The sequence below is a fragment of the Ideonella alba genome, assembly GCF_018069845.1.
Taxonomy (GTDB): Bacteria; Pseudomonadota; Gammaproteobacteria; order Burkholderiales; family Burkholderiaceae_C; genus Ideonella; species Ideonella alba.
In genome coordinates this window covers 1-227833 of record NZ_JAGQDD010000001.1, presented here as the reverse complement: position 1 = coordinate 227833, position 227833 = coordinate 1, and the positions used below count along the sequence as shown (strand labels likewise).

185 protein-coding genes and 1 riboswitch (1 of these 186 cut by a window edge) are annotated in these 227833 nt (G+C 72.0%); of the genes, 89 read left to right on the top strand and 96 right to left on the bottom strand.

Annotation, left to right across the window (positions count from 1 at the left end):
* On the bottom strand, nt 1-342 hold the beginning of the coding sequence (locus KAK03_RS00920) for a response regulator transcription factor (protein ID WP_210851184.1). The gene continues 345 nt to the left of window position 1, outside the view; the window shows 342 of its 687 coding nt (coding positions 1-342); the start codon lies at nt 340-342; its stop codon lies beyond the left edge, outside the window.
* A gap of 101 nt (nt 343-443) precedes the next feature.
* Nucleotides 444-3128, bottom strand: coding sequence for a hypothetical protein (locus KAK03_RS00915; protein ID WP_210851182.1), 2685 nt, complete (start codon nt 3126-3128; stop codon nt 444-446).
* A 320-nt stretch (nt 3129-3448) separates the two neighbouring features.
* Between KAK03_RS00915 and KAK03_RS00910 the strand changes: the two genes are divergently transcribed.
* Genes KAK03_RS00910 through KAK03_RS00870 form a run of 9 tightly spaced genes read left to right on the top strand, consistent with a single transcriptional unit; the run spans nt 3449 to nt 12501 of the window.
* On the top strand, nt 3449-4567 hold the full coding sequence (locus tag KAK03_RS00910; protein ID WP_210851181.1) for a BMP family ABC transporter substrate-binding protein: 1119 nt from the start codon (nt 3449-3451) through the stop codon (nt 4565-4567).
* 21 nt (nt 4568-4588) lie between these two features.
* Complete coding sequence (locus tag KAK03_RS00905; protein WP_210851179.1) at nt 4589-5698, top strand: ABC transporter permease; 1110 nt, start codon at nt 4589-4591, stop codon at nt 5696-5698.
* Nucleotides 5695-6615: an ABC transporter permease gene (locus tag KAK03_RS00900; RefSeq protein ID WP_210851178.1), complete on the top strand. Its 921-nt coding sequence runs from the start codon at nt 5695-5697 to the stop codon at nt 6613-6615. The genes KAK03_RS00905 and KAK03_RS00900 overlap by 4 nt, the downstream gene beginning before the upstream one ends.
* A gap of 20 nt (nt 6616-6635) precedes the next feature.
* Nucleotides 6636-7319, top strand: coding sequence for a biuret amidohydrolase (gene biuH / locus KAK03_RS00895; protein ID WP_210851176.1), 684 nt, complete (start codon nt 6636-6638; stop codon nt 7317-7319).
* 5 nt (nt 7320-7324) lie between these two features.
* A complete protein-coding gene (locus KAK03_RS00890; RefSeq protein ID WP_210851174.1) occupies nt 7325-8869 on the top strand; it encodes an ABC transporter ATP-binding protein in 1545 nt (514 codons plus the stop codon).
* Nucleotides 8866-9534 carry a cysteine hydrolase family protein gene (locus KAK03_RS00885; protein ID WP_210851173.1) on the top strand — a complete coding sequence of 223 codons (669 nt, stop codon included), beginning with the start codon at nt 8866-8868 and terminating at the stop codon, nt 9532-9534. The genes KAK03_RS00890 and KAK03_RS00885 overlap by 4 nt, the downstream gene beginning before the upstream one ends.
* Nucleotides 9531-11330, top strand: a complete 1800-nt coding sequence (atzF, locus tag KAK03_RS00880; RefSeq protein WP_210851171.1) for an allophanate hydrolase — start codon at nt 9531-9533, stop codon at nt 11328-11330. Before KAK03_RS00885 ends, atzF begins: the two co-directional genes overlap by 4 nt.
* Before the next feature lie 4 nt (nt 11331-11334).
* Nucleotides 11335-11733 carry an oxalurate catabolism protein HpxZ gene (gene hpxZ / locus KAK03_RS00875; RefSeq protein WP_210851169.1) on the top strand — a complete coding sequence of 133 codons (399 nt, stop codon included), beginning with the start codon at nt 11335-11337 and terminating at the stop codon, nt 11731-11733.
* A gap of 21 nt (nt 11734-11754) precedes the next feature.
* Nucleotides 11755-12501: a GntR family transcriptional regulator gene (locus KAK03_RS00870; protein WP_210851166.1), complete on the top strand. Its 747-nt coding sequence runs from the start codon at nt 11755-11757 to the stop codon at nt 12499-12501.
* Between the two features lie 21 nt (nt 12502-12522).
* Here the strand turns inward: KAK03_RS00870 and KAK03_RS00865 are convergent, their stop codons facing one another.
* Nucleotides 12523-14040: a hypothetical protein gene (locus tag KAK03_RS00865; protein WP_210851165.1), complete on the bottom strand. Its 1518-nt coding sequence runs from the start codon at nt 14038-14040 to the stop codon at nt 12523-12525.
* 265 nt (nt 14041-14305) lie between these two features.
* On the opposite strand from KAK03_RS00865, the gene KAK03_RS00860 reads away from it, so the two are divergent.
* Both KAK03_RS00860 and KAK03_RS00855 read left to right on the top strand, forming a co-directional pair.
* Nucleotides 14306-14647 carry a hypothetical protein gene (locus KAK03_RS00860; protein WP_210851164.1) on the top strand — a complete coding sequence of 114 codons (342 nt, stop codon included), beginning with the start codon at nt 14306-14308 and terminating at the stop codon, nt 14645-14647.
* Nucleotides 14644-15666 carry a hypothetical protein gene (locus KAK03_RS00855; protein ID WP_210851163.1) on the top strand — a complete coding sequence of 341 codons (1023 nt, stop codon included), beginning with the start codon at nt 14644-14646 and terminating at the stop codon, nt 15664-15666. Before KAK03_RS00860 ends, KAK03_RS00855 begins: the two co-directional genes overlap by 4 nt.
* A gap of 22 nt (nt 15667-15688) precedes the next feature.
* Here KAK03_RS00855 and KAK03_RS00850 read toward each other — a convergent pair whose 3' ends face one another.
* Nucleotides 15689-17725 carry an alpha/beta hydrolase family protein gene (locus KAK03_RS00850; protein WP_210851162.1) on the bottom strand — a complete coding sequence of 679 codons (2037 nt, stop codon included), beginning with the start codon at nt 17723-17725 and terminating at the stop codon, nt 15689-15691.
* 164 nt (nt 17726-17889) lie between these two features.
* On the opposite strand from KAK03_RS00850, the gene KAK03_RS00845 reads away from it, so the two are divergent.
* The 7 genes from KAK03_RS00845 to KAK03_RS00815 all read left to right on the top strand — a co-directional run bounded on the left by KAK03_RS00845 (nt 17890) and on the right by KAK03_RS00815 (nt 24296).
* Nucleotides 17890-18645, top strand: coding sequence for a hypothetical protein (locus KAK03_RS00845; protein ID WP_210851161.1), 756 nt, complete (start codon nt 17890-17892; stop codon nt 18643-18645).
* Between the two features lie 103 nt (nt 18646-18748).
* On the top strand, nt 18749-19498 hold the full coding sequence (locus KAK03_RS00840; protein WP_210851160.1) for a Crp/Fnr family transcriptional regulator: 750 nt from the start codon (nt 18749-18751) through the stop codon (nt 19496-19498).
* Between the two features lie 107 nt (nt 19499-19605).
* Nucleotides 19606-19752: a DUF3149 domain-containing protein gene (locus KAK03_RS00835; protein WP_210851158.1), complete on the top strand. Its 147-nt coding sequence runs from the start codon at nt 19606-19608 to the stop codon at nt 19750-19752.
* 73 nt (nt 19753-19825) lie between these two features.
* Nucleotides 19826-20647 carry a TlpA family protein disulfide reductase gene (locus KAK03_RS00830; RefSeq protein ID WP_210851156.1) on the top strand — a complete coding sequence of 274 codons (822 nt, stop codon included), beginning with the start codon at nt 19826-19828 and terminating at the stop codon, nt 20645-20647.
* Nucleotides 20648-20689: 42 nt separating this feature from the next.
* Complete coding sequence (locus KAK03_RS00825) at nt 20690-21385, top strand: response regulator (RefSeq protein WP_210851155.1); 696 nt, start codon at nt 20690-20692, stop codon at nt 21383-21385.
* The gene (locus KAK03_RS00820; RefSeq protein WP_210851154.1) at nt 21382-22680 is read left to right on the top strand and encodes a sensor histidine kinase; all 1299 of its coding nucleotides are present in this window, start codon (nt 21382-21384) and stop codon (nt 22678-22680) included. Before KAK03_RS00825 ends, KAK03_RS00820 begins: the two co-directional genes overlap by 4 nt.
* 101 nt (nt 22681-22781) lie before the next feature.
* On the top strand, nt 22782-24296 hold the full coding sequence (locus KAK03_RS00815) for a Do family serine endopeptidase (protein WP_210851153.1): 1515 nt from the start codon (nt 22782-22784) through the stop codon (nt 24294-24296).
* Between the two features lie 174 nt (nt 24297-24470).
* Here the strand turns inward: KAK03_RS00815 and KAK03_RS00810 are convergent, their stop codons facing one another.
* A complete protein-coding gene (locus tag KAK03_RS00810) occupies nt 24471-25478 on the bottom strand; it encodes a HEAT repeat domain-containing protein (RefSeq protein WP_210851152.1) in 1008 nt (335 codons plus the stop codon).
* 285 nt (nt 25479-25763) lie between these two features.
* On the opposite strand from KAK03_RS00810, the gene KAK03_RS00805 reads away from it, so the two are divergent.
* The gene (locus KAK03_RS00805; protein ID WP_210851151.1) at nt 25764-26726 is read left to right on the top strand and encodes an IS5 family transposase; all 963 of its coding nucleotides are present in this window, start codon (nt 25764-25766) and stop codon (nt 26724-26726) included.
* Between the two features lie 343 nt (nt 26727-27069).
* On the opposite strand, the gene KAK03_RS00800 is transcribed toward KAK03_RS00805, so the two are convergent.
* Together KAK03_RS00800 and KAK03_RS00795 are read right to left on the bottom strand one after the other, a co-directional pair.
* Entirely contained in the window at nt 27070-27447 is a 378-nt protein-coding gene (locus KAK03_RS00800; RefSeq protein WP_210851150.1) for a c-type cytochrome, read from the bottom strand.
* 56 nt (nt 27448-27503) lie between these two features.
* Nucleotides 27504-29900, bottom strand: a complete 2397-nt coding sequence (locus KAK03_RS00795) for a penicillin-binding protein 1A (protein WP_210851148.1) — start codon at nt 29898-29900, stop codon at nt 27504-27506.
* A 131-nt stretch (nt 29901-30031) separates the two neighbouring features.
* Here KAK03_RS00795 and KAK03_RS00790 point away from each other — a divergent pair, with 131 nt between their 5' ends.
* Nucleotides 30032-31672 carry an FMN-binding glutamate synthase family protein gene (locus KAK03_RS00790; protein ID WP_210851137.1) on the top strand — a complete coding sequence of 547 codons (1641 nt, stop codon included), beginning with the start codon at nt 30032-30034 and terminating at the stop codon, nt 31670-31672.
* Between the two features lie 69 nt (nt 31673-31741).
* Here the strand turns inward: KAK03_RS00790 and KAK03_RS25300 are convergent, their stop codons facing one another.
* Nucleotides 31742-34300, bottom strand: coding sequence for a S8 family serine peptidase (locus KAK03_RS25300; RefSeq protein ID WP_310738426.1), 2559 nt, complete (start codon nt 34298-34300; stop codon nt 31742-31744).
* A gap of 270 nt (nt 34301-34570) precedes the next feature.
* A complete protein-coding gene (locus tag KAK03_RS00780) occupies nt 34571-35185 on the bottom strand; it encodes a glutathione S-transferase family protein (protein WP_210851135.1) in 615 nt (204 codons plus the stop codon).
* Nucleotides 35186-35369: 184 nt separating this feature from the next.
* Between KAK03_RS00780 and purB the strand changes: the two genes are divergently transcribed.
* A complete protein-coding gene (gene purB / locus KAK03_RS00775) occupies nt 35370-36743 on the top strand; it encodes an adenylosuccinate lyase (protein ID WP_210851133.1) in 1374 nt (457 codons plus the stop codon).
* A gap of 18 nt (nt 36744-36761) precedes the next feature.
* On the opposite strand, the gene KAK03_RS00770 is transcribed toward purB, so the two are convergent.
* The 3 genes from KAK03_RS00770 to KAK03_RS00760 form a co-directional block, all read right to left on the bottom strand.
* Entirely contained in the window at nt 36762-37010 is a 249-nt protein-coding gene (locus tag KAK03_RS00770) for a hypothetical protein (RefSeq protein WP_210851131.1), read from the bottom strand.
* A gap of 115 nt (nt 37011-37125) precedes the next feature.
* Nucleotides 37126-40116, bottom strand: coding sequence for a serine/threonine-protein kinase (locus KAK03_RS00765; protein ID WP_210851129.1), 2991 nt, complete (start codon nt 40114-40116; stop codon nt 37126-37128).
* Nucleotides 40113-40679 (bottom strand): ECF-type sigma factor, encoded by a 567-nt coding sequence (locus tag KAK03_RS00760; protein WP_210851127.1) that lies wholly within the window; start codon nt 40677-40679, stop codon nt 40113-40115. Before KAK03_RS00760 ends, KAK03_RS00765 begins: the two co-directional genes overlap by 4 nt.
* Nucleotides 40680-40768: 89 nt before the next feature.
* Between KAK03_RS00760 and pyrF the strand changes: the two genes are divergently transcribed.
* Both pyrF and KAK03_RS00750 read left to right on the top strand, forming a co-directional pair.
* Entirely contained in the window at nt 40769-41584 is an 816-nt protein-coding gene (pyrF, locus tag KAK03_RS00755) for an orotidine-5'-phosphate decarboxylase (RefSeq protein WP_210851125.1), read from the top strand.
* Between the two features lie 59 nt (nt 41585-41643).
* Entirely contained in the window at nt 41644-44511 is a 2868-nt protein-coding gene (locus KAK03_RS00750) for a PAS domain S-box protein (RefSeq protein WP_210851123.1), read from the top strand.
* Here the strand turns inward: KAK03_RS00750 and KAK03_RS00745 are convergent.
* The 3 genes from KAK03_RS00745 to KAK03_RS00735 all read right to left on the bottom strand — a co-directional run bounded on the left by KAK03_RS00745 (nt 44489) and on the right by KAK03_RS00735 (nt 48635).
* Nucleotides 44489-45802 carry a toll/interleukin-1 receptor domain-containing protein gene (locus tag KAK03_RS00745; RefSeq protein ID WP_210851122.1) on the bottom strand — a complete coding sequence of 438 codons (1314 nt, stop codon included), beginning with the start codon at nt 45800-45802 and terminating at the stop codon, nt 44489-44491. The genes KAK03_RS00750 and KAK03_RS00745 overlap by 23 nt on opposite strands.
* Nucleotides 45803-45876: 74 nt before the next feature.
* The gene (locus KAK03_RS00740) at nt 45877-48162 is read right to left on the bottom strand and encodes a xanthine dehydrogenase family protein molybdopterin-binding subunit (protein WP_247660854.1); all 2286 of its coding nucleotides are present in this window, start codon (nt 48160-48162) and stop codon (nt 45877-45879) included.
* On the bottom strand, nt 48153-48635 hold the full coding sequence (locus KAK03_RS00735) for a (2Fe-2S)-binding protein (protein ID WP_210851120.1): 483 nt from the start codon (nt 48633-48635) through the stop codon (nt 48153-48155). Before KAK03_RS00735 ends, KAK03_RS00740 begins: the two co-directional genes overlap by 10 nt.
* 192 nt (nt 48636-48827) lie before the next feature.
* Here KAK03_RS00735 and KAK03_RS00730 point away from each other — a divergent pair, with 192 nt between their 5' ends.
* Nucleotides 48828-49820 carry a porin gene (locus KAK03_RS00730; RefSeq protein WP_210851118.1) on the top strand — a complete coding sequence of 331 codons (993 nt, stop codon included), beginning with the start codon at nt 48828-48830 and terminating at the stop codon, nt 49818-49820.
* Between the two features lie 66 nt (nt 49821-49886).
* Here the strand turns inward: KAK03_RS00730 and KAK03_RS00725 are convergent, their stop codons facing one another.
* Nucleotides 49887-51587, bottom strand: coding sequence for a M14 family metallopeptidase (locus KAK03_RS00725; RefSeq protein WP_210851116.1), 1701 nt, complete (start codon nt 51585-51587; stop codon nt 49887-49889).
* A gap of 43 nt (nt 51588-51630) precedes the next feature.
* Nucleotides 51631-52383: a class II glutamine amidotransferase gene (locus KAK03_RS00720; protein ID WP_210851114.1), complete on the bottom strand. Its 753-nt coding sequence runs from the start codon at nt 52381-52383 to the stop codon at nt 51631-51633.
* A gap of 91 nt (nt 52384-52474) precedes the next feature.
* Between KAK03_RS00720 and KAK03_RS00715 the strand changes: the two genes are divergently transcribed.
* Entirely contained in the window at nt 52475-52861 is a 387-nt protein-coding gene (locus KAK03_RS00715; RefSeq protein WP_210851112.1) for a TraR/DksA family transcriptional regulator, read from the top strand.
* On the opposite strand, the gene KAK03_RS00710 is transcribed toward KAK03_RS00715, so the two are convergent.
* The 15 genes from KAK03_RS00710 to KAK03_RS00640 form a co-directional block, all read right to left on the bottom strand.
* Nucleotides 52862-54751, bottom strand: coding sequence for an ATP-binding cassette domain-containing protein (locus KAK03_RS00710; protein ID WP_210851111.1), 1890 nt, complete (start codon nt 54749-54751; stop codon nt 52862-52864).
* 31 nt (nt 54752-54782) lie between these two features.
* Nucleotides 54783-57953 (bottom strand): Kelch repeat-containing protein, encoded by a 3171-nt coding sequence (locus tag KAK03_RS00705; protein WP_210851109.1) that lies wholly within the window; start codon nt 57951-57953, stop codon nt 54783-54785.
* A gap of 93 nt (nt 57954-58046) precedes the next feature.
* Nucleotides 58047-58535 (bottom strand): DoxX family protein, encoded by a 489-nt coding sequence (locus KAK03_RS00700; RefSeq protein ID WP_210851108.1) that lies wholly within the window; start codon nt 58533-58535, stop codon nt 58047-58049.
* Between the two features lie 8 nt (nt 58536-58543).
* Nucleotides 58544-58783 carry a hypothetical protein gene (locus tag KAK03_RS00695; RefSeq protein WP_210851106.1) on the bottom strand — a complete coding sequence of 80 codons (240 nt, stop codon included), beginning with the start codon at nt 58781-58783 and terminating at the stop codon, nt 58544-58546.
* Between the two features lie 120 nt (nt 58784-58903).
* On the bottom strand, nt 58904-59104 hold the full coding sequence (locus tag KAK03_RS00690; protein ID WP_210851104.1) for a hypothetical protein: 201 nt from the start codon (nt 59102-59104) through the stop codon (nt 58904-58906).
* A 9-nt stretch (nt 59105-59113) separates the two neighbouring features.
* Complete coding sequence (locus KAK03_RS00685) at nt 59114-59383, bottom strand: HvfC/BufC N-terminal domain-containing protein (RefSeq protein WP_210851102.1); 270 nt, start codon at nt 59381-59383, stop codon at nt 59114-59116.
* Nucleotides 59359-60150, bottom strand: coding sequence for an MbnB/TglH/ChrH family RiPP precursor modification enzyme (locus KAK03_RS00680; RefSeq protein WP_210851100.1), 792 nt, complete (start codon nt 60148-60150; stop codon nt 59359-59361). Before KAK03_RS00680 ends, KAK03_RS00685 begins: the two co-directional genes overlap by 25 nt.
* Before the next feature lie 8 nt (nt 60151-60158).
* The gene (locus KAK03_RS00675; protein ID WP_210851098.1) at nt 60159-60398 is read right to left on the bottom strand and encodes a hypothetical protein; all 240 of its coding nucleotides are present in this window, start codon (nt 60396-60398) and stop codon (nt 60159-60161) included.
* A 123-nt stretch (nt 60399-60521) separates the two neighbouring features.
* Nucleotides 60522-61442 carry a helix-turn-helix transcriptional regulator gene (locus KAK03_RS00670; protein ID WP_210851097.1) on the bottom strand — a complete coding sequence of 307 codons (921 nt, stop codon included), beginning with the start codon at nt 61440-61442 and terminating at the stop codon, nt 60522-60524.
* Complete coding sequence (locus tag KAK03_RS00665) at nt 61439-63511, bottom strand: xanthine dehydrogenase family protein molybdopterin-binding subunit (protein ID WP_210851095.1); 2073 nt, start codon at nt 63509-63511, stop codon at nt 61439-61441. The genes KAK03_RS00670 and KAK03_RS00665 overlap by 4 nt, the downstream gene beginning before the upstream one ends.
* Nucleotides 63508-63981, bottom strand: a complete 474-nt coding sequence (locus tag KAK03_RS00660; protein WP_210851093.1) for a (2Fe-2S)-binding protein — start codon at nt 63979-63981, stop codon at nt 63508-63510. The genes KAK03_RS00665 and KAK03_RS00660 overlap by 4 nt, the downstream gene beginning before the upstream one ends.
* 87 nt (nt 63982-64068) lie before the next feature.
* A complete protein-coding gene (locus tag KAK03_RS00655) occupies nt 64069-64308 on the bottom strand; it encodes a hypothetical protein (RefSeq protein ID WP_210851092.1) in 240 nt (79 codons plus the stop codon).
* A gap of 100 nt (nt 64309-64408) precedes the next feature.
* Nucleotides 64409-64771, bottom strand: a complete 363-nt coding sequence (locus tag KAK03_RS00650) for a methylglyoxal synthase (RefSeq protein ID WP_210851090.1) — start codon at nt 64769-64771, stop codon at nt 64409-64411.
* On the bottom strand, nt 64756-65718 hold the full coding sequence (gene gshB / locus KAK03_RS00645; protein ID WP_210851089.1) for a glutathione synthase: 963 nt from the start codon (nt 65716-65718) through the stop codon (nt 64756-64758). The genes KAK03_RS00650 and gshB overlap by 16 nt, the downstream gene beginning before the upstream one ends.
* On the bottom strand, nt 65715-66419 hold the full coding sequence (locus KAK03_RS00640) for a phosphatase PAP2 family protein (RefSeq protein WP_210851088.1): 705 nt from the start codon (nt 66417-66419) through the stop codon (nt 65715-65717). The genes gshB and KAK03_RS00640 overlap by 4 nt, the downstream gene beginning before the upstream one ends.
* Before the next feature lie 108 nt (nt 66420-66527).
* On the opposite strand from KAK03_RS00640, the gene KAK03_RS00635 reads away from it, so the two are divergent.
* A complete protein-coding gene (locus tag KAK03_RS00635; RefSeq protein WP_210851086.1) occupies nt 66528-67415 on the top strand; it encodes a hypothetical protein in 888 nt (295 codons plus the stop codon).
* Nucleotides 67412-68611: a choice-of-anchor X domain-containing protein gene (locus tag KAK03_RS00630; RefSeq protein ID WP_210851085.1), complete on the top strand. Its 1200-nt coding sequence runs from the start codon at nt 67412-67414 to the stop codon at nt 68609-68611. Before KAK03_RS00635 ends, KAK03_RS00630 begins: the two co-directional genes overlap by 4 nt.
* Here the strand turns inward: KAK03_RS00630 and KAK03_RS00625 are convergent, their stop codons facing one another.
* The gene (locus KAK03_RS00625) at nt 68612-69712 is read right to left on the bottom strand and encodes an alkene reductase (protein ID WP_210851083.1); all 1101 of its coding nucleotides are present in this window, start codon (nt 69710-69712) and stop codon (nt 68612-68614) included.
* 62 nt (nt 69713-69774) lie between these two features.
* Between KAK03_RS00625 and KAK03_RS00620 the strand changes: the two genes are divergently transcribed.
* The 4 genes from KAK03_RS00620 (at nt 69775) to KAK03_RS00605 (ending at nt 74283) form a co-directional block, all read left to right on the top strand.
* Entirely contained in the window at nt 69775-70662 is an 888-nt protein-coding gene (locus KAK03_RS00620) for a 23S rRNA (adenine(2030)-N(6))-methyltransferase RlmJ (RefSeq protein WP_210851082.1), read from the top strand.
* Nucleotides 70663-70709: 47 nt separating this feature from the next.
* A complete protein-coding gene (locus KAK03_RS00615) occupies nt 70710-71051 on the top strand; it encodes a hypothetical protein (RefSeq protein WP_210851081.1) in 342 nt (113 codons plus the stop codon).
* A gap of 108 nt (nt 71052-71159) precedes the next feature.
* Complete coding sequence (locus KAK03_RS00610; protein WP_210851080.1) at nt 71160-73157, top strand: TonB-dependent receptor; 1998 nt, start codon at nt 71160-71162, stop codon at nt 73155-73157.
* Between the two features lie 4 nt (nt 73158-73161).
* On the top strand, nt 73162-74283 hold the full coding sequence (locus tag KAK03_RS00605) for a PepSY-associated TM helix domain-containing protein (RefSeq protein WP_210851079.1): 1122 nt from the start codon (nt 73162-73164) through the stop codon (nt 74281-74283).
* Here KAK03_RS00605 and KAK03_RS00600 read toward each other — a convergent pair.
* Nucleotides 74273-77791, bottom strand: coding sequence for an alpha-1,6-glucosidase domain-containing protein (locus KAK03_RS00600; protein WP_210851078.1), 3519 nt, complete (start codon nt 77789-77791; stop codon nt 74273-74275). The genes KAK03_RS00605 and KAK03_RS00600 overlap by 11 nt on opposite strands.
* A gap of 163 nt (nt 77792-77954) precedes the next feature.
* On the opposite strand from KAK03_RS00600, the gene mnmE reads away from it, so the two are divergent.
* The gene (mnmE, locus tag KAK03_RS00595) at nt 77955-79337 is read left to right on the top strand and encodes a tRNA uridine-5-carboxymethylaminomethyl(34) synthesis GTPase MnmE (RefSeq protein ID WP_210851077.1); all 1383 of its coding nucleotides are present in this window, start codon (nt 77955-77957) and stop codon (nt 79335-79337) included.
* A 9-nt stretch (nt 79338-79346) separates the two neighbouring features.
* Here the strand turns inward: mnmE and KAK03_RS00590 are convergent, their stop codons facing one another.
* From KAK03_RS00590 to KAK03_RS00565, 6 genes are read right to left on the bottom strand one after another with little or no spacing between them, the layout of a single operon-like run.
* Nucleotides 79347-80318 (bottom strand): tripartite tricarboxylate transporter substrate binding protein, encoded by a 972-nt coding sequence (locus KAK03_RS00590; protein ID WP_210851076.1) that lies wholly within the window; start codon nt 80316-80318, stop codon nt 79347-79349.
* 56 nt (nt 80319-80374) lie between these two features.
* Nucleotides 80375-81979 carry a bifunctional 3-(3-hydroxy-phenyl)propionate/3-hydroxycinnamic acid hydroxylase gene (locus KAK03_RS00585; protein ID WP_210851075.1) on the bottom strand — a complete coding sequence of 535 codons (1605 nt, stop codon included), beginning with the start codon at nt 81977-81979 and terminating at the stop codon, nt 80375-80377.
* Nucleotide 81980: 1 nt separating this feature from the next.
* Nucleotides 81981-82526 (bottom strand): VOC family protein, encoded by a 546-nt coding sequence (locus tag KAK03_RS00580; protein WP_210851074.1) that lies wholly within the window; start codon nt 82524-82526, stop codon nt 81981-81983.
* 21 nt (nt 82527-82547) lie between these two features.
* Nucleotides 82548-83537 carry a zinc-dependent alcohol dehydrogenase family protein gene (locus KAK03_RS00575; RefSeq protein ID WP_210851073.1) on the bottom strand — a complete coding sequence of 330 codons (990 nt, stop codon included), beginning with the start codon at nt 83535-83537 and terminating at the stop codon, nt 82548-82550.
* 10 nt (nt 83538-83547) lie between these two features.
* The gene (locus tag KAK03_RS00570; protein WP_210851072.1) at nt 83548-84126 is read right to left on the bottom strand and encodes an amino acid synthesis family protein; all 579 of its coding nucleotides are present in this window, start codon (nt 84124-84126) and stop codon (nt 83548-83550) included.
* Between the two features lie 24 nt (nt 84127-84150).
* Nucleotides 84151-85011, bottom strand: a complete 861-nt coding sequence (locus KAK03_RS00565) for a fumarylacetoacetate hydrolase family protein (RefSeq protein WP_210851071.1) — start codon at nt 85009-85011, stop codon at nt 84151-84153.
* Nucleotides 85012-85127: 116 nt separating this feature from the next.
* On the opposite strand from KAK03_RS00565, the gene KAK03_RS00560 reads away from it, so the two are divergent.
* A complete protein-coding gene (locus tag KAK03_RS00560; protein WP_210851070.1) occupies nt 85128-85826 on the top strand; it encodes a GntR family transcriptional regulator in 699 nt (232 codons plus the stop codon).
* 59 nt (nt 85827-85885) lie between these two features.
* Here the strand turns inward: KAK03_RS00560 and KAK03_RS00555 are convergent, their stop codons facing one another.
* The gene (locus KAK03_RS00555; protein ID WP_210851069.1) at nt 85886-87127 is read right to left on the bottom strand and encodes a glycosyltransferase family 4 protein; all 1242 of its coding nucleotides are present in this window, start codon (nt 87125-87127) and stop codon (nt 85886-85888) included.
* 108 nt (nt 87128-87235) lie between these two features.
* Between KAK03_RS00555 and KAK03_RS00550 the strand changes: the two genes are divergently transcribed.
* Nucleotides 87236-87853 (top strand): DUF962 domain-containing protein, encoded by a 618-nt coding sequence (locus KAK03_RS00550; protein WP_210851068.1) that lies wholly within the window; start codon nt 87236-87238, stop codon nt 87851-87853.
* Nucleotides 87854-87866: 13 nt separating this feature from the next.
* On the opposite strand, the gene KAK03_RS00545 is transcribed toward KAK03_RS00550, so the two are convergent.
* Nucleotides 87867-89519, bottom strand: coding sequence for an aminotransferase class III-fold pyridoxal phosphate-dependent enzyme (locus KAK03_RS00545; RefSeq protein ID WP_210851067.1), 1653 nt, complete (start codon nt 89517-89519; stop codon nt 87867-87869).
* A 56-nt stretch (nt 89520-89575) separates the two neighbouring features.
* On the opposite strand from KAK03_RS00545, the gene asd reads away from it, so the two are divergent.
* Nucleotides 89576-90448, top strand: coding sequence for an archaetidylserine decarboxylase (gene asd / locus KAK03_RS00540; RefSeq protein WP_310738424.1), 873 nt, complete (start codon nt 89576-89578; stop codon nt 90446-90448).
* On the opposite strand, the gene KAK03_RS00535 is transcribed toward asd, so the two are convergent.
* The 11 genes from KAK03_RS00535 to KAK03_RS00485 form a co-directional block, all read right to left on the bottom strand.
* Nucleotides 90445-91302: a UDP-2,3-diacylglucosamine diphosphatase gene (locus KAK03_RS00535; protein ID WP_210851065.1), complete on the bottom strand. Its 858-nt coding sequence runs from the start codon at nt 91300-91302 to the stop codon at nt 90445-90447. The genes asd and KAK03_RS00535 overlap by 4 nt on opposite strands.
* A gap of 69 nt (nt 91303-91371) precedes the next feature.
* The gene (locus KAK03_RS00530; protein WP_210851064.1) at nt 91372-92037 is read right to left on the bottom strand and encodes a hypothetical protein; all 666 of its coding nucleotides are present in this window, start codon (nt 92035-92037) and stop codon (nt 91372-91374) included.
* Nucleotides 92038-92039: 2 nt separating this feature from the next.
* A complete protein-coding gene (locus KAK03_RS00525) occupies nt 92040-93746 on the bottom strand; it encodes a putative porin (RefSeq protein ID WP_210851063.1) in 1707 nt (568 codons plus the stop codon).
* Between the two features lie 37 nt (nt 93747-93783).
* Nucleotides 93784-94500 (bottom strand): hypothetical protein, encoded by a 717-nt coding sequence (locus KAK03_RS00520; RefSeq protein WP_210851062.1) that lies wholly within the window; start codon nt 94498-94500, stop codon nt 93784-93786.
* Between the two features lie 8 nt (nt 94501-94508).
* Nucleotides 94509-94916, bottom strand: coding sequence for an ExbD/TolR family protein (locus KAK03_RS00515; protein ID WP_210851061.1), 408 nt, complete (start codon nt 94914-94916; stop codon nt 94509-94511).
* Nucleotides 94917-94940: 24 nt separating this feature from the next.
* The gene (locus tag KAK03_RS00510) at nt 94941-95357 is read right to left on the bottom strand and encodes an ExbD/TolR family protein (RefSeq protein WP_210851060.1); all 417 of its coding nucleotides are present in this window, start codon (nt 95355-95357) and stop codon (nt 94941-94943) included.
* Between the two features lie 22 nt (nt 95358-95379).
* Nucleotides 95380-97068 carry a DUF2341 domain-containing protein gene (locus tag KAK03_RS00505; protein ID WP_247660853.1) on the bottom strand — a complete coding sequence of 563 codons (1689 nt, stop codon included), beginning with the start codon at nt 97066-97068 and terminating at the stop codon, nt 95380-95382.
* A gap of 31 nt (nt 97069-97099) precedes the next feature.
* On the bottom strand, nt 97100-107542 hold the full coding sequence (locus KAK03_RS00500) for a filamentous hemagglutinin family protein (RefSeq protein ID WP_210851058.1): 10443 nt from the start codon (nt 107540-107542) through the stop codon (nt 97100-97102).
* Nucleotides 107543-107551: 9 nt separating this feature from the next.
* The gene (locus tag KAK03_RS00495; protein ID WP_210851057.1) at nt 107552-109123 is read right to left on the bottom strand and encodes a ShlB/FhaC/HecB family hemolysin secretion/activation protein; all 1572 of its coding nucleotides are present in this window, start codon (nt 109121-109123) and stop codon (nt 107552-107554) included.
* Nucleotides 109124-109315: 192 nt separating this feature from the next.
* Nucleotides 109316-110794, bottom strand: a complete 1479-nt coding sequence (locus KAK03_RS00490) for a hypothetical protein (RefSeq protein ID WP_210851056.1) — start codon at nt 110792-110794, stop codon at nt 109316-109318.
* A gap of 190 nt (nt 110795-110984) precedes the next feature.
* Nucleotides 110985-111809, bottom strand: coding sequence for a LuxR C-terminal-related transcriptional regulator (locus tag KAK03_RS00485; RefSeq protein WP_210851055.1), 825 nt, complete (start codon nt 111807-111809; stop codon nt 110985-110987).
* Between the two features lie 415 nt (nt 111810-112224).
* On the opposite strand from KAK03_RS00485, the gene KAK03_RS00480 reads away from it, so the two are divergent.
* Together KAK03_RS00480 and KAK03_RS00475 are read left to right on the top strand one after the other, a co-directional pair.
* Nucleotides 112225-115197: a chemotaxis protein CheB gene (locus KAK03_RS00480; RefSeq protein ID WP_210851054.1), complete on the top strand. Its 2973-nt coding sequence runs from the start codon at nt 112225-112227 to the stop codon at nt 115195-115197.
* 13 nt (nt 115198-115210) lie between these two features.
* Entirely contained in the window at nt 115211-116959 is a 1749-nt protein-coding gene (locus KAK03_RS00475; protein WP_210851053.1) for an ATP-binding protein, read from the top strand.
* Nucleotides 116960-116975: 16 nt separating this feature from the next.
* On the opposite strand, the gene KAK03_RS00470 is transcribed toward KAK03_RS00475, so the two are convergent.
* The gene (locus KAK03_RS00470) at nt 116976-117707 is read right to left on the bottom strand and encodes a GNAT family N-acetyltransferase (protein ID WP_210851052.1); all 732 of its coding nucleotides are present in this window, start codon (nt 117705-117707) and stop codon (nt 116976-116978) included.
* Between the two features lie 206 nt (nt 117708-117913).
* Between KAK03_RS00470 and KAK03_RS00465 the strand changes: the two genes are divergently transcribed.
* Entirely contained in the window at nt 117914-118381 is a 468-nt protein-coding gene (locus KAK03_RS00465; protein WP_210851051.1) for a cyclic nucleotide-binding domain-containing protein, read from the top strand.
* A gap of 5 nt (nt 118382-118386) precedes the next feature.
* Here KAK03_RS00465 and KAK03_RS00460 read toward each other — a convergent pair whose 3' ends face one another.
* The gene (locus tag KAK03_RS00460; RefSeq protein ID WP_210851050.1) at nt 118387-120381 is read right to left on the bottom strand and encodes a cation:proton antiporter domain-containing protein; all 1995 of its coding nucleotides are present in this window, start codon (nt 120379-120381) and stop codon (nt 118387-118389) included.
* An 81-nt stretch (nt 120382-120462) separates the two neighbouring features.
* Between KAK03_RS00460 and KAK03_RS00455 the strand changes: the two genes are divergently transcribed.
* Genes KAK03_RS00455 through KAK03_RS00440 form a run of 4 tightly spaced genes read left to right on the top strand, consistent with a single transcriptional unit; the run spans nt 120463 to nt 123492 of the window.
* A complete protein-coding gene (locus KAK03_RS00455; protein WP_247660852.1) occupies nt 120463-121449 on the top strand; it encodes a KpsF/GutQ family sugar-phosphate isomerase in 987 nt (328 codons plus the stop codon).
* Complete coding sequence (locus tag KAK03_RS00450; RefSeq protein ID WP_210851049.1) at nt 121449-122021, top strand: KdsC family phosphatase; 573 nt, start codon at nt 121449-121451, stop codon at nt 122019-122021. Before KAK03_RS00455 ends, KAK03_RS00450 begins: the two co-directional genes overlap by 1 nt.
* Complete coding sequence (lptC, locus tag KAK03_RS00445) at nt 122018-122713, top strand: LPS export ABC transporter periplasmic protein LptC (protein WP_210851048.1); 696 nt, start codon at nt 122018-122020, stop codon at nt 122711-122713. Before KAK03_RS00450 ends, lptC begins: the two co-directional genes overlap by 4 nt.
* Nucleotides 122710-123492, top strand: coding sequence for an SDR family oxidoreductase (locus tag KAK03_RS00440; protein WP_210851047.1), 783 nt, complete (start codon nt 122710-122712; stop codon nt 123490-123492). The genes lptC and KAK03_RS00440 overlap by 4 nt, the downstream gene beginning before the upstream one ends.
* 146 nt (nt 123493-123638) lie before the next feature.
* Here KAK03_RS00440 and rbp read toward each other — a convergent pair whose 3' ends face one another.
* Complete coding sequence (gene rbp, locus KAK03_RS00435; protein ID WP_210851046.1) at nt 123639-124139, bottom strand: RNA-binding regulator; 501 nt, start codon at nt 124137-124139, stop codon at nt 123639-123641.
* Between the two features lie 206 nt (nt 124140-124345).
* Here rbp and KAK03_RS00430 point away from each other — a divergent pair, with 206 nt between their 5' ends.
* The 7 genes from KAK03_RS00430 to KAK03_RS00400 all read left to right on the top strand — a co-directional run bounded on the left by KAK03_RS00430 (nt 124346) and on the right by KAK03_RS00400 (nt 132197).
* Nucleotides 124346-125116 carry a helical backbone metal receptor gene (locus KAK03_RS00430; RefSeq protein WP_210851045.1) on the top strand — a complete coding sequence of 257 codons (771 nt, stop codon included), beginning with the start codon at nt 124346-124348 and terminating at the stop codon, nt 125114-125116.
* Nucleotides 125117-125149: 33 nt separating this feature from the next.
* A complete protein-coding gene (locus tag KAK03_RS00425) occupies nt 125150-125791 on the top strand; it encodes a MarC family protein (protein ID WP_210802498.1) in 642 nt (213 codons plus the stop codon).
* The gene (gene creB, locus KAK03_RS00420) at nt 125791-126501 is read left to right on the top strand and encodes a two-component system response regulator CreB (protein ID WP_210851044.1); all 711 of its coding nucleotides are present in this window, start codon (nt 125791-125793) and stop codon (nt 126499-126501) included. Before KAK03_RS00425 ends, creB begins: the two co-directional genes overlap by 1 nt.
* Nucleotides 126498-127955: a two-component system sensor histidine kinase CreC gene (creC, locus tag KAK03_RS00415; protein ID WP_210851043.1), complete on the top strand. Its 1458-nt coding sequence runs from the start codon at nt 126498-126500 to the stop codon at nt 127953-127955. The genes creB and creC overlap by 4 nt, the downstream gene beginning before the upstream one ends.
* Nucleotides 127956-128031: 76 nt before the next feature.
* On the top strand, nt 128032-129387 hold the full coding sequence (gene creD / locus KAK03_RS00410) for a cell envelope integrity protein CreD (RefSeq protein ID WP_247660851.1): 1356 nt from the start codon (nt 128032-128034) through the stop codon (nt 129385-129387).
* A gap of 54 nt (nt 129388-129441) precedes the next feature.
* Nucleotides 129442-131109 carry a GMC family oxidoreductase gene (locus KAK03_RS00405; protein WP_210851042.1) on the top strand — a complete coding sequence of 556 codons (1668 nt, stop codon included), beginning with the start codon at nt 129442-129444 and terminating at the stop codon, nt 131107-131109.
* Between the two features lie 326 nt (nt 131110-131435).
* On the top strand, nt 131436-132197 hold the full coding sequence (locus tag KAK03_RS00400; protein WP_210851041.1) for a sulfite exporter TauE/SafE family protein: 762 nt from the start codon (nt 131436-131438) through the stop codon (nt 132195-132197).
* A gap of 5 nt (nt 132198-132202) precedes the next feature.
* Here KAK03_RS00400 and KAK03_RS00395 read toward each other — a convergent pair whose 3' ends face one another.
* Nucleotides 132203-132925 (bottom strand): 2OG-Fe(II) oxygenase, encoded by a 723-nt coding sequence (locus KAK03_RS00395; protein ID WP_210851040.1) that lies wholly within the window; start codon nt 132923-132925, stop codon nt 132203-132205.
* Nucleotides 132926-133037: 112 nt separating this feature from the next.
* On the opposite strand from KAK03_RS00395, the gene KAK03_RS00390 reads away from it, so the two are divergent.
* Nucleotides 133038-134522 (top strand): metallophosphoesterase, encoded by a 1485-nt coding sequence (locus tag KAK03_RS00390; protein WP_210851039.1) that lies wholly within the window; start codon nt 133038-133040, stop codon nt 134520-134522.
* Nucleotides 134519-136549, top strand: coding sequence for a CHAT domain-containing protein (locus KAK03_RS00385; RefSeq protein WP_210851038.1), 2031 nt, complete (start codon nt 134519-134521; stop codon nt 136547-136549). The genes KAK03_RS00390 and KAK03_RS00385 overlap by 4 nt, the downstream gene beginning before the upstream one ends.
* Here KAK03_RS00385 and KAK03_RS00380 read toward each other — a convergent pair.
* Nucleotides 136528-137424, bottom strand: a complete 897-nt coding sequence (locus tag KAK03_RS00380) for a LysR family transcriptional regulator (protein ID WP_210851037.1) — start codon at nt 137422-137424, stop codon at nt 136528-136530. The two genes, KAK03_RS00385 and KAK03_RS00380, sit on opposite strands and share 22 nt — an antisense overlap.
* A 98-nt stretch (nt 137425-137522) precedes the next feature.
* Here KAK03_RS00380 and bla point away from each other — a divergent pair, with 98 nt between their 5' ends.
* Genes bla through KAK03_RS00365 form a run of 3 tightly spaced genes read left to right on the top strand, consistent with a single transcriptional unit; the run spans nt 137523 to nt 140619 of the window.
* Nucleotides 137523-138404, top strand: a complete 882-nt coding sequence (gene bla / locus KAK03_RS00375) for a class A beta-lactamase (protein ID WP_210851036.1) — start codon at nt 137523-137525, stop codon at nt 138402-138404.
* A gap of 19 nt (nt 138405-138423) precedes the next feature.
* On the top strand, nt 138424-139005 hold the full coding sequence (locus KAK03_RS00370; protein WP_210851035.1) for an ABC transporter ATP-binding protein: 582 nt from the start codon (nt 138424-138426) through the stop codon (nt 139003-139005).
* Between the two features lie 57 nt (nt 139006-139062).
* Nucleotides 139063-140619 (top strand): GGDEF domain-containing protein, encoded by a 1557-nt coding sequence (locus KAK03_RS00365; RefSeq protein WP_210851034.1) that lies wholly within the window; start codon nt 139063-139065, stop codon nt 140617-140619.
* Here KAK03_RS00365 and KAK03_RS00360 read toward each other — a convergent pair.
* Together KAK03_RS00360 and KAK03_RS00355 are read right to left on the bottom strand one after the other, a co-directional pair.
* Entirely contained in the window at nt 140565-140915 is a 351-nt protein-coding gene (locus KAK03_RS00360) for a hypothetical protein (protein WP_210851033.1), read from the bottom strand. The genes KAK03_RS00365 and KAK03_RS00360 overlap by 55 nt on opposite strands.
* 12 nt (nt 140916-140927) lie before the next feature.
* Nucleotides 140928-142436: a tryptophan halogenase family protein gene (locus KAK03_RS00355; RefSeq protein ID WP_210851032.1), complete on the bottom strand. Its 1509-nt coding sequence runs from the start codon at nt 142434-142436 to the stop codon at nt 140928-140930.
* Between the two features lie 143 nt (nt 142437-142579).
* Here KAK03_RS00355 and KAK03_RS00350 point away from each other — a divergent pair, with 143 nt between their 5' ends.
* The 13 genes from KAK03_RS00350 to KAK03_RS00290 all read left to right on the top strand — a co-directional run bounded on the left by KAK03_RS00350 (nt 142580) and on the right by KAK03_RS00290 (nt 163516).
* Nucleotides 142580-143800, top strand: coding sequence for an ROK family transcriptional regulator (locus KAK03_RS00350; RefSeq protein WP_210851031.1), 1221 nt, complete (start codon nt 142580-142582; stop codon nt 143798-143800).
* Nucleotides 143797-145326: a xylulokinase gene (gene xylB / locus KAK03_RS00345; RefSeq protein WP_210851030.1), complete on the top strand. Its 1530-nt coding sequence runs from the start codon at nt 143797-143799 to the stop codon at nt 145324-145326. The genes KAK03_RS00350 and xylB overlap by 4 nt, the downstream gene beginning before the upstream one ends.
* A gap of 49 nt (nt 145327-145375) precedes the next feature.
* Nucleotides 145376-146695: a xylose isomerase gene (xylA, locus tag KAK03_RS00340; protein WP_210851029.1), complete on the top strand. Its 1320-nt coding sequence runs from the start codon at nt 145376-145378 to the stop codon at nt 146693-146695.
* Nucleotides 146696-146765: 70 nt separating this feature from the next.
* Complete coding sequence (locus tag KAK03_RS00335; RefSeq protein WP_210851028.1) at nt 146766-149771, top strand: TonB-dependent receptor; 3006 nt, start codon at nt 146766-146768, stop codon at nt 149769-149771.
* A gap of 19 nt (nt 149772-149790) precedes the next feature.
* Entirely contained in the window at nt 149791-151446 is a 1656-nt protein-coding gene (locus KAK03_RS00330) for a DUF5597 domain-containing protein (protein ID WP_210851027.1), read from the top strand.
* Nucleotides 151446-153623 (top strand): WD40/YVTN/BNR-like repeat-containing protein, encoded by a 2178-nt coding sequence (locus KAK03_RS00325; RefSeq protein WP_210851026.1) that lies wholly within the window; start codon nt 151446-151448, stop codon nt 153621-153623. Before KAK03_RS00330 ends, KAK03_RS00325 begins: the two co-directional genes overlap by 1 nt.
* Entirely contained in the window at nt 153620-156004 is a 2385-nt protein-coding gene (locus KAK03_RS00320) for a glycoside hydrolase family 95 protein (RefSeq protein ID WP_210851025.1), read from the top strand. The genes KAK03_RS00325 and KAK03_RS00320 overlap by 4 nt, the downstream gene beginning before the upstream one ends.
* Complete coding sequence (locus KAK03_RS00315; protein WP_210851024.1) at nt 156001-157314, top strand: GDSL-type esterase/lipase family protein; 1314 nt, start codon at nt 156001-156003, stop codon at nt 157312-157314. Before KAK03_RS00320 ends, KAK03_RS00315 begins: the two co-directional genes overlap by 4 nt.
* The gene (locus KAK03_RS00310; protein WP_210851023.1) at nt 157311-158036 is read left to right on the top strand and encodes a GDSL-type esterase/lipase family protein; all 726 of its coding nucleotides are present in this window, start codon (nt 157311-157313) and stop codon (nt 158034-158036) included. The genes KAK03_RS00315 and KAK03_RS00310 overlap by 4 nt, the downstream gene beginning before the upstream one ends.
* On the top strand, nt 158033-159388 hold the full coding sequence (locus KAK03_RS00305) for a GH1 family beta-glucosidase (protein ID WP_210851022.1): 1356 nt from the start codon (nt 158033-158035) through the stop codon (nt 159386-159388). Before KAK03_RS00310 ends, KAK03_RS00305 begins: the two co-directional genes overlap by 4 nt.
* A gap of 10 nt (nt 159389-159398) precedes the next feature.
* Complete coding sequence (locus tag KAK03_RS00300; protein ID WP_210851021.1) at nt 159399-160493, top strand: LacI family DNA-binding transcriptional regulator; 1095 nt, start codon at nt 159399-159401, stop codon at nt 160491-160493.
* A gap of 42 nt (nt 160494-160535) precedes the next feature.
* Nucleotides 160536-161945 carry an MFS transporter gene (locus tag KAK03_RS00295; RefSeq protein ID WP_210851020.1) on the top strand — a complete coding sequence of 470 codons (1410 nt, stop codon included), beginning with the start codon at nt 160536-160538 and terminating at the stop codon, nt 161943-161945.
* 2 nt (nt 161946-161947) lie between these two features.
* Nucleotides 161948-163516 carry a family 43 glycosylhydrolase gene (locus KAK03_RS00290; protein ID WP_210851019.1) on the top strand — a complete coding sequence of 523 codons (1569 nt, stop codon included), beginning with the start codon at nt 161948-161950 and terminating at the stop codon, nt 163514-163516.
* Between the two features lie 128 nt (nt 163517-163644).
* On the opposite strand, the gene KAK03_RS00285 is transcribed toward KAK03_RS00290, so the two are convergent.
* Genes KAK03_RS00285 through chvE form a run of 4 tightly spaced genes read right to left on the bottom strand, consistent with a single transcriptional unit; the run spans nt 163645 to nt 168944 of the window.
* Nucleotides 163645-165162, bottom strand: coding sequence for a tryptophan halogenase family protein (locus KAK03_RS00285; protein WP_210851018.1), 1518 nt, complete (start codon nt 165160-165162; stop codon nt 163645-163647).
* On the bottom strand, nt 165159-166346 hold the full coding sequence (mmsB, locus tag KAK03_RS00280) for a multiple monosaccharide ABC transporter permease (protein ID WP_210851017.1): 1188 nt from the start codon (nt 166344-166346) through the stop codon (nt 165159-165161). The genes KAK03_RS00285 and mmsB overlap by 4 nt, the downstream gene beginning before the upstream one ends.
* Before the next feature lies 1 nt (nt 166347).
* Nucleotides 166348-167871: an ATP-binding cassette domain-containing protein gene (locus tag KAK03_RS00275; RefSeq protein WP_210851016.1), complete on the bottom strand. Its 1524-nt coding sequence runs from the start codon at nt 167869-167871 to the stop codon at nt 166348-166350.
* A complete protein-coding gene (chvE, locus tag KAK03_RS00270; protein ID WP_210851015.1) occupies nt 167871-168944 on the bottom strand; it encodes a multiple monosaccharide ABC transporter substrate-binding protein in 1074 nt (357 codons plus the stop codon). Before chvE ends, KAK03_RS00275 begins: the two co-directional genes overlap by 1 nt.
* A gap of 113 nt (nt 168945-169057) precedes the next feature.
* Between chvE and KAK03_RS00265 the strand changes: the two genes are divergently transcribed.
* Nucleotides 169058-170137: an aldose epimerase family protein gene (locus KAK03_RS00265; protein WP_210851014.1), complete on the top strand. Its 1080-nt coding sequence runs from the start codon at nt 169058-169060 to the stop codon at nt 170135-170137.
* 7 nt (nt 170138-170144) lie between these two features.
* Here KAK03_RS00265 and KAK03_RS00260 read toward each other — a convergent pair whose 3' ends face one another.
* Genes KAK03_RS00260 through yicI form a run of 5 tightly spaced genes read right to left on the bottom strand, consistent with a single transcriptional unit; the run spans nt 170145 to nt 177778 of the window.
* Nucleotides 170145-171725 (bottom strand): GH39 family glycosyl hydrolase, encoded by a 1581-nt coding sequence (locus KAK03_RS00260; RefSeq protein WP_210851013.1) that lies wholly within the window; start codon nt 171723-171725, stop codon nt 170145-170147.
* Nucleotides 171722-173011 carry an MFS transporter gene (locus KAK03_RS00255; protein WP_210851012.1) on the bottom strand — a complete coding sequence of 430 codons (1290 nt, stop codon included), beginning with the start codon at nt 173009-173011 and terminating at the stop codon, nt 171722-171724. Before KAK03_RS00255 ends, KAK03_RS00260 begins: the two co-directional genes overlap by 4 nt.
* Nucleotides 173008-174741, bottom strand: a complete 1734-nt coding sequence (locus KAK03_RS00250) for a glycoside hydrolase family 9 protein (protein ID WP_210851011.1) — start codon at nt 174739-174741, stop codon at nt 173008-173010. The genes KAK03_RS00255 and KAK03_RS00250 overlap by 4 nt, the downstream gene beginning before the upstream one ends.
* A complete protein-coding gene (locus KAK03_RS00245; protein WP_210851010.1) occupies nt 174738-175511 on the bottom strand; it encodes a polysaccharide deacetylase family protein in 774 nt (257 codons plus the stop codon). The genes KAK03_RS00250 and KAK03_RS00245 overlap by 4 nt, the downstream gene beginning before the upstream one ends.
* On the bottom strand, nt 175496-177778 hold the full coding sequence (gene yicI, locus KAK03_RS00240) for an alpha-xylosidase (protein WP_210851009.1): 2283 nt from the start codon (nt 177776-177778) through the stop codon (nt 175496-175498). Before yicI ends, KAK03_RS00245 begins: the two co-directional genes overlap by 16 nt.
* Nucleotides 177779-178292: 514 nt before the next feature.
* On the opposite strand from yicI, the gene KAK03_RS00235 reads away from it, so the two are divergent.
* Nucleotides 178293-180158, top strand: coding sequence for a phosphoenolpyruvate carboxykinase (GTP) (locus KAK03_RS00235; RefSeq protein ID WP_210851008.1), 1866 nt, complete (start codon nt 178293-178295; stop codon nt 180156-180158).
* A 72-nt stretch (nt 180159-180230) separates the two neighbouring features.
* Here the strand turns inward: KAK03_RS00235 and KAK03_RS00230 are convergent, their stop codons facing one another.
* Nucleotides 180231-180947, bottom strand: coding sequence for a Crp/Fnr family transcriptional regulator (locus tag KAK03_RS00230; RefSeq protein WP_210851007.1), 717 nt, complete (start codon nt 180945-180947; stop codon nt 180231-180233).
* Between the two features lie 154 nt (nt 180948-181101).
* On the opposite strand from KAK03_RS00230, the gene KAK03_RS00225 reads away from it, so the two are divergent.
* The 6 genes from KAK03_RS00225 to KAK03_RS00200 all read left to right on the top strand — a co-directional run bounded on the left by KAK03_RS00225 (nt 181102) and on the right by KAK03_RS00200 (nt 188684).
* Entirely contained in the window at nt 181102-182703 is a 1602-nt protein-coding gene (locus KAK03_RS00225; RefSeq protein WP_210851006.1) for a tannase/feruloyl esterase family alpha/beta hydrolase, read from the top strand.
* 274 nt (nt 182704-182977) lie between these two features.
* A complete protein-coding gene (locus tag KAK03_RS00220; RefSeq protein WP_210851005.1) occupies nt 182978-184501 on the top strand; it encodes an acyl--CoA ligase in 1524 nt (507 codons plus the stop codon).
* 46 nt (nt 184502-184547) lie between these two features.
* On the top strand, nt 184548-185555 hold the full coding sequence (locus KAK03_RS00215; protein WP_210851004.1) for a Bug family tripartite tricarboxylate transporter substrate binding protein: 1008 nt from the start codon (nt 184548-184550) through the stop codon (nt 185553-185555).
* A 75-nt stretch (nt 185556-185630) separates the two neighbouring features.
* Nucleotides 185631-186140 carry a tripartite tricarboxylate transporter TctB family protein gene (locus tag KAK03_RS00210; RefSeq protein WP_210851003.1) on the top strand — a complete coding sequence of 170 codons (510 nt, stop codon included), beginning with the start codon at nt 185631-185633 and terminating at the stop codon, nt 186138-186140.
* 11 nt (nt 186141-186151) lie between these two features.
* The gene (locus tag KAK03_RS00205) at nt 186152-187663 is read left to right on the top strand and encodes a tripartite tricarboxylate transporter permease (RefSeq protein ID WP_210851002.1); all 1512 of its coding nucleotides are present in this window, start codon (nt 186152-186154) and stop codon (nt 187661-187663) included.
* 10 nt (nt 187664-187673) lie between these two features.
* Nucleotides 187674-188684 carry a 2-dehydropantoate 2-reductase gene (locus tag KAK03_RS00200; protein ID WP_210851001.1) on the top strand — a complete coding sequence of 337 codons (1011 nt, stop codon included), beginning with the start codon at nt 187674-187676 and terminating at the stop codon, nt 188682-188684.
* Here KAK03_RS00200 and KAK03_RS00195 read toward each other — a convergent pair whose 3' ends face one another.
* Both KAK03_RS00195 and KAK03_RS00190 read right to left on the bottom strand, forming a co-directional pair.
* Nucleotides 188685-189449: a fumarylacetoacetate hydrolase family protein gene (locus KAK03_RS00195; protein ID WP_210851000.1), complete on the bottom strand. Its 765-nt coding sequence runs from the start codon at nt 189447-189449 to the stop codon at nt 188685-188687. It abuts the gene before it with no gap.
* 15 nt (nt 189450-189464) lie between these two features.
* Entirely contained in the window at nt 189465-191654 is a 2190-nt protein-coding gene (locus tag KAK03_RS00190) for a prolyl oligopeptidase family serine peptidase (protein ID WP_210850999.1), read from the bottom strand.
* 214 nt (nt 191655-191868) lie between these two features.
* On the opposite strand from KAK03_RS00190, the gene KAK03_RS00185 reads away from it, so the two are divergent.
* Nucleotides 191869-192813: a CysB family HTH-type transcriptional regulator gene (locus KAK03_RS00185; protein ID WP_210850998.1), complete on the top strand. Its 945-nt coding sequence runs from the start codon at nt 191869-191871 to the stop codon at nt 192811-192813.
* A gap of 3 nt (nt 192814-192816) precedes the next feature.
* On the opposite strand, the gene KAK03_RS00180 is transcribed toward KAK03_RS00185, so the two are convergent.
* The 3 genes from KAK03_RS00180 to KAK03_RS00170 all read right to left on the bottom strand — a co-directional run bounded on the left by KAK03_RS00180 (nt 192817) and on the right by KAK03_RS00170 (nt 195651).
* Nucleotides 192817-193512 (bottom strand): hypothetical protein, encoded by a 696-nt coding sequence (locus KAK03_RS00180; RefSeq protein WP_210850997.1) that lies wholly within the window; start codon nt 193510-193512, stop codon nt 192817-192819.
* A 79-nt stretch (nt 193513-193591) separates the two neighbouring features.
* Nucleotides 193592-194341, bottom strand: coding sequence for an MBL fold metallo-hydrolase (locus tag KAK03_RS00175; RefSeq protein WP_210850996.1), 750 nt, complete (start codon nt 194339-194341; stop codon nt 193592-193594).
* Between the two features lie 20 nt (nt 194342-194361).
* Nucleotides 194362-195651, bottom strand: coding sequence for an O-acetylhomoserine aminocarboxypropyltransferase/cysteine synthase family protein (locus KAK03_RS00170; RefSeq protein ID WP_210850995.1), 1290 nt, complete (start codon nt 195649-195651; stop codon nt 194362-194364).
* A gap of 155 nt (nt 195652-195806) precedes the next feature.
* Between KAK03_RS00170 and KAK03_RS00165 the strand changes: the two genes are divergently transcribed.
* The gene (locus KAK03_RS00165) at nt 195807-196391 is read left to right on the top strand and encodes a nitroreductase family protein (RefSeq protein WP_210850994.1); all 585 of its coding nucleotides are present in this window, start codon (nt 195807-195809) and stop codon (nt 196389-196391) included.
* A 20-nt stretch (nt 196392-196411) separates the two neighbouring features.
* Nucleotides 196412-197260: an alpha/beta fold hydrolase gene (locus tag KAK03_RS00160; protein WP_210850993.1), complete on the top strand. Its 849-nt coding sequence runs from the start codon at nt 196412-196414 to the stop codon at nt 197258-197260.
* Here the strand turns inward: KAK03_RS00160 and KAK03_RS00155 are convergent, their stop codons facing one another.
* Both KAK03_RS00155 and KAK03_RS00150 read right to left on the bottom strand, forming a co-directional pair.
* Entirely contained in the window at nt 197261-198022 is a 762-nt protein-coding gene (locus KAK03_RS00155; protein WP_210850992.1) for an alpha/beta fold hydrolase, read from the bottom strand.
* Nucleotides 198019-199044 carry a M14 family zinc carboxypeptidase gene (locus KAK03_RS00150; RefSeq protein ID WP_210850991.1) on the bottom strand — a complete coding sequence of 342 codons (1026 nt, stop codon included), beginning with the start codon at nt 199042-199044 and terminating at the stop codon, nt 198019-198021. The genes KAK03_RS00155 and KAK03_RS00150 overlap by 4 nt, the downstream gene beginning before the upstream one ends.
* A gap of 33 nt (nt 199045-199077) precedes the next feature.
* On the opposite strand from KAK03_RS00150, the gene KAK03_RS25240 reads away from it, so the two are divergent.
* Together KAK03_RS25240 and KAK03_RS00145 are read left to right on the top strand one after the other, a co-directional pair.
* Nucleotides 199078-199212, top strand: coding sequence for a hypothetical protein (locus KAK03_RS25240; protein ID WP_259375455.1), 135 nt, complete (start codon nt 199078-199080; stop codon nt 199210-199212).
* A 216-nt stretch (nt 199213-199428) separates the two neighbouring features.
* The gene (locus KAK03_RS00145) at nt 199429-200139 is read left to right on the top strand and encodes a hypothetical protein (protein WP_210850990.1); all 711 of its coding nucleotides are present in this window, start codon (nt 199429-199431) and stop codon (nt 200137-200139) included.
* Between the two features lie 12 nt (nt 200140-200151).
* Here the strand turns inward: KAK03_RS00145 and KAK03_RS00140 are convergent, their stop codons facing one another.
* The 8 genes from KAK03_RS00140 to KAK03_RS00105 form a co-directional block, all read right to left on the bottom strand.
* Entirely contained in the window at nt 200152-200901 is a 750-nt protein-coding gene (locus tag KAK03_RS00140; protein WP_210850989.1) for a hypothetical protein, read from the bottom strand.
* Nucleotides 200902-201005: 104 nt separating this feature from the next.
* Nucleotides 201006-201100: riboswitch (cyclic di-GMP riboswitch) on the bottom strand.
* Between the two features lie 193 nt (nt 201101-201293).
* Nucleotides 201294-202271: a CysB family HTH-type transcriptional regulator gene (locus KAK03_RS00135; RefSeq protein WP_210850988.1), complete on the bottom strand. Its 978-nt coding sequence runs from the start codon at nt 202269-202271 to the stop codon at nt 201294-201296.
* 135 nt (nt 202272-202406) lie between these two features.
* Nucleotides 202407-203432: a sulfate/molybdate ABC transporter ATP-binding protein gene (locus tag KAK03_RS00130; RefSeq protein ID WP_210850987.1), complete on the bottom strand. Its 1026-nt coding sequence runs from the start codon at nt 203430-203432 to the stop codon at nt 202407-202409.
* 3 nt (nt 203433-203435) lie between these two features.
* The gene (gene cysW, locus KAK03_RS00125) at nt 203436-204335 is read right to left on the bottom strand and encodes a sulfate ABC transporter permease subunit CysW (RefSeq protein WP_210850986.1); all 900 of its coding nucleotides are present in this window, start codon (nt 204333-204335) and stop codon (nt 203436-203438) included.
* 1 nt (nt 204336) lies between these two features.
* Nucleotides 204337-205188, bottom strand: coding sequence for a sulfate ABC transporter permease subunit CysT (gene cysT, locus KAK03_RS00120; RefSeq protein WP_210850985.1), 852 nt, complete (start codon nt 205186-205188; stop codon nt 204337-204339).
* 138 nt (nt 205189-205326) lie between these two features.
* Nucleotides 205327-206340, bottom strand: a complete 1014-nt coding sequence (locus KAK03_RS00115; protein WP_210850984.1) for a sulfate ABC transporter substrate-binding protein — start codon at nt 206338-206340, stop codon at nt 205327-205329.
* Between the two features lie 133 nt (nt 206341-206473).
* Nucleotides 206474-206692 (bottom strand): TOBE domain-containing protein, encoded by a 219-nt coding sequence (locus tag KAK03_RS00110; protein WP_210802456.1) that lies wholly within the window; start codon nt 206690-206692, stop codon nt 206474-206476.
* Nucleotides 206693-206739: 47 nt separating this feature from the next.
* Nucleotides 206740-207021, bottom strand: coding sequence for a hypothetical protein (locus tag KAK03_RS00105; RefSeq protein ID WP_210850983.1), 282 nt, complete (start codon nt 207019-207021; stop codon nt 206740-206742).
* A gap of 136 nt (nt 207022-207157) precedes the next feature.
* Between KAK03_RS00105 and KAK03_RS00100 the strand changes: the two genes are divergently transcribed.
* Entirely contained in the window at nt 207158-207934 is a 777-nt protein-coding gene (locus tag KAK03_RS00100) for a metallophosphoesterase (protein ID WP_210850982.1), read from the top strand.
* An 88-nt stretch (nt 207935-208022) separates the two neighbouring features.
* Nucleotides 208023-208445 carry a universal stress protein gene (locus KAK03_RS00095; protein WP_210850981.1) on the top strand — a complete coding sequence of 141 codons (423 nt, stop codon included), beginning with the start codon at nt 208023-208025 and terminating at the stop codon, nt 208443-208445.
* Here KAK03_RS00095 and KAK03_RS00090 read toward each other — a convergent pair whose 3' ends face one another.
* Nucleotides 208446-208634 carry a hypothetical protein gene (locus tag KAK03_RS00090; protein ID WP_210850980.1) on the bottom strand — a complete coding sequence of 63 codons (189 nt, stop codon included), beginning with the start codon at nt 208632-208634 and terminating at the stop codon, nt 208446-208448.
* 215 nt (nt 208635-208849) lie between these two features.
* On the opposite strand from KAK03_RS00090, the gene KAK03_RS00085 reads away from it, so the two are divergent.
* Nucleotides 208850-210181, top strand: a complete 1332-nt coding sequence (locus KAK03_RS00085; RefSeq protein ID WP_210850979.1) for a D-amino acid dehydrogenase — start codon at nt 208850-208852, stop codon at nt 210179-210181.
* 19 nt (nt 210182-210200) lie between these two features.
* Here KAK03_RS00085 and darG read toward each other — a convergent pair whose 3' ends face one another.
* From darG to KAK03_RS00070, 3 genes are read right to left on the bottom strand one after another with little or no spacing between them, the layout of a single operon-like run.
* Entirely contained in the window at nt 210201-211289 is a 1089-nt protein-coding gene (gene darG, locus KAK03_RS00080; protein ID WP_210850978.1) for a type II toxin-antitoxin system antitoxin DNA ADP-ribosyl glycohydrolase DarG, read from the bottom strand.
* Entirely contained in the window at nt 211286-211933 is a 648-nt protein-coding gene (darT, locus tag KAK03_RS00075; protein WP_210850977.1) for a type II toxin-antitoxin system toxin DNA ADP-ribosyl transferase DarT, read from the bottom strand. Before darT ends, darG begins: the two co-directional genes overlap by 4 nt.
* Nucleotides 211930-212505: a DarT ssDNA thymidine ADP-ribosyltransferase family protein gene (locus KAK03_RS00070; protein ID WP_210850976.1), complete on the bottom strand. Its 576-nt coding sequence runs from the start codon at nt 212503-212505 to the stop codon at nt 211930-211932. Before KAK03_RS00070 ends, darT begins: the two co-directional genes overlap by 4 nt.
* Before the next feature lie 225 nt (nt 212506-212730).
* Here KAK03_RS00070 and KAK03_RS00065 point away from each other — a divergent pair, with 225 nt between their 5' ends.
* On the top strand, nt 212731-214014 hold the full coding sequence (locus tag KAK03_RS00065; RefSeq protein ID WP_210850975.1) for an Hsp70 family protein: 1284 nt from the start codon (nt 212731-212733) through the stop codon (nt 214012-214014).
* 11 nt (nt 214015-214025) lie between these two features.
* Here KAK03_RS00065 and KAK03_RS00060 read toward each other — a convergent pair whose 3' ends face one another.
* Entirely contained in the window at nt 214026-214718 is a 693-nt protein-coding gene (locus KAK03_RS00060; protein WP_210850974.1) for a YecA/YgfB family protein, read from the bottom strand.
* 212 nt (nt 214719-214930) lie between these two features.
* Nucleotides 214931-215914: a LysR family transcriptional regulator gene (locus KAK03_RS00055; protein ID WP_210850973.1), complete on the bottom strand. Its 984-nt coding sequence runs from the start codon at nt 215912-215914 to the stop codon at nt 214931-214933.
* Between the two features lie 127 nt (nt 215915-216041).
* Here KAK03_RS00055 and KAK03_RS00050 point away from each other — a divergent pair, with 127 nt between their 5' ends.
* The 3 genes from KAK03_RS00050 to KAK03_RS00040 all read left to right on the top strand — a co-directional run bounded on the left by KAK03_RS00050 (nt 216042) and on the right by KAK03_RS00040 (nt 220220).
* Nucleotides 216042-217565 (top strand): CoA-acylating methylmalonate-semialdehyde dehydrogenase, encoded by a 1524-nt coding sequence (locus KAK03_RS00050; RefSeq protein WP_210850972.1) that lies wholly within the window; start codon nt 216042-216044, stop codon nt 217563-217565.
* A 103-nt stretch (nt 217566-217668) separates the two neighbouring features.
* Entirely contained in the window at nt 217669-218730 is a 1062-nt protein-coding gene (locus KAK03_RS00045) for a LacI family DNA-binding transcriptional regulator (protein WP_247660850.1), read from the top strand.
* A 149-nt stretch (nt 218731-218879) separates the two neighbouring features.
* Nucleotides 218880-220220 carry an MFS transporter gene (locus KAK03_RS00040; protein ID WP_247660849.1) on the top strand — a complete coding sequence of 447 codons (1341 nt, stop codon included), beginning with the start codon at nt 218880-218882 and terminating at the stop codon, nt 220218-220220.
* 4 nt (nt 220221-220224) lie between these two features.
* On the opposite strand, the gene KAK03_RS00035 is transcribed toward KAK03_RS00040, so the two are convergent.
* From KAK03_RS00035 to KAK03_RS00020, 4 genes are all read right to left on the bottom strand, one after another.
* On the bottom strand, nt 220225-220860 hold the full coding sequence (locus KAK03_RS00035) for a LysE family translocator (RefSeq protein ID WP_210850971.1): 636 nt from the start codon (nt 220858-220860) through the stop codon (nt 220225-220227).
* 39 nt (nt 220861-220899) lie between these two features.
* On the bottom strand, nt 220900-222066 hold the full coding sequence (locus tag KAK03_RS00030; protein WP_210850970.1) for a HupE/UreJ family protein: 1167 nt from the start codon (nt 222064-222066) through the stop codon (nt 220900-220902).
* Nucleotides 222063-223295: a hypothetical protein gene (locus KAK03_RS00025; RefSeq protein ID WP_210850969.1), complete on the bottom strand. Its 1233-nt coding sequence runs from the start codon at nt 223293-223295 to the stop codon at nt 222063-222065. Before KAK03_RS00025 ends, KAK03_RS00030 begins: the two co-directional genes overlap by 4 nt.
* A 104-nt stretch (nt 223296-223399) precedes the next feature.
* Nucleotides 223400-224935, bottom strand: coding sequence for a DUF4331 domain-containing protein (locus KAK03_RS00020; protein ID WP_210850968.1), 1536 nt, complete (start codon nt 224933-224935; stop codon nt 223400-223402).
* A 278-nt stretch (nt 224936-225213) separates the two neighbouring features.
* Between KAK03_RS00020 and KAK03_RS00015 the strand changes: the two genes are divergently transcribed.
* Complete coding sequence (locus KAK03_RS00015) at nt 225214-225837, top strand: sigma-70 family RNA polymerase sigma factor (RefSeq protein WP_210850967.1); 624 nt, start codon at nt 225214-225216, stop codon at nt 225835-225837.
* A 1-nt stretch (nt 225838) separates the two neighbouring features.
* A complete protein-coding gene (locus tag KAK03_RS00010; RefSeq protein ID WP_210850966.1) occupies nt 225839-226543 on the top strand; it encodes an anti-sigma factor in 705 nt (234 codons plus the stop codon).
* Nucleotides 226544-226595: 52 nt separating this feature from the next.
* Here the strand turns inward: KAK03_RS00010 and KAK03_RS00005 are convergent, their stop codons facing one another.
* Entirely contained in the window at nt 226596-227618 is a 1023-nt protein-coding gene (locus tag KAK03_RS00005) for a LacI family DNA-binding transcriptional regulator (RefSeq protein WP_210850965.1), read from the bottom strand.
* Nucleotides 227619-227833: the final 215 nt, after the last annotated feature.

The following is a 227833-nucleotide window of genomic DNA, read 5'->3' as shown; positions in this document are numbered from 1 at the left end:
GCCGTCCTTCAGCAGGTAGCCCGAGGCGCCGGCCTCGAAGGCCTGCAGCATGTGGCGCTCGTCGGCGAACATCGTCACCACCATCAGCTGGCAGTCGGGCTGCAGGCGGTGGCAGGCGGTGACCACGTCCACGCCGTCGCAGTCGGGCAGGCCCAGGTCCACCAGCATCACGTCGGCCCGGTGCTGGCGCATCCAGGCCACGGCCTCGGCGCCGGTGCCGAACTGGCCCACCAGCGCGAAGGCGGCCGTGGCCTGGATGGCCTGGCTCAGGCGCTGGCGGATCGCGGGGTCGTCTTCGACCAGCGCAACCCGGATCGGGCGGACGGGGTCATCGGTGGGCATCAAGGGCTCTCGGGTCAAGCGCTGGCGGGGCCCGCGCAGGGTAGCCATGTTGGCGCAACCAGCGCCGCACGCTTCGTCAAAACTGACGACGCACAGGCCCCTCAGGCCAGCACCTGGGCCTGTTCGCCCCACTGCAGCAGCGGCTGGAAGCCCGGCGGCACCGGCAGTCCGGCCAGCGGCGCCATGGCCGCGGCGAAGCCCACCAGCGGCCAGGCCACGGGCTCGTCGGCCGCGCCGCCCAGGCCGATCGCCAGCCAGGTCTCGCTGGCCAGGGCCACCGGCGCCAGCGCCTGCTGCATGCGCTGCAGCAGCGGGTCCAGCGCGGCGCGCGCGGCGGCCGGGTCCAGCGGCGCCGGCAGGCCGTCCAGCGCCTGCTGGGCCTGGCGCGCCAGGGCCTGCAGCCGCGACGGCGCCAGCACCGTGGCGGCCAGGCGCTGGGCGATCAGGTACTGGCGCGTGCCGCGGTCGGCCAGGCCACCGCTGTGGGTGGCCACGATGTTCACCCGCGGGGCCTCGGCGGCCACGCGGGCGCGGTCTACATAGCGTTCGGGAAAGCGGCGCAGCCAGGCCAAAAGCGCATCGTCATCGGGACCACCCGCCAGGTCGCGCAGGTCGGCCACCGGGTCGTCCGAGAACAGCGCGTCGCGCGCGTAGCGGCGGGCAAAGATCGGCAGCAGCGCGGCCAGGGCCACGCGGTCCACCGCCAGCGGGGGCTGATCGGCGAAGCGCTGCCACTGCGCGGGCGCCAGGTGCAGCGGCCAGGCCAGGCGCAGGCCGCGCCAGTCGGCGCTGTCCAGCTCGGCCGGGCTCAGGCCCAGCCAGTGGCCCAGGTCACGCCGCGGCACCACCCCCGCCTGCGCCAGGTCGTCCAGCAGGGCCTGCACGCGCTGGCGCGTGGCGCGGCCCTCGCGCTCGGCCACGAAGCCGCCGTCCAGACCCACCGCCAGGCGCGGTGCGGCGCCCGGGGCGTCGGTCAGCAGCGCCAGCTGCACACCCAGATGCGCGCTGCGCTGCTTCCAGCGGTGGGCGATGGCGGTCTCGACCTCGGCCTCGGCGCGCCCGCCGATCAGCTCGCCGCTGCCCAGCGCGGTGCGGATCTGCAGGCTGCGCGACCAGCGGCTGTGGCTGCCGATCTGGCCGTCGGGCAGGTCCAGGCTCACGCGCTGCTCGCTCAGCGACTGCGCGCTGGCCTGCAGCCAGCCCTGGGCGCCCAGCAGGCTGCCGTCGGCGCGGGCGGCCTCCAGCAGCGGGCCCAGGCGCGCCAGCCGGCCGCTGCACAGCGCCGCCTGCAGCTGCTGCGCCACGGCGCTGGGCGGCGTGTGCAGCGCAAAGCGCAGCGAGACCATGGCCTCGTCCGCGCGCTGCTGCTGCCAGCGGCCGGCCAGCGTCAGCGCCAGCCGCTGGCGTTGCGCCTGCTGCAAGGCGGTCTGCAGGCGCTGGCGCTGCGCGGCGTAGCGCTGCAGCGCCTCGCGCGCGAGCGCCAGCGCCTGTGCCGCATCGGCCACCTCGGGCAGCGGGTCGAACTGCGCGCCCAGCGCGCCCAGGCGGGCCAGGAAGGCGTCGCGCAGGGGCGCGCTGTGGGCCTGCCAGGCGGTGCTCAGGGCCTGCAGCGCGTCCTGCAGCTGCGCTTGCGCCAAGGCGGTGGCGCCCTCCACCAGCGCCGGCAGGCGCGCGGCCGGGACCGGCAGACGCTGCAGCAGCGGTTGCAGCAGCGGCGGCAGACGGGCGGGGTCCAGCGCCTGATCGGCCAGCAGCTCGGGCAGCGCCTGGTCCAGCGCCTGGGCCAGGTCGTCGCGCACCTGGGCCAGCGCGGCGGGGGGGCCGTCCACGGCCTGCGCCACCAGCGCCTCCAGCCGCGCCGCCACCGCCTGGCCGGGGCGCACCAGGCGGTCCAGCAACGCCGCCTCGACCGCGCCGCTGGCCCGCTGCAGCGCCTGTTCGGCCTGTGCGGCCAGATCGGACAGGTCGGCGCTGGCCGACAGCGTCAGCGCCGCATCGCGCTGGCGGGTGCGCAGGTCGTGCAGCGCCACCGCCAGCACGGGCGTGCCGTCGTCCGCGGTCTGGGGCGTCACCGACAACTGCCACTGGGTGTCGCGCTGGGCGCGCAGCGTGCCGGACAGGCCCAGCGACAGGCCCAGGCGCGCCGAGGCGCCGTCCAGCGCCAGCTGCCAGCCCACGGCATCCCAGGCGCCGCGCAGCTGCAGGCCCAGCTGCGCCTGCCCGTCCCACGCCAGCTGCAGGCCCAGCCAGTGCGGGTCCTGGGCGCAGGCGGCCAGGGCGGCCAGGTCCTGCGGCCAGGCGCCGTGCGCCAGCAGCTCGGCCAGGGCCGCCCCCAGCGGCACGGCCGGGTCCAGCGCCTGTTGCCAGCGCAGCGCCAGCTGCTGGGTCCAGGCGGCATCGGCCGCCACGGCCAGCACCGAGGCCGCGGCGTGGCCGCCGGCCTGCGCGTGCAGGTCCAGCCGCACGGCCAGCTCGATCGGCACGCGGCCATCGGCGCGCGGCGGGCTGTCCAGGCGGCTCAAGCTGAGCTGTGCGTCGGCGGCCGCTGCGGCGGACCAAGCGCCACCGGCCAGCGCCGCGGGCGCGGTCTGGCGCTCGGTGGACAGCAGCGGCAGCGCCAGCGCGGGTGCGCCGGGCTGCAGCTCCTGCACCGGCTGCAGCAGCGCGTGCCAGGGCGCGTCGGGGTCCAGCCGGGCCAGCGCCTCGGGCAGCACCTGGTCCGGATGGGCCAGCCAGTGCGGCAGGCTCTGCAGCACCTGCGCAGACAGTTGAAGCGGCGACGGCATGGCATGGGTCTCCCGCACCCGGAGGACCCGTGCCGGCGGCGCGATCCGATCCGACTGCGCCACCAGTCTAGGGCGCGAGCAGCTCCGGGATGGGCCCTACATCAGGGGATGGCCCGGGGGCCGGGGGGGACCCGTTTTCGGTGCATCGCGCCAGCCGATGGGTGCGCTCGGGGGCCCGCACCGCACTGCGCCAGTGCATCGACGGTGGCCTTTGGGCCGGCACAGGCTGGTCCGTGGCTTGCTTGTATACCGACCTGGACACCAAGCTGAGCACCGCCAACCGGCGGCGCCGGAGCGCAACACACCTCAGGAGTGCACAGATGACGCGTTCGCAATGGAATCGCCGCGAGTGGCTGCAGAACCTCGGTGCCGCCGGCGCCGGCCTGGCCACCGCCGGCTGGAGCGGCCTGGCCGCGGCGCAGAAGCCGCTGAGCGTGGGCTTCATCTACGTCGGCCCACGCGACGACTACGGCTACAACCAGGCCCACGCCGAGGCCGCCGCCATGGTCAAGAAGATGCCCGGCATCAAGGTGGTCGAGGAGGAGAACGTGCCCGAGACCAACGCGGTGCAGAAGACCATGCAGGGCATGATCGCGCAGGACGGCGCGTCGCTGCTGTTCCCCACCTCCTTCGGCTACTTCGACCCGCACATCCTGGCGCTGGCGCCCAAGTTCCCCGACGTGCGATTCGCCCACTGCGGCGGCCTGTGGAACGAGGCCAAGCACCCGAAGAACGCCGGCAGCTTCTTCGGCTACATCGACGAGTGCCAGTACCTCAACGGCGTGGTGGCCGGCCATGTCACCAAGAGCAAGAAGCTGGGCTTCATCGCCGCCAAGCCGATCCCGCAGGTGCTGCGCAACATCAACGCCTTCACGATGGGCGCGCGCAGCGTGAACCCGGAGATCACCACCACGGTGATCTTCACCGGCGACTGGAGCATGCCGGTCAAGGAAGCCGAGGCCACCAACAGCCTGGCCGACCAGGGCATCGATGTGTTCACCATGCATGTGGACGGCCCCAAGGTGATCGTCGAGACCGCGGCCAAGCGCGGCAAGTTCGTCTGCGGCTACCACGCCAGCCAGGCCAAGCTGGCGCCCCAGGCCTACCTGACCGGCGCCGAGTGGAACTGGATCACCGCCTACAAGACCATCATCGAGGCCGCGCAGGCCGGCAAGCCGCACCCGAACTTCGTGCGCGGCGGCCTGAAGGACGGCTTCGTCAAGAGCAGCGCCTACGGCCCCGCGGTGCCCGAGGGCGCGCGCAAGCAGGCCGAGAGCGTGCGCGCCGCGATGCTCAAGGGCAGCTTCGACATCTTCAAGGGCGGCCTGAAGGACAACACCGGCAAGCTGGTGATCCCGGCGGGCAAGACCTTCAAGCAGACCGACCTCGAACTCGAAGGCATGAACTACCTGGTCGAAGGCGTGATCGGCAAGGTCTGATCGCCACGCGCAGGCCACGCCATGTCCACGCCCCGCTGGCACGCCCCCGTCGAGAGCCTGCTGCTGCCCGCGCTGGCACTGGGCGGTGCGCTGCTGATGTTCGGCGCCTTCGTCCGCCTGGGCGGCAGTGACCCGGTCGAGGCCTGGGCGCTGCTGTTCAAGGGCGCGTTCGGCGACGCCTTCAGCTGGCAGAACACGCTGCAGCGCGCCGCGCCGCTGATGCTCACCGCGCTGGCGGTGGCGCTGCCGGCGCAGGCCGGGCTGATCGTCATCGGCGGCGAGGGCGCGCTGGTGCTGGGCGCGCTGGCCTGTGCCGGCCTGCCCTACCTGTTCGCACCGCCCGGTGGTCTGCTCGGCCAGGCGCTGGTGATGGGCGCCGGCGCCCTGGCCGGTGCGGCCTGGGTGGCGCTGTCGGGGGCGCTGCGGCAGTGGCGCGGCGTCAACGAGACCATCTCCAGCCTGCTGCTGTCCTACATCGCGATCGCCCTCTTCAAGCACCTGGTCGAGGGCCCGATGCGCGACCCGGCCAGCCTGAACAAACCCTCCACGCTGCCGCTGCCAGAAGCACTGCGCATCGGGCCGATCATGGGCGAGCAGGCCTTCTCGTCCTGGCTGGGTGATGTGCACTGGGGCCTGGCCGCCGGCGCGCTGCTGTGCGTGGCGGCGGGCGTGTGGCTGAGCTTCAGCGCCTCGGGCTTTGCGCTGCGGGTGGTGGGCGGCAATGCCCGCACCGCGCGCCTGGTGGGCCTGCCGACGAATGCGCTGGTGCTGCTGGGCTGTGCGCTGGGCGGCGCCTGCGCGGGCCTGGCCGGCGCGATCGAGGTGGCCGCGGTGCACACCGCGGCGAATGCCTCGGTGATCGCCGGCCTGGGCTACACCGGCATCCTGGTCAGCTTCGTGGCGCGCCACAACCCCTGGGCGATCCCGCCGGTGGCGGTGCTGTTCGGCGGCTTCGGCGCGGCGGGCAGCCTGCTGCAGCGCCGGCTGGACCTGCCCGATGCGTCGGTGCTGGTGCTGCAGGGCTTTGCCTTCGTCTTCATCCTGGCCGCCGAGGCGCTGCGCGGCCGGCTGTTCAGCGTGATCCGCGCCCGGCCGCGTCCGGCGGCGCCAGCTGTCCCGGAGGCGGCATGACCGACGGTGCCATCGGCGATCTGCTGCTGGCCGTGGTCGGCGGCGCGGTGCGGGTGGGCACGCCCTTCCTGTTTGTCAGCCTGGGCGAGTGCCTGACCGAGAAGAGCGGCCGCATCAACCTGGGCCTGGAAGGCGTGCTGGTGTTCAGCGCCATGGCGGGTTTCGGTGGCGCCTACCTGAGTGGCTCGCCCTGGCTGGGCGTGCTGCTGGCCGGCTGTTGCGGCGCGCTGCTGGCGCTGCTGCACGGCCTGCTGTGCTCGCTGCCGCGGGTGTCGGACATCGCCACCGGCATCGCGCTGATGCTGCTGGGCTCGGGCCTGGCCTTCTACCTGGGCAAGCCGCTGATCCAGCCGCAGGCGCCGCAGATCCCGTCGCTGCCGCTGGGCGCCTGGAGCGACTCGCCCGCGGTGCAGTCGGCGCTGGCGATCAATGCGCTGTTCCCGCTGGGCGTGGCGCTGGCGGCGCTGCTGGCCTGGGGCCTGGGCCACACCCGCTGGGGCCTGGTGGTGCGCATGGCGGGCGATTCCAGCGACGCGGCGCGCGCGCTGGGCTACTCGGTCAATGGCGTGCGCATTGCCGCCACCACCGCCGGCGGCTTCATCGCCGGGCTGGGCGGCGCCTCGCTGTCGCTGTACTACCCGGGCAGCTGGAACGAAGGCCTGTCCAGCGGCCAGGGTCTGATCGCGGTGGCGCTGGTGATCTTCGCCCGCTGGCACCCCTGGCGCTGCCTGGGCGCGGCGCTGCTGTTCGGTGGTGCCGGCGCCGTCGGCCCGGCGCTGCAGAGCGTGGGCATCAGCGGCGGCTACTACCTGTTCAACGCCATGCCCTATGTGCTGACGCTGGCCATTCTGGTGGCCACCTGCTCGCCCAGCCGCACGCTCAAGGGCGCGCCGGCCGAGCTGGGTGTCTCGCGCTGACCTGAAAGGACGACCCGACCATGCCCACCATCCGCTCCATGCCCTATGCCTGGCCCTATGACGGCCAGGTCACGCCGCAGAACACCGCGCTGGTGATCATCGACATGCAGACTGACTTCTGCGGCGTCGGCGGCTATGTGGACAAGATGGGCTACGACCTGTCGATGACGCGCGCACCGATCGAGCCCCTGCAGCGCCTGCTGGCCGAGGCCCGCCGCACCGGCCTGCACGTGATCCACACCCGCGAGGGCCACCGCCCCGACCTGTCCGACCTGCCGGCCAACAAGCGCTGGCGCAGCCAGGCCATCGGCGCCGGCATCGGCGATGTCGGCCCCTGCGGCCGCATCCTGGTGCGCGGTGAACCCGGCTGGGACATCATCCCCGAGCTCTACCCGATCGACGGCGAGCCCATCATCGACAAGCCCGGCAAGGGCAGCTTCTGCGCCACCGACCTGGAACTGATCCTGCACACCCGCGGCATCCGCAACCTGATCCTCACCGGCATCACCACCGACGTGTGCGTGCACACCACGATGCGCGAGGCCAACGACCGCGGCTTCGAGTGCGTGATGCTGTCCGACTGCACCGGCGCCACCGACTGCGGCAACCACGAGGCCGCGCTGAAGATGATCCAGATGCAGGGCGGCGTGTTCGGCGCGGTGTCCGACTCGGCCGCGGTGCTCGAGCTGCTGGCCGGCTGGTGAGCGCGATGACCGCGCTGTCGCTGCAGACCTTCGAGCTGGGCAAGCGCTTCGGCAGCTTCACCGCGCTGCAGGGCGTGAGCCTGGCGGTGCGGCCCGGCACCGTGCACGCGCTGCTGGGCGAGAACGGCGCGGGCAAGAGCACGCTGGTCAAGTGCATCGTCGGCTACCAGCGGCCCGACGAGGGCGCGGTGCTGGTGGACGGCCGCGAGCAGGACATCCACTCGCCCACGGTGGCGCGCGACCTGGGCCTGGGCATGGTCTACCAGCACTTCACGGTGGTGCCGGGCATGACGGTGGCCGAAAACCTGCTGCTGGCGCGCGGCCGGCTGCCCATGCGCATCGACTGGCGCAGCGCCCGCGCCGAGCTGGAGGCCTTTCTGCAGACCACGCCGTTCCGCCTGCCGCTGGACGCCACACCGCTGGACCTGTCGGCCGGCGAGAAGCAGAAGCTCGAGATCCTCAAGCAGCTGTTCCTCAAGCCGCGCCTGCTGATCCTGGACGAACCCACCTCGGTGCTGACGCCGCAGGAGGCCGACGAGGTGCTGGGCGCGCTGCGCGAGCAGGCCCGCTCGGGCGCCTGCTCGGTGCTGATGATCACCCACAAGTTCCGCGAGGTGATGGCCCACGCCGACGACGTCAGCGTGCTGCGCCGCGGCCGCCTGGTGCACAGCGGCGCGGTGGCCGACACCACGCCCGCCGCGCTGGCCGAGGCGATGGTGGGCGAAGCCCAGGGCGCGCTGACCGTGGGCGAGCGCAGCGACCGGCTGGAGCAGCCGCCGGGCGAAACCAAGCTGGCGATCAATGCACTGGTGGTGATGGGCGACCGCGGCGAGCCCGCGGTGCGCGGTCTGGACCTGCAGGTGCGCCGCGGCGAGATCGTCGGCGTGGCCGGCGTCAGCGGCAACGGCCAGCGCGAGCTGATGCAGGCGCTGACCGGCCAGCGCGCGCGCCTGTCGGGCCGGGTGCAGGTGGACGGCCGCGCCTTTGGCGCGCGCCGCGCCGAGAACCGCCACCACCGCGTGCGCAGCCTGCCTGAGGAGCCACTGGCCAATGCCTGCGTCGGCGCACTGAGCGTGGCGCAGAACATGGCGCTGCGCCACTTCGACGAGCGGCCCTGGTCGCGCGCCGGCTGGGTGCGCTGGGGCGCGCTGCGCGCGCGGGCGCGTCAGTGGATCGCCGAGTATGGCGTCAAGACCCAGGGCGAGCGCGCGGCCATCCGCACGCTCTCGGGCGGCAATGTGCAGCGCGCGGTGCTGGCGCGTGAACTGGATGGCCAGGCCGAGCTGCTGCTGGTCAGCAACCCGGTCTTCGGCCTGGACTTCGCCGCGGTGGCCGAGATCCACGGCCGGCTGATGGCGGCGCGCAACCGCGGCGCCGCGGTGCTGCTGGTGAGCGAGGACCTGGACGAGCTGCTGTCGCTGGCCGACCGCATCGTGGTGATGAGCGAGGGCCGTGTCGTCCACGACACGCCGGCGCGCAGCGCCAGCCGCCAGTCGCTGGGCGCCTACATGGGCGGACGTGCCCATGGCCCGCAGGAGACGCACGCATGATCCGCCTGGCCGCCACGCCCTTCGAGTACCCGTTCGAGCTGGCGCACACCGCGCTGGTGATCATCGACATGCAGCGCGACTTCGTCGAGCCCGGCGGCTTTGGCGAGTCGCTGGGCAACGACGTCACGCGCCTGCAGGCCATCGTGCCCACGGTGCGCCGCGTGCTGGACGCCTGGCGCGCCGCCGGCGGCCGCGTGCTGCACACGCGCGAGGCGCATGCGCCGGATCTGTCCGACTGCCCGCCCGCCAAGCGCCTGCGCGGCGCGCCCACGCTGCGCATCGGCGACATCGGGCCGATGGGTCGCATCCTGGTGGCTGGCGAGCCCGGCAACCAGATCATTCCCGAGCTGGCGCCGCGGCCCGGCGAGTGGGTGATCGACAAGCCCGGCAAGGGCATGTTCTGCGGCACCCAGGTCGATGCGCTGCTGCGCGGCCACGGCATCAGCCACCTGGTCTTCATGGGTGTGACCACCGAGGTCTGCGTGCAGACCTCGATGCGCGAGGCCAACGACCGCGGCTATGACTGCCTGGTGGTGGAAGACGGCACCGAGAGCTACTTCCCCGCCTTCAAGGCGGCCACGCTGGCGATGCTGACCGCGCAGGGCGCGATCGTCGGCTGGAGCGCGCCATCGGCCACCCTGATCGACGCGCTGAGCCCCCCATGAACCGCCCCCTGCACACCATCGCCGACTGGCGCCGCGCCTACGACGAGGGCGCCGAGCCGCTGCCGCTGTACGGCGCGCTGCTGGCCCGGCTGTCGGCCCAGGACCCGGCCTGGATCACCCGCGCCAGCTGCGCCGTGATCGAGGCCCAGCTGGCCGCGCTGCCGCCGCGCAGCGCCGCGTTGCCGCTGTGGGGCGTGCCCTTCGCGGTGAAGGACAACATCGACGTGGCGGGCCTGCCCACCACCGCCGCCTGCCCGGCCTTCGCGCACGAGCCCGCCGCCAGCGCCACCTGCGTGCAGCGGCTGCAGCAGGCCGGCGCGGTGTGCATCGGCAAGACCAACCTGGACCAGTTCGCCACCGGCCTGGTGGGCACCCGCTCGCCCTATGGCGCGGTGCCCAACAGCTTCGATCCGGCGTTTGTCAGCGGCGGCTCCAGCTCGGGCTCGGCGTCGGTGGTGGCGCGCGGCCTGGTGCCCTTCGCGCTGGGCACCGACACCGCCGGTTCGGGCCGCGTGCCGGCCGGCTTCAACCACCTGGTGGGCCTGAAGCCCTCGCCCGGGCGCGTGCCCATGGCCGGCGTGCTGCCGGCCTGCCGCACGCTGGACGTGGTCAGCGTCTTTGCGCTGACCGTGGCCGACGCCGCCGAGGTGATGGCCTGGATCGAGGGCGCCGACGACGAACCGCGCTTCGCCTGGCCCGCGCTGCAGCCCCCCTGGCTGGGCGGCGCGCGCCCCGCGCTGCGCCTGGGCGTGCCCGACCGCCCCGGCTGCGACAGCGCGCTGGGCTGGGACCGCGCGTTCGACGACGCGCTGGCGCGCGCGCGCAGCCTGGGCGCCGAGACCGTGCCGCTGGACTTCGGCCCGCTGTTCGAGGTGGCCGAGCTGCTCTACGACGGCCCCTGGGTGGCCGAGCGCCACAGCGTGGTGGCCGACCTGATGGCGCGCCAGCCCGAGGCCCTGGACCCCACGGTGGCCGCGGTGATCGGCGCCGCCACCCGCTACAGCGCCGACGACGCCTTCCTGGGCCGCTACCGGCTGGAGGAGCTGCGAGCCCGCCTGGCACCGCTGTGGCAGCAGGTGGATGCGCTGCTGGTGCCCACCGCGCCCACCTGCCCCACGCTGGCCGCGGTGGCGGCCGAGCCGGTGCGGCGCAACAGCGAGCTGGGCCGCTACACCAACTTCGTCAACCTGCTGGGCTGGTCGGCGCTGGCGCTGCCCGCGGTGCTGCCCGAGGACGGCGGCCTGCCGTTTGGCGTCACGCTGATCGGTCCGGGCGGCGCCGATGCCGCGCTGGTCGACTGGGGCCTGCGCTGGGAGGCCGCCGGCCCGGCGCCGCTGGGTGCCCGGCTGCGCCCGGCCCGCGCCGAGGACCGCGCGCCGGGCCGCCGCCCGCAGGCCGCGCCCACGCTGGCGCTGGCGGTGGTGGGGGCGCACCTGCAGGGCCTGCCGCTGCACGGCCAGCTGGTCGAGCGCGGCGCACGCCTGCTGGCGCGCACCACCACGGCCGCACGCTACCGCCTGCATGCGCTGCCGGGCAGCACGCCGCCCAAGCCCGGGCTGGCGCGCGTGGCCGAGGAGCAGCCCGGCCATGCGATCGCGCTGGAGGTCTACGAGCTGCCGCAGGCGGCGCTCGGCTCCTTCCTGGCGCTGATCCCGCCGCCGCTGGGCCTGGGCAATGTCGAGCTGGCCGACGGCCGCTGGGTCAAGGGCTTCATCTGCGAGGGCGCCGCGCTGCAGGGCGCGCCCGACATCAGCGCCTTCGGCGGCTGGCGCGCCTACCTGGCGCAGGGGCGCTGAGGCCATGATCGACACCCGCCTGATCGACGACGAGCTGGTGCTGGAGGAGCTGCACGCCGTGTTCGTGGCCTACGAGGCCGCGCTGATGGCCAACGACGTGGACGCGCTCAACGCCTTCTTCTGGGACGACGCGCGCACCACCCGCTACGGCATCGCCGACCGCCAGTGGGGCATTGACGAGCTGCGCGCCTACCGAGCCGCCACACCCGCGCCCCAGTTCACGCGCACGCTGCACCACCTGCGCCTGCACAGCTTCGGCCACGACGTGGCGGTGGCCCAGGTGGAGTTCGTGCGCAGCGACACCGCGCTGCGCGGCTTCCAGACCCAGACCTGGGTGCGCCTGGCCGAGGGCTGGCGCATCGTGGCCGCCCACGTCAGCATGATCCCGTTCCAGGCCGACTGAGCTGCTTATCATTCCGGCCAGATGCCCAGCTCGACACGTCCCCGCCAATCCGCCCCCCGCCCGACACGCGCCGCCACCGTGGTGCGCGTGGCCCCCGGCCCCGCCAGCGAGCCCACGCTGGCCGACCAGGCGCATGCGCGCATCAAGCAGATGGTGGTGGACTTCGCGCTGATGCCCGGCGAGCGCATCTCCGAGTCCGAGCTGGCGCAGCGCGTGCAGGTCAGCCGCACGCCGCTGCGCGCCGCGCTGCAACGCCTGGCACGCGAGGGTCTGCTGCAGCTGGTGCCCAGGCTGGGCTGGCAGGTGGCGCCGCTGGACTTCGACGTGATGGACGAGCTCTACGACCTGCGCGTGCTGATCGAGTGCGACGCCGCCCGGCACCTGGCCGAACACGAAGAGCGCCCCGAACTGCGGCAGCTGGCCGATGTCTGGCTGGTGCCGGCGGCCGAGCGCCTGCGCGACGGCGCCCAGGTCGGCGCACTCGACGAGCAGTTCCATGCGCTGCTGGTGCAGGGCAGCGGCAACCGCGAGATGGCGCGCGTGCACCAGGAGATCACCGAGCGCATCCGCATCATCCGCCGGCTGGACTTCACCAAGGCGGCGCGCATCGACGCCACCTACGACGAGCACGCGCGCATCCTGCGCGCCATCACCCGCCGCCGCGCCGACGAGGCCCAGCGCCTGCTGCGCGCCCACATCGCGCAGAGCAAGCTCGAGGTGCGGCACATCACGCTGGACATGCTCTACCGGGCGCGGCGCAGCGCGTGAGGCGCCGGCGCGCGCGAACGATCAGCGCGTGGGCGTCGAGAAGCGGTAGTCCACGCCCAGGCCCACGGTGTCGGCGCTGAAGCGCCGGCCGGCCGAGCTGCGGGCCTCCAGCCGGCCCAGGTTCAGGCTCAGCGACATCTGGTCGTCCAGGATGTAGCGCACGCCGCCGCTGGCCTTGGCTGCGGTGCCGTGCACGTTCGCGCCCACCATCGCCTGGCCGAACCACTGCCAGCGATCGCTGGCCGCGGCGCGGCTTTGCAGGCCCAGGCCGGTCAGCAGCTCGCCGTAGCCGGGGTAGCCCAGGTAGGCGTTGTAGGCCACCGCGGCCTGCACCGGCACGTACCAGCGCTCATTGAGCGGCGTGTCGACCTGGATACCGATCATCTGCAGCGGCGGCCGCGCGATGTCGCGGTAGACCAGCTTGAAATCGGTCTGGTGGAACAGGCTGACGCGGAAGCCCTGCCAGTGCGACGGGCCCTCGTCGCCCGCGCGGCTGGGGCGCAGGTGGTGGGTCAGCGCCAGGCCGTAGGTGGTGTTGCGTGAGCTGGCCTTGGGCGCGCTCATGTGGCCCACCGACAGCGAAAGGCCCAGCGTCGGGCTCAGCGCGTATTCGGCGCTCAGCTTGGGATAGACCAGCAGGCCCGGGCCGGTGTCGATCTGCTCGGGCGAGTAGCCACCCGAGCCCAGGCCCAACTGGCCGTACAGCGCCCAGTTCGGGGCCACGCGCCAGCGCTGGCCCACGCCGCCCAGCACCTGGTTGTAGATCGGCAGACCGCGGTAGCCCACGCCGATCGCGCCGAACCAGTAGGTGTCGGGGGCGAAGAAGTGCGCGTACTGCAGGTCGGCCAGGCGCAGCGTGCCCTTGAAGTTGCCCTGCGGGCTGCTCTGGCGGTAGTTGTCCAGCGTCACCGTCAGCATGTTCTCGCCCACCTCGGCGGCGGCACGGCGCTCGTCGGCCGCGGACAAGGGCGTGCCCTGGCTGGCGAAGGGGCCGGTGAGGTAGCTGTACGGAATCTCGACGAAGAGATTGGCCTGGGTGCTGTCGATCGCCGAGCTGCGGAACTTCACCTTGGCTGCATTGACCCCCACCGCGAAGCGGCCGAAGTCCCAGCCCAGCCCGACATGGCCCTTGACGAAGCCGCCGGTGCCCGACAGCACCTTGCTCTGCGCGATGCTGCGCCCACCGCCGCCACCGCCGGCCGACAGGCCCGCAGTGGCGAACAGCGGACCGCTGATCGGCTGGCGCAGGTAGGCACCCAGGTCGAAGGCCATGAAGCCGCCGTAGCCGCCATGCACCAGCGGCGCATACACCCCCGCGCCCAGGTGCAGGCGCTCGCCCACCGGGTGGTAGAGGTGAAAGCCCATGAAGTCGATCGGCGCGTCGCCGGGCACCTTGATCTTCTGGTAGTCCAGCGTGATGAGCGCGTCGTGGCGGCGCAGGCTGCCGTCGGGGGGCGTGCTGTCCTGGGCGTGTGCCGTCAGGCTGGCCAGCAGGCCCAGGGTCAGTGCGGAGGAGAGACGACGCGAGCGATTGGTCATGGTCGAGCCCAGGCGAGAAGACAGGTGGCGTGGCGGTGATTGTCCAACGTCCTGAACCATCGCGGCCGCCACCGCCGCTGGCAGGTCTTCCGTGATGCCTCCACCGACTCATCCACGAAGTTGACGATGCGCGAGACGCTGTGCTGCGCGACAAACGCCACCAGGGCCGGGTGAGGGCGGGCGTCACCCGGGCTCGGGGAGGTTGGTCATGGTGGATGTGGCTTGTGCGCGGGCAGGCGGCCGCGGCTGGCGGGTGGTGGCGGCCATGCTCGCGCTCACCTCTTTGTCCGCATGCACGGTGGTTCAGGTTCGACAGGGTGAGCCGCGTGTTCGCTGGTACCCCGGCATCGCCCAGATCACCGTGGAGCCGGACGCACGAGGTCTGGCCGTGGTCGACAGCGCCGGGGTCGGGCTGCTGCTGGGCCCGCGGTCGGCGACCCTGGGCGCGGTGATCGAACGCAGCGTGATGGCCAACTCGACGACCGCCTGTCGCATGTTCATCAGTCTGCCGGACCCGGCATCGGTCCAGCGATTCATGGACTGGTTGCGCACCACCGGCGCCCTCGCGCAAGGCTGGTGCGTCTTTTCGGAGCAAGGAGAACCATGATGAAGACGAACGGACTCACGGCCCTGGCGGCGGCCAGCTGCGCTGTGCTGGCGGGCTGTGCCTTGCAGCAGGCCCCCCTGGTGTACTCATCGAAGATCAGTGTGGGCGTGGACGTGACCAGCAACCCGGCGGAGACACCCGGTGTCTCCCTCAATGTGGGTGTCAAGGTGGTCGATGCAGCCTATGTGCCGGTGGCGGTGGCCTCACCAGCGTCGCAGTCCGCGGATCAGTTGCTGCGGATCTACGCGGAAAACGGTCGTGTCGGTGATGCCACCGACATGTCACCGCTGGCGCAGGAGCACCGCGCCCGTGTCGACAACTACGTCCAGGCGCTGAAGGCCGCCGATGCTGCCAGCGCCGCGGTTCGCCTGGCCGAACAGCGCCTGGGGTCGTACAAGGCCGATCTGGCCGGCCTGGCGCAGGCCAAGGGGCAGCTCGCCGCTGTCCCCGCGTCGGCCGCCCTGCCGGGCGAGTTGATGGCCACGCTCAAGCGCATTGGCGATGCGTCACTGAACGCGGCGATGGCCAAGGGGGCGGCGAAGGACGAGCTGAGCCCTCTGGTCGACAAGCTGATCGCCGCCTACCAAACCAAGGCCTCCGAACAGGACACCCAGCTGCCTGCACTGCGTGAGGCCACGACAGCGAGAACCAAGGAGGCGGCTGCGCTGTATCCCGCAGCGGCTCAGGCCGCGGCCTCACTGCAGAGCCGCAAGACCGACGCCCTGTCGGTCTTCGGCCGGTTCGACTCGTCAAGCTCGGTGCAGGGATCGGCGGCCTCGGCCCCATCGGCGACGGCCAACGTCATCGTGGGCAAGGTGTTCTCGACCGGCCTGGCATCGCAGAACCTGACCGAGGCCGTCCGCGTGGCGGCTGTCGGTGCCTGCATCGCGGACGCCCTGGCGGCCTCGGTTCGGGTCGCCAGTGCCGCATCGGCGGCCAGCAGCGTCGCCGTGACCGTCCCGCCCGAGGTGGCCAGCGCCGTGGCCAGTGCGTGTCAGATGACGGCTCGGGGCGGCTGACGGCCACACCGGCGTCCGGGCGTCATGGCCCGGACGCTGGCAGGTGCTTCGCCAGGAACGCCTCCACCCGCCGCGCGAAGTCGATCTGGTTCTTCTCGGTGCGCCAGCCATGGGCCTCGCCGGGGTAGACCACCCATTCGGGCTCGCGGCCGGCGCGGCGCAGGGCGTCGCGCATGCGCTCGCCATGGGCGATCGGCACGCGCTGGTCCTCGGTGCCGTAGGCCATCAGCAGCGGCGCCTTGATGCGGGCCGCCTGGCGCACCGGATCGATGGCCTCGACCATCGCCGCATCCTCGGGCAGGCGGGCCACGCGCTTGGGCAGGCTGACGCTGCGGCCCTGGCTGGAGATGTCGTCACGCACCAGCCAGGAGCCCTTGAGGAACAGCTCCATGTCGGCCACGCCCACCCACTGGATGCCGCAGGACCACAGCTCGGGCTGGCTGACCAGGCCCATCAGCGTGGCATAGCCGCCATAGCTGGCGCCCATGATGCAGGCGCGCTCGCCGGCGATGCCCTTGGACTGCACGTAGCGCAGCGCGTCGGCCAGGTCGTCCTGCATCGCGCGGCCCCATTGGCGGTCGCCGGCGCGCTCGTGCACCAGGCCGTAGCCGGCGCTGCCGCGGAACTCGGGCTCGATCACCACATAGCCGCGCGAGGCCAGGAACTGCACCATCGGGTCCCAGGCCCAGTGGCCGCCCCGCACCCAGGGGCCGCCGTGCACCAGCACCACCGCCGGCGGACGCGCCTTGGCCGGCAGGCCGACCGGGCGCGTGACCCACAGCGGCATCTCGCGGCCGTCGCGGGTGCGGATCCGCTCGAAGCCCTTGTCGGCCATCTGCGCCACCGGCACCTCAGGCCGAGCCACCTGCATCAGCTGCAGCGCGTTGCGGCCCTCCTGGTCGGGCCGCCACAGCCAGACCCGGCCCGGGTCGCTGGCCGAGCGCGAATGCACCAGCACCACCCGGTCGTCGCGCTCGCAGCGGGCGCAGCTCAGGCGGTTGGACCAGTCCGGCAGCAGCGCGTCGATCTTGGCCTGCAGCGCACGCAGCGCCGGGTCGTACCAGACGGTGGTGTGGGCGTCGGTTTCCAGGTGCACGCCCAGCAGGCGCTGGCCGGTGCTGTCGAAGACCAGGTCGGGCGAGACATCGAAGCCGGGCGCCTCGACCAGGTTGGTGGCCGCGGGGCGGCCGGCCGCGAAGTCGTAACGGCCCAGCGCCTCCCACCCCCCGGCGCCATGGCGGTGCACCAGGTACAGCTCGCCCTTGCCGTCCACCGCCTCGGGGGTGAAGGGCAGCTCGTCACGGGCGGCTTCGGCCAGCGTGCGCCAGCCGCCGCCGTCGCGGCCGTTCCAGAGGATGCTGGCGCGGTTGTCGCGCACCGCCACCAGGGCGCGGGGCACGCCCTGCGGGTCGAACCACCAGGCCATGGCGTGGCGGGGCGTGCCGCTGAGGTCGATGCGGCGGGTGCGGCCGGTGGCGGTGTTCAGCCACATGGGTTCGACGCCGGTCACCTCGCCCCGGCCGATCAGCCATTGGCCGACGATGACCTCGTCGCCCTGGCCCGGCAGCACCTGCAGCAGCTGGTGGTTCCAGGTCAGGGTGTTGTCGCGGATGCGGGTGTCGATCGGGGCCGGGGTGTTGCGCCGGTAGACCAGCTGGCGGAACTCGGTGCCGTCGGACTTCACCGAGTACAGGCCCGGCGCGTACTCGTAGTCCTCGCCGCTGCCCTCCTGGTAGTCAATCGCACTGAAGACCAGGCGCTCGTCATTGACCCACTGGAAGCGGCCGATGTCGCCGTCCTCGAAGGCAGCGACCCAGCGCAGGCTGCGGTCACCGTCCAGGTTCATCACCACCAGGCCGACGCGTTCGCGCTTGACGCTGGTGGTGAAGGCCAGCTGGCGCCCCGAGGGCGACAGCTTGAGCTGCTCGATCGCCGGGCGCTGGAAGAAGCGCTCCACCGGCACCGCGGCGGCCGCCGCCAGGCCCGGCAGCAGCGCCAGCAGGATCGTCATCAGCCAGGCAGACAGCCGCCGGCTGCCGCGCATGCGTGCATCATTCATTGTCGTGCTCCCTTGTCGGGGTCGATGTTCGCACGAGCCACGGCCCACGGCATCCGGGCTGATGCGGGTGGGCGAGCGGCCGCTCCCCTGCCGAGTTAGGTGTTGGAGCCCTCGGCCGGGCAGGCGCAGACTGCCGGTCCCTGTGTGCTGTGGAGTGCTTGACGATGGCTGCTTCCCTGACCCCCTGGCTGGTCGCGCTGGGCCTGTTCACCGCGGTGGCGTCCCACGCCCATGATGGCCGCCCCCCGGTGCGGTTCCAGAACTGCACCGAATTCGTCGGTGTCGCGCCGGTCGATGCCGCCGCGGCGCGCGCCGCCGTGCCGGCCGCCTACACGCTGGTGGCCGATGGCGCTGGTGCGCGCCTGGTGGTGCGGGTGGCCGACTGCCAGCAGGTGCGGGTCGGCGCCGGACCGGCGCGGCCGGGCCGGGTGGCGCAGATCGGCCTGATGGTGGTCTCGCCCGACGGCACCGGCACCGACCCCCTCACCTCGATCAACAACTACCTGCTGAGCTACGCCACCAATGGGACGGCGCTGGCCGTGGTGCTGCGCTCGGCGGGCATCCCGGTCAGCCTGGACGAGGGCCTGACGATCGAGACGCTGCCGCAGGGGTCGCGCCAGGAGCTGTTCGCCGCGGTGGCGGCCGACAACGCCCGCTGGGGCCTGCTGGGCCAGGTCAGCACGCCCACGCTGAGCCAGCCCTTCCTGGCCAACTGGTGGTACAGCGGCCGCCAGGGGCGCGCCAAGATGGCCACCGACATCCCGGTGATCGCCTTCGACTTCACCTCGCAGGTGCGCTTCGTCAGCTCGCTGGGCGGCGTCATGGGCCCGCTGCTGCCCAGCCATGCCGGCCCCGAGTTCCCCCTGAGCTTCCGCGGCGCCTTCGACCTGGGCACGATGACGGTGAGCGTCAGCCGCTGAAGCCGGTCCGCGACGGCGGGCGTGATCGACATCAATCGACGACGGCCCCGGCGCGGTTCAATGCGGCGCAGGGCCCGCACCTGGCGGGCTGTCTGCCCGCCGCATGAACCTCTCCGACCTGACCCCGCCACCGCGCTCGCGCATCCATTGGCTGACGCCGCCCGCGGACCAGCAACCGCTGTGCAGCGAGTGTGCGGTGCGCGACATGGCGCTGTTCGGCCCGCTGCCCGGCGACTGGCTGCGCCAGGCGCATGACTTCGTCAGCGCGCTGACGCTGCCGCCGGGCCAGCGCCTGCTGGGGCGTGGCCACCTGGGGCAGGCGGTCTACACGGTGCGCCGCGGCGTGCTGCGCGCCGAGCGCTACACCGAGGACGGCCAGCGCCGCATCGTGCGCCTGGCCGGCCCGGGCGCGCTGCTGGGCAGCGAGGCGCTGTCGGGCCTGCCGCAGGTCGATGACCTGATCGCCTGCACCGAGGTGTCGCTGTGCCGCATCTCGCTGGGCCTGTTCCCGCCCGCCACCGAACGCGGCCAGGCCATGGCCGTGCCGGTGCTGCGCCAGCTGCAGCGCGACATGGACGCGATGGTGCAGTGGTCGGTGCACCTGACCCGCGGCAGCGCACGCGCGCGGCTGCTGCAGCTGCTGGCGCTGCTGGACCGCCACGCCGAGGCCGACGGCACCGCCTGGCTGCCGCGGCGCGACGAGATCGGCGACATGCTGGACCTGACGCTGGAGACCGCCAGCCGGCAGTTCAGCGCGCTGCACAAGGCGGGCGTGGTGCAGGTGCTGTCGCTGCAGCGCATGCGGGTCGATCGCGCGGCGCTGGCCGCAGCGATCGCGGCGCTGGCCGACTGATCCACATCAAGCCCGGGCGCGTCGCCGGCCCCCGCTTGCCATTTGTCATCCGGGTCGGCCGTGGCCGGGCGTGTCATGGCGGCCTTGACCACTCACGGAGCCGAAGCATGCATGCCCTGATTGACCTGTTCACCAGCGACGTCGGATTGCTCAGCCTGGCCAGCATCGTCTTCATGCTGGGCATGGGCGTCTTCTACCTGCGCTACTTCCTGCGCCACATGCACGAAGACGAGGCCCGCCAGAAGCGGGGTTGATGGCCACCACGGCAGCGGCCAGGCCACATCGGGGCGACACTGCGGGCTTGCGCCGCCCTGTCCTGCCCCGCTGATGCTGTCTGTCTCGATCGGTCCGCTGGCCCTGCCGCTGCTGCCGCTGGCCTCGCTGCTGGCCCTGGTGGCCGGCGCCTGGCTGGCCGGGCGCCTGGTGCGCCGCACCGACCCGCAGGCCGGACCGCGGGTGGGCGATGCGCTGTGGCTGGCCGCGCTGGCCGCGCTGCTGGCGGGCCGGCTGGGCCATCTGCTGCTGCACGCCAGCGCCTACGCCGCCCAGCCCTGGGCGATGCTGGATGTGCGCGACGGCGGCCTGCACCTGCCCACCGCCGCCGTGGCGGGCCTGGCCTTCCTGGCCTGGCGTCTGCGCCGCCAGCGCGCCTGGTGGCGGGCAGCCGGCGGCGGCGCCACGCTGGCGCTGGCCATCGTCGGCGCGGCCGCCCTGCTGGCGCAGCGCCACGCGGTGCACCAGCCACCCGACCTGATGCTGAGTGACCTGCAGGGCGCGCCGGTGGCGTTGCGCAGCAGCTTGCAGGGTCGGCCGGCGGTGCTGGCGCTGTGGGCCACCTGGTGCGGCGTGTGCCAGCGCGAGCTGCCGCTGCTGCAGCAGGCCCAGCAACGCTGGCCGCAGGTGCAGGTGGTCTATGTCAACCAGGCCGAGTCGCCGGAGGTGGTGCGCCGTCACCTGTCGGCCCAAGCGGCGCCCGCCGCACCGGTCTGGCTGGACCCGCAGGCGCAGCTGGGCGCGCTGGCCGGCTCGCGCGCGCTGCCCACGCTGCTGTTCTACACGGCCGACGGCCAGCTGGTCGACACCCATGTGGGCCTGCTGAACGGGCCCGCGCTGGCGCTGCGCCTGCAGGCGCTCACCGTGCCGCGCTGAGCTTCCCGGCTATGCTGGCGGCCCTGCCCCGCCTGCCCCACCATGCGCCTGCTGCTTGTCGAAGACGACCGGATGATCGGCGACAGCCTGCGCGCCGCGCTGCGCGCCGAGGGCCATGCCGTCGACTGGGTGCGTGACCTCGCCGCCGCCGCCGCGGCCTGGGGCAGCGAGACCTTCGACCTGGTGCTGCTGGACCTGAACCTGCCACCCGGCGGCCCGGCCGATGCGCCGCCGGCGTGGCGCGACGGCCTGGCGCTGCTGCACGCGCAGCGCGCCCGAGGCGACGACACGCCGGTGATCGTGCTGAGCGCGCGCGACGCCACCGCCGACCGCATCCTCGGCCTGGACGAGGGCGCCGACGACTACCTGGCCAAGCCCTTCGAGTTCGACGAGCTGCTGGCGCGCATGCGCGCGGTGGGCCGGCGCCGCAGCGGGCGCGCCCAGACCCAGCTGCGCCATGGCGATCTGGTGCTGGACCCCGCCACGCGCCAGGTCACGCTGGCCGGCGCGCCGGTGCTGCTGTCGGGGCGCGAGTTCGCGGTGCTCGAGGCCCTGATGCAGCGCCCGGGCGCGCTGCTCTCACGCGCCCAGCTGGAAGACCGCCTCTACGGCTGGGGCGACGCGGTGGAGAGCAACGCGGTGCCGGTCTACATCCACCAGCTGCGGCGCAAGCTGGGCGAGGGCCGCATCGGCACAGTGCGCGGCGTGGGCTACTTCCTGGCGGAGCCCGGCGCGTGAGCTCGATCCGTCTGCGCCTGCTGGCGGCGCTGTTGGCCGCGCTGGCCGCGGCCGCGCTGGCGATGGCCGCGCTGACCTACCGCGCGGTGCTCGCCGAGACCGAATCGCTGTTCGACTACCAGCTGCAGCAGATGGCGCTGTCGCTGCGCGACCAGGGCCAGGTGGCGCCCGAGCAGGCCGAGGCGCTGGCCGACACCCAGCTCGACTTCGTGGTGCAGATCTGGTCGGTCGATGGCCGCGCCATCTATGCCTCGCGCCGCCACACCGACCTGCCCGGCCGCGCCGCGCTGGGCCTGGCCGATGTGGACACCGGTGCCCAGACCTGGCGCAGCTACGCGGTGCTGGCCCAGGGCCGGGTGATCCAGGTGGCGCAGCCGCAGGCGATCCGGCGCCAGCTGGCGGCCGGCGCGGCGCTGCGCAGCGTGGCGCCGCTGGGCGTGCTGTCGGTGCCGCTGGCGGCGCTGGTGTGGTGGCTGGTCAGCCACTTCCTGCAACCGCTGGCGCGCCTGGCCGCCGAGCTGCGCCAGCGCGACGCCGCCTCGATGGCGCCACTGCCGACCGATGGTCTGCCCGACGAGACCGCGCCGCTGGTGGCCGCGCTCAACGCGCTGCTGGCCCGGCTCGACACCACGCTGGCCGGCCAGCGCGCCTTCCTGGCCGACGCCGCGCACGAGCTGCGCTCGCCGCTGACCGCGCTGAAGCTGCAACTGCAGGCGCTGCAGCGGTCGACCGATGAAGCGGCACGGGCGCAGGCCCAGGCCGCGCTGGGCGAGGGCATCGCGCGCGCCCAGCGCCTGGTCGAGCAGCTGCTGCAACTGGCCCGCAGCGAGGCTGCCAGCCCCACCGAGCCACAGCCGGTGGACCTGGCCGCGCTGGCGCGCGAGGTGATCGCCGCGCAGTGGCCGCTGGTGCAGGCCAAGGGCCAGCAACTGGCGCTGGAGGGCGACGAGGCGCCGTGCGTGGTGCCCGGCGAGCGCACCGCGCTGTACGCGCTGCTGCGCAACCTGGTGGACAACGCCAGCCGCTACACGCCGCCCGGCGGTCGCCTGTGCGTGCGGCTGGCGCCCGAGCCCGGCGGCGTGCGCCTGAGCGTGGACGACAGCGGTCCCGGCATCCCGCCGGCCGAGCGCGCGCGCGCTTTCGACCGCTTCTGGCGCCGCGACAGCGGCGCGGCCGACGGCAGCGGCCTGGGCCTGGCGATCGTGCAGTCGGTGGCGCGCCGGCATGGCGCCGAGCCCGAACTGGGCACATCGCCCGAGGGCGGGCTGCGGGTCAGCCTGCGGCTGCCGGCCTGAGCCTTCACGTTCGCTTCATCCTCGCTTCATCCGGGCCTCATGCCCGCGCCCGCGCCCGGGCCTACCGTGCAGGCATCGCTTCAACCTCAAGGAGCCCCGCGATGTCCACCCCCTCCCGCACCCTGGCCACCATCGTCGCCACCGCCGGCCTGACCGCCGGCCTGGTGGCCGCCGGCAGCGCCGCCGCGATCGACCTGCCGGCCTGGCTGGGCGGCCATGACAAGACCGCCACCGCCCAGGCGGCGACCGCGGCCACCACCCCACCGCCGGTGGCGCCGCTGCCCCCCGGCGCCCTGCCCGACTACCGCAGCATCGTGCGCCTGAACGGCCCGGCGGTGGTGGGCGTGATGGTCTCGGGCACGCACGCCGCCAGCGCCGACGAGGGCGGCCTGCCGCCCGGCCTGGCCGACGACCCGTTCTTCCAGTTCTTCCGCGGCATGCCCGGCCTGCAGGGGCGCGGCCGCAGCCGCGGCCCGGCGCCGCAGGTGCCGTTCCGCGGCCAGGGCTCGGGCTTCATCGTCAGCGCCGACGGCCTGATCCTGACCAACGCCCACGTGGTGCGCGAAGCCAAGGAGGTCAGCGTGCGCCTGAGCGACCGGCGCGAGTTCAGCGCCAAGGTGCTGGGCTCGGACCCGACCACCGACGTGGCGGTGCTGAAGATCGATGCCAAGGGCCTGCCCACGGTGCGCCTGGGCGACGCCCGGCAGATCGAGGTGGGTGACCGCGTGCTGGCGATCGGCGCGCCCTACGGCCTGGAGCAGACCGCCACGCAAGGCATCGTCAGCGCCAAGGGCCGCTCGTTGCCCGGCGACTCGGCCGTGCCCTTCATCCAGACCGATGCCGCGGTCAACCCCGGCAATTCGGGCGGGCCGCTGTTCGACGGCAGCGGCAGCGTGGTGGGCATCAATGCGCAGATATACACCGAGAGCGGCGGCTTCCAGGGCCTGAGCTTCGCCATCCCGATCAACGTGGCGCTGAAGGTCAAGGACCAGATCGTCGCCCACGGCCGCGCCGAGCATGGCCGCCTGGGCGTGTCGGTGCAGGACGTCAACCAGGCGCTGGCCGAGTCCTTCGGCATGCCGCGCCCGGACGGCGCGCTGATCGCCAAGGTCGACAAGGGCAGCGCCGCGGCGCAGGCCGGGCTGAAGGCCGGTGACGTGATCGTCTCGGTCAATGGCGAGAAGGTGGTGCAGGCCGGCAGCCTGTCCTCGCTGGTCAGCCAGGCCGCGCCGGGCGAGACGCTGAAGCTGGGCGTCTGGCGCGACCGCGCCGAGCGCACGCTGGAGGCCCGGCTGGGCCGCGCCGGTGACGACACCGCCGATGCGGCACCCGCCGGCGACGCCGACACGCCCCGCCTGGGCCTGGCGCTGCGCCCGCTGGACAAGGACGAGCGCCGCGAGGTGGGCGCCGAGCAGGGCGGCCTGCTGGTGCAGGACAGCGGCGGCGCCGCGGCGCGCGCCGGCATCCAGGCGGGCGACGTGGTGCTGGCGGTCAACGGCCAGCCGCTGAAGTCGGTCGATCAGCTGCGCGCGCTGCTGAAGAACCACCCCAAGCAGGTGGCCCTGCTGGTGCGGCGCGACGGCGAGACGATCTTCGTGCCGGTGCCGCTGGGGTAATGCTCAGCCGCCTGGTGCGGTGTCCCGCAAGTGGGTGCACGACATGAAATCAAGGGAAGAGGGTTCAGAGCAAGGCGCAAACCGCAGCGATGCAAGGTGGTATCGCGAGGATGTGCAACGCCGTCATGGGACCGAAGACGCGATGTCAGGTGCACTGACCTGTGGGACAGCACACTAGGGAGCCCGGGTGTTGGCCCACGCCTTCAATTTGACTTGCAGTGATTTCTCTTGCTGTCGGAAGTTCGCCCCGTCCAATTGATTCTGCCCGGAAATTCTGAGCATCGTGTTTGCAGCCATGAATCGAATGCCGAATTCCCTGTCGTCCAGCAATTTGATCAAAAAGGGCAACTCTTTCTCGGTGGCGGCTGAACGAAGTCCATCAAGCGCGCTACGTCGGATATATTTATCCGCTGACGTATACATTATTACAAACTGTTTGGCCGGAATGACACCATTTGCGCTTCTGGCCATCGCCAAGGCGAGCTGGCGAGCGGCAATCATCTCACTCTCTGAGGGGTGCAACAGCAGGTCGAAGACACGATGCACATTTCCCGACAAGCCAAGATCCACCAGTCCTGCAGTGGCCAGCAGGGAAACTTCGGGAACGGGATGGTTTGCCAATATCAGCAACTGCTCGGATACCTCGGACCGTGGAAGCCTAAGTAGCGCATCCAGCGCCTCCTTTCGTCTCGCAGGGGCGCAGTTTGTTGAAGTGCTTGGCGCATTGGCTGCGTCACAGATTGATCGGTCATCGGACGCAATCGTGTCTGCCAAGATTGTGGCAACCTGACCCTCAACCGCTGATGATGGCTCCAATCGGGAACTCGCGACAACAACAATGGCAGGCAGAGAGGTTTGACCTGCTGAGCGGTAGTTTCCGTGCTCCCTGTCTACACTCAAGAACCAGAGGCCGTGCGCACGCGATCGAACCAATTCCGAAGGAACACTCCACGCAACGTCCAGCTGGTTGCCCAGTAGGGTGTTGCTTCCCCTCACCACGGTGGTGACGAGAACTTTGCCTCGCGCCGGTGGGGCATCGGATCTGTCCTGTGCGGATAGAGTCCCCATCACGATGACATCAGCCTTGCTGATCAAGTCTTGAGTATCGACTGACGGTACCAAGGTGGCGCTCGCACTTGCGCACAAAAACAGTAAAATCGTGAATATCCAGTTTTTTCTCATGATGAGCCCCCTTATTGAACCGGCGAAGTTATATTTTGGTGGATCGCATGGTACTGAAATTTCTGCCACACATCTGTCTGGATCCTGATACCCTTCCCCACTTCTATCGAGCCATTTGACCAGTAGCCGGCGCAGTACGAGATCTTGAATTTATCGGCCCCACTCTTTATTTTCCAATCGCAGGAGCCGGGACGCGATGGCTCGACGCGCAAGTTAAGGAAAGTCTGCATAATTCGCCCCACGTCGTGCTTGGCACCGACGTGAAGCCCTGAGACGATAGGGCCCATGAAGCAGCACAGCCTGGGCCTGGGACAGACGGCCAAGCGAACGCGGCGCCGGGAGTTCCTGGACGAGATGGAGAAGGTCGTGCCCTGGGCTGATCTGGTGGCCTTGGTGTCGCCGTATCTGCCGGAGGGCAAGCGCGGTCGCCCACCGTTCTCGCCCGAGACCATGCTGCGCATTCACTTCATGCAGCAGTGGTTCGCGCTGAGCGACCCGGCGATGGAAGAGGCGCTGCACGACATGCCAGTGTTTCGGGAGTTCGCGGGCCTGGAAGGCTGGGACGAGCGGCTGCCCGACGAGAGCACGATCCTGCGCTTCCGGCATGTGCTGGAGAAGCACAAGCTGGCTGCCCAGATCCTGCAGACCGTCAACGACCTGCTGAGCGCCAAGGGCGTGATGCTCAAGAGCGGCACGGTGGTGGACGCCACCTTGATCGCTGCACCCAGCTCGACCAAGAACACCAGCGGTGAGCGCGACCCGGAGATGAAGCAAAGCCGCAAGGGCCAGCAGTGGTACTTCGGCATGAAGTGCCACATCGGCGTGGACATCGAGTCGGGCTTGGTCCACACAGTCAAGGGCACCAGCGGCGCGGTCAATGATGTGATCGAGGCCAACAGCCTGGTGCGCAGCAGCGACCACGAAGTCTTTGCAGACGCTGGATACCAAGGCGCAGGCAAACGGCCCGACGCCCGCGACGATGTGACCTGGAACATCGCCATGCGCCCTGGCAAGCGCCGCATGCTGGACCTGGCCAAGCCCATCGAGGCGCTCACCGAAGAACTGGAGCGGGTAAAGGCCGGAATCAGAGCACGCGTCGAGCATCCGTTCCGAGTGGTCAAGCGCCAATTCGGACACATCAAGGTGCGCTACCGCGGACTGGCCAAGAACACGGCGCAACTGCACACGCTGTTTGCACTGGCCAATCTGTGGCTGGTGCGGCGCAAACTGATGGGAGCGCAGGCATGAGTGCGTCCGCAGTTCGCGAAAGCGGCCATGCTGGCGCCTCCTTAGGGGCTGATGACCTGCGAGAGCGGGTGAATCCGGGGCTGGCAGCATCACATTCGGATCGGATCAGGGCATCAGCACGCCGTTCGGTGTGTTGTGCAGACCTTCCTTAACAGAAGGTGCTCTCAAGTTCGAAGTGCGCCCCCTATACCGAACACGGACGTTTTCACGCGCACCGACCGCGCTGCGGTTCTACGATGCCCTGGGCCGCCTCGTCAACGCCCACGTGGGCTGACTCAATGCGTCAGCGCTAGAGTTGCGGCTGCAAGCCCTGACGCCGACGCGCTCAGCCGCGGCCTGTCGATCAGGGCACCAGCACCAACAGCCAGTTGACCAGCATGCGCGCCTCGTCGGCACTGACCGTGCCGGCCTGCGGCGGCATGTTGGCCGGCGAGACCTTGCCCACCCAGTGGCGCCCGGCGGGGTTGCTACCGTCCAGCACGGTGCGCGTCAGCGTCTCGTGGGCGCGCGGGTCGTTGCGGTACTTGATCGACACGTCGCGCCAGGCCGGCGCGATCGGCGGCAGGCCGTCGGCGCGGGGGGCCGCGGGCTGCAGCGTGTGGCAGGCCATGCAGCCACGCTCGGTGGCCAGCTTCATCATCGCGGCGTCGTTCTCGGCCGGCGTGGCGCCGGCCGCACTGGCCAGCAGCCACGCGGCGATGGCCGTCATCAGGGTGCGCATCGTGTTCTCCGGATCGGGGCCCGCAGGCCCTGGCTGTGCATTCTCGCGCGCGGCGCTCAGGGACCGGAGGCGGCGGTGGACGCGGCCGATGCGGCGGGCGGCGGTGGCTCAGCCTCCAGGCCGATGCGCTCGACGAAGCCGCCGCCAGCGAACTCGGCGTAGCGCCAGTCGCCATCCACGCTCACCACGCCCTCGGGCGGCGCGTCAGCGGCCACCGGCACGCCCTTCAGCGCCTGCTGCATGTAGCCCAGCCAGGCCGGCAGCGCCAGGCCGCCGCCGCTCTCGCGTGCGCCCAGGCTGCGCGGCTCGTCGTAGCCGATCCACACCACCGCCACCACCGCCGGCTGGAAGCCGGCGAACCAGGCGTCGACCGCGTCGTTGGTGGTGCCGGTCTTGCCGTACACATCCGGTCGCTTGAGCGTGGCCTGGGCGCGCGCCGCGGTGCCGCTGCGGGTGACCTCCTGCAGCAGCGCGCGGGTGATGAAGGCGTTGCGTGCCGGCAGGACACGCTCGCCGTCGGCCGCGCTGGCAGCGGCCGACGGGGGCGGTGGCGCGCTGGCCGCCTGCGGCGCCGAGGCCGCTTCGATCGTGGCCGCTGCTGACGCGGCCAGCGGCGCCGACTCCACCAGCGCGGGCGCGGCCGGCGCCTCGTAGAGCACCGTGCCCTGGGCGTCGACGATCTTCTCGATCACCCGCGGCGTGACCTTGAAGCCGCCATTGGCGAACACCGCATAGGCGGCGGCCATCTGCATCGGCGTGACACTGCCGGCGCCCAGCGCCAGCGTCAGGTTGTCCGGCTGCTTGTCGCGCTCCAGGCCGAAGCGCTCGGCCCAGTCGCGCACCGTGGGCACGCCGATCTGCTGCAGCAGGCGCACGCTGACCAGGTTCTTCGACTTGGCCAGCGCCTGGCGCAGCGTCAGCGGGCCGTCGAACTGGCCGTCGCTGTTCTGCGGGCTCCAGTCGCCGATGGTCAGCGGCGCATCGTTGATGCGGGTGGCCGGCATCACGCCCTGCTCCAGCGCCGCGGAATACAGCAGCGGCTTGAAGCTGGAGCCAGGCTGGCGCCAGGCCTGGGTGGCGTGGTTGAAGGGCTGGCGCGCGAAGTCGTAGCCGCCCACCAGCGCGCGCACGCGACCGGTAGCGCTGTCCAGCGCGACCAGCGCGCCCTCGGCCTCGGGCCACTGGGCGATGGTCCAGCCGCCCTTGGCGGTGGCGGCCACGCGGATGATCGAGCCGCGCTGCACGCGCAGCGCGTCGCTGGCCTTGGGGCCCAGGCCGCTTTGCGCCAGACGCAGGCCGTCGCCGCTGAGGGTGACCGTGTCGCCGTTGGCCAGGCGGGCGGTCAGCTCGCGCGGGCTGGCCTGCAGCACGATGGCCAGGCGCAGGTCCTCGTCGTCGCGGCTGTCCTTCAGTGCCGCCGCAATGGCCGCGTCATCGGCGTCGTCGGGCAGGGTCACCTCGTCCTCGGGGCCGCGCCAGGGCTGGCGGCGCTCGTGCTCCAGCAGGCTCTTGCGCAGCGACAGCCAGGCCGCCTGCTGCTCGGCCGCGACCAGCGAGGTAGTGACCTTGACCCCGGTGGTGTAGGCCTTGTCGCCCAGCCGCGCGAACACCTCGCGCCGGGCCATCTCGGCCACATGCTCGGCATGCACGTCGGTCTGGCCCTGGGTGCGCACCACCAGCTTTTGCGCCAGCGCAGCGTCGTGCTCGTCCTGGGTGATGGTGCCGGTGGCCAGCAGCCGGCCCAGCACCACGTGCTGGCGCGCGGTGGCGCGTTCGAAGTGGGTGATCGGGTTGGCGAAGCTGGGGTTCTTGGGCAGGCCGGCGAGCATGGCCATCTCGGCCACGCTGCACTCGGCCAGCGGCTTGCCGAAGTACACCCGCGCCGCGGCACCAAAGCCATAGGCGCGCTGGCCCAGGTAGATCTGGTTCATGTACAGCTCGAGGATCTGGTCCTTGCTGAGCTGCTGCTCGATCTTCAGCGCCAGCGCCGCTTCCTTGAGCTTGCGCTCCAGGGTGCGGCGCGACGACAGGTAGAAGTTGCGCGCCACCTGCTGGGTGATGGTGGACGCCCCCTCGCGCCGACCGGCCAGGTTGGCCAGCAGCGCGCGCGCAATGCCGCGGTAGTCGATGCCGCCATGCTCGCGAAAGCGCACGTCCTCGACCGCCACCAGGATGTCCTGCATGCGCGGCGGGATCTGCGCCAGCGGCAGGAACTCGCGCCGCTCGCTGCCGAACTGCGCGATCTCGATGCCCTCGCGCGTGAGCACCTGCAGCGGCTGGCGCGGCTGGTAGTGGGTCAGCTCATCCAGCGGCGGCAGCTGCGGGTAGATGATGGCCACCGCCGCGGCCGTGGCCAGGCCCGCCAGCACGGCCAGCAGCGCCAGGATCAGCAGCAGCGACGAGAACACGAAGCCGCGGCGGCGGGCCGGTGAGGCGGGTGGAACAAGAGGCATGGGCGATCGGGCGGCCGGAACCGGGGCATTATCGGCACGGATTGGCGGGCGCTCCCCGCCCAGTTCCGGCCTTCGGTGCCGTTGGCACTCGCTAGCATCCGCGCAGGCGCCGCCGCGCCGAGGAGACGCCCATGCCCGCCTGGCTCGACGCGCTGAACCGCCATCTGCCGCTGCGCTACCTCACGCTGATCGCCCTGGCCTGCACGGCCTTGCTGGGGGCCTTCGTGTGGATCGCCACCGGCGAGGGCGCCTGGCTGGCCTTGCTGGGCGCCGCTGGCGCCGCGCTGGGCTGGCGCGACCTGCAGCAGCGCCGCCACGCGGTGCTGCGCAACTACCCGGTGATCGGCCACCTGCGCTTCCTGCTGGAGTTCATCCGGCCCGAGATCCGCCAGTACTTCATCGAGAGCGACAACGAGGCCGCGCCCTTCTCGCGCCAGCAGCGCTCACTGGTCTACCAGCGCGCCAAGGGCCAGCCCGACAAGCGCCCCTTCGGCACCCAGCTGGATGTGCACCACCAGGGCTATGAGTGGATCAACCACTCGCTGGTGCCCACCCACATCGACAGCCACGACTTCCGCGTGACGATCGGCTCGGACCGCGCCCAGCCCTACAGCGCCAGCGTGTTCAACATCTCGGCCATGAGCTTCGGCGCGCTGAGTGCCAACGCCATCCTGGCGCTCAACGGTGGGGCGCGGCGCGGCGGCTTCATGCACGACACCGGTGAGGGCTCGATCAGCGTGCACCACCGGGTGAACGGCGGCGACCTGGTGTGGGAGATCGGCTCGGGCTACTTCGGCTGCCGCGGCGACGACGGCCGCTTCAGCGAGGAGCGCTTCGTCGCCAACGCCGCCAGCCCGCAGGTGCGGCTCATCGAGATCAAGCTCAGCCAGGGCGCCAAGCCCGGCCATGGCGGCGTGCTGCCCGGCCCCAAGGTGACGCCCGAGATCGCCGCGGCGCGCGGTGTGCCGGTGGGCGTGGACTGCGTGTCGCCGGCCGCGCACTCGGCCTTCTCGACGCCGCTGGAGCTGCTGCAGTTCGTCGAGCGCCTGCGCAGCCTCAGCGGCGGCAAGCCCACCGGCTTCAAGCTGTGCATCGGCCACCCCTGGGAGTGGTTCGCGATCTGCCAGGCGATGCAGGCCAGTGGCATCGTGCCGGACTTCATCGTCGTCGATGGCGCCGAGGGCGGCACCGGCGCCGCACCGCTGGAGTTCACCGACCATGTGGGTACGCCGCTGCAGGAAGGCCTGCTGCTGGTGCACAACACGCTCGTCGGGCTGGGGCTGCGCGAGCGCATCCGCCTGGGGGCCTCGGGCAAGATCGTCAGCGCCTTCGACATCGCCCGCGCGATGGCGCTGGGCGCCGACTTCTGCAACTCGGCGCGCGGGTTCATGTTCGCGCTGGGCTGCATCCAGGCCCAGACCTGCCACAGCGGCGAGTGCCCCACCGGCGTGACCACCCAGGACCCCTGGCGCCAGCGTGCGCTGGTGGTGCCCGACAAGACCGAGCGGGTGGCGCAGTTCCACGCCAACACGCTGCATGCGCTCAAGGAACTGGTGCAGGCCGCCGGCTTGCGGCACCCGGGCGAGATCCGCGCCAGCCACATCGTGCGCCGGGTCGATGGCGACCAGGTGCGGCTGCTGGCCAACCAGCTGCGCTTCCTGGCGCCGGGTGAGCTGCTCGACGCCATCGCCGACCGGGTGCCCTGGCCGCACAAGGTCTACGAGACCTACTGGCCGCTGGCCCGGCCGGACAGCTTCGCCCCACGCGCCTGAATGAAAAAAGCCCCGCCAGTTGGCGGGGCTTCGCAGCTGGCGGGCGGCGCACCGTGGCGCCGCAGCGGCTCAGCGCACGGTCGCGCGGGCGAGCGTCACCGTGTTGGTGCTGAAGGTCTCCCAGTGCGCCGGGTTGGCCGGGTCGCCCAGGGCCTTGAGCACCTCGATGGTCACCGTGTAGTCACCATCCGGCTGCACGCCCTTGGTGGTGGTGCCGTCCCAGGCGAAGGCGAAGGTGCCGGTGGCGGTGCTGTTGCGGCCCAGGTACTGGTCGATGCTGATGGTGCCGGCCGACTTGCCCGTGGCCTTGTCGGTGGCCTTGACGATGATCTTGCGCGACTGGTGGTCCAGGTGCAGCAGGAAGTACGGGATGTCGTCAGCCACCATCGAGTAGGTGCCGCCGGTGCTGTTGCGGTTCACGAAGCTGCCGCCGACCAGCTGGGCCAGCCAGGGGTAGCCGCTGCCACCCGAGGTCAGCACCTGGATCGACTGGTAGTCGCCCTTGAAGCCGGCGAAGGGCACGCTCAGCACCTGGCCGCCGCCCTGCGGCGTGGCCACGATGTAGCCGCCGAAGATGCTCTTGTCGGCCAGGCTGGCGTTCGCCTCGATCGTCACGTCCACCGTGGCCGTGCCCTTGGCCGGCACGGTCACCGAGCCGGCGCTGAAGCTCACCGTCGACGGGGCGTTCAGCGCGGACACCGTGAAGGTGTTCGGGCCGGTGGCCAGGGCGGCGTTGTGCGACAGGTCGTAGGTGACGGCGCTGGTCGAGTTGTTCTTCAGCGTGATGGTGCGGGTCTGCGCCATGCCGGAGGTCTCGCCCACCGAGATCTCGCTGGTCTGCGCCACCACCGGCGCCTGCACGGCAGCCGGGATGTTGATCAGGCCGGCGCCCTGGCGGTGCACCATGTCCAGGAAGCCCGAGCTGGGCTGGGCATTGAAGAGCTTGGGCACGGCCGTGTTCTGCAAGCGGCGCTTGACGTTGGACGGCGACAGCGTCGGGTCGGCCTGCAGCATCAGCGCAGCGGCGCCGGCGACGTGCGGCGAGGCCATCGAGGTGCCGGACAGCGAGGTGTAGCCGCCCTTCTCCAGCGGGTAGGTCGAGTAGATCGAGCCGCCGGGCGCGCCCAGGTTGGGCTTGAGGCTCAGGTCGGCCGCCAGGCCCCAGGACGAGAAGCTCGAGATCAGGCCACCGGTCGGGTTGGGGATGCTGATCACGCCGGACTGCCAGTCCATCGAGGCGCTGCCCGCCTGGATCTGGGCATCGATCGTGGCGCCATCGGCGGCGCTGATCGCGACCACCGGGATGGTGATCGGCGGCGTGCCGGCCACGGTCGGGTTGATCAGGCCGGTGGTGTTGTTGTAGAGGATCACGCCGGCCGCGCCGGCGGTCTGGGCGTTGAAGGCCTTGACGTAGAAGGCGCAGGTGCCGCGGCGGATCAGGGCCACCTGGCCGGTCAGGCTGCCGGCGGGCAGCGGGTTGCAGGCGTCGTTGGCGGTGCTGGTGGTGCCGGTACGGGCCAGCGGGAAGTTGCCGCTGGTGGGCGGTGTCGGCGCGCCGGTGGCGGCCAGGTAGCCCACGTCGGCGGCGCCGGCCGTGAAGTGGCTCAGCGCCATCGCGGTGTTGTCGAACGAGGCGACACCGATGACCTTCTTGCCCACGCCCGGTGCACCGGCCGCATACAGGCCGCTGGTGCCGGAGTTGCCGATCGAGGCCACCATCACCACGCCGGCCTTGACCAGGTTGTCAGCCGCCTTGGCGGTGGGGTAGTCAGGCCACTGGAAGGACGAGCCGATGCTCTGGTTGACGACCTGCATGCCGTCGGCCAGCGCGCGCTCCATGGCCGCGGCCATGATGTCGGAATCGGTGGTGCCGTTGCAGCCGAAGACGCGGTAGGCGCCGAAGGTCACGTTGGGCGCCACGCCCTTGAGCGTGTCGCCGTTGGCGCCGACGATGCCGGCCACGTGCGTGCCGTGACCGCCGCAGTCATCGGGGTTGGCATCGGGCACCGGGGTGGTGCCGAGGTCGGCGTTGTAGTCGTCACCGACGAAGTCCCAGCCGGTGACCACACGCGGGTTGGGGAAGCCGGGGGTGCCGCCGTTGAGCGCCGGGTGGTCGACGTCGACACCGGTGTCGATGATGCCCACCTTCACGCCCTGGCCGGTCAGGCCCATCACGTTCTGCGCGTAGTCGGCGCCGGTCATGGCCAGCGCGGTCATCATTGCCGGACCCACGTCACCCGGGGCGCGCTCCACCTTGGGCGCGGGGATGATCGAGACCGGGTGCACCGCCTTGACGCCCGGCAGGCGCTCGATGCGGGCCTTCTCGGCCGGCGTGGCGCGCACCGACACGCCGTTGAACAGGCGCTCGAAGCTGTAGCGCTCCTTCATCTGGATGCGCGCCGCGGCCACCGCCTGGCGGAAGGCGGCCTTCTCGGAGCGGATGCGGTCGCTGCGACCACCCTCGACGGTGGGGGCCGACTTGAATTCGACGAACCACAGGTCGGGAGAGCGCTGCACGCTCTGCGCGGACACGCTCTGGGGGGCGGCGGGGGCGGCCTGGCCGGCGGTCACGCCCATCATCAGGGCAGCGGCGGCGCTGGCGATCAGCGTCTGGCGGTTGACTTTCACTTCGAGAAGACTCCAGGGTTGGAAACCCGGGCCGGATGGGCCCGGTGAATGCGCCCGCTTCTGGCGGAACGCCGCTGCCTGTCGCAAGAAGAGTGCCCGTGGACGAACACGCGTCCGCGACCGGACGAGGCGCGATGTTTCGTCATGCGGCGGCCAGCCGCGCTGCGGAGTTACCCGAGAAAATCACTGGGGCGAGCGACCACCCCCTAAGCATAGGGGCCTGCCGGGACGACCCGTCACCCGCGCGACAGCGTCGCGCCAGAGCGCCCGTCAGCCCTGAGGCAGGGTGTCGGTGAAGCTGGGCCGGGCGGCCAGCTTGTCGAACAGGCGCTGCAGGTTGGGATGCTCGGCGCGCCAGTCGATGTCGGGAAAGCGGTAATCGAGGTAGCCCAGGGCCACGCCCACCGCGATGTCGGCCAGGCTCATGTGGATGCCCACGCAGAAGGCCTTGTCGCCCAGGCCCTGGCTCATCGCACGCAGCGCGCTGTGCACGCGGCTGAGCTGGCGCTCGATCCAGGCGCCGCTGCGCTGCTCCGCCGTGCGCCCCGGCCAGACGGCCTCCAGACGGGCAGCGATGCTGGCGTCCAGCAGGCCGTCGGCCAGCGCCTCCCAGGTGCGCACCTCGACGCGCTCGCGGCCGCTGGGCGGGATCAGCTTGCCCACCGGCGACAGCGTGTCGACGTACTCGACGATCACGCGCGAATCGAAGATGGCCTCGCCCGCATCCATCACCAGGCACGGCACCTTGCCCAGCGGGTTGGAGGTGAGGATCTGGTCGTTGCCCCACACATCCTCGAGCACGAAGTGGTAGTCCAGCTTCTTCTCGGCCAGCACGACGCGAACCTTGCGGACGTAGGGGCTGGTGAGGGATCCGATGAGTTTCATGCGTGGGGAAGGCGGCGGCTGGGCGCAGGGTGCACGGCGATTCTATCGATGCACTTTCTCACGGACGGTCACAGTCCGGAAGTCACCAACCGTAAAATGCGGGCATGTCGCGCGCCGCCCACGGTGCGCCGCCGGCGCCGCGGTCTGCCGCGCCCCAAGCCCCCTTTTCTGCCCCGAGACGCCGATGACGATCCCGACCATCACGGCCCTGTCCCCGCTGGACGGCCGCTACGCTTCCAAGCTCGCCGCGCTGCGGCCGCTGCTGTCCGAGTACGGCCTGATGCACCGCCGCGTGCAGGTCGAGGTGGAGTGGTTCATCGCGCTGTCCGACGCCGGCCTGGACGGCTTCGCACCGCTGTCCGAAGCCTCGCGCGGCCTGCTGCGTGGCCTGGTGCTGCGCTTCTCCGAAGCCGATGCACGCGCCATCAAGGACATCGAGCGCACCACCAACCACGACGTCAAGGCAGTCGAGTACTGGCTGAAGGCGCGCTTCGAGGGCCAGCCCGAGCTGAAGGCCGCCAGTGAGTTCGTCCACTTCGCCTGCACCAGCGAGGACATCAACAACACCAGCCACGCGCTGATGCTCAAGGCCGCGCGCGAGCAGGTGATGCTGCCGGCGATCGACCGCATCATCGCCAAGCTCACCGCGATGGCCCAGGCCTTCGCGGCGGTGCCGATGCTCAGCCGCACCCACGGCCAGACGGCCAGCCCCACCACCGTGGGCAAGGAGATCGCCAACGTGGTGGCGCGCCTGCAGCGCGCACGCCAGGTGATCGCCGAGGTCAAGCTGCTGGCCAAGATGAACGGCGCGGTGGGCAACTACAACGCCCACTCGGTGGCCTACCCCGACAAGGACTGGGAGAGCTTCTCGCGCGAGGTCATCGAGCAGCGCCTGGGCCTGGTGTTCAATCCGTACACCATCCAGATCGAGCCGCACGACTACATGGCCGAGCTGTTCGACGCCTTCACGCGCCTGGACACCATCCTGATCGACTTCTCGCGCGACGTGTGGGGCTACATCTCGCTGGGCTACTTCAAGCAGAAGCTCAAGGACGGCGAGGTGGGCTCGTCGGCCATGCCGCACAAGGTCAACCCGATCGACTTCGAGAACGCCGAGGGCAACTTCGGCCTGGCCAATGCGCTGCTGGCGCACCTGGCGCAGAAGCTGCCGATCAGCCGCTGGCAGCGCGACCTGACCGACTCCACGGTGCTGCGCAACATGGGCGTGGCGCTGGGCTATGCGCTGCTGGGCTATGACTCGCTGGCGCGTGGTCTGGACAAGCTCGAGCTGAACGCCGCCGCGCTGGCCGCCGACCTGGACGACAGCTGGGAAGTGCTGGCCGAGGCCATCCAGACCGTGATGCGCCGCCACGCGCTGCCGCAGCCCTACGAGCAGCTCAAGGCCTTCACCCGCGGCAAGCCGATGACGCGCGAGCTGATCCAGGGCTTCGTGGCCGACCTGCCGCTGCCCCAGGCCGAGAAGGACCGCCTGCTGGCGATGACGCCGGCCGACTACACGGGCCGCGCCGCCGCGCTGGCCGGTCGCATCGGCGGCTGATCCGCCTCGGGCGCCGTTTCAGCGCCCGCGCGACGCGTCCGCCACCGCCACCTGGGTGTCGAGCGGCACCGGTGGGCGGGGCGCCGCGGCCTGCGCGCCCTCCGTAAAGGCGCTGGCCGGCCCCAGCGCGCTCAGGCCCAGCTGGATCAGCAGGGTCGCCGTCACGGCCGAGCCGCCCAGCACCAGCAGCGGTGACCAGGAGGCCCAGCGCGTGGGCGCCTCGGTGTGCCGCTTGGGGTGCGGTGGGGTGGTCGTGGGTGGCGTCATCTGCGGTCCCTCGTCGTGCCTGGCCGGATCGTGCGGCCGGATCGTGATCTCTCCATGACATACGCAGAATCCGGCGCGAACCGGACAAGCCGTCACCCAAACAGGCGACAGCGGCTCAGCGGGCGCTGAGCCCGCCGATCGCCCGGACGCGGGCTGCCCAGGGCGACTCGCCCACCGGCGCGACGCCGGCCGCCCCGGCGCCGCAGGCCAGGGCCAGCCGGGCCGCCAGGTCGGCGGTGCTGCCCATGGGCGCGGCTGCTGCGGTCCGGTCCTCGGGCGTCGACACCGCCTGACACGCCTCGGCGGCCCGACCGCTGCGCCACAGCGCCTCGGCGCGCAGCCACCGGGCGTCGTGCCACTCCAGCGCGCCGATCTGCGCCCGCACCGGGGGCGTCAGCAGCGCCAGGGCGGCGTCAGCGGCGGTCTCGGCGGCCACCCAGTCGCCGGCAAAGGCCTGGGCCTGGGCGCGCCAGACCGCCACGCTGGCACGGGCGCGCTGGCGGGGGATCTCGCCGCCGCGCTCTTCCATCGCCACGGCCACCGTCTCCCACTGGTCAAGCGCGGCCAGAGCGGCCGGCCGACGCGCCGGCTCGGTGGCCAGGGCCAGCGTGGCCACCAGGGCCTCGGCGGCGGCCAACTTGCGCCGGTAGGCGGGCGTGGCGGCGATCCGGGCCCCCTCCTGCCGCGCGCGCGCCAGCGTGGCCTGCGCGCCGCGGGCGTCGCCGGCGCCGGCCTGGGCGATCGCGCGCTCGAGCAGCCAGACCGCATGGGTGACCAGCGGCGCCTGGCCGTAGCGGCGCTCCAGCCCGGCCAGCGCGCGCTCGGAGTGGGTCAGCGCGTCGGGCCAGCGGCCCATGGCGGTGTAGGTCTCGACCAGCTGGCGGTGCAGGTTGGGCACGGTCAGCAGGTCGTCGCTGGCGGCGCTGTCGCCGTCCCAGGCCTGCAGCAGCGAACGCAGCAGCACCAGCGCTGCCTGGGGCTGACCCACGCGGCGGTGCCAGCCGGCCAGGCGCAGGCCGGTCTGGGTGGTGTCGGGGTGGCGCAGGCCCAGGCCGTCCTCGCCGCGGCGAAAGGCGGTCTGCAGCAGGCGGCCGGCCTCGTCGATGTGGCCGCGCATCATCTGCACTTCGGCCAGCTCGACCTCGGGCTGGGTGTAGGCGAAGGGCTGGATCGACGGCGTGGCGCGCATGATGGCCAGCGCCTGTTCATACAGGGACACGGCATCGTCCAGGCGGCCCTTGGCGTCCCAGCGCACCCGGGCCAGCAGCATCAGCGCCTGTGCGCGCTGCATCGGCAGGGTGCCGGGCGCGTTGGACAAGGCCACCGCCTGCTCCAGCGCCTGCTCGGCCTGGTCGGCATGGCTTTCCTCGTCGACCTGGCCGCGCACCAGCCAGTAGTGCATGCGCAGCGCATCGTCCAGCGGCACCTGGTCCAGCAGCGCCTGGGCCTGTTGCAGCCGGGTCTGGGCGGCGGCGGAGTCGGACTCGAACAGCACCTCGGCCAGCAGCGTCAGCGAGCGAAAGCGCTGCGGCGAGGCCGCGCCCAGGCGCTGGCGCGCCAGCTCCTCCAGCGCGGTGGCCATCTGCAGCCGGCCAGGGGCCGAGCCGACGTCCTCGTACAGGTGCAGCAGCGCCAGCAGCAGGTCGAACTGCACCCCGGGGTCGGCCACCGGCTGGCGCAGCAGCTGCTGTGCCGACAGGTCCAGCAGCTCGCGCGCAGTGACCTGGCCGCCGCGCCTGGGGTTGGCGTTCAGCCAGGACACCGGCTTGTACAGGTCCAGCACGAAGTCGCGCGTGGCCTGGGCGCGCAGCGCCTCGCGCTGGGCCAGGCGCGCCTGCTGCCAGGAGAACACCGAGCTGGCCACCAGGGCCAGCGCGACCACACCGCCGGCCGCCACCGCCAGCCGGTGGCGGCGCACGAAGACGCGGCTGCGGTAGAGCCAGCTGTCCGGCTGCGCCAGCACCGGCTGGCCGTCCAGCCAGCGCTGCAGGTCGGCGCGCAGCTCGGTGGCACCGGCGTAGCGCTGCGCCGGATCGGTGCGCAGCGCCTGCAGCACGATCGCGTCCAGGTCGCCCCGCAGGGCCTGGGCCAGGCGGCGCGCGGTCAGGCCGCGCCGGCCGGCCGCGCCCGCGGCCACGCGGGCGCTGGGCCGCGTGGTGTCGCCCTGCAGCACCGCGGTCTCAAGCTGCGCCGCCGAGCGGTGCCTGAGCCGGTAGGGCAGCTCGCCGCACAGCAGCTCATGCAGGATCACGCCCAGCGCATAGACATCGCTGGCGGTGGACAGCGGCTCGCCACGCAGCTGCTCGGGGCTGGCGTAGTCGGGCGTCAGCGCGCGGCCGCCCAGCGCAGTGAGCTGGGTGTCATGGGTGCGGTCATCGTCGCCCAGCAGCTTGGCGATGCCGAAGTCCAGCAGCTTGACCTGCCCCTGCTGGTCGACCAGGATGTTGCCGGGCTTGAGGTCGCGGTGCAGCACCAGCTGCGCGTGCGCATGGGCCACCGCGTCCAGCACCTGCAGGAAGATGCGCACCCGGCCGCGCGGCGAGCGGGTGCGCTCGTCGCACCAGGTGGTCAGCGGCGCGCCCTGCACATGCTCCATCGCCAGCCAGGGCTTCTGGCCGTCGAGGCCGGCGTCGTAGAGCCGCGCGATGTGCGGGTGGTCCAGCCGCGCCAGCAGGTCGCGCTCACGCGCCAGGCGCTCGGCCAGGTCGTCGCGCCAGGGCAGGTGCAGCGGCAGCTTCAGCGCCACCTGGCGCTCGTAGGCGCCGTCGGCACGGCAGGCGCTCCAAACCTCGGCCATGCCGCCGGTGCCCAGCAGCGCCTGCAGCGCCCAGGGGCCGATGCGCTCGCCGGGCTGGCGGCTGGCGCGCGCGGGTGGCCGCTCACCCAGCGGCGGCGGGGCCTGCAGCGCGGGATGGGTCTGGGCGCGCTCGTGCGCCGCCAGCAACGCGTCCAGCTCGTCCAGCGCGTCGGCCGGGCCCTGCAGCGCGGCGCGCCAGGCGGCGCGCTCGGCCGGGTCCTCGCGGTCCAGCGCCTCGTCCAGCCAGGCCGAGACGCGCTGCCAGCGCGCCCGCGCAGCCTGAGCGGCCGGGTCGGCGTCGTCGCTCACGACATCTGCGCCATCAGGAAGGCGCGCGCCTTCTCCCAGTGCCGGCGCACGCTGCGCTCGGTCAGCGACAGCAGCTCGGCGATCTCGGCCTGGCTGTAGCCGGCGAAGTACTGCATCTCGACCACGCGGGCCAGCGTGGGGTCGAGCTTGTCGAGCTCTTCCAGTGCGGCGTGGATCTCGATCAGGGTCTCGTCGGCCGCGGCGGCCGGGTGCTCGGTGGGCGAGAGATCATCCAGCGCGACATGGTCGCTGTCGCCGCCGCGGCGCATCGCCTGCTGCTCGCGCGCCAGGTCGATGATCACGTGGCGCATCACCGTGGCCGCGTAGGTGAAGAAGTGCTTGCGGTCGTCCAGCGCCAGCGAGCGCGCGCGGGTGAAGCGCAGAAAGCTCTCATGCACCAGCTCGGTGGTGCTCATCAGCGGCGCCTGGCCGCGCACGTACAGGCGCGCATGGGCGATGCGCCGCAGCTCCGGGTAGAGCTCGGAAAACAGGTGCTCGACCGCGCCCGGCTGGCCTTGCACGGCCCGCTGGATCCACACGGTCAGTGACGGCGCTTCGGCCATGACCCCTCCGCCCGAAGGACATTGACGGCGCGCAGCATAGCGCCCAGGCCCGCCCCGCAGTGAACCGGTCGTCCTCCTAGAATGAGGGGATGAGCTTCGCCCGCATGCTGGCCGCCGCGACGGCCCGACACGACTCGCTGCTGTGCGTCGGTCTGGACCCGGACCCCGCCCGCTTCCCGGCCGGCATGAAGGGCGACGCCAGCCGCATCTTCGACTTCTGCGCCCGCATCGTCGATGCCACCAAGGACCTGGTCTGCGCCTTCAAGCCGCAGATCGCCTACTTCGCCGCCCACCGCGCCGAGGACCAGCTCGAACAGCTGATGGCCTACATCCGGCGCAACGCCCCCGAGGTGCCGGTGATCCTGGACGCCAAGCGCGGCGACATCGGCTCGACCGCCGAGCAGTACGCCCGCGAGGCCTTCGTGCGCTACCAGGCCGACGCGGTGACGCTGTCGCCGTTCATGGGCTTCGACTCGATCGAGCCCTACCTGCCCTACGACGGCAAGGGCCTGATCCTGCTGTGCCGCACCTCCAACCCCGGCGGCTCGGACCTGCAGTTCCAGACGCTGGACAGCGGCGACCGGCTGTTCGAGCATGTCGCCCGCCTGGCCGCCGGTGCCTGGAACCGCGACGGCCGGCTGGGCCTGGTGGTGGGCGCCACCTTCCCGCAGGAGCTGGCGCGGGTGCGCGAGCTGGCGCCCACGCTGCCGCTGCTGATCCCGGGCGTCGGCGCCCAGGGCGGCGACGCCGCCGCCACGGTGCGCGCCGCCTGGCGGCCGGACGGGCCGATCATCGTCAACTCGTCGCGGGCCGTGCTCTACGCGGGCGCCGGCGAGGATTTCGCGGCGCAGGCCCGCACCGTGGCGCTGGCCACCCGGGCGGAGCTGGCCGCAGCGCGCGGCTGACGCGACCGCTTGCACGTCGGCATGCCCGGACCGCCTGGTTTGCCGCGACACTTGGGGACATGTCCGTGAACCCGCCCGAGACCCCGTCCACCAGCCGCATGGCGTCGGTGGGTGGCCGGCATGGCCTGGCGTGGGGGCTGCTGGCGACGGGCGTGATCGGGGTGCTGCAGCCGCTGGACGGCGTGCCCGGGTGGGCGCTGCGCGGGCTGGGCCTGCTGGCGCTGGCGCTGGCGGCGTGGCAGGTGCACCGCCAGCGCGAACAGCGCGAGACCGGGCTGCTGCGCCAGGCGCGCTCGCTGTCGATGGAACTGGCCCTGTCGGCCGACCTGCACTTCGAGCTGGACGCCGACGGCCGTCTGCGCCGCTACCAGCACGCCGCGGGCGTGCAGGGCCTGCTGGAGCCGGGCGACCGCGGCCGCCTGCCCTGGGACTGGCCCGGCATGACGATCGCCTCGACCGACCTGGTGCGCCTGCAGGCCGCGCTGGCCCAGTCGCTGCCGCTGCGCGACCTGCCGCTGTCGCGCATCGACGGCGCGGCGCGTGAGCGCCACCTGCGCCTGTCGCTGGGCGCGATGCCTGACGGCCGCTTCGGCGGCGTGCTGCGCGAGGTCAGCAGCGAAGTCGAGACCCTGCGCGCGCTGCACCTGAGCCAGGCGCGCTACCAGGAGCTGGTGCGCCGCCTGCCGCTGCCGCTGGTGCTGCACCGCGAGGGCGTGGTGATCGACGCCAACCCGGCCGCGGTGGCGCTGCTGGGCCACGGCGAGCTGGCCACGCTGCTGGGCAGCAACTTCATCCAGCGCTGCATGGACGAAGACTCGCGCGTCCAGGCGCTGGCCAAGCTGCAGCAGCTGGTTCAGCTGGCGCCGGGCCGCCACCTGCCGCCCGACGAGTACCGCCTGCAACCCCAGCCCGACCGCCTGCTGACGGTGATGGCCAGCAGCGCCCAGGTCAAGGCCGAGGACGGACAGGCTGCGGTGCTGACCATCTTCACCGACGTCACCGAGCACCGCCAGGCCGAGCAGGCCCTGCAGCGCTCCGAGGCGCTGCTGAGCCACCTGGTGGCCAACAGCCCCGACCTGATCACGCTGACCGAGCTGGCCACCGGCCGCTACCTGATGGTCAACCCCAGCTTCACCCGGGTGGCCGGCTGGACCGCCGAGGAGGCGGTGGGGCACACCAGCACCGAGCTGGGCATCTGGGTCAACGAGGCCGACCGCGCCCGCTTCCTGCAGCAGCTGGCCCGCGACGGCACGGTGCGCAACCTGTCGCTGCCCTTCCGGGTGCGCGACGGCCGCACGGTGGCGATGCTGGTGTCGGCGGCGCGCTTCACGCTGGACGAGGCCGACTACCTGATCCTCAGCTGCCGCGACGTCACCGCCAGCGAGCAGGCGCGGCTGGAGCGCGAGGCCATCCTGGAGAACGCCCAGATGGGCATCGCGCTGACCCGCGACTACCACTTCCTGATGGCCAACCCCCGCTTGGAGCAGATGCTGGGCTGGCCGGTGGGCTCGCTGGCCGGCCGCCATGTCGGCCTGGTGTGGGCCGACCAGGCCGAGTTCGAGCAATTGGCCAACACCCTGGTGCCGCGCCTGAATGCCGGCGAGCAGGTCGAGCTCGAGCGCCCGATGCTGCGGCGCGACGGCAGCAGCTTCATCGCCCGCGTGCTGGCCAAGGCGGTGGACCCGGGCCAGCCGCAGCGCGGCACGATCTGGTTTGCCGAGGACATCACCCAGCGCCGCCAGACCGAGCGCGCGCTGGCCCGCGCCCGCGACGATGCCGAAGCCGCCAGCCGCGCCAAGAGCGCCTTCCTGGCCAGCACCAGCCACGAGATCCGCACGCCGCTCAACGCGCTGCTGGGCCTGGCGCGGCTGGCGCGCAATCCGTCGATCGACGAGACCCGCCGGCGCCAGTACATCGACCAGATCAGCGACAGCGCCGAGACGCTCTCGGGCATCCTGTCGGACATCCTGGACCTGTCGAAGATCGAGGCCGGCAAGATGCACCTGGACCTGGTCACCTTCGACCTGGGCCTGCTGCTGACCTCGCTGCACCAGGCCTATGGCGCGCTGGCCGACACCAAGGGCCTGGGCTTCCAGGTGCAGCGCGACGAGGACCTGCCCGAGGCGGTGCTGGGCGACTCGGTGCGGGTGCGCCAGATCCTCAGCAACTTCCTGAACAACGCGCTGAAGTTCACCGAGCGCGGCGAGATCCGGCTGGCGGCGCGGGTGGTGCGCACGGGCCTGCTGCGCTTCGAGGTCACCGACACCGGGCCGGGCATCGCCGCCGAGTTGCAGGCCCGGCTGTTCCGCCCCTTCGTGCAGGGCGACGAGGCGATGTCGCGGGCCTTCGGCGGCACCGGGCTGGGCCTGTCGATCTCGCGCGAGCTGGCCGAGATGATGGGCGGGCGCGTGGGCGTGGTCAGCGTGCCCGGCCAGGGCAGCTGCTTCTGGGCCGAGCTGCCGCTGGCCTCGGCCGATCCGGCCGATGTCGACTCCGGCTCGACCAACGGCGACGCCGACCCGATCCAGGGCGCGCGCCTGCTGATGGTGGAGGACAACCCGGTCAACATGATGATCGCGGTGGCGCTGCTGGAACAGTGGGGCGCCGAGGTCTCGCAGGCCGGCGACGGCGAGGAGGCGATGGCCGCCGTCGACGAGGCGGTGGCCCGCGGCCATCCGTTCGACCTGGTGCTGATGGACGTGCAGATGCCGGGCATCGGCGGCCACGAGGCGGCGCGGCGCCTGCGCGAGCGCTACGACGCCCGCACGCTGCCGATCGTGGCGCTGACCGCCGCGGCGCTGGTCTCCGAGCGCGACGAGGCGCTGGGCGCCGGCATGAACGACTTCATGACCAAGCCGATCGATGCCTCGCGGCTGCGCCACACGCTCAACCGCTGGCTGCGCCCTAGTTCAGATAGCCCGGAATGATGGCCCAGACCTGCTGCAGCGGTCCGGTGGCGAACAGGCTCAGCGTGCACAGCACGTAGAGCGCCCCCAGCAGCCAGAACAGGCCGCGCACCTGCCAGGCCTCGCGGCCCAGGCCCAGCTGGGCCTTGGTGGCCTGCCAGGCCACCATCAGCAGCGACAGCGTCGGACACAGTGCGATGTAGCCCACCACCGACAGGCTGGTGGCGGCGTCCAGGTCGGGCACCGAGTTGACCAGCGATCCGCCGAACCACAGCAGCGCCAGCAGCAGCAGCGCGCTGTAGGCGCTCAGGCGCCACTGGGCCTGGGTGCCATGGTGGCGCTCGGCGCGGCGCAGCACCGGCTCCCACAGCGCCAGCGCCACCGTGCCCAGCGCGATCGCCAGCAGCGCGCCGGCCAGCAGGGCGTAGTACAGCGCGTCGCCGGCGGCCGGATCGATGCGCAAGCCCGGCCACCAGGGCCGCATCTGCCAGCCCGGCACCGAGGTCAGCAGCAGGAAGGCGCCGCCCAGCACCAGGTTGCCACCGACGATCAGCACCGACAACCAGCCCTGCAGGCTGAAGACCGGCAGGCCGGCGCGCGCGCGCAGTTCGGCCACCACCCAGTACGACAGGTAGGGACCCAGGCCGAACAGCAGGGTGGCCAGCAGGTAGTGCAAGCCGTGCCAGACCTGCCGCGCGGCGCTGGCGCCCTCCATCGCCGGGGCCAGCCAGGCCAGTGCGGCGCTGGCCAGGGCGACGCTGGCGCTGGCGCCCGCCAGCAGCAGCGACACGCGCGCCCAGGTGGGCAGGCCGCCGCGCTCGGCGGCCTCGCCGATGTCGGGGGCCACCCAGCCGTGCGCGGCGGCGATGTCGCGCTCGAGCATCTCCATCGCGGTGTCGAAGTACTGCGCCGGCGCGAAGCGTGCGTTCTGCTGCGCCAGCCGGCGGATCGATGCCGGCAGCTGGCTGGCCGGCGGCATGTCGGGGGCGCCCACCACCAGCGGGAACACGCGCTTGCCGCTGTCCAGCGCCTCGCGGATCTCGGCCAGCATCACGTCGGGCTCGTCCGGGCTGTGCTCGGCGAACAGCTCCATGAAGCGCGGCCCCACCAGCACCACCACCGCGGTGGCCTCCTGCACGCGCTCGTGCAGCCGCGCGTCCCAGTCGATGCCCGAGGGCAGTTCGCGGTCGATGAACACCGCATCGCCACCGAAGCGCGCCTGCAGCCGCTCGTGCACGCGCAGCGCGGCGTGCTCGGAATCGGCGCGGCGGTAGGAGATGAAGATGCGCGGCTCGGGCATGGTGCTGGTCATGCACTCTGGCGCGCGGTGCCGGGCACCGCAAGCTCCGGCTTAGGGGGCCTGGGCCGGGGTCAGGGCCGGGGGGATCAGGCCAGCGGCAGGCTGCGCCGGCGCTGGCCCGTCAGCACGAACAGCGCATTGGCCAGCGCCGGCGCCACCGGCGGCACGGCCGGCTCGCCCATGCCCGTGGGCGCGCGGCTGCTGGGCACCAGGTGGGTCTCGATCGCCGGGGTCTCGCGCAGCGTCAGCGGCATCTGTGCCGGGAAGTTGGTCTGCTGCACCACGCCGCCGACGATGTCGATGCGGCCCGACAGCGCCGCCGACAGGCCGAAGATGAGGCTGCCCTCGACCTGCTGGGCCACGCCGTCCGGGTTGATCGCGGTGCCGCAGTCGACCGCGCAGACGGCGCGGTGCACGCGCGGGCGGCCGCCCTCGAGCGACACCTCCAGCACCAGCGCGACGATGCTGCCGAAGCTCTCGTGCAGCGCCAGCCCGCGCGCCCGTCCGGCGGCGGGCGGCTGGCCCCAACCGGCCTTCTCGGCGGCCAGGCGCAGCACCGCAGCGTGGCGCGGGGCCTCGTCCAGCATCGCCAGCCGGAACGCCAGCGGATCGCGCCTGGCGGCATGCGCCAGCTCGTCGATGAAGCCCTCGGAGAAGAAGGCGTTGTGGCTGTGGCCCACCGCGCGCCAGTTGCCGATCGGCACGCCGCTGCGCGTGGCCACATGGCGCATGCGCTGGTTCGGGATGGCGTAGGGCAGGTCGTACAGGCCCTCGGCAGCGGTCTTGTCCGGCGTGTCGATCGGGCCCGACAGCCAGGGCACGTTGCGCGCCATCCAGCGCGGCGTGATCGCGTCGCCGCTGCTGTGGATGCTCAGCGCGCGGATGCGGCCCTGGCTGTCCAGCGCGGCGCGCAGCAGCGCCGCACCGGCGGGCCGGTACAGGTCGTGGCCGAAGTCCTCCTCGCGCGGCCACAGCAGCTGCACCGTCTGGCCGGGCAATTGCTGCGCCAGCGCGACCGCCTGCACCACGCTGTCGACTTCCAGCCGGCGGCCGAAACCGCCGCCCGACAGCGTCATGTGCAGCTGCACCTGCGACTCGGGCACCCCCGCCTGGCGGGCGGCGGCGGCGCGCGCCAGGCCGGGCACCTGGGTCGGCGCCCAGACCTCGACGCCCTGCGCATCGACCCGCGCGGTGGCGTTCATCGGCTCCATCGTCGCGTGGGCCAGGTAGGGCGCGTGGTAGAGCGCCTCCACCACCTCGGCCGAGCGCGCCAGCAGGCCGGTGGCGTCGCCGTCGGCGTGGAAGGAGAAGCCGGCGTCCTCGGCCGCGGCGCGCCGGGCCTCGTCCTGCAGCGACTGCAGGATGCGCGCCGAATCGGCGCCGCCGCGCTCGGGCGGCAGGGCCTCGACGTCCAGCGCCCGCAGCGCCATCAGGGCCAGGCCGGTGTTGGTGGCCACCACCGCCACCGACTCGGTGCCGTCGGCCGGTGCCGGCAGGCGGTGGATGCCCAGCACGCCGGGCATGGCCCGCACCGCGGCCTCATTGCGCAGCGCGCCGATGCGCCCGCCCAGCGCTGGCGCGTGGCGCAGCGCCGCGAAGCGCTGCCCGGGCTGGCGCACGTCGATGCCGAAGCGGGCCTGGCCACGGCTCTTGGCCGGCGCATCCAGGCGCGGTTGCGGCTGGCCGATCAGCGTCCATTGCTCGCGCGGCTTGAAGCGCACCTCGCCGGGCCGCGTGGTCTGCGCCGCCGCGGCCAGCTCACCGTAGTGGGCCTGCTGGGCGCCCGCATGGCGCACCACGCCGGCCTCGACCGTCAGCTCGGCCACCGGCAGCTTCCATTGCAGCGAGGCGGCGCCCAGCAGCTGCGCCCGGGCGGTGGCGGCGGCCAGTCGCAGCGTGTCCCAGCTGTCGGCCAGCGTCGATGAGCCGCCGGTGACGACGATGCCCAGTTCGCGCGCCAGCTTGCGCACCATCCACTGGCCCAGGCGCACATCCAAGGTTTCGCGGCCGGGCTCGGTGTGGCGGGGATGGAAGGGCAGGCTGGCTTCGAACGCCGCGAGGTTGCCGTAGATCTTCTCGTGCGGCGCTTCGATCGGCTGCACCTGGTCCAGGCGCAGGTTCATCTCCTCGGCCACCAGCATCGCCAGCGCCGTGTGCACGCCCTGGCCGATCTCGGCCCAGGGCATGGCCAGGTGGACCTGGCCGTCGGGGCGCACCGCAATCCAGCCGTTCAGGCCAACCGCGCCCGCTGCCGACGGCAGCGTGTCGGGGCCGCCCAGGCGGCTGCGCGGCGGCAGGCCGCTCCAGCCCACCACCAGGGCACCGGTGCCGCCCAGCACCGACCACAGCCAGGTGCGACGCGTCAGGCCCATGGCTGGCCCTCGCGCAGCCAGCGCGCCGCGGTGTGGATGGCGGCGCGCACCCGGGGGTAGGTGCCGCAGCGGCAGAGGTTGGTGATCGCCGCGTCGATGTCGGCGTCGCTGGGCTTTCGGTTGCTGCGCAGCAGTGCCTCGGCGGCCATCAGCATGCCGCTCTGGCAGTAGCCGCACTGCGGTACCTGGTGCTGTATCCAGGCGCGCTGCAGCAGGTGCGGCTTGTCGGGCGTGCCCAGACCCTCGATCGTGCGCACCTGGCGCCCGGCCGCTGCGGCCACCGGCAGCACGCAGGCGCGCTGCGGCTGGCCGTCGATCTGCACCGTGCAGGCGCCACAGGCGGCCACGCCACAGCCGAACTTGGTGCCGGTGAGCCCCAATTCATCGCGCAGCGCCCACAACAGGGGCATGTCGGGCGGGACGCGGGCGTCGTCCAGGTCCACCGCGCGTTGGTTCACAGTCAGGCGGGTCATCGATCGGTCCAGGCAGGGCCGCAGGGCAGGCGATGGGCACGCTTCCTGCATGTTGCGGATCGCGCCATGTCCAGCGCCGGAACGTCCGGCGCGGGGCCAGTGTGTCAGAAATTCAAGTCCAGCGCCCGCAGGGCCCGCCCGGGGTCCCCCGGCCTGGACCCAAGATCCCACCACCTCCCGACGGAGCCTTTGATGACCATCCGCTTCCACCGCGTCCCCACCCTGCTGGCCGCGGCCGCCCTGCTGGCCGCGGCCGCCCTGCTGGCCTGCGCCGGCGCCCATGCCCAGTCCAGCGTCCAGGCCTATGGCCTGATCGATGTGTCGGCCGGCCAGTTCCAGGACCCTGGCGCGGCCAAGGACCGCACCGTGGCCAGCGGCAAGATGAGCACCAGCTACTTCGGCTTCAAGGGCACTGAGGACCTGGGCGGCGGCCTCAAGGCCAACTTCGCGATCGAGAGCTTCCTGCGCGCCGACGGCGGCAACGCCGGCCGCTTCAATGGCGATGCCTTCTGGGCCCGCAATGCCTACGCCGGCCTGTCGGGCGACCTGGGCGCCATCACCGCCGGCCGCAACACCACCTCGCTGTTCGTCTCGACGCTGATCTTCAACGCCTTCGGCGACTCCTTCGGCTTCTCGCCGTCGATCCGCCACTACTTCACCAGCGGCACCGTGACCGGCGACACCGGCTGGAACAACTCCATCTCCTACAGCTCGCCCAAGTTCGGTGGCCTGTCGGCGCAGCTGCAAGTGGCCGGCAATGACGGCAATGCGCTGGGCCGCCGCTACGGCGGCAACGTGCTGTACTTCGGCGGCGCCTTCGCCGGCAGCTTCGCCTTCCAGAAGGTCAAGGAAGGCACCACCGCCGGCACCACCACCTGGCAGTTCGGCGGCTCGTACGACGCCGGCTTCGCCAAGTTCTTCGGCCAGTACGGCAAGGTGGCCAACGACACCACCAACGTCGACTACAAGCTGGGCGAAGTGGGTGCCTCGGTGCCGGTGGGCGCCTCGGGCAAGCTGCTGGCCGAATACGGCAAGCTGTCGGTCAAGAACCGCAAGACGCTGAGCCTGGGCTATGACTACGCCTTCTCGAAGCGCACCGATGGCTACGTCGTCTACATGAACGACAAGCTGCCGGTGGTGGACGCCGGCAACAGCTTCGCGCTGGGCATCCGCCACAAGTTCTGAGCCCCGCCGGGCCCTGATCCGCAGCGGCCCCTTCGGGGGCCGTTGTCATGGGCGGTTGGCGGCCGCTCAGCCCAGGCGCAGCCGGGTCGACACCGCGCCGGCCCGGCCGGCGCGGGCGCGCAGGCCCAGCTCGGTACCGGCCGGCGCGCGCACCAGCCATTCGGCCCGCGCGCGGTCGCCGGTCAGCTCGCGCTGCGGCAGGAAGGCCTGCATCGACTGCTTGGGCGCATGGCCATCCAGCTGAGGCCCCTCGATGCGGCGCGCGCCGCCCGCCAGCGTGACGCCGTCGGGCAGCTCGATCTCGAAGACGCAGGGCCGCGCCACCTGGCGCTCCAGCGCCCGCCGCGTGACATGGCTGGGCAGGTAGCCGGCATTGGCCACCTGCAGCCGCACCCGCCACAGGTCGGGGCCCAGCGGCTCGGCGCTGGCCGACTGCAGCGTCAGCTGCGGCAGCGACAGCGCGATCTGCTGCAGCCAGGCGGGGAAGCGCGCCGCCTCGCGCTCGCGCAACGCCGGCGGCGGGTTGCGCCAGAAATTCATGCGGTCCCAGCCACCGATCTCCACCGCGCCCAGCTGCGGATGGGTGAAGGGCTGCCAGTCCACGTGGGCCTGGCCACCGCACTGCTCGTCGCTCCACTTCAGCAGCTTCAGGTCGTCGTCCACCGGGTGTTCGCGGTACCAGTGGATCCAGTCGTAGCCGGTGATGCCGGCTTCCTTGTTGGGCGCCCAGATCTCGACCGTCCAGAACAGCGCGCCCAGGTGCTCGTAGAACCAGTCCTGGGTGCCGCTGATGACCTCCTTGGGGTGGTAGCGGAAGTCCTCGTAGATGCTGACGCAGGGGTAGCCGGTGAGCTGCTCGCCGATCTTGGACAGGCGCTGGTAGAGCCACAGGTCCTCGGGCGTCATGTCCTTGTCGGCCTGCATGCCCATCGGCCGCAGGATCACGCCCGAATGGGTGTGGAAGCTCACCGCCGCGCCGATGTTGGGGTGCTGGACAACGAAGTCGACCACCGCGCGCACCTCGGGCTCGCTGGCCGGGTAGGGGCCGGCGCCGATCTGCTCGAACTCCTGGCGCCAGAAGGCCGGGAAGTTGCGGTTCAGGTCCAGCCCTTCGCGGTCGCGGTTGGCGATGATGCGGCTGCCGTCGCAGCCGGCTTCCAGCAGGCCTTCGGGCATCACGCGGTAGTAGGTACCGCCAAACTCGCCGGGCTCGCGCGGGATCAGCAGGCGCGGCTCGTCCGGGTGCGGCTTCCAGCCGCCGTTGGGGTCGCGCAGGCGCATGCTGAGGATGCGGCCGTCGCCGTCGATGTCCTGCACCGTCAGGCCGTCCACCGCCGGCTCGTCGTACGGGTACGGGCGGGTGGAGGAGCGGATGTGGCGCGGCCGGTCGGCCAGCGCCAGCTCGGCACCGTCGGGGTTGATGCGCGGGCACAGGTAGAGCGTGCGGGTGTCGAGCAGGTGGGTGACCGCCGGGTCCTGGCCGTCGCGGCTGAGCAGCTGGTGCAGCCAGTACAGCACCGACGTCGAGCCCATCAGCTCGGCCGCATGGATGTTGCCGTCCACCCAGAAGGCGGGCTTGTCGGTGTCGGCGCCGGTGGCGTGGCGGCTCAGCACCACCAGCCAGATGTCGCGGCCTTCATGGCTGTGGCCCAGGCTGCGCAGCGTCACCAGGTCGGGGCGCGCGGCCGCATAGTCCCGCAGCAGCTGCGTCAGCGCGTCGTGGCGCAGGAAGGTGTCGAAGCGGGGCGTGGGCAGCGGCGTCGTCATCGCCGCAGTGTCGCACCGGCCGCCGGGCGCTGCGATGCGGGCATCACCGGGGCGCGCCGTCGACGAAGACGCGCAGCTCGCCCGGCGCGAAGGCCTGCCAAGGCTCGTGGGCGGTGAGCGGCTCGGTGGCGATCACCGCCACCCGGTCGCGCGGCGTGGTGACGCTGGCGAAATTCACGGTCACGTCCTCGTCGCGCAGCGAGGCGGCGCCAAACGGGTGCTGGCGCACCAGCCAGTGCAGCTTGGTCGATCCGTGGGCCCACAGCGCCTCGCCGTTGGACAGCAGCATGTTGAAGGTGCCGTGGCGGTGCAGCTGCGGCAGCAGCTCGCGCAGCGTGCAGCCCAGCTCGTCGATCGCCGGCACGCCGGCATGGGCCTTGGCCAGCTCCTGCATGATCCAGCAGAAGGCGTGCTCGCTGTCGGTGTCGCCCACCGGGCGGAACTGGCCGTGCAGGCGCGGGCGGAAGTCCTTCAGGTCGCCGTTGTGCGCGAAGACCCAGTAGCGGCCCCACAGCTCGCGCACGAAAGGGTGGGTGTTCTCCAGCGCCACCCGGCCCTGCGTGGCCTTGCGGATGTGGGCGATGACCTGGTTGCTGTGGATCGGGTAGGTCTTGACCAGCTCGGCCACCGGGCTCTGGCGGGCGCTGTGCTCGTCGACGAACAGGCGCACGCCCTTGCCCTCGAAGAAACCGATGCCGAAGCCGTCCTTGTGCTCGTCGGCCCGCGTGGCCAGGCCGGTGAAGCTGAACATCACGTCGGTGGGCGTGTTGGCGTTCATCCCGAGGAGCTGGCACATGGCGCCGATTCTAGGCAGGCCGCAGGCGCTTGATGGCCATCAAGGCAGGACAAGCGCTTCAGCGCGACGATCAAGGCCCAAGGAGACCCTCATGACTGCCCTGCTGAATGCCGAACAACGCACCCGCCTCGAAGCCGCGCTGAAGCAGCGCCAGGCCGCGCTGGATGCGCAGCTGGCCGAGCACCAGGGCGGCGCCAGCCGCGTCGAGATGGCGGCCGAGTTGCGCGCCGAGGACGCCCACGACAGCCGCGAGCGCGACGCCGACCGCGAGGTGGAACTGGCCCGCGCCGACCGCGAGCTGGCCGAACTGGGCCAGGTCAGCGCCGCGCTGCGCCGCGTGCACGAACCCGACTACGGCTTCTGCGCCGATTGTGGCGAGGCCATCCGCTTCGAGCGCCTGCTGGCCGAGCCCTGGGCCACGCGCTGCGTGGGCTGCGCCGGTGCCGCTGAAGGGCACCAGGCGCATCATCGCCTCTGATCAGCCGCGGTTGGCCAGCGCCTCCCAGCGCTCCAGCAGCTGCATCAGCTCGTCCTCGATCTGCGCGTGGCGCGCAGTGACCTCGGTGATGCGCGCCGCACCCTGCGTGTAGAGCTCACTGCCGCCGATCAGCCCGGCCAGCGTGGCCTGCTCCTGCTCCAGGGCGGTGATGCGCGCGGGCAGCTCGTCCAGCTCGCGCTGCTCCTTGTAGCTGAGCTTGCTGCGCGCCTTGGCCGGCGCGGCGGCGGCCGGTGCCGGTGGCGGCGCCTCGGCCGCAGCCTGCGCGGCGGCGGCCTTCTGGCGCGCGGCGCGGCTGCGTTCGCGCTGAACCAGCCAGTCGCCGATGCCGCCCTCGTACTCGCGCCACAGCCCCGGCTGCTCGTCGCCCTCCCAGGCGATGAGGCTGGTCACCACGTTGTCGACAAAGGCGCGGTCGTGGCTGACCAGGAAGACGGTGCCGTCGTAGTCGGCCAGCAGCTCTTCCAGCAGCTCCAGCGTCTCGATGTCGAGGTCGTTGGTGGGCTCGTCCATCACCAGCACATTGGCCGGCCGCGCGAACAGGCGCGCCAGCAACAGCCGGTTGCGCTCGCCGCCCGAGAGGCTGCTGACCGGTGAATTGGCGCGCGCCGGGGCGAACAGGAAGTCGCCCAGGTAGCTCATCACATGCTTGCGCTGGCTGCCGATCTCGATCCACTCGCTGCCCGGGCTGATCGTGTCGGCCAGCGTGGCACTGGGGTTGAGCGCCTCGCGCATCTGGTCGAAGTAGGCGATCTCCAGCTTGGTGCCGGTGCGCACCGTGCCGCTGTCGGGGGCGAGCTGGCCCAGGATCATCTTCAGCAACGTGGTCTTGCCCACGCCGTTGGGGCCGACCAGGCCGATCTTGTCGCCGCGCATCACGATGGTGGAGAAGTCCTTCACCAGCGGTGCGCCGCCAAAGCCCTTGCTGACGCCTTCCAGCTCGGCCACCAGCTTGCCGCTGGCGCCGCCGCGGTCGATGTCCAGCCGCACATTGCCCTGCACGTTGCGCCGCGCGGCGTGCTCGTTGCGCATCTGCTCGAGCCGCGCAATGCGCGCCACGCTGCGGGTGCGGCGTGCCTCCACGCCTTTGCGGATCCACACCTCTTCCTGCGCCAGCAGCTTGTCGAAGCGGGCGTTGGCCAGCGCCTCGTTGGCCAGCTCGCGCGCCTTGTGGCCCTGGAAGGCGCTGTAGTTGCCGGGGTAGCTGCGCAGCGCGCCGCGGTCGAGCTCGAGGATGCGGGTGGCCACCACATCCAGAAAGGCGCGGTCGTGGGTGATCAGCAGCAGCGCGCCGCGGAAGGCCACCAGCAGCTCGCCCAGCCAGCGGATCGCGTCCAGGTCGAGGTGGTTGGTGGGCTCATCCAGCAGCAGCACATCGGGCGCGGCCACCAGCGCCTGGGCGAGTGCAACGCGCTTGCGGTTGCCGCCCGACAGCGTGTCGACCGCCGCGCTGGCGTCCAGCCGCAGGCGCTGCAGCGTCTCGTCGACACGGCGCTCCCAGGTCCAGCCGTCCAGCGCCTCCAGGCGGGTCTGCAGCGCGTCCAGGTCGTCGCCGGGCGCATGGGCCTCGAAGCGCTCGCGCAGCGCCTTCACCTCGGCCAGGCCCTCGCTGACCGCCTCGAACACCGTGGCGCCAGGCGCGAAGGCCGGCTCCTGCGGCACGTAGAAGCGGCGCAGCTCGCCCTGCACCTGCAGCTCGCCGTCGTCCGGGCGCTCCAGGCCGGCCAGGATCTTCAGCAGCGAGGACTTGCCGGCGCCGTTGCGGCCGATCAGCGCGACGCGCTCGCCGGCCTCCAGCGAGAAGTCGGCGCCATCGAGCAGGGCGACATGGCCGAAGGCGAGGTGGGCGTTGGTGAGGGTGAGCAGGGCCATGGCGGCATTGTCGCCGCCAGGGGCCCGGGGCTCACTTCACCTGGATCTTCACCTTCACCGCGGCGCTGTCGGCCAGGTCGTCGTTGGCCACGTACTCGAACTGGTCGGTGCCGATGAAGCCCGGCGGCGGCGTGTAGCGGAAGCTGCCATTGGCGTTGAAGCCCAGCTGGCCGGCCGGCGCCGAGACCACGCGTGCGGTCAGCCGGTCGCCATTGGCGTCCAGGTCATTGCGCAGCACGCCCTTGTCCAGCGTCACCAGCAGCGACTTGCCCGCCTTGGCGCGGTAGCGGTCGTCCGTGCCCACCGGCGCCTGGTTGGCCGCGCCCGACAGGCAGTAGCCGGCGCCCTTGCGGGTCGGCGGGTAGCCACCCCAGACGATCATCCGATCCCCGGTGAAGACGGTGCTCCAGCGCCCGCCGGCCGGTCGGCCATCGGGCGCGTGCAGCAGCGTGGTGGCGCGCCAGCTGTTGGTGCTCGGGTCGTAGCGGCCGCCGCTGCCGTCGAGCGTGCCGCCCCAGACCACCATCTCGCTGCCGCTGTAGACGCCCTGGCCGACACGCGGGGTCGGCGCGCCGTTCAGGCTGGTGCGCGTCCACTGGCCGGTGGCCGGCGAGAAGCGCGCGCCGTCGTTGTAGTCGACCCCGAAGAGCTGGTCGTAGCCGCCCCAGAAGATGGCCTCCGTGCCGGTCCACACCGCCACCGGCCACATGCGGGCGTCGGGCGAGCCGCTGACAGGCAGCGGCGTCCAGCTGTTGCTCACCGGGTTGTAGCGGCCGCCGGTGGGCGTGCTGCCGGCATCGATCGAGCCGCCCCAGACGATCATCTCGCTGCCACTCCAGACCGCGCCGTGGTGGTCGCGGTGGCCGGGGTCCTTCCTCAGCGTGCCGGCACGCCAGGTGTCGGTGGCCAGGTTGTAGATGGCGGGCCCCTCGCTGGAGCTGACGCCGCCGTAGGTGATCATCTCGCTGCCGGTCCACACCGCCGTGTGGCCGTAGGTCACCCAGGGCGCCTTTTTGCTGGAGATCTTGCGCCAGCTGTCGGTGGCGGGGTTGTAGATGCCGCCGGTATCGGGCGTGAACGGCGCGCTGGAGCCGGCACCCCAGAAGATGATCTCCTGGCCGGTCCACACCGCGGTGGCGTTGTTGCGCGCGGTGGCTGCACCGACGGTGCTGGTGGGCAGCCAGCTGTCGGTGGCCGGGCTGTAGCGGCCGCCGGTGTCGGTCACACCCATGCCGTCGTAGCCGCCCCAGACCACCATCTCGGCGCCAGTCCACTCGGCCGAGTGCAGGCCGCGCATCGAGGGCACGTTGTTCGTGGTCATCGGGCGCCAGGTGTCGGTGGCCGGGTCGTAGCGGCCGCCGTCGGCGCGGAAGCCGAAGTTGTCGTCCAGGCCGCCCCAGGCCAGCGCCTCGGTGCCGGTCCAGACCAGCGTGCCGGCCTGCGTGCCCGGCTGCATGCCCACGCTGCTGGCGGTGCGCCAGCTGTCGGTGACGGGGTTGTACAGGCCCGACGCGCCATTCGACGGCCAGCCGCCGTGCACCATCATCTCGGTGCCGGTCCAGACCGCGCCGTGCATGTAGCGCCACGAGGGCATGCCGGTGCCGCTGCCAATGCGCCAGCTGTTGGTCGCCGGGTTGTAGGCGCGCACGTCGGCGCCGCCCATCACGCCGCCCCAGACCAGCATCTCCTGGCCGGTCCAGACCGAAGTGTTCCAGTAGGTGGCGTCGGGCGCGTTGGCTGTGGCCATGCCCGTCCACTGGTTGGTGCTGGGGTTGTAGCGCGCACCGTCGCCATAGAGCTGGCCGATGCCCACGTTGTAGCCCGACCAGATCACCATCTCCTGGCCGGTCCACACCGCAGGCACGTAGGCACGCGCGGTCAGTGGCGAGGCCGGCAGGCGCACCCAGGTGTCGGTCTTCGGGTTGTAGCGGGCGCCGGCGGCCAGCGCGTTGCCGGTCATGCCGCCCATGCCGCCCCAGACGATCAGCTCCTGGCCGGTCCACACCGTGGCCGCCCAGGACGCCCCCTCCACCGGCGCATTGACCGCGCTGGTCTGGCGCCAGGTGTCGGTGCCGGGGTCGTAGAGCGAGCCCACGCCATCGGCCCGGCCGCCCCAGACCAGCATCTCCTTGCCGGTCCAGGCGCTGCTCATCGCGGTGCGGGTGACCGGTGAATCGGCCATCGGCTGCCAGGTGTCGGTGGCCGGGCGGTAGCGGGCGCCATCGATGCGGTAGTTGCCCACCGCCTCCATGCCGCCCCAGACGATCATCTCGCTGCCGGTCCAGACCGCCGTGTGCTCGTAGCGGCCATCGGGCAGCGACGCGGTGGGCTGCCAGCTGTCGTCGCGGCACACCGTGGCCACCGCAGGCAGGCTATAGCGCGCCTCGGGCAGCGCCAGCCCGGCGGCGTACTGGCCGCGGGCCTGCGCCCACCAGGTCTCGATCGGCGTCTTGCGCCAGACCGTGGTGCGGCTGCGCAGCACCGGACCGTCGACGGCGTCGACGCGCACCGCGGTCCAGCGGTCCAGGTCCTCGCGCAGGCGCACCGGCTGGCCCAGCGCCAGGCTGCCCGCCGGGGTGGTGGCGGCGCGGCGCAGCGCCTTGGCCTGCTGCTCGAACACGTCGGGGGCCAGCAGGCGGGCGCCGGGGCCGGCGGCGGCCAGCGCGGCGCGCTCGCGCACGGCAACGTGGGTCTGGCGCTCCGCGGTGTCGGCGCGGCCGGCCGCATGCTCGGCCAGCACCTGGCGGCGGCGCTCGCCGTGAATGCGCTCATCGCGGGCGTACTGGGCGCGCCACAGGCGGTCGGCCAGCGCCGGGCGGGCCAGGCATTCGGCGGCGCGCAGCGGGTCGTTGCCCAGGGCGGCGAACAGCTCGCGCAGCATCGCCGGGTCCTTGGACGATGCGGCCATGCGGTCCAGCTCGGCCTGCAGCTGCGCCGCGGTGATCGGCGTGCGCCACCACTGCGCCAGGGCCTGGCTCTGGCGCTCGACATCCTCAGCACGGCGGCGGATCAGCCGTTCGGGCAGCGCCTGCTCGAAGGCCAGCCGCTGGCCGGCCTGGCCGCGGTGCTGCCACAGCACCCGCTCGACCTCGCGCTGGCAGGCCACGCGATCGGACAGGCTGAAGGCCTGGGCCGGGCCGGCCAGCGCGGCCAGCAGGCCGGTCAGGGCCGCGAGGCCAAGGTTCCAGGGGCTGCGCTTCATCGTGATGTCCCTCCTGAGCGTGTGTCGAACCCACGCTAACGGCAGACGCTGGGGGACCTCACCCACCCCCCACGATTGAAGTCTTGAGGTGGGTCAAGCTTGCTTCAGTGGCAGGCCGCGCCAGGCCCAGCGGCCAGCGCCCTGGCTCAGCACGGCCAGCAGCATCACGCCCATCATCAGCGGCAGCTTGAAGCCCTGGCCGGCGTCGGTCTCGATCTGGTTCCAGCCCGCCCAGCCCAGGTCGAAGTGCACCGTCCAGACGGCGATCACATCGACGAAGAGCAGCGCCAGCGCCGCCAGCCGCACCGGCCAGCCCAGCACCAGCAGGGCGGCTCCAAGCACTTCGGTCAGACCGGCCATCAGCCAGTTCATGTCGGGCGAGAGCCAGCCCAGCGGGCCGGGAAAGGCCAGGCCGGCGAACCACTCGGGCGCGGTCAGCCCATGGCTCAGCTTGGTCCAGCCAGCCAGGCCGAACTCCTGCGCCAGCCACAGCCGCAGGGCCAGCAGGCCCAGGCCGTCGATCGCCTGGGTGATCGAGCCGTGCGTGCGCGCGGCCCAGGTGGGGAGTGTGAGCGCGTTCATGCCGGGCCTCACTTCTTCGAGCAGCCGCCGTCCTTCTTCGAGCACGACGACTCCTTGCCGCCGTCCTTCTTGCTGCAGCCGCCATCCTTCTTGCTGCAGGCGGCGTCCGAGGCCGCGTTCTTGGGCGCGGTGGCGGTCTTCTTGCCGCAGGAGCCGGCACCGCAGGAGCTGTCCTTGCCCGGCGCGGCATGGGCGGCGGACTGGGCGATCAGGGCGGCGGCGAGCAGGGCGGCGTGACGGAGGTTCATGGTGGTGTCCTTATGAGGTGGGGTCGGGTGGGTTGGGTTGGTCATGCACGTGGTGTGCATGTTCTTTGGTCGGGCCCGCCGTCGAAACCTGACAGCTGGATCCCACTTTTTTCTCGCCGCTCAACGCGGCGCGCTGTCGTCGGCCGTCCAGGCCTGCGCGCGCCACTGCGCCAGCAGGCGGTCCAGGCGGGCGTCGTCGCGGGCCAGGCGGCGGCAGTCGGCGCACAGCCAGCGGTGCGTGCGTGCCTGCAGCCGGCGGTACCGGTCCCCGCCGACGCGCGGCCCGCCGTACAGCACCCCAGCAGCATCGCGGCAGTTCATCGCAGCCGCTCAGGCGGTGGTGCGGGCCAGGAAGGCGACGAAGTCTTCGGCCAGGTCGTTGACGAAGGGCGAGTCCCAGGTGGACTCACGCACCCAGGCCTCGATCAGCCCGCGCCAGGCCTCTTCGCCCAGCTGCTCGCGCAGCTCGGGGTGGTGGGCCTCGATGGTCTGGCTGGCGCCCAGCCACACCAGGTGGCGGTACAGGCGCATGCCGCGCTCGTCGTAGCCGTCGGGCAGCGTGTCGCTGCGGCCTCTCACATAGTCGAAGAACGCAGACATGCGAGCTCCTCGGCCAGGCCGGCGAGCTCCGGCAGGTCATGGTCCCATTCCAGCAGCACCGGCCAGCCGTGCGCGGCCGACAGCGCACGCGCCTGGGCGCGCACCTCCTCAGACGCCGAGCGCGCATGCGTGTCCACATGCAGGCCGAAGCGCTCGTCCCATTCGTGGCCGGCCACATGCAGGTAGGCGATGCGATCGGGCGACAGGCGGGCCAGGAAGGCGTCCAGCGGCGGGCTGCCGTGGTTCTTGCGGTTGACCTCGATGTTGTTCAGGTCCAGCAGCACCGCGCAGTCGGCCCGGTCGGCCACGCCGGCCAGGAAATCGGGCTCGGGGATGTCACCGATGTTGGCATACCAGGTGGGGTTCTCGATCGCCATGCGCCGGCCCAGGATGTCCTGCGCCTGGCGGATGCGGTCGGACACCCGGATCAGCTCGGTCTGGGTGTGCGGCAGCGGGAACAGGTCGTGCAGCTGGTGGGCGTCGCCGCTGGCGGCCAGGTGGTCGGAGTACCAGGTGGCGCCCAGCTCATCCATCAGCAACGCCACCTCGCGCAGCATCGCCACGTTCAGCGGCGCGGTGCCGCCCAGGTTCAGCGTGACCCCGTGCAGCCACACCGGCCGGCCCAGCGCACGCATCGCGTGCAGCGGAGCGCGGTCGCGGCGCAGCCAGTTCTCGGGGACGACCTCGTGGAAGTCGGCGGGCAGCGCCGCCAGATCCCACGTGGCCATCTCGCGCCGATAGCCCACACCCACCGCTGGCGTGTTCATCGCGGGTCTCACTTCTTCGAGCAGCCGCCGTCCTTCTTCGAGCACGACGACTCCTTGCCGCCATCCTTCTTGCTGCAGCCGCCGTCCTTCTTGCTGCAGGCGGCGTCCGAGGCCGCGTTCTTCGGCGCGGTGGCGGTCTTCTTGCCGCAGGAGCCGGCACCACACGAGCTGTCCTTGCCCGGCGCGGCGTGGGCGGCGGACTGGGCGATCAGGGCGGCGGCGATCAGGGCGGCGTGACGGAGGTTCATGGTCGGTTTCCTTGGTGGGTTTCAGAAGTGATGCACACGGTGTGCACATCCTGTCTGTCGAGCCAGCCGCCGAAACCTGACAGCCTTCTTGAACTTTTTTTCGATGCGCGCTGCGTGCTGCCGTTACTGCGCCAGCGCAGCGCCGGCGAACTGCGCGCGGTAGACCGCCGGGGTCATGGCGGTGCTGCGCTTGAAGCTGCGCGTGAAGTGGGCCTGGTCGGCGAAGCCGCACAGGTAGCCGATCTGCGCGGTCGGCTCCCGGGTGTCGAGCAGCAGGCGCGCCGACTGCGCCAGGCGCACCTCGGTCCAGAGCTGCGAGAAGGTGCTGCCCGCGTCGGTGAGCCGGCGCTGCAAGGTGCGTGGTCTCAGCTGCAGGGCCTCGGCCAGGCGCGGCAGGGTCCACGGCGCCGCGACATCGGCCGCCAGCTGCTGCCGTGCCGCCGCCACGGTGGCCGCGAGGTCCGGCTCGCTGCCCGGCGCCGCAACGTCGGCGCTCGCCCGCCAGGCCAGCTCCCAGGTGTGCGTGGCCGCGGGCATCGGTGCCGCGCGCCAGCCATCCTGCTGGTAACGCCAGTCGGCCTCGCCCGCCAGGCGCGCGCGCAGCGCCGGGGTGCCCAGGCGCCGCAGCAGCCCGACCAGCAGGCCCAGCACCAGCAGGTCCTCGGCGGCGTGGGGGGCCTCGCCGGCGTGCAAGGAGACATGGCGCAGCGTGCAGCCGCCGGCCTGGCCCGCCAGCAGGAGCACGCGGTGGCGCGAGTGCACATAGCGCTCCAGCCGCTGCCAGCGCTCGATCAGGTCGGGGGCGCTGCGCGCCTGGGTCAGCGCGCGCAGCGTGGGCTCGTCGGCCGCGTCCTGCACCGCCAGGCCCAGGCGCAGCAGCAGGTCGGGGCCATGGGCCTGCATCAGCTGCGCCAGCTGCTGGCGCTTGTCCTGCAGCGGCACCAGCGCCGCCGACGCGCCGGGCAGCGGCCCGCCGACCAGGCCTTCCCGGCGCAGTCCCAGCGCCACCAGGCGCAGCATCGCGGCGGCGGCGAAGTCCTTCATGGGGTCGATGATGCCGCGATGCGCAGGTCGGCCGCCAGCGGCAGCTGCGTGGGCCGGCGGCCGCTGGCATCCTGCAGGGCGTTGCCCACGGCCGCTGCGGCGCCGACGATCGCGGTCTCGCCGGCACCGCCGGGCGGGTCGCCCTCGTCGACCAGCAGCACCTCGATCGGTGGCACCTCGGGCAGGCGCGGGATCGGTGCGCCGTCGAAGCCGGTGGCCGCCACGCCGTGCGCATCCAGCGGCAACTGGTCGGTCAAGACCATGCCCAGGCCCCAGACCAGGTTGCCTTCGCACTGGGCCCGCACGGCACCGGGGTGGATGATGCGGCCCACATCGACCGCGCAAACCAGCCGCGTGACGCGCCAGCGGCCATCCACCGCAGCCACCTCGGCCACGGTGGCGACATAGGCCGCGCCCTTGTAGACGCCGCAGGCCAGGCCGCGGCCGGTGCCGGCGGGCCGCGGCCGCGACCAGCCGGCGGCCTCGGCCACGCGCAGCAGCACGCGGCGCAGGCGCGGGTCGTCCACATGATCGAGCCGGAAGGCCAGTGCGTCGCGGCCAGCGGCGCGGGCACAGGCATCGATGGCCGACTCGATCGCCAGCGCGTTGGGCCCGGCCCCCAGCCCGCGCCACGGCCCGGTGTACAGCGGCAAGCGCACCAGCGTGTGTTCGACACGCTGCCAGGGCACACGGTAGGGCGGCAGCGCGCCGCGGGCCGCGCCGGCGTCGCCCACCAGCCGGGTGAGCGGGTTCAGCCAGGCCGGCAAGGCCGCATTGGTCAGCAGGATCGGCGTGGTCGCGAAGGCATGCCACCAGGCCACCAGGCGGCCGCCGTCCAGCCGGGTACGGATGCGGTGGCTCGACGGCGGCCGGTGAAAGCCCTGGCGCAGCTCCTGCGCGCGGGTCCATTGGAGCTTGACCGGCGCGCCGGCGGCCTCGGCCGACAGCGCCAGCAGCGCCGCCTCCAGCTCGACGGTGCAGATCGTGCGCCCGCCAAAGCCGCCGCCGATGCGCTGGGCGTGCAGCACCACCTGGTCCGCGGCCAGGCCGGTGTGGTGGGCCACCACGTCGCGCACATAGAACGCGTCCTGGGTGCCAGCCCACAGGTCCAGGCCGCCATCGGCGCGGACCTGGGCCACGGCGCAGCGCGGCTCGATCGCGTTGTGCGGCGCGGCGGGCAGGTCCAGCCGCAGGTCCACGTCCCAGCGGCCCCCGGGCTCGCCGGGGCCATCGTCGCGCAGCCGGTGCGGCAGCGCGCCAGCGGCCAGGTGGGTGTCGATGTCCAGCTGCTGCGCCAGCGGCGCCGGGCCCAGGTCGCCGTCGACCTGCCAGCGCAACGCCAGCGCGGCCTCGATGCGGTCCAGCGCGCCCGGCGTGCGCGCCAGCACGCCCAGGCCCAGGCTGCGGCCCTGCACCAGGCGCGCATCGCGCACCAGCGCCACGAAGCCCGGCACGGCGCGGGCCGCGGCCTCGTCCAGCGCCAGCACGCGCGAGGCCAGGTCGGGCGAGGCCGCTGCCCGCAGCACCCGGCCGTAGAGCATGCCCGGTCGGCGCACGTCGGCCGTGAACAGCGGCGCGCCGCGCACCAGCGCCGCATGCGCGGCCGACGGCGGCGAGGCGCCCACCCAGCGCCCACCCGGCCGCCACGCCCGCAGTTGCGAGGCCGGCCGCGGCTCGGCCACCAGCGTGCCCTGGCGCTGGCCGCGCGCCAGCGCATCACGCAACGTGGCGCAGGCCTGGGCCAGCGGCAACGCAAAGGCCTGCACCGACTCGCTGCCCACGGTGGCGCGCACCCGCGGGATGTCGGCGGTGGAGGGCAGCACCACGTCCAGCAGCGCCAGCTCGATGCCCAGCTCCTCGCAGGCGATCTGGGTCAGTGCGGTGTCGATCTGCTGGCCCATCTCGGCGCGCGGCAGCCACAGCCGGTAACGCGTGCCGTCGAAGCGCACCCAGCCCAGCGCCGCCTCGGCGTCGGGCGCGGGGCGCCGCGGGATCACCGGCAGCGCGCAGGCGCCCAGCCAGACGGTCACGCCGGCCGCGCCGGCCGCCAGCAAGCTGCGGCGCCTCACCGCGCGGCCTCCTGGCGCAGCTGCACCGCGCGCTGCACCGCGCGGCGGATGCGGGGCTGGGTGCCGCAGCGGCACAGCTGCGGCGCCAGCGCAGCCTCGACCTGCTGCGGCGTGGGCTGCGGCGTGGCGTCGAGCAGCGCCACCGTGGCCATGATCTGGCCGGCCTGGCAGTAGCCGCACTGCGGCACGGCTTCGTCCAGCCAGGCCTGCTGCACCGGGTGCAGACGGCCGTCGGGTCCGGCCAGGCCTTCGAGGGTGGTGATCGGCCGCTGCAGCACCGCCGACACCGGCAGCAGGCAGCTGCGCTGCGGCTGGCCATCGACCAGCACGGTGCAGGCGCCGCACTGGCCCTGGCCGCAACCCAGTTTCGGGCCGACGAGGCCGAGGGCCTCGCGCAACACCATCAGCAGCGTGTCATCCTGCCAGCCGTCCGGCACGGCGTGCCGCTGGCCATTGATGCTGAGGAACATGAGCGACTCCGGTCATCCAGGGAGGACCGGAGTCTGTGGCGCCCGCGCGGGCCTGTCTTGAACCAACGCGCCAGGGCGGCGCTGCGCTCACTTCTTCGAGCAACCGCCATCCTTCTTGGCGCACGACGACTCCTTGCCACCGTCCTTCTTGCTGCAGCCGCCGTCCTTCTTGCTGCAGGCAGCGTCCGAGGCGGCGTTCTTCGGCGCGGTGGCGGTCTTCTTGCCGCAGGAGCCGGCACCGCAGGAACTGTCCTTGCCCGGCGCGGCGTGGGCGGCGGACTGGGCGATCAGGGCGGCGGCGATCAGGGCGGCGTGACGGAGGTTCATGGTGGGTCCTTGGGTTGGGTTGAAGAGGTGCAATGGATCGTGCACACGACTTCAGTCGGCCCAGGACCGCCCAACCTTTCAGGCCGGCGCGAAAAAAATGTCAGCCCAGCGCGCGCAGCAGCAGCCGGGCGCTGCTGACATTGGTGGCGCAAGGCACATCGTGCACATCACAGGCCCGCACCAGCGCGTTGATGTCGGGCTCGTGCGGCTGCGGCGTCATCGGGTCGCGCAGGAAGACCACCGCGTCGACCTCGCCCACCGACAGGCGCGCGCCGATCTGCAGGTCGCCGCCCAGCGGGCCGCTGAGCAGGCGTTCCACGTCCAGGCCGACCTCGTCGATCAGCCGGCCGCCGGTGGTGCCGGTGCCCATCAGCTGGTGCTGGCGCAGCATCGGCGCGAACTCGCGCGCCAGCGCCACCATGCGGTCCTTCATGCGGTCGTGGGCGATCAGCGCGATGCGCATGCGGCCTCCAGCGCGGTGATGAACTGGGCGGCCACGTCATGCCCGGTCTGGTCGGTGATCTCCTGGAAGCAGGTGGGGCTGGTGACGTTGATCTCGGTGAGGCAACTGCCAATCACGTCCAGGCCCACCAGCAGCAGGCCGCGCGCGGCCAGCACCGGGCCGATGGCCTCGGCGATCTCGCGGTCGCGCGCGCTGATCGGCCGCGCCACGCCCTTGCCACCGGCGGCCAGGTTGCCGCGCACCTCGCCACCCTGCGGGATGCGGGCCAGGCAGAAGGGCACGGGCTGGCCGTCGATCACCAGGATGCGCTTGTCGCCGTCGGCGATCTCGGGCAGGTAGCGCTGGACCATGATGGTCTCGGCGCCGTCGCGGTTCAGGCTCTCCAGGATGGCGCCCAGGTTCAGGCCGTCGTCGCGCACGCGGAAGATGCCCATGCCACCCATGCCGTCCAGCGGCTTGAGGATGATGTCGCGCTGCTCGGCGTGGAAGGCGCGCACGTCGTCGGCGCTGCGCGTGACCAGGGTGGGCGCGATGAACTCGGGGAACTCGAGGATGGCCAGCTTCTCGGGGTGGTCGCGCAGCGCGCGCGGGCTGTTGAAAACGCGCGCGCCCTCGGCCTCGGCGCGGCCCAGCAGGTGGGTGGCGTAGAAATACTCGCTGTCGAAGGGCGGGTCCTTGCGCATCACCACCGCATCCACATCGGCCAGCGCGGTCTCGCCCAGGGCCTCGGCGGTGTACCAGTCGTCCACGCCGTAGCCGCTGCGGCCGGTCAGCGTCAGGCGCAGCAGCCGCGCCGACACGCGGCCACCCTGGCGCCAGTGCAACTGGGCGGGCTCGCAGGCGAGGAGCTCGTGGCCGCGGCGGGCGGCCTCGCGCATCATCGCGAAGGTCGAGTCCTTGTGGGTCTTGAAGGTGGCAAGCGGGTCGGCAACGAAGAGCAGCTTCATGCCGCCAGTGTGCCGCCGTTTGGCCGCGCGCGCAGCGCCGGCACGAATTGGCTGAGTCCGGCGCACAGCACAAAGCAGATCCAGCCGGTCCAGGCGGTGTGGCTGGGGTAGTGGGCGCCGCGCAGCATCTGCGCACCGCCGAACAGCAGCCCGGCCAGCAACACGCCCAGCAGCCACCAGCGCGCCGCGCGCGGCGCATGCACCCGCAGCGCGAACCAGCCGCTGAGGAACGCGAAAGCCGCCGACGCATGGCCCGAGGGGAAGCAGCGGCCCGGCCCGCCGTCGGCCACGCCACGCAGCCAGTGCGACACGTACTGCGCGCTGCCGCCGAACTCGGCCAGGTCCCAGGGGCAACTGCTCAGGCTGCGCGCCTTGAGCAGCGGGATCAGCGCCACCGCCGCCAGCGTGGCCCCCACCCACCACACCCGCGCCGCGCGCGGCAGCGGCCGGGCGAAGGGCAGCGGCTTCCAGATGCCGATCAGCAGCACGACAAACACCGCCCAGCCGGCCGCGCGGCCGCCCTGGTGCAGCACCTGGCTGGTCAGCCAGTGCTCGCGCCAGGCAAAGCCCTCGGCGCTGCCGACCTGGCGCACGGCCCACAGGTCGGCGCCGCTGGCGTCCCAGGCGATCAGGGCGAGCAGGGCCAGCACAGCGACCAGCAGGTCCTGCTGCCACAGGGGGCGGAGGGTGTCACGGGGCATGGCGACGATTGTCGCAGCGCTGCCCTGGGGTATCCCCGCTTGGACCACCGCGGCGCGGCGGCGCACAGTCGCCACCGCGGCGCCGGGCGGGCGCCGGGGGAGCGCACGATGGGCCTGATCAAGAACACCTGGCGCGGCGCGGTGGCGGCGCTGATCCTGCTGGCCGGTGCCGCGGCACTGGCCACCAACTACTCGCTGTGGGTCAACGGCCGCGGCGGCGGCGGCCAGGTCGGCAACCACCTGGACTTCACGTACTGGGGGCCGGCCAGCACCGCCGGCGGCGTCAACAAGCGCTCGGTCAACTGGGATGGCACCAGCCACATCGCCGACCAGAACGTGCACGTGCGCAATGCGCTGGACTGCTACTGCACCGGCCCCAACTGGTGCTACATCGCCGCCCACAGCGCCGGCAACCTGCAGATCGGCTACACGCTGGCGCTGTACGGCGGCAGCACGCGCTTCAGGAAGAACGCGGCGCCCGATGGCGGCGGCGTCTGCGGCAACACCGACGGCAGCACCCAGACCGGCTGGAACATCAAGTTCGTCGACGTGGCCGCAGGCGCGGCCGGCGGCAGCGAGCTGGCCGACCTGGGCGAGTGGGCCGTGAGCGAGCCGCTGGTGTCCGACCTGCGCACCACCACCGCCCGTGCGCTGTACAACCACAACAGCACCCGCGGCCTGTGGTTCTACCTGTTCACCGGCGCGGGCGGCGCCTTCTACTCGGGCCTGCTGCCGGGCCAGGACGATGGCGCGGTGGCCTACCACTCGGCCGGCGGCGCGGCGGGGTCGTCGGGCCGGTCGCTGTGCAACCCGGCCGACTGGTTCTGCGACGACCTGACGCTGGGCACCGCCGCCAACCAGGGCGGCAGCACCAAGTGGAGCTACCACTCGGTGCGTTTCCGTGACGACAAGGAGAAGTACGACCACGGGCCCAATGGCAACTGGGGCGGCGCGATCACCACGATGCGCGCCGAAATGGTGACCAACGCCCAGTGAGACGGCTGCACTGGGCAGCGCTGGCCGCGCTGGCGCTGGCCGGCGCGTGGTGGTGGCGTGCCGCGCCGGACGCGGCGCAAGGCGTGGTGCTGGCGGCAGCCGCCAGCACGGCATCCGGGGCCGGCGCAGACGCCGCGCTGCCGCGCGCCGCGCCAGGGTCCGCAGGGGCCTTTGACTTCGGCGCCACTGCCCGCGCCCGCCGCGACGAGGCCCAGTCGCTGGCCCGGGAGCGACTGCAGCGCGCCGAGCGCGCGCTGGCCAGCTACCGCAGCGCCACCCGCTACCCCCACGAGGCCCGGCCGATCGCCGAGCACCCCGACCAGGTCCGTCCCTTCGCGCTGATCACGGCCGACTACCCGCTGCGCCAGCGTGGCAGCGCGCCGGTGGCCGGCGTGCGGCTGCAGACCACGCAGGAGCGGGTCTTCGTCAGCGGCCAGGAGACGGTGGCGGTCAGCATCGCCGCGGTCGATGAGCAGGGCCGGCGCCTGCCGCTGCTGATCACCCGCTCGGTGCTGATCGATGCGCCGGACCCACGCGCCGCCAGCGGCCGGCCGCCGGTCGCCCTGCCCTTCAGCGACGACGGCCAGGGGGCGGACCTGCAGGCCGGCGACGGTGTCTGGAGCGCCCGCGTGGCGCCGGCGGCGCAGGGCTTTGCCGACTACGCCGGCACGCTGCGCCTGCTGCTCGAGCTGAACCAGGACGGCCGGCGCGGCGAGTTCGCCTTCGAGCTGGTCTACGCGCCGCAGGTGCCGGCGCAGTGGGCCGGCGTGCGCGAGGCGGTGCAGGACGGCTCGCTGGTCTTCCTGCTGGGGCTGCAGGTGGCGCAGCCGGGCCGTTACGTGATCAGCGCGCGGCTGGACGACGCCCAGGGCCAGCCCTTTGCGCTGCTGCAGTTCAATGACGAGCTGGGCAGCGGCGCGCAGCAGGCCCGGCTGGTGGCCTTCGGCAAGCTGCTGCGCGACGGCCGGCCGGCCTTTCCGCTGCGCCTGCGCGACGTGGAAGGCTTTCTGCTGTACCCCGACCGCCACCCCGACCGGGCGATGCTGCCGCGCCTGGCCGGCACGGTGCACACCAGCCGCGTCTACCCGCTGACGCGCTTCTCCGAGGCCGAATGGCAGAGCGAAGAGCGCCAGCGCTACCTGGACGAGTTGCAGCGCGATGTGGACCGGGCCCGGCGCGCGTTGCCCGGGCCGTGATCAGGCGAGTGCCGGGTAGTCGGTGTAGCCGGCCGCGCCGCCGCCGTACAGCGTCTTCATGTCCAGCGCATTCCAGGGCGCGTCCTCGCGCAGGCGCCGGCCCAGGTCGGGGTTGGCGATGAAGGCCTTGCCAAAGGCCACCAGGTCGGCGGCGCCGCTGGCCGTGGCGGCCAGCGCCATCTCGCGGGTGTAGCCGTTGTTGACCATCCAGCGGCCCGGGAACAGCGCCTTCAGCGCCGCATAGTCGAAGGGCGGCACGCCCTGGTCGCTCAGGTCGCGCGGGCCGCCGGTGGCGCCTTCCACCACGTGGATATAGGCCAGGCCCAGCGGTGCCAGCTGCGCCACCAGGTGGGTGTAGAGCGCCTGCGGGTCGCTGTCCTGGCCGATGTCGTTGGCCGGGGTGATGGGCGAGAGGCGGATGCCGGTGCGGCCGCCGCCGATCGCGCCGGTGATCGCGCGCGCCACCTCCAGCGTCAGGCGGCAGCGGTTGCTGATCGAGCCGCCGTAGGCGTCGGTGCGGTCATTGGCCGAGTCCTTCAGGAACTGTTCCAGCAGGTAGCCATTGGCGGCGTGGATCTCGACGCCGTCGAAGCCGGCCTCCATCGCGTTCAGCGCCGCCTGGCGGTACTGCTCGACGATGCCGGGCAGTTCGTCGGTGGCCAGCGCGCGCGGTTCGGACACCGGCGCGAAGCCGCCGGCGATGTAGGTCTTGCTTTTGGCCGCGCGGGCGGTGGACGACTGCGGCGCCGCACCGCCGGGCAGCAGCGAGGTGTGCGAGATCCGGCCCACATGCCACAGCTGGGTGACGATGCGCCCGCCCTCGGCGTGCACCGCGGCGGTCACGGCCTGCCAGGCCGCCACCTGCTCGGCCGTGTGCAGGCCCGGGGTGTCCAGGTAGCCATGCGCCATCGGGGCGATCGGCGTGGCCTCGGTGATGATCAGGCCGGCGCCGGTGGCGGGGTTGGCGCGCTGGCGGTAGTACTCGGCCATCAGCGCGGTGGGCACCTGGCCGGGGGCGCGGTTGCGGGTGAGGGGCGCCATCACGACGCGGTTGGCCAGCGCGATGTCGCCGACCTGCAAGGGGGTGAAGAGGGATTCCATGGGCCGCGAGCTTAGCCGGGCGGCTACAGTGTCGTGTTGACCCTTGTCGAAAGTCCCCAGCCATGCTCGCCTACCGCCACGCCTTCCACGCCGGCAACCACGCCGACGTGCTCAAGCACCTGGTGCTGGTCCAGGTGCTGCGCTACATGGTGGGCAAGGACAAGCCCTTCCGCTACATCGACACCCATGCCGGTGCCGGCGGCTACCAGCTCAAGGGCGCGGTGGCGCAGAAGAAGACCGAGTACCGCGAAGGCATCGGCCGCCTGTGGAGCCGTGCCGACCTGCCGCCGGCGGTGGCCGACTATGTGCAGCTGGTGCAGCGCTTCAACCTGCCGCCCGCCGAGGATGGCCGCCTGCCCGAGCTGGAAAAGGGCATGACGCCGCCGCTGGCGCTCTACCCCGGCTCGCCCAGCCTGGCCAGCCTGCTGCTCACCCCCTTCGACAAGCTGCACCTGTATGAGCTGCACCCGGCCGACGCGCGCACGCTGGCCGCCCACTTCGGCGGCGAGAAGCGCAGCCGGGTGATGCAGGAAGACGGCTTTGCCGCGCTGAAGAAGGAGCTGCCGCCCACGCCGCGCCGCGCCGTGGTGCTGATGGACCCCAGCTACGAGACCGTGGGCGACTACAGCCGCGTCGTGGCCAGCCTGCGCGAGGCCGTGCAGCGCTTTGCCGAGGGCGTGTACATGGTCTGGTACCCGCAGGTCAGCCGCGTCGAGGCGGTGCAGCTGCCCAAGCGCCTGACCGGCGTGGCGCCCAAGGGCTGGCTGCATGTGCGCCTGACCGTGGCCCAGCCCGACCAGCAGGGCTTCGGCCTGGCCGGCAGCGGCGTGTTCATCCTCAACCCGCCCTACACCCTGCACCAGCAGCTGGCCGAGCTGATGCCCTGGCTGACCGAGCAGCTGGCGCAGTACGACGGCGCCAGCTACCTGATCGAGGAACTGCCGGGCTGACAAGTATCAGTTTCGGCGGCGGCGCACTGCCTAGAATCCGCGCCGCCATGAGCACCACCCACCGCCTGACCACTCTGCGCCTGCTGCTGCTGGCGCTGCTGGTGGGTCTGCTGCGCGTGGGCTGGGGGCCGGTGCTGGCGGCGCAGGCCGATCCCTTCTTCGGCGCGGTCTGCCATGCCGGACAGGGCCAGCCCGGGACCGAGCATCGCCCGAGCGCGGGCCACTGCCCCGCCTGCCTGGGCCACGCCTGGGCCCTGACGCCTTTTGTCGATCCGCGCTGGCAAGCAGCCAGCGCGCCGGGCGCAGCCCAGCCCCAGCCACCCGCCAGGGTGGCGCACCTGCCGGCCCGGCACTCGCCGGCCCGTGCGCGCGCGCCGCCGCGCGCCTGAGCCGTTGCCGGCGCGCAGCGCCGGCCCTCCCCGCCTGATCCCCACCCGCGCAGCGCCCGAGGCGCCGCGGCGGCGCGCGTGCGCGCCCCAACCCAAACACACCCGCCCATGACACCCCGACACCTGTTCACCCCGCTGGCCCTGGCGCTGGCCAGCCTCAGCCCCACCGCCCACGCCGCCGACACCGTCTTCGAACTGGGCCGCATTGACATCAGCGGCGCGCGCAGCGACGCGCGCACCGTGCTGACCTCGGTCGACGTGGTCGGCGGCGACCGCCTGCAGGACGCCAGCGTGCTGGAGACCTGGGGGCTGATGCGCCGCGTGCCCGGTATCCAGCTCACCGAGTTCAACCAGGGCACCACCTCCGGCAAGCTGTCGATGCGCGGCTTCAATGGCGAGGGCGAGGTCAACGCGGTCAAGCTGCTGATCGATGGCATCCCCAGCAACAGCAACGACGGCAACATGCCGTGGATCGACGCCATCTGGCCGCTGGAGATCGGCCGCCTGACCACCGTGCGCGGCACCAACGACCCGCGCTTTGGCCAGCACCAGATTGCCGGCCATGTGGAGATCGACACCCGCCCCGGCGGCAACTACCTGAGCCACCGCATCGGCGCGGACACGCTGGGCCAGCGCGATGTGCAGATCGCCTGGGGCCGCGACAGCGGCGACTGGCGCAGCCAGCTGTTCGTCGGCTGGCGTGCCGGTCAGGGCCAGCGCGATCACTCGGCCAGCCAGCGCCAGGTGGTGGCCGGCCAGCTGTTCTACCAGCCCGAAGGCCGCGACTGGCGCATCGGCGTCACCGCGCGCCAGCACGAGGCCGATGCCCAGGAGCCCGGCTACCTGACGCTGGCGCAGTCGCGGCAGGACCCTGAGCAGTCACCCGCCCACGTGGCCACCGATGGCGGCACGCGCACGCTGCGGCAGTTCTCGCTGCGCGCCGACGGCCAGCCCGCGGCCGGCCTCGACTGGCAGTTGCTGGCCTGGCGCAACGAGTTCGACGACGCGCGCTTCGTGACCTTCTCGGCCGCCGTATCGCAACAGGAGCGCGACACGCAGGAAACCCATCACGGCCTGCGCGCCAGCCTGCGCTGGTCGCCGGCGATCAGCGGCCTGCACCGGCTGCAGCTGGAGGCCGGTGGCGACATCGAGCTGCAGGACGACGCCAGCCTGCGCTACCTCACCCGTGAGCGCGCGCGCCAGTCCACCACGCGCGACCAGGCCTGGACCCAACGCACCCGCGGTCTGTACCTGCAGGCGCTGGTCGAGCCCACGCCGACGCTGCGCCTGGTGCCGGCGCTGCGCGTGGACCGGCTGGCCGGTGGCTTCAGCAACCAGCTGACCGGCAAGGACTACCTGATCAACGACTACGGCACGATCAGTCAGCCCAAGCTGAGCGCGGTGTGGACGCCATTGGCCGGTCACAGTCTGTACGCCAACTGGGGCCGCAGCTTTCAGGTGGGCGTGGGCGCGGCGATGTTCAAGATCAGCCGCGTCGATGATCTCGCACCGTCGATCAACACCGGCTGGGAGGCCGGCTGGAAGTTCGCGCTGCCGGCCGTCAATGGCCGCCTGGCGCTGTGGCAGCAGACCGCCACCAACGAGGTGATGCGCAAGCTCAACGACCCCAGCAACGACAGCGAGAACATCGGCGCGACGCGCCGCCGCGGTGTGGACCTGCAACTGCGCGGCGCGCTGGCGGCGCGCGTGGAGGGCTGGCTGGGCCTGTCGCGCCAGCAGGCCATCATCGTCACGCCCGACAGCAGCTCGGGCGCGGTGGCCGGCAACGAGCTGGACCACGTGCCGCGCTGGCTCTACAGCGCCGGCGCCGACTGGCAGGCCGCCGACACGCTGCAGCTCTCGGCCTGGCTGCAAGGCCAGTCCAGCTACGAGCTCAACCGCGCCAACAGCGCCGGCCGCTTCGGCGCCTACGCGCTGCTGAACCTGGCGGCGCGCTGGCAGGTGGCGCCGCAGTGGACGCTGTCAGCCGAGCTGAAGAACCTGGCCGACCGCTACAGCGAATACGTCTGGTTCGACGGCACGCAAAGCCTGCACGCGCCCGGCGCAGGCCGCTCGCTGGCGCTGTCGCTGCAGAGCCACTTCTGAGGCCATGCGCACCCCACGCGCACGCTGGCGACTCTGGCATGGTGCGGTCGGCCTGGCGCTGGGCGCCTGGCTGGCCCTGCTGGGCCTGACCGGCAGCCTGCTGGTCTTCTACCCGGCCCTGGACGCCGCGCTGAACCCGGCGCTGCGCTGGACGCCGGGCGACGGCTGCGTGCAGCGCTGGCAGCCGGTACTCGATGCGCTGCGTGCGGCCGAGCCCCAGCGCGCCGGCCCCTGGCGCATCGAGCTGCCAGAGCAGGGTTGCGGCATCGTCCACGCGCGCTACCTGCAGCCCGCCGAGAGCCAGGGGGCTCACTTCCGCCCGCTGGTACTGCACCTGCACCCGCGCGAGCACACGGTGCTGGCACGCCGCTTCTGGGGCGACAGCGTGATGACCTGGCTCTACGACCTGCACTACACGCTGCTGCTGGGCGGCACCGGCCTGTGCCTGGTGGGCGGCATGGGCCTGGTGGGCCTGTTCATGACCGGCGCCGGCCTGCGCCTGTGGTGGCCAGCCACGCCGCACCAGTGGCGGCAGGCCTGGCGCTGCAAACCCGGCGCGGTGCGCCAGCGCCGCACCTGGGACCGGCACCGCCTGGCGGGCCTGTACAGCGCGCCGGTGATGCTGGTGCTGGCGCTGACCGGCACGGTGCTGGCCTGGCCGAGCTGGATCGAACCGCTGATCGGTCGCGTCAGTCCGCCGATGCCCCTGGCCATGGCCCACTCGGTGCCCCGACCGGGGACGATGATCACGCTGGACCAGGCCTTGGCCGCCGCACAGGCGCACTTCCCGCAGGCTCAGGCACGCTGGGTGGACACGCCGGACGGGCCCGAGGGCAGCTTCCGCGTGCGGCTGCAGCAGCCCGGCGAGCCCAGCGAGCGCTTCCCCAAGAGCTTTGTGCGCATCGACGCCTGGAGCGGCGCCGTGCTGGCCGCACGCGACGCGCTTGACCAACCCGCCGGCGACGCGCTGCTGGCCTGGATGCACCCGCTGCACAACGGCGAGGCCTTCGGCCTGGTGGGCCGCTGGGTGGTGCTGCTGTGCGGCGGGGTCTGGCCCTGGCTGGCCTGGAGCGGCTGGCGGCGCTGGCGCGACCGCCATGCCGCCCGCCGGCCGGTCACTCGATGACGAAGACCACCGCGGTGCGCGCCGGCACGCTGAGCGTGCCGGTGGCGCCGTCCAGCGTGGCCTGCCTGGCGCGCGCATCGGCCGCCTGCGGCGAGCGGTGCACCGGGTGCAGCTGCCAGCCGCTGGCCTTGAGCGCGTCGGCGCTGAAGGACTGCGTCTCCTTGCCCACGTTGACGGCGTAGGCCAGGCGGCGGAAGTTGGCCCCCGCGTAGCCCTCGCCATCGAGCACCGCGGCCAGCACCGTGGGCACCTGGGCCGAACCGGTGTTGACGAAGCGCAGCCGGGCCTTGATGTCGTCCGCGCTGCGCAGGCGCAGCAGCGTGGAGCTGGCGCGGATGCGCAGCAGGTCGCGGAAGACGTCGCGCGTCCAGGCGATCTCGTTGCCGGTGGGCTTGATCAGCGGGTTGGCCAGGCGCGGCTGGATCATGCCCCACTCATTGCCGTTGTCGCGCTGCGGCGGCAGGCCGACGCCGAAGTTGTTGTCGGCGTAGGTCCAGTCCAGGCGGTTGAACCAGTCGCCCGAGTCGTAGCTGTTGCGGTCCATCGACTTGCTGCGCAGCGTGTCCACGCCGGCGTGGAAGTAGGCCACGCCCTGGGCGAAGGTGTTCAGCGCGGCGCCCAGCATCTGCACGCGGGCGCGGTCCTCGCGCGAGGTGGCCAGCGGCAGGCGGTAGGCGTTGATGTCGAAGAAGGTCTGGTTGTCGTGGTTCTCAAAGTAGTTCACCACCTCCGACGGGTCGGTCACGTAGCCGGCCGGCAGGCCGCCCACGTTGATCTGCTCCAGCGGCAGCGTGGCGTCCCAGTGGGTGGTCAGCGTGTAGCTGCGGATCGAGCCGGCCAGGCCGGCCTTGATCACGTCGCCCAGCCACATCAGGTCGTTGCGCGAGCGGCCGCCGCCCTGGTCGTTCGGGTCGAACCACAGGCCGTTGACATAGCCCTGGTTGGCGATCAGCGCGCTGCCGCTGTCGCAGCAGCCGCCGCCACGCAGCGCGTCGCGCAGCATCGGGTTGAAGGTGCCGATGCCGGTGCCGTTCATCGACAACATCTCGGCCTGCACGAAGCGCGCGCCGTTGGCCACCTCGCCGAAGTTCCAGCCCTCGCCGATCAGCTGCACCTCGCGGCCGACGGTGGTGCGCAGTCGCTCCTTCAGCGCCACCATCACGCTGCGTGGCTGGTGGCCCATCAGGTCGAAGCGGAAGCTGCTGACGTGGTAGTCGCGGGCCCAGGTGACGACCGAGTCGATCATCAGCTTGCCCATCATGCGGTTCTCGGTGGCGGTGTTCTCGCAGCAGCTGGAGCGCTCGATGTCGCCGCTGGCGCCCAGCCGGTGGTAGTAGCCGGGCACCACGCGGTCCAGCACCGAGCGCTCGTTCTGGCCCGAGGCCGAGGTGTGGTTGTAGACCACGTCCATGCCCACCCGCAAACCCAGGCCGTTGAGCGCCTGCACCATGCGGCGGAACTCGACGATGCGCGCCGCGCCGTCGGACACCCGCGTGGCGTAGGCGCCGTCGGGCGTGGTGAAGTGCCAGGGGTCGTAGCCCCAGTTGAAGCAGTCCTGACCGGCGGTGGCCGCCACCGCGGCCTGCTGGTCGGCCGAGTCCGGCGCGCCCGACGGGCTGGGCGTGACGCAGCCGCGCTCGGGCACGCTGGCGATGTCGAAACTGGGCAGCAGGTGCACGTCGGTCAGGCCGGCCTGGGCCAGCGCCTGCAGGTGCTTCACGCCGTCGGCACGCGGGTGGGTGAAGGCCAGGTAGGTGCCGCGGTGCGCCGCGGGCACGCTGGCATCGTTGGCCGAGAAGTCGCGCACATGGAGTTCATAGATCGACATGTCCGGCGCCGCCGCCACGCGGTCGGGCGGCGCGCTGGCGTCCCAGCCGGTGGGCTTGAGCGCATGGGCGTCCAGGCTCGCCACCAGGCTGCGCCGGCTGTTGGCCGACAGGCCCAGCGAGTAGGGATCGGTCACCAGGTTGCGCACCACGCCCACGCCGCGCACGAAGACCTTCACGCCGAAGCGGTAGTAGGTGCCGGAGAGGTCGCCGTCGCGGCTGAGCTGCCAGATGCCGGTGGCCGGGTCGAACTGCATGTCCTCGGCGCTGCTGGCCGGGCCGTTGCCGTCGGGGTAGCGGAACAGCGCCACCTTCTGCGCGGTGGGCGCCCACAGCTTGAAGGTGGTGCGGCCGCCACTGACCTGGGCACCCAGGTCGGTCACGCCCTCGGCGGCCGCGTACAGGTCGTCCAGCGCACCGGCCACCTGCAGCGTGGTGGCGTTCTGCACCTGGCCGGCGTCGTTCTCCTGCACCAGCACCAGCTGGGCGGTGTGCAGGCGCGGCAGGCGGCGCAGGTCGGCGTCGCGCACGCTGAAGACCGCGCCCTTGCCCACCCACTTGAAGCGGGTGGCGGCGTCAGTGGGCACCTGGCCGGTGAAGGCGTCCAGCGCCAGGTAGCCGTCGGCCCCGCTGACCGGCTGGTCCAGCGCCACGCTGATCTGGCCGTTCATCGAGTGGTACAGCCGGACCTGGCCGGTGGCCTGCACGCGCGGCCACTGGATCAGCTGGCGGTTCAGCCACACCGCACGCGCATCGGTGCTGGAGACCGAGCGGGTGTCGGGCCGGGTGACGTAGACGGTGGCGTCCTGCTCCACCAGCCAGACATGGCCTACCTGGCCGGCGATGGTCAGCGCCGCGTAGTCGACACGGATGTTGTTCGAGCGCCCGTCCTTGTCGTTCTGGTTGGGCGGCATGCCGTGGATGATGAACTCCACGCCGCGCCGGTTGGCATCGTCCTTGGGGTTGAGCACGGGCAGATCGAACACCACCTCGCCGCTGCCGGCGCTGTAGCCGGGCATGCGGTCGAAGGCGAGCGGCGCATTCCAGTCCTCGATCGGCAGGCCCGCCAGGCGCGCGGTGTCCAGGCCGCTGCCGTTCCACAGGTGCAGGCCCCAGGCGGCGTAGTCGCCGGCGTAGCGCTGGTAGTGCACGCGCACCGTGCTGATGTCGGGCGGGCCCGAGTTGAGCGGGTTGCTCAGGTAGGTGGTGCCGTCGCCCTCCAGGCGCCAGATCTCGTTGGCGCGGCCCTGCACCAGCGTGTAGCCCTGGTCGGCACCGCCATGGTCCTTCCAGTCGCCCTTGTGGAACAGGTAGCCGACATTGCCGGTGTCGGCGTTCAGCGGGATGTCGTAGACGGCGCCGAAGTCGTCGCTGCCGCTGGCGTTCCAGCCGTTGTTCCAGCCCGGGTCCTGCGCGGCGCCCCAGCTGTGCACCTGCCAGCCGTCGTAGTCGGCGTTGTTGCGGCGGTAGTGGATGCGCAACGTGGTGGCCGCCGTGGCCGATGTGGCACTGCGGCGCGTGACCGGCACGGCGGAGAGCACCGCCTGTTCGTCGGCGGCATTGGCATCCGACAGCGAGAGCCGGTCATCCGAGCCCCCGCAGCCGCTCAGCCCCATGCCCATCAGCACCAGCAGCAGCCCCTGCCGCAGCCACCGTCCCAACGCACCCGTCCAGGTTGCCATCTGCGTCTCCTCGTATTCTCCGGCGCGATCGTATTGAAGTAAAACTACTTCGTTAAGTGCGTAGTTTCCCGGTGAAATCGATGTCACTACAGGGGTATTTGAGGGGTCATCGTGGTTTGTATGTACTCAAACTACAGATGCGAGCTGGCTGGACAATCGCGCCATGAGCGATCTCGCCCGCCTGCACGACCCGATCGTGGCCATTGCCACCGCCCCCGGCCGCGGCGCGGTGGGCATCGTGCGCGCCTCGGGGCGCGACCTGCGGCCGCTGATCGACGCTCTGGTCGGCACGCCGCTGAAGCCCCGCCACGCGCACTACGGCCCGCTGCGCGCAGCCGACGGCAGCGCGATCGACCACGGCCTGGCGCTGCACTTCCCGGCGCCGCACAGCTACACCGGCGAGGACGTGCTGGAACTGCAGGCCCACGGTGGCCCGGTGGTGCTGCAGCTGCTGCTGGCGCGCTGTCTGGAAGCCGGTGCCAGCCTCGGCCTGCGCGTGGCCGAGCCGGGCGAGTTCACGCAGCGCGCCTTCCTCAACGACAAGCTCGACCTGGCCCAGGCCGAGGCCGTGGCCGACCTGATCGACGCCAGCACCGAGGCCGCCGCGCGCAGCGCCAGCCGCTCGCTGGGCGGCGCGTTCTCACACGAGGTGGACGGTCTGGCCGAGCGCATCGTGCGGCTGCGCATGCTGGTGGAGGCCACGCTGGACTTCCCCGAGGAGGAGATCGACTTCCTCGAGAAGGCCGACGCCCGCGGCCAGCTGGCGACCATCGCTACCGCCGTGCAGCGCGTGCTGGGTCAGGCGCGCCAGGGCGCGCTGCTGCGCGAGGGCCTGCGCGTGGTGCTGGCCGGCCAACCGAATGTGGGCAAGAGCTCGCTGTTGAACGCCCTGGCCGGCGCCGAGCTGGCCATCGTCACCCCCATCGCCGGCACCACCCGCGACCGCGTCAGCGAGACCATCCAGATCGAGGGCGTGCCGCTGCACATCACCGACACCGCCGGCCTGCGCGACGACAGCGCCGCCAGCGACGAGGTGGAGCGCATCGGCATGGCGCGCAGCTGGGAATCGATCGAGGGCGCCGACGCCGTGGTCTTCCTGCACGACCTGACCCGCCTGGACGAGCCCGACTACCAGGCCGCCGACGCGCAGATCAGCCAGCGCCTGCAGCACGTGGACCCGGCGCGCCTGCTGCAGGTCTACAACAAGGCCGACCGCGCCGAGGCCGGCGACCGCGAGGGCCTGTTCATCAGCGCCAAGACCGGCGCCGGCCTGGAGACGCTGCGCCGCGCGCTGCTGGAACGCGCCGGCTGGCAGGCCGCACCCGAAGGCGTGTTCATCGCCCGCACCCGCCACGTGCAGGCGCTGCGCCAATGCGCCGAACACCTGGCGCTGGCCACCGAGCACGCGGCGCAGGCCGATGCGCAACTGGACCTGTTCGCTGAAGAGCTGCGGCTGGCGCACCAGGCGCTGCAGCAGATCACCGGGCGCTTCAGCGCGGATGATCTGCTGGGCGAGATCTTCAGCCGGTTCTGCATCGGCAAGTGAGCCGCCCGCTCACAAGCGCGCGATCTTCGCCTCGCTGACCACCTGGGTCCACTTCTGCAGCTCGGCCGCGACCATCGCGGTCATTTCCTGCGGCGTGCTGCCGCGGGCTTCGCCGCCCATCTCCGCCAGGCGCTGACTGACCGTGGGCAGTTGCAGCGCCCGGTGGGTTTCGGCCTGCAGGCGCTCGACCACCGCGGCGGGCGTGCCGGTGGGCAGCATCCAGCCGGCCCAGGAGCGGACGTCGTAGCCGGCCACGCCCTGCTCGGCCACGGTGGGCACTTCGGGCATGCCGGGCCAGCGCTGTGCGCCGGTGACCGCCAGCGCCCGCAGCTTGCCGGACTTGAGGTGGCCCAGCACGGCAGTGGGCGGGGCGATGACCATGGGCAGGTCGCCCGCGAGCAGACCGGTGACCGCGGCCGCGTCGCCCTTGTAGGGGATGTGCAGCAGCCGGGCCCCCGACAGGCGCGACAGCAACTCGCCAGCCAGGTGGTGAGTCGAGCCCACGCCCGCGCTGCCGTAGGCCACGCTCTCGGGCTTGGCCCGGGCCGCGTCGAGCAGCTCGGTCAGGTTGCGCAGCCTGGACTCGGCCTGGGTGACGATCAGGAACGGGAAGAAGGTGATGGTCGACACCATCTGGAAGCTGGCCACCGTCTGGTAGGGCAGCTTCTCGTACAGCGCGCCGGCCACCGCGTGACCACCGGTGGCCAGCAGCAGCGAGTAGCCGTCCGGCGCGGCCCGCGCCACCGCCGCCGAGGCCAGCGTGCCCCCCGCCCCCGCCACCGCCTCGACCACCAGCGGCTGGCCCAGCCCCTTGGCCATCTCGGCACCAACGATGCGCGCGATCGTGTCGGCGTTGCCGCCGGGCGCGAAGCCCTGCACGACACGGATCGGCCGCTCGGGCCAGCCGGCCGCGCGTGCCCAGGGCGCCGCGAGCGCCGCGCTGCCGGCCAGGGACTGGAGGATGAACTGTCGGCGTTGCATGGTGTCTCCTGCGTGTTGCTCGTTGTCCAAGGTACCGGGCCCGGTGTGGGCCGGCTTCAATGCTCAGGGGGCCCGATGGCGGCCGCGATCTGATCCAGGTGTCGCAGCGCGCCAGAGGCGTCCGCAGCGGTGGCGTAGACCTGCTGGTCCGGCCGCACCAGCGCGCAGCGCGCGCCCAGGCTGCGCAGCCAGTCGGCCAGCAGCGTGTGTTCCTCGGCCACCCGCAGGCCGGGCCCGGTGGGCGTGGGGCCGACGTCGGCGTCCACCAGCCGCAGCAGCCGGCCCTGCAGCGGCGCCAGCGCCGCCTCCAGCGCGCCCGCCTCGGCAGCGGTGAGTGAACGGTCGTCGGCCAGCACGCGCAGGCCATCGCCGCCCACCTCGTCGAGCCAGCCCCAGCCGCCATCGGGCGAGGTGCGCACGCGCGGCTGCGGGAACAGGCTGCCCGCGCCCGGGCTGTCGGTGGCGATCAGGCCGCCCACCAGATCGGGCAGCATCGACTGGCGCACGGTGGTGGGCACCGCGCCGCCGTGTTCGGCCAGCAGCCGGGCATCGCGCTCGGCCGCCTTCACCGGGTCACGCTCGCAGATCACGCGGCCCAGCGCCATCGCCGCGCGGGTGGTGGCGACCACATGCGGGCGGCGCTCGGTCTCGTAGCTGTCGAGCAGCGTGTCCGGCGCACCGTGGTGCAGCACGCGCGCCAGCTTCCAGGCCAGGTTGGCGGCGTCGCGCAGGCCCTGCACCATGCCCTGGGCCATGAAGGGTGGCGTCATGTGCGCCGCGTCGCCCGCCAGCAGGATGCGACCGGCGCGCCAACGCTGCGCGACCAGGCCGTGGAAGCGGTAGGCCGCGGCGCGCCACAGCGTGGCCTCGCCCGGGCGGATCCAGCGGGCCAGCAGCGGCCACAGCGTCTCCTCGGGCCACTGCTCGTGCAGCGGCTCGCCGGGCAGCAGCATCAGTTCCCAGCGGCGGTGGGTGCCCGGGCCGACGACAAAGGTGCTGGGTCGCTCGGGCTCGCAGTACTGCACCTGGGTTTGCGGCAGCTCGGCCAGCTTGTCCGGCCGCACATGGGCATCGACCACCAGCCAGGGCTCGTCGAACTGCAGGTCTTCCAGCGTGATGCCCAGCCGCTTGCGCACCGGGCTGGCGCCACCGTCACAGGCCACTGCATAGGCCGCGGTCCAGGTGCTGGTGTGGCCGGTGGCATCGCGCATCGTGGCCGTGACACCGCCGCCCTCGTCGTCCAGCGTGAGCACCTCGTGCGCCAGGCCGATGTGCACGTTCGCCTGGGCGGCCAGATGCTCGCGTAGCACCCGCTCCACCGCCGGCTGGTCGAAGACCCAGTTCGGCGCCCAGCCCAGCTTGTGCGGGGGCGGCGCCATGTCCAGCCGCTTGATCAGTCGCCCGCTGACGCCGCGGTACTCGCTGGGCCGGTAGGGGGCGATGTGCGGCGCCAGCGTCTCGGCCAGGCCCAGCGACTGCCACAGGCGCAGCGCCTCGTGGTCCAGCCCGATCGCGCGCGGCAGCGGGTACAGGTCGGGCAGGCGGTCGAACACCGCCACGCGCAGGCCGCGCCGGGCCAGCAGCCCGGCCAGCGTGGCGCCAGTGGGCCCCAGGCCGATGACCAGCACATCGGCGTGCCGCGATGCAGCGAAGGACTTCACCTCACAGCTGCCGCTGACGGGCCTCGAAGCGCGCGGCCCACTCGGCCTGCGGCATGAAAGTGGGATCGGCCTTGGCGATGCGCTCGGTCTCGGCCCAGATCTCTTCGTCCGGACGGTCCAGGTCCAGCGGGTCGCCGTGCGGCTGCGTCACGTACCAGGGCGTGTCGAGGTAGACCTCGAGCGTGTTGCCCTCGGGGTCCAGGCAGTAGATCGACAGCGCGTTGGCATGGTTCAGGCCGCGCATCGCGGTCGCGCCCTTGTCCAGCGCGCGCCGGCGGGCCTCGCGCAGGGCGTCGATGGTGTCGACCTTGAACGAGACCTGCATGATCGTGCTGGGTGAGCCGGCGGGCCGGTTCTGGGACAGCGCCACCTGGTGGTGCTGGTCCGAGCGCGCGCTCATGAAGGCCAGCGGATAGGGAAAGGTGAAGCCCACGCCGCGGTCGGTGAGCTGCAGGTCGAACACCGAGGTGTAGAAGTCGATCATCCGCTCGATGTCGAAGCAGGCGATGCCCATGTGGGCGAGGCGGGGTGCGTAGGACGAGGGCATCGGGGCCTCCGGGGAACGGGGTCAGGGAACGAGGACGAGCTTGCCGAGCACGTCGCCACGGTCGAGCAGTGCATGGGCCTGGCGCACCTCGGCCATCGGCAGCGCCAGGGTCGGCGGAGCCTTCACCCGCCCGGCGGCCATCAGCGCGATCGCCTCTTCCAGCAGGGCGCGGCGCTGTACGGGCAGCTCGTCGTAGGTGTGCATCGAGAAGGTGCGCAGTGCCAGGCTGCGGCCCAGCAGCGCGCGCATCTCCTTCAGCGTCTCGCGCTCAGGAAAGCCCAGCACCAGGTTGTAGGACACCAGCATGCCCATCGGCGCCAGCGCGTGCAGGCCGGCGGTGAGCCACTCGCCGCCCAGGTGGTCGAAGGCCATGTCGACGCCGCGGCCGTCGGTCAGCGCGCGCACATCGTCGGCCAGCACCGACGGGTCGGCGGCGACGATGGCCTCGGCCCCGTTGTCCAGCGCGAAGCGGCGCTTGGCCTCGCCGCGCGCGGTGCCGAAGACGCGGGCGCCCTTGGCGCGCGCCACCTGGGTCAGCGCCGAGCCCACGCCGCCGGCGGCGCCGGGGATCAGCACGCTGCGCACCGGCGCGCCGCCGGCGCACTGCAGCAAGGCGAGCGCAAGTTGCACATTGGGCAGGCTGGCCGCGTCGGCGGGCGCGATGCTGTCGGGCAGCAGGAAGGGTGCGCTGGCCGGCACGCAGACCGCCTCGGCATAGCAGCCGCCGCGCTGCGGCAGTTCGCGCGCGCTGACCAGCACGCGCCGGCCCAGCAGATCGGGCGGCGCACCGTCGCCCAGCGCGTCCACCACGCCCACCAGTTCCGCACCGGGCACCGCTGGCAGCGGCGGCATCCACTTGTAGGTGCCCTGGCGGATCAGCACGTCGGGCCGCCCGACGCCGATGACCTCGGCGCGCACGCGCACCTCGCCGGGCGCCGGCACGGGCGTGGGCAGCTCCTCGACCACCAGCGCCTCGGGGCCGCCGGGGGTGTGCACACGGATGGCGCGCATCGTGCCTGCGTCAGCGCTGGCCATCGTGCACCGAGACCTGCTCCTTGGTCAGGCCGCCCAGGCGCGCATGCACGCGCCCGCCGGTGCCCATGACCAGGGCAAAGAGGATCTCGTCGGGCCGCGGTGCGTCCTGGATGCCGATCTCCATGGTGTTGAAGTGGCTGCGCACGTAGCAGGCGTGGATGTAGTGCAGCGGCACCATCAGCCGGTAGCCGGTGGCCGCCACGGCCTTGGCCGCCGGCACGATCGCCTTGGGCTGGCCCAGCACCTCGCGCATGGCCCAGCCGCCGGCCTCGTGCCAGACGGCCGCATGCTCAAGTTCGCCGTTGACGCCGACGATGGCGGCCTTGCTGTAGACCTCGACCTGGTCGCGCCCCAGGGTCTCGACCAGCTCGGTGGCGAGCTGCGTGCCCAGCGAGCGCAGCTCGGCCATGAAGGGCAGCAGGTTCTCCTCAAAGCGGCCTGCATAGGGGTTGCGGATCACCGCGCAGGCGGCGGCCAGCTTCAGCGGCACCGCCGCCGGTGGCCCGCCCTCGTGGTGGATGGTCTCGATGGTCAGGCTGCGCTTGCGGATCTGGATCAGCGACATGGTGGGGTCCTGTGTGCGGGCCGTTCAGGCCTGGTCGACGATCGGGTTGCGCAGGGTGCCGATGGCCTCGATCTCGACCTCGCACACATCGCCGTGCTTCATGAAGCGCTGCGGCTTGCGCGACCAGCCCACGCCCGCCGGCGTGCCGGTGATCAGCACGTCGCCCGGCACCAGCGTGAAGATGGTGGAGGCGTAGGCGATCAGCCGCGGGATCGGGAAGATCATGTGGCCGGTGTGGCTGGACTGGATCGTCTCGCCATTGAGCCGCGTCTCCAGCTTGAGCTGCCGGCCCGGCGCGATCTCGTCGGCGGTGACCATCCAGGGCCCGAAGCCGCCGGTGGACTCGAAGTTCTTGCCGGAGGCGATCTGCTTGGCGTGGAACTGCCACTCGCGCACGCTGCCGTCGTTGTAGACGCTGTAGCCGGCCACATGGTCCCAGGCCTGGGCCTCGGGGATGTCGCGCCCGCCGCGGCCGATGATGACCGCCAGCTCGCCCTCCCAGTCCAGGCTCTCGGACACCCGGGGCCGCACGATGGGCGCCTCGTGCGCGGTTTGCGAGCGCCAGACGCGCAGGAAGATCGGCGGGAAGTCGGACAGCTCGCGCTGCATGCCGGCGGCCAGCACCTCCTGGTGGTGGTCCATGTAGTTGCGCACCGCGCAGACGATCTTCTCCGGCCGCGGGATCACCGGCAGGTAGTGCAGCCCGGCCAGCGGCCGCTCGGCCTGCAGGCCGGCCACCAGCGTGTCGCGGGTGGCCCAGGCCGGGCTGCCGACGAACTCGGCCAGCGTCGCGCAGCCACTGCGCTGGCGCAGCGAGGCCACGCCGTCGCCCAGCACCACGCCCCAGTCTTCCTTGTCTCCGTCCAGGTAGGACAACAGCTTCATCTTGGCTCCTGCCGGTCAAGCGACCGTGTTGTCCACAACTCTATTTTTTATGCATAAACTCATCCATGAGCACAAACCCGCGGTTTGGGCGCATCGGCTTGGACGACAATCCGCGCATGAGCGAGGATCCCAGCGACGGCTCTGCCTCCCTGGCGGAGCGTGCCTACCGCGACCTGCGCCGCGCGATCGTGCGCGGCGAGTTCGAGGCCGGTGCGCGCCTGCGCGTCGAGGACCTGACGCGCCGCTTCGCGGTCAGCAGCAGCCCGATCCGCGAGGCGCTGAACCGTCTGTCCGGGCAGGGGCTGGTGCGCGTTCTGGAGAACCGGGGCTTTCGCGTCGCGCCGCTCACGGCCGAGGGCGTCAGCGACCTGGCCCGGGTGCGCCAGCTGGTGGAGTGCGAGGCACTGCGCGACTCGATCGCCCATGGCACCGACGAGTGGGAGGCGCAGGTGGTCGCCGCGGCGCATGCGCTGGCGCTGACCGAGCGGCGCATGGGCCACGAGGCGCGGCCCCTGGATGACGACTGGTCGGCCCGCCACCGCGCCTTCCACATGAGCCTGTACGCCGCCTGCACCTCGCCCATGCTGCTGGACCTGGCCGACGTGCTGTTCGACAACGCCGAGCGCTACCGGCGCTGGGCCGCCCGCCACCGCACCCAGCCGCGGCGCAAGCACGACGAGCACCAGCTGCTGCTGGGCGCCGTGGTCGCACGCGATGCCGCCAAGGCCGTGGCCCTGCTGCAGACCCACATCTCGCACACCGAACGACTGGTCGCCGCGGCCCTGCACGGCATCGGCACGACCGATCGGCAGTGAGGCGCCGGGGGCGCCCGCGCCGCAGCGTCGTGGCGCTCAGCCGGTCCTGAAACTGCCCCTCAGGCCAGGCTGCCCATCGCCGCCAGCGGCGCGGCGCGCTCGGCCGCAGGGCCCATGCCGCAGGCCTGTGCGAGCTGCATCTCAAAGCGACCGACCACGTCGTCCCAACCCAGGGCGGAGGCGGTCTGCCGCGCCGCATGCGCGATGCGGTGGCGCAGCCCGGGGTCGCCGGCCAGGACGGTCAGCGCCGCCGTGAACCCGGCGGCATCGCCAACGGCCGCCAGGCAGCCGTTGTCGCCATGGCGCACCAGCTGCGCGGCCGCCGCGTGGTCGAAGGCGACCAGCGGCAGGCCGCTGGCCAGCGCCTCGATCGTCACATTGCCAAAGGTCTCGGTGACGCTGGGGAACGCGAACACATCCATCGACGCGTAGTGCGCCGCCAGGTCCAGGCCCCGGCGCACGCCGGCGAACAGTGCGTCCGGGCAGGCGGCCTGCAGGGCCGGCCGCAGCGGCCCGTCGCCGACGAGCAGCAGGCGAGCGCGGGGCTGCACGCGCTGCACCGCGCGCCAGGCGTCGACCAGCACGCCCAGGTTCTTCTCGGCGGCCAGGCGACCCACGCAACCGATGACGAGGTCCTCGTCGCTGACGCCCCACTCCTGGCGCAGCGCGGCGCTGCGACGCGCCGGCGAGAACTGCCGCGTGTCGACGCCGCGAGGCACGACGCGCAGGCGCTCGAAGCCGGCGCCGGTCAGCTCGCGTTGCAGCAACTCGGTGGGCACCAGCGTGCAGGCGCACTGGTTGTGGAACTTGCGCAGGTAGCCCATGATCGGCCGGCTCAGCCAGCCGATGCCGTAGTGGCGGCTGTAGGCGCGGAAGTCGGTCCGGAAATCCGAGGTCACCGGCAGCTTCAGGTACTGCGCCGCCTGCAGCGCCGACCAGCCCAGCGGCCCTTCGGTGGCCACATGCACCACGTCGGGCCGGCGCAGCTTCCAGAGCTTGACCAGCGCGCGTTTGCTGGGCACGCCCATGCGCAGGTTCGGGTAGCGCGGGATCGGCAGGCCGTGCATCAGCACCTCGTGGAAGCGGGGCTCGGTGCCGGCGGCGTCGATGCGGTCCTGGCGCGGACGCACCAGCTGCAGGTCGTGGCCGCGGCGGTGCAGGCCCTCGACGAACTGCGCCGTCGTCGTGGCCACGCCGTTGACCTCGGGGGGATAGGTCTCGGTGACGAAGGCGATGCGCAGCTGACGCCATGCCGAGGGGATCTCGTCGACCTGCAGGGGGGCGTCCTCGCTCATGTCCATGGCGCGATGCTGAGTGCGCCGTGCAACAGCACGATGACAAGTCACCACGATTTCACGAAGCATCCGCACCATCGGCCGCTGTGCGTCACTACCCGTTGAGGAGATCGCGTGTCCACCTTTCTTCAGACCCTGAGAACCCAGCGCTGGGACGACCATCGCTACTACCACCAGAGCCGCATCAACCAGACGCTGCACTTCATCAGCGCGCTGAGCTTCCTGGTGGCCTATGCGCTGCTGTTCATCGACCCGGCGCTGGCCGCGATCGTCGGCTGGTGCTTCTCGATGACGACGCGCCAAGCCGGCCACTTCTTCTTCGAGCCGCGCGGCTATGACGAGGTCAACGATTGCACCGACGCCTACAAGGAAGCGGTCAAGGTGGGCTACAACCTGCAGCGCAAGATCGTGCTGCTGTCGGTGTGGGTGGGCCTGCCGGTTCTGCTGTGGCTGCAACCCGCGCTGTTCGGACTGATCCAGCCAGCCACCGACCTGGGCGGCTGGGTGCATGACCTTGGCATGGCCTGGCTGGCGCTGGGCGTGGCCGGGCTGCTGTTCCGCGTGGTCCAGCTGTGGCTGCGTGACGGCGCGATCCCTGCGCTGGCCTGGATGACCAAGATCCTGACCGACCCGGTGCACGACCTGATCCTCTACCACCGCGCGCCGCTGGCGCTGTGGCGTGGCGAGCGGCTGGACCCGATGCACCATGTGCAGCCGGGTTCGCGCCATTGAATCGCTCAGCCGCTCAACGCCAGGCGCGCAGCATCTCGCCAAGGAGGCTGCGCCGGATCGACCGGTTGCTGATCGACGCGTCGTGCCACCACCAGCCATCGGCCTGCATGGCCCGCGCGGCGCTGATGAACTTGCCGAGCACGGCCTCGAACGCATCGTCGCTGTAGTTCAGGCTCCAGACGAGGCGGCCCGTGCCCACCCAGCTCAGCAGCAGACCATGCGCGCGCAGATAGAACTGCAGCATCCAGTTGTAGCGCGAGGGCTGGGTGTAGAGCACCGTCCAGATGCTCGACAGCCCCGCCACCCGCACCGGCAGACCGGCCTCGGCCAGCGCTGTGTTGAAGCGCTGCAGGCGCTGCGACCAACAGTGGTCCAGATCGGCGTAGAGGCGCTGCACCTCGGGGCTGTCCAGCCGCCGCAGGAAGGCGTTCATCGCCGCCATCACCATCGGGTGGGCGTTGAAGGTGCCGCGCGCGAAGCAGATGTCGGCCGGGTGGCGTTCGCGGAAGCGCTGCATCAGCGTCTGCCGCCCGCAGACCACGCCCACCGGCAGGCCGCCGCCCAGGGTCTTGCCGTAGGTGACCAGGTCGGCCTGCACCCCGAAGTACTGCTGGGCGCCACCGGGCGCCAGGCGAAAGCCGACGAAGATCTCGTCGAGGATCAGCACGATGCCGCGCTCGCTGCAGACCGCGCGCAGGCGCTGCAGCCAGGCGGCGTAGGCGGCGCGGTCGACCCCGGCGCTGCGGCTGCTGTCCACCAGCGACGAGTCGCCCGGCGCCGGCCGGTTGGGGTGCAGGGCCTGCAGCGGATTGACCAGCACGCAGGCAATGTCGTGGCGGGTGCGCAGCACCTGCAGGGCGCGCTCGTCCATGTCGGCCAGCGTGTAGGTCTCGCGCACCGGCGTCGGGTTGCCGGGGCCGGGTTGCACATCCTCCCACCAGCCGTGGTACGCGCCGGCGAAGCGCACCAGGTGACTTCGCCCGGTGTGGTAGCGCGCCAGGCGCACGGCCTGCATCACCGCCTCGGTGCCGCTCATGTGAAAAGACACCGCGTCCAGGCCCGAGATCGCCTTCAGGCGCTCGATGTTGTCGGCCACGCAGGGCAGGTAGTGGCCCAGGACAGGGCCGACCGCCTGGGCCTCGGCCAGGCCCTCGGCCAGGGTCTGCTTGTAGAAGTCGACCCCGAAGACGTTGACGCCGTAGCTGCCGGTCAGGTCGTGGAAGACCTGGCCATCGATGTCCTCGACGGTCACGCCCTGGGCGCGTGCGATGAAGCTGCTGGTGCGCAGGTGCTGCCGGATCACTGGCGAGAACTGGAAGGGCACACGGTAGCTGCCGGTGAAGCGCAGGTCGGGCAGGCCCTCGCGCGCCTGGGCGGTGAGCGCTGCCCCCCGCGGCCAGGCTTGGTCAAAGTCGTGCGACAGGCGCAGCAACGCGGCGCGGCGGCGGGCTTCCACCTCAGGCGGCGCACCGTCGACCTTGAAGAAGTGGGCCTCGTCATAGGCATACCCCGGCAGCCAGCGGGCCAGGCGCTGGGCGATGCGCGCATGGCCGGCCAGCGAGCGGTGCTTGGCGCGCGAGAGCTGCAGCCGGCGCCGCGCCTTGGGCAGACCCCAGGCCAGCAGACCCAGGCCCAGCAGGGACCACGTGATGGTTGTTTCTTCCATGGTGAGCAGTGATGCCAACGACACCCTCGGATATACCCGCCGCGCTTGACACCGCTGTGAAGCACAGCGCCTTCCGCCGCCTGTGGCAGCAGGAAGACCTGAACTTCCTGCTGACCAACCGCATTCCGCGCATCGCGTTGACGCGGGCGATGGGCCGCTTCAGCCGGATCCGCAGCCCCTGGCTGACCCGGGTCAGCATCGCGCTGTGGCGGCTGTTCACCGATCTGGACCTGTCCGATGCGCGGCAGCAGCGCTTCGACAGCCTGCAGGCCTGTTTCACCCGCGAGCTGCGCCCCGGCGCCCGTCCGGTGGACCCCGACCCGCAGGTGCTGGCCAGTCCCTGCGACGCGATCGTCGGCGCCTGTGGCGTGGCCCGGGCCGATCAGGTGTACCAGGCCAAGGGCTTCCCCTATTCGATGCGCGAACTCTTCGGCCCCACCCAGGACAGCGCGGTGTTCGAGGGCGGCACCTGGGTCACGCTGCGGCTGACCTCGGCGATGTACCACCGCTTCCATGCACCGCACGACCTGACGGTCGAGCATGTGACCTACCTGAGCGGCGACACCTGGAACGTCAATCCGATCGCGCTGGCCCGGGTGGAGCGCCTGTTCTGCCGCAACGAGCGGGCAGTCATCCGCGGCCGCCTGACCCAGGGCGGCCACCCGATCGCCCTGGTGCCCGTGGCCGCGGTGCTGGTGGCCAGCATCCGGCTGCACTTCCTGGACGTGCTGCTGCACCTGCGCTGGCCCGGCCCGAACGAGATGCCCTGCCAGGCGCCGCTCACCAAGGGCCAGGAGATGGGCTGGTTCGAGCATGGCTCGACGATCCTGGTCTTCGTGCCCCCCGGCTTCGCGCTGGCCAGGGGCATCGCGCCGGGGCGGCGGCTGCGGGCCGGCGAGCCGCTGATGCGCCTGCCGACAGGCGCTTAGCGGCGCAGCACCGGCGCCGTCGCCGGCTCGCCAGCCACCACCGACGGGGCGGACGGGCGTGCCAGCGTGCTGATCGGCGGCAGCGCGGCGGTGCTGCGGTCGATGATCTCGAGCCGACCGTCGGCGTGCTCGACCAGCGCGGTCAGGCTCTCGACCCAGTCGCCGTCGTTGCAGTACAGCACGCCGTCGACCTGGCGCATCTCGGCATGGTGGATGTGGCCGCAGACCACGCCGTCGGCGCCGCGCCGCTTCGCTTCATGCGCCACCGCGACCTCGAAGTCGTTGACGTAGCTCACCGCCCGCTTCACCTTGAGCTTCAGGTAGCGGCTCAGGCTCCAGTACGGCAGGCCGACGCGGGCGCGGACACGGTTGAACCAGCGGTTCACCTTCAGCGTCATCTCGTAGGCCATGTCGCCCACATAGGCCAGCCACTTGGCGCACTGGATCACGCCGTCGAACAGGTCGCCATGGGTGATCCACAGCGTGCGGCCGTCGGCGGTCTGGTGCAGGCAGTCGTCGACCACCTCGACCCCGCCGAAGTTGTGCTCCACATAGCGGCGTGCGAACTCGTCGTGGTTGCCGGGCACGAACACCACCCGCGTGCCCTTGCGCGCCTTGCGCAGGATCTTCTGCACCACGTCGTTGTGGGCCTGCGGCCAGTACCAGCTGCGGCGCAACTGCCAGCCGTCGATGATGTCGCCGACCAGGTACAGCGTCTCGCAGTCGACATCGCGCAGGAAGTCCAGCAGCGCCTGGGCCTGGCAGCCCGGTGTGCCCAGGTGGACATCGGAAATCCAGACGGTGCGCACCCGCAGGCACGCGGGCGCAGCATCAGCAACAGCGTGGGCAGACATGACCCTGCATGCTGGACCCGCGTGATGACGCCGCCGTGAAGGCCGCGCGTCGGCGCCGCGTCAGCGCCGTCAGGGCACCAGCTTCAGCGCGCCCATCTCGCGCCGCAGCAGCTCGGCCTCGTTGCCCAGCCGAACGGCGGCCAGGCCCAGGAAAGGCTCGTCGCGGGCGCGCATCGCCTCGGGGGTGGCGTGCTGGTAGGCGTCCACCGCCTGCAGGCCCAGGGTCTGCAGCTGGCGGTTCGCGGTTTCGGCCGCGGCGAGCGACTGGGTGCTTCGCTGCAGCAGGGCGCTCAGCGTCTGCGTCAGGCGGCGCTGCTCGGCCAGCTCGGCCTGCAGGCGCTCGGTCTCGGCCTGCTGGCGCTGCAGGCGTTGGGCGGTCTCGTCGCGCTCAGCACGGGTGCGGTCGTGGTCGGCGCTCAGGCGGTCGCGCTCGGCCTGGGCCTGCGCCAGGGCCTGGCGGGCGGCGGCAAGCTGGCTGGCCGCGGTGCGCTGTGCGGTGCGGCGCTGGTCCAGCTCGGTCTGCCGGGTCTGGTCGGCACGCGCCAGCGCATCGCGCTCGCTGCGCAGTTGCGCGGCTTCCTGCTGCGCGGCTTGCGCGGCGGCCTGGGCCCGGCGGGCAGCCTCGCGCAGCGCGGCGCTGCGCTTGTCGTCCTGGGCCAGCGCGCCCAGGCAGGTGGTGGCCAGCGCCACGATGAGCAGGCGCCGCGCGGCGGCCAGGGAGCGGTTCGGTGTCATGGTCAGAAGCGGACGTTGGTCTCGATCTGGAGGGTGTCGATGCGCAGCGTGGCGCTGCTCATGTTGCCGCTGACCTGGCCGCTGCTGTCGGTGTAGCGGACCTTGTCGTCCAGGTTGCGCGTGCTGATGAAGCGCAGGCCCAGCGTGGTCTGGTGGTCGAAGGCGTATTCGCCGCCGAGGCTGAAGCCCCTGTAGTTGGTGCCGCCGCCGTGCCAGGCGGTGTCGGTGAAGGCGTCGATCCAGGCGTCGCGCTCGAAGTGTCGCCAGGCCAGGTGGGCCTGCCAGTCGCCGGGTTCGCGCAGGCGCGGCATGCCCAGACCCAGGCGCACCTGGTAGCCCAGGGTCTTGGCCTTCAGCGACGACAGGTCCTCGCCGGCGCGGCGCGAGATGTCGGCGGTGTCGAAGCCGGTGTTCTTCACCACATCCAGATCCAGGCTCAGCTCGTAGGGGCGGAAGTGCCTGGCCACCACGCCCAGGCGCAGGTCCACCGGCCGGAAGCGCGAAGCCAGGCCCCAGGTGGCACTGCTGGCGCAGCCGGGCGTGCTGGGCGTGGTGATGCAGGTCGGGTGGTTCAGGTTGATCAGCGTGTTGCCCTTCTGCCGCACCGCCGCCGGGTACTGGCTCTGCAGATAGGGCGTGGTGCCGGCGCGCTGGTTGACGGGGGGCAGCGACGAGGCGACCGTGCCCTCGACGTTCTGGAAGTCGTACAGCCCGATCGAGCCGCGCAGCTGCCACTGGCCATTGGGTGCCCAGTCCAGGCCGATCTGGCCGCCATAGAGCCATTTGTCGTTGCGGTTGTTGGCGAACTCCTCCAGCGGGAAGGCGCCGGCCACCGCGAAGCCGTACAGGCCGCTGGCGAGGTCGATCTCGCCCTTGCCGGCCACGCCGTCCAGCCCCAGGTCCGCCGGCCAGATCAGGTCGCTGTGGTCAAAGGGCACGCCCATGCGCCCGGCCTGCAGCGACCAGCCCTGGCGCGGTTCCCACTTGATCCAGCCGCGGTCGATGCCGACGCTCCAGCGGTTGCCGTAATTGCCCAGGGTGACGCTCTCGGAGCTGGGGCTGCCGGTGGTCGAGCCGGTGGCCACGCGCACCTGGGCCGTGACCGAGTCGCTGGCCTTGACGGTGGCGCCCAGGCGCGCGCGCGCGGTCAGGCGGCCGCGGTTGTACTGGGTGTTGGTCAGGTCCGGCGCCCAGGCCGGCGAGTCCTGCAGCAGGCTTTGCACGGTGAAGGACTCGGCACCGATGTTGGCGCTGTCGAACAGCTCGGCCTGGCCGCGCACCCGCAGATCGCCGTCGATGGCCACGTTCTTCAGCCAGCCGGGCAGACGCCGGCCGTCGGTCCAGCCTTCGTCGCGTGCGGTGCCGAGGATCTCGTTCTTGATCTCCTCCTTCATCTGCGCCCGGGCGGTCTCCGGCAGGTAGGGCACGCGCACCACCTTGGGCGCCTGGGCGGGCGGCGCCCCCCAGGCCGGTGCCGCGGCGGTGGCGGCCGGCCGGGCCTTGCTGAGCAGCTCGTCGGCCTTGGCGCGGCTGAGCAGGCCTTGCTCGACCAGCAGGTCGATCAGGGCCAGGGTGGTCGAACGCAGCTCCTGCAGCGCGGCGCGCTCGGCGGCCGGATCGGCGGGGGTCTGGGCCGGCGCCGCGGCAGCGGCCAGGGCCAAGGCCAGGGCGCTGACCAGGGGCAGGCGGCGGAACGTGGGCGGGGTCATCTCGGGCATCTCCGGAAAGCGGTGTCGATGGGGGAATTCAGGCGCCGGCGCGCACGGTCAGGCGAAAGCGCAGCGGCTGAGTGATGCCGGCGGGCGCGGGCAGCTGCAGGCGCTCGGCGCTGCGCTCCAGTGCCAGGCGCAGGGCCGCCTCACCGGCGGCATCGAGCCGGCCTTCGGCGCCGTCAACGCTCCAGCGGCTGATGCGGCCGTCGTCGCCGATCCACAGGGCAAAGGCCGCGCTCAGCTCGCCCGCGTCGGCCTGCAGCTGGCGCTCCAGCTCGTCGCGCAGTGCCTGGCGCACGCTGCCGGCGTAGAGCCGCTCCTGGGCACGGTCCAGGCCGCGGCCACCGCTGCCCGAGGCGGCGTTGCCGATCGTCGGCGCGCCGCCCTTGTAGTCCTGGCTGACGCTGCCCGCGGCGAACGCGCTGGGGCCGTTGCCGGCGGCGCCTTCCATCTTCAGCGGCTCGGTGGCCGAGGGCGGTGGTGGCTTGACCAGGTTGTCGGGCACCGGGGCCTGGGGCCGGTCGGGCTTGGGCGGCTCTTCCTTGCGCTCCTTGGGGGGCGGCGGCGGCGGCGGGGGCGTATCGGGCAGGATGGCGATGCGGGCCACCTGCCGCGCGGACCGCTGCGGTTCGCTGATCAGCCGGCGCACGCCCAGCACGGCCAGCACCAGCAGCAGCAGTGCCAGCAGCGCGGCGCCGACGCGCCACAGGCCGGAGCGCGCCGGGGACGGGGTGGGGATCATGGCGGTCATCGCGCGGCTCAGGTGCCAATGCGGGCAGTGACCAGGCCCATGTCGATCGCCAGGCGGTTGCACAGGTCGATCACCTGCACCACCTGTTCGTAGGCAGCCGTCGCGTCACCCTTGATCGCCACGCTCATCTTCGGGTCGCGCGACCGGGCCTGCACCAGCTGGCGCTCGACCTCGGGCAGCGACAGCGCGGCGCCATTGACCAGCAACTGGCCGTTGGCAGCGACCTGCACGATCACCAGCTCATGCTTCTCGGTGGCCGGCTTGTTCGACGGCTTGGGCAGGGTGATCGTCAGGCCCTGCACCGAGGCGGTGGTCATCAGGATGAAGACCACCAGCAGCACATAGGCCAGGTCCAGCATCGGCGTGACGTTGATGGTGTCGTAAGGCTTGGTCTCGGTACTGACCTGGGCGGCCATGGCGGGCTCCGTGGGCTGTCGTTGTCAGGGTTCGGCCGGCTGCCGCTGGGTGACCAGTCCGAGCTCGGTGATGTCGAGCTTCTTGGCCACCTCCAGCACCTCGGTCACCTTGCGGTACTGGGTGCGGGCGTCGGCCTTGAGCACCACCGGCAGCGCCGGGTTGCCGGACTTCAGCGCCGCCAGGCGCTGCGACAGCTCATCCAGGCTGACCGGGTAGGCGTCCAGGAACAGCGCACCGTCCTGGGTGATGGTGATCGCGCGGGTCTGCGGCTTGGCCAGCGAGCTGGCGGCCTGGGTGCGCGGCGCGTTGACCTTGACGCCCTGCACCGACGCGGTGGTCAGGATGATGAAGGTGACCAGCAGCACATACGCCAGGTCCAGCATCGGCGTGATGTTGATGTCGTCGTAGGGCGCGTTGTCGGCGCGGACGTCGGCGGCCATGGCGCGCTGCTCCGTCCGGGCCTCAGGGCGCGCCGTGCGCCTCGGCGGCGCGGGTGACGAACTCGTCGACGAAGATCTGCATGTCGGCCGACAGGTTCTTCACCTGGGCCGCCAGCCAGTTGTAGCCGAACAGCGCGGGGATCGCGACGCCCAGGCCGGCCACCGTGGCCAGCAGCGCGGCGGCGATGCCGGGGGCGATGGCGTTGACATTGACGTCGCCGGCCGCGGCGATCGCGGCGAAGGTGATCATCACGCCCACCACCGTGCCCAGCAGCCCGAGGAAAGGCCCGCCGGAGATGGCGATCGTCAGCAGCACCATGCGGGCGTTGAGCGCGTGGTTCTCGCGCACCAGCGTGGCATCCAGCGTGGCCTTGATGGCGTCCAGGTTGGCGCCGCTGAGCTGGCCCACGCCGGCGGCGCGGCGCTTATCAACCTCGCGCGTGCCCACCTCGTAGAGGCGCCACAGCGAGGACGCACCCCAGGCGGTGTCGGCCGCCACGGTCTCCTGCGCGCCGGCCTGGCGGAAGCGCTCGATGAAGCGGTCGTTGGCGGCCGCGGTGCGCCGCACCTGCAAGGTCTTGCTGACCATCACCCAGGCGGCGATGACGAACATGATGGCCAGGATGATGATCACCACCCAGGCGTCGGTGGTCAGGTTCTTGAACAGGATGCCGAAGTAGCTGTGGCTCTCGCCCTCGCCCGCGGCGCCGTCGGGCGTTTCCTTGAGGACCTTGACCAGGCCGCTGTCCGGGCCCTGCGAGGCGGCCACCAACCGCACCCAGCCCTCGTCGCGCGCGGCACCCAGCAGCTGCAGCTCGTCGATCTGGCCCTGCAGGCCGCGGCCCAGCACCAGGTCGGGCGTGGACTCGGGCAGCAGCACATCGGCCCGGGCGCCCGGCTTGCCGTTGACGAACAGCGTGGCCTGGCCGCCGCCCACGCTCAGGGCGACATGGGTCCAGGCGCTGGCCGGCAGCGCTGCGGTGCTGAGGACCTTGCCGTCCAGGCGGGCCTCGACCTCGTCGACCGCACGCACCAGGCTCAGCGGGCCCAGGGCCAGCAGCGTGGCCGGGCCGGCACCGGGGTCGGGGCGCACCCACATCGAGACGGTCACGCCGCCGCCCGCGCTCAGCCTGAGCCGGCCGGCCAGCGGCAGCGTCAGGCCCCGGGCATCGGTGCGCAGCGCACCGGCGAGCAGGCCGTTGGGCTCGCGCCCGACGGGGTCGGTGCTGGCCTGCTGATGCGCGGCATCGCGCGCCGGGCCCTCGGTCTCGCTGAAGTGCAGCACCGCGGCGTAGGCGTCGGTGAACACCTCGGCGGACGGCTCGGCCGTGGCCTTGGCGTTGCCGGCATAGACGTGCAGCACGTTCTTGTCGCTGCCCTGGGCCACCATGGGCACGCGCACCCACAGCAGCGCCAATTCGTTGACCGCGTCGAAACGCTCGATCGCGAAGGGCAGCGGCGTCTTGTCGTCGGCGCCGATCACGCGCAGGTCGGCACCGTCGGGCGCCGCGCTGGCGAAGTCGAAGTTGCCGCTGTGCAGGCGCAGCGGCAGCACGGCGTCGCTGACCGCGGTCGGCAGCGGCTGGCCCTTGTCGGTGGTGTCGATGACGACCCGGGCGCGCTGGCTCCAGGCCTCGTTCCACCAGGCATGGGCGGTGGGGGACAGCAGCGCAGCGCACAGGCCCAGGGCAAGCAGCAGGCGTCGTTTCATGGTGGCGGACATGGCAGGTTCGTGAAGGGGTTCAGCCGCGGCCGAAGCCGAGGAAGTCGAGCAGCATCTGACGACGCCGCGCGCGGCGCTTGCGCCGCTCGTCGTCGTCCTCGCCGCTGGTGGCGCGTGCGGCATCGGTGGCGTTGGCGGCGGTGCTGGCCGGCAGGCTGACCGGCGCCGTCGAGAGCGACACGCCAGCGGCCTGGCCGCCGACCTGGATGTTGTCGGCGCCGCGCACCGTGGTGGCACCCAGGAAAACGTTGCCGCTGGCCTTGATGCCGGCCTCGCCGGCATCGATGGCGCCGCTGGGCGCGTACAGGTCCAGCGTGCTGCCGGTGCCACCAACGGCGATGCCGCTGCCGGCGTAGGAGCCCGAGGTGTCCAGGTAGAGCCGGCCGGTGGCGGCGTCCAGGCGCACCACCGGCGGCGGCACCGCCGACACCGTCTTGGCGCCCCGACCGGCGTCAATGTCGCCGCGCGTGGACCAGATCAGCAGGTCGCCGGAGTCGAGCGTGAAGACGCGCGACTGGTTGACCAGGAAGTCGTCGCGGCTGATCGCGGCGATGCCGCCGCCCGCCACGGTGACCACGCCCAGGTTGTTGGCCGACTGTGCGACGCTGCCGGTCTCGCCAGCGTTGACGCCGCCGGCCGGGGTCATCAGGGTGATGCCCGGCAGGTCGATCGCGGCGCGCTGGCCAGTGGCGGCCACCAGCCGCTGGCCGCTGTCCTGCAGGGTCTTGATCTGCGTGGCGGGCAGCGCCAGGTCGCCACCGACATGCTCGCCGGCGAAGACCGCATCGATCGCCAGGCTGCCGCGCAGGTAGGCCGCCTGCTGGGCGTAGCCGCTGGCCTGGGCGGCGCTGCGGCCGGCGCTGCGCACCTCCTCGACCAGCACCTGGTTGATCCAGCCGACCTGCTGCGCCAGCGGCAGCGCCTCGAAGGCGGTCAGCGCCTGCGCCAGGTCCAGCGTGGCGCCGGTGCGCAGCTGCATCCAGGCCTGCAGGCCCTGGGCATAGCGCGGCGTGTCGGCGGCGGCGATCAGCGTGATCAGCTGGCTGCGGCGCTGCGTGTCGAGCTGCGCCATGCGGGCGGTCAGCAGCTGGGCCGGCGCGGCGTCGCGCTGGGCTGGCGTGAGGCGATCAAAGGCCGCCAGGGCTTGCGCGTCGGTGAGCGTGGCGGTGTCCACGCCGATGTGGCGCACATAGCGCGCCAGCGCCTGCTGGTAGCTGGCCTCGCCCAGCAGCGCGCGGGCCAGCGCCAGCTGCTGCGCGCTGCTGGACTGCGACCAGGTCCGGGCGCGGGCGCTGCCCAGGGCGCTGACCGTGGCGTCGCTGAGGAAGGCGTAGAGGTCCCCGGCGCGCGCCGCCAGGGCCGTGCTGCCCACGGCGGCAAAGCCCTGCTGCACCGCCTGTCGGTAGTCCAGCCCATCCGAGGACAGACCGGCCACCAGCGTCAGCTGGGCCGAGCCGCTGGCCAGCAGCGGGTTGTCCTGGTTGCCGATGGCCATCAGGCCCGAGCTGTTGAGCGCACTGGCGCTGCCCAGGTCGATGTCGCGGCCGGCCAGCAGCAGCACCTGGCCGCTGCCGCCCACGCGCATCCAGCCATAGCCGCCACTGAAGACGATGTCGCGGCCGGCCTTCAGCAGCACCAGATCGCTCTGCGCGCCGCTGGCGGCGTCGGGTTGCAACTGCGTCTGCACGGCCTCCTGCACGAGGATGTCGCGGCCGGCCTCGATGTGCAGTGCGCGGGCCGAATCGATCGGGGCGCTGATGCGCACATCGCCATCGCGCGCCACCAGCTCCACCGGCGTGCGCTGGCTCTGGTCCAGGCGCAGGCCGGCATCGTTCTTGGGGTTGAAGCCCAGGACCTCGCGCGAGTCCAACCACAGCGGCGCGTCCTGGCCGCGCCGCGTGGCGTAGACATCCAGGCGCGAGCTGAGCTGGAGGTCACCTGCGGCCAGCAGGGCCAGGCGGCCGTCGTCGATCGGGCGCTGCTCGGCGTCGCCCACGCGCAGGTCGCCGCTGGCCGCGGCCAGGCGGGTGTCGTCGGGCAGCAGCGAGCCGGTGGACGGGTCGCCCGCGGCGATGCCGCCGCCCAGCGACGCATCGCCGGCGGTCGCCGTCAGGCGCGCGCTGGCATGGCGGTTGAGCAGCTGGATCGGGTTGGACGCCTCGCTGTAGGCGTCGGAGATCTCGCCGATCGCCAGCTGCCCGCGGGCATCCACCTGCACCCGGTTGTCCTCGTAGTACAGCCGCGTGGCGCCCACGCCGCCGGGGTCGCGGCGCTGGCCGATCACGCTGCCGCCAGCTGCCACCTGCAGCTGGCGCCCGCCGGCCTCGAACGCACCGCTGACGACGTCGCCGCCGGCACGCACCGACAGCGAACCGCCGCCGTAGTGCACCGTCTGCCCGCTGCCGCCATCGGCCGCCGACAGGTGGTAGCCGCTGGACGGTGCCACCGCCACCATGTCGATGATGTGGCGGCCAGCGCGCAGGTCCACCTGACCGCCGCCGAAGCTGCCCACGTAGGAAAAGCCCAGCGACTGAGCCGCCGAGCCGCCCCAGACCAAGCTGCCGTTGCCACCGCCCAGGAGCTGGCCACCGAACAGCAGGTCGACCACGCCGGCGTCATCACCACCGCGCTCGTTGTCGGTGTCATCGCCCTGGATCGAGCTGCCCGCCTGCAGGCGCACATCGCCGCCATCGGTCTGCAGTGCCTGGTCGCCGAAGAAGCGCTGCGCCTGGTTCTTCACCGCCTGCGCCGCCTCACTGCGCGGCGCCCCGGTGCTGAGCACGACGGTGTTCTTCACATCCATCGCCAGGTTGCCGGCGGCCGACAGCGTGACATCGCCGGTGCTGCTGCCGGTGTAGTTCAACCGGCCGGCCTGCTGGCTCTTGAAGTTCAGGTTGGCGGCGTCCGGGCTGGCGGTGCGGCGCAGCTGCCGCGCCGACGCGGCCTGCAGGTCGGCGCCGGCGGTCAGGGTCAGGTTGCCGGCGCGGTCGCTGGTGGCGGCGCCGCTGGTCGGGTCCAGCCCGCTGGTGATGCCCCAGCGCAGGTTGATGCTGCCGGTGGCGCGCAGCGTCAGCGAGGTGTCGCCGACATGGCGGGCGTCGCCGCCGCCCGCGGCGATGCGCGCGGCGTCAGCCGGCAGCACCCAGTCGGCGCCGGGGTCCACCTCCAGGCGGCCCGGCGCGCGGACCTCGGCCTCGGCATGCACACGCAGCGCCGCCAGGTCCGCGGCCGGGCGGGCGCCGGCCAGGCGCTGGGCGATGGCCTGCGCATGTTCGCCCTGGCTGCCCAGGAACCCGGCCGCGTCGGCCGCGATGGTCGCGGTGCCCAGCGCGCCGCCGCTCTGGATCGCGCCGGCGACGATGCGGTCCACCGCGTCATAGACCTTCACCGCCTGCACGTCGATGCGTGAGGCGCCGTCGATCTGGCCGAGCAGCGGATCGATCGCCAGGTCATGGCCCTGCTGGCGCGCGCGCAGCTCCAGCCGGCCGCCGGACTGGCCCGGCTGGCCGGCGCTGCCAGCGGCCACGGCCACCAGGCTGCCGGCGTCCAGGCCGATGCGGCCGTCCAGTGTCGACAGCGCCACGCGGCCGCCCTGGCCGTCGCTGGCCGTGGCCTGGGCCAGCAGGCGGCCGCCGTCGGCCACGTTCACATCCTGCGCGGCCGACAGCCGGATGCGGCCGCCGTCGGCGCCGCGCGCGTCCAGCGTACCGGCCACTTGCAGCGCGCCCTGATCGGCACTGAGGGTGATCGCGCGGGCGCTCAGCGTGGTGCCGGCGGCCAGCGTCAGGTCGCCCTCGCGCTGGCGCAGGTCCATCTCGGCCGTGAAGTGCCCCGCAGCGACTGCGGCGTCCAGGCCCGCGGTGTCCAGGCTGGCGGCGTCCAGGGTCAGTGCGGCACCGGTCTCGGCCGAGCCGGCCTGGCCGCGCAGCTGTCCCGCGGTGGTGATGCGCCCCTTCACCGCCTGCAGGCTGATCTGGCCCCCGGCCCCCTGGCCGCCGCCGGCCGAGACGTCCAGCACCGAACCCGCCAGCAGCCGCAGGTTGCCATTGCCACTGGACAGCGCGATCTGGCCGCCAGCGGTGCTGACCGGCTGCGTGCCCAGCTCGACCAGGCGCCCGGCAGCGTCCAGCCGGGCCTGTGCGCCCACCACCAGCGGCCGCTCGGACTGCACCTCGATGCGTCCCGAGGGCAGGCGGATCACGCCGTCGATCAGCGCGCTCGCGGCCTGCAGGCTGAGCGCGCTGCCCAGCGCAGCGGCGTCGGTGCCTGCCGCCGGCGGTGCAGCGTCCACCTGCAGCGCGCCGCCGGCCACGATCGCGTACTGCGAGCCGGCCGCGTGGCTGGTGATCACCGGGGCGCTCAGCTGCAGCGCGTCGGCCACCTGCAGGCGGCCGGTGCCATCCAGGCTGATGGCCTGGCCGGCCTGCAACCCCACCTGGGTGGCGCCGGCGATGCTGAGGCTGCCCTCGCCCAGCGAGATCGTCTCGCGCGCCTGCAGCTGCAGGGCCGTGTCCTGCAGGCCGAAGGCGGCGCTGCGCGGCCCGCTGTGGTTGCTCAGTTGCAGCGCGCGCGCCTGGACCGTGGCGGTGCCATCGGTGCCCAGCACGCGCAGGCTGGGGGTGTCGATCGCGATCGTGCCGGCGTCCTCGCCGCCCAGCGTGCTGCCGGTGTGCAGGTACAGGCGTTCGTAGGCGCGCAGCGTGAGGTGCTCGGCGGCCGTCAGCGCCTGGGTCTGGGCCTCGGTCAGGGCCAGGCGCGAGCGGTTGCCGGTCGGGCTGGCCAGCTCCACCTCGCGCGCCGCCAGCAGCAGATCGCCGGCGCGCAACACAGCCGTGGGATCGACCTGCGCCACCCCGGTGCTGTCCAGCGCGACGCTGCCGCCGCTGCGGCCCAGCGACACGCCGGCGCCGATGCGCAGCGCCGCGTCATCCGGCGCGGCGTCGCTGCGGTTGAGCGTCGCGCCGCTCGATGCCGCCACGCGCATCGCCGCGCCGCTGCCCTCCAGTGTCAGCGGCTGACCGGGGGTGCCCTCGGCGGCCTGCGGCGTGAAGCGGGCGTCCGCGGCGACGCGGAGTTCCCGGCGGGCCGTGGCCAGCACGTCGGCCGCGGTGATCGGCGCCGACGCGCCCTGGGCGAACACCACCTGGTCGGCCACGGTGCGGATTTGCGCTGTGCCATCCGCCGCGGTCACCCGCACGCCGCCCAGCACGACGGCACCGCCGTCGACCTGGTTCAGCGACGCGGCAGCGATGTGCAGCACGCCGTCGTCCGTGTCCCCGGCCGGCGCCTGGGCGTCGATCTGGATCGATCGGCCGGCGATGCCCAGTGTGCCGTCACGCCCCTTCAGCGCCTCGCTGCCCCCCAGCGCCATGCGGCCCTGCAGGCTCAGCTGGCGAGCCTCCAGGCTCACCGCGCCGCCGTCGTGGGCGAGCAGGCCCACCCCCTGCTGCTGCTGGCTGGCGCGGCTGCGCAGCACCTCGCTCAGGTCGGTGCGGCGCAGTTCGCTGTAGCGCAGCGCGGTGTCGCGGCTCATCAACTGCCAGGCACTGGGCTGGGCGTCGCCGAAGCCGGTGCCGGCGTCGACCAGGCGGGCGGCCACGGTGACCGAGCCGTCGGTGCGGGCCAGCGTGCTGCCTTCGGCCAGGGTGGTGGTGCCGCTCGCCGGTCGCAGCAGGAAGGCGCCGTCCAGCACCGCATAGGCCGCGGGCAGCAGCGTGTAGGTGCCGGCCTGCAGCACCGTGCCGTCGCCCAGCGTGACGCTGTGGCGGATGACGATCTGGCGGCCGCTGGCCGCCGCGCTGTCCTTCAGGCGCCAGGCATAGGGCGCCTGACCGGCACCGAGCGAGGGCAGCAGCGCGAACGCGCCGTCACCGCCGGCCAGAATGTTGCTGCTGCCGCCGCGGCCGGCCACGAACTCCGACGCCACCAGCGTGCCGGCGCCCTCGGCCTCGATGCGGGAGCCTGCCGCGGTCTGCAGCACCGGGGCCGACAGCGTGATCTGCTTGTCGGGCGCGGCGGTCACCGTGCTGCCGGTGGGCCGGGTGCTGCTGCCGTCCAGGCCCAGCCACTGGTCGCGGCCGCCGGTGTAGCTGCCGTAAAGCACCTGGCCGGGCGTGGACGAGACCGAGGTCAGGCTGCCTTCGGCCAGGTGCAGCGACTCGCTGGCCTCCAGCGTGAGGCGGCCGTTCGGGGCGCGCAGCACGCCGGCCTGCTCGATCTGCGCGGCGCGCAGCGTGATCGCGCCGCCGGCGGACGGGGTGGCCGGGGCCTGTGCGTCGCCACCGCTGATCGCGAGGCGGTGGCCACTGGCCTCCAGCGTGAACGCGGTGCCCGTGCCGCTGGCCACTTCGGGGGCCTGCAGCCGGACATCGGCCTGGGTGTCGAGCCGGCCGTCGCGCAGCTGGATCGCACCACCGGCCTGCAGACCCAGCGTGCCCACGCCCGCGGTGACGAGTTGGCCCGACATCACCAGCCCGACCCCGGCCTGAACGTCCAGCGTGCCGCTGCCGCCGCTCATGGGCACGCGCTGGCTCACCGGGTTGGCGCTGTCGTACTGGCCCAGGGTCTCGGGGCCGCTGAGGGCCACCTGGGCCGCCGCCAGGCGCGCCTGCGCGCCTTCGTCGACCACCAGCGCCTGGCTGTTCAGGCTGAGCCGGCGCGGGGCCTGCAGCGTCACATCGCCCACCAGGTGGATGTCGCCCGGCGTGCGCAGGCTGATGTCGGCCGCGCCACTGGCCTGCAGCATCGCGGCGGACAGCCGGGTGTCGGCGCCCAGCGTGGCGGCCAGCTCGCCCAGGCGCGAGGCGTCCAGCCCGGGGGTCAGCGTGGTGCCGCCCGCTTCGATGCGCAGGTGCCGGTCGTCCAGCGGCGTCGCCGAATCGCTCAGGCCCACCGCCGCGCCCGGGGCGTGGGTCAGGCTGACGCTGCCGCCCGCCAGGCCGTCGGCGCCGGCCTGCAGCGCGACCGTGCCTTCGAGCACCGCGGTGCCCGAGCTGATGATCTGGAGGGCGCCGCCGCCGCTGCCCACCAGGCGCCGCTCGATGCGCGTGCCGGCGCTGCTGCGCTCGGTCACGTCCAGCGGCGCGGCGCTGCCGCGCGCGTCCAGCCGGGCCCCCTGCTGCACCACCACGGCGGCCGACGAGGCGCCCGGGTCGGCGGCGCTGAGGGTGATCGTGCCGCCGGCCAGGACCTGGCCGGTGACCAGGCCGTCGCTGCGGTCCGGGGTCAGCCGGGCACGGCCAGAGACATCGATCACCGCGTCCGAGCCCACCCACACCCCCGGCGTGCTGCCCGGCGTGGCGCCGGCGCTGGTGGCCAGCGTCACGCTGCCGCCATGGGCCCGCAACTCGCCCTGCAGATCAACCAGGTGCGAGGCGCTGAGGCGGATGCTGCCGGTGTCGCCCGCATCGATGCGGGCGCCCTGGCCGACGCTGAGGCGGCCGTTGTCGATCTGGCTGGCCTCGGCCTGTGCATCGCCGGACGAGGACAGGCTCACCGCCATTCCGCCACGCCACAGACCCGGCGCGCGGCCTTCAACGAAGGCCTGGGCGGCCGGCACGCCATCGGGCAGGTTGCGCGACGCGGTGGTGGCCATCCAGGTGCGGCGCTGCGGCGCGAGCACGCTGCCCTCGCTGAGGGTCAGGCCGAGCCGGCCGTCGATGCTAAAGCTGCCGAAGCCGCCCTCGTCGAAGAAGCCGGTGCCCAGCAGCAGCGTGTCGGCACTGGCGGGCAGGCTGCTGGCGCCGATGCGGACATGGCTGGTGCGCAGCGTCAGCTGGCCGCCGCCGGTGGTGGCGCCCTGGCTGCTGGCGGCCGAGAAGCCGCTGAGACGCCCCTGCAGCTGCAGCCCCGGTGCATCGGCCTGCTGGGCCTGTTCCGGCCGGGTGACATCGCTGAGGCTGATGCTGCCGGCCGCGGCGCCGGTGACGGCGCCGGCCAGCGATACCGCACCGCCGCCCGACACGTCGACCCCGCTGCCCTGCCCCAGCTGCACCCCCATGCCGCTGGCGCTGAAGCGCCCGCCGCTGGTGTGGGCGGTGTGGCGCGCCTGGCCACCCAGCCAGGCATTGACCCAGGCGCCGCTGAGGTCGATCTGCACGCCGTCGGCCACCTGCACACCGCCCTGGGTTTTCAGGCCGCCCAGGGTGGACGCCGACTTGCTGACCAGCGTCACGCTGGCCGCAGCGCCGCGCAGGCTCTGGTCGACGCGCACGTCGCCGGTGATCGAGGCCAGCGTCAGGCTGCCGCCGTCGGCCAGGCGCAGCGCCTCGTCGCTGCTGCGGGCCAGCAGCACGTCGCCATCGGCATGCACCCCGATCTGCGCGAAGCCGGCGTTGAGCAGACGCTCGGTGCTGATGCCCGAGCCCTCGGCCAGCGGCGCTTCCAATGGCTGGGTGGCCAGGCCGTCGGGCAGCTGCGGGGCCTGTGGGCCGATGCGGAAGTCCTTCAGCACCGCGGTCTGCGCCAGCTGATCGACGGTGGCCGTGGCCAGCACGCTGTCGCCGTTCTGGGTGGCGGCGCCCACGCTCAGGCGCCCGGCCTGCGCCAGCGCGTCCAGACCGGCCTGCTGGCGCTCGCCCTGGCTGGCCCGGGCCTCCAGGTGGCCGCCCAGCTGCACGATCGGTGCGATGACGCTGAGGCTGCCGGCATCGGCGCCGGCCACGTAGCCGGCCTCCACGGCCGTGACGCGGCGGCCGAACTGCAGGCGCTGGCCCCAGCGGTCGTACTGGATCGCGCTGCTCTTCTGCAGGTTGAAGGCGTCGGTGTAGACCAGGTCGCTCGGGGCCGTGGCCAGGTCGTAGAGGCGGCCGTCGGCGGCCACCAGCCGGGTCGCGGCGACGGCGGCGGCGGTGTAGGTGACCTGCCCGCCGCTGAGGCGGATGCGCGAGCTGTCGGCGGTGATGACCGCCCCCTCGGCGCGCAGATCCAGGTGGCCGCCGCGGCTGAGCCATTCGGTGGCGGTCTTGCCCAGCGCGTCGCGGTAGCCCTGCAGGCTGCCCAGGATGGGCGAGTCCAGCCGGGTGTCGATGGTCACCTTGGCGCGGTAGAGCAGGCCGTCCTTCTGGACCGGCGCGTCCTTCAGGTCGTTGCTGCCCAGCAGCTCGGTGGTGACGAACAGGTCGGCGACGCTGCGCGTGGTCGTGGTGGTGCCGGAGAGGTCGATCAGCACGCCCTCGCCCAGCACGATGCGGGCATCGGGGTCGCCGGCCACGTCGGCGCGGTCGGCCAGCCGGGTGTAGGTGGGCGTGGCCTGGGCGCGTGCCACCACCTGGGCACCGGGGGCGATCAACTGGCTGCCTGGCTCGAAGACCACCGAGCGGCCGGCCAGTTCGACAAACGAGCCCAGCACCGTGGCGTTGGCCGAGGCGGTCTTGCTGGCGGTGTCGGTATCCGGCGTGATCGACAGCAGGCTGCCGGCCCCCAGCGTCAGCGCGCCGGACTCGGTGGCACGGTAGGCGGGCGTGACCGGGTTGTAGTCGGCGCCGCTCTGGGCCTTGAGGATGATCGAGCCGTTGGCGTCGACGCTGGTGGTGGCGCTGATGCGGCCAGACTGGTTGACCGCCAGACCGACCAGCGTGGTGTTGCCGCGCGGCGTGCTGATCTGGCCGCCCGCCAGGTTGGCCACGCTGCCGTGCTCGCCGCCCGGGCCACGGCCCATCTCCACCAGGAAGCCGCGCAGCACCTGCAGCTTGGCGTTCTCCTCGGCCGCGTAGAGGTCGGCCTCCTGGCTGGGCAGCTTGAGCTTGACGCTGCCGCCGCCGCCCAGGATCACCTGACCGTCCGGCGCGCTGAGCTTGCCAGCGTTCTCGACCCGCTTGGCGAACAGCATGACCTGACCGCCGCTGGCGGTGGTGATGCTGGCGCCGGGCTCGACGCGCACGAAGTTGCGGCTGTCGACAAAGGCCGCCGGGTCCCCGTCGTAGCGGAAATGCGCGCTGGACAGGTTGGCAATGCTCTGACCGAAGCCGCTGTTGAACTCGGCGTCGCTGAGGTTCAACGTCGAGGCGATCAGCGAGCCGGTGTTGACCTGCGCACCGCGGCCGAAGAGGATGCCATTGGGATTGATCAGGAAGATCTGGCCGTTGTTGGTGGCGCTCAGGCGGCCGAAGATCTGCGACGGTGCGGCGCTGCCGACGACGCGGTTCAGCGCACTGCCGCCGCGCACCGCCATGTCGAAGCTGACCTGGCTGGTGGCGCCGATGTCGAAGCTGTCCCACTGGTAGATCGCGCGCGCGCTGTCCTGGCGGATCGTCTGGGTGGTGCCGCCCTGGCTGTTGGGTCGGTTCACCGGCGCGCTGGCACCGCTGCCCGAGACGCGCCAGGTCGCCGCCGGGACCGGCACCTGGGCAGCGGCGGGCGCGGCATGCACGGCCTGGCCGGCCAGGGCCAGCGCGGCGGCCAGCGGGGTCAGGCGCAGCGTGCGGTGGGCCGCGAGGCGGGGACGGGCGGGGGACGTCGGCATGGCGGCGGGTCAGTAGCGCGTGAGCACACGCAGGTGGAGACGGGGGTCGTGCAGCTCGGCGTGGGCGCTGGCGCGCAGCGGCCAGCCCAGGTCCAGCGCCGCCTCCAGCCCGGCGCCGGCCATTCGCAACCCCAGTCCGACCGAGAGCAGCGAGGTGCGCGGCGCCTGGCCGCTGCCCGGCTGCGCCAGCAGGCCGCGGGCGGCGTCGGCGAAGACCAGCGGACGCACCTCGGTCCAGCCGGTGCCGATGGCCTCGGCCAGGTTGCTGCTGCGCCACTCCAGGCTGGCGGCCAGCGCATGGTCGGCCGCGACCTCGCTGTCCGGGTAGCCGCGCAGGTTGTCCTGGCCGCCCAGCGTCAGCTGCTCGGCGCTGACCAGCGGACCCGAGGCCACCTGGGCCAGCAGGCGTGCTGACCACAGCCCATCGAACCAGCCTGGCTGCAGCCAGCGGCCGTCGATGCGCCAGACGCCGAAGCTGCCGCTGGCGCCCTGGGTCTTGCAGTCGAACTGGTCCTGCCAGGCGATGCCGGCGCACAGCAGCCGACGCTGCAGCAGCCGTCCCCAGGCCACGGTGAGCTGGGTGCTCAGCTGCAGGCTCTGGCGGCCCTCGCTCCACTGTCCGGCGTAGGCCAGCTGGAAGGGCAGGTAGCGCAGCGGGGTTTCGAGTGCGCTGCTGCTGGCCGAGATGGTGTCGCGCAGGTGCTTGAGGTCGGCGCCAGCCGAGAGCGTGCCGCTCCAGCCGCCCTGGCCGATCGGGTGGTGGTAGCGCAGGCCCAGCGTGCGGCCCTTGCCCAGGGCCTGGGTGCCGCCGAGCGTCTCGACGTTGCTGTTCGAGTCGGTGAAGGACAGTGCCCAGAGGTCGCCCTGGCCACCGGGGAGGCTGTAGTTGAGGACCGCGACGCGCGACTCCTCGGGCTTCTCGGGCGCGGTTTGCAGCGTCAGCGACAGGCTGTGGTCGCGCTGCAGCAGGTTGTCGTAGCGCAGCGTGCCGCTCAGGCGCAAAGGCGTGGTACCGGCCGCGTGCTGGTTGTTGACCTCGATCGAGCCCGACAGCGGCAGCTGGTCGCTGACCTGCAGGTCCAGGTCCACCGTGCCGGGCAGGCGGCCGGGCTTGATCACCGGCTGCACGCGGCGCGCGTCGCTGCGGTTGACCTCGGCCAGCTCCTGCTGCAGCGTGGTGAAGTTGGGCACCTCGCCCGGGGTGGCCGAGGGCAGCGCGGCGCGGATGTGGCCTTGCGCGTGGTAGCGCGAGCCGGTCACCCAGACCTGGCCCAGCCGGCCCTGCAGCACCGACAGCCGCACCACGCCTTCGTCCACGCGCTGCTCGGGAATGTCAACCAGCACCGTGAGGTAGCCCGCCTGCTGGTAGGCCGCCTCCAGCGCCGCGCGGGCCGCCTCGACGTCCTTCATCGAGCGGCCGGGGCCCAGGTGGGGCTGCACCGCGCGCTCGATGGCCTCGACGCTCAGCACGGTGTTGCCCTCGACCGCGACCTCCCAGAGGTCGAAGGCCGGCTCGTCGGCACCCGCCACGGCGGGCCCGAGCAGCAGGGCGGTCAGCAGGAGGAAGGCGAGAGGCCGCATGGACGGGAAGGGCTGGGAGAAAGCGTGTCTGGCGGCGCATGCTGCCGGGGTGCGTTGACAGGCCGCGGGCGCGAATGGCACGCCGGTGCCTGCGCGCTGACATGCGGGCGTCACACAGGGGCGAAAAAAGGGGCGAGGCCGAGGCCTCGCCCGATCGGCAGGCGGGCGGTCGCCGGGCGACCGCCCGTGCCCTCAGCGGACCTGACGCAGCGGCGCGGCGCTGTTGGTCTTGTAGTTCTTGCTGGCGGCCAGGCCGTACAGGAAGGAGGCCGGGTTGTAGACCGAGCCGTAGTCCAGACGCTCGACGCAGGAGCCGTAGAGCGCGTTGTTGCCGGTGGCGCTGGCGCAGGACTCGGTGGTGTTGGACCAGTGGCTGGGCAGGGCCAGCACGCGCGGCACCGGGGCGGTGGCCAGGAAGTTGACGTTGGCGGCGTTGGCGCGCACATGGCCCAGGAAGCCCATCATCGCCTTGTCGCGGCCGATGGTCAGGTTCTCGGCCTTGTTCCACTGCATCGACGAGGTGTAGACGAAGGGGTACAGGCCCTTGCGCATGTTGGCGTTCGTCATTTCGGCGTTGTCGATCTTGACGAACTTCCAGGTGGTGGCGCTGTCGTCACGCTCGCCGGTGACCACGCCCAGCGCATAGGCCGAGCCCGGGTTGGTGGTCAGGCAGGTCAGCACGTTGCCGGTGCCCGAGCCGTGGTAGACCGAGACGCCGGGGATGCTGGTGTCGAAGGCGTTGACCGGCGCGGTGGCGGTGGTCAGCGGCTCCAGCATGCCGGTGGCGGTGTCGGTCAGCGCGCCGACTTCCAGGAAGAAGGCGTTGGACGCGGCTTGCGTGCCCGAGCCGGCGGTGCGGCGGCAGATCACCACGGTCTTGGCGTCGTCGGCCACATCACCGGTCAGCGCCGACCAGCCGGCGTAGCCCGCGGCAGCGCGCACATAGCCGGCCAGCACCGCGGCGACCTGGGCGCGGCCCACGGTCGGCACGCCGGTCGTGCCCTGGGCGGCCTGCAGCTTGGCATACAGCGCCGGGCTGACGGCCACACCGAAGGCGGTCTGACCCAGCGCGGCCGTGTCCATCGCCGTCACCTTGACCGGCGGCGCCCAGGGCAGGCCACCGTCATCGACACCGGCGGGCAGGTTCAGGTACACGCCCTTGACCTTGTTGACGGTGAAGGGCGCGACGTGCAGCGCGGGCTCCACGTCGGAGATGCCGGCGTGCGGCACGGCCATCTGGGTGGCGGTGCTCAGGCAGGCGGTGCTGCCGCCCGGCACGTAGCCGGTGCCGCAGTTGGCGACGTTGACCAGCAGCGACTTCTCCGGCAGTTCGGCGGCCACCGGCGTCACGCCCCAGGCGGAGCCGCCGGCGTCGCGCTTGACGACCAGCAGCTTGGTGCCGGCGGCATACCCTTGCGAGCCGGTCTTGGCATCCTTGGTGGTGACGCAGGCATAGGCGACGTGGTCGGTGCCGATGCGGTAGGTGTCCATGGCGCCGCAGATGTCGGCCATGTAGGCGGCCAGCGCCGGGGTCTGGGCCGAGGCGCCGTAGATGCGCACTTCCTTCAGATCGACGCCGCGGGCGGCATCGATCTGCGCCGGCGACAGCGAGGTGGCGTGGGCAGTGCCCACAGCGGCCAGCGCGGCCAGGGCGATCAGACGGATGTTCATGCTCATACTCCAGGGTTGTGTCGAGAGGGACGGGTCGCGCACTGCACGGGTCTGGTGCCCGGGCCGAGCAGCCGCCGCTGCGGCGGTGCGGTGCAGCGCTGCCGTGACTATCGAGGGGAGTGATGACACTGGTGCGTGGCCGTCGGGCCCGGGTGGGCACCCTTGCGGACCATGGCCCGCCACCGAACTGTCACGAAATGAGCTGGCGCGACAAGGCCTCGGCCACGGCGTGCAGACGGCTGCGCGCGCCCAGCTTGACCATGATCCGGCGCAGGTGGTTCTTCACCGTCAGCGGGCTGATGTCGAGCTGGGCGGCGATCTCGTCGGTGCGGCGGGCCTCGCGGACAGCCTGCAGGATCTGGGTCTCGCGGGCGGTCAGTGGCGAGCTCGGCGTGGTGCTGGTCTCCGGCACTCGCGCGCCGCCGGCCAGCGCCCGCATCGCGGCCGCATGCAGGTAGGGCATCCACAGCGCCAGGCCGGCCGTCATGGCCGGGTCCTGCCGCGAGCGCGTGCAGAACACGAACAGGCTTTCCGATCGCAGGCAGGCCTGGGCGTCCACGCCATGCACCAGCAGCCGGTCAATGCCCTGCTGACGCAGCTGGGCCAGCGCCGGGGCCTCGCGCAGCTCGGCGTGGGCCGCCAGGTCGATCAGGCAGGGTTGGCGCCGCCCGCCCACCCAGGCGCGCCGCAGCGGCACCAGCCAGCGGGGGCTGGACTGCTCCAGCTGCGCCAGCAGCCGGGGTGGCAGCGGCACGCTGTGGAAGACCGTGGTCGCCTCGCTGGCGGGCAGCTGTGGCAGGTGGCAGATCACCAGCTCGTGCGGCACGAATCGGTGCAGGTGCAGCTGCAGCCAGGTGAACAGATGGCCGCGGTTGCCCACGCCCAGGGCCACCTCGGCCGTGCGGATCAGCGCGTCGCGTTCAAAGGCGGCGTAAGGCAGTTGCTGCAGCAGCACAGGCGCCAAGGCCGGGCGGCTGCAGGGCACCCGCCCTGAGCGGTGTTCAGGACGGCCCATGCTAGGTACCGGCGATGAAGCGCCGATGACGGACCGATGACAGCGCGGGGCGCCCTTGGGCTGTGCCTCACGCCGCTGGCGCGCACGATCAGCCGGGCGAGGTCGTCCGCAGGGTCTTCAAGGGTAGAACCAGCCCTCGGCGCGCTCAGCCGCTCTCGGGCACCAGCCGCCCGGGTCGCCAGCCTTGACCCAGCGCAATGATCGGGGTGGGAACAGGCACACCATGGGCCATGGCTCCCGCGACAGCAGTCCAACGATCTCTTGCGCCCCGTCTGGGCGACCGCGGCGGGGGGCTGTCCCGCGCGGGACGGGCAGGGGCCGGTCCGGGCCGTGACAGGGACAGCCGCCGGCCGCGCGCAGGCCCGCAGCCCTCCTGGGGTATGGTTCGGCTTTCGGCAGCGGGAGTATTCCAGTGGTGAAGCGCACCAAGGCATCGGCCAGTTCCCGCGCCGGTCCGGAGCCCTCCGGCGCTGCGGCGGGCTTTCCCATCGTCGGCATCGGCGCGTCGGCGGGCGGGCTGGCCGCGTTTGAGGCCTTCTTCGCGGCCATCCCCTCGGACAGCCTGCCGGGCATGGCCTTCGTGCTGGTGCAGCACCTGTCGCCCGACCACCCGAGCGTGCTGCCCGACATTCTTCGCCGCTGCACCCACCTGCCGGTGGCCGAGGCGACCGACGGTCTGGTGGTGGCCGTCAACACCGTGTATGTGATCCCGCCGGGACGGGGGCTGGAGATCCGCCATGGCACGCTGCACTTGCTGGAGCCCATCGCGGCGCGGGGCCATCGGCTGTCGATCGATGGCTTCTTCCGCTCGCTGGCGCTGGACCGCGAGGACGCCAGTGTCGGCATCGTGCTGTCGGGCACCGGCAGTGACGGGGCCCAGGGCGTGCTGGCCATCAAGGGCGCGGGCGGTCTGGTGCTGGCGCAGTCACCGCAGTCCACCGAGTTCGACGGCATGCCGCGTGCCGCCCTGGGCACCGGCGCTGTCGATCAGACGCTGGCCCCGGGCGCGATGCCCGCCTTCCTGCAGGCCTTTGCCGCCAAGGCCTACCGGCCCGCACCACCGACGGGTGAGCGCTCGCCGGAGGCCGTCAGCGGCGCCATGCACCGGGTCTTCGCCCAGCTGCGGCTGAAGACCGGCCATGACTTCAGCCACTACAAGCCCACCACGGTGCAGCGGCGTGTGCAGCGGCGCATGGCCGTGCACCAGATCGAGACCCTCGAGGCCTACGCCTCCTACCTCCAGCAGTCGGCCGACGAGGTCCAGGCCCTGTTCCGCGACCTGCTGATCGGCGTGACCCAGTTCTTCCGCGACCCCGAGGCCTTCCGGGTGCTGGAGGACACGGTCGTGCCGATGCTGCTGGCGCGGCGCCTGCCGCACCGCCCGCTGCGCGCCTGGGTGGCCGGATGCTCCAGTGGCGAGGAGGCCTACTCGATCGCGATGCTGATGCTCGAGCGGCTGGACGAGCCCGCCACGCCGCAGGTGCTGCAGGTGTTCGCCACCGACATCGACAGCCGCGCCATCGCGCTGGCCCGCGCCGGCACCTACCCGGCCAGCATCAGTGCCGACATCACGCCTGAGCGGCTGGCCCGCCATTTCACGGCCGAGGCCGGCGACGGCGGCTGGCGCGTGCGCAAGCAGCTGCGCGACTTGCTGGTCTTCTCCGAGCATGACCTGACGCGCGACCCGCCCTTCTCGAAGCTGGACCTGATCAGCTGCCGCAACCTGCTGATCTACCTCGACGGCACGCTGCAGAAGCGCCTCATCCCGCTGTTCCACTACGCGCTGCGGCCCGGCGGCATCCTGCTGCTGGGCACCTCGGAATCGATCGGCGAGTTCAACCACCTCTTCGAGGCGGTGGACCGGCGCGCCAAGGTGTACCGGCGCCTGGAGGACTACCTGGACAAACCGCGTGCGGCCCTGAGCCAGATGCTCCTGCCTGCCGCCCCCACCGAGACCCCCGAGCATCCGCCCATGCCCCTGCCCAAGACAACGCTGCGTGAACGGGCCGAGCGCGCGATTCTTCGCGAACTGCCGATCGCCGCCGCCCTGGTCAACGTCCAGGGCGACATCTTCTACCTGCACGGACGCACCGGGCAGTACCTGGAGCCCGCACCCGGCGAGGCCGGCATCAGCAACATCCTCGCGATGGCGCGCGACGGCCTGCGGCGCGATCTGTCGCTGGCCCTGACGCAGGCCGCTGCCGTCCACAGGACGGCCGTGGTGCGTGGCGTGCGGGTCAAGACCAACGGCCACCACACCAGCGTGAACCTGGCCGTCAGCGCCCTGGACGCCGACACCGATCCCGCCGGCCCCCAGCTCTACCTGGTGCTGCTGGAGGCGGCGCAACCGCAGGACGCCGAGACCCCGGCCGCGGCCGGCACCGCCCCCGATGCCGAGGCCGGCATCGACACCCGCCTGGCCGCGCTGGCCGAGTCGCTGCGCATCAGCGAGGAGAAGGTGCAGGCGCTGCACGAGGAGCTCGAGTCGTCGATCGAGGAGCTCAAGAGCTCGAACGAGGAGATGCAGTCGGTCAACGAGGAACTGCAGTCCACCAACGAGGAACTGGAGACCTCGAAGGAGGAACTCCAGTCGGTCAACGAGGAGCTGAGCACGGTCAACGCCGAGCTCGAGAACAAGGTGGCCGACCTCTCGCGCGCCAACGACGACATGAACAACCTGCTGGCCGGCACCGGCATCGCCACGGTGTTCGTCGACCACGGCCTGCGCATCCTGCGCTTCACGCCCGGTGCCAGCGAGATCATCAACCTGATCGCCGGCGACATCGGGCGCCCGGTGGGCCACCTGGCCTCCAACCTCGACGGCTACGACCAACTGGTGGCGGACACGCAATCGGTGCTGGACAGCCTGATTCCCAAGACGCTGGAGGTGCGCACGCGCGATGGCCGCTGGTACGCGATGCGCATCCAGCCCTACCGCACGATCGCCAACGTGATCGAGGGGGCGGTCATCACCTTCGTCGACATCTCGGAGTCGGTGCGGACCCGCCAGGCCCTGCGCAAGGTCAACGAGGTGCTGCGCCTGGCGGTCGTCGTGCGCGACGCCTTCGATGCCGTCACCGTGCACGACCTGGACGGTCGCACGCTGGCCTGGAACCCGGCGGCCGCGACCCTGTATGGCTGGAGCGAGGCCGAGGCCCTGGCGCTGAACGTGCGCGACCGCATCCCGCCCGAGCGCCGTGCCGAGGCGCTGGAGGAACTGCGCCGCGCCGCCGAATCCGACCTCACGCTGGCCCGGCCCACGCAGCGCCTGACCAAGGACGGCCGCACGCTGGAGGTGCTGGTCAAGGCTACGGCGCTGCAGGGCGACGACGGCCGGGTCTACGCCACGGCCACGACCGAGCGGATCCGCCCCGCCGCGCCCACCTGATGGAGGATCGTCCATGAGCGACGCCGCCCCCCCTCCGGCCGGCTTCACGGCCGAGTTGCGTGCACAGGCCCTGGCCCGCCTGGCCCGGGAGGACGCCACACGCGGCCCGCCGGACGCCGCCCCGCCTTCCGACGCCGAGCGCGAGCGCACGCTGCACGAGCTGCGCGTGCACCAGATCGAGCTGGAGCTGCAGAACGACGAGTTGCGCCGCGCCCAGCTGGATCTGGAGGCCTCGCGCCAGCGCTGGTTCGAGCTCTACGACCTCGCCCCGGTGGGCTACCTCACCGTCAGTGAAGGCGGCCTGATCCTGCAGGCCAACCTGGCGGCCGCCGAACTGCTCGGACAACCCCGCGCCGCGCTGGCCAGGCGGCGTCTGTCGGAATTCATCGAGCCGGAGGACCGTCCGCGCTACTTCGCGCTGCACTTGACGCGGCTCGACCACGCCCAGCCGCTGTCCTGCGAGCTGCGCCTGCAGGACGGCGCGACGACCCAGCGGTGGATGCAGCTCACCGCCACGGCGACCACGCCGGACGCGCTGTCCGAGCGCCAGTGGCGCGTGGTCCTGCAGGACATCACCGACCGTCGGCAGGCCCAGGCTGCCCAGGCGGCCCTGGCCGCGGCGGAGCAGGCCCACCGCAGCCGCAGCGAATTCCTGTCGCGCGTCAGCCATGAGTTCCGCACACCGCTGAACGCGATCATCGGCTTCTCGCACCTGCTGCTGCACAACGACGAGCTCGCGCTGCCGGACAAGGCGCGCCAGCAGCTGCAGCACGTCCACGACGCCGGCCAGCATCTGGTGCAGATGGTGACCGATCTGCTGGACATCTCCCGCGCCGCGGCCGGTCGGCTGGCGCTGCGCATTGACGACGTCGATGCGCTGGCGGTGCTGGGCGACGCCATCCGCGATGTCAGCGCGCAGGCGCTGGCGGCCGGCGTGACGATCACGCTCGATACGCTCGGCGTGTCCAAGGCGGGGGTGCGGGCCGATCCGACGCGCCTGCGGCAGGTCTTCCAGAACCTGCTGAGCAACGCGGTCAAGTTCAACCGCCCCGGCGGGCAGGTGGCGGTACGACTGGAGCGGCCCGGTCCCCAGTGGCAGGTGCACATCATCGATACCGGCATGGGCATGACGCCCAGCCAGCAGGCGGCGCTGTTCCAGCCCTTCAACCGGCTGGGGCGCGAATCCACGTCCATCGAAGGCACGGGCCTGGGCCTGGTCATCGCACGCGACCTGGTCCAGGAGATGGGCGGGCAGCTGACCATGCACAGCGAACCTGGTCGGGGCAGCGAGTTCACGGTGGCGCTGGTGGCCTCGAAGGGCGACCCCGACCTGATGCAACGCGCGCGTGCCGCCGCCACACCGGCCTCGAGCCCTGAGGCCATCGGGCGGGTGCTCTGTGTGGAAGACGACCCGGCCAGCCGCGAACTGATCCAGCACATCCTGGAGCGTCGCCCCGACATCGCCCTGGAGATCGTGGGCACCGGCGCCGCCGCCATCGCCGCGGCTCGGCGCGACTGGCCACGCCTGCTGCTGCTGGACCTGCGCCTGCCCGACATGCCCGGTCTGAACGTGCTGAAGGTGCTGCGCCAACTGAACCCGCACCTGCCGCTGCGCTGCCTGGTCATCTCGGTCGAGTGGGCGCCCGAGGATGTCGAGCGCTCCCACGCGGCCGGCGCGGACGGGCACCTGGCCAAGCCGGTCGATTCGGTGGCGCTGCTGTCGCTGGTCGATCGGCTGCTGACCAAGGTGCCGCCGCCCTGACCGGCGCGGGCCGCGCTCAGGCCGGGTCGGCCAGGGCCACGCGGTAGAACCACTCCGCCGAGCCATCCCGGTTGATGCCCAGCAGCGCCCCGCAGCGCTCCCAGCCCTGGCGCTCGAACAGCGTCTGCATCGGCGCACACCAGTCCTCCGTCGACGACAGCAGCCAGCGACCGCGCGCCTGCTGCTGCACCGCCTGCAGCAAGGCAGTGGCCAGACCCTGGCGGCGGGCCTCGGGGCGCACGCACAGGGACTGCAGGAAGGGCTGACCAAGCAGGCCGCGCGGCGCCCACGAGGCATAGCCGACCACCTGGTCGGTGCCGTCCAGCGCGACCAGGCAGGTGGCGGCGGCCACCTCGGCGGCGCGGTCGCCGTTGAACGCGTCGAAGGCGGCGATCGCGGCCAGGTCGCCCGGCTGCGCCCGACGGATGCGCTCCCTCCCGCCAGGCGGCGGCTCGCCATGGGTCAGTTCGTAGACATGGCTCTTCGCGCCCAGGCGGCTGACCCACACGCCCGGTGCCGGCGTCACGGGGGCATGGCGCTGCGCGTCGTCCCAGGGGCGGCCGGTGAGTTCGCCGCTCAGCGGGTCATGCATCGACCAGCCCAGCGTGGGGTGGCGGCGCAAGGTGAGCTCGGGCCGATCCTCCCGGGCGAAGGTGTCGGGGTCAAGGCGGCGAAAGCGGTAGACCAGACCATCGAGCGGGCGGCGCAGCGTGAGGCAGGCGGTGGTGGCGGCGGGATCGGTGGGCATGGCCCAGTATGCGGTGGATGACCTGACCGGGGTCAAGCCCCGCTGCGCAGCCGGCTGCGGACGGCGGCCGCCGGACCGACCAACGGCGAACCTGGGGGGATGGAAGGCACCGCGGTCGATGGACGCGGGCCCGTCGCTCTGGATAATCGACAGGTCGGTCGGCCCGCGGCGAGGGTGGGGTCGACCCATGGATGGGAGAGACTCGGGTGAACATCGACAAGCTGAGTGAACTGGTGTTGTCGCTGAACGCGGATGACGCGCTTCGGCTGCGGTTCAACAAGGACGAATGGCGGATGCTGGGCAGCTTCCTGCAGCAGCACACGCTGCGCGCGGGCGACGTGGTGATCCGCTACCAGGACATGGACCGCGCGCTGTACCTGCTGGAATCGGGCACGCTGCAGGTCTATGTGCCCGATGGCGGGCCGGTGCGCCGGCCGGTGGCCATCCTGCGCCCGGGCGCGGTGGTCGGCGAGCCCAGCCTGTTCGGCGACACGCCGCGCATGGCCCAGGTCGAGGCGATGAGCGCTGTCACGGTGTGGGCGCTCACCCGCAACCGCTTCGAGGAAATGGCGGCCCGCCAGCCCGAGCTGGCGCTGGAATTGCTGCGCGCCTGCGGCGCGGTGATGGCCGAGCGCATGCGCCTGAACCTGGAGCGCGGGCTGCCGGTGGCCTGAGGGCTTCAGCCCAGCAGCTTCTTCTCGGCCACCGCCAGCGCCTCGGGCAGGCCCGAGAGCACCAGCGTGTCGCCGGCGCGCAGCACCAGCGCGTCGTCGGGCTCGATCACCCGGCCGCCGGCCTGGCGCACCGAGGCCACATTGACTTCCAGCACCGCCAGCGCCTGATCGCCCAGCGTGCTGCCCAGGCACTTCGCGCCGGGCGGCAGCGTCACGCTGTGCAGGCGGGCCTGCTGCAGCTCTTCCACGGTGTCGTCGTCGGCGCCGTGGAAGTAGCCGCGCAGCAGGCCGTAGCGCGCATCGCGGGCGTCGCGCGTCAGGCGGATCACGCGGCGCATCGGCACGCCCACCAGGGCCAGCGCGTGGCTGGCCAGCATCAGCGAGCCTTCGATGGCCTCGGGCACCACCCCGGTGGCGCCGGCCTCGCGCAGTTTCTCGAGGTCGCTGTCGTCGATCGTGCGCACCACCACCGGCACCTTGGGCGCGTGGGTGCCCACCAGGTGCAGGATCTTCAGCGCCGACGGGGTGTCGGGGTAGGTCACCACCACCGCGGCGGCGCGCGCCAGGCCGGCGGCCATCAGGCTCTGCAGGCGCGCGGCGTCGCCGAAGACCACGCTCTGGCCGGCGGCGGCGGCCTGGCGCACGCGGTCGGGGTCGAGGTCCAGCGCCATGTAGGGGATCTGCTCCAGCGCCAGCATGCGCGCCAGGTTCTGGCCGCTGCGGCCGTAGCCGCAGATGATCACGTGGCTCTCGGTGCGGATGGACTTCTTGGCGATGGTGGTCAGCGCCACCGACTGCATCAGCCAGTCGTTGGCCGACAGGCGCATCACGATGCGGTCGCTCTGCAGGATGACCAGCGGCGTGGCCAGCATCGACAGCACCATGGCCGCCAGCACCGGGCTTTGCCATTGCGCGGCGATCAGCTGCTGCTCGGCGCCCAGCGTCAGCAGCACGAAGCCGAACTCGCCGGCCTGCGCCAGGTACAGGCCGGTGCGGATGGCCACGCCCGGCGCCGAGCCGAAGCCGCGCGCCAGCAGCGCCACCAGCACCGCCTTGGCCAGCACCGGGCCCAGCGTCAGCAGCAGCACCAGCAGCCACTGGTCGGCCACCGGGCGCCAGTCGAGCTTCATGCCGATGGTGATGAAGAACAGGCCCAGCAGCACGTCGTGGAAGGGCCGGATGTCGGTCTCCACCTGGTGCTTGTATTCGGTCTCGGCCACCAGCATGCCGGCGACGAACGCGCCCAGTGCCAGGCTCAGGCCGGCGTGCTCGGTCAGCCAGGACAGGCCCAGCGTGACCAGCAGCAGGTTCAGCACGAAGAGCTCCTCGCTCTTGCGCCGCGCCACCAGGGTCAGCCACCAGCGCATCACGCGCTGGCCGCCCACCAGCAGCAGCGTCAGCAGCACGGCGGCCTTGAGCACCGCCAGGCCCATCGCACGCGCCATGTCCTGGCCGCTGTCGCCCAGCGCCGGGATCAGCACCAGCAGCGGCACCACCGCCAGATCCTGGAACAGCAGCACGCCCATCACGCGCTTGCCGTGCTCGCTCTCCAGCTCCAGCCGCTCGGCCATCATCTTCACGACGATGGCGGTGGACGACATCGCCACCGCGCTGCCCAGCACCAGCGCGCCCGGCCAGTCCAGCTCCCAGGCCACGCCGACCATCGCGAAGCCCCCCGCCAGCAACAGGTTGCCGACCAGCGCGCCCAGCATGGTCAGCGCCACCTGCGACAGGCCCAGGCCGAAGACCAGCTTGCGCATGCTGCGCAGCTTGGGCAGGTTGAATTCCAGCCCGATGACGAACATCAGGAAGACCACGCCGAATTCGGCCAGGTACTTCACGCCGGCCGAATCGCGGGCCAGCGCCAGCGCATTGGGCCCGATCAGCACGCCCACCGCCAGGTAGCCCAGCATCGGCGGCAGCCGCAGGCTGCGGCAGGCCACCACGCCGGCCACCGCGGCGATCAGGTAGAGCAGGACGACTTCGAGGGTGGTGGCCATCGGCGGAGTGGGGCGGGCGTTCGGTGGCGACAGGGGTCACGCCTAGAATCCGCCCCATTGTCGCCCGGAGCCCGTGCCGTCTTGGACTCAGCCACTGCATTCAGTCACACCCGCGCGCTTGAGCTGGCGCGCCAGACCTTCGACATCGAGGCGCAGGCGCTGCGCGAGGTGCGCGACAGCCTGGGCGAGGCCTTCACTGCCGCCGTCGGCGCGATGCTGTCCACCCGCGGCCGCGTGGTCGTGATGGGCATGGGCAAGAGCGGGCACGTGGGCCGCAAGATCGCCGCCACGCTGGCCTCCACAGGCACCCCGGCCTTTTTCGTCCACCCCGGCGAGGCCAGCCACGGCGACCTGGGCATGGTGCAGCCCGGCGACGTGGTGCTGGCCATCTCCAACTCGGGCGAGAGCGACGAGATCAACGCCGTGCTGCCCGCGCTGCGCCGGCTGGACGTGACCCTGGTGGGCATGACCGGCAAGCCGCAGTCCACGCTGGCGCGCCACGCCGACATCGCGCTGCTGTGCGCCGTGGGCCAGGAGGCCTGCCCGCTGAACCTGGCGCCCACCGCCAGCACCACCGCGCAGATGGCGCTGGGCGATGCGCTGGCCGTGGCGCTGCTGGATGCCCGGGGCTTTCGCGAACGCGATTTCGCGCAGTCGCACCCCGGCGGCTCGCTGGGCCGCAAGCTGCTGATGCATGTGCGCGACCTGATGCGCAGCGGCGAGGCCGTGCCGCGCGTCGCGCCCGGCGCCAGCTTCTCGGAGCTGGTGCACGAGATGACCCGCAAGGGCCTGGGCGCCACCGCGGTGGTCGACGGCCCGCAGCTGCTGGGCATCTTCACCGACGGCGACCTGCGCCGCCTGATCGAGACCGGCGCCGACCTGCGCGCCCTCAAGGCCACCGAGGTGATGCACGCCAACCCGCGGCGCGTGCGCGCCGATGCGCTGGCGGTGGACGCCGCCGCGCTGATGGAGCAGCACCGCGTGAACTGCCTGCTGGTGGTGGACGACGACGACGCACTGGTGGGTGCGATCAACACCAACGACCTGCTGCGCGCGAAAGTCATCTGATGTCCCCGGCGCTCAATTTTCCCGCCGAGCTGCTGCTCCAGGCCCAAGGCCCGAACCTGGGCATGAAGGCGGCGATCTTCGATGTCGATGGCGTGCTCACCGACGGCCGGCTCTACATCGGCGAGAGCGGCGAGCCCTTCAAGGCCTTCAGCACGCTGGACGGCCATGGCCTGAAGCTGCTGGCGCGCGCCGGCATCACGCCGCTGGTGATCACCGGCCGCGACTCGCCGGCGGTGCGCCGCCGCGTGGCCGACCTGGGGCTGACGCACGCCGTCTTCGGCGCCGAGGACAAGCTGGCCGCCGCCGCGCCGCTGCTGGCGGCGCTGGGCGTCGACTGGCCCGAGGTGGCCGCGATCGGCGACGACTGGCCCGACCTGCCGCTGCTGACCCGCGCCGGCTTCGCCTGCGCGCCGGCCAACGCCCACGTCGAGGTGCAGGCGGTGGCCCACCACATCACGGCGCGCAGGGGCGGTGACGGCGCCGCGCGCGAGTTCTGCGACCTGCTGCTGATGGCGGCCGGCCACTACGCACGGCTGCTCGACGGCCACCTGGCCACACTGGACGGGCGTTGAAGCCGGTCAGCGCCGAACTCCACCTGCCCGACCTGCCCGAGGTGCCGGTGGTGATCGGCCCCGAGCCGGTGGCGGCCCGGCCGGTGCAGCTGCCCTGGACCGAACGCCTGCGCCAGGCCCTGCTCAACTACCTGCCGCTGGCGCTGATGGTGCTGGCGGCCCTGCTCAGCTGGTGGCTGGTGCGCAGCACGCCGCGCCCCGACAGCACCACCGCGCCGGGCGCCGTGCGGCACCTGGCCGATTACCAGCTCGAGCGCTTCCATCTGCAGCGCTACGACGCCGAGGGCCGGCCCACCGTGCGGCTGGAGGGCGACAAGCTGCGCCACTACCCCGACACCGACCAGCACGAGATCGACGCGGTGCGCCTGTGGCTGACCGGCACCGACGGCCGCCAGACCGAGGCCACGGCGCGCCAGGCCGTGGTCGACGGCGACGGCAACCGGGTGCGCCTGGCCGGCGATGTGCAGGTGCGCTCGCAGGCCGGCGACGAGGTGCCGCTGTGGTTCGAGGGCCAGCAGCTGCTGGTGCTGGTGCCCGAGCGCCAGTTGCGCACCGATCAGCCGGTGAAGGTGCGCCAGGGCCACAGCGAGTTCACCGCCGCCGCACTGGTCTTTGACGAGACCCGCCGCACGCTGGAACTGCAGGGCCGGCTGCGGGCGACGCTGACGCCGGACAAGGGTGCCCGTCGATGAGCACGACGGCCCCGCTGGTCTTCATCACCGGTGCCTCCAGCGGCATCGGCCAGGCCCTGGCGGCGCGCTACGCCGCCGCCGGCTGGCGCCTGGCCCTGGTGGCCCGGCGCACCGAGGCGATCGCCGCCTGGGCGTCGGCCGCGGGCCTGCCCGCCGAGCGCTGGCAGGCCTATGCGGCCGATGTGCAGGACGTGGACAGCATCGTCGGCGCCGGCCAGCGCTGTCTGGCCAGCCAGGGCCTGCCCGCGGTGGTGATCGCCAATGCCGGCATCAGCGTGGGCATGGACACCGCCGAGCGCGCCGACCTGGACGTGATGCGCGAGACCCTGGCCACCAACAACCTGGGCCTGGCCGCCACCTTCCACCCCTTCCTGGCCCCGATGCGCGCGGCCGGCCAGGGCACGCTGGTGGGCGTCGCCAGCGTGGCCGCGATCCGCGGTCTGCCGGGCCACGGCGCCTACTGCGCCAGCAAGGCCGGCGTGGTCGCCTACTGCGAGAGCCTGCGCGGCGAGTGCCGCGGCAGCGGTGTGCGGGTGGTGACGCTGGTGCCGGGCTACATCGCCACGCCGCTGACCGCCGGCAACACCTACCCGATGCCCTTCCTGATGGCGCCCGAGGTGTTTGCCGAGCGCGCCTTCCAGGCGATCGCCGCCGGTGACAGCTACCGTGTCATTCCGTGGCAGATGGGCGTGGTCGCCAAGCTGCTGCGGCTGCTGCCCAACCCGCTGTTCGACCGCCTGCTGGCCGGGCGCGGGCGCAAGAAGCGGCGCGTGCCTTGAACGCCTCCGCTCGGGCGGTGCCCCGGGCGGCGCAGTGCACAGGCAGCCGACACGGCGCCCGTGGCGCGATCGGGCCCTGAAACGACAAAGGCACGGCGGTTGCCGTGCCTTCATCAGGGGGTGCGGGGCGCGTGCCCCGCCGTCGATCAGTAGCCGTAGCCGCCGTCGCCGCCACGGCCACCGCCGTAGCCGCCACGGCCACCGCCGCCGCCACCACCGCCGTAGCCGCCACGGCCACCGCCGCCGCCGCCACCGCCGTAGGGGCTGCGACCGCCGCCGCCGCCACCACCGTAGGGGCTGCGGCCACCGCCGCCGCCACCACCGCCGTAGCCACCGCCGCCGCCGCCACCACCGTAGCCGCCACCGCCGCCGCCGCTGCGGAAGCCGCCCGGACGCTCTTCACGGGGACGGGCTTCGTTGACGACGATCGAGCGGCCTTCCAGCGGCTGACCGTTCATGCCGTTGATCGCGGCCTGGGCTTCGGCATCCGAGCCCATTTCAACGAAACCAAAGCCCTTGGAGCGGCCGGTTTCGCGGTCCATCATGACCTTCGCAGAGGTCACCGAACCAAAGGCGGCAAAGGCTTGTTGCAGCGCGTCATCACGCACGCTGTAGGCCAGGTTGCCAACGTAAAGCTTGTTTCCCATGGGGGAAGCTCCTCAACTAACGCACAAGACCATGTGGAGCTTCAACCCAGCGTGAACCATCAAGCGAAGGTGCCGCGTCCAGACACAGCAGACAGCAGTGTCCGCGGGAGTCCGCGGCCTGCGCGGGCATTATGAGCACAGATCGGCGCGTGACGTAAAGCACGTTTGTCTCGGAGTGTTGCGTTTTGGCCCACGAGAATAGGGGGATGTCGCGCCCCCGCATCGCCAGCCTCGTGCCCAGCCTGACCGAGCTGGTCTGCGCGCTGGGCCTGCGCCAGGCGCTGGTGGCCCGCACCGGCTTCTGCATCCACCCCACCGACCTGGCCGAAGTGCCCAAGGTCGGAGGCACCAAGGATGTGCGTCTGGAGCGCCTGCGGGCCCTGCGGCCCACCCACGTGCTGGTGAATGTGGACGAGAACCGCCTGGAGACCGTGCAGGCGCTGCGCGCCTTCGTCCCCGAGGTCGTGGTCACCCACCCCTGCGCGCCCGAGGACAACCTGGCCCTGTACGCCCAGTTCGCCCAGGTCTTTGGCGACCAGCCCGGCGTGCACGCCGCCGCCGCGCAGCTGAGCCTGGCGCTGCAGGCCGAGCTGGACGCCACGCCCCCCGGCCGCCACCCGCCCGAGCCGGTCTGGGTGCCGATCTGGCGCGAGCCCTGGATGACGGTGTCGCGCGACACCTACATCTCGCGCCTGCTCGCCCGCGTCGGCTGGCAGACGCTGCCCGACCAGCTCGGCGGCCCCAGCGGCGCCGCGCGCTACCCGGTGATGACCGGCACCGAGCCCTGGCTCGCCTCGGTGCGCCACGTGCTGCTGCCCAGCGAGCCCTACCGCTTCGACGCGCACCACGTGGCCGAGGTCCAGGCGCTGTGCCCGCAGGCGCGTGTGCGCCTGGTCGATGGCGAATGGCTCAGCTGGTACGGCCCGCGCGCCGCGGCGGCCCTGCGGGCGCTGCGCGCCTTGCGTGAAAGCCCCTGAGGGCACGCCGCCCGGCGCGGCCACAATCGCGCCATGGACCTGCTCAAGCCGCTGATCGCGCTGCTGGCGATCGTCAACCCGATCGGCGTGGTGCCCTTCTTCATCCACTTCACCCAGGCGATGGACCGCACCCAGCGCCGCCGCACCATCCAGGTCAGCGCCACCACCGCCTTCGCGGTGATCGCCATCAGCGGCCTGGCCGGGCTGAAGATCATCGAGTTCTTCGGCATCTCGATCGCCTCGTTCCAGGTGGGCGGCGGGCTGCTGCTGCTGGTCTCGTCGATCCACATGCTCAACGCCCAGCCGGCGGAAGGGCGCAAGGACGACGTGGATGAGGGCCAGGCCAAGGCCGACGCCGGCGCCTCGATCGCCGTGGTGCCGCTGACCGTGCCGCTGCTCACCGGCCCGGCCACCATCTCCACCATGGTCATCTACGCCGAGAAGACCCGCACCTTCTGGGAGCACGCGGTGCTGGTGGGCTACGGCGTGGTGATCGGCCTGGCCACCTTCATCGTCTTCTCGGCCTCGGGCCGCATCGCCAAGGTGCTGGGTTCCACCGGCATCAACGTGATGACCCGGCTGATGGGCCTGATCCTGGCCGCGATGGCGGTGGAGCTGCTGGCCGACGGCCTGGTCAAGCTGTTCCCGATCCTGGCGGCGCACGTGCCGAACTGATGGATCTGCCGCGCATCCTGCTGCTCGAGGACGACCCGGCGATCGCCGACACCGTAGTCTTCGCGCTGCGGCGCGAGGGCTTCGCGGTGGAACACCACCTGCTGTGCCGCGCCGCCGACGAGGCCGCGCGCCGCCACCCGCCCGACGCCGCGGTGCTGGATGTCGGCCTGCCCGACGGCAGCGGCCTGGCGCTGTGCCAGCGCTGGCGCAGCGATGCCCGGCTGGGCGCGCTGCCGGTGATGATGCTGACCGCCCGCGCCGAGGAGATCGACCGCGTGGTGGCGCTGGAGACCGGCGCCGACGACTACCTGACCAAGCCCTTCAGCCCGCGCGAGCTGGTGGCCCGCCTGCGCGCGCTGCTTCGCCGCAGCCGAGGGGTGGCAGCGGCGCCCGCCGGTCTGGTGCTCGACCGCCCCGCCCAGCGCGTGCTGTTCGGCGGCGAGCCGCTGCCGCTGACCCGCCTGGAGTACGGCCTGATGGCCGCGCTGCTGCAGGCGCCGGGCCGCATCCGTTCACGCGAGGCGTTGCTGGCCGAGGTCTGGGGACAGGCCAGCGAGGCCAACGACCGCACCGTCGACACCCACATCAAGACCCTGCGTGCCAAGCTGCGCGCCTGCCGCGCCGATCTGGACCCGATCGTCACCCACCGCGGCATGGGCTACGCGCTGGAGTGGCCGCGCGGCCCGGCCGCGGACGAAGGCGGCCGATGAGGCTGGGCCTGCGCCTGCTGTTCGCCTTCCTGCTGATCACCGGGCTGGCGAGCCTGCTGGTCATGCGGGTCTTCCTGGTCGAGGTCAAGCCCAGCGTGCGCGAGGTCATGGAGGACGTGCTGGTCGACAGCGCCAACCTGCTGGCCGAGGCCGCGGCCGACGACCTGGCCGCCATGCCGCCCGGCGGCGACCTGCGCGACAGCGCCTTCGCCCGCTCGGTGCACGACTACGCCCGGCGCCCGGTGCAGGCGCAGATCTGGGGCCTGCACAAGCGCAGCCTGGATTTCCGCATCTATGTGACCGATGCGCAGGGCCGGGTGGTGTTCGACTCGGGCACGCCGTCGATGGTGGGGGCCGACTACTCGCGCTGGCGCGACGTGGCCCGCACGCTGAAAGGCGAATACGGCGCGCGCACCACCCGCGACAGCCCCGACGATGAGCTCAGCACCGTGATGCATGTGGCCGCACCGGTGCAGCGCGACGGCCGTCTGCTGGGCGTGCTCACCGTGGCCAAGCCCAATGCCACGGTGCAGCCCTTCATCGATCGCGCCGAGCGCAAGATTCTGCAGGCCGGTACGCTGCTGATCGGCGTGTCGGCGCTGGTGGGCCTGGCGGTCACCTTCTGGACCGTGCGCTCGGTGCGCCAGCTGCGCGACTACGCCCGCCACGTGGGCGACCCCGCCGACGACGCTGGCGCCCGCCTGCGCCCACCCGCGCTGCCGGGCGAGCTGGGCGAACTGGCCGGTGCGATGGACGCGATGCGCCAGCGCCTGGCCGGCCGCGCCCGGCTGGAGAACGACGTGCGCGCGCTGACCCACGAGCTCAAGGCGCCGATGGCCGCCATCCGCGGCGCCGCCGAGCTGCTGCGCGACGATCTGCCGGCGGCCGACCGCCAGCACTTCGCCGGCCAGATCGAGGACCAGGTGCGCCGCCAGCAGGACCTGGTCGACCGCCTGCTGATGCTGTCCACGCTGCAGGGCCTGGAGGCGCCCGCTCGCACCGAGCCGGTGGACCTGACCGCCCTGAGCGAGCAGGTGACCCAGCGCCTGGCGCCGGCGCTGGCGCAGCGCCGCCTGCACCTGGTGTGGCAGCGCCGTGAGCCGCTGCCACTGCGCGGCGACGCCCCCGCGCTGGAGCTGGCGCTGTCCAACCTGCTGCTCAATGCGCTGCAACACGCGCCCGAGGGCAGCGTGCTGACGCTGGACGCCCACCGCGACGGCGACACCCTGGCCTGGTCGCTGCGCGACGAGGGACCGGGCGTGCCCGACTTCGCGCTGCCGCAGCTGGGCCAGCGCTTCTTCTCGACGCCCAACCCGGTGGATGGCCGCAAGGGCAGCGGCCTGGGCCTGGCGATCGTGGCCCAGGTGGTGGCGCTGCACGGCGGCCAGTGGCAGGCCGAGGCGGCCTCGCCCGGGCTGCGCGTGCGCCTGCGCCTGCCGGCGGCTTCACACTGACTTCACACAGCCCATCGTCGCCTCACGCAGGGCGCCGATGCTGGACGCCTGTCCCCACAAGCGAGAGGCGTTCCCCATGAAGAAGATCCTGTCGTCCACCCTGGCCTGGGTGCTGGCGGTGTTCTGCGCGCTGGCGCTGCTGCTGTCGAGCATCGAAGGCCTGGTCAGCGAGCGCTCGGCCCGACAGGCCGAGGCGGTGCGCAGCGTGCAGCAGGCCTCAGCCGCCAACCAGCACCTGATCGGCCCGATGCTCGAGCGCCAGTGCACCGAGCGCTGGGAGGCGCTGCGCGGCGAAGGGCGCGAGCGCACGAGCGTGGCCGAATCACGCCTGATCGTGCAGCGCTGGCCCGCCGAGCAGCTGGTGGCCAGCACCCAGCTGGCGATGGAGCCACGCTACCGCGGCCTCTACAAGGTCAACGCCTACCTGTCGCGCTGGACGCTGCAGGCCCGCTGGCCGCAGGGCTTGCCGGCCGCGCCCGCCGCGCTGCATGCCGACGGCCAGGTGCAGTGCGAAGCCCCGCGGGTGTGGATCGCGCTGCACGATGTGCGCGGCGTGCGGCGCGCCACGCTGCAGGCGGGCGGGCAGGCGCTGACGGTCAGCGGCGGCACCGGCCACCCGGCTTACACCCAGGGCCTGCAGGCCACGCTGGCCGCCCCGAAGCCCGGCGAGGCGCTGCAGCTGGACGCCGAGCTGGAGCTGGTGGGCAGCAGCGATCTGGCCCTGGTGCCGGCCGCAGCCGATGTGCAGTGGACGCTGAACGCCGACTGGCCGCATCCCTCCTTCGGCGGCCAGTTCCTGCCGGTGCAGCGCACGGTGCGCGACAGCGGCTTCGAGGCCACCTGGCGCGTCAGCCAGCTGGCCTCGGGGGCCACCGCGGCGCTGCTCAAGGACGCGCCGGTCTGCGGTGCTGATGGCGACGCCAGCCGCGGCTGCCTGGAGACGCTCGCGGTGTCGCTGATCGACCCGGTCAACCCGTATGTGATGAGCGACCGCGCGGTGCGCTACGGCCTGCTCTTCGTGGCACTGGCCTTCACCGGTCTGGGCCTGTGCGAGCTGCTGTCGCGCCAGCGGCGGCCGGTGCACCCGGTTCAGTACGCGCTGGTGGGTCTGGCGCTGGCCACCTTCTTCCTGCTGCTGCTGAGCCTGTCCGAGCACCTGCCCTTCGGCTGGGCCTACGCCGCCTCGGGCCTGGCCTGCCTGGGCGTGATGTCGGGCTATGTCAGCACGGTGCTGGGCGGCTGGCGCGGTGGCCTGGTGTTTGGCGGCGCGGGGGCCTTCACGCTGGGCCTGCTGTACTGGCTGCTGATGCGCGAGCAGACCGCGCTGGCCATCGGCTCGGTGGCGGCGCTGGCCGTGCTGGCTGCGGTGATGTGGCTGACGCGGCGCATCGACTGGTTCGCCCTGGCGCGTCCGGAGGCCCCGAGCGCCTGATCGGGTTTGCCGGCGGGCCCGGCGCCCGCCGCTGCGTCTACAGTCGCAGGCGAGATGAGCACCGACATCCCCACCTACGACCACATCGTGATTGGCGCCGGCACCGCCGGCTGCCTGCTGGCCAACCGGCTGTCGGCCGACCCGAAGCGCCGCGTGCTGCTGATCGAGGCCGGCGGTCACGACGACTACGCCTGGATCCACATCCCGGTGGGTTACCTGTACTGCATCGGCAACCCGCGCACCGACTGGCTCTACCAGACCGACGCCGACCCGGGCCTCAACGGCCGGCGCCTGCGCTACCCGCGCGGCAAGGTGCTGGGCGGCTGCTCCAGCATCAACGGCATGATCTACATGCGCGGCCAGAGCCGCGACTACGACGCCTGGGCGCTGGACTGCGGCGACGCCAACTGGCGCTGGGAACACTGCCTGCCCTACTTCCTGAAGCACGAGGACCACTGGAAGGGCGCCAACGCGCTGCACGCCGCGCCCGGCTTCGACCCCACCGGCGCGCGCGCCGGCGGCGAGTGGCGGGTGGAGAAGCAGCGCCTGTCCTGGGAGATCCTGGATGCCTTTGCCGCCGCCGCGCAGCAGGCCGGCATCCCCGCCACCGACGACTTCAACCGCGGCAGCAACGAAGGCGTGGGCTACTTCGAGGTCAACCAGCGTTCGGGCCTGCGCTGGAACGCCAGCAAGGCCTTTCTGCGCCCGGTGATCGGCCGGCCCAATCTGCAGCTGTGGACCGGCGCCACCGTGCAGCGCCTGCTGCTGGAACGCGGCGCCGACGGCGCGCTGCGCGCGGCCGGGGTGGAGTGCCGGCCGGTCAACGGCGGCGAGCCAGTGATCGCCCACTGCCGCGGCGAGGTGGTGATGGCCGCTGGCGCGGTGGGCACGCCGGCCATCCTGCAGCGCAGCGGCATCGGCCCGGCGCCGCTGTTGCAGCGCCTGGGCATCCCGGTCCAGCAAGACCTGCCCGGCGTGGGCGGCAACCTGCAGGACCACCTGCAGATCCGCGCGGTCTTCAAGGTGCAGGGCGTGACCACCCTCAACACCCTGGCCGCCACGCCCTGGGGCAAGGCCAAGATCGGCCTGGAATACCTGCTGCGCCGCAGCGGCCCGATGAGCATGGCGCCCTCGCAGCTGGGCGCCTTCACCCGCTCCTCGCCCGAACACGCCTGGCCGAACGTGGAGTACCACGTGCAGCCGCTGTCGCTGGACGCGTTTGGCGAGCCACTGCACCGCTTCAATGCCTTCACCGCCAGCGTCTGCAACCTGAATCCCACGTCGCGCGGGCGCATCGACATCACCAGCCCCGAGGCCGAGGCTGCGCCCTCCATCCTGGCCAACTACCTGAGCACGCCCGAGGACCGCCAGGTGGCCGCCGATTCGCTGCGGCTGACCCGCCGCATTGCCGCCCAGCCGGCGCTGCAGAAGTACCGCCCCGAGGAATGGAAGCCCGGCGTGCAGTACCAGAGCGACGCCGACCTGGCCCGCCTGGCCGGCGACATCGGCACCACCATCTTCCACCCGGTGGGCACCTGCGCGATGGGCCGCGACGACGACCCCGCCGCGGTGGTGGACAGCCGGCTGCGGGTGCGCGGCGTGGCCGGGCTGCGGGTGGCCGACGCCAGCGTGATGCCGCGCATCACCAGCGGCAACACCAATTCGCCCACGCTGATGATCGCCGAACGGGCCGCCGAGTGGCTGCGGGCCGGGCCACAGTGAGTGTCTCCTAACGGGGGGTTTGCCCGGATTCGCACCATCCCGGGGCCCCATTACAGTGCGTGCACTCTCTGCCCTGTCTCCCAGGAGACAGGCTGCGTGAGGGGGTCCGAGGAGACAAACCGGGCCGATAACCAGAATGCATCGAGCCCAGCGGGGGCCCTATCCGGAACCTGACCGCTGAACTTGCCACGTTGTTGAGCAAAAATGCCAAAGGGCGCCAGTTACCACTGGCGCCCTTTTGCTTTGCCGCGCCAGTGACCGCTGGCGTCGGTTTGCTTTGCTGCGCCAGTGCCCTCCCGGTCGCCTGTCTGCCCTGTCCGCCCGCCATGCTTGAGTTGTTGTTCTCCGCCGCCGCCTCGCTGCTGGCCGGTTTCGTCGATGCCATCGTCGGCGGTGGCGGCCTGGTGCTGCTGCCCGCGCTGTTCGCCGCCTACCCCGCGGCGGCGCCAGCCACGCTGTCCGGCACCAACAAGGGCGCAGCGGTCTGGGGCACGGCCTGGGCAGCGCAGCAGTACGCCCGCCGCGTGACGATGAACTGGCGCACGCTGCTGCCCGCCACCGCGCTGGCCTTCGCCGGCAGCTTGGCGGGCGCCTGGCTGCTGACGCAGATCGACGGCTCGGGCCTGCGCAAGGCCCTGCCCTTCGTGCTGGGCGCGATCCTGCTGTACACACTGGCGAAGAAGGAACTGGGCCGCGCCCACGCACCGCTGCACACGCCGCAGCGCGAGGCGCTGCTGGGCGGCACGATCGGCGCCACGATCGGCCTGTACGACGGCTTCTTCGGCCCCGGCACCGGCAGCTTCCTGGTCTTTGCCTTCGTGCGGCTGCTGGGCTACGACTTCCTGCACGCCTCAGCCGCCGCCAAGCTGCTGAACGTGGCCACCAACCTGGCCGCGCTGGCGCTGTTCGGCTGGACCGGCCATGTCTGGTGGCACGTGGCCGCGGTGCTGGCGGTGGCCAACATCGCCGGCAGCCTGCTGGGCACGCGGCTGGCGCTGAAGCATGGCGCCGGCTTCGTGCGCGGCGTGTTCATCGTGGTGGTGGGCGCGCTGATCGCCAAGACCGCCTGGGACGCGTTCCTGCGCTGACCGTTTCAGGCGCCGTACAGCTGCTCCGGCCGCGCCATCAGCAGCCAGCTGGTGACGATGTACTTGTCGCCCGAGACCGGTGTGCGCCCGCGGTGGGTGTGGGTGAAGTAGGCCGGTGCGATCACCATGCGCCCGGCCCGCGGCTGCACCGAGCGGCGCTGGTAGTAGAAGTCGGTCTCGCCGCCCTCGGCCACATCGTTCAGGTAGACCATCCACAGCAGCGTGCGGTGCACCGCCTCGTGGCCGGGCTCGGGGTAGACCTCGCAGTGCCAGTAGTTGTAGTTGCCCAGGCCGGCGTCGTACTTCTGCAGCTGCACGCCGCCGATGCGGAACACCGCGCCCATCAGCTCGCCGGCGATCGGCGCGCCCACCTCGTCGAAGTTGTCGTGGCCCAGCGCCACCGGCTGGCCGGTGGCGGGGTGGCGCACGGTCAGCGTGACCGGGGCGATCAGCGCGAAGTGGTGCTGGCGCAGGTAATCGCGCAGATGGCGCCGCACGGTCTGCAGCAGCGCCTGCAGCGGTGCCTGCCAGTCGGCGTGCTCGCCCAGGTGCAGGTCGGTGGAGATCTTCTTGGCCGTGTCCACCCCGGCGCCGGTGCGCCCCGGGTGGCGGTGCGGGCTGGCCTCGAAGCGCTCGATCAGGGCGCGGCAGAAGGCCGGGTCCAGCGCGTCATCGATCACCGCGATGAAGTCGGTCGTCGGCGTGGGGGGCAGGGGTTCGGCGGACATGGCGCGATGGTGCCTCAACTGCGGGACGCCTTCTCCCCAGTCCGGCTCTTGACAGGCCTGCGCACTGGGCGAAGATCGGCCGCTGCCGCGACTGCGCCCAGGGAGACACCGCATGACCAACGACCCGATCGCCCGCTTCGACGCCATCCACGTCATCTCCGACATCCACATGGGCGGCAAGCCCGGCTTCCAGATCCTGAAGGAGACCGCGCGCCTGGCCGGCTTTGTCGACCGCCTGCGCACCGAGCGCACCGGTCAGCGCCTGGCCCTGGTGCTCAACGGCGACGTGGTCGACACGCTGGCCGAGGACATCGAGGGCTATGTGGCGATCAACGACGCGCTGCCCACGCTGCAGCGCATCGTCGAAGGGCCCTCGTTCGGCGGCATCTGGCAGGCGCTGGCGGCCTTCGTCAAGACCGAAGGGCGCCACCTGGTGGTGGTGATCGGCAACCACGACATCGAGGTGGCGCTGCCACCGGTGCAGCGCTACCTGCTGCAGGTGCTGGCGGGCGACGACCTGGCGGCGCGCTCGCGGGTGGAGTTCTCCACCACCGGCGGCGGCTGGACCTGCCTGGTGGGCGGCGCGCGCGTCTACTGCACCCACGGCAACGAGGTCGATGCCTGGAACTTCAACCGCTACGAAGACCTGGCCCGCGCCGGCCGCCGGCTCAACGCCGGCCAGCGCATGGAGCCCGCCGAGTGGACGCCCAACGCCGGCACGCGCATGGTCAAGGAGGTGATGAACAGCGTGAAGAAGCAGTACCCGTGGATCGACCTGCTCAAGCCCGAGACCCAGGCCGCGGTGGGCACGCTGCTGGTGATGGCGCCCGAGAAGATGAACCAGCTGGGCGATCTGCTGGGCATCGTCGGCGTGAAGACCGCGGGCGAGTACCAGGCGCCCAGGCGTCTGTCGGCCGGCGATGCGCCAGCCGCCGCACCCGCCAGCCAGACGCTGGAGCAGTTGCTGGGCCCGAACCTGCGCCAGGCGCCGGCGCGCGACACCGCCCAGGACATGCTGTCCGCCGCTGAGGACCAGTACGCCACCGCCGCGCCCACGGGCGTCCCGACAGGCCAGCTGGGCACCGCCGGCCTGGTCTGGGACCGCCTGACCGGCTGGATCCGCGGCATCGACCGGCCCGAGGCGCTGCGCCGCGCGCTGCTGGATTGGCTCAAGGGCGACAAGACCTTTGACATCACCGACCGCGACACCACCTGCACCGATGTGCTCAAGGCCGTGGGCGCCGACGTGGACATCATCATCACCGGCCACACCCACCTGGCGCGGGCCATCGACCTGGGCGCCGGGCGCATGTACTTCAACAGCGGCACCTGGATCCGGTTGATGCGTTTCACCGAGGCCATGCTGCGCAGCGAGGCCTCGTTCCGCGCGGTCTGGGAGGTGCTGGAGAAGGGGGCGATGAGCGATCTGGATCAAGCGAGCTTCGGCGCCGAGAAGCTGGTCATGGACATGACCACCGCGATCGAGGTCTCGGTCGATGAAGACGGGAAACAGGTGGTCGGCCAGTTGGTGCAGATCAACGGCGATGGCCGCCAGCAAGGCAAGGCGCTGAAGCGCTACACGAGGGCCCTCGCATGAGCCAGGACAAGGCCGACAGCCGCTGCGCCGCTTCACGCCATGCGGCCACCCGCGTGCACCCCTTCAAGCTCGAGCTGCTGCGCCAGGGCCCGGCGCACAACCAGCTGATGTCGCCGATCACGCCCTACCTGGCGCTCAGCGGCAACGCGCCGCCGCAGACGCTGTACTTCCCGTTCGAGCACCGGCAGCTGCTGTCGCGCCTGGGACGCCTGCGCCAGGCCGACAGGACGATGCCGGCAATGGAGCGCGAGGCGGTGCTGCGCGACCTGGGCGAGCCGCTGGGACAGGTGCTGGGCACGGTGCCCTCGCTGTACGCGGCGATGACGCGCGACGAGGAGCCGCTGCTGCATGTGCAGCTGGCGCTGTCGGCGCTGGAGCTGTCGATGCTGCCCTTCGAGGCGGTGGTGGCCCCCGACCATTTCCCCGGCGGCAACAAGCCGATGCTGCTGCACTCGCCCATGGTGGTCACGCGCGAGGTGCGCCGCGCGCAGCGCGCTGCCGTGCGCTGGAACCGCCCGCCCAAGGTGCTGTTCGCCTTTGCGTCGCCCGGCGGTCTGGCACCGGTGCCGGCCCAGGAACACCTCAATGCGCTGCGCCGGGCGATCGAGCCGCTGGTGCGGCGCAGCACCGAGACCGACCCCGAGAAGAACAAGAAGGAACGCCTGCTCAAGGTGGGCGAGCTGCTGCACGTGCTGCCCAATGCCAGCCTGCGCTCGCTCACCGAGGCCTGCCGCAGCCAGTCCTTCACCCATGTCCACATCCTGGCCCATGGCCTGCCGATCCAGATGGCCGGTGGCGACCGCTACGGCATGGCCCTGTGCCGAGACGGCGAACCGCTGACACTGGCCACGGTGGACGCAGCCCAGCTGGTGGGCGCGCTGCGCGGTGGCATCGACGCCGACGACAACTGCATGCCCACCCTGGTCAGCCTGGCCACCTGCGACTCGGGCGCGGTCGATTCGGTGCTGATGCCCGGTGGCAGCCTGGCTCACGAGCTGCACGAGGCCGGCGTGCCCTGGGTGGTGGCCTCGCAGTTCCCGCTGTGGATGGACGCGTCGGTGCTGCTGGCCGAGTCGCTGTATGCCGGCGTGCTGGTCGGACACGACCCGCGCCGCGTGCTGCTGGAGGTGCGGCGCCGCCTGGCCGCCGAGGTGCCCGACACCTTCGACTGGGCCAGCCTGGTGGCCTATGCCACCATTCCCTTCGACCTGGACCGCCAGGTGGCCGACTTCCGCGAGCGCCAGACGCGCGCGCTGCTGGAGGCCCGCTTCTCGATGATCGACGAGATGCTGGCCCAGGGCACCACCGGCGCCGAGCTGCGCGCGCGCATCGCACCGCTGGCCGAGGACATCCGCGAGATGCTGCGCCGCCAGACAGCGGCCGCTGACCGGGTTGATGCCAGCTTCAGCAGCGAGCGCGCGCGCCGTGCCCTGCGGGCCGAATGGCTGGGCATGACGGCCGCCAGCGAAAAGCGCCTGGGGATTGCCTACCAACGCGTGGCCGATGCCGAGACTGCGCAGAAGGATGCAGACACCGCCGCCCCTGACCCGCGTGCTCAGGAGGCCTACCGGCGCGCCCGAGACCTTTACCTGGAGGCCTCGCACGAGGAGCCGCACAACCACTGGGTCAGCACCCAGTACCTGTCGATGGGCGTGATCGCCGCGCGCGGTGACAAGGCCGCGCTGGCGGCCCTGGTCTCGGCCGGCAAGCTGCGCTGGGAGCTCACAACGCAACTGGCCCGCCTCGAGCAACTGAGCGCCAAGGGCAAGGACCTGGCCTGGGCCTGGGGCACGGTGGCCGAGCTGACCATGCTGGGCAGCGTGTATGCCGGTCGGCAGTTCCGCCAGGGCCAGGCCCAGAACACGATCACCGAGGCCTGCCAGGCGATCATCGCCTCGGCCGGCTCCGATCCGTTCCCGGTGCAATCCACCCGGCGCCAGTTCCAGCGCTACTGCGAGCAGTGGGCCGACGATCGCTGGAGCGCGCTGGCGAAGCTGGCGGTGGATCAGCTCAGCGCGGGCGGCTGAGCGCCGTCGCAGGCCTCTTCGGCCTGCAGCCAGGCTTCAAACGCCCGCAGCGCCGCCGAAGGCGCCCGCCCAAGCGGCCGCGTCAGCCAGTAGCGCCCCACGTCCACCGCCACCCCGAAGGGCTGCACCAGCCGCCCCTCGGCCAGCTCGCGCCGGAACATGGCCGCCGGGGCCAGCGCCACGCCGCTGCCCAGCAGCGCCGCCTGCACCATCAGCACCGACGAGTCGAACTGCGGGCCGCGGGCGGCCAGCGGCTCCAGGCCGGCGGCGCGTGACCAGGCGGGCCAGTCCTCGGTGCGGTAGCTGCGCAGCAGCGTGCAGCGGCGCAGGTCGGCGGGGCGCGCCAGCGTGGCGGCCAGCGCCGGCGCGCACAGGGGGGTGAGCGGCGCGGCCTGCAGTGGCACGGCGTGGGTGCTGCGCCAGGCGCCGTCGCCAAAGCGGATCGCCGCGTCGATGGTTTCGGTGGCCAGGTCCAGCTTGTTGTTGTGCGTCTGCAGCCTCAGCTCGATGTGCGGGTGTTCGGCCTGGAACTGCGGCAGCCGCTCCAGCAGCCAGCCCTGGGCGTAGGTGCCCACCACCGCCACCGTCAGGCGCTGGGGCGGGGCACGTTCGTCCAGCAGTTGCACCGCCTTGTCCAGCAGCGCAAAGGCCTGCTGGACCAGCGGCGCCAGGCGCGCGCCCTCGTCGCTGAGTTGCAGGCCGCGCGCGGTGCGCAGGAACAGGCGCTGGCCGATCTGCGCCTCCAGCGCCTTGATCTGGTGGCTCACCGCGGCCTGGGTCACGCACAGCTCGTCGGCCGCGCGGGTGAAGTTCAGGTGCCGCGAGGCGGCCGCGAAGGCATGCAGGTGGTTCAGTGACAGATGGGTCAGCGCCATGAGATTTCCTCATGCCAGTGCCCAGCACATGTCGTTGGGCAAGGGATGACAGGAGCCCAAGAATACCGCCGCACCACCACCCATTGATGAGGAAAGCTATGGACAGATCCCGTCGCCGCCTGCTGCAACAGGCCCTGGCCGGCCTGGGCAGCCTGGGCCTGGGCAGCGCGCAGGCCGCCCCCGACACCCTGGCCGCCCTGGAGCGCCGCCACGGCGGCCGCCTGGGCGCGGTGATCCAGGACCTGGGCGGTGGCCCGGGCCTGGCGCACCGCGCCGACGAGCGCTTCGCGCTGTGCTCCACCTTCAAGCTGTGGCTGGCGGCCGCCGTGCTGGCCGAAGCCGACGCCGGGCGCTGGCGGCTCGACGACCGCCTGCGCTGGCAGGCGGCCGACGCCGTGCCGAACAGCCCCGTCACCGCCGCCCAGGATGCCCGCGCCGGCATGACGCTGTCGGCACTGGCCGAAGCCGCCCAGTGCCACAGCGACAACCTGGCCGCCAACCTGCTGCTGCGCCACCTGGGCGGGCCCGCCGCGCTGACCGACTGGTTGCGCCGGCAGGGCGACAGCGTCACGCGCCTGGACCGCATCGAGCCGGCGATGAACCAGGTTCGCGCCGGCGAGGTGCAGGACAGCACCTCGCCGGCCGCCATCGCCGCCAACCTGACGCGACTGCTGAGGGGCGACCTGCTCAGCGCCAGCAGCCGCGATCGCCTGCTGGGCTGGATGCGCGCCACGCGCACCGGCCCACGCCGCCTGCGCGCCGGACTGCCCAGCGGCTGGACCCTCGGCCACAAGACCGGCACCGGCCTGGACGACGGCCTGCCCGACCGCCTCAACGATGTCGGCATCGTCTGGCCCCCGGGCGGCCGCGCGCCGCGCGTGGTGGCTGTCTACTACGAGGGCCCGCAGCGCGGCAGCCGCGACCCCCGCCCGCAGGACGAGGCGGTGCTGGCGGCGGTGGGCCGGCTGGCCACGCGTTGAGCAGGCCACAATCGCAGCCATGACGACACGGCTGCGCCTGGTGGACTGTTGCCTGGGCCCGCTGCAGGGCCTGACGGCCGAGCTGTGCCCGGGGCTGTCGGCCATCACCGGCGGCGAAGGCCGCGGCAAGACGCTGCTGCTGCGCCTGCTGGCCGGTGAGGTGGCACCGGCGCAGGGCCGGATCGAGCGGCAGCACGGCCCGGTCTGGTACGCCCCCACCGACGACCCCGCCGACGACGCCGTGGTGGCCACCGACTGGCTGGCCGCGCGCCGCGCCGCCCACCCCGGCTGGGACGCGAGCGTGGCCGCCGAGCTGGCCCAGGCGCTGGGCCTGGACGAGCACCTGCCCAAGCCGCTGTACATGCTCTCGCGCGGCAGCCGCCGCAAGCTGGGGCTGCTGGGCGCCGCGGCCAGTGGCGCTGATCTGGTGCTGCTCGACCAGCCTTGGGCGGCGCTGGATGCGCGCTCCTGCCGCCTGGTCGATGACCTGCTGAGCGAGGCGGCCCAGAGCGAGCGCAGCGCCTGGGTCGTGGCCGACTACCTGCTGCCGCCCGGCCTGGACGGGGTGCCGCTGGCCCAGCACTGGGGCTTGGGCGACTGAGCGCCAGGGCCGCGGCAGCGCTCGCCCAGCGGGGGCCGACCCGCGACAATCGCTTGCATGATCGCGCTCCCCGCCGCACCCGCCGACCTGCTGCGCGCGCTGCAGGACAGCGTGGACCGCACCGAGCACGCCGCCACCGACGCCTGCCTGCAGGCCTTGCTGCAACACCCCGGCCTGCCCACCCACCTGCAGGCGCAGGCGCTGGCCATCGCCTCGCATGGCCACTACCGGCGCAATGACCTGACCCAGGCTTCGCGCCTGGCCAGCGAGGCGCGCGCTGCGGCCGATCTGGCCGGCGACGCCACCGCCACCGCCCACGCCGGCCTGGCCTGGGCCCGCATCTGCTGGGCGCTGGGCGATCTGGACGAGGCCCTGGCCGAGCTGAAGGCGGTGCACCGCCAGTCGCCCGCCGAGCCGCGCCTGCAGCTGCACCTGTTCAACCTGCTGGGCCTGGTGCACGCCGACCTGGGTCAGGCCGAGGCCGCTGAAACCTACCAGCGCCAGGCCCTGGACAGCGCCCGCCGCAGCGGCTGCGTGGACCTGCGCCTGATCGCGCTGACCAACCTGGCCGGCCGTGTGCTGGCCCGCGGCGAGGCGGCGCGGACCCTGCACCCCGACACCGCCGCCGCGGCCTGGGCCGAGCTGGACCGGCTGGCCGCCGAGGCCGATGCGCTGGCCTGCGCCCATGACCAGGAGCTGACGCTGCCGCACCTGCTGGTGGCGCTGGGCGCGTCGCTGGTCCTGCGCGACCGGCGCGACGAGGCCCTGGCGGTGTTCGCGCGCCAGGCGCGCATCGCCGCGGCTTGGCCCGACCGCAGCAGCCTGCCGCATGCCGCCGGCTGGCTGGCGCGGCTGCACGCCGCCGCGGGGGATCTGGCGGCCGCGCGGCGCGCCATCGACGACGGCCTGGCGGCCTGCGCCGCCCTGGGGGCCAAGGCGCGCGCCGCGGCCCTGCACGAACAGGCCTGCGCGATCGAGGAAGCCGGCGCTCACTGGCGTGAAGCCTTGCAGCACCACAAGCGCTTCCATGCGCTGCGCGAGGAATGCGCGGTCGACCTGGCGCAGCGCAAGGCCGCCGCGCTGGCGCTGCGGGTGGAACTGGAGCGCGCCCGCCGCGAGGCCCTGGCGGACGCCCTCACCGGCCTGGGCAACCGCCGCTACCTGGACCAGCGCCTGGCACCCTGGCATGCCCAGGCGCGCGAGCGGGGCCGGCCGCTGCCGCTGGCACTGCTGGACATCGACCACTTCAAGCAGATCAACGACCGGCACTCGCACCTGGTGGGCGATGCGGTGCTGCGCCGCCTGGCGCAACTGCTGCAGGCCGGCGCGCGCGACGCCGACCTGTGCGCCCGCTTCGGCGGCGAGGAGTTCGTGCTGGCCTGGCCCGCGCTGGACCTGCCGGCCGCGCGCCAGGTGGCCGAGCGCCTGCGCGCCCAGGTGGCCGCCGAGGACTGGGGCGTCCTGGCCTCGGGCCTGCGGGTGACGGTGAGTGTCGGCCTGGCCGATCTGGCCGACCATGCCAGCGCCGCCGACGGCCTGGCCGCCGCTGACGCGGCCCTCTATGCCGCCAAGGCGGCAGGACGCGACTGCGTGCGGGTGGCTACCAGCGACTGAACCACCAGTTCGGCCGAGCGGCAGCCATCCAGGAACTGCAGCAGCGGTGCCGGCCGGGTCAGCGCCAGCCCGGCAATCTCCGCCGGCTCCAGCAGCAGCAGCTCCAACAGCGAGCCGACGCCAGCCGCCTCCAGCACGGCCAGCGTGCGCCGACCGATGCCTGGCTGCGCCAGCAGCAGTGCGCGCTCGGCCGGGCGGAAGCGGGCCGGCTGCGGCGGCCGCGGCCGCGGCGCCGGACGGGCTCGCGCCACTGCGATGCCGGTGGTGGAGCGAAAGCCGTTGAGCGCAGGAATCATGGTCTCAGGCTGTCAGGCGGCCAGCGCGGCCAGAAAGGCGTCATGGCTGGGCATTGTCCGCACCGTGCCGACAATGGCCTCGCGCAGCCGCGCGAAGTGGCCGCGCAGCGCTGCCGCGTCGATGCCGTGCGTGAGCGGGTCGTGGCGCCGCGGCAGCACGCCCATGCCGTTCATGATCGCCACCCACGAGGGCTCGGCAAAACCGTCCGGGTCGAGCACCGCCACGCGGCCGCTGTCGCGGAACAGCGCGATCTGGTGCGCCAGCGTGTCGGGCAGCGGCATCGTGCGCAGTTCGCGCCAGAACGGTTGGTCATCGCGCCGGCTCAGCGTGTAGTGCAGGATGATGAAGTCGCGGATGGATTCGTACTGGCGCGCCATCAGCCGGTTGAACTCGGCCGCCAGGTGTGGCTCGAAGCTGCGGTCGGGCAGCAGCATCAGCAGCCGGCCCACCGCGTCCAGGATCAGCTGGATGCTGGTCGACTCCAAGGGTTCGAGGAAGCCCGAGGACAGGCCCACCGCCACCACATTGCCCACCCAGCACCGGCGCCGCCGGCCAGCGGTGAAGCGGATCGGCCGCGGCACATCGGTGGCCGGCGTCGGCAGGCCGGCCAGCAGCAGGCGCGCGGCCTCGTCGTCGTCCATGAAGCGGCTGCAGTAGACATGGCCGTTGCCGGTGCGGTGCTGCAGGGGGATGCGCCAGGTCCAGCCGGCCGGGGTGGCGGCGCTGCGGGTGAAGGGCGGCAGTTGCGCCATGCGGCCGCTGGGCACGGCCAGCGCGCGGTCGCAGGGCAGCCAGTGGCTCCAGTCCTCGAAGCCGGCCTGCATCACGCCCTCGATCAGCAGCGCGCGAAAGCCCGAGCAGTCGATGAACAGGTCTCCCTCGACACGCCGGCCATCGGCCAGGCGCAGGGCGCTGACGAAGCCGTCGCCAGGCCGGCGCTCGACCTCGACCACCTGGCCCTCCGTGCGCACCACGCCGGCGGCCAGCGCGTGCTCGCGCAGGTAGGCGGCGTACAGGCCGGCATCGAAATGAAAGGCGTAGGCGTAGGCATTGGCGGCGCTGGGCGGCCCCTCCAGCGGCGGCGTGAAGCGGCCCTGGCGCGCCATCTCGGTGGGCACCGACCAGTCGGCCAGCGCACCGATCGCGCCTTCGTGGCGCAGGCGCAGCCAGTAGGCGTAGGACGAGCGGGTGTCGATCGGCGGGCCATGGTCGCCAAAGCCGTGGAAGAAGGACTCACCCACCTTGCCCCAGTCCGCGAACTCGATGCCCAGCTTGAAGCTGGCCTGCGTGCGGCGAATGAACTCGGCGTTGTCCAGGCCCAGGCTGGCATTGAAGAAGCGGATCGGCGGCAGCGTGGCCTCGCCGACGCCGATGGTGCCGATCTCGGCCGACTCCACCAGCTCGATCACCGGCGCCGCACCGCCGCGCCGCAGGCGCTGCGCCAGCGGCAGCGCCGCCATCCAGCCGGCGGTGCCGCCGCCGAGGATGACGATCTTGCGCAGGGCCTGGGGGTCGTGCATGGGGCGCGCAGGGGGTGTGACGGGGCGCCATCATGGGCCCGAAGGCGCCTGGTGGTGGCTTGGTATTTCCCCTGGATTGATTCGTTCGACGATCGAACTATAGTCGCCCCACGATTCTGCCATCGTCCTACCGGCCTCCTGTCTTGCTCGCCGATCTCACCCACGCCGCCGGCCACCAGCAACTGCTCAAGGGCATCAACCGCATGTCCCTGGTGCGCCACCTCTGCACCCATCCGGGTTTGTCCCGGGTGGAGCTGGCGGCGGCCGTCGGCCTGACCAAGTCCACGGTCAGCACCCTGGCGCGCGAGCTGCTGGACGAGGGCTGGCTGGTCGAGCGCGAGGTGGTGGCCACCGGCGAGCTGGGCCGGCGCCCGACGCCGCTGTTCGTCGACCCCGAGCGCAAGCTGCTGCTGGGCGTGGAGGTCGGCATCGAGTCGCTGCGCCTGGTGCTGACGTCGCTGACCGGCGAGGTGCAGCAGTCGGCCTCGGTGCCCATGACGCCCGGCCGTGGTGCCAAAGCCTGCCTGGGCCAGCTGTCCCAGACGATGCTGAAGCTGGCGCAGCGCATCGACACGCCGCGCCAGCACATCATCGGCATCGGCATCGGGCTGCCCGGCGGTGTCGACGAGGCCAGCGGCCACCTGCATTTCGCCCCCAACCTGGGCTGGCGCGATGTGCCCGTCGGCGCCCTGCTCGGCGAACGCCTGGCCGGCACCGCGCTGGATGGCGTGCCGCTGTTCGTGCAGAACGAGGCCGATGTCGCGGCGCTGGGCGAGCTCGAGTTCAATCGCCACGAGGTGGCCGATCCGCTGCTCTATGTCAGCCTCAACGAGGGCGTTGGCGCCGGGGTCGTGGTGGGCGAGCGCCTGCTCACCGGGCACCGCGGCTTTGCCGGCGAGGTCGGCCACATCGTGCTGCAGCTCAACGGCCCCCCCTGCAGCTGTGGTCGCCGTGGCTGTGCCGAAGCGCTGATCGGCCTGCGCGCGATGCTGGGCCCGCAGTCCGACGACGACGAGCAGCGCCACCTGTCGGTGCTGGCGGCGCGGGTGCAGGCGGGCGAGCGCGGCACGCTGCGCGCGGTCGCCAGGTCAGGCGCCTACCTGGGCGTGCTGCTGCAGAACCTGGCTGCGGCCTACGACCCCGGCTGCATCGTGCTGGGCGGCGCGCTGGTCAGCCTGGGCGATCCCTTCCTGCAGCCCGCGCTGCGCACGCTGACCGAGCACGCCGCCGCCGCCGGTCTGGCCCCGCCGGCGCTGCGCATCAGCCGCCATGGCGCCGACGCGGTGGCCATCGGTGCGGCGGCGCTGGCGCGCTACCGCCTGACCCGGCCGCTGACCATGCCCGCGCTGAAGGACGCCGCATGAGCGCGGGCGCACCGCTGCACCCGGCCGAGGGCTGCTCGCTGGGCATCGACCTGGGCACCTCCGAGGTCAAGCTGCTGCTGCTGGATGCGCAGGGCAGCGTGATCGGCCAGGCGGGGGCACCGCTGTCGCTGTCGCAGCCGCAGCCGCTGTGGTCCGAACAGCTGCCGCAGGACTGGTGGAACGCCACCCAGCTGGCGGTGGCCGAGCTGCGCGCGGCCCATCCGCAGGCCTTTGCCGCGGTGCGCGCCATCGGCCTGTCCGGCCAGATGCACGGCGCCGTGCTGCTGGACGGTGACGACATGGTGCTGCGTCCGGCCATCCTCTGGAACGACGGCCGCAGCCACGCGGAGTGTGCCGAGCTGTCGTCCCGCGTGCCCAACCTGCATGCCATCGCCGGCAACCTGGCGATGCCGGGCTTCACCGCGCCCAAGCTGCTGTGGGTGAAGCGCCACGAGCCGGCCTTGTTTGCGCGCGTCCGCAGCGTGCTGCTGCCCAAGGACTATCTGCGCTGGTGCCTGTCGGGCGACAAGGTCAGCGAGGCCTCTGATGCCGCCGGCACGCTGTGGCTGGACGTGGCCCGGCGCGACTGGTCCGACGAACTGCTGGCCGCGTGTGGCCTGAGCCGCGCCCAGATGCCGCGCCTGGTCGACAGCGGCGCGCCGTCGGCCACGCTGCGGCCGGCGCTGGCCGCCGCCTGGGGCCTGCCGGCGGGCGTGGTGATCGCCGGCGGAGCCGGCGACAACGCCGCCAGCGCCATCGGCATCGGCGCCACCGAGCCGGGGCAGGGCTTCCTGTCGCTGGGCACGTCGGGCGTGCTGTTCGTCGTCAACGACCGCTACCGCCCCAACCCGGCCAGCGCCGTGCACGCCTTCTGCCATGCGCTGCCGCAGCGCTGGCACCAGATGGGCGTGATGCTGTCGGCGGCCAGCTGCCTGCGCTGGTTCACGTCCTTCAGCGGCGCCGGTCACGAGACCACGCTGCTCGACGAGGTGGCCCGGCTCAGTCCCGCCCAGCGCACCGAGGCGCCGCTGTTCCTGCCCTACCTGGCCGGTGAGCGCACGCCCCACAACGATCCCTTCGCGCCCGGCGTGCTGCACGGCCTGACCCACGCCAGCACCCGCGCGCACGGCGGCTACGCAGTGCTCGAAGGCGTGGCCTTCGGTCTGGCCGATGCGCTCGACGCGCTGCGCGCCGCCGGCACCGAGGTCGGCCCGCTGGCGCTGGTGGGCGGCGGCGCCCGCAGCGCGCTGTGGGCCCAGCTGCTGGCCGATGTGCTGGGGCTGGAGCTGCGTCAGCTCGACGGCGCCGAGACCGGCGCCGCGCTGGGCGCCGCCCGCCTGGGCTGGCTGGCCGCCGGCGCCGACCCGGCCCGCGTCTGCACCCCCCTGGCCGTGACGGCCCGTTTCCACCCCACGCCCGGCGCCGCCGCGCGCCTGGCCGAGCGGCGCGCCCGCTTCCAGAGCCTGTACCAGCGCCTGCGCGCACCGTCCACGACACCGCGGCAGGCGCTCGCGATGACCGCCTGAGCCTCTTTTCAAGCCGCTGATTTAACGCTAAAGCCCACTGAAGCCACCCATGAGCAGCTACTTCCAGGACATCCCGCCCATCCGCTTTGCCGGAGCGGCCAGCGAGGACCCGCTGTCCTTCCGCCACTACGACGCCGACCGCCTGGTGCTGGGTCGGCGCATGGCCGATCACCTGCGCTTTGCCGTCTGCTACTGGCACAGCTTCTGCTGGACCGGCCTGGACCCCTTCGGCGGCGGCACCTTCGAGCGCCCCTGGTTCGAGGGCGCGGCGCCGATGGTGCTGGCCGAACGCAAGGCGCAGGCCGCCTTCGACTTCTTCGAGCGCCTGGGCGCGCCCTACTACTGCTTCCATGACCGCGATGTCGCCCCGGAAGGCGCCACCCCGCGCGAGAGCCACGAGAACTTCCTGCGCATGGTCGATGTGCTGGGCGAGCACCAGCAGCGCACCGGCATGAAGCTGCTGTGGGGCACGGCCAATCTGTTCAGCCACCGCCGCTTCATGTCGGGGGCCGCCACCAACCCCGATCCGCGCATCTTCGAGCTGGCCGCGCTGCAGGTGCGCGACGCCCTGGACGCCACGCTGCGCCTGGGCGGCGAGAACTATGTGCTGTGGGGCGGCCGCGAAGGCTACGAGACCCTGCTCAACACCCGCGTCGGCCAGGAGCTCGACCAGTTCGCCCGCTTCCTGCACCTTGTGGTCGAGTACAAGCACCGCATCGGCTTCACCGGCACGCTGCTGATCGAGCCCAAGCCGCGCGAGCCGTCCAAGCACCAGTACGACTTCGACACCGCCACGGTCTACGGCTTCCTGGCCCGCCACGGCCTGGACAAGGAGATCAAGGTCAACATCGAGGCCAACCACGCCACGCTCTCGGGTCACAGCTTCGAGCACGAGATCGCCACCGCCGCCGCGCTGGGCATCCTGGGCAGCATCGACATGAACCGCGGTGACCCCCAGCTGGGCTGGGACACCGACCAGTTCCCCAACAACGTGCCCGAGCTGGCGCTGGCGCTCTACCACATCCTGCAGGCCGGCGGCCTGGGCACTGGCGGCCTGAACTTCGACGCCAAGGTGCGCCGCCAGTCGATCGACGCGGCCGATCTGTTCCACGGCCACATCGGCGGCATGGACGCCTGCGCGCGCGCGCTGCTGGTGGCCGAGAAGATGATCACCGACGGGCGCCTGCAGGCCGCGCTGGCGCAGCGCTACGCCGGCTGGGACAGCGCACGTGGCCAGGCCATTCTGGGCGGACAGCTGACGCTGGCCGACCTGGCCGACGCGGTGCTGCAACACAACACCGACACCGCGCCGGTGTCGGGCCGCCAGGAATACCTGGAGAACCTCGTCAATCGCTTCTGCGAACCCTGAGCCGACTTTCACCGAGCGGCGAGACAGCCGCACCGCCCCACCCTCTCGACACAGCAACCGGAGACAAGCCATGAAGAAACCCCAGCGCACGGCGCTCTCGCTCGCGGCCGCCCAGGTGGCCCTGATGTGGACCGGCCTGGCCAGCGCCCAGCAGGCGCCTGCCCCGGCCCCCGCCGCCAGTGCCGCCACCGCGATCGTCGTCACGGGCCAGCGCGCCGCCCTGCAAAGCGCGCAGAAGATCAAGCAGGAGTCCGACGAGATCGTCGACTCGATCGTCGCCGACGACATCGGCAAGCTGCCCGACCGCTCGATCACCGAGGTGCTGCAGCGCGTGGTGGGCGTCACCATGGACCGCACGATGGCCAAGGGCGATCCCGAGCACTACTCGGTCGAGGGCTCGGGCGTCTCGATCCGCGGCCTGTCCTGGGTGCGCTCCGAGCTCAACGGCCGCGACTCCTTCTCGGCCAACGGCGGCCGCGCGCTGAACTTCGAGGACGTGCCGCCCGAGCTGATGGCCGGCGTGGACGTCTACAAGAACCCCTCGGCCGAACAGATCGAGGGCGCCGTCGGCGGTCTGGTCAACCTGCGCACCGCACTGCCGCTGGACTTCAAGGGCTTCAAGGGCGCGGTGTCGCTGGAGAACACCTACAACAAGCTCAACAGCAAGCAGTCGCCCTCGGGTTCGCTGCTGCTGAGCAACCGCTGGGACACCGACCTCGGCCAGTTCGGCGCGCTGCTGAACCTGGCGCATTCCGAGAGCCGCACCCGCTCCGACTTCTTCCAGGTCGAGCCCTACTACCCGCGCACCGACGCCTATGCCGGCCAGGACCCGGCGACGACGGTCTGGATCCCCAAGGGCGCACAGTGGCGCACGCTGGAGTTCGAGCGTCAGCGTGACGGCCTGTACGGTGCGCTGCAGTGGAAGAAGAACGACTTCGAGACCGCGCTGACCTACTTCCAGTCGAAGTACCACATGCAGTGGGACGAGCAGGCGATCTTCGCCCAGCAGAACCCCTACTCGGTCACCGTCACCAACGGCCAGTTCAACGACAAGGGCGCGCTGGTCTATGGCACGCTGACCACCACCGACAACGGCGGCCTGTTCAACTTCAACAACGACACCCGCTTCGCCACCCGCGACTCCAAAACCGAGGAGTTCGCCTGGAAGGCCAAGTGGAAGGCCAGCGACCGCTGGAGCTTCAGCACCGACCTGCAGTACATCCGCGCCCGCACCGACGGCTTCGACTCCACCGTCGCCACCGGCGTGGGCATGCCCAAGGAGACGCTGGACCTGCGCGGCGCCACGCCGACGCTGATCTTCGACGCCGCCGACCGCGCCCACCTGGCCGACCCGAAGAACTACTACTGGGCCTTCACGATGGAGCACCTGGACCGCAGCAAGGCCACCGAGAAGGCCGGCCGCGCGGACGCCAAGTACACCTTCGACGACCCCGTGCTGCAGGACCTGCGCTTCGGCATCCGCCTGAACGACCGCGAGGCCCTGTCCTACCGCAACCCCAGCAACTACCACTGGCAGGCCCTGACCCAGCCCTGGACCGCTGGCGGCCCGGCCTACCTGAGCGACTACCCGGGCAACACCCACCTGCAGCAGTTCGGCAACTTCTTCGGCGGCAGCGTTTCCGCGCCGCCGGCCGTGATCTTCCCGAACTCCTCGCTGGCCCAGGGCTTCCCGGCCAGCTACCAGACCCTCTACGGCTACACCCGCGACCACTGCAGGAAGCAGCTCGGCGCCAACAACCCCACCTGCGACGGCTGGCCCTTCGTCTTCTCGCCGGAGTCGATCTCCGAGGACGCCAACAGCCCGGGCACCAACGTGCTGCAGGAGCGCTCGCAGGCGGCCTACGCGCAGCTGCGCTTCGGCTTCGACGACTGGAAGTACCCGGTCGACGGCAACATCGGTGTGCGTCTGGTCAACACCAAGGTCACCGCGCACGGCTACGTCGCCTTCGACGGCAGCAAGAACTCGCCCACCGACAGCGGCGTGACGGTGCCGGTGATCGCCGCCTACAACAAGCCGGTGGACTTCGAGAACACCTACACCAACGTCCTGCCCAGCCTGAACCTGCGCATGAAGGCGGGCAGTGATCTGCAGTTCCGCTTCGCGCTGGCCAAGGCGATGTCGCGCCCCGACTTCACCGACATGCAGGCCTACACCAAGCTGAGCCAGGACGTGCAGCGCAACGGCACCGTCGTGACCTCGGTCACGCAGACCGGCGAGGCGCTGGGCAACCCGATGCTCAAGCCGATCAGGTCCACCCAGGCCGACCTGACCGCCGAGTGGTACTTCAGCAAGGCCGGCTCGTTCACCGTGGCGCTGTTCGACAAGGAGCTCAAGGACGTCATCATCCGGCAGTCCACCGCCTTCCAGATCCCGGACACCAGCGGCAACCCGCAGACCTTCGTCGTCACCAGCCCGGTCAACGGCGCCAAGGGCTATGCGCGCGGCTTCGAGCTGGCCTTCCAGACCTACTTCGACAGCCTGCCGGGCTGGATGTCGGGCTTCGGCGTGCAGGCCAACTACACCTACGTCGACAGCAAGACCAAGCTCTACAACCCGGTCAACGCCGCCTACTGCAGCGGCGGCAACTCGGCCACCAACTTCAACCTGAACCTCAACGGCTGCGACACCGACGGCCGCAGCTTCGGCGACCTGCCGCTGCAGAACCTCTCGCGCAACGCCTTCTCGCTGGCGCTGATGTATGACCAGGGGCCGCTGTCGGCGCGCCTGGCCTACAGCTGGCGCGGCAAGTACCTGCAGGCGGTCAACGTCAATGGCACGCAGGGTGGCGACGGCACCGACACCAACCCGAACAGCCCGACGGTCGGCCAGCGCAACGTGGCCTGGGGCCTGCCGGTGTGGGCGGACGCCTATGGCCAGGTCGACGGCGGCGTGTTCTACAAGCTGCTCAACGACCAGCTGACCCTGGGCCTGGAGGCGCAGAACCTGACCTCGGCGCGCCAGCGCCAGCTGATGCAGCAGCACATCGGCTACATGACGCGCGGCCTGTTCTACACCGGCCCGCGTTACACGGTCACGGCGCGCTACACGTTCTGATCCAGGGCACCATTGCGCCATGTCTGCACTGCGCATGCTCCGGGCCACGGCGCTGGCCGCCCTGGTCACCAGCGCGGCGGCGGGTTCGCCGCCGCACCTGGTGCACCGGGACGGTCGCGCGGCCCTGGTGGTGGATGACCAGCCCTACCTGATGCTGGGCGCCCAGGTCCACAACAGCAGCAACTACCCCGCGGCCCTGTCGCAGGTGTGGCCGGCCGTGAAGGATCTGGGCGCCAACACCGTGTCGGTGCCGGTGGCCTGGGAGCAGGTGGAGCCGGTCGAGGGCCGCTTCGACTTCCGCTTCGTCGACACCCTGCTGGCGCAGGCGCGCCAGCGCGGGCTGCGGGTGGTGCTGCTGTGGTTCGGCACCTGGAAGAACACCAGCGCGCAGTACACGCCGGCCTGGGTGAAGCTGGACCCGAAGCGCTTCCCGCCGATGGTCGATGCCCAGGGCCAGGCCAGCTACTGCCTGTCGCCCTTCGGCGAGGCCACGCTTGACCGCGACCGCCGCGCCTTCACGGCGCTGATGGCCCACCTGAAGAAGGTGGACGGCCAACGGCACACCGTGATCATGGTGCAGGTCGAGAACGAGGTCGGCACCCACGGGCTGGCGCGCGACCACGGTCCCCAGGCCGAGGCCGCCTTCGCCCAGCCGGTGCCCAGCGCCGTGCTGGCGCGCCAGCCGGCCCTGCCCGGCCGGCCCGCCAGCGGCACCTGGCGCGAGGTCTACGGCGACTACGCCGACGAGTACTTCCACGCCTGGGCCATCGCCCGCTACATCGACACCGTCGCGGCCTCGGGGCGCCGCGAGCACGATCTGCCGATGTACGTGAACGCCGCGCTGCGCGACCCGCTGGAGCAGCCGCCCCAGCCCTGGAAGAACAACTTCGCCGCCGGCGGCCCGACGCCCGAGGTGATCGCCATCTACAAGGCCGCCGCCCCGCACATCGACGTGGTGGGCGCCGACCTCTACCACGCCGAAACGCCCAAGGTGGAGGCCACGCTGGGCCAGTTCCAGCGCCGCGACAACCCGCTGTTCATTCCCGAGATCAGCAACGCCCCGGCCTATGCGCGCTACCTGTGGGCCATCCTGGGCCGCGGCAGCCTGGGTGTGGTGCCCTTCGGCATCGACTATTTCAACTACAGCAATGCGCCGCTGGGCGCCATGGCCACCGACCGCAGCATGGTCCAGCCCTTTGCCCAGGTGTATGCGGCCTTCGCGCCGATGCAGCGGTCCTGGGCGCGCTGGGCGCTGGAGGGCCGCACCGCCGGCGCCAGTGAGCCCGACGACGGCCAGGAGCGCCGTCTGACGCTCCAGGGCTGGCAGCTGCGCCTGGCCTTCGGCGAGTGGATGTTCGGCGAGAAGGCCTGGTTTCCGGGCGCCCCGCCGCCGCCCTGGGCGGGCGCGCGCACCGGCGGCGCGGCCGTGGCGCAGATCGGTGATGACGAGTTCATCCTGGTGGGTCAGCGCACCCGCGTGCGCATCGAGCCGACCCAACCGGCCGAGCGCGCCGTGCTGCTGTCGGCCGAGCAGGGCCGATTCGACGCGCAGGGCCGCTGGGTGAGCGAGCGCCGCTGGAATGGCGACCAGGTCGACTACGGCCTGAACCTGCCGGCCACGCCGGTGGTGCTGCGCGTGCGCATGGCACGCCTGCCAGACAAGGGACCGCACTGATGACCCGCCGCCGAGACCTGCTGCGACAAGGCGTCGCGGCCTGCCTGGCCACGCCCCTGATCGGCCGCACCCAGGCGCCAGCCGCTGCGGCCTACGACTGGCGCAGCCTGCCCTTTGGCGGGGGCGGCTTCGTCGACGGCTTTGTCTTCCACCCGCGCGAGCGCGGTCTGCTGTACGCCCGCACCGACATCGGCGGCCTGTACCGCCACGACCCGTCGGCCGGCCGCTGGCTGCCCCTGCTGGACCACCTGGGCCGCGCCGACGCCGACCTGATGGGCGTACTGTCCATCGCCGTCGACCCCGCCGACCCGGACCGGCTGTACGCCGCCTGCGGGCTCTACACCGGCCGCTGGTCGCGCACCGGCGCGCTGCTCGCCTCCCACGACCGCGGTGCGCGCTGGCAGGTGCATGAACTGGGCATCGGCCTGGGCGGCAACGAGCCCGGCCGCGGCAGCGGCGAGCGGCTGCAGGTCGATCCCTGGCGCGGTGAGCGCCTGTGGCTGGGCAGCACCCGCGATGGTCTGCACCGCAGCGACGACCACGGCCGACGCTTCAGCCGCGTGGCGGGCTGTCCCGGCCAGCAGCCCACGCTGGTGCTGCTGGACCCGACCAGCGGCGGCGCCGGCCAGCCCTGCCGCCGCCTGTGGGTGGGCTGCCACGACCAACCGGGGCTGTGGGTGTCGAGCGACGGCGGCGATCATTTCGAGCGCGAGCCCGTGGCGCCCGGCCAGGTGCCGCAGCGCGCCGTGCTGGGGCCGCAGGGCACGCTCTACGTCAGCTTCGCGCGGCCGCGCGGCGCCACGCTGGCCAACCCGGGCGAGCTCGACGGCGGCAGCGTCTGGAAGCGCGACAGCGCCGGCCGCTGGAGCGAGATCAGCCCGCGGCCTGCCGGCCGCTTCGGCTGGTCCGGCCTGGACGTCGACCGCCAGCGTCCTGGCCGCCTGGTGGTGGCCACGATCGAGCGCTGGGCCGAGGGCGACGAGCTCTTCGTCAGCGACGACGACGGTGTCCACTGGCAACCGCTGGGCCCGCGCTCGCGCCACGACGACAGCCGCCACCCCTGGCTGGCCGACTACCGGCGCCATGGCGACCGCTTGGGTCACTGGATCGCCGACCTGAAGATCGACCCCTTCCAGGGCGACCGCGCCGTCTATGGCACCGGCTATGGTCTGTGGATGACCGACCAGTTGCGCGCGCCGCGCATCGACTGGCGCTTCGAGGTCGATGGCCTGGAGGAGACCGCGGTGCTGGGCCTGCGCAGTCCGTCCGGCGGCGCCACGCTGCTGGCCGCGATGGGTGATGTTGGCGGCGGCGCCTGGGAGGACACCGCGCGCGCGCCGTCGGCCGGCCTGTTCCAACCCTGCCGCGAGACCAACCGCGCTGTCGATGCCGCCTGGCAGACCCCGGCCATCGTCGTGCGCACCGCCGACCAGGCCGCCACCGGGGGCTACTGGAGCGCCGACGGCGGCGCCAGCTGGCGCCCGTTTCCCACCGCGCCCTTCGCACCGCAGGGTGGCCAGCGCCCGCTGGCCGGCGAGCTGGCGGTGTCGGCGCGCGGCGGCTTCTGGCTCTGCGCGCTGGCGGGCCGCGGCGCGGTGACCAGCGCCGACCGCGGCCGCCGCTGGGCGCCCTGCGAGGGCTGGCCGGCGCGCGGCGCGCCGGTGGCCGAGCGCAGCGTCGAGGGCGTCTTCTACGCTTTCGACCCGGATCGGGGCCAGGTGCTGGGCAGCACCGATGGTGGCGCCCGCTTCACGCCCATCATCACCGGCCTGCCGGTGCTGGCCGACTGGCAATCCGCCCAGCTGCATTGTTCGCCGGCCGCGCCGCGCGCCCTGTGGCTGGCGCTGCCCGACGGCCTGTGGTTCCTGGGCGGCGAGGGCCGCCCGCGCCCGCTGCCCACGGTGCAGGCGGCGTGGTGCATCACCACCGGTGCGCCCGCACCGGGCCGTCGCGAGCCAGCGCTGTTCCTGTGGGGCCAGCTGCGCGGCGACGGCGCCGAGGGCCTGTTCCGCTCCGACGACGAGGGCCGCAGCTGGCTGCGCATCGACGACCCGCAGCACCGCTACGGCCGCCTGCTGTCGATCGAGGGTGACCCGCTGCAGCACGGCACGGTCTACCTGGCGCCGCACGGCCGCGGCGTAGTCATGGGCCGGCCGCGCACCGGAGGGGCCGGATGAAGGCCCTGCTGGCGCTGCTGGGGCTGCTGTGGGCGCTGGGTGCCGGCGCGGCCGAGCTGCGCCTGCGCTACACCGCGCCCGCGCCCGAGACCGCCGACGGCTGGGAGCGCCAGGCCCTCCCCATTGGCAACGGCCGCGTCGGCGCGATGCTGTTCGGCCAGCCCGCGCGCGAGCGCCTGCAGTTCAACGAGATCACGCTGTGGAGCGGCGACGACCGCCAGATGGGCGCCTACCAGCCCTTTGGCGACCTGTGGGTCGAGCTGGACGGCGGCGACGCGCCAGTGCAGGACTACGAGCGCTCGCTGGACCTGAGCGACGCCACCCACCGGGTGCAGTACACGCAACACGGCGTGCGCTTCACGCGCGAGGCCTTCGCCAGCCACCCGGCCGGCGTCATCGTGCTGCACCTGCAGGCCGACACCCCGGGCCGCCACAGCGGCCGCATCCGCCTGGGCGACCGCCATGGTGCGCGCCTGCGCGCCGAGGCCGGCGTGCTGCGCGCCGACGGCAGCCTGGCCGGCTGGGTGCTGCCGCCCGAGGCCGGCGGCCAGAGCGGCGACACCCCCAGCCGCAACCGCCTGCGCTACGCCAGCCGGGTGGCGGTGCAGGCCCAGGGCGGGCACCTGCGCGTCGACGGCGACAGCCTGGTCTTCGAGGGCTGCGACGCCCTGACGCTGGTGCTGGCGGCCGGCACCAGCTACGTGGCCGATGCGGCACGCCGCTTTGACAGCGGCCGCGACCCGGCGCCGGCGGTGGCCGCGCGCGTGGCCGCGGCGCTGCGCCAGGGCCTGCCGGCACTGCGCTCGGCGCACCGGCGCGACATCGCCGCGCTGATGGGCCGCGTCGAGATCGACCTGGGGCCCACCGACGCCGCGCGCCGCGCCCTGCCCACCGACCAGCGCCTGCGCGCCCACACCGCCGACGGCGCCGATCCCGAGCTGGAGGCGCTGTACCTGCAGTACGGCCGCTACCTGCTCACCGCCAGCTCGCGCGATGCGCTGCCGGCCAATCTGCAGGGCCTGTGGAACCACAGCCTCACGCCGCCGTGGAACAGCGATTACCACAGCAACATCAACCTGCAGATGAACTACTGGCTGGCCGGGCCGGCCCACCTGCTGGCGCTGCAGGAGCCACTGCTGCGCTTCATCGAGGCCCAGCGCCCGATGTACCGCCGCGCGGTGCGCGAGCGCGCCGCCGACGCGCGGGCCCATCCGGGCCTGCAACGCCCCGGCATCACGCCCTGGGGCGAGCGTTTTCGCACCGTCGAGGAAAGTTTCCTGCGCGCCGACGGCCAGCCGGTGCGCGGCTGGACGGTGCGCACCGAGACCAGCCCGTTCGGCGCCATGGGCTACCTCTGGAACAAGACCGGCAATGCCTGGTACGCGCTGCACTTCTGGGAGCACTTTGCCTTCGGTCAGGACCGGGCCTTCCTGCGACAGCGCGCCTACCCGCTGATGAAGGAGGTCTGCCTGTTCTGGCTGGACCACCTGAAGACCCTGCCCGACGGCCGCCTGGTGGCCCCCATGGGCTGGTCGCCCGAGCACGGGCCGCAGGAAGACGGCGTCAGCTACGACCAGCAGATCCTCTGGGCGCTGTTCGACGCCACCGCCCGCGCCGCCGGGCTGCTGCGCCAGGACACCGCCTTCGCACGCCGCCTGCGCGAGACGCGCGATCGCCTGGCCGGCCCGCGCATCGGGCGCTGGGGGCAGCTGCTGGAGTGGCTGGACGAGAAGGATGACCCGGTGCTGGACACGCCGCAGGACACCCACCGCCATGTCTCGCACCTGTTCGCCGTGTACCCGGGCTGGCAGATCTCGCCCACCCGCACGCCCGCGCTGGCCGCAGCGGCGCGCACCTCGCTGCAGGCGCGCGGCGACGCCGGCACCGGCTGGTCGATGGCCTGGAAGATGGCCTTCTGGGCCCGCCTGCACGACGGCGCGCGCGCCCACCGCATGCTGCGCGGCCTGCTGGCCACGCCCGGCGCCCGCGCCGCCGAGCAGGCCGGTCGCTTCAGCGAAGCCAACAACGCCGGCGGCACCTACGACAACCTGCTCGACGCCCACCCGCCGTTCCAGATCGACGGCAACTTCGGCGCGGTGGCGGCCTTCTGCGAGATGCTGCTGCAGTCGCACGAGGACGAGATCACGCTGCTGCCCGCCCTGCCGCCAGCCTGGCCCGACGGCCGGGTGCGCGGCCTGCGCGCCCGCGGCGCGCTGGGCGTGGACCTGGCCTGGCGGGGCGGCCAGCTGCAGTCGGTGACGCTGCAGGCCGAACGTGCCGGCCCGGTGCAGCTGCGCTGGGGCGAGCGCCGGCTGCAGCTGCGGCTGGCCGCCGGCGAGCGCCGTACCCTCTCGCCTGAACAGTTCAGCACCGCACCATGAGCCCACTGCACCCCCTGATCTGCCTGGCCGCGCTGGTCGGCCTGAGCGCCTGCAGCAGCCTGCCCGCCGGCCGCGCGCCGACCGGCGACGTGACCGAGCTGATGCCCGGTGCCCGCTGGGAGGTGGCCGACATGGAGGCCGCCACGCCGCTGGTCGGCGACACCGTGGTGGTGCCCAAGCCGGCCCAGCCGCGCGTGCCCGCCAGCGACGTGCGCGCCCGCCGCGAGGCCGACGGCAGCCTCACGCTGCAGTGGCGCGAGGCCTGGTATGCCGCGCTGCGCCTGCACCTGACGCAGCCGCTGGACCTGCGTGGCGCGCTGGACGACGCCACGCTGGAACTGGACTGGCGCAGCGACGACATGGCCCGCGCCGGCCTGCACGTGGGCATGGCCTGCGGCCCCGATTGCGTGCGCAAGGTCAACCTGCTGCGCGCCTCGCGCGCGGCCCAGGGCCAGGGCTGGCAGCAGCTGGCGCTGCCGCTGCGCTGTTTCGTGCGCGACGGTGCCGACTTCCGCGCGATCGCCCAGCCCTTCTTCCTCGACAGCAGCGGCAGCGGCACGGTGCAGGTGGCGCGCGTGCGCCTGGTGCGCCAGGGCCGCCCCAGCACCGGCTGCCCCGACTACCGCAGCGAATCGGTCACGCCGGTCACGCTGGACCAGGTCTGGGCGATGGACTGGTGGATGCCGCGCCACGAGAAGAAGCTGCAGGCGGTGCGCGAGGCGGTGGCTGCCGGCCGCCCGCCGCAGCTGGTCTTCATCGGCGACTCGATCACCCACGGCTGGGAGGATGCCGGCCGCCGCATCTGGGACGAGCGCTATGCACCGCTTGACGCGCTGGACCTGGGCTATGGCGGCGACAAGACCGAGAACGTGCTGTGGCGGCTGCAGCACGGCGAGATCGACGGTTTCCAGGCCCGCGTGGTGGTGCTGATGATCGGCACCAACAACACCGGCGACCGCCAGGAGGATCCGGCCACCACGGCGGCCGGTGTGCGCCGCCTGCTGGACGAGATCCGCGCCCGCCAGCCCGCCGCGCGGGTGCTGCTGCTGGCGGTGTTCCCGCGCGACGCCGAGCCCGGCACCCGGCTGCGCCGCCTCAACGACCGCCTCAACCAGCACCTGGCCGGCTTCGCCGATGGCGAGCGGATCAGCTTCCTGGACCTGCAGCCGGTGCTGGCCGAGCCCGATGGCCGCCTGTCCACCGCCATCTTCCCCGACCTGCTGCACCTCAGCGAGGACGGCTACCGCCGCTGGGCCGACGGCATGGCCCCCACGCTGCAGCGGCTGCTGTCCGCCGGCCCCCTGCGATGAGCCTGCCGCCACCCCCGCCCGAGCTGGCCGAGCTGCCGGCCCCGGTGCCGCTGGACAAGCCCGAGGCGCTGCCCTGGTGGACCGCGCGCCATGCCGCGCTGCGCGCGCAGGCCCAGGCCATGCGGGCGGCCGGCCAGGCACCGCAGCTGGTCTTCCTGGGCGACTCGATCACCCACGGCTGGGACGATGTGGGCCAGCCGGTCTGGCAGGCCCGCTACGCCGCGCGGCCGGCGCTGGCCATGGGCTGCTGGGGCGACCGCACCGAGCACCTGCTGTGGCGGCTGCAGCATGGCGCACTAGACAACCTGGCGCCGCGGCTGCTGGTGCTGCTGATCGGCACCAACGACAGCGGCGACCTGCAGGCGCCGCCGGCGCGCACCGCAGCCGGCGTCTGGCGCCTGCTCGATGAGCTGCAGCGTCGCCTGCCCGCCAGCCGCGTGCTGCTGCTGGCCCTGCTGCCGCGCGAGCACGCGCCGGAGGCGCCGCTGCGCCAGCTCAACGAGGCGGTCAACACCCGGCTGCGCGCACTGGCCGACGGCCAGCGGGTGCACTTCCTCGACGTCGGCGCAGCGCTGACCGACGCCGCCGACTGGCTGGACCCCGCGCTGCTGCCGGACCAGCTGCATCTCAGCGAGGCCGGCTACCACCGGCTCGCCGACGCGATCGATCCCACCCTGGACCGCCTGCTGGCGGCCGCCCCCCTGGACGCATCCTGCCCATGAGCCCCCTGACCTACGCCAGCCCCTTCCCCGACCATTTCGTCTTCGGTGTCGCCGCCGCCTCGGCGCAGATCGAGGGCGCCGCCTTCACCGACGGCAAGGGCGAGTCGATCTGGGACCGCTTCGCCCGCGTGCCGGGCTCGGTGCACAACGGCGACACGCTGGACACCGCCTGCGACCACTACCACCGCTTCGACGAGGACTTCGCGCTGATGGCCTCGATGGGCATCCGCCACTACCGGCTGTCGATCGCCTGGCCGCGCATCTTCCCGCAGGGCCGCGGTGAGCCCAACCCAGCCGGCCTGGACTTCTACCGCCGCCTGCTGGCCAGCCTGCACCGCCACGGCATCACCCCCTGGGTCACGCTGTTCCACTGGGACCTGCCGCAGGCGCTGGAGGACGAGGGCGGCTGGACCGTGCGCAGCACCGTCGAGGCCTTCGCCCACTACGCCGACACCGTGGTCAAGGCGCTGTCGCCCTGGGTGCGGCACTGGATCACGCTCAACGAGATCCGCTGCTTCACCTGGCTGGCCTACGGCGTGGGCAGCAAGGCGCCGGGCCGGCGCGAGCCCGAGCAGGTGGTCAACCAGACCATCCACCACGCGCTGCTGGCCCATGGCCTGGCGGTGCGCGCGGTGCGCCTGCACGGCAGCGACGACGCCCAGGTCGGCCTGACCGACAACTGCGACGTGGCGGTGCCGGTGACCGAGACCCCCGCCGACATCGCCGCCGCCACCGCCTGGTTCGTCCAGAAGAACGCCCACATCCTGGGGGCCATCCATGGCGGCGGCTACTCGGCCGAGTACCTGGCCCGCGTCGGCGACGCGGCACCGCATGTCGAGCCGGGCGACTTCGACCTGATCAGCCTGCCCACCGACCACCTGGGCCTGAACATCTACACCGCCACCTATGTGCGTGCCGGCGCCGATGGCCGGCCCGAGGCCCTGTCGCTGCCGGCGAACTACCCGCGCGCCGACAGCCCCTGGCTGAACCTGGTGCCACAGGCCATCTACTGGGCGCCGCGCATGTGCCGCGAGCTGTATGGCCACCGCTCGATCCTGATCACCGAGAACGGCTGCGGCTACGATGCGGAGCCGGTGGAGGGTGGCGAGGTGATCGACCTGCACCGGCGTGACTACGTGCGCAACCACCTCCGCGAGGTGCACCGCGCGCTGGCCGATGGGGTGCCGATCGACGGCTACTTCCTGTGGTCCTTCATCGACAACTTCGAGTGGGAGGACGGCTACGCGCGGCGCTTCGGCATCGTCCATTGCGACTTTGAGACCCAGGTGCGCACGCCCAAGCTCTCGGCGCGCTGGTACGCCGAGGTGATCCGACACCGACGCATCCTCTGAGACCATCGCCATGACGCAGCCCACCGCCAAACGCAGCACCCGCGCCCGCCACGCCGCCACCCTGGCTGACGTGGGACGCGCCGCCGGCGTGTCGGCGATGGCGGCGTCGGCGGTGCTCAATGGCGCCAAGACCTCCTCGCGCATCTCCGACGAGACGCGCCAGCGCATCCTGGAGGCCGCCGAGCAACTGCGCTACCGACCCAACGCCACCGCGCGCGGCCTGGCCGAGCGGCGCATGAACACGCTGGGTCTGGCCACCACGCTGTCGGGCAACGAGCTGAACCAGTACTTCCTGGAAGTGTTCAACGGCGTCATCGAGGCCGCGGCGGCGGCGGGCCAGAACACCACCGTCTTCGCCTTCGACACCTGGCCCGAGGTGGCGCGGCGCATGGCCTCGATCTGCGATGGCCGCATCGACGGCCTGATCCTGCTGGCGCCGCTGCTGGGCCCGGATGACGCCCAGGCCCTGCCCGAGCACACGCCGGTGGTCTCGGTACACGCCAACCATGCGCTGCCGGGGGTGCCCAACATCGAGTCCGACGAAGAGCGCGGCGCCTTCGAGATGGTGCGGCAGATGCTGGCCCTGGGTCACCGCCGCATCCTGCACCTGGCCGGCCCGGCCGACTCGATCGGCGCCAACCGGCGTGTCGCCGGCTGGCGCCGCGCCCACGCCGAGGCCGGCGTGCCGCTGGACGAGGACCTGCTGGTGCGCGGCGGCTTCAGTGCCGAGGCCAGCCGGCGCCAGCTCGCCGACTGGTTCGATGCCCACCGCGGCGACGAGGTGCCGCACGCCATCTTCGCCGTCAGCGACGCCGTCGCGCTGGGCTGCTTCGAGGTGCTGGGCGCGCGCGGCCTGCAGGTGCCGCGCGACCTGTCGGTGGTGGGATTCGATGACACCTTGCTGGCCCGCTCGGCCCGCCTGGCCACGGTGCACCAGCCGCTGCGCGAGATGGGCCACCTGGCGGTGCGCCTGCTGCTCGCCGCCGTGGACGCCAAGCTGGGCCTGGCGCCGCCGCAGCCGATCGCCTCGCAGGTGCTGCCCACCGAGACCGTCCTGCAACCCAGCCTGGCCCCGGTGCGACCGGGGCCGCTGGCCATTCCCTGACCCCGCGCCGGCGGTGCCGCCGGCCTGCCCGAGAGACCGCTGATGAGCACCACCGCCCCCGCCGACCGCGTTCCGATGCCCCAGAAGGTGGGCTACGGCCTGGGCGCCTTCGTCGACCTGTGGGGCCACTGGCTCTACCAGTCGCTGGCCTTCCACGTCTTCAACGTCTTCCTGGGCATGGCGCCGGGGCTGATCTCGACGGCGCTGATGATCAAGATCTTCATCGACGCCGCCTCGGACGCGGTGTTCGGCTGGCTGTCGGACAACACCCGCACCCGCCATGGCCGGCGCCGCCCCTTCATCCTGGTGGGTGGCGTGCTGGCGGGCATCGGCCTGCCGCTGATGTTCGCGGTGGGCCGCGGCTGGACCGACACCCAGTACTTCATCTTCATGCTGGCCTCCACGCTGGTCTACGTGCCGGTGATGAGCTGCTTCAACATGCCCTGGACCAGCCTGGGCACCGAGATGACGCCCGACTACCACGAGCGCACCAGCGTCATGCAGGTGAAGAACGCGATCCAGAAGGTGCCCGAGCTGACGATGTTCGTGGCGGCCCAGTTCACCACGCTGTCGATCTTCAACGACGCCAACGGCAAGCCCGACATCCTGCTGGGCGCGCAGGTCTACTGCAGCATCCTGGGTGCGGTGATGGTGGGCATGTCGGTGGCGATCTTCCTGCTGGTGCGCGAGCGCTACTACGAGAGCGTGGTGGTGCGCCAGGCCAAGGTGCCGCTGCGCGACACGCTGTACCGCACGCTGCAGAACAAGCCCTTCCGCTCGCTGCTGGGCATGATGCTGGCCTACGGCATCGCCACCGCGATGGTCGGCCTGCTGGGCTACTACACCACGCTGTACTACGTCTGCGGCGGCGACGTGGCGCTGGGCACGCGCTGGAACTCGGCCATGGGCCTGGCCGGCATGGCCTTCGGCTTCGCCGGCATCCCCTTCTTCGGCATGCTGGCGCGGCGCTACGGCAAGCGCCTCGGGCTGATGGCGGTGCTGGCGCTGGCGGTGTGCGCCTTCATCGGCGACTGGTGGCTCTACGACCCGCGCTACCCGTGGCTGCAGCTGCTGGCCTGCGGCTTCGTGGCCTTCACCGGCGCCGGCTTCTGGACGCTGTACGGCTCCACGCTGGCCGACGTGATCGACCATGACGAGCTGGAAACCGGCCAGCGCCGCGAGGGCTCGTTCGCCGCCTGCCAGTCCTGGATCAGCAAGGTGGGCATCGGCCTGGGCAATGGCGCCTCGGGCTGGATCCTGCAGTTCACCGGCTTTGACGCCAAGCTGCCGGTGCAGAGCGAGGAGGCGATCACCCTGATCCGCCTGCTGCTCAGCGGCATCCCGGCGCTGGGCCTGCTGATCGCGTTGGTGCTGATCGCCCGCTTCCCGATCGACGAGGCCGGCGCCGGGCGCACCCGCGGCCTGCTGGAGGCGCGCCGCGGCGCGGTCTGAGCATGGCCCTGACCCGACGTGAGGCGCTGGCCGCCGCGCTGGGTGGGACGGCGCTGCCGGCCGGCGCCACCACGGCACGCGGGCGCGGACCAGAAGGCCAGCGCTGCGCCGACCTGGGCGACGGCCGCTACCTCAACCCGATCGTGCCCGGGGACCACGCCGACCCGACGGTGCTGAAGGACGGCGCCGACTACTACATGAGCTTCTCGTCCTTCGCGGCCACGCCGGGGGCGGTGATCTGGCATTCGCGCGATCTGCTCAACTGGGTGCCGATCACCGCCGCCCTGCCCGAGCCGCCGGGCACCGTGTGGGCGATGGACCTGGTGCGCCACCAGGGCCGCTACTTCCTCTACATCCCGGTGCTGCAGGCGCAGGGCACCGCGGTCTACGTGGTCTGGGCCGACGACATCCGCGGCCCCTGGAGCGCACCCATCGACCTGGGCCTGCCCGGCTGCATCGACCCCGGCCATGTGGTGGGCGAGGACGGCCGGCGCTACCTGTTCCTCAATGGCGGGCGGCGCGTGCGGCTGAGCGATGACGGCCTGCGCACCGACGGCCCGCTGCAGGAGGGCGCCTGGGAAGCCTGGCGCTACCCCGAGGACTGGGTGGTCGAGATGTTCGCCCCCGAGGGCCCCAAGCTGCTGCGCCGCGGCGGCTGGTTCTACCTGGTCTCGGCGGTGGGCGGCACGGCCGGGCCGCCGACCAGCCACATGGTCACGCTGTCGCGCTCACGCTCGGTGCACGGGCCCTGGGAGCACTGCCCGCACAACCCGATCGTGCGCACCCGCAGCGCCGATGAGCCCTGGTGGTCGCGCGGCCACGCCAGCCTGGTCGAAGGCCCGGCGGGCGACTGGTGGATGGTCTACCACGGCTACGAAAACGGCTTTCGCACCCTGGGCCGCCAGGCCCTGCTGGAGCCGGTGCAGTGGACGCGCGACGGCTGGCTGCGCGCCCGCGGCGACACGCTGTCGCGGCCGCTGCCGGCGCCGCGCGGCGGCCAGGCCGGGCCCACCGGCCTGGCGCTGTCGGACGATTTCGAGCGCCCGACGCTGGGCCTGCCGTGGAGCCTGCACGGTGCCGCACCGGGTGAGCTGGCGCGGCGCGTGCAGGTGGGCGGCGGCGAGCTGCGCCTGCGCGGCAAGGGCCAGGCGCTGGCCGACTGCTCGCCGCTGTGCTGCATAGTGGGTGACCGACGCTACGAGGTCACGGTCGAGGTCGAGGCCCACGGCGCCGCCCACGGCGGGCTGGCGCTGTTCTACGACGAGCGCGGCCATGCCGGCATCGGCCTGGGCGGCGGCGAGCTGTTGACCTACGGCTACGGCCAGGAACAGCGCTGGATGCGCCAGCCGCTGACCACGCCGCGCCTGCACCTGCGCCTGCTCAACCGCGACAACGTGCTGACCTGGTTCACGTCCGCGGACGGTCGGCAGTGGCAGCAGCTGCCCTGGCAGATGGAGGTCTCGGGCCTGCACCACAACGTCTTCGGCGGCTTCACCAGCCTGCGTCTGGCGCTGTTCAGTGCGGGCGAGGGCGAGCTGCGGTTCCGGAGGCTGCGCTACCGCGCACTCTGAGCGCCCCCAGGGCCGGGCTGCGCCCAGCCCGCCCCCCCCCGAGGGGATCAAGTCGTCCTGGGGCGGCCCTGCGACAGCTTGCCAGCGCCCCCAGGCCCGGGCTGCGCCCAGCCCGCCCCCCGAGGGGGTCAAGTCGTCTTGGGGCGGCCCTGCGACGACTTGTGAGCCATGGCCTGTGCCAGCAGCGCCTCGTGCATCGGCATGCGCGCCAGCAGCGCCTCGACCTCGTGCCGGCGCTGCAGCAGCAGCTCGGCGGCGATGTCCTCGGGCACCTCGGCCGGCCAGGGCAGCGCGCGCTGCGGCCAGTGCTCCATGCCGGCGTGGATGGCCAGCCAGCTGTTGGCGTCGAAGCCCTCCTGGTCGTAGACCGCCAGCACGCCGGCGGCTCGCCAGGCGTCGATCTTGTGGGCCAGGGTGTCGGGCAGGTCCATCGCGGCCATCTCCTGCCACAGCCGGCTGTCGCGGCGGCGGCTCAGGCGGTAGTGCAGCACGATGAAGTCGCGGATGCGCTCGTACTGGCGCCGCATCAGGGTGTTGTAGCCGGCACGCGCCGGCTCGCGCTGCGGGTGGTCGAGCAGCGACACCAGGTGGCCGATGCCCGACTGCACCAGGAAGATCGCGGTGGACTCCAGCGGCTCGAGGAAGCCGCCGGCCAGGCCGATCGCCACCACGTTGCGCTCCCACAGCCGCTCGCGGTAGCCGGTGGTGAAGCGCAGCAGGCGCGGCTCGGCCAGCGGCGGGCCGTCCAGCCGCGCCAGCAGCTGCGCCAGCGCACGCTGCTCGTCGATGTGGCGGCTGCTGAACACATGGCCGTGGCCGGTGCGCTCCTGCAGCGGGATGCGCCAGGTCCAGCCGGCCTCCATGGCCGTGGCGGTGGTGTAGGGCGTCAGCGGACCATCATTGCGCGCTGCGGGCACCGCCCAGGCGCGGTCCACCGGCAGCAGGTGGCTCTGGTCCAGGAAGGGCACGGCCATCGCCTGGCCCAGCAGGCGCGAGGCAAAGCCGGTGCAGTCGATGAACAGGCTGGCGTGCAGCGCACGGCCATCGTCCAGTCGCAGGGCCTGCACCTGGCCGTCGGCGGCTTGCTGCACCCCGGCGATGCGGCCCTGCACATGCTGCACGCCGCGCGAGATCGCCAGCGCCTGCAGGTAGCTGGCATAGCGCTGCGCATCAAAGTGGTAGGCGTGATCGTAGCGGCCGGCCAGGCCGGCGCCGGGCTGCGGCGGCAGGAACTGGCCGCCGCGCGCCATCGCGCCGGGCAGGCTGAGGTCGGTCAGCGCCAGGCCGACGGGCAGGCGATGGCGCAAGCGCAGGTACTGCGCCCACAGCGCCATCGGCCCGTCGAGCGTGCCCAGGTCACCGAAGGTGTGGAAGTAGTGGTGGCCGGGCTGCAGCCAGTCGTCGAAGCGGATGCCCAGCTTGAAGGTGCCGCCGGTGGCGCGCAGGAAGTCGACCTCGTCGATGCCCAGCAGGCGGTTGAAGGCGCGGATCGACGGGAAGCTGGCCTCGCCCACACCGATGATGCCGATCTCCGGCGACTCCACCAGCGTCAGCGGCCGGCCTGGCCGCGCCGTGGCCAGCGCGGCGGCGGCCATCCAGCCGGCGGCGCCGCCCCCGGCGATGACGATGCTGTCGATGGGATTCATGCGCCGTGCCGGTTGCGGGCATCCACACAGACCGCGGCCAGCAGCACCACGCCCTTGATGACCTGCTGGTAGTCGATGCCGATGCCCAGGATCGACATGCCGTTGTTCATCACGCCCATCACGAAAGCGCCGATCACCGCACCGCCGATGCGCCCCACGCCCCCCGAGGCCGAGGCCCCGCCAATGAAGCAGGCGGCGATCACATCCAGCTCGAAGCCCAGACCCGCCTTGGGCGTGGCGCTGTTGAGCCGCGCCGCGAACACCAGGCCGGCCAGCGCCGCCAGCACGCCCATGTTGACGAAGGCGGCAAAGGCCAGGCGCTCGGTGCGGATGCCCGACAGCCGCGCCGCCTTGGCGTTGCCACCCAGCGCATAGAGCTGGCGCCCGAGCACGCTGCGCGAGGCCAGCAGCTCGTACACCGCCACCAGCACCAGCAAGAGCAGCAGCACCAGCGGGGCGCCCTTGTACGAGGCCATCAGCCAGCCCCCGCCCAGCACCGCCGCCAGCAGCCCGGCCTGGCGCGGCAGCAGCGTGGCCAGCGGCTCGACCGCCATGCCATGGCGCAGGCGCTGCGCGCGACGGCGCCAGGGCAGCAGCACCGCCGCCACGGCCAGCAGCACGGCCAGCCCCAGTGTGCTCGCATGCGGGGCCTCGTCGTCCGCCCCCAGGTCGGGCAGGAAGCCGGTGGACAGCGCCTGGAAGCCGTCCGGGAACGGCCCCAGCGACTGGCCCTGCAGCAGCGCCAGCGCCAGGCCCTTGAAGACCAGCATGCCCCCCAGCGTGACGATGAAGGACGGGATCGCCAGGTAGGCCACGAACCAGCCCTGCAGCGCGCCGATCAGCGCGCCGGCGGCCAGGCAGGCCGCCACCGCCGGCAGCACCGGCCAGTCGTGCTGCACCATCAGCACCGCCGCCAGCGCGCCGGTGAAGCCGCACACCGAACCCACCGACAGGTCGATGTGGCCGGCCACGATGACCAGCAGCATGCCCAGCGCCATCACCACGATGAAGCTGTTCTGCAGCACCAGGTTGGTCAGGTTCAGCGGCTGCAGCAGCGTGCCGTCGGTGAGCCACTGGAACAGGCCGGTGATGGCCACCAGGGCCAGCACCAGGCCGTGTTCGCGCAGGCGCGCCAGCAGGGCCGGGGCGGGGGGCGCGGCGGGCGCCATGGAGGTGGTGTTCATGTCAGTGCAGTGGCGCGCCGACGATGGCGCGCAGGATGGCTTCCTGGCTGGCCTGGGCGGCCGGCATCTCGGCGACGATCGCGCCTTCGTTCATCACGTACAGCCGCTCGCACAGGCCCAGCAGCTCGGGCATCTCGGAGGAGATCAGCAGCACGCCGCAGCCCTGTTCGGCCAGGCTGGCGATCAGCGCGTAGATCTCCTGCTTGGCGCCCACGTCGATGCCGCGCGTGGGCTCGTCCAGGATCAGCAGCCGCGGCCCGGTGAACAGCCACTTGGCCAGCACCACCTTCTGTTGGTTGCCGCCCGAGAGCTGGCCCACCGGCTGCGCCAGGTCGCGGCAGCGGATCGCCAGGCGGCGGCGGAAATCCTGCGCCACCGCGTGCTCGCGCGGCTCGTCGACCAGGCCGCGGCGCGCCACGCCGCGCAGATGGGCCAGGCTGGTGCTGCGCGCCACGCTGTCGCCCAGCACCAGGCCCAGGCCCTTGCGGTCCTCGGTGACGTAGGCGATGCCCGCAGCGATCGCGCGCGGCACGCTGGAGAGGTCCGCCGGCTGGCCGCCCACCAGCGCCTGGCCACCGCGCCAGCGACCCCAGGAGCGGCCGAACACGCTCATCGCCAGCTCGGTGCGGCCGGCGCCCATCAGCCCGGCCAGACCGACGATCTCGCCGCGGCGCACCGTCAGGCTGGCCTGCCGGATGGCCAGGTGGCCGCGGCGCTGGGGGTGCTCGACGCACCAGTCGCGCAGCTCGAACAGCGGATCGCCGGGCATCGTGCGGCGCTGCGGGTAGCGGCCGTCCAGCGGGCGGCCGACCATGGCCTGGATGATGGCGTCCTCGTCGGGCAGGGTCTCGAAGCCGGCCACGCTGGCGCCGTCACGCAGCACCGTCATGCGCTGCGCCACGCGCCGCACCTCGCCCAGCTTGTGCGAGATCAGGATGCTGGCCACGCCCTCGGTCTGCAGCTGCAGCAGCAGCGCCAGCAGGGCCTGGCTGTCGCGCTCGTTGAGGCTGGCGGTGGGCTCGTCCAGCACCAGCAGGCGCACCTGCTTGCCCAGCGCCTTGGCGATCTCGACCAGCTGCTGCTGCCCCACGCCCAGCCGGCCCACCTGGGTGTCCGGGTCGGCATCCAGGCCCACGCGGGCCAGCAGCGCACGGGCCCGCGCGTGCGCCGCCACCGTGTCGACCCAGCCGTGGCGCGCCGGCTCGTGGCCCAGGAACAGGTTCTCGGTGATCGACAGCGTCGGCACCAGCGCCAGCTCCTGGTGGATGATGACGATGCCCAGGCGCTCGCTGTCGGCGATGCCGGCAAAGCGGCAGGCCCGGCCCTCGACGCGGATCTCGCCCTCATAGGATGGATGCGGGTAGACGCCGCAGAGCACCTTCATCAGCGTCGACTTGCCGGCGCCGTTCTCGCCCACCAGCGCATGGATCTCGCCGCGCGCCACGCGCAGGTCCACGCCGCGCAGCGCCGGCACGCCGTTGAAGCGCTTGGCGATGCCGCGCATCTCCAGCAGGGGTGCGTCCATCAGCGCAGCTGGCCCGCCTGGTAGTAGCCGCTGGCGACCAGCACCTGCTGCCAGTTGCCGGCGTCCACCGCCACCGGCTTGAGCAGCTGCGCCGGCACCACCTTGACCCCGTTGTGGTAGGTCTTGCGGTCGTTGAACTCGGGCGCCTTGCCGGCCAGCAGCGCATCGGCCAGTTCGGCCGCCACCCGCGCCAGCTCGCGCGTGTCCTTGAACACCGTGGAGGCCTGCTCGCCGCGGATGATGGACTTCACCGAGGGCAGCTCGGCATCCTGGCCGGTGACCACCGGGCAGGGCTGGCGCGGCGTGCAGTAGCCCACCCCCTTGAGCGACGAGAGCACGCCGATCGACAGGCCGTCGTAGGGGCTGAGCACCGCATGCAGGCGCTCCTTGCCGTAGTGCGCCGACAGCAGGTTGTCCATGCGCGCCTGCGCCACGCTGGCGTCCCAGCGCAGCGTGCCCACCTTGTCCATGCCCATCTGGCGGCTGCGCACCACCAGGCGACCGCTGTCGATGAGTGGCTTGAGCACACTCATCGCGCCGTCGTAGAAGACCTGGGCGTTGTTGTCGTCGGGCGAGCCACCGAAGAGCTCGATGTTGAATGGCCCCTTGCCCTGCGCCACGCCCAGCCGGTCGATGATCGACTGGCCCTGCATCACGCCGACCTGGAAGTTGTCGAAGGTGGCATAGGCATCGACGTGCGGCGTGCCGCGGATCAGCCGGTCGTAGGCGATGACCTTGATCTGGCGCTCGGCGGCCTTGCGCAGCACGTTGCCCAGCGTGCTGCCGTCGATCGGTGCGATCACCAGCACGCGCGCGCCCTTGGTGACCAGGTTCTCGATCTGCGCCAGCTGGTTGGGGATGTCGTCGTCGGCGAACTGCAGGTCGGCGCGGTAGCCCTTGGTCTTGAAGACCTTGAGCATGTGCTCGCCGTCGGCGATCCAGCGTGCGGCGCTCTTGGTGGGCATGGAGATGCCCACCAGGCCCTTGTCCTGGGCCCGTGCCCGCAGGCCCAGGCCCGCCAGCAGGCTGGCGGCACCCAGGCCGCGGAGAAGGTGGCGTCGGGGGGTGATCATCGGGAGTCTCCTGGATCGACGGCAGGACGCGGACCTGCGATGCTGCGATCTAATTTGTTCGACGAACGAACTTTATGAACAAGGACGATGTCAGTGAAGCGGGATTTCCCCGGATGAACCCGGCCGCTACGGTGCCTGGCGTGCGCAGCGCCCCCTGGGCGCGGCTGGCCGATGGACGCCCGGTCACCGCCTGGACGCTGGACGCCGGGGGCCAGCTGCAGCTGACGCTGCTGGACCTGGGCGGCACGGTGGTGGCGCTGCGCATGCCCGACCGCCACGGTCACTTCGACAACATCGTGCTGGCGCTGGCCTCGCCCGACGATCAGTTGCGCCACAACCCCACTTTCGGCAGCCTGGTGGGCCGCTATGCCAACCGGATTGCCGACAGCCGCTTCATGCTGGACGGCCGCCGCGTCGACCTGGACAGCGGCGGTACCCGCCACTGCCTGCATGGCGGCGCGCAGGGCTTTGGTGCGCGCTTCTGGCAGGTGGCGCCCGGGCCCCGGTCGCCCGACGGCGCGGTGGCGGTGGTGCTGCGCCTGGACAGTCCGGACGGCGACCAGGGCTTTCCGGGCCGGCTGTCGGTCGAGGTGCGCTACACGCTGACGCCCGACGACTGCTGGATCGTCGACTACAGCGCGCACACCGACCGGCCGACGGTGCTCAACCTGACCCAGCACGCCTACTGGAACCTCGCCGGCTGCGGTGCGGTGGACGGCCACCGGCTCACGCTGGTGGCCGGCCGCTACCTGCCGATCGACGCCGAGGGCATCCCGCAGCACAGCGCGCCGGTCGATGGCACGCCGCTGGACTTCCGGGGCGGCGCGGTACTGGGCCCACGGCTGCGCACGGTGCACCCGCAACTGCAGCACGGCCGCGGCCTGGACCACTACCTGTGGGTGGACCGCAGCGCGCCGGGTCTGGCGCTGGCCGCGCGGCTGGAGGACCCTGTCAGCGGCCGCGTGCTGGAGGTCGAGACCACCGAGCCTGGCCTGCAGGTCTACAGCGCGAACTGGCTGGACGGCCGCCTGGCCGGCACCCATGGCGACCTGCTGCGTGCGGGCGACGCGCTGTGCCTGGAAACCCAGCATCCGGCCGATGCGCCGAACCGGCCGGACTTTCCGTCCACCGTGCTGCGTCCGGGCCAGACCTGGCACAGCCGCACCCTGCATCGACTGCGTTGCCTGCGCTGAGGGCTCGTCAACGCAGCGGCTCCAGCGTCAGCAGCACCACGTCGTGGCTGCGCATCGGCCAGCGCCAGCGCAGCCGGCCATCGGCGCCCACGCGCACGGTGAGGTCGCGCTCGGGCCGGTCGGTGGTCAGCGCGCGCAGCCGCTGCAACTGCGCCGCACTGGGCTGGGCCGGCTTGCCCAGGCGGATCCAGGCGCTGTGCGCGTCGTTGGCATCGAAGCCGGTGCGCTGCAGCCGCAGGCGGTAGCGGCCGGGCGCCAGGCCCTCGACGCGCAGCGCCACCGGGGCGGCGCGCACCGCCGGGTGCAGGCGGGTGAAGTGCGGGCGGTTGCTGTCGGTCTGTTCGGGCAGGCGCCAGTCCCAGACCACGGCGGCGAGTCGCCGGCCGTCCACCGCGGCCCAGGTGGCGCCATCGTCGGCCGGCAGTTCGCGGCCGCGCAGCGCATGCAGGTAGCGGTAGGCGAACCAGGCGGGTTTGCGCAGGCCTTCGCGGGTCATCAGGCCGAAGCCGCCATGGAAGGTGGCGGGGGGCGGGCCGGCTTCCTCGAAGAGGTCGCTGTAGGTCCAGTAGCTCATCGCCTGCGCCAGGCCGCGCACCGCGCGCAGCTTCTCCAGCACATAGGCGGCGCCGATGTAGTGGTCGTGCACCGGGTCGCGCGGGTTGTAGCTGGTGCTCCACTCGGTGATGTGCAGCGGCAGGCCGGGGAAGGCCGAGGCGTCGATCTGCGCACGCACCCGCCGCACATCGCCGACGATGCTGTCGGGCGAGCGCGAGAGGCGGTTGTCGTCCTGGCCGTATTCGTCGAGGAAGCCGCCGTCGACGCCGTAGGTGTGGGTGCTGACGAAGTCCACCGCCACGCCCTCGGCCCAGACGAAGGCCAGGAAGGGCACGACCCAGTCGGCGCCGGCGGTGCCCGGCCCGCCCACGCGCAGGCCCGGGTCGACGCGCTTGAGCACGCGCGCGGTGTCGGCATACAGGCGGAAGTAGGCGGCCTGGTCGGCACGCTCCCAGAAGCCGTCCAGGTTGGGCTCGTTCCAGACCTCGAAGTGCCACTGGCGCACCTGCTCGGCGCCATAGCGCTGGATCAGGTGGCGCGCGAAGGCCTCGACCAGCTGCTTCCAGCCCTCGGGCTCGGGGTGCGAGGTCAGGCCCTGCCAGTGGAAGATCTTCAGCCCCGAGGTGGCCAGCGCCTGCGGCGTGAAGCCCAGCTCCACATAGGGCTGGATGCCGCGTGCCAGCAGCGCGTCGTAGAAGCGGTCGATGCCGCTGAAGTCGAACACCAGTCGCTCGCCGTCCTTCTTCACCGTGCCCAGCACGTCGTGGAAGATGGCGTGCAGGCGCAGCGAGCGAAAGCCCAGCTCGTCCACCGCGGTCTTCAGCTGCGCCAGCGCCTCGGGCCGGCCGGTGGTGCCGGGGAAGTCGGCGCCCACGGCCAGGTCGAAGAAGCGGTCCAGCGGCGCACCGGCGCGCGCCACATCCAGGGTGAGCACGCGCTGGGCGGGGGCGGCGCCAGCAGCCAGCGTACTGGTGGAGCCCAGCGCGAACAGGGCCAGCAGGGCATGGAGCGCGCGGCCCAGCAGTGGGGTCATCGGTCGGCCTCGTCGGGTTCGGTGGCATGGGGGAACGGGGCGCGCCAGGCCAGCCAGATCGGCGGCACCGACAGCAGCAGCACGGCACCGAAGAACAGCGGATAGGCGTGGCCGCAGGCGGCCCACAGCGCCGCGCTGGCGGTGCCGGTGGCCCACTTGGTCATCGCCATCACGCCGGTGGCCATGGCGTAGTGGGCCATGCGAAACGGCCCGGGCGAGACCTGCTGCATCATGTAGAGCATGTGGCCCACCGAGCCCATGCCGAAGCCGAACTTCTCCAGCGCCACCAGCGCGCCGATGCTCACCATCTCGGTGGGCATCGCCTGGCTGAGCCAGAAGTAGGTCAGGTGCGGCAGGTTCAGCGCCAGCGCCAGCCACAGGAAGCTGCGCCGCAGCGTGAAGCGGGCCACCACCGCGCCGCCGGCAAAGGCTCCGGCGATGAAGGCCAGCGTGCCGATCGTGCCCGCCAGGGTCCCCAGCGCGGCGTTGTCCAGGCCCAGGCCGCCGGCGCTGCGCGCGTCCAGCAGGAACAGCGGGCCGAACTTCTCGATGAAGCCCTCGCCGAAGCGGTAGAAGAAGACCACCGTCAGCATCGGCCAGATCGCCGGCTTGGCGAAGAAGCTGGCCCAGGCCTCGCGCACCGCGCGCCAGGCATCGGCCGCGCCACGCGCCTGCAGCGGCGCCAGCGCACCCGCAGGCAACACGCGCCAGTGCCAGACCCCGGCCAGCGCCATCAGCGTGCCGGCCAGGCCCATCACCAGCATCCAGCACTGCACCCAGGGCAGGCCGTGGGCCTCGTGCAGCCAGCCGGTCAGCGACACCAGCAGGCCCGAGCCCAGCACCGCGCCCAGGTTCCAGCACATGCCCTGCAGGCCGGCGTAGCGCGCCTGCTCGCGCGGCGTGGCGGTGCCCATGAAGACGCCATCGGCCACCGTGTCCTGCGTGGCCGAGGCAAAGCCGATCATCCAGAACAGCCACAAGGACAGCCGGAAGAAGCCCTCCAGCGGCAGGCTCAGCGCCACCAGGCCCAGCAGGCCGGCCATCGTGAACTCCATCGAGATCACCCACCAGCGCTTGCTGCGCCAGGCCTCCAGCAGCGGTGCCCACAGCGGCTTGAGCACCCAGGGCAGGTAGAGCTGCGAGGTGGCCAGCGCGATGGTTTCGTTGTCGACGCCCAGGTTCTTGTAGACGATGGCCGCCACCACGCCCACCATCACATTGGGCAGGCCCATCGCCAGGTACAGCGTGGGCACCCAGGCCAGCAGCGGGCGGCGCGGCGCACTCATCGCGACCTCCCGCCCAGCACCTGCAGGGCCGCCGTGACATACACCAGCGGTGCATTCCAGTTGATCGCCACCTCGTTGCTGGCGTAGCTGCAGTCATGGTCCAGCCAGGCCAGCGCCGGCTCGGTGCGGGCGTAGGGCACGGGACAGTGGGCCGCGTCGTCGCGGCCGGCATTGGGGCCGCCGACGACGAAGCCCGGCACCGGCGCGTCGATGCCGTCAGCCATCGACGGCCGGTGGTGCGGGTGCTGCGGCGAGCGGCTGCCAAAGCCGGTGACCTGGCTGTGGCCCAGCAGGTTGCGGCCCAGCACATGGTCGAGCAGGGCCTGGGCGGCATCGAGGTGGGCGCGTGGCCCGCCCTGGCGCGCCGACTGCAGCAGCACCAGCGCCTGGTTCAGCGCGCCGCCATTGCTGCCCCATCCGAAGTCCGTGACCTGAAGGCTCACGCCGGCGGCCGAGTCGCGCCAGCGGGCGGCCAGCGTGTCGGCCAGGCCGCGCAGGCGCTGCGCCGGCAGCGCGCGCTGCGGCGCGGGCAGGCGTGTGCGCGCATCGGCCAGCGCCAGCCAGGCCAGCGCGCTGACCTGGTTCCAGCCGGGCACCTCGATGCCCAGGCGCGGCAGGTCCAGCGCGGCGCGGTAGCGCGCCTCGCCGGTCAGCGCGAACAGCTCGGCGGCGGCCCAGGCCTGCTCATCGTCCAGTTGCTCGTCACCGTAGCCGCCGGTGTGGATGCCCTCGGGCTGGCGAAAGCCCTGGCGCGGGTGGGACTGTGCCCAGGTCCAGGCGCGCTCGGCGGCCAGGCGCAGCCGGGCGCCCTCGCCCTCGCGCAGCAGGCGCTGCGCGCCCAGCACCCGCGCAGCCAGCGCCGCGGTGGCGGCCAGGTCCAGCGCCGCGGCGCTGCTCTTGGCCACCAAGTAGCGCGGCGCGGTGGCCTCGGCCGGCATCACCACGCCGTCGAAGCCGGCGTTGCTGAGCTTGTGGTACACGCCGCCGTCGGTCGGGTCCTGCATGCTGAGCATCCAGTCCAGGTTCCAGCGCAGCTCCTGCACCAGGTCGGGCTGGCCGGGTGTGCTGTCGGGCAGCCCCACCCGCTGGGTGGCGAAGAAGGCCGGGAAATGCGCCTGCGCCAGCAGCAGCGTGGCCACGCTGATGGCCGAGTTGACGACGTACTTGTTGTAGTCGCCGGCGTCGTACCAGCCGCCCGGGCTGCTGACCCGGCTGCCCTCGGGCCGGCCCGGGCCGGCGGCCGAGGCGTGCACCAGCACCTCGGTGTCGGGGTGGCCGGCGGCGCGCGCCCAGCGGCCGGCGACCTCGGGGGTCAGGGCGATCGAGGCACGGTTGAAGGTGAAGGCCCGGATCGCCGCGGCGTTGAGCGCGACGTAGGCCTGGGGGTCGACGCGCCAGCTGGGCGAGTCAGCCACGCCCGCCGCGCGCAGCCGGTAGCGGCCCGGTTGCCGCAACGCCGAGAGGTCGACCAGCCGCACCGCCTGGCCCGCCGGCGCCCAGTGGCGCGCCGGCCCGGGCCAGCGGCTCAGCACGCGCCGTCCGCTGTCCAGGTCGATCACCTCGACCGGCCCGCGCACGGTGGCCGGCAGCAACGCCTGCTTGGTGGCCAGCGGGGTGAAGCCCACCTGATTGATGGCGATGGCCTCGGGCAGCACGGGGGCCGCCGCTGCCTGGCCTGCCATCAGGCAGGCGGCCAGCAGGCCGGTTGTGGCACGAATCCGCGGCGTCACGGCGCGTCCTGCCAGCGCAGGTGGACGATGCGAAAACCCTGGCGCTGCAGCAGCGCCAACAGGGCCGGCAGCGCCTGGGCCGTCTGCCGCTGGGCGTCGTGCAGCAGCACGATGCCGCGGCGCTGCGTGGCCAGCGCCTGTGTCAGGCGCGCGGCCAGGGCCTCGGTCGATCCGGCCGGCACCCAGTCCTCGATGCCCAGGTCGGCCGACAGCACGGTGATGCGCTCGGCGGCCAGCGCGGCGCGCAGCGTGTCGGTCTCGGCCAGGAAGGGGTAGCGCCAGAAGCGCGCGGGCTGGCCATAGACCTGCTCGAACAGCGCCTGGGCGCGCCGCAGGTCGGCCAGCTGCTGGGCGGGCGAGAGCGTGTCCGGCGGCTGGTGGGCGTGGCTGTGCAGGCCCACCGAGTGGCCCTCGTCGCGCAGGCGACGGGCCAGTGCCGGGGCGCGTTCGAGCTGCTGGCCGGTAACCAGGAAGCTGGCGCGCACGCACTGCGCGGCCAGCGCGGCCAGCACCGCCTCGGTGGCGCCGGGCTCGGGGCCGTCGTCGAAGCTCAGCACCAGCTCGCCCTCGGCCAGCGGCAGCGGGTCGTGCTGCAGCGTGCCATAGGCGGCCGCGGCGCGGGGCAGCGTGAGGACGCGGGCGGTGCCCAGCGCGCCGGGCGGGCACGCCGGCTCGACCGCGCAGGCCGAGGCCGCGAGCAGCAGACCGGCCAGAGCGCCCATGCCGCCCATGGCGCTCATGGCACGCGAGGCGCTCAGGCGGCGGACCATGTGATCTGGCCCGCACCGGCGTGGCGCGGGCTGGACAGGCCGTCGACCTCCAGGCCCCAGTCGTACAGCGCGCCCTGCTCCACGGTGGCGGTGTAGCGCATGCCCTGGCGGTGCACCCGCCCGCGCACAGCAATGCGGCCGTCGACCGACGGCACCTCGAAGGGCGCGCTGGCGCCGTCGGCCAGCGCGAACACGCGCAGCACCAGACCGCGGGCGTAGTCGTGGTCGGGGCGGCTGTCCTCGTCGCTGAAGGGCAGCACGCTGCCCGGGGCCACGTACAGCGGCAGGCTCATGAAGTCGTGCACCTCGCGCACCCAGCGGCCGCCGGGGCGGCGCTGGCCGCTGAGCAGATCGGTCCAGTCGCCGCGGCCGGTGTCGGGCAGGTAGACCTCGACCTCGCCGCTCTCGGTGAACACCGGCGCCACCAGCAGCGCGTCGCCCAGGTGGTACTGGCGGTCCAGCGCGGCGCAGGCCGGGTCGTCGGGGTGCTCCAGCAGCATCGAGCGCATCATCGGCACGCCGGTGGCGCTGGCGGCGATCGCCTGGGCATAGAGGTAGGGCATCAGCCGGTGCTTCAGGCGGGTGAAGCGGCGCAGCACGTCGCAGCTTTCCTCGTCGACCAGCCAGGGCACCCGGTAGCTGCTGCTGCCATGCAGGCGGCTGTGCGAGGACAGCAGGCCGAACTGGATCCAGCGCTTGTAGACGGCCGGCGGCGGGTGGCCCTCGAAGCCGCCGATGTCGTGGCTCCAGTAGGCAAAGCCGCAACTGGTCAGCGACAGGCCGCCGCGCAGGCTCTCGGCCATCGACTCGAAGGTGCTCCAGCAGTCACCGCCCCAGTGCACCGGGAAGCGCTGGCCGCTGGCGTAGGTGCTGCGGGCGAAGACCACGGCGTCCTCGCCCTTCTCCTCGCGCAGCAGATCGAACACCACCTCGTTGTACTTCAGCGCGTAGAGGTTGTGCATCTCCACCGGGTCCGAGCCGTCGTGGTAGACCACGCCCTCGCTGGGGATGCGCTCGCCGAAGTCGGTCTTGAAGCAGTCCACGCCCTGGGCCAGCAGCCGGCGCAGGTGGTCCTGGTACCAGCGCACCGCGCCCGGGTGGGTGAAGTCGACGATGGCCATGCCGGGCTGCCACAGGTCGGTCTGCCAGGTGCGGCCGTCTGGCCGCTTCAGGAAGAAGCCGCCGCGCACGCCCTCGTCGAACAGCGGCGACTTCTGCGCCACGTAGGGGTTGATCCAGAGGCTGATCTTCAGCCCCTTGGCATGCAGCCGGGCCAGCATGCCTTCGGGGTCGGGAAAGCCGCGCGGGTCCCACTGGAAGTTCACCCACTCGAACTCGCGCATCCAGAAGCAGTCGAAGTGGAACACCGCCAGCGGCAGCTCGCGGCGCGCCATCTCGTCGATGAAGTGGGTGGCGGTGGCCTCGTCGTACTGGGTGGTGAACGAGGTGGTCATCCACAGCCCGAAGCTCCAGGCCGGCGGCAGCGGCGCGCGGCCGGTCAGCGCGGTCAGGCGCTGCACCGCGGCCTTGGGCGTGGGGCCGGCGATCACGCAGTAGGCCAGACTCTCGCCGGCGCGGCTGAACTGCACGCGGGTGGTCTTTTCCGAGGCGACCTCGAAGGACACCGGACCGGCCTCATCCACCAGCACCCCGTAGCCGCGGCTGCTGAGGTAGAAGGGCACGCTCTTGTAGGCCTGCTCGCAGGCGGTGCCGCCGTCCTTGTTGGTGTTCTCCACCACCTGGCCGTTCTTCACGAAGGGCGTGAAGCGCTCGCCCAGGCCGTAGACCGTCTCGCCCACCGACAGCGTCAGCTGCTCGTGCATGAAGCTGCCGCGCTCGCCCCACTGCAGGTAGCCCAGGCTGCGCCAGTCGCTGCGGGTGAGCAGCCTGTCGCCATCGCGGAAGGTGAGCTGCCAGCCCTCGCCCTTGCGCAGCTCGACCGAGGCCGTGCCCGAGTGCAGACGCACGCAGCGCTCGTCCTCCTCGATGCGCACGGCCGGGGCGGTGGCGCCGGGCATCGGCACATGCAGCCGAGGCGGCTCACCCTCGGCGAAGTGCGCCACCGCCACGCGGATCACGCCCTCCAGCGGCGAGCTGAGCGTCAGGCTCAGCACCGGGCCCTGCAGCGTGTCGCCGCGGTGCTTGATCGCTCGGGTGGTGGCCAGCACCACGATGCGGGCAGCCTGCACGTCGATGCGGTAGGCCTCGCAGGCGTAGTGGGCGCTCAGGCCGGGCTGCAGCAGCCACTGGCCGTCGGTGAATTTCATGGCGGGGTCTCGGGCAGGGGCCGCACCGGTTCGTTGGCCCGGGTCGGCGTAAATTTACCGATAAATCAATCGCGTCAAAAAAGGAGCGCCAAGCGCTCTAGGCCGCAGTGTAGGCGCGTCAGCTGCCGGCAGCACCTCCGGCAGAACCCTGAGATCCAGGGCCACCGCGCCGGCCTGGGCCGCCCACGATCGAGGGAGTGCAGAGTGCACACCCGGCGGCGCCACAGCCGGCGTCTTGCCAGCTTCGCATCTACTTATGCAGGATGCGCATAGTTTCCCATTCCGTCGGAATTACCGGATCGTTACACTCGATCGGAGGCGCTCGGCCCCGGTCATCCCCGGTGGCGCGGGGTGCGTGGCCGCGGCCCCGATGTAACCCATCGGTACCCGCGACGAGGTCGGTCCCGACACGCGGACCGGGCATTGGGCGAGCGTCCAGACGGCTGTGCCAGGGGTTGCGCTGCCAGGGGGTTCGCCCAATGCCTTTTTTGTCTTTGCAACCTTGGAGCCCCCGATGAACCGTCCCCTGACGCCCGAGCTGCGCGCCAAAGCGCCGGCCTATGTGAAGAACGCCCGCCTGATCGAATGGGTGGGCCAGATCGCCGCGCTGACCGAAGCCGCCGATGTCTACTGGTGCGACGGCACCCAGGAAGAATACGACCGCCTGTGCCAGCAGCTGGTGGACGCCGGCACCTTCAAGAAGCTGCCCAAGCGCCCCGGCTCCTACCTGGCCGTGACCGACCCGTCCGACGTGGCGCGCGTCGAAGACCGCACCTACATCTGCTCGCAGAAGAAGGAAGACGCCGGCCCCACCAACAACTGGATGGACCCGGCCGAGATGCGCGCGCTGCTGCAGACCGGTGACAAGGCGCTGTTCAAGGGCTGCATGGCCGGCCGCACGCTGTACGTGATCCCCTTCAGCATGGGCCCGCTGGGCTCGCCGATCGCCCACATCGGCGTCGAGCTGTCCGACTCGGCCTACGTGGCCGTGAACATGAAGCTGATGACCCGCATGGGTCGCGCCGTGGTCGACCTGCTGGGCACCGACGGCGACTTCGTCCCCTGCGTGCACACCGTCGGCGCCCCGCTGGCCGAGGGCGCCAAGGACACCACCGCCTGGCCCTGCAACCCCACCGTCAAGTACATCGTCCATTACCCCGAGACCCAGGAGATCTGGTCCTACGGCTCGGGCTATGGCGGCAACGCGCTGCTGGGCAAGAAGTGCTTCGCGCTGCGCATCGCCAGCACCATGGGCCGCCAGCAGGGCTGGCTGGCCGAGCACATGCTGATCCTGGGCGTGACCAACCCGGCCGGCAAAAAGTACCACGTCGCCGCCGCCTTCCCCAGCGCCTGCGGCAAGACCAACTTCGCCATGCTGATCCCGCCGGCCGCGCTGGGCGGCTGGAAGGTCACCACCATCGGTGACGACATCGCCTGGATCAAGCCGGGCGCCGACGGCAAGCTCTACGCCATCAACCCGGAAGCCGGCTACTTCGGCGTCGCCCCGGGCACCAACTTCAAGACGAACCCGAACTGCATGGATTCGCTGAAGCAGGACGTCATCTTCACCAACGTCGCCCTCACCGACGACGGCGATGTCTGGTGGGAAGGCATGGACGGCGAGCCGCCGGCCCACGCCATCGACTGGCAGGGCAAGGACTGGACGCCGCAGATCGCCAAGGAAACCGGCGCCAAGGCCGCCCATCCGAACGCCCGCTTCACCGTGGCCGCCACCAACAACCCCGCGCTCGACCCGGCCTGGGACGACGCCAAGGGCGTGGCCATCGACGCCTTCATCTTCGGCGGCCGCCGCAGCACCACCGTGCCGCTGGTGACCGAGGCGCGCAACTGGATGGAAGGCGTCTACATGGCCGCCACCATGGGCTCCGAGACCACCGCCGCCGCCTTCGGTGCGCAGGGCGTGGTGCGCCGCGACCCGTTCGCCATGCTGCCCTTCTGCGGCTACAACATGAGCGACTACTTCCAGCACTGGCTGGACATGGAGCACAAGCTGCAGGGCCAGGGCTCGAACCTGCCCAAGATCTTCTGCGTCAACTGGTTCCGCAAGGGCGCCGACGGCAAGTTCGTCTGGCCCGGCTACGGCGACAACGCCCGCGTGCTGAAGTGGATGATCGGCCGCATCGAAGGCCAGGCCCAGGGCGAAGGCCACTTCTTCGGCATCAGCCCGCGCTACGAGGACCTGGACTGGACCGGCTTGGACTTCAGCAAGGCCCAGTTCGACAGCATCATCGACGCCGACCCCACCGCCTGGCAGGCCGAGCTGAAGCTGCACGACGAGCTGTTCAAGACCCTGGCCTACCACCTGCCGGCCGAGCTGACCGCCACCAAGCAGAAGATGGAAGCGGCGCTGGCCAAGTAAGCCCCGCCGCACCCGCGACCAAGGCCACCCGAGGGTGGCCTTTTTTCATCGCGTTCGGGCGGGGCCCGCGGCTCAGCCAGGCGCGGTGGCCGCCCGGCGCAGCGCACACAGATCCAGCACCGTCAGCCCGCGGCGCGCCAGACTGAGCACGCCCTGCGCCTGCAACCGGTGCAGCGCCACATGGGCCCGCTGGCGCGACACATTGGCCAGCAGGCCCACCTCGCGCTGGTCGATGTCCAGGTGGCTGCCGGTGCCCGGATACAGGTCTTCGTCGTACAGCCCGGCCAGCGCCCGCGCAACGCGCGCATCGGTGTCGAGCAGGCGGTCGTCCGAGAGCGTGCCGATGAAGTGGGCCAGGCGCGCGTTCAGCAGATCCTGCAGGCAGTGGTTGAAGGGAATGCTGGTGTGGCGCAACCACTCGAAGATGGCGCGCGGCACCAGTGCCAGCCGCAGCGGACGCAGCGCATAGACGTCGTAGCGCCGGGCCTCGTGCTTCATCAGCGAGCCCTCGCCGAACCAGGCCCCGGCGCAGACGCCGGTCAGCGTCGACACCTTGCCGTCGGCCGAGGCCACCGACATCTTCGCGAAGCCCTCGACCACGCCGCACCAGTGCTCGACCACCTCGCCGGCGCGCAGCACCCACTGCCCGCTGTCGCAGCGGCGTTGCTCGGTGTGCGCCAGTACCACCGACAGCTGCTCGCTGGTCAGCGCGCGCGACCAGCCCGCCGAGCGCAGGAAGGCCTCCAGCGGGTCGTGAGGGGTGGCAGCTTCAGGGAAAGTACGGTCCATGCGGCGCCTCCAGTGTCATCGCGACGACTCGGCGTCCAGGCCCCCGAATCTAAGCTGGAAGCCAGCGCAGCGCATCCGTGAAATCCAAGCGCTGCGAACAAGACCCGGACCGCCACGGCGGATCCGGCCGCCCCGCTGTTGAGGAGACCCTGCGATGAAACTGCTCCTGTCCTGTTCCCGGCTGCTGCGCACCCTGCTGGGCAGCCTGTGGCTGGCGACGCTGCCCGCCCACGCAGCCGACGTCTGCGCCGGCCTGGCCAATGCCCGCGTGCCGGCCGACCAGATCGGCCTGCCCACCTCGGGGGCCGTGGTGCGCAGCGCACGCGCGGTGGGCCCGCTGGGCCAGTCGCCCGACCATTGCGAGCTGGCCGGCGAGATCGCTCCGGTCGATCCGGCCGCGCCACCGATCCGATTCCAGCTCAACCTGCCCGCCCACTGGAATGGCAAGGCGCTGCACTTCGGCGGTGGCGGCTTCGATGGCAGCGTGGTCAGCGCCACCGGCAACGTGCCGCACGCCTGGCCCGGCAGCAGCACGCCGCTGCAGCGCGGCTACGCCACCTATGGCAGCGACGGCGGCCACAGCGGCAGCGACCCCGACGCCTCGTTCGCCCGCAACGACGAGGCGCTGCGCAACTTCACCGGCGAGGCGCTGAAGAAGGTGCACGACACGGCGCAGGCGCTGCTGCTGCGGCGCTATGGCCGGCTGCCCTCGCTCACCTACTTTGCCGGTGGCTCGACCGGCGGGCGCGAGGCGCTGTCGGTGGCGCAGCGCTACCCACGCGACTACCAGGGCATCATCGCCCATTACCCGGCGCTGGAATTCGTCGGCATGATGATGCGCGCCAACGCCTTCGCCCAGTCGCTGTACGGGCCGGGCGGCTTCACCAGCTGGGGCAAGCTGGAGACCCTGAACCAGCATGTCATCGCCGCCTGTGACGCGCTGGACGGCCTGGCTGACGGTCTGATCAACAACGTCCGCGCCTGCCGCTTCGACCCGCAGGTGCTGCGCTGCTGGTCGAACATCGACTGGGGCGACAGCTGCCTCACCGACGCCCAGCTGGCCACGGTGCGCACCCTGTCGGACACACACCCACTGGCCTTCCGGCTGGCCAACGGCCTGGACTCCGCGCCGCCCTACGGCATCCTGTACGGCGCCAACTTTGCCGGGCCGGTGGACATCGGCACCTGGCCCGAGCTGCTGGACCCGCCGGTGCTGGGCCTCAACGGCTACGTGGCCTCGATGCACAGCGGCTACCTGAAGCACTTCATCACGCGCGACCCTGCCTACTCGCCATTCGACTTCGACCCCGTCACCGCCGGGCCCTGGCAGGCCCGCGTGCAGACCGTGTCGGCGCTGCACGACGCCACCTCGGTCGAGCTGGGCGAGTTCATCCAGCGCGGCGGCAAGATCCTGCTGGCCCACGGCACGTCCGACACCATCGTGCCCTTCAGCGTCAGCGTGCGCTATGTCCAACGGCTGCGCGAGGCGCTGGGTTCGGACGCGGTGGACCAGTTCCTGCGCTTCTACCCGGTGGCCGGATTCGGCCATGGCGAGGGCCGCTACACGCTGGCCTGGCGCTCGCTGGACCTGCTGGAGGACTGGGTGGAACGCGGCGTGGCACCGAAGCGCCCGACGATGCGCAACCTGCTGGACCTCCTCGGCCAGGAGCGACCGATGTGCAGCTACCCGACCTTCCCGCGCTACCGGGGCGGCGATGTCCAGCAGGCCAGCAGCTACAGCTGCGCCAGACGCTGAGTTCTGGTCACCCCACCGGATCCAGGGCCACCACACGGTGGCCCTCGGTTCTTTGGGGGGCTCGCCACACTCCGGGTAGAGACCCTGATTTGTCACACCCCCCTGTTCCCCTTATAAAGAATTCGCCTGCGGTCTGGGTCTGCATCAGGACCCGCCTATCGGTCCGGCCATCAGCCGGGCAGGGCTGCCGGCATCCCCCCCGCACCCCTGATTTGTTTTTGTGGCCGGCGCCCCTTGCCGGCGAGGGGTGGCTTGTCGCGATTCGAGGAGTCTCATGTCCCGCACGCTGAAGGACCTGCTGGCGCAAGGCGCCGAAACTGCCACCGCGGTGTCTGCGCCGGGGCGCCCGGCGCTGGACCATGGCGGCCTGCGCCGTCTGATCGATGCCACGCTGGCGCGTCTGAACGCACTCGGCCTGGGCCGCAATGACCGCGTGGCCATCGTGCTGGACAACGGCCCGGAGATGGCCACCTGCTTCATCGCCTGCGCCAGCGGCGTGGCCAGCGCGCCGCTGAACCCGGCCTACCGCGCCGACGAGTTCGAGTTCTACCTGTCCGACCTGAACGCCAAGGCGCTGATCGTGGCGCGCGGCAGCACGTCGCCGGCGGTGGACGTGGCCCTGAAGCTGGGCGTTCCGGTGCTGGACCTGGTCAGTGACGCGGCCGAGCCCGCCGGCCTGTTCACACTGTCGCCGCGCGAGGCGCACGCCGCCACCGCCACCGCCAACGGCGGCTATGCCCAGCCCGAGGACATCTCGATGGTGCTGCACACCTCGGGCACCACCTCGCGGCCGAAGATCGTGCCGCTGTCGCAGGGCAACCTGGCGGCGTCGGCCGTGCACATCGCGCGCACGCTGCAGTTCAGCGCTCAGGACTGCGGGCTGAACATCATGCCGCTGTTCCACATCCACGGCCTGATCGCCGGCGTGCTGGCGCCGCTGTCGGCGGGCTCGCAGGTGTTCTGCACGCCGGGCTTCAATGCGCTGAAGTTCTTCGGCTGGATGGATGAGGCCAAGCCCACCTGGTACACCGCCGTGCCCACGATGCACCAGGCCATCCTGGGCCGCGCGTCGAAGAACGCCGACGTCATCGCGCGGCATCCGCTGCGCTTCCTGCGCTCGTCGTCGTCGTCGATTCCGCCGCAGGTGATCCGCGAACTCGAGGACGTGTTCAAGGCGCCGCTGATCGAGGCCTACGGCATGACCGAGGCCACGCACCAGATGTGCTCCAACCCGCTGCCGCCGGCGGTGCGCAAGCCCGGCACGGTGGGCCCGTCGGGCGGCCCCGAGGTGGCGATCATGGCCGAGGACGGCACGCTGCTGGCCGCCGGCCAGACCGGCGAGATCGTCATCCGCGGCCCCAACGTGACCGCCGGCTACGAGAGCAACCCCACGGCCAATGCCGAGGCCTTCGTGAACGGCTGGTTCCGCACCGGCGACCAGGGCGTGATGGACGCCGACGGCTATGTCTCGATCACCGGCCGCCTCAAGGAGATCATCAACCGCGGCGGCGAGAAGATCAGCCCGCGCGAGGTGGACGAGATCCTGATGGACCACCCCGCGGTGGCGCAGGTGGTGTGCTTTGGCATGCCGCACGCCAAGCTGGGCGAGGAAGTCGCCGCGGTGGTGGTGCTGCGCGAGGGCCACGAAGCCACCGAGCGCGATCTGCAGGCCTTCGTGGCCGCGCGCGCCGCCGACTTCAAGGTGCCCAAGAAGGTGCTGTTCATGCCGGAGATCCCCAAGGGCGCCACCGGCAAGCTGCAGCGCATCGGCCTGGCCGCCAAGCTCGGCCTGGGCTGACACCGCCTTCCCCGGATTCGTTCTCCCACTTGAGAAAGGTTCCATCATGACGACGCGACCGACCCTGAAGCGATGGCTGTGCAGCGCTGTGGCGCTGGCCGGTGCCTGTGCCAGCCTGGCGGCCTCCGCCTGGGAGCCGAGCAAGCCGATCGAGTTCGTGGTGCCCGCCGGCACCGGGGGCGGCGCCGACCAGATGGCGCGCTTCATCCAGGGCGTGGTGGCCAAGAACAACCTGGCCAAGCAGCCGATCGTGGTGGTCAACAAGTCGGGCGGCGCGGGCGCCGAGGGCTTCCTGGACGTCAAGAACGACAAGGGCAACCCGCACAAGATCGTCATCACGCTGTCCAACCTCTTCACCACCCCGCTGGCCACCGGCGTGCCCTTCAACTGGCGCGACCTGACGCCGGTGCAGATGCTGGCCCTGGACCAGTTCGTGCTGTGGGTCAACGAGGAGGCGCCCTTCAAGACCGCCAAGGCCTACTTCGACGCCATCAAGGCCGGCACGCCCAACCAGTTCAAGATGGGCGGCACCGGCTCGAAGCAGGAAGACCAGATCATCACCGTGATGATGGAGAAGGCCGCCGGCAAGAAAATGACCTACGTGCCCTTCAAGGGCGGCGGCGACGTGGCGGTGCAGCTGGTGGGCAAGCACATCGATTCCACGGTGAACAACCCGATCGAGGCCGAGTCGCACTGGCGCGCCGGCAAGCTGCGCGCGCTGTGCGTGTTCGACAAGGACAAGCTGCCCTACACCGACAAGGTCACCGCCACCCAGTCCTGGGCCGATCTGCCGCCCTGCGCGTCGGCCGGCATCCCGGTGGAGTACCTGATGCTGCGCGGCATCTTCATGCCGCCGGGCGTCACGCCCGACCAGACCAAGTACTACCTGGACCTGTTCGCCAAGGTGCGCGCGCTGCCGGAGTGGAAGGAGTTCATGAACAAGGGCGCCTTCCGCCAGACCGCGCTCAGCGGCCAGGCCTTCTTCGACTGGCTGGGCCAGAACGAACAGATGCACCGCGTGCTGATGAAGGAAGCGGGCTTCCTGGCCCAGTGACCCGCAGCTGATACCCCCCGATCGCCCCCGATCGACCCCGAGGCGCCTGGCCGCAGGCCGGGCCGAGGAGACATGATGACGGACGCAACGGAGTCCGACGACGAACGCGTCGTCGGCGTCCGCGGGCCGGAGGTCGGCATTGCCGCGCTCCTGCTGGCGGTGGGCGCACTGGTGGTGGCTGACAGCCTGCGCGTGGGCATCGGCTGGGCCGATGACGGCCCACGATCGGGTTACTTCCCGTTCTACGTGGGCCTGCTGCTGATGGGCGCCAGCGCCTGGACCATGGCGCGCGGGCTGATGGGCCGCAGCCCGCTGAAGCCCGTCTTCGCCAGCCGCACCGAGCTGGGCCAGGTGCTGGCGGTGCTGGTGCCGATGGTGCTGTACGTGGCGCTGGTGGCGGTGCTGGGCATCTACGTGGCCTCGTTCGCGCTGATCGCCTACTTCATGAAGCGGCACGGCAGCTACGGCTGGCTGCTGACGGTGGCGGTGGCGGCCGGCGTGCCGATCGCCTTCTTCCTGCTCTTCGAGCGCTGGTTCCTCGTGCTGCTGCCCAAGGGCCCGCTCGAGGCCGCGCTCGGTCTCTGAGGCACGCCGCGATGGAAGACTTCGGCAACCTGATGGGCGGCTTCGCGGTCGCCATGACCGGGCCCAACCTGCTGTACATGCTGGTGGGCATCCTGCTGGGCGTGCTGATCGGCGTGCTGCCCGGGCTGGGCGGCGCCAACGGCGTGGCGATCCTGCTGCCGCTGACCTTCAGCATGAACCCGACCTCGGCGATCATCATGCTCAGCTGCATCTACTGGGGTGCACTGTTCGGCGGGGCGATCACCTCGATCCTGTTCAACATCCCGGGCGAGCCCTGGTCGGTGGCCACCACCTTCGATGGCTTCCCGATGGCCCAGCAGGGCCGCGCCGCGCAGGCGCTCACCGCCGCCTTCACCTCGTCCTTCGTGGGTGCCTTCTTTGCGGTGCTGCTGATCACCTTCCTGGCGCCCTGGCTGGCCAAGTTCGCGCTGAAGTTCGGGCCGGCCGAGTTCTTCGCGGTGCAGCTGCTCACCTTCTGCAGCTTCGTGGGGATGAGCAAGGAGCCCCCGATGAAGACCATCGCCGCGATGATGCTGGGCTTCGCGCTGGCCGCGGTGGGCATGGACACGGTGACCGGCCAGCTGCGCATGACCTTCGGCGTGCCCGAGCTGCTCAAGGGCTTTGACTTCCTGATCGCGGTGATCGGCCTGTTCGGCATCGGCGAGATCCTGCTGACCATGGAAGAAGGCCTGGCCTTCAAGGGCAAGAGCGCGCGCATCAGCCCCAAGGTGGTGCTGCAGACCTGGGCCGAGATCGCCAAGCACTGGAAGGTCTTCCTGCGCTCCACCGCGATCGGCTGCTGGATGGGCATCACGCCCGGCGGCGCCACGCCGGCCTCGTTCATGGGCTATGGGGTGGCGCAGCGCTTCTCGAAGAACCCGCAGCAGTTCGGCAAGGGCGCGATCGAGGGCGTGGTCGCGCCCGAGACCGCCGCGCACGCCGCCGGCACCTCGGCGCTGCTGCCGATGCTGACGCTGGGCATCCCCGGCTCGCCCACCGCCGCGGTGCTGCTGGGCGGCCTGCTGATCTGGGGCCTGCAGCCCGGGCCGATGCTGTTCGTCGAGCAGAAGGACTTCGTCTGGGGCCTGATCGCCAGCATGTACCTGGGCAACCTGGTGGGCCTGCTGGTGGTGCTGACCACGGTGCCCTGGTGGGCCGCGCTGCTGCGCATCCCGTTCTCGGTGATCGCGCCGGTGATCATCGTGATCTGCGCGATCGGCGCCTACACCGTGCACAGCTCGATGTTCGACGTGGTGCTGATGCTGGTCTTCGGCGTGCTGGGCTACTTCTTCAAGAAGCTGAAGTACCCGCTGGCGCCGCTGGTGCTGGCGCTGGTGCTGGGCGACATGGCCGAGGCGAGCTTCCGCCAGGCGATGCTGCTGTCGCAGGGCAGCCTGAGCATCTTCTGGTCGAACGGCCTGGTGGGCTCGATCGTCGCGCTGGCGCTGGCGATGCTGGTGTGGCCGCTGCTGAGCTTCGCGCGGCAGACGCTGCGGCGGCGAGAATACCGGCCCGCGGCATGAGGTTCCCGAGATGAAGATCGCTGTTGTTGGCGCCGGTGCGATCGGCGGCTACCTGGGTGCGAAGCTGGCGATCGCCGGCGAGGACGTCACCTTCATCGCGCGCAACCGCAACCTCGAAGCGATCCGCGCGCGCGGCTTCCGGCTGATCCTGGAGGACGGCCGCGAGGAACACGCGCCCACCGCGAAGGCGGTGCAGACCATGGCCGAGGCCGGCCCGCAGGACGCGGTGCTGCTGACGCTCAAGGCCCACCAGGTGCGCGATGTGCTGCCCGATCTGCGCGCGCTGTTCGGCCCGCAGACCGTGGTGGTCACGATGATCAACGGCATCCCCTGGTGGTACTTCCACAAGCTGGGTGGCGCCTTCGAGGGCCGGCAGCTGGAGAGCGTCGACCCCGGCGGCCTGATCGATGCGCACATCGAGCGCGAGCGCATCATCGGCAGCGTGGTCTACCCCGCGAGCGAACTGGTCGAGCCCGGCGTGGTGCGGGTGATCGAGGGCAACCGCTTCACGCTGGGCGAGCTCGATGGCGAGCGCACGCCGCGCATCGAGGCGCTGTCGCAGGCGCTGATGCGCGCCGGCTTCAAGGCGCCGGTCAGCCGCGACATCCGCTCGGAGCTGTGGATCAAGCTGTGGGGCAACCTGAGCTTCAACCCGATCTCGGCGCTGACCCACGCCACGCTGGAGCAGATCTGCCGCTTCGAGCCCACGCGCGCGCTGGCCGCGGCGATGATGCGCGAGGCGCAGACCGTGGCAGAGGCGCTGGGCGTGCGCTTCAAGATCTCGCTGGAGCAGCGCATCGCCGGGGCCGAGGCGGTGGGCGCGCACAAGACCTCGATGCTGCAGGACGTGGAGCAGGGCCGCGCGCTGGAGCTGGAGGCGCTGGTGGGCTCGGTGGTGGAGCTGGGCCGCATCACCGGCACGCCCACGCCCACGATCGACGCGATCTACGCCGCCACCCGGCTGCTGGCGCAGAGCCTGGCGGCGCAGCGCGGGCGGCTGCAGATGGAGCCGCTGGGCTGATCAGCCAAAGGTGTTGACCAGGCGGCCGATGCCGTCGATCTCGACCGCCACCTCGGTGCCCGGCTTCATCGGCAGCACGCCCAGTGAGGTGCCGCACAGGATCACGTCGCCGGGCTCCAGCGTCATGTCCTGCGACAGCCGCGCCACCAGTTCGTGCGGCGGGAAGATCATGTCGGCCAGCGGGTAGTTCTGCCGCTCGCGGCCGCCCACGGTCGTGCGCACCGACGCGGTGGCGGCGTCAAAGTCGGTCTCGATCACCGGCCCGAACACCCCGAAGCCGTCAAAGCCCTTGGCCCGCGTCCACTGCGGGAAGGCCGGGTCGCGGTTCAGCAGCTCGATCGCCGTCAGGTCGTTGGCGCAGGCGTAGCCGAAGATGTGGTCACGCGCCTGCTCAGCCGTGATGCCGCGCGCCTGGCGGCCGATCACCACCGCCAGCTCGCCCTCATAGGCCACGCGCCCCACCTCGGGTGGCGGCGCGGCGATCGCCTGGCCATGCGCCGCATAGCTGTTGGGCGTCTTGACGAAGTACAGCGGCTCGGCGGGCACCGCCCAGCCGTTCTTCTCGGCCGCGGCGCGGAAGTTGTTCCACAGCGCCAGCATCTTGCCGGGCCGGCAGGGCGTGAGCCACTGCAGATCCGCCAGTGGCAGGCGCTGGCCGGTGGGGCGGGGCTCGCCGAACAGCTCGCCCTCAAACACCAGCAGGGCATCACCGTCCAGCGTGCCGAACAGCTCCTGGCCGTTCAGGCGGGCGCGCATCCACTTCATGAACTCTCCTTGGGCTCAGCGCAGCGTCGGGCCGGTGACCTCGCCCATCTGCCACCACAGGAAGCTGAACATGTCGGCCACCTGCTGGTCGAACTGGTTGGCGGTGCTGCCGATGCCGTGGCCGGCCTGGGCGTCCAGGCGCAGCAGCACCGGCTTGCCGTTCGGGTTGGCGGCCTGCAGGCGGGCGGCGGTCTTGCTGCTGTTCCACACCTCCACGCGCGGGTCGTTCATGCCGTGGATCAGCAGCACCGCGGGGTAGGCCACGCCGTCCCGGATCTGGTGGTAAGTGCTCATCTCCAGCAGGGCCTTGAACTCGGCCGGGTCCTTGACGGTGCCGAACTCGGAGATGTTGGTGATGCCGTTGGCGGTGAACTCGGCGCGCACCGTGTCCAGGCTGCCCACCTCGTAGACGGCGGCGGCGAAAAGCTCGGGCGCCTCGGTGCTGGCGCGGCCGACGAAGATGCCGCCGGCGCTGCCGCCGTTCACCGCCAGCTTGGCGGGCCGGGTGATGCCCTGAGCGATCAGGTACTTCGCCGCGGCGATGCCGTCCTTCCAGGTGTTGGCCTTGGTGGTCTTGAAGCCGGCGCGGTGCCAGGCATCGCCGAAGGCGCCGCTGCCGCGCGCGTTGACGAAGGCCAGCACGCCGCCCTTCTCCAGCCAGGCCAGGGCGCGCCGGCTGTAGTGCGCTTCGATCGAGCTGCCGTAGGAGGCGTAGCCTTCCAGCAGCGTGGGGCGCTGGCCGTCCATCGCCAGGCCGGCGCGGTGGACGATGGCCAGCGGCACGGGCACGCCGTCATGGCTGGGCACCAGCACCTCGCGGGCCACCAGCGCCGGCGCACCCTTGGGCAGGCGCACCGGCTGCAGGCCGGTGTCCAGCGGCGGGCCGTCGGCCTGGGTGCGCAGGATGCGCGGCGGCGCGGTCCATTCACTGGTGCGCAGCCAGATGTCGGGCGCGCGGCCCAGGTCAGCCACGGCCTCGTGGTAGCCGCTCAGGCCGGGGGTCAGCGGCGCGCCCACGCGGCCGTCGGGGCCCACGCGCATCAGCTGTTGGGTGAAGCCCTGGCTGACCGTGACGACCAGGCCGTCGGGGCGCGGCAGCAGGCGCTGCAGCACGCCCTGGGCGGGTTCGGCCACCGCCGTGCGGGCCTCGGCGAGGGTGTCGCCGCGGGCCAGGTCCAGCACCAGCCAGCGGCCGTTGGGGGCGCCCTGGCGGCTGCGCAGGTAGAGCTGGTCGCCGTCCAGCGCCAGGTCGGTCACCTGGTCGGCGGCGGTGACCAGGGCGCGCCAGCGGGCGCGCGGGCGGCCCAGGTCGGACAGCGGGGCGACGAAGATGCGGCCCTCGGGCACCGTGGTGTCGGTGGTGCGGGCCACCATGAAGCGGCTGCCAGCCTGGAACTGCACCCCGGCCACATCGAGCCGGTCGATGCCCAGGTCGTGGCGCAGCAGGCGACCGAAGATCGGCTGCGGCCGGGCCTGGCCCAGGCGCTGCAGGTAGACCATGGAGTCGAGGTAGAACTCGGTGGGGTCGGCCGAGGGCGGCAGGCGGCGCAGCTGGTTGTAGGTCAGCGCGCGGCTGTCGGGGGTCCAGTGGACCAGCGCCTCCTGCACCCGCGGCACCGGGCGGATGCGCTCGCGGGCGGTGGCGGTCTCGATCACGTGCAGCCAGGCATCCTCGGAGCCGGCGGCTGACAGGCCGTAGGCCACGCGCTGGCCGTCCCAGGACGGCATCATGTAGTTGATCGCGTGCGGCACGCCGCCGTGGCGGCGGGCGATGGCCTCGGGGTCGACCAGCACGCGCTCGGCGCCGCCCAGGCCGTCGCGCACCATCAGCTTGAACTGGCTGCTGCCCTCGGGGCGCTTCAGGTAGAAGACCCGGCCGCCGCGCACGCGCACCATCTCGCCGATGGCGTCGCCGCCGCTCTGGGTCAGCTCGGCGATGCGCGCGGCCAGGGCGTCGCGGCCGTCGATCGCGGCCAGGGTCTGGCTGGCCCAGGCACCCTGGGCCGCCATCCAGGCCTGGGTGGCGGGGTTCTTCAGGTCTTCCAGGTCGCGGTAGGGGTCGTGCACCGCCACGCCGTGGTAGGTGTCGACGACATCGCGCACCGGCGCCGCGGGCGGGCGGGCGTCAGCCAGCGCGCTCCAGGCGGCGGCCAGCAGCAGCAGGGCCCGCAGGCCGGGGCGGCGTCGATTCGGTTGGCATGTCATGGGACTCCCTTGCCCCGGGCCCAGCAGCCCGGCAGGCCGGGCATGCTAGATGAGCGCCCGCGGCCTGGCATCACCTAGAACACGCAGGCCGGGTCCGGCGGGTCGATATTCGCGCACGGCATAGCGATAGGCTGAATTCGTTGTTGGGGACCGCGGCAGGGCTTTTGATAATGCGGTTTTCGATGAACCCGGGCCGTCTGTTCCGCGCTGTCGCATGAATTTCCAACAACTGCGCTCCGTGCGCGAGGCCGTGCGCCGGGCCTTCAACCTGACCGACGTGGCCGCGGCGCTGCACACCTCGCAGCCCGGCGTGAGCCGGCAGATCCGCGAGCTCGAGGACGAGCTGGGCGTGGAGATCTTCGTGCGCGCCGGCAAGCGCCTGACCGGCCTGACCGCCGCCGGCGAGCGGGTGCTGCCCTGGGTGGAGAAGCTGCTGCTGGACGCCGAGAACCTGCAGCGCGCCGGTGACGACTTCCGCCTGGGCGACGCCGGCGTGCTGAGCATTGCCGCCACCCACTCGCAGGCGCGCTTCGCGCTGCCCTCGGCGGTGCACGATTTCCGCGCCACCCACCCGCAGGTGCAGTTGCAGATGCACCAGGGCTCGCCGGCCCAGGTGGCGCAGATGCTGCTGTCGGGCGTGGCCGACATCGGCATCGCCTCGCACTACCTGGCCGAGGCGCCCGAGCTGGCCGCCCTGCCCTGCTACCGCTGGAGCCACTCGGTGGTGGTGCCGCCCGGCCACCCGCTGCTGGACGCGCCGCTGACGCTGGAGCGCCTGGCCGCCTACCCGGTGATCACCTACGAGGCCGGCTACACCGGCCGCGGCAGCATCGACGACGCCTTCACCCGCGCCGGCCTGAAGCCGCAGGTGGTGCTCAGCGCGATGGACGCCGACGTCATCAAGACCTATGTCGAGCTGGGCCTGGGCGTGGGCATCATCGCCGCGATCGCCTTCGACGAGCAGCGCGACGCCCACCTGCGGGCGATCGATGCGCGCCAGCTGTTCGCGATCAACACCACCATGGTGGGGGTGCGCCGCGGCAGCCTGCTGCGCCGCTACGCCTACGACTTCATCACCGTCTTCGCGCCGCACCTGACGCGCGAGGTGGTGGAGCAGGCGCAGGCCGCGCCCGCTGGCGCGACGCCGGCGCCGCTGTGAGCCTCAGGGGCACTGGCCCGCGGGCACGTCGCGCACGTAGGCGTCCACCGACAGCGTGCCGTTGGCCGCGGTGATCACGTTCAGCCCGGTGGCCAGGTAGACCGGCACGCTGCGCCGGGTGGTGCCGTTGAGCTGGGTCAGCGGCACGCCGTTGACCGACACATTGAGCAGCCAGGTGCCGTTGTCGAACAGGTTGACGAAGGCCTGGTTGCGGCCGGTGGCCGGGTTGAAGGCGCAGCCCAGCGGCACGACCGCCGAAGACTTGCCCGACACCGCGGTCTCCAGGTCCCCCGCCACCGTGTTGGCACGGGTGTCCGGGATGCAGGCGTTGGGTTGGTTCGGCCAGGTCAGCGCGGCGTCAAAGCCGAAGGTGTCGTTGGCCTTCTTGCTGAGCTTCACGCCCACGCTGTTCAGGCCGTTGGCCAGCCACACCGGCGCCGACGGGGTGATCGCATCCACCGTCGCCACGCGCTGGCCGTTGAGCAGCACCTTGGCGTTGGCGGTGGGCGCCGGCTGGTACAGGCCCGCCTCGACCCGCGGTGCATAGCCGCGCGTGGGGTGCAGCGCGCAGGCCCAGGCGTCGGAGGCAAAGGTCTTGCCGCTGGCACCGATCTGGATGCCGGCCGAGGCCAGCAGCGGGGCGGCCAGCAGGGCAGCCAGGGGCAGCCGCCGCAGCCAGGGGCTGGAAAGAACGGACATCGCAGATCTCCAATAAATGTGCAACATGCACATTATGAGGCGATCGCCCGGGCCTGTCCATGCCCGCCGCCGATGGCGCTCAGCCCTGCGGGCTCTCGGTCATGCGTCCGCAATAGGCCTGCAGCTGGGTAGGCAGGTCGTCCGGACAACGGCCGCAGTCGCGGTTGCCGGGCACCGCGTGGTCGATGAACTTCGGGTAGGGCAGGTTCAGCGTGGCCATCAGCGCCTCGAAGTCGGCCTGGCTGCGGCCCTGGCCCAGGCGCGGGTTGCGCGCCTTCTCCTGGCCGATCGACGAAACCTGGCGGCCCTGGTAGTCGTGGCCGGGGTAGACCAGGGTCTCGTCGGGCCGGGTGAACAGGCGCTCGTGGATGCTGCGGTACAGCGCCGAAGCGCTGCCGCCCTGGAAATCGGTGCGCCCGCAGCCCTCGATCAGCAGCGCATCGCCGGTGAACAAGCGCCCGGCGCATTCAAAGGCCAGGTGGTGCGCGGTGTGGCCGGGGGTGTGGATCGGCAGCAGCGTCACCTCGCCCAGGGCCAGCGGCACCCCATCCTGCAGCCCCAGGTCGGCGCAGGGCAGCGCGTCCATGGCTGCCACCGCGATGCGCGAGCCCACCTGCTCACGCAGGTGGCGCCCGGCGGAGATGTGGTCGGCGTGGATGTGGGTCTCGACGGTCCACGCCAGCCGCAGACCCAGCTGCTGCAGCAGCGCCAGGTCGCGGTCCATGGCGTTGACCACCGGGTCGATCAGCAGCGCCTGCCCGGTCTGCTCGCAGCCCAGCAGGTAGGTGTAGGTGCTGGACAGGGGCTCGAAGAGCTGGCGGAAGATCATGGCCGTCCACTCCCGCCGCGTCAGACCGCGGCCAGCGCGTCGTTCAGGTCGGCGAGCAGGTCGTCGATGTGCTCGATGCCGATCGACAGCCGCACCGTGTCCTCGCTGACGCCGGCCTTGGCCAGTTCCTCCGGCCCGAGCTGGCGGTGCGTGGTGCTGGCCGGGTGGGTGGCCAGCGACTTGGCATCGCCGATGTTGACCAGGCGGGTGAACAGCTGCAGCGCATCCAGGAAGCGGGCACCGCGCTCGCGACCGCCGCCGGCCGGGCCCTTCAGCCCGAAGGTCAGCAGGCCCGAGGCCTGGCCGCTCAGGTACTTCTGCACCAGGGCGTGGTCGGCATGGTCCGGCAGGCCGGCGTAGTTGACCCAGTCGACCTTGGCGTGGCCTTGCAGGAACTTCGCCACCGCCAGCGCGTTGGCGCTGATGCGGTCCATGCGCAGCGCCAGCGTCTCCAGGCCCTGCAGGATCAGGAAGGCATTGAACGGCGACAGCGCGGCGCCGGTGTTGCGCAGCGGCACCACGCGGGCGCGACCGATGTAGGCGGCCGGGCCCAGGGCCTCGGTGTAGACCACGCCGTGGTAGCTGACGTCCGGCGTGTTCAGGCGCGGGAAGCGCTCCTTGTGCTGCGCCCAGGGAAACTTGCCCGAGTCGACGATCGCGCCACCCAGGCTGTTGCCATGGCCGCCGCAGTACTTGGTCAGCGAGTGCACCACGATGTCGGCGCCGTGCTCGAAGGGCCGGCACAGGTAGGGGCTGGGAACGGTGTTGTCGACGATCAGCGGCACGCCATGGCGGTGGGCGATCTCGGCGATGCGGCCGATGTCGGTGATGTTGCCCTGCGGGTTGCCCAGCGACTCGACGAAGACCGCCTTGGTCCGGGCGTCGATCAGCGCCTCGAAGCTGGCCGGGTCACGGTAGTCGGCAAAGCGGGTCTGCACGCCGAACTGCGGCAGCGTGTGGGCCAGCAGGTTGTAGGTGCCGCCGTACAGCGCGCTGGAGGCGACGATGTTGTCGCCAGCCTCGGTGATGGTCTGGATGGCGTAGGTCACGGCCGCCTGGCCCGAGGCCAGCGCCAGCGCCGCGATGCCGCCTTCCAGCGCCGCGATGCGCTGCTCCAGCACATCGGTGGTCGGGTTCATGATCCGGGTGTAGATGTTCCCCGGCACCTTCAGGTCGAACAGGTCGGCGCCGTGTTGCGCGCTGTCGAAGGCGTAGGCCACGGTCTGGTAGATCGGCACGGCCACCGCCTTGGTGGTGGGGTCGGGCGAGTAGCCGCCGTGGACGGACACGGTCTCGAAGCGCCAGGTCATGCTCAGTTCTCCTCGGGGTGTTGTTGGAGCGGTCAGGGGCGCACAGGATAGGGCCGCCAGCGGCCGCCTGCCAAGCAACATCCCCGCATGAGCAGCCTCGCGGCAACGCCGCCACAATCCCGCCATCCTTCCACCCACCCACCCCCCCCACCCCGATGCCCCGCCAAGCCGCCCACCCCGTCGCCGAACTCTTCACCACCCGCTGGTCGCCGCGCTCCTTCACCGGCGAAGCCATGCCGCAGGCCGACCTCGACACCCTGCTGGAAGCCGCCCGCTGGTCGCCGTCGGCGTCCAACATCCAGCCCTGGCGCTTCCTCTACGGACACGCCGGCAGCGGCAGCTTCGCCGGCATCCTGGCGGGGCTGGTGCCCTTCAACCAGGGCTGGGCGCACAAGGCGTCGGTGCTGCTGGTGGTGGCCTCGAAGAAGAGCTCGGTGGCGCCCGGCGCCACCGAGGCCAAGCCCAACCCCTGGCACGCGTTTGATGCCGGCGCCGCCTGGATGAGCCTGGCGCTGCAGGCCCATCTGATGGGCTACGTCACGCACGGCATGGGCGGCTTCGACGCCGCCGCGCTGAAGACCGCGCTGGACCTGCCCGACGATGTCCAGGTGCACGCGGTGGTGGCCATTGGCAAGCAAGGTCCGAAGGAAGCCCTGCCCGAGGGCCTGCAGGCCCGCGAGGAGCCCAACGACCGGCTGCCGCTGTCGGCCATCGCCGCCGAAGGCGCCTGGCGCTTCTGAGCCGCTGAACGGCCCTGACGATGCGCATCGAGATCGCCCCGGGCGTGCGCCTGTTCGTCGACATCGAAGGCCCGGGCCTCGTGCCCGACGGCCCGGCGATGCGCGAGCGGCCCACGCTGATCCTGCTGCACGGCGGCCCCGGCTACGACCACAGCGGCTTCAAACCGGCCTTCTCGCGCCTGGCCGACGTGGCGCAGATCGTCTACTTCGACCACCGCGGCCATGGCCGCAGCGACCGCCGGCCGGCCGACGAGTGGACGCTGGACACCTTCGCCGACGATGTGGTGCGGCTGAGCGACGCGCTGGGCATCACGCGGCCGATCGTGCTGGGTCAGAGCTTTGGTGGCTTCGTGGCGCAGCGCTACATCGCGCGCCACCCCGGGCATGCGGCCAAGGTGATCCTCTCCAGCACCTCGCCGCACCTGGGGCTGGCGCGCAAGCTGGCGATGTTCGAGCGCCTGGGCGGTGCGGCAGCGCGCGCGGTGGCCGAGGCCTTCTGGCGCCAGCCGACCGAGGCGACCTGGGCGCCCTACCGCCAGGTCTGCCTGCCGCTGTACAACACCACACCGGCGCGCAGCGACGAGGCGACGCGCCGCATCGTCTTCAACGAGGCCATCCTGTTCGCCTCGGCCGGAGGCGAGCAGCAGACCATGGACCTGCTGCCCGGCCTGGCGCGCGCGCAGTGCCCGGTGCTGGTGATGGCCGGCGCGCAGGACCCGGTGTGCCCGCTGGCCGACAGCCAGGACATCGCCGCCGCGCTACCACCCGGGCTGGGCGAGCTGGCGGTGTTCGACGGCTCGGGCCATGGCGCCTGGCGCGACGAACCCGATGCCGCCTTCGCCACCCTGCGGCGCTTCATCCTGGCCTGATCAGGCACCGGCCGTCCAGCGCGCCACCGCCTGCGCCAGCCACTGCGGATCATCCAGCGCCAGGTCGTGGCCGGCGCGGGGGTGCTCCCACAGTGGGCAGTCCCAATGCCGCGCCAGCGCGGCCGAGCAGGCGGGCGCGACCATCGCATCGCCCAGGCTGCGCAGCACCAGCACCGGCATCGCCGGTCGGCCGGGCGGCAGGCGGTAGCGCGCCGCCGCCCACAACTGGCGCAGCGCGTTGCCGCGGCCGACCGGCCGCTGGCGCTGGATCGCGGTCCAGTGGGCCAGCCAGTCGGGCGGCAGCGGGCGGCGGCGGCTGCTCAAGCCCAGCACCTGCGCTTCAGCGGCCGCGCTGCCCCAACCCAGGGCCAGCGCCGGCAGCCGCGGCCAGTGGCCCGGGCGCAGGCGGTGGTGCAGCGGGCTCAGGCCCGCCACGCTGCTGTTGACCAGCACCGCCGTCTGCACCTCGCTCGGGTGGCGCAGCAGCCAGTCGGCGGCCACCATGCCGCCCATCGACAGGCCGAGCAGGCCCAGCGGCCCGGTCGCGCCGGCGGCCTGGGCGGCGGCGCGGCAGTGCGCAGCGATCGCCGGGATCGTGGGCGGGCAGGCCTGCCGGTGCGCGGTGCCGGCGCCCGGCAGGTCCACACACAGCAGGCGCGCCTGCGGCAGCGCGGCCTGCAGGGCCGGCACGAAATCGCCCCAGTGCGCGGCCTCGCGCGTCAAGCCGCGCAGCAGCACCCAGGTGCTCGGCGTGGCATTCATCGACGCGCCCCGTACCAGTGACGCAGCGCCGCCTCGCGGGCGGCCTCGCGCAGCAGCGGCTGGGGCCGCCAGCGGTGCTGGCTGGCGGCGGCGCGCATCAGGTGGTCCAGCAGCGCCAGGTGGCGGCGCAGCACGCGCTGCTGGCGGTGGGCGATCAGCGGGTTGAAGATGCCGTGGCGGCTGAAGGCCTGGCGCGGGTTCTTCTTGACCCACAGCCAGGAGCCCATTTCCAGCGTCAGCGGCAACAGGGCCGTGCCGGGATGCTGCTGCGCGCGCAGGTACAGGTGGTCCCACAGGTCGCCGTGCGCCAGGTACTGCAGGCTCTGCGGCTCAACGCGGTAGCGGTGGTGCGGCAGCGCGCCGTCCAGCACCTGCGACAGCGCGTGCAGCTCAGGCAGGTGCTCGATCGGCGTGGGCGTGTGGGCGTGCGGAAACCACAGCCGGTCTTCCAGCCCGAAGCCCGAGTGGCAGTCGATGCTGATCGCCAGCGGCCGCCCCAGCAGTTCGCGCTCGACGACACCGCACAGCGCCTGCGCCTCGGGCTGCATCGCCGCGCCGGCCGGACCGCGGTACCAGGGCAGGCGGGCGCTCACACGCTGGCCGCCCACGCCCCAGGGCGCGCCGTGGCGGCAGTCCACCGGGGCGTTGCGCATCAGGTCCACGCCCGCCGGGTTGGCGCGCGTGCCACGCAACAGGCCGCCCGGGTTGACCAGCGGCACCACCACCAGCCGCACCCGGCCCAGCAGGTCGTGCAGCGACACGTCCCAGGCCCAGCGCGCCAGCACAGCACGCAGGAAGGCCAGCACCACCTCCACGCCAATGCGCTCCAGGCCATGCACGCCGCCGAACACGCCGAAGGCCGGCAAAGCCGGGTCGGTGGGGCCGGCGCCGAAGCTCATCACGGCACAGCGCCGGCCTCGCGCATCGATCTCGCACAGCGTCTGCACCTGCATCCCGGGCGGGCACTGGGCGGCCAGGCCGTCGATCTCGTCGAGCACCGAGGCGCCGCTGCGGCCTGCCATCAATCCGTCATCTCCTGTCGCCAGACTCGGCGCATGCACGATCTCACCCATCTCCGCGCCGCCCCTCGTACCAGCCTGGCCTGGTGGTTGCTGGCCATGGCCGTCGGCGCGCTGGAGTGCCTGGCGCTCGCGCGCAGCCGACTGCAGGAACCGCGGCGCAGCCGCTGATCGTGGCCGACCACGATGACAAGGCTATGACCGCCCGGCCGCAGCTCCACCGATCTGAGGATGCGCCCAGCGAGATCGCTGGATAGCCTGTCAGCGCTCCTTGCCCACCGGATCACGCTGGATCACGGTAGGCAGCAGCACCTGACCAGGAGTTCACGCATGTCCCATCGTTCTTGTCTGCGCCTGCTGGCCGCCGCTTCGGCCGCGGCCTGCCTCATGGCCCTGTCTGCGCCCGCGCAGGCCACCCCCACCACTTACCGATACGGCACCGCCCAGACCTTTGGCTGCGACGGGGTCGCCGACACCCAGCCCGAGGACTTCGACTTCAATCCCGTCAAGGGCGAACGGAAGAAGGTCCAGCTCGCCGCGCTGGCGCCCAGCGGCAGCCAGGCCCTGGTGTCGGGAGGCATCGCGCTGGGACACCTGCCGCGAATGAGCCTCAAGGCGGTGGCCGCCGAGATCGCGCCGGGCTGCCGTGTCTCTGCGGCGAGCGCCGAAAGCATCGTCTACTTCAAGGACGAGATCGAGGTCAAGGCCGGCGATCTGCCAGCAGGCACGCCAGTGACCTACACCGCCAACGTCGACTTCGCGATCGACATGCCGCGCGAGGGCAACGGCTGCAACTCCGTGCCCTTCTTCCGCGCCTACCTCAACTTGTCGGGTCCGTTCACCCTCTGGAACCCGGTCGCGCCGTTCAACGGGACCTACCGCATGTCCCTGACGAAGACGATGGCCGTGGGCGATACGCTGTCCCTGGGCGTTGAAATCAGAGGCTTTGTCGATGCGAGCCGCTTCCTGGGGTCCAACACCTTCTGCGCCGAGAACACACTCCGCATGCTGGACAGCGCACGCGTCTCGCTGACCACCGACGTGCCGGGCGCCAACACGACCAGCCTCAAGGGCGTGCGCTACGGCGCGCCACGCTGAGCGCGCCGCCGCTCAGATCCCGCCCTTGCTGGGCACGATGGCCTTCATCGCGGCGACGAAGTCGGGGTTGGCCAGCAGCGCGTTCCAGCGGTTCATCAGTGCTTCCCAGGCCGGCCGCTCGATGCGGCCGGCCTTCACCGCGGCCGTCAGCGCGGCGTTGATCGAGGCCAGCTCGTCATAGAAGCCCAGGCCCTTGCCCTTGAGCTGCCTGGTGCCGTAGTTGCTGTAGCCAAAGGCGTTGTACAGCGCGTTCCAGTCGCCGCTGCCGGGCTTGACCCAGACCGCCACCGGCATGGCCGCGCAGGTCCCCGCCACCTCCACCCGCACCCAGCCGGTGACCGGGGTGGCGCCGTCGGCGTCCAGCACCACGCGCAGGTTATTGCGACCGGCGAAGAAGTAGGGCTGCGTCCAGACGGTGGTGAGCTGGCCGGCCTCGGCATGGATGCCGCCGGGCTGGGCGATCAGCGTGTCGTTGCTGTAAAGGCGGTCCACGCTGCCCGACAGTGCATGGCCGCTGACCTCGTCGAGCTTGACGTTGAAGGCGCAGCGGCCATTGGCGGCCACCAGCGCGTCGGCAGCGTTCAGCCGGATCACCGGGATGAACGACAGGTTGCGGCTGACCGGCGCCTGCGCGATCAGCGTGCTGCCGTCCTTCTTCATCACGCGCATCAGCGCATTGATCTCGGTGCCAGGGGCCGGCTCGGCGGCGTGCGCCAGGCCAGCGGCAAGCAGCAGGGGAATCAGCGAGAGAGCGAACTTCATGGTGGGCGTCCTTCGTGGGTGGGCCGTCTGCGGCCCGGGGTTGCACAACAGGCGCCGCCAAACACGGAAGGAACGCGTGACCACCGGCCCGGGAACCGGGCGCGAAGGGCAACCCCGCTATCTGTCGCGGCCCGGTGGGGCCGCGCGAAGACCGGAGGCTTTGCGTCCCCGCCTTTCAGCGGGTTTGCCAAGGGAGCGGGTGCACTCTAGAAGCGCCCGGTCGACACGCGGTATGACAAGCGTCACACCTCGTCACCGGCGGCGACCAGCGGCGTGCGCAGGCCGATGAACGGCGCCCACAGGCTCAGCGGCGCTGGCCCGCCAGCCGCCGCTCGACGGCGATGACGCGGTCGATGGCCTCGCAGGTGTTGTCGAAAGCCAGCGAGGACCGCTCAGGCGCGCACGCGCGCCGGCAGCGGCGGCCGGTGGGTGCGCGACATCGCCGGCCGCGGGCCTTCCAGCGCTTCGTCGACCACCTCGCGCGTCAGCGGCGAGGCAAAGGCGCGGATGAACTCATAGGCGATGTCGCGCAGCACCTCGCCGCGGCGCACAGCCAGGCGGGTGAGGTTGGCCGGGAACAGATGGCGGGCATCCAGCGCCACCAGCCCCAGGTCGCGCTCGGGCTGGTGGGCGATCGCGGCGATGATGCCCACGCCCAGCCCCAGCTCGACATAGGTCTTGATGACGTCGGCGTCCATGGCCTCGACCGACCAGTGGGGCGCCAGGCCTTCACGTTGGAAGGCCCGATCGATGTTCGACCGTCCGGTGAAGCCGGTCTCGTAGCTGATCAGCGGGAAGGCCACCAGACGCTGCAGGGTCAGCGGCTGGCCATCGGCCAGCGGGTGGCCGTGGGGCACCAGGACCACATGCGTCCACTGGTAGCAGGGCAGGGTCACCAGGCCTGGGTAGTCGGCCAGGCCCTCGGTCGCGATGCCGATGTCGGCCACCCCTTCCAGGAGCAGCGCTGCCACCTGCTGCGGCGACCCCTGGTGCAGCTCCAGCTGCACCGCGGGGTGTCCGAGCCGGAAGTCGTAGACCGCATGCGGCAGGGCGTAGCGCGCTTGGGAGTGGGTGGCCGCGATCGCCAGCCGCCCGGAGAGTTCTCGTGTGAAGTCCAGGCCGGCGCGGCGCAGGCTGTCCGCGTTGTCCAGCATGCGCTCGATGATCGGCAGCATGCGCAGCCCGGCGTCGGTCATGCCGGTCAGGCGCTTGCCCGAGCGGGTGAACAGGGGCACGCCGAACTCGGCCTCCAGCTCGCGGATCTGTCGGCTGACGCCCGGCTGTGAGGTGTGCAGGACCGAGGCCACCTCGGTGAGGTTGAAGCCACGGCGGGCCGCTTCGCGGGTCGAGCGCAGTTGCTGGAAGTTCACGGGTCGCCCTCCGCTGGCGTCAGGTACTGGGCAGAAATTCTGCGTGGCGCCAGGCGGTACGGGAACGAAGCAAAGCGAGGCAGGACATGCGGGGAGCGCATGTCCCGGCCGGCCGCGGCGAGGCGGCCGTCGCGCTCAGATCGCGGCCGCCGGATCCACCGGCACCGCGCCGAAGCGCGTCACGCGCCGCGGCTTGAGGAACACGCGGCTGCCATCCTGCAGCCCGTGCTGCTGGCGCAGCGCGTGCCAGCGCTCGCGCGGCAGCTCCACGTCCACATAGGCACCGTCGTCGCGCAGGAACTCGACACGCGTGTTCGGGCCCACGGTCAGCGCCTGCGAGAAGGTCACCGACCAGGTGCCGTCATCGGCCGCCGGCACGATGTCCAGCTCGTGCGGGCGCACGTAGCTGACGTCGTCCTGGGCGCGGCCGTGGAACAGGTTGACGTCGCCCAGAAACTTCAGCACGAAGGGCGTGGCGGGGTGGTCGTAGACCTCGTCGGGGCTGCCGACCTGCTCGATGCGGCCCTCGTTCATCACCACGATGCGGTCGGCCACTTCCATCGCCTCCTCCTGGTCGTGGGTGACGAAGACACTGGTCACATGCACCTCGTCGTGCAGGCGGCGCAGCCAGCGGCGCAGCTCCTTGCGCACCTTGGCATCCAGCGCGCCGAAGGGCTCGTCGAGCAGCAGCACCTTGGGCTCCACCGCCAGCGCACGCGCCAGGGCCACACGCTGGCGCTGGCCGCCGGAGAGCTGGTGCGGGTAGCGGTCGGCCAGCCAGTCGAGCTGCACCAGCTTCAGCAGCTCGCTGACCTTGGCGCGGATCGCGCCGTCGCTGGGCCGCGTGGCCTTGGGGCGCACGCGCAGGCCGAAGGCGATGTTCTCGAAGATCGTCATGTGGCCGAACAGCGCGTAGTGCTGGAAGACGAAGCCCACATGGCGCTCGCGCACATCCGAAAACGTCGCGTCCTCGCCGTGGAACAGCACCTGGCCGCTGTCGGGCTGCTCCAGGCCGGCGATCATGCGCAGCAGCGTGGTCTTGCCCGAGCCCGACGGGCCCAGCAGCGCGACCAGCTCACCCGAGGGAATGGTCAGGTTCAGGTGGTTGCACACCGCCAGCGGGCCGTAGTGCTTGACCAGGTTCTTGACTTCGATGGACATGGCTTATTCGCTCTCTTGATCTGCGCGGGCGGCGTGCTTGACCTGCTTGACCCGTTGTTCGACGATGTATTTCAGGACCAGGGTGACCAGGGCGAGGCCGGCCAGCAGCGAGGCCACGGCGAAGGCTGCAGCGAACTGGTACTCGTTGTAGAGGATCTCGATGTGCAGCGGCATGGTGTTGGTCTGGCCACGGATGTGGCCCGAGACCACGCTGACCGCGCCGAACTCGCCCATCGCCCGCGCGTTGCACAGGATCACGCCATACAGCAGCGCCCACTTCACATTCGGCAGCGTGACGCGCCAGAAGATCTGCCAGCCGCTGGCGCCCAGCACGCGCGCGGCCTCTTCCTGCTCCTGGCCCTGGGCCTGCATCAGCGGAATCAGCTCACGGGCGATGAACGGAAAGGTCACGAAGACCGTGGCCAGCACGATGCCGGGCACCGCGAAGATCACCTTCAGGTCGTGGTCGCGCAGCCACTCGCCCAGCCAGCCCTGCAGGCCGAAGACCAGCACATAGATCAGGCCGGCGATCACCGGGCTGACCGAGAAGGGCAGGTCGATCAGTGTAAGCAGCAGGTTCTTGCCGCGGAACTCGAACTTGGCGATGGCCCAGGCCGCGGCGATGCCGAAGACCAGGTTCAGCGGCACCGAGATGCCGGCGGCGATCAGCGTGAGCTTGACCGCCGACAGCGCATCAGGCTCGACGATCGCCGCCAGATAGACCTCCCAACCCTTCTTCAGCGCCTCGTGGAAGACCGCGAACAGCGGCACGAACAGGAAGAAGGACAGGAAGGCCAGCGCCACGCCGATCAGCGTGACACGAACCCAGGCGGGCTCCGAGGTGGCCGACAGCGGGCTGCGCGGAGCGGCCACGCCAGGTGAGGCAAGGACAGTGGAGTTCATGTCAGCGTCCCTGGCGCTGGCGGGCCCAGGCCTGGATCATGTTGATGCCCAGCAGCAGCACGAAGGCAATCGTCAGCATCACCACCGCGATCGCGGTGGCGCCGGCGTAGTCGTACTGCTCGAGCTTGGTGATGATCAGCAGCGGTGTGATCTCGCTGACCATCGGCATGTTGCCGGCGATGAAGATCACCGAGCCGTACTCGCCCAGCGCCCGGGCAAAGGCCAGCGCGAAGCCGGTCAGCAGCGCCGGCGTCAGCGTGGGCAGGATCACCAGGCGGAAGGTCTGGCCGCGGCTGGCGCCCAAGGTGGCGGCGGCTTCTTCCAGCTCCTTCTGCAGGTCCTCCAGCACCGGCTGCACCGTGCGCACCACGAAGGGCAGGCCGATGAAGGTCAGCGCCACGAAGACACCCGTGGGCGTGAACGCCACCTTGAAGGGCAGCCAGCTGCCGATCCAGCCGTTCTCGGCATACAGCGCGGTCAGCGCGATGCCGGCCACCGCGGTGGGCAGCGCGAAGGGCAGATCCACCAGCGCGTCGACCACGCGCTTGAACGGAAAGTGGTAGCGCACCAGCACCCAGGCCACCAGCAGTCCGAAGACCGCATTGATCAGCGCCGCCGCCAGCGAGGCGCCGAAGGTCAGCTGGTACGAGGCCACCACGCGCGGCGAGCTGACCGTGTCCCAGAAGCTGGCCCAGCTGAGGGTGAAGGTCTTCAGGAACACCGCTGACAAGGGCAGCAGCACGATCAGACCGAGGTAGAGCAGCGCGAAGCCCAGCGCCAGGTCGAAACCGGGCAGCACGGTGTGGCGCTTGAGCAGGGTGCGGGACAGCAGCACGGCAGGGTCGGTCCTCATGCGAGGACCGCAGTGGGTTATGCGGGAACCGATGCTAGGCAGGACGCCTGCGCCGGAGAACGAAGCAAAACGCGCTTGCTTATGCGTTCGATGCAGGACACCCCGGTGCGCGTCGGGCGCACGGGGTGTCCGCGGGACTCACTTCTTCAGGTAGATCGTGTCGAACACGCCACCGTCGGCGAAGTGGGTCTTCTGCGCCTTGGCCCAGCCGCCGAAGACCTCGTCGATCGTGAAGAGGTTGATCTTCGGGAACTGCTTGGCGAACTTCTCGGCGACCTTGGGGTCGGTCGGTCGGTAGTAGTTCTCGCCGGCGATGCGCTGGCCGTCAGGCGTGTAGAGGTAGTCCAGGTAGGCCTTGGCCACCTCGCGGGTGCCGCGCTTGTCGACCACCTTGTCGACCACCGTCACCGGCGGCTCGGCCAGGATGCTCAGCGAGGGCACGACGATCTCGAACTTGTCCGGGCCCAGTTCCTTGACCGCCAGGAAGGCCTCGTTCTCCCACGAGATGAAGACGTCGCCGATGCCGCGCTCGACGAAGGTGGTGGTCGAGCCGCGGGCGCCGCTGTCGAGCACCGGCACGTTCTTGAACAGGGCGGTGACGAAGTCCCGGGCCTTGGCTTCATTGCCGCCCGGTTGCTTCAGCGCATAGCCCCAGGCGGCCAGGTAGTTCCAGCGGGCGCCGCCCGAGGTCTTGGGATTGGGCGTGATCACCGACACGCCGGGCTTGACCAGGTCGCCCCAGTCCTTGATGCCCTTGGGGTTGCCCTTGCGCACCAGGAAGACGATGGTCGAGGTGTAGGGGCTGCTGTTGTGCGCCAGGCGCTTCTGCCAGTCGGCGGGGATCAGCTTGGCCTTGTCGGCCAGCTCGTCGATGTCGTAGGCCAGCGCCAGCGTGACGACGTCGGCCTCCAGGCCGTCGATCACCGAGCGGGCCTGCTTGCCCGAGCCGCCATGCGACTGCTTGATGGTGACGGTGTCGCCGGTCTTGGCCTTCCACTGGGCGGCGAAGGCCTTGTTGAAGTCCTGGTAGAGCTCCCGCGTCGGGTCGTAGGAGACATTGAGCAGCGTGATGTCCTTGGCGTGCGCGGCGCCGGCCAGGCTCAGCAGCAGTGTGGCGCCGATGGCGCCCAGGCGAAGGGAGAAGCGATTCATGGTGTTCCTGACACAAGGTGGGGTACGGCCAACGCAGTGTCGGGAACGGCGCGCATCCAGGGAACGAATGAAAACGCAGTCGCTTATGCGTTTTCTGACAGGCGTTGTCCGGAGGCGCGCCGGTGCGGGCGCGTCACAAGGTGGCGATCGAGACCTCGGTGGACTTGACCAGCGCCACGACGTCGCGCCCGACCTGCAGGCCCAGCTCATGCACCGAGCGGGTGGTGATGACCGAGGTGACGACCAGGCCGGACGGGGTTTCCACGTCGACTTCGGAGACGACCGGGCCTTCGATGATTTCGCGGACCTTGCCGCGGAACTGGTTGCGTGCGTTGACAGCGAGGATGCTCATGGTGTGTGCTTCAGGCAGTGGTGAAAGAGGGGAGCGGCAGACGGCGGTCAGTCGGCGATGCGGAACGCGACCCGCTCGTCGACCTGCTGACGCGGCAGGGCCGGCGGCACGCGCACCTGCAGCGGCACGCGCTGGTCGAAGGCGTCGGTGATCCAGGCGCAGCCGTTGCTGAGCAGCTCGCTGACGAGGGTCTGGGTGTCGCCGCGGTAGCCGGCCACCCGCAGCTGGGCGGCCATGGCGTGCAGCCGGGGAATGTCACGGGCCTCGACGGCCTGGCGCAGCGCCTGCCCGGTGAACGGCAATTCAAGGTGATGTGCAGTCATGCTCATGACGGGGGCCTCGTTTTAGGGGTGGAGTGAGGGAATGATCGGCGCCGCACCGCCCCCGGACAACGAAGGCCTTCGCGATTGCTTGCTCGCGCCGCGCATAAGCGAGCCGCGCTTTGGGCTCTGCGATGATCTGGCGATGCGCCTGCAACTGCTGTCCGATCTGCACCTGGAAACCGAGCCCTGTGAGCCGCAGCCCGCGCCCGGCGCCGAACTGCTGGTGCTGGCGGGCGACATCGACAGCTCCTGGCAGGGTCTGGCACGCTTTGCCAGCTGGCCGGTGCCGGTGCTGATGGTGGCCGGCAACCATGAGTACGACGGGCGCGACATGGACGAGGCGCTGCCGGCGCTGCGCGCGCACCTGGCCGGCCTGGGCATCCGGCTGCTGGAGCGGGAATCGGTGCTGCTGACCGGCGCCGACGGGCGGCGCATCCGCGTGCTGGGCACCACGCGCTGGAGCGACTTCGACGTCTTCGGCGCCGCGCAGCGCGAGCGGGCGATGCGCGCCGGCGAGTACTTCGCGCGCGTGCAGCGCAGCACCCGTGCCGGCCAGGTCTTCGATGCCGCCGCGGTGCGCGCCGAGGCCCGGGTCTGCCGCCACTGGCTGGAGGCCGCGCTGGCCGAGCCGGCCCAGGACCGCTGGGACGCAACCCTGGTCATCACCCACTTCGCGCCCAGCCTGCGCAGCGCCGACCCGCGCTACGGCCGCCAGCCGGGTACAGCCAGCTTCTGCAACGACGACGAGGACCTGGTCACCCGCGCCGACCTGTGGCTGCACGGCCATGTGCACTGCCGCCACGCCTACGCGCTGCCGCGGCCCGGCCGGGCGCCGGCACGGGTGGTCTGCCAGGCGCGCGGCCTGGTGTCCAAGGGCGAGGACGAGGGCTGGGATGCGCTGCGCCTGATCGAGGTCTGACGCGGCTCAGCCTGTGGTGATTGCGCATGCCCGCCACCGCGGCTGCGTGCGACACTGAACTCATCGATTCCACCGCGGAGTACCCCCCATGAAGATCCTCGTCGCCGTCGATGGCAGTTCCTTCACCAAGCGCATGCTGGCCTACCTGGCCGCCCACGACGAGTGGCTGGTGCGCGGCAACAGCTTCAGCGTCGTCAATGCCGTCAACGCGGTGCCGCCGCGCGCCTCGGCCGTGCTGGACAAGGCCCTGCTGAAGGGCTACTACGACGATGAAGCCGAGAAGGTCTTCAAGCCGATCCGCGCCTTCTTCAAGCGCCAGGGCATCGAGGCCAGCTATGTCTCGAAGGTGGGCCCGGCGGCCGAGGTGATCGCCGCCACCGCCGCCAAGGGCGACTTCGACCTGCTGGTGATGGGCTCCCACGGCCACGGCTCGCTGGGCAACCTGGTCATGGGTTCGGTGGCCACCAAGGTGATGGCCCACTGCAAGACGCCGGTCCTGCTGGTGCGCTGATCAGACGGGCGGCGGCCTGGCCGCCTCGTCGGCCACCTGCCAGGGCATCGGCACCTTCACCTCGTCCAGCACATAGTCCAGACCGAAGGCCGTGCCCAGGCCGGCGGCGTCCTCGTCGTCCTCGGTGCGCGGCGCGCTGCTGCGCGCGAACAGGCGGTTCCACAGGCTGGGGCGGGTGGGAGCGGACATGGGTGTCTCCGGCGAGGTGGGCTCTTTGCCTTGACTTCGGCCGGCGACGGTCGAAATCAAGCCCGAGGCACGGCCCCCGGAGAACTATTAGTCGCCCTAATGAATATTGATTTTGGCGAATTTCCCTTCATGAACTAGGCCCGGCTGCCGAGAATGCGCTCACTGCCCCGCGCTCCCCGTCGCGGAGGTCCACAACCCCCCACGAGGTGAGCGCCATGAAGTCGCAGTCGAACCAGCATGTGATCGTCCTCGGTGCCGGCATCATCGGCATCAGCACCGCCTGGTACCTGTCCCGCCAGGGCCACCGCGTCACCGTGGTGGATCGGCAGGACGACGCCGCGCTGGAAACCAGCTTCGCCAACGGCGCCCAGATCTCGGTCAGCTTCTGCGAGCCCTGGGCCAATGCCGGCGCGCCGCTGAAGGTGGCCAAGTGGCTGCTGCGCGAGGACTCGCCGCTGCTGTTCCGCCCCCGGCTGGACCCGCACCAGTGGCGCTGGGGCCTGAAGTTCCTGACCCAGTGCACCGACGCGGCCTTCGCCCGCAATGTGCAGCAGCTGGTGGCGCTGGGCGCCTACAGCCATGAGTCGCTGAAGTCCCTGGTGGCCGAGACCGGCATCGCCTACCAGCGCCTGGAGCGCGGCATCCTGCACTTCTTCTCGTCGGCCGCCGACGCCGAGGCCGGCTTCGCCGCCGCCGAGCTGATGCGCCGCCACGGCGTGGACCGCAAGATCCTGACCCGCGAGGAAGTGCTCAAGGTCGAGCCGTCGCTGGCCACCTTTGGCCCGAACATCCACGGCGGCACCTTCACCGCCAGCGACGAATCGGGCGACGCCCGCGTCTTCACGCAGGAACTGGCGCGCCGCTGCGCCGAGCGCGGCGTGCAGTTCCTGTGGGGCCATGACGTGCTGGGCTTCGAGACCGCCGCCGGCCAGGTCAGCGGCGTGCGCGTGGCCGAGCGCGCCAGCGGCCTGGCCCGCACGATCGACGGCGAGCAGGTGGTGGTGGCCATGGGCTCGTACAGCGCGCCGCTGCTGCGCCGCCTGGGTGTGAGCCTGGACATCTACCCGGCCAAGGGCTACTCGGCCACGCTCAAGCTCAAGCGCCCGCAGGAGGCCAGCGTGGTCAGCCTGATGGACGACACCCGCAAGCTGGCGATCTCGCGCCTGGGCGACACCATCCGTATCGCCGGCACCGCCGAGCTCTCGGGCTACGACACCAGCCTCGATGGCCACACCGCCCGCGTGCGCTGCCAGGCCCTGGTCACCCGCTACGAGGAGCTGTTCCCCGGCGTGGCCGACACCAGCGAGACCAACTTCTGGGCCGGCCTGCGCCCCAGCACGCCCACCAACATCCCCTACATCGGCCGCGCGCCCAAGTGGGGCAACCTGTGGCTCAACACCGGCCACGGCACGCTGGGCTGGACGCATGGCGCCGGCTCGGGCCGCGCGCTGGCCGAGCTGATCGCCGGCCGCCAGCCGCAGCTGGACTTCGGCTTCTGCGGCCCGGTCGAGACCGGCCGCCGCGCGCCGGTCACCGCCGCCGCCTGAACGCGAGCCATCGGCGGGGTCAAGCCCCGCCGTACAACGCACTGTCCTGCAGCCGCGCCAACGCAATGCCCACCACGCGGGCATCAAACAGTCGGCTCTTGCGTTGCCCAGCCCCTTGCGCCTGCTCGGCGGGCCACTGGGCCAGGCCGTCCAGCAGGGCCGGCACGGTAGGGGGCACCTGCTCACGGCTCAGCAGCCAATCCACCGAGGCCAGCAGTTCCATGCCGAAGGGGGACTCGAAGCCGTCGATCAACTCGGCCGTAGCGTCCAGCACCGGGGCCACGTCCTTGGCCTCGCTGGCCAGGAAGGCCTGCACCAGTTCCTTGCGGCTGTCATCGAACCACAGCACCTCGTCCTTGCCGGAGTCGGCGATGCGCTTTTCGCAGTGCAGGTAGCTGCCGTCCAGTCCGTCGAGCAGCTTGTTCAGCTTGATCGGCGAGAACGGTCCATAGCGATGGGCCACGAAACCCAAGTTCAGCGGGTTAGTCAGTTGGCGCTGCACCAACACGCGCTCCAGGAACCAGGCCAGTTTCTGCACCTCCAGCAGGCTGCACTCCATGCCCAGCACTCCGTAGCGGCGCACGGCCTCGCAGATCAGCGCGCGGGCCGGCGTTAGTTTGTGTACCCCCGCCCGCTTGGCCACGTTCTGGTACTTGTCGATGGGCTCGTAGACGACGATGTCCACGCCCTCCACGTCGCGTAGCGCGGCGTCGATGCGGGACTTCACTGTGGGCCAGTCCAGGCCGCCATTGCCGGCGCCCAGCGGCGGAATGGCCACCGATTGGATCTGCCGCTCCTGCAGCACGCGCTTGAGGTCTTGCAGGCCGGCCTCCACCCATTCCAGGCGCGAAGGTGCCTTCCAGTGGTCTTTGGTGGGGAAGTTGATCACCCAACGCGGGCGGCTCAGCTCGCCGGTTTCGGTGACGAACATCTGGCCCACCTTCACCTGCCTGGCCTTGCAGGCCGCAGCGTAGAGCGCAAAGTTGGTGGCAAACCGCTCCTTGAACATCAAGGCGATCCCCTTGCCCATCACACCCACGGTGTTGACGGTGTTCACCAGCGCGTCGGCGCCGGAATCAAGCAGGTTGCCTTGGGTGTAGCGGATCATGTGAAGTACCAGCCCGGCCGGGTGTGCACGGGCAGCGCCAGGCCCAGGTCCGCGATTGTGCGCTCTAGGCCCGCCTTGACGCCATCGGTGAAACACACCAGGCCCAGCAGCGCCTGCAGAGGCACCTGGCGGTGCACCAGGGCCTCGGCCTGGTAGCGCTCCAGCTTGCCGGGGTCCTCGGGGTCGCGCTTGAAATCGCGGCGCTGCAGCAGCCCCCAGTCGATCTGGTCCAGCCGCGCAAGGTCATTGAAGTAGCGAGCCAGGCCACTGTAGGCGTGCCGGTCGGTGAAAAGGAAGGGCAGGTCCAGCGCCTGCACCCGGTGCAGGCTGGACACCAGGATCACGATGTCCTGATTCGGCACCTGCTGGATGCCGCCCCACCCGGTGTGGATGTTGCGCAGCATCACCGAGAAGGGCGTGAAGTAGAACGGCACGTAGTCGTTCAGCACCCCGCCCGGCGCCACCGGCACCGGGTGCCTGGCGCGCTTGTCGATCAGCTCGGCGTTGCCGATGCTGACCCAATCTGGCGAGCGCACGGTGCTGGTGCCGCAATGCAAGCCGTTGGCCAACACCCAGGGCAGATTGGTCCGGTGCAGGATGCGCCAGACCAAGGCCTTGTTGGGGTTGAGGTTCGTATAGGTCACTTCTTGAACATCGCCGCGTTAGCGTCAACGTAGAGCTGCAAGGTGGTGGCGGCCAAGTACCCCCTTACAACCGCCCTTGCCTTCTCGTCTTTCACGGTGATGGATTGAAACAGCGTAGGTGACACCGGCCCCGGTGCGACGCACTCGGCCATGCACACGCACTTGCTTTCGTGGTCGCTGTAGTCACGCCGGTTCATGGTTTCCCAGTCGATCGCTTCCATCCCTCCGTCATAGTCCAAGAGCTGAATGCCATCGCCAGCGAGCGGGTGTCGGGGAATGATCTTCCAACCATTCAGGCGTGCGACCTCCCGTCGAACCGCAATCAGTGCGAATTGCTTGTCCGGGTGATCCCGTTGCACACGCCCGTCAAACGGATTCTTCGCGAAGAAATGGAACGGCACGCACTTCTCCAACTGCAGGCGCTTCCGATCCTCAAGGATCTCGTGATCGGCAACGTCCACGAAGCCATTCAACTGTGCCCGAGGCAAGAGCCCACTAGTCAGGATGGACGGCAAGTTCTCAAGGCTGGTCAGGTGATAGATCAGCCTCTTCTGCCGGATGTCGTCGTTCATGGTCCTACCTGGACTGCTGGTGCACGTCAGAACGGCGCGTGCCTATTTCTGCGCCGAGGCGCCCACACCGAAATCGCCTCCAGTCGCACCTGTGAAAACGCTGTCTTGCGTGGGACCGGAGGGGCGATGAGTGGTAGGCGCAGATCTTACTGGGGCCTCTTCCGTTGGAGGAAACGGCGGCGCCTGGCGTGACACAATCCGCGCCCCTTTCCTGACGGGCGCGGCATGACGCATTCCTTCTGCGCGATCGACTTCGGCACCTCCAACTCGGCCATCGCCGTGCCCGGTGCGGGCGGCCGCATGGGCCTGGTGCCGGTGGAAGACGGCCAGCCGACCATGCCGACTGCGGTGTTCTACGCGCTGGAAGGCCTGGCCGCCCACGAGGAGCCGCGCCGCCTGTTCGGCCGCGCCGCGCTGGCCGCCTATGTGGAGGGCCAGGAAGGCCGGCTGATGCGCTCGATGAAGAGCGTGCTGGGCTCGGCGCTGATGGACCAGGCCACCGACGTGGGCGCCGGCCGCGCGGTGCGCTATGCCGACGTGATCGGCGGCTACCTGCGCCACCTGAAGTCGCTGGCCGAGGCGCAGGTGGGCGCACCGCTGCACCGCGCGGTGCTGGGCCGGCCGGTCTACTTCGTCGACGACGACGCCGAGCGCGATGCGCAGGCCCAGGCCGCGCTGGAGGCCGCCGCGCGCAGCGTGGGCTTCGACGAGGTGGCCTTCCAGTACGAGCCGATTGCCGCCGCACTGGACTACGAGGCCACGGTGGACCATGAGCAGCTGGTGCTGGTGGCCGACATCGGCGGCGGCACCTCGGACTTCTCGGTGGTGCGGGTGGGGCCGGCGCGGCGCGGCCGCACCGAGCGCGCCGACGACATCCTGGCCAGCCACGGCGTGCACGTGGCCGGCACCGACTTCGACCGCCACGTGGAGCTGGCCGCCATCCTGCCGCTGGCCGGCTACAAGGCGCGCGGCCCCAAGCCGGTGGAGCGCGAGGTGCCCAGCAAGGTCTACTTCGACCTGGCCACCTGGCACCTGATCAACACCGTCTACCTGCCGCAGCGGGTGATGGAGCTGCGCCGCATGAAGACCTTCTACGCCGACTGGGGCCTGCATGCGCGGCTGATGGCCATCATCGACCAGCGCCTGGGACACGGCCTGATGGCGGCGGCCGAAGCGGCCAAGATCGCGGTGGCCGAGGGGCAGGCGGCGCCGATCGACCTGGACGCGGTGGAGCCCGGTCTGGCCAGCCATCTGGACGAGGCGCAGGCGCTGGACGCGCTGGAAACCGACCTCGAGCGCATCGTGCAGGCCGGGCTGGAGACGGTGCGCCGCGCCGGCGTGGCGCCGGCGGCGATCGAGGCGGTCTACCTGACCGGCGGCTCCACCGGCCTGGCGCCGCTCAGCACCCGCATCGCGGCACCGTATGGGAGCGCCCGCTGCGTGCGTGGCGACCGGCTGGCCAGCGTGGCCCAGGGGCTGGGCCTGCACGCAGCGCGCGTGTTCGGCTGATCAGCGGCTGATCAGCGCCGGCCCCGCGGTGGGCCCGAGCGGGGCTTGCCACCAGACCCGCCCGGCCGCCGCGGCGTGCGCGCACCGGCGCGCGAGGCGCTCTGCCCCTGCTGCGGCCGACTGACATCAGCGATCAGCAGGCTGGAGCTGACCAGCGCTTCCACCGCATCGGCCAGGTCGGCCGGCGGCTCCAGCTCGTCGACCAGCGCCAGCAGGTCGTCGGCGTCCTCCAGGTCTTCGGGGTCGAAGCTGCGGTAGAGCACGGCCAGCGGCTCGAGCAGCTCAGGCGAATCGATGCGGGTCAGCGCCGGGAAGTGCGTCAGCGCGGTGGCGAAGCCGGCCACCCAGGGCAGCACGGTCTCCAGCGGGTCGGCCTCGTCGTCGAGCTCGAACACCCAGGGGTCAAACCACTGGCGGTGGTGGATCGCGCGGTTCAGTTCGGCATGACGGCGGCGCAGCAGCGCAGCGATCGGCTCGGTGGCCACGCCGGGCGGCACCGGCCGGCCGTCGGTGTCGAAGACATAGCGCAGCCAGTCGGCCTCGGCCACCGGCTGCGGCTGCAGCAGCACGCCGACCAGGTAGCCATCGGACATGCCCAGGTCCAGCGGCTCCAGCGTGGCGGGCAGCTCGTCCAGGCGGCGCTCCAGTTCGGCCATGTCGGCGTCGGTCAGGGGCAGGCGCGGGTCGGCAGAGGGAGAGGACATGGCGGGATTGTCGCCGCGGCGACCGTCGGTGGGCGGACTTTCAGATCCGGCACAAGCGCGCAACGCCGTGGTAACGGCGACACATGTCCCTTATCTTGGGGAATTGGCACCACGACAGGGCTGCTACATTGGTTCGCAGGCGCTGCTTCAGTGCACGCGCACCAGTCCCAACGACGTCCTCCTGGAGGACTTGCCGACCTGGCCCGCAAGGGTCAGGTCGTTTTTTTTGCCCGCGGCGCCCCGGACGGGGACAGGGCCGCCGGGCCGAAGCCGTGGGCCAGCGCCTCGCGCAACCAGGCCACCAGCACCTGCACGCCGCGTGGCACCTGGGCGCTGTGCGGCCGGATGGCCCACAGCCGCTCGGCGAAGGCGCCCACGGGCCGCCAGGCGGGCAGCACCGGCAGCAGCTGGCCGCTCTGCAGCGCCGCCTGCGCACTGAAATCGGGCAACAGCGCGATGCCCAGGTCGCCCAGCGCCGCCTCGCGCAGCGCCTCGGAGTTGTTGGCGGCCAGCGGCCCGCGCACCGCCACGCGGTGGCGCGCGCCGCCCTGGCGCGCTTCGAGCTGCCAGACCGGCGTGGCGCCCGGGCGTGGGTAGTACAGGCAGTCATGCGCGCTCAGGTCCAGCGGGTGCGCGGGCGTGCCGCGCGCGCGCAGGTAGGCCGGGCTGGCCACCAGCACCGAGCGGGTCTCGCACAGCGGCCAGGCCACATGGGTGTCGGGCGGCGCGTGGGTGTGGCGGATCGCCAGATCAAAGCCCTCCTGCGCCAGCGAGGCCAGGCGGTCGGCCAGGTCCAGCTCCAGCCGCAGCTCGGGGTAGCGGCGCAGGAAGTCGGGCAGGCGCGGCAGCAGCTGCTGGCGGGCCAGGGCCACCGGTGCGGTGACGCGCAGCAGGCCGCGCGGCGCGCCGGCCAGGTCGCGCACGCTGGCCAGCGCGGCGTCGATCTCGGCGAAGGCGCCGCGGCTGCGGTCCACCAGCTGCTGGCCCGCCTCGGTCAGGCGCACGCTGCGGGTGGTGCGGCGCACCAGCGGCACGCCGGCCTGGGCCTCCAGCTCGGCCACGCGCTGGCTCATCAAGGCCTTGGACCAGCCCAGGCGCTGCGCGGCAGCGGTGAAGCTGCCGGCCTCGCCCAGCACGGTCAGCGCATGCAGGTGGGCCCAGGGTGGGTGGCGAGGGGCGTTGTCGGTGCTGGTCATTGGTTCGTCTGCAGTGACTGTGATTGTTCACCAATGCGAACAATAAATCCAGCGTGCCGGTCTTCTGCGCAAGGCCACGGCTGCCTAGACTGGCGCGCATCGCACAGCCTGCCCGACGGAGACTCCCATGGCCCTCGCCCCCGTGTCCTACACCGCCCGCGCCGACATCGGCCACTTCATCGCCGGCCAGGCCGTGAATGGCAGCGGTGAGCGCCGCCAAGCGGTCTACAACCCGGCCACCGGCGAGGTGGCGCGCCATGTGCGTCTGGCCGCCGAGGCCGATGTGCACGCCGCGGTGGCCGCCGCCGCCGCCGCCTTCCCCGCGTGGGCCGAGACCCCGCCGCTGCGCCGCGCCCGCATCCTGAACGCCTTCCTGGGCCTGCTGAACCAGCACAAGGACACGCTGGCGGCGATGATCACCGCCGAGCACGGCAAGGTCTTCACCGACGCGCAGGGCGAAGTCACCCGCGGCATCGAGATCGTCGAGTTCGCCTGCGGCGCGCCGCAGCTGCTCAAGAGCGACTTCACCGACCAGGTGGGCACCGGCATCGACAACTGGACGCTGCGCCAGCCGCTGGGCGTGGTGGCCGGCATCACGCCGTTCAACTTCCCCTGCATGGTCCCGATGTGGATGTTCCCGGTGGCCCTGGCCTGCGGCAACAGCTTCGTGCTCAAGCCCAGCGAGCGCGACCCCAGCCCCAGCCTGTTCATCGCCGAGCTGCTCAAGCAGGCGGGCCTGCCCGATGGCGTGTTCAACGTGGTGCAGGGCGACAAGCTGGCCGTGGATGCGCTGCTGAACCACCCCGAGGTGAAGGCCGTCAGCTTCGTCGGCTCCACCCCCATCGCCCAGTACATCTACGAGACTGGCGCGAAGAACGGCAAGCGCGTGCAGGCCCTGGGCGGCGCCAAGAACCACATGGTGGTGATGCCCGACGCCGATGTCGAGCAGGCGGTGGACGCGCTGATCGGCGCCGCCTACGGCTCGGCCGGCGAGCGCTGCATGGCGATCAGTGTGGCGGTGCTGGTGGGCGACGTGGCCGACAGGATCGTCCCGAAGCTGGCCGAGCGCGCCCGCGCACTGAAGGTGATGAACGGCCTGGAGCTGGCCGCCGAGATGGGCCCGATCGTCACCCGCGAGGCGCGCGACCGCATCGAGGGCTATGTGGCGCTGGGCGTGGAGGAAGGCGCGCAGCTGGTGGTCGATGGCCGCGGTCTCACCGTGCCCGGCCATGAAACCGGCTTCTGGACCGGCGGTACGCTGTTCGACCACGTCACGCCGCAGATGCGCATCTACCAGGAGGAGATCTTCGGCCCGGTGCTGGCCTGCGTGCGGGTGAAGGACTTTGCCGAGGCGCTGCAGCTGGTCAACGAGCACGTCTACGGCAACGGCGTGGCCTGCTTCACCAGCGACGGCCACATCGCGCGCGAATTCGGCCGCCGCGTGCAGGCCGGCATGGTGGGCATCAACGTGCCGATCCCGGTGCCGATGGCCTGGCATGGCTTCGGCGGCTGGAAGAAGAGCCTGTTCGGCGACATGCACGCCTACGGCGAAGAGGGCGTGCGCTTCTACACCAAGCAGAAGTCGATCATGCAGCGCTGGCCCGCCAGCATTGCCAAGGGCGCCGAGTTCGTGATGCCGACGGCCAAGTGAGTCGGCGCAGGAAACCCGGTTACTGCGGCGCCACGGCTGCGATTACCATCCGGGACAGCGCTTTCCGCCCATGACGCGGGGAGCCTTGTCCTCGCCGTCATCCATGCCGCGCACCAAGTCCGCACCGCCTTCGCCTGCCACGCCGCCCACCGCCGGCAAGGCCTCCCGCCTGCAAATGGCCGACATCGCCCGCCTGGCCGGGGTGTCGGTGTCCACCGTCTCGCGCGCGCTGGCCGGCAGCAGCCTGGTCAACGAGGCCACCCGCCTGCGCGTGGCCGAGCTGGCGCGTTCGCTGAACTACACGATCAACGTCGGCGCGCAGAACCTGCGCCTGAAGCAGAACCGCACGATCGCGGTGGTCGTGCCCTACGACCCGGCGACCCGCCAGCACCTGTCGGACCCGTTCTTCCTGAGCCTGATCGGCAGCCTGGCCGATGCGCTGACCGACCGCGGCTACGAGATGCTGGTCTCGCGCGTCGACGTCAACCGCCTGGACCTGGCGGCCCAGAGTTACGAGGCCGGGCGGGCGGCCGGCATCGTGCTGGTCGGCCAGTGGCACCACCACGAGCAGCTCAATGAACTGGCGGTGCGCGGCGTGCCGCTGGTGGTGTGGGGTGCGCAACTGCCCGGCCAGGCCTATGCCACGGTGGGCAGCGACAACGTGGCCGGCGGCCAGCAGATGACGCGGCACCTGATCGAGCGCGGCGCCCGGCGCATTGCCTTCATGGGCGACACCGCGCTGGAGGAAATCGGCCAGCGCCACCGCGGCTACCTGCAGGCGCTGGCCGAGGCGCGCCTGCAGGCCGACCCGGCGCTGACCCGCCAGGTGCCCTTCGAGACCGCGGCGATCGAGCACGCGGTCGAGACGCTGCTGGCCGACGGCACCGACTTCGACGCCCTGTTCTGTGCCTCCGACCTGATGGCGATGACCGCGATCGGCGCGCTGCAGCGCCTGGGTCGGCGGGTGCCGCAGCAACTGCGGGTGGGCGGCTACGACGACATCGCGCTGGCCGCCCACTACCACCCCAGCCTGACCACGGTGCGCCAGCCGATCGAGGCGGCCGGCGAGCAACTGGTGGCGGCACTGCTGGAGCAGCTGGACGGCGCGCGCCCGGCCTCGCGCCAGTTGCTGACCGAGCTGGTGTTGCGCGACAGCAGCCGCTGACCACGCCGACCGCCGCCCCGCGCCAGGCAGGCGCCGGGCGCGGCCCGAGCCGCTGCGGGCCCCTTGACGGCTTGTCCGGGAAAACCGGCATTGCAATCGATTGCGATGCCCGCGACGATCGCGGTATCGCATCGACACTCGGGGGCCGCATGCCGCCCGACGCCACCGTCACCATGAGCGCCGCCAAGCCCATCCTCTCGCCCCGCCAGATCGTCCAGATGAACGTGGGCTTCCTGGGCCTGCAGTTCAGCTTCGGCCTGCAGCAGGGCAACATGAGCCCGATCTACGGCATCCTGGGGGCCGACGAGTCGGCGCTGCCGCTGCTGTACCTGGCCGGGCCGGTCACCGGCCTGCTGGTGCAGCCCATCGTCGGTGCGATGAGCGACCGCACGCTGTCGCCGCGCGGCCGGCGCACGCCCTACTTCCTGATCGGCGCCATCCTGTGCTCGCTCAGCCTGTTCGCCATGCCCTACAGCTCGGCGCTGTGGATGGCGGCGGCGCTGCTGTGGATCCTGGACGCGGCCAACAACATCACGATGGAGCCCTACCGCGCCTATGTCAGCGACCGGCTCGATCCCTCGCAGCACGCCCAGGGCTTCCTCACCCAGAGCGCCTTCACCGGGCTGGCGCAGACGCTGAGCTACCTGTCACCCTCGATCCTGGTCTGGCTGGGCATGAACCGCGACGCGCTGGACGCCAACGGCATCCCGGTGATCACCCGGGTGTCCTTCCTGATCGGCGCGGTGCTGTCGTTTGCCACCATCTGGTACAGCATCCGCCGCGTGCCCGAGCTGCCGCTGAGCGAGGCGCAGCGCGCCGAGATCGCCGCGCTCAAGACCGGCCTGGGCGCCACGCTGCGCGAGATCTGGGACGCGATCCGCGAGATGCCCACCGCGATGCGCCAGCTGGCGGTGATGAAGCTGTTCCAGTGGTACGCGATGGTCTGCTACTGGCAGTACGTGATCCACGCGGTGGCGCGCTCGGTCTTCGACACCACCGACCCCAACAGCGCGGCCTTCCGCGAGGCCTCGCTGGCCTACGGCCAGGCCGGTGCGTTCTACAACCTGATCGCCTGCGTGGCGGCCTTTGCGATGGTGCCCTTCACGCGCCGCCTGGGCGCCGGCAAGGTGCACGCCTTCTGCCTGGCCGCCGGCGGTGTGGGCATGCTGATGCTGCCGGGCCTGCACGACCGCTGGATGATCTTCCTGCCGATGATCGGCGTGGGCCTGGCCTGGGGCAGCATCATGGGCAATCCGTACGTGATGCTGGCCAGCAGCATCCCGCCGCAGCGCACCGGGGTCTACATGGGGATCTTCAACATGATGATCGTGATCCCCATGCTGATCCAGAGCGCCACCCTGCCCTTCATCTACCGCAGCTGGCTGGGCGGCGATCCGCGCCAGGTGGTGATGCTGGGCGGTGCGCTGCTGCTGTGCGCGGCGGTGGCCACGCTGTTCGTGCGCGTGCCGCGCGAGGTGCCGGCGCGCTGACCGATCAGCCGGTGCGCTCGCTCATCAGCAGCTTCACACCGAAGCCGATGAAGAGCAGGCCGGCCACGCGGTCCAGCCAGTGCAGGCGGCGCTGCACCGCGGGGTGACCCGCCATCCAGGCCGCGGCCCAGGCCCAGCCCAGGTTCACCGGCAGGCTGCCCAGGTTGAAGACCACGCCCAGCGCCAGGAACACCGCCGTCTTGTGGGCGGCATCGGGTGCGATGAACTGCGGCAGGAAGGCCAGGAAGAAGATCACCACCTTGGGGTTGAGCACGTTGGTGGCGAAGCCGCGGCGGAAGGCGCCGCTCAGGTCGGTCGATGCGGTGGAGGCGGCCAGTGGCGTCGGCTGGCCGCCGCGCTGCAGCAGCGCCCGGGCGCCCATCCAGAACAGGTAGGCCGCGCCCACCCACTTCAACACCCCGAAGGCCAGTGCCGAGCCGGCCAGCAGCACGCCCAGGCCCAGCGCCGCGCCCAGCACATGGACGAAGCAGCCGGCCACCACGCCCAGGGCTGCCGCCACGCCGACCCGACGGCCGCCGCGCAGCGCATGGCTGACGATGCACAGCACGTCGGGGCCGGGCGTCAGGTTCAGCAGCCAGCCGGCCCCGATGAAGAGCAGCAGGGTGTGGGTGTCGGGCATGGCCGCAGTATCGGCCACGCCGCTGGCCTGCCCAGACCCTCAGGCCAGCAGCTGCAGGTCGAACAGCCGCTCGGTGCACCAGAGCATGGCCACCACGCCGGCCAGCGCCGAGCCGCCGCCCAGCACCCAGCGCCGGTAGCCCGGCTGCCGGTGTCCCCACCAGGCCAGCGGCAGCCACAGCGCCACCACGCCCAGCTGGCCCAGCTCCACACCCAGGTTGAAGCCCGCCAGGGTGCGCGCCAGGTCGGCCCGGTCCAGCCCGAGGTCGCTCAGCGCGCCGGCAAAGCCGAAGCCGTGCACCAGGCCGAACAGCGCGCTGATCTTCCAGCGCGGCGACGGCAGGAAGGGCCGCAGGTTGTCGATCGCCGTCAGCGCCACGCTGGCCGCGATCAGCGACTCGACCCAGCGCGTCGGTGGGCTGAACACCCCCAGCATCGCCACCGCCAGCGTCACCGAATGCGCCACGGTGAAGGCGCTGACGGTGCGCGCCACATCCAGCAGCACCGGGCGCCAGTGCGGCGCCGCTGTGCCCGCCGCGCCGCCCCGCAGCACCGCGGGCAGCAGCAGCACCCACAGGAACAGCAGATGGTCGGCGCCGATCAGGATGTGGTGGATGCCCTCGCCGATGTAGGCCGCCCAGCCGGCCGTGGCGGGCGCGCCCGCCGCCGACTGACCGGCCCGGGTCCAGGTCCGCTGATCGCCGGGGGCCAGCGGCATGGGCTCGGCGCCCGAGGCCGGCGGGTCACCTACCCAGCGCAGGATGGCGCGGTGCGCCGGGTCGCTGTGGGCGAACAGGCGGTACTGCAGCACCAGCGCAGCGGCCGCCGCGGGGCACTGCCAGTCGCGCCGCAGCACGGCATGGGTGCCGTCGGCATGCTCGTCCACCTGCACCGGGGCGAGCGGGCCGGCCGCACAGTCGCCGCCGGCGGGCGTGCCCAGGCCGAGCGCCGGCCGCAGCCAGGCGTCGAGGTCGGCCTGGCGCTGGCGCAGCTCACCCCAGGTGATGCGACCATCGTCGTCGGCGTCCAGCGCCAGTTCGCGGTCCAGGTCGCGCAGTGACACGTCCAGGCGTTGCTGCACCTGCTCGCCCACCACCGTGAGTGTCAGGTAGGCGGTGCTGGGCGCATGCGCCATCGCCACCCCCGAACAGGCCACCAGCCACAGGGCCAGCGCCAGCCGGCGCAGCGGTCGGCCCAGCGCGCTCATGAGCCCACCCCCGGGCGCGGCCGCTCGCTCGGCCAGCGCCGATCGACAAACCCCTGGGTGCGCGCCCAGGCGCGCACCGGGGCCGCGGCCTCGGGGCGGCCGGCCGCCTGCGCGGCGCGCAGCACGGCCAGCGCGTCGGCGGGCTCCTTCTGCAGCTGCCACTGGCCCAGCGCCAGTTCCAGCGCCACTGAAGCGCGGCCGCGCAGTTCCAGCTCGAAGCGCGACAGCTCGCGGGCGTGGCTGTTGTCCTGGCGCAGCCGGGCCGCATCGAAGCGGGCCTGGAGCTGCGCGATGCTGGCCGCCGCGGCGGGGTCGCCCAGCCGCTGCTGCGCCAGCGCCAGGCGCAGCAGCAGCGCATCGGCCTCAGCGCGGTCAGCCAGCAGGCGCAGCACCTCGCGCTCGCGGCGCTGGTCCAGCAGCCAGTCGGCATGGGCCGCCAGGGCGTAGACGCCGGGCGAGCCGGCGGTGGCCTCGCGGAACAATGGGCCGGCCTCGGCCGAACCCAGGCGGGCGGCCAGCTCGGCGCGCACCAGTGCCAGCCAGGCGGTGTCCAGCCCGCTGCCCGCCGCGCGCCGCGCGATCGACGCCAGGGTGCGCTGGGCAGCCTGCGGATCGCGCCCCTGCAGGCTGTCGAGTTCGGCCAGGCAGACCTGGCCGGTCCAGGCCGTGGCGGGGCCCAGGGCCTGGTCAACCCCGGCGGCCAGGCGCTCGCAGCCGGTGCGCGCCTGCGCCCAGTTCCCCAGCACCTGGTGCAGCGTGGCGCGGGTCCACTCGGCCTGGGCACGCACGGCCAGCGGCACCGGTGGCGTGGCGCCCGCGGGCGCGTCGGCCAGCGCATCCAGATCCGCCAGCGCGGCGCTGAAGTCGTGCTGGTTCTGGCGCAGTGTGGCCCGCAGCAGGCGCACCGGCGGGGGCGGCGCGGCCAGCCCCCACCAGGGCGCCAGCGCGGCCTGGGCGGGGCCCAGCTCGCTGGGGTCGCCGCGGGTGCGGGCGCGCTCCAGGGCCTCGCGGGCCAGTGCCAGCGCCAGCGGCAGCCGGGTGGGGTCGGCGCGCGGGGCCTGCAGGCGTGCGCGCTGCGGCGGCGCGTCGCCCAGCCGGGTGGGCAGTTGCTGCAGCAGCTCGGCGTCGTCGCCGGGGGTTCTGGGCGCGGCCGGCGCGGCAGGGGTGAACAGCGCCGCCAGCACGCCCAGCGCGGCGCCCATCAGGCGGTGTGACAGAGGTCCGGACATGGTGGGTGGGGGTCAGGACAGGGAGAGCGGCCGTGGCATCGCGCCCCGGCCGCACGGGGACGCGCTGGCCGCCGCGTCGGGCGGCCAGCGGCGTCAGCGGCCGATCACATCGCGCCGGGCGTGGGCGTGTTCAGGTACGGGAAGCCCGGCAGGAAGGGCGTGACCGCCTGGTCCACCGCGTCATGCAGCTTGAACGAGGTGGCGCCCAGCGGCACCGCCGACGGCTTGCACTTGGCGCCGAAGCCCAGTGCGTCGGTCGTGCCATTGGCCATGCACAGACCGCCCATCATCGCCACCAGCGAGATGTCGACCACATCGTCCTTGGGCCGGCGGCCGTTGGGGTAGCCGGCCAGGTCGTTGCCGCCGGCCAGCAGGTTGCCGACGATGCCCAGGCGGTTCTGCTGCGCGAAGGGCACCGGCGGGATCGCGGTGTTCAGGCGCAGCATTTCAGACGGCACCACATTCGCCGGCCGGTTGACGCCCGCGATGCCGGTCAGGAAGGTGGTGCTCAGGTCGGTGCGCGGGTAGTTCTTGGGCGCGATGCCGGGCAGGCCCAGCGCGATCTTCAGCAGCTTGGGCAGGGTCGGGTGGGTCACGTAGGTGGCGAACTGGCCGTCGGCGGCGGGCGCCGAGGCGTTGAAGCGGTTCTTGTCGGGCAGGCCGATGACCACCTCGTTGACCAGGGGCATGCCCAGGCGCGACACCTGCACCCAGTCGCCCTGCACGCGCTCGGTGCGCTGCAGGCCGCTCTTGGGATCGGCCTCGAGCAGGCGGCTCTGGCGCAGGCTGGCGGTGGTCCAGCCACCGATCACCGGCTCACCCGGGCGGGTCAGGCAGGCCTTGGGAATCTCCAGCGCCAGCGTGGTGACGTTGCTGCTGGCGATCGGGTTGGGTACGGCGCCCAGGTAGGCCGGGTCGGTGATGACGGCGGCCGGCGCATGCACCAGGTCGAAGACCACGCCCAGGTTGACCGCGAAGCCTTCGGCGCGTTGGCCGACGAACATCCGTCCCGGGGTGGCGCAGCCCGGCAGGTTGATGTTGTAGAGGTGCTTGGCCGCGTAGGCCGGGTAGTCGGCAATCGTCTTGGTGCCGATGTTGTCGACCGGCTTGTCGAAGACGCTGGCGCCGGTGTCGGCGTTGGTGACCGTCCAGGCCGTGCCCTTGCGGCGGTCCCCCTGCATCAGCGTGACGGTGAAGGTCTGCGCCACGTTCAGGTTGGCGTCCGCCACGTTGGCCACCGGGCCGGCCTGCACCAGGGGGATGGGCACGCTCTTCGAGCCCACCGGCAAGGCGATGCCCTTGCCGCCGGCCAGCTGGTTGCTGAAGCGGAACTGGAAGCTCAGGTCTTCCTGGGCATCGCCGTTGTTGTCGATGTGGATCTCGTACAGCGCGTTCGGATCCATCGAGAAGTAGTTCGGGCCGCCGTAGGCGTCCTGCAGCGGCTGGTAGTTGGCGATCAGCGTGACGAAGTCCGAGCGGCCCGGCTCGTAGCTGGTGAACAGGTAGAAGTCGGTGCCGTCGACCTTGGGCGCGGTGGTGATGAAGGGTGCTTCGCGGTGGCTGGATGCGCCGGCCGGCACGCTCAGGGCGCACAGGGCGGCGGCAACCAGGGGCGCCAGGCGCAGGGTGGAAGGGATCATGGTGGCTCCTCAATCGGTGATGGGTGGGACCCGGCGGCCTGGCCGGGTCTGCGGTCTGTACGAGCCGGTCAGGGGCGCGGATGCGGGCACGGGCATCTCCCTGCCGGGCCCTGGGGCACTGCATCCAGCCGCCGGGCTGCTGCGTACGCGGGCGCGTGACGGGTGCATCTGCGGCGGCTGCCGCTGCGTAGAGACCCTGGACCCGACCCACCCACCGCCTGGAGCCCCCATGCCGTTCCTAGAATCCGCCCAATCTGTTGCTGCACGGGTGACCCGCCATGGCTGAGCTTTCCGATCCCGCCTCGCCCGCGCAGGCGCAGCTGGCCCTGTGGCTGTCGCGCGTCGCCCTGGGCGACCGCGCGGCCTTTCGCCACCTGTACGACGCGGTCGGCGGCCGGTTGCTGGGTGTGATCCTGCGCATCAACCGCGACCGTGCGCAGGCGGAAGACCTGCTGCAGGAGGTCTTCGTCAAGATCTGGGGCGCGGCGGCCAGCTTCGACGGCCAGCGCGCCCAGCCCCTGACCTGGATGACCGCCATCGCCCGCCACCGCGCGATCGACAGCCTGCGTCGCCGGCAGGCCGAGCCGGTGTGGGTCAGCACGCGGGGCCTGGACGACGACCCCGACGATCTGCTCGACACCCTGCCCAGCGACCACCCCGGCCCGCAGGACCTGCTGGCGCGTGCGCTGGAGGACGGCGCGGTGCGCGGCTGCCTGGGCGGCCTGCGTGCCGAACAGCAGCAGAGCCTGGCGCTGGCCTTCTACGACGGCCTGACCCACCCCGAGCTGGCCCAGCACCTGGGCCAGCCGCTGGGCACCGTCAAGAGCTGGCTGCGACGCGGCCTGCAGGCCCTGCGCAGCTGCCTGGAACGCAGCGGCGCGATCGAGCCGACGGGAGCCTGAGATGGACTACTCCCGCCCCCGTCTGGCCGATCGCCTGGCCTGCGAGTACGTGCTGGGCACGCTGCGCGGCGCCGCACGACGCCGCTTCGATGCGCTGCTGCCGGCCCACCCGACGCTGCGCCGCGCGGTGGCCGCCTGGCAGGAGACGCTGCTGCCGCTGGCCGGCAGCATCGCGCCGGTGACACCGTCGGCACGCGTGTGGCAGGCGATCGAGGCGCGGCTGTTCGGGCCATCGCCCACCGCCGCCGCGCCCGCGCCCTGGTGGCAGCGGCTGCTGCCCTGGCGGGTGGCCGCCGGCCTGGCCAGCACGGCCGCACTGGCCTTGGCGGTGGCACTGGCGGTGCCGCCGCCGCCCACCGCGCCGGTGCTGGTGGTGCTGATGCCCAATGCCAACGCCAGTGTCACGTCGGCCCAGCTGTCCCAGGCCCGGTTCGTCGCCAGTGTCAGCGCCGATGGCCGCGGCCTGGTGCTGCGTCCGCTGGACACGCTGAGCGTGGACGCCGGTCGCGCGCTGGAGCTGTGGGCGGTGCCCGCCCAGGGTGCCCCGCGCTCGCTGGGCCTGGTGGCCAGCGACCGCTCGACACGTCTGCTGCGCGACAGCCTGCTGCAGAACACCGCCGCCTTCGCGGTCAGCGTCGAGCCGGAAGGCGGCTCGCCCTCGGGCGCGCCCACCGGGCCGATCATCTCGGTGGGCTCGCTGAGCTGAGCGACCGGGGCCCGCGCCGCACCTGGGCGCGCCGCCGGTCAGCCCGCCGAACTCAGCCCGCCGTCCGGGCGGGCCCGGCCACCGACTCGCGCACCACCACCGGCCCGGCGATCTTGGTCAGCGCGCGCGGCAGGCGCTCGCCCGCCGCCAGCGACAACAGCAGCTCCACCGCGGTGCGGCCCATCTCCTCGTTGGGCAGCACCAGGGTCGTGAGCGGCGGGTGGGTGTGGCGCGAGATCTCCTGGTCGTCATAGCCGATCACCGAGACATCGGCCGGCACGCGCAGGCCCAGGTGCTTGAGCGCCTCCAGTGCACCCAGCGCCATCAGGTCGTTGGCGCAGAAGATGGCGCTGGGCGGGCGCGGCAGCGCCATCAGCGCCAGGGCCTGCTCGTAGCCGCTGCCCGACATCCAGTCGCCTTCGCGCAGCAGCTGCGGATCAAAGGGCAGGTCGGCCGTGGCCAGCGCACGGCGGTAGCCCTTCAACCGGTCCTGGGCGGCCTCCATCCAGGGCTCGCCATTGATAAAGGCGATCCGGGTGTGCCCCTGCGCGATCAGGTACTCGGTGGCCGCGTGGCCGCCGGCGACTTCGCTGGGCACCACGGCCGGCAGACGCCGCCGGTCATCGTGGCAGTTCAGCAGCACCAGCGGCCGGGCCAGCAGGGCCTCGGGCACCTCGACGGGGCGCGTGAAGATCGTCGAGTACACCACCCCGACCAGACCGGGCTGGTTCAGCATCGCGGCGATGGTGGCGTTTTCCTGCTCGGGGTTGCTGCGGGTGACGGCCACCTGCAGCACGCAGCCCTGCTCCCAGGCGGCGTCCCGGGCGCCATCCAGGCTCACCACCGGGTGCGGGCTGGTCGAGATCTCGTCGACCAGGTAGCCGATCACCGCCTGCTGCTTGGCCAGCGCGTTGGGCAGCGACGGGTCGCGGTGCGGCAGGCGGTAGCCCAGGGCCATGGCCTCCTGCAGCACGCGGGCGCGCGTGTCCGCCGACAGGCGGGCCCCGCTGGCGTTGTTCAGCACCATGGACACCGTCGATTGCGAGACGCCCGCCGCCTTGGCGACGTCGGTCATCGTGGGGCGGCGGGTGCGCGGTGGGGACGTCCGGCTGGGGCTCATGGTGGATGCACGGTCGGTCACGTGGGCTGGCGATTGTCCCAGGCTGCCGCGTAGCCGTCCGGGTTGCCGCTCTGCCAGCGCCAGGCGTCGGCACACATCTGCTCGAGGCTGCGCGTGGCCTGCCAGCCCAGCAGCTCGCGCGCCCGCGTGGCGTCGGCGTAGTAGCTGGG

What these genes read in the sequence shown, in the direction of transcription:
- creD (WP_247660851.1), top strand. Translation starts at nt 128,032, where the DNA reads ATGAAGAAGATCCTGTCGTCCACCCTGGCCTGGGTGCTGGCGGTGTTC.
- KAK03_RS00740 (WP_247660854.1), bottom strand. Translation starts at nt 48,162, where the DNA reads ATGGGCCTGACGCGTCGCACCTGGCTGTGGTCGGTGCTGGGCGGCACC.
- KAK03_RS00905 (WP_210851179.1), top strand. Translation starts at nt 4,589, where the DNA reads ATGTCCACGCCCCGCTGGCACGCCCCCGTCGAGAGCCTGCTGCTGCCC.
- KAK03_RS00170 (WP_210850995.1), bottom strand. Translation starts at nt 195,651, where the DNA reads ATGACCTGGCGCTTCGAGACCGTGTCCGTCCACGGCGGCTACTCGCCC.
- KAK03_RS00260 (WP_210851013.1), bottom strand. Translation starts at nt 171,725, where the DNA reads ATGACCCCACTGCTGGGCCGCGCGCTCCATGCCCTGCTGGCCCTGTTC.
- KAK03_RS00720 (WP_210851114.1), bottom strand. Translation starts at nt 52,383, where the DNA reads ATGTGCCAGCTCCTCGGGATGAACGCCAACACGCCCACCGACGTGATG.
- KAK03_RS00840 (WP_210851160.1), top strand. Translation starts at nt 18,749, where the DNA reads ATGAACCTCTCCGACCTGACCCCGCCACCGCGCTCGCGCATCCATTGG.
- creB (WP_210851044.1), top strand. Translation starts at nt 125,791, where the DNA reads ATGGATCTGCCGCGCATCCTGCTGCTCGAGGACGACCCGGCGATCGCC.
- KAK03_RS00200 (WP_210851001.1), top strand. Translation starts at nt 187,674, where the DNA reads ATGAAGATCGCTGTTGTTGGCGCCGGTGCGATCGGCGGCTACCTGGGT.
- KAK03_RS00305 (WP_210851022.1), top strand. Translation starts at nt 158,033, where the DNA reads ATGAGCCCCCTGACCTACGCCAGCCCCTTCCCCGACCATTTCGTCTTC.
- KAK03_RS00530 (WP_210851064.1), bottom strand. Translation starts at nt 92,037, where the DNA reads ATGACACCGAACCGCTCCCTGGCCGCCGCGCGGCGCCTGCTCATCGTG.
- KAK03_RS00085 (WP_210850979.1), top strand. Translation starts at nt 208,850, where the DNA reads ATGAAGTCGCAGTCGAACCAGCATGTGATCGTCCTCGGTGCCGGCATC.
- KAK03_RS00610 (WP_210851080.1), top strand. Translation starts at nt 71,160, where the DNA reads ATGACACCCCGACACCTGTTCACCCCGCTGGCCCTGGCGCTGGCCAGC.
- KAK03_RS00515 (WP_210851061.1), bottom strand. Translation starts at nt 94,916, where the DNA reads ATGGCCGCCCAGGTCAGTACCGAGACCAAGCCTTACGACACCATCAAC.
- KAK03_RS00395 (WP_210851040.1), bottom strand. Translation starts at nt 132,925, where the DNA reads ATGTCCGCCGAACCCCTGCCCCCCACGCCGACGACCGACTTCATCGCG.
- KAK03_RS00095 (WP_210850981.1), top strand. Translation starts at nt 208,023, where the DNA reads ATGAAGATCCTCGTCGCCGTCGATGGCAGTTCCTTCACCAAGCGCATG.
- KAK03_RS00275 (WP_210851016.1), bottom strand. Translation starts at nt 167,871, where the DNA reads ATGGACGCACCCCTGCTGGAGATGCGCGGCATCGCCAAGCGCTTCAAC.
- KAK03_RS00460 (WP_210851050.1), bottom strand. Translation starts at nt 120,381, where the DNA reads ATGGCCACCACCCTCGAAGTCGTCCTGCTCTACCTGATCGCCGCGGTG.
- KAK03_RS00130 (WP_210850987.1), bottom strand. Translation starts at nt 203,432, where the DNA reads ATGTCCATCGAAGTCAAGAACCTGGTCAAGCACTACGGCCCGCTGGCG.
- KAK03_RS00030 (WP_210850970.1), bottom strand. Translation starts at nt 222,066, where the DNA reads ATGAGCGCGCTGGGCCGACCGCTGCGCCGGCTGGCGCTGGCCCTGTGG.
- rbp (WP_210851046.1), bottom strand. Translation starts at nt 124,139, where the DNA reads ATGGGAAACAAGCTTTACGTTGGCAACCTGGCCTACAGCGTGCGTGAT.
- gshB (WP_210851089.1), bottom strand. Translation starts at nt 65,718, where the DNA reads ATGAAGCTGCTCTTCGTTGCCGACCCGCTTGCCACCTTCAAGACCCAC.
- KAK03_RS00105 (WP_210850983.1), bottom strand. Translation starts at nt 207,021, where the DNA reads ATGAGCATGACTGCACATCACCTTGAATTGCCGTTCACCGGGCAGGCG.
- KAK03_RS00190 (WP_210850999.1), bottom strand. Translation starts at nt 191,654, where the DNA reads ATGACATGCCAACCGAATCGACGCCGCCCCGGCCTGCGGGCCCTGCTG.
- KAK03_RS00110 (WP_210802456.1), bottom strand. Translation starts at nt 206,692, where the DNA reads ATGAGCATCCTCGCTGTCAACGCACGCAACCAGTTCCGCGGCAAGGTC.
- mnmE (WP_210851077.1), top strand. Translation starts at nt 77,955, where the DNA reads ATGAGCGATCTCGCCCGCCTGCACGACCCGATCGTGGCCATTGCCACC.
- biuH (WP_210851176.1), top strand. Translation starts at nt 6,636, where the DNA reads ATGCCCACCATCCGCTCCATGCCCTATGCCTGGCCCTATGACGGCCAG.
- KAK03_RS00335 (WP_210851028.1), top strand. Translation starts at nt 146,766, where the DNA reads ATGAAGAAACCCCAGCGCACGGCGCTCTCGCTCGCGGCCGCCCAGGTG.
- chvE (WP_210851015.1), bottom strand. Translation starts at nt 168,944, where the DNA reads ATGATCACCCCCCGACGCCACCTTCTCCGCGGCCTGGGTGCCGCCAGC.
- KAK03_RS00050 (WP_210850972.1), top strand. Translation starts at nt 216,042, where the DNA reads ATGGCCCTCGCCCCCGTGTCCTACACCGCCCGCGCCGACATCGGCCAC.
- KAK03_RS00890 (WP_210851174.1), top strand. Translation starts at nt 7,325, where the DNA reads ATGACCGCGCTGTCGCTGCAGACCTTCGAGCTGGGCAAGCGCTTCGGC.
- KAK03_RS00655 (WP_210851092.1), bottom strand. Translation starts at nt 64,308, where the DNA reads ATGAACCTCCGTCACGCCGCCCTGATCGCCGCCGCCCTGATCGCCCAG.
- KAK03_RS00425 (WP_210802498.1), top strand. Translation starts at nt 125,150, where the DNA reads ATGGACCTGCTCAAGCCGCTGATCGCGCTGCTGGCGATCGTCAACCCG.
- KAK03_RS00580 (WP_210851074.1), bottom strand. Translation starts at nt 82,526, where the DNA reads ATGCCCTCGTCCTACGCACCCCGCCTCGCCCACATGGGCATCGCCTGC.
- hpxZ (WP_210851169.1), top strand. Translation starts at nt 11,335, where the DNA reads ATGATCGACACCCGCCTGATCGACGACGAGCTGGTGCTGGAGGAGCTG.
- darG (WP_210850978.1), bottom strand. Translation starts at nt 211,289, where the DNA reads ATGATCCGCTACACCCAAGGCAACCTGCTTGATTCCGGCGCCGACGCG.
- pyrF (WP_210851125.1), top strand. Translation starts at nt 40,769, where the DNA reads ATGAGCTTCGCCCGCATGCTGGCCGCCGCGACGGCCCGACACGACTCG.
- KAK03_RS00855 (WP_210851163.1), top strand. Translation starts at nt 14,644, where the DNA reads ATGATGAAGACGAACGGACTCACGGCCCTGGCGGCGGCCAGCTGCGCT.
- bla (WP_210851036.1), top strand. Translation starts at nt 137,523, where the DNA reads ATGGACAGATCCCGTCGCCGCCTGCTGCAACAGGCCCTGGCCGGCCTG.
- KAK03_RS00065 (WP_210850975.1), top strand. Translation starts at nt 212,731, where the DNA reads ATGACGCATTCCTTCTGCGCGATCGACTTCGGCACCTCCAACTCGGCC.
- KAK03_RS00625 (WP_210851083.1), bottom strand. Translation starts at nt 69,712, where the DNA reads ATGGAATCCCTCTTCACCCCCTTGCAGGTCGGCGACATCGCGCTGGCC.
- KAK03_RS00590 (WP_210851076.1), bottom strand. Translation starts at nt 80,318, where the DNA reads ATGCAACGCCGACAGTTCATCCTCCAGTCCCTGGCCGGCAGCGCGGCG.
- KAK03_RS00025 (WP_210850969.1), bottom strand. Translation starts at nt 223,295, where the DNA reads ATGTCCGGACCTCTGTCACACCGCCTGATGGGCGCCGCGCTGGGCGTG.
- KAK03_RS00390 (WP_210851039.1), top strand. Translation starts at nt 133,038, where the DNA reads ATGACCAACGACCCGATCGCCCGCTTCGACGCCATCCACGTCATCTCC.
- KAK03_RS00910 (WP_210851181.1), top strand. Translation starts at nt 3,449, where the DNA reads ATGACGCGTTCGCAATGGAATCGCCGCGAGTGGCTGCAGAACCTCGGT.
- KAK03_RS00885 (WP_210851173.1), top strand. Translation starts at nt 8,866, where the DNA reads ATGATCCGCCTGGCCGCCACGCCCTTCGAGTACCCGTTCGAGCTGGCG.
- KAK03_RS00255 (WP_210851012.1), bottom strand. Translation starts at nt 173,011, where the DNA reads ATGAGTGCGCCGCGCCGCCCGCTGCTGGCCTGGGTGCCCACGCTGTAC.
- KAK03_RS00005 (WP_210850965.1), bottom strand. Translation starts at nt 227,618, where the DNA reads ATGACCGACGTCGCCAAGGCGGCGGGCGTCTCGCAATCGACGGTGTCC.
- KAK03_RS00180 (WP_210850997.1), bottom strand. Translation starts at nt 193,512, where the DNA reads ATGTCCGTTCTTTCCAGCCCCTGGCTGCGGCGGCTGCCCCTGGCTGCC.
- KAK03_RS00215 (WP_210851004.1), top strand. Translation starts at nt 184,548, where the DNA reads ATGACGACGCGACCGACCCTGAAGCGATGGCTGTGCAGCGCTGTGGCG.
- KAK03_RS00210 (WP_210851003.1), top strand. Translation starts at nt 185,631, where the DNA reads ATGACGGACGCAACGGAGTCCGACGACGAACGCGTCGTCGGCGTCCGC.
- mmsB (WP_210851017.1), bottom strand. Translation starts at nt 166,346, where the DNA reads ATGAACACCACCTCCATGGCGCCCGCCGCGCCCCCCGCCCCGGCCCTG.
- KAK03_RS00165 (WP_210850994.1), top strand. Translation starts at nt 195,807, where the DNA reads ATGCCCCGCCAAGCCGCCCACCCCGTCGCCGAACTCTTCACCACCCGC.
- KAK03_RS00045 (WP_247660850.1), top strand. Translation starts at nt 217,669, where the DNA reads ATGCCGCGCACCAAGTCCGCACCGCCTTCGCCTGCCACGCCGCCCACC.
- KAK03_RS00670 (WP_210851097.1), bottom strand. Translation starts at nt 61,442, where the DNA reads ATGAAGGACTTCGCCGCCGCCGCGATGCTGCGCCTGGTGGCGCTGGGA.
- KAK03_RS00680 (WP_210851100.1), bottom strand. Translation starts at nt 60,150, where the DNA reads ATGAACACGCCAGCGGTGGGTGTGGGCTATCGGCGCGAGATGGCCACG.
- creC (WP_210851043.1), top strand. Translation starts at nt 126,498, where the DNA reads ATGAGGCTGGGCCTGCGCCTGCTGTTCGCCTTCCTGCTGATCACCGGG.
- KAK03_RS00710 (WP_210851111.1), bottom strand. Translation starts at nt 54,751, where the DNA reads ATGGCCCTGCTCACCCTCACCAACGCCCACCTCGCCTTCGGCCATGTC.
- KAK03_RS00225 (WP_210851006.1), top strand. Translation starts at nt 181,102, where the DNA reads ATGAAACTGCTCCTGTCCTGTTCCCGGCTGCTGCGCACCCTGCTGGGC.
- KAK03_RS00325 (WP_210851026.1), top strand. Translation starts at nt 151,446, where the DNA reads ATGACCCGCCGCCGAGACCTGCTGCGACAAGGCGTCGCGGCCTGCCTG.
- KAK03_RS00705 (WP_210851109.1), bottom strand. Translation starts at nt 57,953, where the DNA reads ATGAAGCGCAGCCCCTGGAACCTTGGCCTCGCGGCCCTGACCGGCCTG.
- KAK03_RS00795 (WP_210851148.1), bottom strand. Translation starts at nt 29,900, where the DNA reads ATGCCTCTTGTTCCACCCGCCTCACCGGCCCGCCGCCGCGGCTTCGTG.
- KAK03_RS00175 (WP_210850996.1), bottom strand. Translation starts at nt 194,341, where the DNA reads ATGATCTTCCGCCAGCTCTTCGAGCCCCTGTCCAGCACCTACACCTAC.
- xylA (WP_210851029.1), top strand. Translation starts at nt 145,376, where the DNA reads ATGAGCAGCTACTTCCAGGACATCCCGCCCATCCGCTTTGCCGGAGCG.
- KAK03_RS00750 (WP_210851123.1), top strand. Translation starts at nt 41,644, where the DNA reads ATGTCCGTGAACCCGCCCGAGACCCCGTCCACCAGCCGCATGGCGTCG.
- KAK03_RS25240 (WP_259375455.1), top strand. Translation starts at nt 199,078, where the DNA reads ATGCACGATCTCACCCATCTCCGCGCCGCCCCTCGTACCAGCCTGGCC.
- KAK03_RS00525 (WP_210851063.1), bottom strand. Translation starts at nt 93,746, where the DNA reads ATGACCCCGCCCACGTTCCGCCGCCTGCCCCTGGTCAGCGCCCTGGCC.
- KAK03_RS00115 (WP_210850984.1), bottom strand. Translation starts at nt 206,340, where the DNA reads ATGAATCGCTTCTCCCTTCGCCTGGGCGCCATCGGCGCCACACTGCTG.
- KAK03_RS00520 (WP_210851062.1), bottom strand. Translation starts at nt 94,500, where the DNA reads ATGACCGCCATGATCCCCACCCCGTCCCCGGCGCGCTCCGGCCTGTGG.
- KAK03_RS00475 (WP_210851053.1), top strand. Translation starts at nt 115,211, where the DNA reads ATGAGCGACGCCGCCCCCCCTCCGGCCGGCTTCACGGCCGAGTTGCGT.
- KAK03_RS00675 (WP_210851098.1), bottom strand. Translation starts at nt 60,398, where the DNA reads ATGAACCTCCGTCACGCCGCCCTGATCGCCGCCGCCCTGATCGCCCAG.
- KAK03_RS00365 (WP_210851034.1), top strand. Translation starts at nt 139,063, where the DNA reads ATGATCGCGCTCCCCGCCGCACCCGCCGACCTGCTGCGCGCGCTGCAG.
- yicI (WP_210851009.1), bottom strand. Translation starts at nt 177,778, where the DNA reads ATGAAATTCACCGACGGCCAGTGGCTGCTGCAGCCCGGCCTGAGCGCC.
- KAK03_RS00385 (WP_210851038.1), top strand. Translation starts at nt 134,519, where the DNA reads ATGAGCCAGGACAAGGCCGACAGCCGCTGCGCCGCTTCACGCCATGCG.
- cysW (WP_210850986.1), bottom strand. Translation starts at nt 204,335, where the DNA reads ATGAACTCCACTGTCCTTGCCTCACCTGGCGTGGCCGCTCCGCGCAGC.
- KAK03_RS00505 (WP_247660853.1), bottom strand. Translation starts at nt 97,068, where the DNA reads ATGAAACGACGCCTGCTGCTTGCCCTGGGCCTGTGCGCTGCGCTGCTG.
- KAK03_RS00915 (WP_210851182.1), bottom strand. Translation starts at nt 3,128, where the DNA reads ATGCCGTCGCCGCTTCAACTGTCTGCGCAGGTGCTGCAGAGCCTGCCG.
- KAK03_RS00360 (WP_210851033.1), bottom strand. Translation starts at nt 140,915, where the DNA reads ATGATTCCTGCGCTCAACGGCTTTCGCTCCACCACCGGCATCGCAGTG.
- KAK03_RS00510 (WP_210851060.1), bottom strand. Translation starts at nt 95,357, where the DNA reads ATGGCCGCCGACGTCCGCGCCGACAACGCGCCCTACGACGACATCAAC.
- purB (WP_210851133.1), top strand. Translation starts at nt 35,370, where the DNA reads ATGACGATCCCGACCATCACGGCCCTGTCCCCGCTGGACGGCCGCTAC.
- KAK03_RS00835 (WP_210851158.1), top strand. Translation starts at nt 19,606, where the DNA reads ATGCATGCCCTGATTGACCTGTTCACCAGCGACGTCGGATTGCTCAGC.
- KAK03_RS00825 (WP_210851155.1), top strand. Translation starts at nt 20,690, where the DNA reads ATGCGCCTGCTGCTTGTCGAAGACGACCGGATGATCGGCGACAGCCTG.
- KAK03_RS00300 (WP_210851021.1), top strand. Translation starts at nt 159,399, where the DNA reads ATGACGCAGCCCACCGCCAAACGCAGCACCCGCGCCCGCCACGCCGCC.
- KAK03_RS00805 (WP_210851151.1), top strand. Translation starts at nt 25,764, where the DNA reads ATGAAGCAGCACAGCCTGGGCCTGGGACAGACGGCCAAGCGAACGCGG.
- KAK03_RS00695 (WP_210851106.1), bottom strand. Translation starts at nt 58,783, where the DNA reads ATGAACCTCCGTCACGCCGCCCTGCTCGCCGCCGCCCTGATCGCCCAG.
- KAK03_RS00230 (WP_210851007.1), bottom strand. Translation starts at nt 180,947, where the DNA reads ATGGACCGTACTTTCCCTGAAGCTGCCACCCCTCACGACCCGCTGGAG.
- KAK03_RS00685 (WP_210851102.1), bottom strand. Translation starts at nt 59,383, where the DNA reads ATGTCTGCGTTCTTCGACTATGTGAGAGGCCGCAGCGACACGCTGCCC.
- KAK03_RS00640 (WP_210851088.1), bottom strand. Translation starts at nt 66,419, where the DNA reads ATGCCCCGTGACACCCTCCGCCCCCTGTGGCAGCAGGACCTGCTGGTC.
- KAK03_RS00745 (WP_210851122.1), bottom strand. Translation starts at nt 45,802, where the DNA reads ATGACCAGCACCATGCCCGAGCCGCGCATCTTCATCTCCTACCGCCGC.
- KAK03_RS00220 (WP_210851005.1), top strand. Translation starts at nt 182,978, where the DNA reads ATGTCCCGCACGCTGAAGGACCTGCTGGCGCAAGGCGCCGAAACTGCC.
- KAK03_RS00400 (WP_210851041.1), top strand. Translation starts at nt 131,436, where the DNA reads ATGCTTGAGTTGTTGTTCTCCGCCGCCGCCTCGCTGCTGGCCGGTTTC.
- KAK03_RS00730 (WP_210851118.1), top strand. Translation starts at nt 48,828, where the DNA reads ATGACCATCCGCTTCCACCGCGTCCCCACCCTGCTGGCCGCGGCCGCC.
- KAK03_RS00660 (WP_210851093.1), bottom strand. Translation starts at nt 63,981, where the DNA reads ATGTTCCTCAGCATCAATGGCCAGCGGCACGCCGTGCCGGACGGCTGG.
- KAK03_RS00770 (WP_210851131.1), bottom strand. Translation starts at nt 37,010, where the DNA reads ATGACGCCACCCACGACCACCCCACCGCACCCCAAGCGGCACACCGAG.
- KAK03_RS00900 (WP_210851178.1), top strand. Translation starts at nt 5,695, where the DNA reads ATGACCGACGGTGCCATCGGCGATCTGCTGCTGGCCGTGGTCGGCGGC.
- KAK03_RS00310 (WP_210851023.1), top strand. Translation starts at nt 157,311, where the DNA reads ATGAGCCTGCCGCCACCCCCGCCCGAGCTGGCCGAGCTGCCGGCCCCG.
- KAK03_RS00155 (WP_210850992.1), bottom strand. Translation starts at nt 198,022, where the DNA reads ATGAATGCCACGCCGAGCACCTGGGTGCTGCTGCGCGGCTTGACGCGC.
- KAK03_RS00205 (WP_210851002.1), top strand. Translation starts at nt 186,152, where the DNA reads ATGGAAGACTTCGGCAACCTGATGGGCGGCTTCGCGGTCGCCATGACC.
- KAK03_RS00715 (WP_210851112.1), top strand. Translation starts at nt 52,475, where the DNA reads ATGACTGCCCTGCTGAATGCCGAACAACGCACCCGCCTCGAAGCCGCG.
- atzF (WP_210851171.1), top strand. Translation starts at nt 9,531, where the DNA reads ATGAACCGCCCCCTGCACACCATCGCCGACTGGCGCCGCGCCTACGAC.
- KAK03_RS00650 (WP_210851090.1), bottom strand. Translation starts at nt 64,771, where the DNA reads ATGCGCATCGCGCTGATCGCCCACGACCGCATGAAGGACCGCATGGTG.
- KAK03_RS00735 (WP_210851120.1), bottom strand. Translation starts at nt 48,635, where the DNA reads ATGACCCGCCTGACTGTGAACCAACGCGCGGTGGACCTGGACGACGCC.
- cysT (WP_210850985.1), bottom strand. Translation starts at nt 205,188, where the DNA reads ATGAGGACCGACCCTGCCGTGCTGCTGTCCCGCACCCTGCTCAAGCGC.
- KAK03_RS00315 (WP_210851024.1), top strand. Translation starts at nt 156,001, where the DNA reads ATGAGCCCACTGCACCCCCTGATCTGCCTGGCCGCGCTGGTCGGCCTG.
- KAK03_RS00725 (WP_210851116.1), bottom strand. Translation starts at nt 51,587, where the DNA reads ATGACGACGCCGCTGCCCACGCCCCGCTTCGACACCTTCCTGCGCCAC.
- KAK03_RS00810 (WP_210851152.1), bottom strand. Translation starts at nt 25,478, where the DNA reads ATGAGAAAAAACTGGATATTCACGATTTTACTGTTTTTGTGCGCAAGT.
- KAK03_RS00185 (WP_210850998.1), top strand. Translation starts at nt 191,869, where the DNA reads ATGAATTTCCAACAACTGCGCTCCGTGCGCGAGGCCGTGCGCCGGGCC.
- KAK03_RS00355 (WP_210851032.1), bottom strand. Translation starts at nt 142,436, where the DNA reads ATGCACGACCCCCAGGCCCTGCGCAAGATCGTCATCCTCGGCGGCGGC.
- KAK03_RS00295 (WP_210851020.1), top strand. Translation starts at nt 160,536, where the DNA reads ATGAGCACCACCGCCCCCGCCGACCGCGTTCCGATGCCCCAGAAGGTG.
- KAK03_RS00160 (WP_210850993.1), top strand. Translation starts at nt 196,412, where the DNA reads ATGCGCATCGAGATCGCCCCGGGCGTGCGCCTGTTCGTCGACATCGAA.
- KAK03_RS00545 (WP_210851067.1), bottom strand. Translation starts at nt 89,519, where the DNA reads ATGGAAGAAACAACCATCACGTGGTCCCTGCTGGGCCTGGGTCTGCTG.
- KAK03_RS00060 (WP_210850974.1), bottom strand. Translation starts at nt 214,718, where the DNA reads ATGTCCTCTCCCTCTGCCGACCCGCGCCTGCCCCTGACCGACGCCGAC.
- KAK03_RS00790 (WP_210851137.1), top strand. Translation starts at nt 30,032, where the DNA reads ATGCCCGCCTGGCTCGACGCGCTGAACCGCCATCTGCCGCTGCGCTAC.
- KAK03_RS00615 (WP_210851081.1), top strand. Translation starts at nt 70,710, where the DNA reads ATGAGCACCACCCACCGCCTGACCACTCTGCGCCTGCTGCTGCTGGCG.
- KAK03_RS00700 (WP_210851108.1), bottom strand. Translation starts at nt 58,535, where the DNA reads ATGAACGCGCTCACACTCCCCACCTGGGCCGCGCGCACGCACGGCTCG.
- KAK03_RS00235 (WP_210851008.1), top strand. Translation starts at nt 178,293, where the DNA reads ATGAACCGTCCCCTGACGCCCGAGCTGCGCGCCAAAGCGCCGGCCTAT.
- KAK03_RS00035 (WP_210850971.1), bottom strand. Translation starts at nt 220,860, where the DNA reads ATGCCCGACACCCACACCCTGCTGCTCTTCATCGGGGCCGGCTGGCTG.
- KAK03_RS00245 (WP_210851010.1), bottom strand. Translation starts at nt 175,511, where the DNA reads ATGGTCCGCCGCCTGAGCGCCTCGCGTGCCATGAGCGCCATGGGCGGC.
- KAK03_RS00870 (WP_210851166.1), top strand. Translation starts at nt 11,755, where the DNA reads ATGCCCAGCTCGACACGTCCCCGCCAATCCGCCCCCCGCCCGACACGC.
- KAK03_RS00320 (WP_210851025.1), top strand. Translation starts at nt 153,620, where the DNA reads ATGAAGGCCCTGCTGGCGCTGCTGGGGCTGCTGTGGGCGCTGGGTGCC.
- xylB (WP_210851030.1), top strand. Translation starts at nt 143,797, where the DNA reads ATGAGCGCGGGCGCACCGCTGCACCCGGCCGAGGGCTGCTCGCTGGGC.
- KAK03_RS00635 (WP_210851086.1), top strand. Translation starts at nt 66,528, where the DNA reads ATGGGCCTGATCAAGAACACCTGGCGCGGCGCGGTGGCGGCGCTGATC.
- KAK03_RS00860 (WP_210851164.1), top strand. Translation starts at nt 14,306, where the DNA reads ATGCTCGCGCTCACCTCTTTGTCCGCATGCACGGTGGTTCAGGTTCGA.
- KAK03_RS00575 (WP_210851073.1), bottom strand. Translation starts at nt 83,537, where the DNA reads ATGCGCGCCATCCGTGTGCACACCCCCGGCGGCCCCGAGGCGCTGGTG.
- KAK03_RS00040 (WP_247660849.1), top strand. Translation starts at nt 218,880, where the DNA reads ATGCCGCCCGACGCCACCGTCACCATGAGCGCCGCCAAGCCCATCCTC.
- KAK03_RS00845 (WP_210851161.1), top strand. Translation starts at nt 17,890, where the DNA reads ATGGCTGCTTCCCTGACCCCCTGGCTGGTCGCGCTGGGCCTGTTCACC.
- KAK03_RS00760 (WP_210851127.1), bottom strand. Translation starts at nt 40,679, where the DNA reads ATGGCCGAAGCGCCGTCACTGACCGTGTGGATCCAGCGGGCCGTGCAA.
- KAK03_RS00690 (WP_210851104.1), bottom strand. Translation starts at nt 59,104, where the DNA reads ATGAACTGCCGCGATGCTGCTGGGGTGCTGTACGGCGGGCCGCGCGTC.
- KAK03_RS00370 (WP_210851035.1), top strand. Translation starts at nt 138,424, where the DNA reads ATGACGACACGGCTGCGCCTGGTGGACTGTTGCCTGGGCCCGCTGCAG.
- KAK03_RS00290 (WP_210851019.1), top strand. Translation starts at nt 161,948, where the DNA reads ATGGCCCTGACCCGACGTGAGGCGCTGGCCGCCGCGCTGGGTGGGACG.
- KAK03_RS00015 (WP_210850967.1), top strand. Translation starts at nt 225,214, where the DNA reads ATGGCTGAGCTTTCCGATCCCGCCTCGCCCGCGCAGGCGCAGCTGGCC.
- KAK03_RS00815 (WP_210851153.1), top strand. Translation starts at nt 22,782, where the DNA reads ATGTCCACCCCCTCCCGCACCCTGGCCACCATCGTCGCCACCGCCGGC.
- KAK03_RS00560 (WP_210851070.1), top strand. Translation starts at nt 85,128, where the DNA reads ATGAGCGAGGATCCCAGCGACGGCTCTGCCTCCCTGGCGGAGCGTGCC.
- KAK03_RS00555 (WP_210851069.1), bottom strand. Translation starts at nt 87,127, where the DNA reads ATGGACATGAGCGAGGACGCCCCCCTGCAGGTCGACGAGATCCCCTCG.
- KAK03_RS00600 (WP_210851078.1), bottom strand. Translation starts at nt 77,791, where the DNA reads ATGGCAACCTGGACGGGTGCGTTGGGACGGTGGCTGCGGCAGGGGCTG.
- KAK03_RS00055 (WP_210850973.1), bottom strand. Translation starts at nt 215,914, where the DNA reads ATGACCAGCACCGACAACGCCCCTCGCCACCCACCCTGGGCCCACCTG.
- KAK03_RS00150 (WP_210850991.1), bottom strand. Translation starts at nt 199,044, where the DNA reads ATGGCAGGCCGCAGCGGCGCCTCGGTGCTCGACGAGATCGACGGCCTG.
- KAK03_RS00620 (WP_210851082.1), top strand. Translation starts at nt 69,775, where the DNA reads ATGCTCGCCTACCGCCACGCCTTCCACGCCGGCAACCACGCCGACGTG.
- KAK03_RS00485 (WP_210851055.1), bottom strand. Translation starts at nt 111,809, where the DNA reads ATGGGCCGTCCTGAACACCGCTCAGGGCGGGTGCCCTGCAGCCGCCCG.
- KAK03_RS00440 (WP_210851047.1), top strand. Translation starts at nt 122,710, where the DNA reads ATGAGCACGACGGCCCCGCTGGTCTTCATCACCGGTGCCTCCAGCGGC.
- KAK03_RS00145 (WP_210850990.1), top strand. Translation starts at nt 199,429, where the DNA reads ATGGCCCTGTCTGCGCCCGCGCAGGCCACCCCCACCACTTACCGATAC.
- KAK03_RS00850 (WP_210851162.1), bottom strand. Translation starts at nt 17,725, where the DNA reads ATGAATGATGCACGCATGCGCGGCAGCCGGCGGCTGTCTGCCTGGCTG.
- KAK03_RS00535 (WP_210851065.1), bottom strand. Translation starts at nt 91,302, where the DNA reads ATGTCTGCCCACGCTGTTGCTGATGCTGCGCCCGCGTGCCTGCGGGTG.
- KAK03_RS00070 (WP_210850976.1), bottom strand. Translation starts at nt 212,505, where the DNA reads ATGAACGACGACATCCGGCAGAAGAGGCTGATCTATCACCTGACCAGC.
- KAK03_RS00570 (WP_210851072.1), bottom strand. Translation starts at nt 84,126, where the DNA reads ATGTCGCTGATCCAGATCCGCAAGCGCAGCCTGACCATCGAGACCATC.
- KAK03_RS00500 (WP_210851058.1), bottom strand. Translation starts at nt 107,542, where the DNA reads ATGCCGACGTCCCCCGCCCGTCCCCGCCTCGCGGCCCACCGCACGCTG.
- KAK03_RS00495 (WP_210851057.1), bottom strand. Translation starts at nt 109,123, where the DNA reads ATGCGGCCTCTCGCCTTCCTCCTGCTGACCGCCCTGCTGCTCGGGCCC.
- KAK03_RS00830 (WP_210851156.1), top strand. Translation starts at nt 19,826, where the DNA reads ATGCTGTCTGTCTCGATCGGTCCGCTGGCCCTGCCGCTGCTGCCGCTG.
- KAK03_RS00285 (WP_210851018.1), bottom strand. Translation starts at nt 165,162, where the DNA reads ATGAATCCCATCGACAGCATCGTCATCGCCGGGGGCGGCGCCGCCGGC.
- KAK03_RS00405 (WP_210851042.1), top strand. Translation starts at nt 129,442, where the DNA reads ATGAGCACCGACATCCCCACCTACGACCACATCGTGATTGGCGCCGGC.
- KAK03_RS00780 (WP_210851135.1), bottom strand. Translation starts at nt 35,185, where the DNA reads ATGAAACTCATCGGATCCCTCACCAGCCCCTACGTCCGCAAGGTTCGC.
- KAK03_RS00100 (WP_210850982.1), top strand. Translation starts at nt 207,158, where the DNA reads ATGCGCCTGCAACTGCTGTCCGATCTGCACCTGGAAACCGAGCCCTGT.
- KAK03_RS00140 (WP_210850989.1), bottom strand. Translation starts at nt 200,901, where the DNA reads ATGAAGTTCGCTCTCTCGCTGATTCCCCTGCTGCTTGCCGCTGGCCTG.
- KAK03_RS00430 (WP_210851045.1), top strand. Translation starts at nt 124,346, where the DNA reads ATGTCGCGCCCCCGCATCGCCAGCCTCGTGCCCAGCCTGACCGAGCTG.
- KAK03_RS00865 (WP_210851165.1), bottom strand. Translation starts at nt 14,040, where the DNA reads ATGACCAATCGCTCGCGTCGTCTCTCCTCCGCACTGACCCTGGGCCTG.
- KAK03_RS00470 (WP_210851052.1), bottom strand. Translation starts at nt 117,707, where the DNA reads ATGCCCACCGATCCCGCCGCCACCACCGCCTGCCTCACGCTGCGCCGC.
- KAK03_RS00380 (WP_210851037.1), bottom strand. Translation starts at nt 137,424, where the DNA reads ATGGCGCTGACCCATCTGTCACTGAACCACCTGCATGCCTTCGCGGCC.
- KAK03_RS00265 (WP_210851014.1), top strand. Translation starts at nt 169,058, where the DNA reads ATGAACCCGGCCGCTACGGTGCCTGGCGTGCGCAGCGCCCCCTGGGCG.
- KAK03_RS00450 (WP_210851049.1), top strand. Translation starts at nt 121,449, where the DNA reads ATGTCCCCGGCGCTCAATTTTCCCGCCGAGCTGCTGCTCCAGGCCCAA.
- KAK03_RS00565 (WP_210851071.1), bottom strand. Translation starts at nt 85,011, where the DNA reads ATGAAGCTGTTGTCCTACCTGGACGGAGACAAGGAAGACTGGGGCGTG.
- KAK03_RS00090 (WP_210850980.1), bottom strand. Translation starts at nt 208,634, where the DNA reads ATGTCCGCTCCCACCCGCCCCAGCCTGTGGAACCGCCTGTTCGCGCGC.
- KAK03_RS00490 (WP_210851056.1), bottom strand. Translation starts at nt 110,794, where the DNA reads ATGAACATCCGTCTGATCGCCCTGGCCGCGCTGGCCGCTGTGGGCACT.
- KAK03_RS00330 (WP_210851027.1), top strand. Translation starts at nt 149,791, where the DNA reads ATGTCTGCACTGCGCATGCTCCGGGCCACGGCGCTGGCCGCCCTGGTC.
- KAK03_RS00605 (WP_210851079.1), top strand. Translation starts at nt 73,162, where the DNA reads ATGCGCACCCCACGCGCACGCTGGCGACTCTGGCATGGTGCGGTCGGC.
- KAK03_RS00020 (WP_210850968.1), bottom strand. Translation starts at nt 224,935, where the DNA reads ATGATCCCTTCCACCCTGCGCCTGGCGCCCCTGGTTGCCGCCGCCCTG.
- KAK03_RS00010 (WP_210850966.1), top strand. Translation starts at nt 225,839, where the DNA reads ATGGACTACTCCCGCCCCCGTCTGGCCGATCGCCTGGCCTGCGAGTAC.
- KAK03_RS00800 (WP_210851150.1), bottom strand. Translation starts at nt 27,447, where the DNA reads ATGCGCACCCTGATGACGGCCATCGCCGCGTGGCTGCTGGCCAGTGCG.
- KAK03_RS00195 (WP_210851000.1), bottom strand. Translation starts at nt 189,449, where the DNA reads ATGAAGTGGATGCGCGCCCGCCTGAACGGCCAGGAGCTGTTCGGCACG.